Here is a 230,686-nt window from a genome sequence, read left to right on the forward strand (position 1 = left end):
TCTGAAGAAATAAAAGTTTGCATCACTTTTAGGAGTGCTGCCTGTTCTGCAAAATTGTGAAGAGAAGATTGATCTGGATGCTTCCAGGTATTTTTGGGTTTTACCTCAAAGATGTCCGAGCCCGGTTCTGATGATACCAAGGATGACCTAGCCGGTCGGATCTGGAGGAAGAGCTGGAGTAGGTAGGAAGCATGTCACTCTGGTCGGTCGTTGTTGGTGTTTTGGGGCTTGGCCCTAAACCACCTCTGACGACTTATTGATGTCCGTTTGCTAACCGCGCGGACCCGGATTTAATCTCGAGAAGCTGGTCTTAAAGATCAGGACACAAGTGAACCGCTCGGCGTGGTTCCAATAAAGTGGCCTGATCGAACACGTTGATGGCATCATGAGAAGGTTGGGTTGTAAAAGGTAGCCCTTCCGCTTGCTCCTCTGGGGTGAGCTATATTGATGAGCATTGGCAATGAGAACGATGAAGTGTTTTAAGGGCATTTGGTGGATGCCTTGGCATGCACAGGCGAAGAAGGACGTGATACGCTGCGAAAAGCCGTGGGGAGCTGCGAATAAGCTTTGATCCATGGATCTCCGAATGGGGCAACCCACCTTAAATACCTAGAAAGTTTAAGTCGTCTTTCGGGACGGTTTAGATTTCTAGGTATTGTTAATAAGGTATCTTGTCTTGAATACATAGGGACAAGAAGCGAACTCAGGGAACTGAAACATCTAAGTACCTGAAGGAAAGGACATCAACCGAGACTCCGTAAGTAGTGGCGAGCGAACGCGGACCAGGCCAGTGGCAATGTTGAATAAAGCTGAACAGGTTGGAAAGCCTGGCTAGAGTGGGTGATAGCCCCGTAAGCGTAGAACAGACATTGTCCTTGAGTAGGGCGGGACACGTGAAATCCTGTCTGAACATGGGGAGACCACTCTCCAAGCCTAAGTACTCGTGCATGACCGATAGCGAACAAGTACCGTGAGGGAAAGGTGAAAAGCACCCCGACAAGGGGAGTGAAATAGAACCTGAAACCGGATGCCTACAAGCAGTCGGAGGGCGCTCTTTTTAGTAAGGGGCCTGACGGCGTACCTTTTGTATAATGGGTCAACGACTTAGTGTATCTAGCAAGCTTAAGCCGGTAGGTGTAGGCGCAGCGAAAGCGAGTCTGAATAGGGCGATTTAGTTAGATGCATTAGACCCGAAACCGAGTGATCTAGCCATGAGCAGGCTGAAGGTTGGGTAACACCAACTGGAGGGCCGAACCCGCATCTGTTGCAATAGATTGGGATGACTTGTGGCTAGGGGTGAAAGGCCAATCAAACTCGGAGATAGCTGGTTCTCCGCGAAATCTATTTAGGTAGAGCGTCGACCGAATACCCTCGGGGGTAGAGCACTGGATGGGCTATGGGGACTCACCGTCTTACTGATCCTAACCAAACTCCGAATACCGAGGAGTACTAGTCGGCAGACACACGGCGGGTGCTAACGTCCGTCGTGAAGAGGGCAACAACCCTGACCTCCAGCTAAGGTCCCCAAGTCATGGCTAAGTGGGAAAGGATGTGAGGATCCCAAAACAACCAGGATGTTGGCTTAGAAGCAGCCATCATTTAAAGAAAGCGTAACAGCTCACTGGTCTAAATAAGGGTCTTTGCGCCGAAAATGTAACGGGGCTAAAGCCATGCACCGAAGCTGAGGATATGCACGCAAGTGTATGTGGTAGCGGAGCGTTCCGTAAGTCTGTGAAGGAGGACCCGTGAGGGCCTCTGGAGATATCGGAAGTGCGAATGTTGACATGAGTAACGATAAAGGGGGTGAGAGACCCCCTCGCCGAAAGACCAAGGGTTCCTGCTTAAAGTTAATCTGAGCAGGGTTAGCCGGCCCCTAAGGCGAGGCAGAAATGCGTAGTCGATGGGAACCACGTTAATATTCGTGGGCCTGGTGGTAGTGACGGATCGCGTAAGTTGTACCTCCTTATTGGATTGGATGTGCAGCGGGGCGGTTCCAGGAAATAGCTCCACCGTATAGACCGTACCCGAAACCGACACAGGTGGTCAGGTAGAGCATACCAAGGCGCTTGAGAGAACTATGTTGAAGGAACTCGGCAAATTGCACGCGTAACTTCGGAAGAAGCGTGACCCCTTTTTACGCAAGTGGAAAGGGGTGGCACAGACCAGGGGGTAGCGACTGTTTATCAAAAACACAGGGCTCTGCGAAGTCGAAAGACGACGTATAGGGCCTGACGCCTGCCCGGTGCTGGAAGGTTAAAGGGAGAGGTGCAAGCTTTGAACTGAAGCCCCAGTAAACGGCGGCCGTAACTATAACGGTCCTAAGGTAGCGAAATTCCTTGTCGGGTAAGTTCCGACCTGCACGAATGGCGTAACGACTTCCCCGCTGTCTCCAACATAGACTCAGTGAAATTGAATTCCCCGTGAAGATGCGGGGTTCCTGCGGTTAGACGGAAAGACCCCGTGCACCTTTACTATAGCTTTACACTGGCATTCGTGTCGGCATGTGTAGGATAGGTGGTAGGCTTTGAAGCGGGGACGCCAGTTCTCGTGGAGCCATCCTTGAAATACCACCCTTATCGTCATGGATGTCTAACCGCGGTCCGTTATCCGGATCCGGGACAGTGTATGGTGGGTAGTTTGACTGGGGCGGTCGCCTCCGAAAGAGTAACGGAGGCGCGCGATGGTGGGCTCAGACCGGTCGGAAATCGGTCGTCGAGTGCAATGGCATAAGCCCGCCTGACTGCGAGACTGACAAGTCGAGCAGAGACGAAAGTCGGTCATAGTGATCCGGTGGTCCCGCGTGGAAGGGCCATCGCTCAACGGATAAAAGGTACGCCGGGGATAACAGGCTGATGACCCCCAAGAGTCCATATCGACGGGGTTGTTTGGCACCTCGATGTCGGCTCATCGCATCCTGGGGCTGGAGCAGGTCCCAAGGGTTTGGCTGTTCGCCAATTAAAGCGGTACGTGAGCTGGGTTCAGAACGTCGTGAGACAGTTCGGTCCCTATCTGCCGTGGGTGTAGGAATATTGACAGGATCTGTCCCTAGTACGAGAGGACCGGGATGGACATATCTCTGGTGGACCTGTTGTCGTGCCAACGGCATAGCAGGGTAGCTATATATGGAAGGGATAACCGCTGAAGGCATCTAAGCGGGAAACCCACCTGAAAACGAGTATTCCCTATCAGGGCCGTGGAAGACGACCACGTTGATAGGAGGCGTGTGGACGTGCAGTAATGCATGAAGCTTAGCCTTACTAATAGCCCGATTGGCTTCATCGTTCTCATTGACTATGCTCATCAAGGTGCTGCGCACCTCGATGATGACATCTGTTTTGTCCTGACGCGTGAAAAACGCTCCGGACGGGCCGCCGAACGTTCGGCGACGGCCTCTGGCCTTGCGGAGCTACGCTCCGACAAACCAGACGGCAAACAAAGACGTGTTCAATTAAGACAAACGGGGGTTCGCCTCCGCCAGCTTCTCGATAAAGCGTTGCAATGGTCGCCCATTGCCACGCATACATTGCCCTTAATCGACCTGGTGGTCATTGCGGGGTGGCTGCACCCGTTCCCTTTCCGAACACGGCCGTGAAACACCCCTGCGCCAATGGTACTCCGTCTTAAGACGCGGGAGAGTAGGTCGCTGCCAGGTCTATTAAAGGCAATGCCATCCATAAGGATGGACCAAACAATCTTCTCACACATAACAAACCGGCCCCTGGCCAAACCAAGGGCCGCTCCCAAAGCGGCCTTTTGTCGTTGCTGGGGTTTAACGAAATAATGGGACGTTCGGTCTGTAGCCGGTGCGTCCCTGACAGGAGACAAATCCTAAAGGATTTGCTCCGGCACAGGCATCACAGCTTCGCTGTGATGCAGACGCGAAATTTGGCAACGCCAAATTCGCTTGGCGCGGGGTGGAGCAGCCCGGTAGCTCGTCAGGCTCATAACCTGAAGGCCGCAGGTTCAAATCCTGCCCCCGCAACCAAATTTATCTACAAATTCGACCATTCCGAATATTTACTCTTAAGCTCCTCACCATAACGGTCGAGGAGTTTTTTGCGTTTGTCTTCCGTGTCGATCTCGCCTCAAGCGATCCGGGTCAGCAGGTTATTCTGGGCGGCGGTGACCTTGCCCCCAAGTTTTATCCAGTTTTGAGTTCGTTCCAGCGGTTTGCGGTTTCTGCATTTTGTGCGGTAGCGGTGTGTTGCGGAGCGGAGCCATTCCGGCTGCTTGAGCCCGCACCACGTCGCGAGTTGCTGGTTTGAGCGAACTCGGCCGGTGTCAGCCAGCTGAGGCCCGAGTGCGGTCGATTATCGTTGTAGTCGTTGCACCAGGCGGCGACCGCTGTCGGCCAGGGGTGTTAGTTCTGGACTGAGCCTGGTCGCAGTCGGCGTAACAGCGGGTTGCTCATCATGGCTTTAGCTGATCGCACTCATGGATGAGCCAAGGAAATCTCTATGTGGACAGTGGACTTGAGCGGCCTTTCGCTGTGAATTCGGGTTCGGGGCAAAGATCTCCCGCAGTTCCTTTACAGACCAGTCGCGGCAAAGCTTTGAATAGCCCCGAGATTTGTAGACGCCTTCTTTCCTAATTTTGAGGCAAGAAGATCACCATGAGCAAATCGAATTTCAGCGAAGAGTTTAAGCGCGACGCGGTGCGTCAGATCACGTAACGGGGCTATCCGGTTGCGGAGGTTTCGCAGCGGCTTGGTGTAAGCCCGCACTCGCTTTATGAGTGGAAGAAGAAGTTCTCTTTGGCGTCTGGGAACCAGGGTAACGACCAGTCCGAAGAGATCAGGCAGCTTAAAAAGGAACTGGCGCGGGTCACGGAGGAGCGCGACATATTAAAAAAAGCGACCGCGTATTTCGCCAGGGATGCACCCCTCTCGACGATGTAAACATCGTCTGCCGGGCAATGAGTGAAGTACGCGTTCGTTGCCCAGCATCAACAGCGGTTCTCGGTGCGAATGATGTGTCGCCTGTTCCGCATCCATCCCAGCGGGTTTTATGCCTGGCTTCGGATGCCCTTGAGCAAGCGTGCCTGTGAGGACAAGCGGCAGATTGATCTGCTCCAGACGGCTTGGGAAGAGAGCGGCAGGGTCTACGGGTATCGCAAGCTTCATGACGACCTGCTCGATCACGGCGAGACATGCTGCCCCAACCAGGTTGCGCGTCTGAGGCGGATTGCCGGGATAAAGGCTCAGATCGGCTACAAGCGCCGTCCCGGAGTTGATGGCGGCAGGCCTTCCATTGTCATCGACGACACTCTGGACCGTCAATTCGACGTTGCTGCTCCGGACAAGGCGTGGGTCACGGACATCACCTACATCCGGACCAACGAAGGCTTCGCCTATCTCGCGGTGGTGATCGATCTCTATTCCCGCCGTGTTATCGGCTGGTCGATGCAGAGCCGTCAGACAACGGATGTCGTGCTGCAGGCGTTGCTGATGGCTGTCTGGAGGCGAAAGCCAAAGGAAAAGGTTCTGGTGCATTCGGATCAGGGATCGCAATTCACCAGTATGAACTGGGCAGCGTTCCTGAAGCACCACAATCTGGTTCATTCGATGAGCCGACGGGGCAACTGCCATGACAATGCCGTCGCTGAGAGCTTCTTCAATCTGTTGAAGCGGGAGCGGATACGCCGAAAGGTCTATCGCTCAAGAGACGAAGCCAGGCAGGACGTGTTCGACTACATTGAGATGTTCTACAACCCGAAGCGCAAACATGTCAGAAACGGGATGCTGTCGCCCGTAGAGTTCGAAAAGCGGCAGAAAACTTAACCCGAGGGTGTCTAGGAAACTCGGGGCTATTCAGTCTTCACTGGTCGCTTTCCTGAAACGAAGGCTCTCACTCATGCCGGATTGGGTCTCGACAAGTGTCGCCAGTCTTGTTGCCATTCCGAGGTCAGAACGATCATCGCCACCCGCGCCATTACTTTTGGTTCCCAGCACTAACCGCTCGGCGGCGATGCCTCCGAGGCAGACCGCGATCTGATCGAGATAAAATTGTTTGTCCCGTCGTCTTATGGATTGAATCTCGAAACGGGCTAGTCCGCCGGTCGACACCGCCGTTGCGCTGGAGACTTAATGGGCCAGATGCCTATCAAGATATTTACCCTAGCTGAGCCGCAGCCCAACGATAGGTGCGGCTGTCAAAATGCAAACCCACCGTGCTCAAAGACTAGCTAAATTATGTTTGAAAGGCATCGTGGGGCGAACCAGTTATTGCAGGTGCCCATCACATATGCTGCGCCGATAATGATCCGCGCACCAACGTTGTGCTCGATGCGATCGTCTGCACACATCTCTTGGTCGTCTATCGCAAAGCGGATCGGTCGCACGCTTTCTCGTCCGCTTGCGTGACGTCTTGTCTTTCACGCAGGACGCCGGCCGCCGTCAGGATATGGGCACGCATGATGGCGTAGGCAAGGAGGTCGTCTTTCAGCCGGAATGCGCGCAGCAGCACGCGATGGTCGCTGTTGCTGCGGCGCACTTCTTCCGCGTCGAACTGGTTGAAGGTCATCGTCAGAACAGCCAGGTCCATCAGTTGGGTGGCCGCACGTTCCGCATGCGCCAGCCCGGAGATCTGCAGGATGCGCAAATGCAGGCGGCGGTTTAGCGTGCTGCGCGACTGCGGCGCGGGTGTTTCGCTATCGTTACCGGTCTGTTCGATGAGGTCACATAAGGCAGCAAGTTCATCGATCTCGTCCTTGGTAATCCGCCTTGCTGCATGGGAGGCGGCTTGCGCTTCGATGTCGGCGCGGATGACAAAGCTTGAATTGAGTTCGTCGAAATTCCACGGGCGAACCATGGCGCCCACATGCGGTTTTAGTTCAATGAAGCCATCCGCGGCGAGATTGCGGAAAGCCTCTCGTACCGGCGTGCGGCTGACCCCAAGGTCTGTTGCGATGCTGACTTCGCTCAATCGATCCCTCGATTCGAAGCGGCCCGATAGTATGCAATCACGAACGTATGTATAAACGCGCTGCATCGCCGTCTCTCCGCCAGTTATGGGCTTAGATGGCTGTTTTGCAGTGATATCAGGCGTTCTACTGATCGTCATAGGTGAATTGATCCCAGTGAAAAATTTTCATGCAATCATCGAAGGTTGACATATTGCATACAACGCTGCTCTTTTGAAGGCCTGTTGGTGTGGAGGCACCTCAATCGGATCTTGCTTTTTGCTGTGGAGGAAAACATGCAATTCACGCGTCGTACGTTACTCAAGGTCGCTGGTGCGACACCACTTGTGGCCGGTTTCGGTGCCATGCCCGCCTATGCTGCGGAAGGCTATGCACACAACAAGCTGACGCTTCTCGTCCCCTTCGATACGGGTGGTTCGGCCGACCGTCTCGCCCGTGCCATCGCGCAGTTCCTGCCTTCCGAACTGGGGGATACGCCGGTGACCGTGGTCAACCGCTCGGGCGGTTCCGGTACGCTTGGCTTTACCTGGTTTTCGCGTCAGAAGGACGACGGCTCGATCGCCATGGTGGCACCGATCAATCCCTACCTCATCTCGGCAGTGCTGCGCGGGCAGGGTGGTTTGAAATGGGATGATTTCCACCACATCAACGGCCAGTGGCAGGATTACTATGTCGTTCTCGTCAACAAGGCCCAGCCCTACGAGACGCTTGAAGCGCTCCTCACCGATATTCGTGCCAATCCGGGCAAGGTGAGCTGTGCCATTATTCCAGGAGATGGCGGCCATCTTTCGGCAGTCATCATGCTGGAGAAGCTTGGGATCCCGAAGGATAACGTCAACTGGGTGACCTATGACGGCGGCGGGCCGATGCGTACGGCAATCGCCGGCGACCAGGCGACCATGACCTTCATCTCGGCGCTGGGCAGCAACGTGATTTCCGATCAGGTGCGTCCTCTTGCGGTCTACCGCGAGGAACGCGACGATGCCCGCTGGCCGGCGCCGACGATCAACGAAGCGCTGAAGCCCCTTAATGTCGAAGTTCCAGTGTTGGCGGCCGATCTGCGCTGCCTGTCCGTTCAGAAGACATTTGTCGAAAAGCACCCCGAAGTCTACGCGCAGTTGGTTGCAGCCTATCGCCGCATGCTCGACCGCCAGGATTTTCGTGATTTCGTCGCCAAGGGTGAGATAGGTGGAGATTGGCTCGGGCCGGAAGCGACCTCGGCATCGCTCCAGAAAAGCTATGCGATCTTCGAGCAATATTTTTCGCAGCTTTGAACCTGCGGCAGGATTGATCCCATGAACATCACAGCCAACAGGGCAGGCCATCTCGGCTTGCTCTTGATCTTCTTCGGCTTCGTCGTCTGGTTTGCCCACAACGCCTGGGTGGCCAGCCCGACGACGTTGAACATGTTGCTGATCGCGCCGATGGCAGTGCTCGCCCTCGTTCTCATCACGTCGATCACCTTCGGCCTTTTTCGCCATCCGGAACGGGATGCGGACGGGCCGCAGGAGGAGAGCGACGGGTCCCTGCGGCAGCGCTTTGGTGTTCCGATCGGCTGTCTGGCGCTTGCGCTCTATGTGCTCAGCCTAGAAACCATAGGTTTCGACATTGCCGGCGTGCTGTTTTGTGCAGCAACGATGTTCCTGATGGGCAAGCGCAATCTTCTGGTGATTGCGCTCTATTCCCTGCTGGTGGGTTTTGGCCCTGTCTGGATCCTCCAGCATCCGATGGGTGTTCCGGTCCACTCGTTTTTCATGGAGTAGCCGGATGTTTGATTTTCCTGCAATTCTCACCGCTTTCACGTCGCTGTTTTCCATGCCGATGGCATGGGTGGTCGTGCCGCTCGGCATCTTCATCGGTCTCGTTTTCGGCGCCATACCGGGCCTGTCGATCCCCATCGCCATGGCGATCTTCTTGCCGATGACGTTGTATATGGACTTTCTCGAGTCCATCCTTTTCATGACGGCGATCTTTACCGGCGGCGGTTTCGGCGGCTCGATTCCGGCCATTCTGATGAACGTGCCGGGAACGTCGGCGGCCATCGCGACCTGTTTCGATGGCTATCCAATGGCCCAGAAAGGCCAGCACAACAAGGCGCTCGGCCTTGCGCTCAGCGCTTCAACGATCGGTACGGCGTTTGGCTATATCATGCTGTTCGTCATCCTGGAGCCGCTGTCGCATATCGTGCTGAGGCTTGGTCCGGCGGAACTGTTCCTAGTGGCGGTCGTGGGTCTACTGCTTATCGGCCTCATGACGGAAGGCCGGTTCTGGCGCGCCATTACCGCCGGCGCCCTTGGCGTGCTGCTTGCTATGATCGGCATGAGCTCGGCTGGCACCGAGCGCGGTACGTTCGGTTCGCTCTACCTGCTTGATGGTATAGACACGAACGCCGCGATGATTGGGCTTTTTGCCGCGTCCGAGCTGTTTCTTCTCGTCAAGAGTGACTATCTCGTGAAGGGTCATGAGAACCGCAATGTCAGCATCCGCGAAATCATCAGCGGCTTCTTCTCCATTCGCCACAATCTCGGCACCCTGTTCCGCGGTTCGGCGCTCGGCGCTGGCCTCGGCGTCATCCCGGGCCTCGGCTCATCGATTGCCAACCTGGTTTCCTATAGCGTGACGAAGCGGTTCTCGAAAAACCCGCAATCCTTTGGGCAAGGCAATCCCGACGGCGTCGTGGCCGCCGAATCCGCCAATTCATCGTCGGAAGGCGGCTCGATGGTTGGCCTGCTGGCGCTCGGAATTCCGTCAAGTGCGGCGACCGCCATCATGCTCAGTGCTTTTTCCATGCACAATGTCACCGGCGGCCCACGCTTCATTTCCGATCAGAAGGATGTCGTCTACGCCATCATTGCCGGCAACCTGATCCAGACAGTGATGCTCGCTGTCATCGGGCTGCTGTTCATCCGCTTCATTGTCTATATCGTTCGGGTGCCGCTGGCATATCTGCTGCCGCCGATCGTCATCTGCACGGCACTCGGTTCCTACACGCTGACGTCGAGCATCAGCGGACCATTTACCCTGCTTGCGTTTTCGATCCTCGGTGTGCTGATGAAGCGCTACGGCTATTCGGTTGTCGCGATGGTGATCGGCCTGCTGCTTGGGTTGATGATGGAAGGCAATCTGGTGCGCACCTGGCAGCTCGGCGGCGGAAGCCTGTCGCCGCTCATCGAGCGGCCTATCTCCATTGGCATCCTCGCTCTGATCGCCCTCTCGATTGCCGGCGCTGCCTACGGTGCTTGGCGGCGCCACTCCAGTCCACAGCCGACATTGCAGGATTGAGGTCTCGGCGCTGACGATGTCAATCGATCCGGGGAGGAAAGAGCATGGACGAGATCAGGACGATAGCCGTTGTCGGCGCAGGCCTTGTGGGGCAGGGATGGGCAATTGTGTTTGCCCGCGCGGGTCTGGATGTCGCAATTTATGATGCGCGCGACAATGCCGAGGTGGTTATTCGGCCGCAGATCGAACGCGCCATTGCCGACCTCGGTGCCGGCGGCCTGTGCGATGATCCGACAGCGCTTTTGTCGCGCATTCGCTTTACCGAAACCCTCGCGGACGCGGTGGCCAACAGCGACTACGTGCAGGAATCTGCGTTTGAGCGCATCGACGTAAAGCGCGAGGTCAGCCGTGCCATTGACGCCGCACTGCCGGGCCATGCGTTTGTCGGCAGCTCGACTTCCGGTTTTCCGGGGTCCGATTTTTATGCTGACTGTGTCCATCGGGCGCGGATGATGGTGGTGCATCCCGTCAATCCACCACATCTCATTCCGCTAGTCGAAATCGTGCCGACGCCCTGGACGGCACCCGAGATGGCGATGCGTGCCCGGGCGCTGATGGAGGATGTCGGCCAATCGGCAGTGTCCTTGTCGCGCGAGGTTCCGGGTTTTGTCCTCAACCGGCTTCAGGGCGCGTTGCTGGACGAGGCGTTCGCTCTGTTTGCCGAAGGCTACGCGACGGCGGAGGATATTGATCGTACGGTTCGCGATGGTCTCGGCCTCCGCTGGGCCTTCATGGGGCCGTTCGAGACGATCGATCTCAATGCGCCCAATGGTCTTGCCGACTACGCCGAGCGCCTTGGGCCGATGTATGCAGGGTTTGCAGCCCAGCGGCAGGCAGATCGGGGCTGGACGGCGGATGCGGTGCAAAGAGCCGATGCCGAACGACGCAATATACTGCCGCCGTCTGGGCTGCTGGCCCGACGTTCCTGGCGAGACGAGATGCTAATGCGCATGGTGAAAGCCAAGAAGGACCTGCCGTCATGACGAGAGCTGCGGGTTCACTCGGCCGTCCAGCCTCCATCGATGATCATTGATGCGCCGGTCATCAGCGAGGACGCATCGGAGGCCAGAAAGATCGCCGCGCCAACCAGATCCGCCGGCTGACCTAGACGGCCAAGCTTGATTTTTGCCAGCGTCGTTCGCCGGAACTCTTCGTCTTCGAAATACGGCGCCGTCATTGGCGTTTCGATAAAGGTCGGGCAGATCGTGTTGACGCGAATGCCAAACGGATCAAGCTCGACGGCCAGTGCCTTCGTAAACCCTTCAAGCGCCCACTTGGAGCCGCAGTAAAGCGTGCGGTTTGCTGCTCCCACATGTTCCATCTGCGACGACATGTTGACGATCGAACCTTTGATGCCGTTGGCCTTCATTTTGCCCGTCACTGCCTGGGCCGCAAAGAAGGCCGCTTTGACATTGAGGTCAAACACTGCGTGGAAATCCTCTTCGGTCACCTGTGACAAAGGCATTGGACGATTGGTCCCGGCATTGTTGATGAAGATGTCGAAGGACGGTTCGGCGTCTAACTGCTGGCGGAAGCCGAAATGTTAGTGACATCGCCAACCATTGGCAGAGCACGGTGTCCCGAACGCTCGATCTCTGCGCAGGCTGCGTCGATTTCGGTCTTCGAGCGTGCACACAGAGGATAACTTCAGCGCCGGCTTCAGCCAGCCCCTCTGCAATCGCCCTGCCGATGCCGCGACCGGCACCGGTGACCAGCGCCCGTTTGCCGGTGAGGTCGAAAAGCCCGCTCATTCTGCCGCTTCACCATAGGCGACGTTTTGGACGCCATAGCGGCGCACCCGCAGATTGGCCTGTTCGGCATGCCCAACGAACCCTTCCAGCATCGAGAGCCGTGAGCAGTAGGCACCGACCTCGGTTGCCGCCTTGTCCGTAGTGACCCTCTGGTAGGAATGCGTCTTGAGGAACATACCCACCCAGAGGCCGCCGGTATAGCGCCCGGCCTTCTTCGTCGGCAGCGTATGGTTCGTGCCGATCACTTTGTCGCCGTTCGCGACATTGGTGCGGGGCCCAAGGAACAGCGCGCCGTAGGAATGCATGTTGTCGAGGAACCAGTCGTCACGGTCAGTCATCACCTGCACATGTTCGGACGCGATGTCGTTGGCAACGTCGAGCATTTCCTCATAGGTGTCGCAAACGATGATCTCCCCATAGTCTCGCCAGGAGACTGAGGCGGTGTCGGTGGTCGGCAGGATCGTCAGGATACGCTCGATTTCGGAGAGCGTCTCGCGGGCGAGATTTTCCGAATTGGTTACCAGTACGGCGGGCGAATTGTAGCCGTGCTCGGCCTGTCCAAGAAGATCGGTCGCGCACATTTCGGCATCGACCGTCTCGTCGGCAATGACCATGGTTTCCGTTGGCCCGGCAAACAGATCGATCCCGACGCGGCCGAAGAGTTGCCGTTTCGCCTCAGCAACGTAGGCGTTGCCGGGACCGACCAGCATGTCTACGGGTCGGATGGTCTGCGTACCGAGCGCCATCGCGCCAATCGCCTGGATACCGCAGAGCACGTAGATTTCATGGGCACCTGCAAGGTGCATGGCGGTCACGATGGCCGGATGAGGCGCACCTTTTTGGGGAGGTGCGGCGGCGGCGATGCGCGGAACGCCGGCGACGGAGGCGGTGAGCACCGACATGTGGGCGGAGGCGACTATCGGGAATTTGCCTCCCGGTACGTAGCAACCGACGGACTGGACTGGGATGTTGCGGTGACCGAGGATGACGCCGGGCATGGTCTCGATCTCAAGATCGGTCATCGACGCGCGCTGCGCCTCGGCAAACCGGTGAATCTGCGCCTGGGCAAAGCGGATATCGGTAAGCTCACGCTCCGAAACCTTGCTCATCGCCGCTTCGATTTCCGACGCAGACAGGCGGAAGGACGGCGGCGCATAGTTGTCGAACTTTTCGGCAAGAGCGCTCACCGCTGCGTCGCCGCGCGTCTCGATGTCCTTGAGCGTTGTCTCTACGAGCGTCCGAACCTTGGCGTCGTCTTCGGCGCGTTCGGTTTCTGGCTTGCCCCGTTTCAGATGTCTGATCGTCATGTTTCTCTCCCTTTTGATGATCGAGGTAATATGCTAGGGACATCGATTGCGAGATTTCATCCAAGTGTGAAAATAATTCATGGGACAGAAACCGACAGCCAAGCAGGTTGCCCACTAGGCCGGAGTGTCGATGTCCGCCGTCTCGCGTGCCTTCGCACCTGGGTCGCCCATCGATGCCGAAAAGCGTCAACTGATCCTGCAGGTCGCGGCACAACTGGGCTACTCGAGTCCGGCGCGACGGAGCGCAGAAGTCATATCTGCCGGAACCGTGACCCTGGTTGCCGGCGATCTTTCCAACCCCTTCTATCCGCAGGTTCTCGAAACGCTGGCCAATGCCCTCCAGGCCGTCGAGCGGCAATTGCTTGTCTACGCGATCGCGCCAGAAATCGACATGGACCGGTTGACGCCGCAAATCCTTGCAGCCCGCCCCAGGGCGCTTGTTGTGACGTCGGCCCGATTGACGTCCGGCATGGCCCAGGCCTGTCGCCAGCACGGCATCAAGGTCGTGCTTGTCAACCGCATCCAGCGCGACGTGCGCGTCAATTCAGTCTCCTGCGACAATCATGCCGGCGGCCGCGATGTCGCGACTTTCCTCCTCGGTCGTAAGCGCCGCCGGATAGGTTTCATTGGCGGCATCGCCGACACCTCGACACATCGCGACCGGGCTGAAGGATTTCGGGAGGCGTTGCAAGAAGCCGGGCACGGTGTGTTTGCCGAGGCCAGCGGCGGGTTTACCTATCGTGGTGGCTATGTCGCGGCTCATGCCATGCTGTCCAGCAGGGAGCGGCCGGACGCGCTGTTTTGCTGCAACGACATCATGGCGCTCGCGGCGATCGATGCGGCGCGCGAGCTTGGTATCGCGGTGCCGGATGCGCTCTCGATTATCGGCTTCGACGATATCCCGATGGCTGGCTGGACATCCTACAGGTTGACGACCATTCGCCAGCCGGTGCCTCGGATGATACACGAGGTGATGACCATCATCCATACCGGCGACGAGACGGATCGCGGCGAAACGGTGACGAGAATTCTGCCCGGCAAGCTGATGGTTCGCGGCAGGGCCTGATCACCGACGAACGGTCACGGCATGTAACCGCCGCCGTTTACCCAGAGGACTTGGCCGGTCATGAAGCCGCTGGCCGGCGACAAAAGGAACTCGATCGGACCGACGATGTCTTGCGGCATCGCGAGGCGTTGCATCGGGGTTGCGGTGCGGTAGGCATCGAGCGGCACGATGGACGCCTGCGCCTCATCTGACCGTCCCGTTCCGCCGCGCAGGAACGCCGTGTCGACAAGTCCGGGTGCCACCGCGTTGAAGCGAACGCGGGGTGCGTTTTCGAGAGCGAAAACTTTCATCATCGCAATTACGGCGGCCTTGGAAGCAGAATAGGCGCCGTATCCGGGTCGGATATTCGAGGCCAGACCGGAGGCGATCATCACCGCCGACCCTCCGTCTGCTATGAGCGGCAGGACAGCCTTGGCGGTCAAGAATGCGCCGCGCAGGTTGCCGCCGGTGATCTCGTCGAAATAGGCGCTCGACATGTCGCCGATCGGCTGCAGTGCCGTGTTGTAGCCGGCGAGATTGACGAAGCCGTCGATTGTCCCCGATTGCCTTGCGAGTTCGGCAAATGCCTGTTGCACGGAGCTTTCGTCGCAGACGTCGATGGCAATCCCCGGCACACCAAGCGCATGCCGGTCGAGCGATGTCGGAAGATCCAGGACCGTGACCTCGTCTCCGGTAGCGGCCAGATGCTGGACGAGCGCCCGACCGATGCCACCGGCACCACCGAGCACGGCAATGCGTCTTTTAGCGTGCGCCCCGGTCATCGGCTGGCCTCCCGCCCGATCGTACGGAAGAAGGCGATGACCTCATCTTCCGAGACCACGTCCGCATATTTGGCATTCATGTCGAACAGGTTTGCTTCGTGCGGTGCCGGGTGGCGATCGCCGCAGGCTTCGCGCACGACGCTGGTGGTGAAGCCATGCGACATGGAATCGACGCAGGAGGCGCGCACGCAGCCGCTCGTCGTCAGTCCCGTCAGGATGACATTGTCGATGCCCATCGCCGTCAGTGTCGAGGCAAGCGATGTGCCGAAGAAGGCGGATGGATACTGTTTCGAGACGATGATCTCGCCGTCCTGTGGCACAAGATCTTTCGCGAATTGGGCAGTCTTTTGGCCGTTGACGAAACATGACAGCGGTTTCGCCTTTTCGAAGAAGCGGCCCCCGTTGAGGCCGCCCTTCTGGTAGGTCACTTCCGTGAGGATGACGGGTATCCCTTGCTCATGGGCGACTTTGCGAATGCGCAGAGCAGATGCCAAAGCCCGGTCCACTCCAGCATAGAGCACGCAATCGGGATCGAAATAGCCCTGTGCGAAATCGATGAGGACCAGCGCCGGAGACCGGCCGAAGCCGACCTTGTTGTCGTAGGCAATTTTGTAATTCTCATCGAGATCCTGGGCCATGGTCGTTCCTTCAGATTTCAGCGTATCGGCGGTCGAATTCCCAGACGTCCTCGAAGCCGAGCAGCTTGTTGAACTCGGCAAACGAATAGAGATCGATGTCCGGCGAGGTGATGCCGTTTGTTTTCAGATCCTTGAAGGCCTTGTCGAGCACCGCGCCGACAGCCAGGAAGCCAAGAGCCGGATGGATAGCGATCGAATAGCCGAGTTCCTTCAGCCGATCGGCCGACAGAAGCGGGGTGCGGCCGCCATTGACCATGTTGGCAAAGAGCGGCGCATCAATCCGCTCGGAGACCGTGCGCATTTCGCCCTCTGATTCGGGTGATTCGACGAACACTACGTCGGCGCCAGCTTCCCGGTAGGCGTCGCCCCGCCGGATTGCCTCGTCGAGGCCGAGTGATGTGCGCGAATCCGTGCGGGCAATGATCAGGAAGTCGCGGCTGGAGCGGGCGTCGCTCGCCACCTTGATCTTGCGCACCATGTCTTCGAGCGGGATGACACGGCGGCCCGGCGTGTGGCCGCATTTTTTCGGGAATTCCTGGTCCTCGATCTGGATGGCGCTGACGCCGGCGTCCTCGTAGCCGCGGATCGTATGGCGGACGTTGAGGAGGCCACCATAACCGGTGTCGGCGTCGGCAATCACCGGTGTCTTGGTCATCTTGACGATCTGGGCGATACGCTCGACCATGTCGCGGTAGGTGGCGATGCCGGCATCCGGTAGGCCGAGATAGGATGCAACCGTGCCGTATCCGGTGACGTAAAGTGCCTTGAAGTCGCTCCGGTCGGCAATCAGCGCGGAGATCAGATCGAAAACGCCGGGAGCGAGGATGAAGTCCTTGGCCTCTAGGGCCTGCCGAAGTCGTGGATCTGCCATGGGATGTATTCCTTCCTGATGATTGTCTTTTTTGGGTGGATGTCAGTGCTCGGCCAGCAAGCGGCCGAAATCTTCAAAGCGATCGTCAATGCCGGCTGCCCGCAGCATCGACCAGAACGTCGCCTGGTTGGAGGTGACGACCGGAACACCGAACTCGGCCTCCAGGGTCGTGATCAGCGGCAATGTCGGGAAATCCGTGCAGGTGATAAGGATGGCCTCGCTGCCCGGCACGAACGTATCGCGCACATGGGCTGCCACCGTCGCCAGCGGCGTCTCAGCGATGCGCACATAGTCGGCCGCGCCTGTTGCGCCAATGCCGAGGCCGACCAGGTTTTCGACGATGAAACCGTTTTCCGTAAGGAATTCGGTTTCGTGATGATTGAGGGCGTCGTGATAGGGCGTCGCGACCGACAGGCGGGTGACGCCGAGCATGTGCAACGCCTTGACGATCGCTGCCGATGTGGTGACCGCCGTTACGCCGGCCGAGGATGTCAGGCTGTCTGGCAGCGATTGCACCGGATTGATCATTGAGCCCGCCGTGCATGCATAAGCAACGGCATCGACGCGCGCCATTTTGAGCATGGTGAAAACGCCCTGCAGGTCGTGCATCAGGCCAGCCTTGCCTTCAACGCTTGTCGTGTCGGGATGAAGCGGCATGCGATGCGTATGGAACGTCACGCCCGGCGGCATCATGACCGACCATTCGGCCTCGTTGACGGTGTTGGTGGGCGGCGTTATCAGCCCGAGCTTGGCTCTGTAGCTGTACACGGACCGGTGCCGGTCATTCATGATAGACTCCATATGTCGTAATGACTGTTACCTAGATGTGCTTTATTGTCCATACATTACGGCGCGTGTTAACACGTCCGATGCCTACCTCGTTATGCAGGGACCCCGTGTCGCCGGCCGACAAACTGTTGTAGGGAAGCCGGATGATTTGCATGCCTGAAACGCCAGACCGGATGAACCGATGACTGCACAAGAGCCTGCTGGTCCTGCCGAGAAGTTTGCCGAAGGCTTGCCGCGCTATGCGCAGATCCAGAGAATTCTCGAGGAGCGGCTGATCCAGGGGGTCTATCCGATCGGCAGCCTGCTGCCCGCGGAGTTCGAACTTTCGGCCGAGTTCAACACCAGTCGCACGACGATCCGAGAGGCGCTTCGATATCTTCGCGAGCGTGGCTACGTGGAACGCCGGCAGGGCATCGGCACACGGGTGATCTCCGATACCTCCCGCTCCACGTTCTCGCAGTCGTTCGGGTCGCTTGACGAACTCTTCCAGGTTGCCATCGAGACCTTCTATGTCGTCATGGAGGTCAAGCCCGTCGTGCTTGATCGGGAAACGGCGGATCTGATCGGCGGGTTGGCTGGCGAGGAGTGGATCCTGATCAACGGTGTGCGCTGGACCGAACCCGGCGGCAAGCCGATCTGTTACGTGCAGAGCTACGTGCCGAAGCGCTTCGAACACGTCGTTGCGGAATTTCCGGGCCACCAGGGACCGTTCTTTGAGCTGTTGGAGCGGCACGCCGATGGCACGATCGAAGAGGCGGTGCAGGAGATCCGCGCCCTGCCGATGCCGCAGGACTTCATTCGCCAGCTTGGTCTGAAGCCGGGATCCTGGTCGCTGCAACTGCTTCGCCGCTACGTGACGGAAGGCGGCGTGCTGATTGCATCGTTCAACTGGCATCCGGCAGACCAGATGACCTATGTCATGCGCATCTATCGCAGCAAGCCGAAGCAGGCCGATTGACCGCCTGCCGGTTGCTTGGCGTCTCACCGCGCTCATGGCACCCAATCAGGTGCGAAACCATCCGGTGTTCGGGCAATTTTCATCGCCGAATATTGTCGCAGATGCGCCGGTATCAGCAGGTCGTCGGTGCCGGCAACACGATCGAGCAAGGTCCGGCGCGTGGCAATGGCGATCTCCGGATCGCTGCAGAAGCGGCTGGCCCAGTCCGGCTGATAGACCTGAACGGGGCTATGTATCGCATCGGCGCAAAAGAAAGCCTTGCGCGCTCCTTCGCAGAGGCAGAGGCCGAGTTGTCCGGTCGTATGACCGGGGAGCGCCATCAGCGACAGGTTTCGGCCAAGCTCAAAACCATCGTCGACCCATTCGGCAATTCCTGCCTCGACGACCGGAAGCACGCTGTCGTTGAACGCTCCGTGGTTGTGGTGGCCCGGCGCCTTTGCCTCCTCGGCCTGCCATGTGTCGAATTCAGTGCGGCCGATGAGATAGCGCGCCTTGGGAAAGGTCGGGACCCAGCGCCCATCGACCAGCTGCGTGTTCCATCCGACGTGATCGGCGTGAAGATGTGTGCAGAGCACGATATCGACGTCCTGCGGACGAAGGCCAGCTGCCGCCAGAGGGGTGAGATAGCCTGTCGCCTGTCGCTGATGCCAGTCTGCGCGGCGCGGCCTTTGCTTGTGTTCGCCGATGCAGGTGTCGATCAGGATCATCAGGCCGTTGACCCGCAACAGATGGCTGTGCACGCCAAGCAGAATGGTCTCGGCATCAAAGTCCACATGGTGCGGCGAGAGCATCGCTGCGTGGGCGCGCAGGACTTCGAGCGATCGGCCCGGAAACAAGAGATCGACGGGCAGGACAAAGGGATCGAGGTCGGTCATTGTGTCGATCGTCGCATCGCCGAAGGTGAGCATTGAGCTGATCCCGTTACATGATGGCCGGCTTGTCGACCGACGGAGAGCGGCTGGCGGCTGCGGCATCAGGCGCCGGCAGGGCGTCATCCCAGAACCTTGCGATATAGCGTCCCCCTGTCATGCCGTTGGAGGCGTCGGACGCCAGCCACAGGATTGCCCGGCGCATGATGGTAGCCGGAAGCAGATTGCCATCGGCACCCTTCTTATCGGGGCTCGGCGGCAAGAGATCGGTGTCGGCCGCGCCCCCCGGAAGGTAGACGTTGACATCGACGCCGGTCCCTTCGAGATCCTGGGCCCAGACCCGCGAAGCGGCCTCTATCATCGCCTTGCTGGGGCCATACGGAGCGTAGCCGCGCCGGACCATGGTCTGGTCGCTGGTCGAAATGTTGATCACCTTGCCGAAACCTTTGGCGACCATTGCCGGGACGGCGGCACGCGCCATGTGGAAGACGCCGTTGACATTGGCGTCGACGATGTCCCGCCAGGCTGCCGGGTCTGTCTCCCAGAACCGTGTGGGCTTCGTGTTGAAGGTTTCGCTGACCCGGCGCATGCCAAGGCCTGCGTTGTTGACGAGGACGTCAATGCGCCCGAAAGCTTCGACCGTCTGGGCGACCGCCGCCGCGCAGGCCGCGTAGTCGCCGACATCTGCCGTCAGTCCGATTGCGTCGCCACGACCAACCCGTCGTGCTTCGGCAACCGTGTCGTCGAGAGCCTGGCCGGGGCGTGAACCGAGAACCGCGACCGAGGCGCCGGACTCTGCCAGCGCCAGGACCATTTCCCGACCTAACCCGCGCGAGCCGCCGGTCACGAGCACCCGTCGTCCGACCAGAGACGTATTGTCATGAGTCATCGCATTAGGCCTCCGCCAGACCGAGACGGGGCATACTGCGTGGCTCGCGGGCAATGATGGTAGTCTTCATTTCCGTGAACATTGCCTGCGAGCCCTTGGCTCCCTCGCGCCCGAGGCCCGATTGCTTGTAGCCGCCAAATCCTGTCCGTAGGTCCCGGACGATCGGTGTATTGACCAAAACCGTCCCGGTTCTCAGCGCCGACGCTGTTCGCATGGAGCGCTGCAGATCCTGCGTCCATACATAACCGACAAGGCCGAAATCGCTGTCATTGGCGCGTCCGATGACCTCCTCCTCGTCATCGAAGACCTGAATGGCAGCGAATGGGCCAAAGATCTCCTCCTGGCATATCGACAGGGCATTGGTGGGTGCGAGCATCGCCGTCGGCTCGAAATAGTATCCGGCGTTCACCTTGGAATACCGCTCGCCGCCAGCCAGTAGCGTTGCCCCTTCCGCCAGGCCGCTTTGCGCATAGCGCGCCATGCGCTCGCGCTGGGCGTGGTTGATCATCGGGCCGATCTCTGTTCCCTGCAGGGTCGGGTCGCCGATCCTCAGAGCTTTCACACGGCGGGTGAATGTGTCGACGAAGCGATCGGCAATTGATCGTTCGACGAAGATGCGGCTGCCCGCCAGGCACATCTGGCCATTGTTCATGAACGAACTCATCAGCGCGGCATCGATCGCGCGGTCGAAATCGGCATCTGCAAAGACGATGTTGGCGGATTTGCCGCCGAGTTCCATGGCAGAACCCTTGATGCCCTTGGCAAGCGTCCCGAGGATCGCCGCGCCGGTGACGGTGCCGCCGGTGAACGACACCATGTCGATGCCCGGATGCGAAACCAACGCCGTCCCGGTCACCTGGCCGCGACCGTTGACGAGGTTCATCACGCCGTGCGGCAGGACACCGGCAATGATTTCGAACAGGCGCGTCACGGTGAGCGGCGTCAGCTCGGACGGTTTGACGACGCAGGCATTGCCGAACGCGAGCGCGCCGGCGATCTTCATGGCGGTCAGTCCGAGCGGCATGTTCCAGGGGCCGATGAGCGCGCAGACGCCGATCGGCTCAAAGGTGACGATGCTCATCAGCCCAGGTTCCTGGGTGAAGACATCGCCGCCGCTCTGGTTGATATATTCGCCGAAGAACCGGAAATTGTAAGCGGCACGCGGAATGTGGACTGCGCGCGTCTGGCTGAGCGGTATGCCGGTATTGATGGTTTCCAGCATCGCCAGCTCGTCGGCATGGGCAAGTATCGCGTCGTGGATGGCCATCAGCGCGGCCTGGCGCTCGGCAACCGTTGCTCGTCCCCACGGACCTTTGTCGAAGGCGGCGCGGGCGCTCAAGACCGCGCGGTCGACCTCGTGGGCAGACGATTCGTATAGCGTTGCCACCCGTTGCTCGGTCGTAGGGTCGATGACCGGCATTTCTTCGACGGCTTTGGGCTCCGTGAAGGCGCCATTGACATAGCCACTGATGCGGAGCGGTTTGCGGGTCAGTTCGTCGCGGAGTTTCGACACAAGGGTGTTCCTCGTCTTTATCGTTTGGGTCCGCGACCGTGGTCGCGCGGTCTCGGTTTGGTGGAAAGAATATGACCGGACATTGCAGCGGCGGCCCACTCACTGTTGCGGGCCGTGAGGGCGGCAAGGATGTCGCGGTGCTGGGCATTGGAGCGGGCGACATTGACCTTCTGGTCCATGACGAACTGCTTGACAAGAATGAGCGGCAGGGCGGCGGCCGGTGCCGTCAGCCGCTGCAACTGGGCCGATCGGGTGGCGACGATGATGACCGTGTGAAACTGCGTATTGAGATCGAGGAAGCGTTGCAGCATGGCATTGCCGCTGTCGCTTTCGATCTCCGCCATGGCGTCGATCAGCTGCTGAAGTCTGTCGAGTTCGGCGGGCGTGATCTTCTGGGCGGCAATCGAAGCGGCATAGGCTTCGTGCTGCGCCCGGATGTCGAAGATGATCGACACTTCCTCGGCGGTGAAATGGGTAACGAACCGATGACGGTTGCTGACCGTCGCCAGACCTTCTGCCGCCAGCCGCCGAAGTGCCTCGCGAACCGGCGTTCGGCTCGTGCCGGTCATCGACGCCAGCATCTCTTCCGGAAGATGGTCGCCAGGTTTCAGCCGTCCACCGAGGATCGCGTCACGGATCCCCTGATAGGCTTTTTCCACCGGCCGCTGCTGATCCGCGTCGTCCAGTTCAACCGGGTGTTCGTCCTCCGGAATGTCTGTCATGCCGTACCTGCTCCGATGTGATCCTGGTGATTTGCAAGATACCAGTCGGCGATCTCTTGCCGCGTTGCAAACCAGACGTCGTCGAACTGTTTGGCGTAGCGGATGAAATCGCGCAAAGCGCGGATGCGGTATGGCTGGCCGATGACGTGCGGATGGAGGCCGACATTCATGAACTTGCCGGTCGCAGCGCTTTCGGCGTACAGCCAGTCGAACTGCTCCTTGAACATCTGCAGGCCACCCTCGGCGCCGAGACCCTGGCGCAGGAAGCTGAAATCGTTGACCTCGGACGTGTAAGACACAGAGACGATCGGCTTGCCGCTGCGAGTATTGACGAGATAGGGCTGATCGTCGTTCAGCAGGTCGCAGATAAAGGTCAGGCCTTCCTCCGCCAGGATGTCGATGGTGTTCAAGGTCGAGCGCAGCGAGCTGGACAGCCAGCCTTTGGCCTTGAAGCCGCAGAATTCTTCGTAGACCTTCAGCGTCGCGCGGATCACCTCGCGTTCGGCCGCCTCGTCATGCATGTTGTCGGTCAGCAATTCGCTTTGCACATAGTTATGGGCGACGATCTCCCATTTGCGGTCAAGCGCTGCCTGGACGACCTGCGGTCGTTCGAGCGCCATCTTGGCATTGACCGTGCAGCTTGACGGGACGCCCTCCGCATCGAAGACGTCGAACATCCGCCACACGCCGACCCGCTGACCGTATTCCCGCCAGGTGTAGTTGGCGTTGTCGTAAACATTGCCGGGCAGGTCTCCGCCGACGATGCTCGGGCCGCCTGGATAGAAGGGCTTCGGCGTGTCACGAACCGGATCCCAATATTCGAAATTGGTGGTGAGGATGATGGCCATGCGCTTGCCATTCGGCCAGCGGAGCGGCTTTCGTTCAGTGATCGGAATGAAATCGTAGTGCATGGCCAAGCCTCCGCCGGTTCAGTAGTGAGACATCAGCGAGCCGAAACCCTGCACCTTGTCGTCGATGCCGTTTTGCCGCAGCGCATACCAGTAGGTGGCTGTGTTGATGGCGATGACCGGCTTGTCGAGCCAGAATTCGGCGATACCGGCCACACGCGCCATCGCAAGGTTGGTACCGACCTGGATGATCGCCTCGACGCTTGAATCGTTGACCTCGTTGATGCTGTCGCGCAGTTCCTTCTCGCTGACATGGGCGATCTGCATCGGGCTGGGGCAGCGCAGGCCTTTGAGGTGCACCACTTCGTATCCGCAGTCGGTGAAGAACTTGACGACCTGCTTGTCGCCGACCGGCATGTAGGGTGTCACCACGCCGATCCGCTTGATGTCGCCGTATTTGGCAAGCGCCGCCTGGCAGGCATCGGAGCCCATGGTGACCTTGACGCCGGCCCGTTCCTCGACCCGCTTTTGCAGTTCTATCGAACCGTCGAGACCGTCCCAGAAGGTTTCAGCCGACATGCCCATCACCAGATGGTCAGGGCTGCAGGTCATTACCGAATCGATCGACTGCATGATGGCCGAGCGGATGTTGTCGATGAGTGCCAGGAAGTCCTCGTCGCTATGCACCGGATCGTCCGGGATGGTGATGCGCGAGAAGTGGTTGGTCACCCCCACCGGCCGCAGAGAGTCGAATTCCGGCTGTACGGATGTATTGGTCGAGGGAGCGATGACGCCAAATTTCTGTCGGTATCCGAGACTGTCCACCATGTTTGCTAGTCCTTTATTGAAGTGACAAATGTCGGGTGTGCCCTCAGGCGACGCTTTCGAGATCGCGCAGAGACTGGATCATCGACGAGCGCATGAGGAAATTCTTGAGCGCCGCCGGGTCTTCAACGGTGCGGCGCATCTCGTCGTGATAGGCGGCCCGCGCGGTAGGATCGTTCTCGGCCATCATCCGGCGATTGCGCAGCGATTGCTCCTGCACCGTTTCGATCGCCACCTTGCGGCGCTGGCGGTTGTAGCGTTCGGTGATCTCAAGCGGCGCTTTGCCGGTCCACACGTCGACAAGCTTGTCGCAGAGGTTGACGGCATCGTGGATGCCGCCGTTCATTCCCATGCCACCCAGCGGATTGTTAAGATGCGCTGCGTCGCCCGCGAGGAAGATGCGTCCCGCCACATAGGTCGCGGCAACGCGCTGGTGCACGCGGTAGGCGGTCGCGTGAACGATATCGTAGGTGCCGGGCTTCGGGCAGAGCGCCTGCAACCGCCGCTCCATCGTCTCTGGCGACTTGATTTCCTCTTCCGTCTGGTTCGGATCTGTCGGCAGCAAGACCCGCCACAGCGACGGCGTCCGCAAAAGCACAGCCCACTCGTTCGGATCGGTCAGGTAGGCAATGGAGGTCAGATCTTCGATCGCCTCGTCGAACTTGAACGAGGTGGACATCGACAGGAAGATTTCCGGGATGGTCAGACCATCGAAGGAGATGTCGAGCGCCTTGCGGATATTGCTGCGTGCACCGTCGCAGCCGATCAGGTAGCGCCCCGCGAGTTCGGTGCGCCCGCCATCCGCATATTCTATGGTGAGCGTTACGTTGTCGTCGTCCTGGCGAACATCGACTGCCTTTGCGCCGTAGATCATCTCGATCTGGCTGTCCGCCTCGATCAATCCCCGCAATTCCTCGGACATTTTCCACTGTTCGCATTGCAGCCGGTAGGGATGGTTCGTTTCACCTGCCAGAACACCGAGGTCGAATGTGGCGATCACGCCCTCCTGACGGTCGCGGAACTGCCATTGCGGGCAGATCAGGCCACGTTCGACGAGCTTTTCGCCGATCCCGAAGCGATCGAGCATGTCGAGCGTCGGCGGATGGAATGTCGATGCCCTGAGGTCCGAGGGTAAATCCCGGCTCGTTTCGACGACCGTTACCGGGATGCCTGCCTGGGAGAGGCAGCATGCCGCCACGAGGCCGACAGGCCCTGCGCCGACGATCAGAATGCGATCTTTGTTCGCCTTCATTATCAGTTTTCTCCGCCAATGTTTCCCTTGACAAGGGTCAAGTGCTAACTCAGTGTGTACAACATGTCACGACATTTAAAGCCCTAAATTCACAAATGTCGCAATGGGAAGAGGCTGGAGCCGGTGAGGTTTCGGCGATCAGGTCGCATTAGCCCTTTGATTGGGCAGCGACTGGATTGACTGCACAAAAACTAAACAAACGAGGCGCCATAAGGTGCCCAGCAGTGGGAACTGAGTGTATGAAGACGGATACAAAGAGGGCCGCTCGAGGTTTTCTCCAGATTTGATCGACTGTTCCGGCGGCAATGCCGGCGGTCGTTACGTGTCTTGCAGGTCGGGATTGTTTGCTGATTAGCAATTCATTTGTATACAAATTCAAGGAGAATGCCCTGTGTTGTTAATCCAGCAATTGCTGAACGGCGTCATGCTTGGCAGCGTCTACGTGACGGTGGCCGTGGCGTTCACGTTGACGATCGGCGTGCTCAATTTCCTGAACTTCACGATCCCAACGCTGTTCATGCTGGCCGGAATGACCACATGGGCACTGACCACATGGGGCGTTCCCTTCGGGTTGACGGGCCCATTGCCGTGGCCGATCGCGCTTATCGCGGCAATTGTCATGACAATTGCCGCGTCATTGTTGGTCGAGCGCTTCACCTTCCGCTACATGAAGACGAAATATGGGGATTCCACCGAGCACGCGATCCCGCTGGTCAGCTCGCTCGGCTTCCTGTTGATCATCGAAAACCTCATCCGTATCGGCTACGGCACGGAAAGCCAGCGTATCTCGGCGATCAGCTGGGAGACGACGGTCAATGTCGGTGGGCTGTTCTTTCGCGCGCCGCAGGTGATCAGCCTGGTGGTGGCGCTGGCAATCGTTGCCGTGCTCACATGGGTCATCAAGCGCAGCCGGGTCGGACGGGGGCTGCGGGCGATTGCGGAAAACCCGGATGCGGCCAATATCCTTGGCGTCGATGCGAAGCGTCTCGTTCCCATCATCTTCATGCTGACCGGCCTGTTGTGTGGTCTGGCCGGCATTCTGTTTGCCATCAACTATGGCGAGGTTTCACCGCAGATGGGTGAGGATATCGGCTCAAAGGCGATCGCCGGAATGGTGATCGGCGGACTGGGCTCGATCTGGGGCGCCGTACTTGGCGGCCTTATCATTGGCGTCACCGAAATGCTGACGATCCACTTCTTTGGTGCCGACAGCGTCCAGGTCATGGTTTGGGGATTGCTGTTGGTCACCCTGTTCGTGCGCCCGCAAGGCCTGCTGGGCCACCATTCCATCGGCAAGGGGAAGCTTTGATCATGAGCGGCTACTGGACCGGTATCCTCACCATTCTTTCGATCAACGTCATCATGGCCTACGCCATCTTCCTGCCCGTGGCGACCGGACAGCTTAACTTGGGCGGTGCGGGCTTCCAGGCACTGGGCGCCTACACGGCGGCGTTCCTGTCGGCAGCGGTCGGACTTTCGGCCTGGGCCACCATTCCGGCCGCCATGCTGGTTGGCGGGTTGGTTAGCGCGATGATCGCTTTTCCCTTGCTGCGCACCAAGGGCGTCTATCTGGTGCTGGCGACATTCGCTCTGGCGGAAGTCATCGCCGGAGCGATCCTCAACAGCGAGACGCTGGGCGGGGCCATGGGCCTGTCGGTGCCTGAGTTTCTCGACTACCAAGTGCCGGTCATCGCCGCAGTGCTTGTCACCCTATTTGTCTTCTACCTGATGTCGACACGGTTCGGGCTCACCATGCGGGCCTGCCATGACGACGACGTGGTGAGCGATCTGCTCGGCGTCAGCATCCGCGGCGTGCGTGTCGTTGCCTTCGCGACCGGTGGTGCGCTTGCAGGGCTTGCCGGTGCGCTTTACGCCCACACGTTCAATTTCGTTGAGATCCAGAGCTTCAATGCCCTGCTGTCGATCTACGTGCTCCTTTATGTGCTGCTGGGCGGGACCCAGACTGCGTTCGGTCCACTGATCGGTGCCACCTTCTTCACCCTGCTACCCGAACTGATGCGCAGCGTCTTGCCGGGTCTCAAGGCCTCCGTCGTCTCGATGTTCGGTGAAACCGCATCGCTTTCGCCGCCGGACGAGAGCTGGCGCTTCGTCGTGCTCGGCGTGCTGACGGTGCTGATGATGATGTTCCGCCCTGAAGGGCTGATCACCCGCAGCATGGTCGACAGGGTGACCTCGCTCGTTAAGCCGCGCCGCAAGGCCGACGGGAGGGTTGAGGCATGAGCGCTGCGACACATTCCATCCTCAGCCTCGACAACGTGTCGAAAAGCTTTGGCGGCCTCTCGGTCATCTCGGATGTCAGCTTCGACGTGCCAACCGGCGCGCGTCTGGCTCTGATCGGTCCCAATGGCGCCGGCAAGACCACGGTCTTCAACCTCATCTCCGGCTTCTACCAGCCTGACAAGGGCGACATTCTCATGGACGGGCAGGCGATCCAGTCCATCGCGTCGCGCAAGCGGGTCGGTCTCGGCATCGCCCGCAGCTTCCAGAACATCCGCCTGATGCCGCATCTCTCGGTCATCGAGAATGTCATGCTCGGCCAGCAGGCGCGCGCCGGGAGCGTCCTCGAAATGCTGAAGCCCCTGTCGATCTTCGGCAGATCGGCCTGGCGGCAAGAGGCAGAATCGCTGCTCGACCAGATGGGGCTCGACGCCTATCCCGGCGAGGTTGTTGCAACACTGCCCTACGGCGTGCGCAAGAAGATCGAAGTGGTGCGGGCACTGGCGGCCCGGCCGAAACTGCTGCTTCTTGACGAACCCGCGGCCGGCCTCAATGGCGCAGAGACGGATAATCTGACGGATTTCCTCAAGCGCATCTCGGCCACAGGGATCACGATCCTGATCGTCGAGCATGACATGGGCCTCGTTCGCCGTCTCTGCAACGAGGCCGTGGTGCTGAATTTCGGTCGCAAGATCTATGACGGACCCACTGCCACCGTTCAGGAAAATCCGCTGGTGCTGGAGGCCTATCTCGGTCCGCGGCATGCGAAAGCCGTGCAGGAGGGCCCCGCTCATGTTGCTTGAAGTGCGTGGACTTGATGTTCGCTACAGCCGGACGCATGCGGTCAAATCCGTCGATCTGGACCTTGAGGAAGGCGAGATCGTCACCGTGCTCGGTGCCAACGGTGCCGGTAAGACGTCACTGCTGCGCGCCCTTCAGGGTGCGGTGAAACCGAGCGGTGGCTCGGTGCGGTTTGGTGGCGAGACGCTGACGCATCTGTCGCCGGCCGAGCGGGTGCGTCGCGGCATGATGCTGGTACCGGAAGGCCGACAGATCTTCGTCAGCATGACGGTACACGAGAACCTTCTGATGGGCGCTTACCTGCGCAACGATGGTGGAGCAGGCAAGGACATCGCAAAGGTCTATGAACGCTTCCCAAATCTGGCGGAACGTCGCGACATGAAGGCAAGCGTGCTCTCCGGCGGCGAACAGCAGATGCTGGCGATTGGCCGCGCGCTTGTCGGCCAGCCGAAGCTGATCATGCTCGACGAGCCATCGCTCGGCCTGTCGCCGCTGTTCGTCAACAATCTGTTCGAGCTGATCAGGGAGCTCAATCAGGACGGCATCAGCATCCTTCTGGTCGAGCAGAACACCGCGATGGCGCTGGAGACGGCGCGCCGCGGCTATGTGCTGGAACTCGGACGCGTGGTGCTTGCTGATACGGCAGAGGCCTTGGCAAGCAATCCGGCGCTGACGGAGGCCTATCTCGGAGGCCATGCCGCGGCTTAACCAATGACCGGCCTTCCACGTGGATCCGGCCGGAGGAATGAACCCGAATAACCCCAGGAGAGTGCCATGAAGTCCAGGTTTCGCTTAGTTACCGCTGCCGCTCTAGCCGCCCTTCTATCCGGTACGGCCATGGCCGAGGACACGATCAAGATCGGCAATATCGTCGCCACGGCAGGCTTCCTCAAAGGCGTTGCCGAGCCGGCCGTTGTGGCCGCCGACATCGCGCTGGCAGAAATCAATGCGGCCGGCGGTATCAACGGCAAGAAGGTCGAGTTCGTCCGCTTTGATACCGCATCCGACCCTAAGCAGGCGTCTGTAGGTGCCCGCAAGCTGGCGCAGGACGACGGCGTCCTGGCGATCCTCGGTCCGTTCTCCTCCGGTGAATCGGCGGTTGCCTTCAATGATGCGGAACGGCTGAAGGTGTTGATGATGCCAAGCTCTGCGTCGACGCCGGGCCTCACCGACGGCAAGACCTACAGCTGGCGCCTTTCGGAAGACGAAGAGAAACAGTTCCGCCGTCTGCTGAAGTCGATCAAGGCGAAGGGCATCAAGTCTGATACGGCCGAGATCGTCTACATTTCCGAAGAAGTTGTTTCCAACGCCGCCGGCACAAAACTCTATCCTAAGCTGCTGGCAGAGATGGGCATCAAGCACGGAGATCCGATCGCGGTTCAATACAAGAGCTTTGACATGTCGGCGCAGGCCGCCCGTATCATGCAGTCCAATCCCGACCTCGTGGCGCTTGCCGCAACGCCGGATTCGGCATCCAAGGTGATCAAGGAATTGCGCCGCCAAGGGTTTAAGGGGCGCATTGTCGGATCGCAGATCTTCGCCGACCCGAACGTCGTCGCACTGTTTGGACCGGAAGGCGAGGGCACCTTGCTGGTTGCCGGCTTCTGGAAGGGGTTCAGCCCGCAGTCCCAGGCGTTCAACGACAAGTTTGTTGCAGAGGCCGAAAAGCGCGGCATCCACAAGGCCGGCGCGCATCATTCCGACGCCCAGACCTATGACACGCTCTTCCTGATTAAAGAGATCATGGAGAAGGCGAAAGTCACCGGTGACCCGGCAAAGCTTGCCGAGGAACGGGAGGCGGTGAACGCCGCGATGCAGGGTTTCACATTCTCCGGCATTCTCGGCAACAACATCTGCTTTGCCGGTCATGATGCGGAACTGCCCGGCTACGTCATCGAGATCAAGGGCGGCCAGTGGACGAAGTTCGACGAAGCGCCGGCCGATCCCTGCAAGTGAAACGCGACGCCGGCACGCATGTCGTGCCGGTCAATCCAGCGGGCGGCAGGAAAGCACGTCCGGATAAAACTCCCATGGAGGGGAATCTGAAATGCTGAAAACGATATTTGCGACACTGCTGATGGCAACAAGCCTGTCTGCTGCCGCCTCGGCCCAGACCGTCGGCCTTGCCACCACCAAGGGCGGCGCCACCGAACAAATTGCGACCGCTCTAGCCAAGACGATTTCCGAAAAATCGGGCCTTCGGGTCCGCCCTCAGGTGATGGCAAACACGTCGCAGTATCTGCCCCTGGTCGATTCCGGCCGCGTCGAATTCGGCATCGCCAATTTCCCGCAGACCTCCAACGCGATTTCGGGCACGGGCATGTCGGAGGGCCAGCCCAATCCGAACCTTCGGATGGTTGCCTCCCTTATTCCGTTCAACGCCGGGCTGATGGTAACCGAGAAATCCGGAATGAAGACCATGGCGGACCTCAAGGGAAAGCGCGTACCACGGTTTCCTGCAAATTCCCTTGGTGACTTCATCATCCGTGCGTCCCTGCAGACGGCCGGGCTGACATATGACGACGTCTCCAGCGTTCCGACGGCGAATTTCCCGGCGATGTTCGAAGCGCTCAAGGATGGCCTGACGGATGTCACCATCGCGACCGCCGGATCGCAGTCGGTTCTCGATATCGAAGCCTCGACCGGCGGCGTTCTGTTCCTCAACTACAAGGACGGCGACCAGACGGTGTTGGCGCAGAACCTTCCTGGCACCTCGCTGAAGAAGGGCAGCCAGCTTGCTGCATCTCCCGGCATGTCGCCGGATTCGACGATCTTCTTCTATGACTACACGCTGTTTGCCAATGCGGACGTGCCGAATGAAACGGTCGTGAAGCTGACGAAGGCGCTCTACGACGGCAAGCAAAGCCTGCAGGCTGCGGGCCCGATCTGGAGCGAATTTGATCCTGCAAAACTCGCCCATGTGACAACGGTCGAGTACCACCCCGGCGCGGTCGAATTCTACAAGAGCGTCGGCATCTGGTCCGGCAAGTAGGGGCATTTCAATGCAAACGGTCACATTGGAAGAAGGCGATCTTGGCGGTCCGGTGAAGATGGATCTCCTGTCTCGCATTCTGTCCCTCAGCGTGCCTTTCCTGGCGCTTGTCTGGGTGACAGCCCTGCCGCAGCGGTTCGGCCTTCTGGTCTATCCCGAGCAGGTCGTCGCCCTGATGTTCGGGGCCTCGCTGGCGGTGGTCTATTTCCGCCGCACCGGCGATGAGGCGCCGGGCACTATCATCGCCAACAGGATCGCGGGATATCTGTCGCTCGCGCTCTGCCTCTATGTCTTCGTGCGCTTTCCGGTGCTGTCGGAGGCGACCCATCGCTATCCGACCGAAGCACTGCTGCTCGGCATCGCGGTGACGGTCCTCAGCCTGGAGGCGCTCAGAAGGGTCGTCGGCTGGACGTTGATCATCATCTTTGCGCTGCTGTTTGCCTATGCGGTCTTCGGGGATTGGGTGCCCGGTGCGCTGCAGGGGCGGCCGATGGCAACGGCCGATGTGCTGCGCTTCATCGGCACGGACTCGTCTGCGGTGTGGGGCCAGACACTGCAGATTGCCGCCTTCGTCGTCGTCGTCTTCGTTCTGTTCGGCGGCCTGCTGATTGCCTGCGGCGGCGGCGACTTCTTCACCCAGCTTGCCATGCGGGTTGCCGGGCGAGGCCCGGGCAATTCCGCCAAGGTGGCCGTCACCGCCTCTGCTCTTTTCGGCACGGTGTCGGGCAGCGCCGTCTCGAATGTCATGTCGACCGGTATCATGACCATCCCGCTGATGAAGCGGGCTGGCTTCAAGCCAGCGCAGGCAGCCGGCATCGAGGCCGTCGCCTCGACCGGCGGGCAGCTGATGCCGCCGGTCATGGGCGCCGCAGCTTTCCTGATGGCCGAGATTCTTCAGGTTTCCTACAAGACCGTCGCGCTGGCCGCGCTGTTGCCGGCGGTGCTCTACTATCTGTCGCTCTATGTGCAGATCGACTTCATCGCACGGCGGGACAAGATCCCCTCGCTCGGCGGGCTGCAGCGTCACAGCCTGTTTACCGTGCTGAAGCAGGGTTGGCTTGCCATCCTCGCCTTTGCCGTCTTGCTGTTCTGCATTTTCAACTGGAACATGCGTGCGGAAGTCGCCGCTGTCTGGGCGATCCTCGCTCTCGCCATCGGCGGAATTGCGGCCGGCTATCTTCGGCGCGGCAAGGAGGGGATGACGCCGATGCAGGTGCTGAACGCGATCATCGAGACCGGACGGTCGACTTGTGACGTGCTGCTCATCACGGCCGTTTCGGGCATGATCATCGGCCTGCTCTCGACCACGGGACTCGGCTTTGCGCTGTCGATGTACCTTCTCGACTTTGGCGGCAAGAGCCTGTTTGGCCTTCTCGTCCTGACGGCGGTCATCGGCATCATCCTCGGCCTCGGGTTGCCGACGACCGGCGTCTATCTCTTGCTGGCATCGCTGGCGGCGCCGACATTGGTCCAACTCGGCATCGAACCGATCGCCGCGCACATGTTTGTCCTCTACTACGGCATCCTGTCGATGATCACCCCGCCGATCGCGCTTGCAAGCTTTGCCGCGGCAAGCCTAGCCGGCGCATCCAAGGGGAAAACCGATGTCGAGGCCTTCCGTTTCGGCTGGATCGCTTACTTCCTGCCGTTCCTGTTCATCTACAAGCCGGGACTTCTACTGGTCGGCTCCTGGTTTCACATCGGCTACGTGTTCGGCAGTTCGCTGGTCGCACTTGTGCTGGTGACCGGCGGCCTTGTCGGCCACAGCATGCGGCCGCTTTCGCTTCCCGTGCGCATCACGTGGCTTGTCATCGGCCTGCTTGTCATCGCGCCGCTCGCAGAGTTCGGCGGCGATTCGTTGGAATATGCGGTCAGCGCAATCGGCCTCGCCCTGCTGCTGTTGTCGGCGTTTGTGCCAACACGCCGGGCGATGCCAGTCCAAGACACCAGCGCCTGACACGGATACGAAAAAGCCCGGCTCCGACATGGCCACCTGCTGCAGGTGTTCATGTCGGAGCCGGGCTTTGCGTTTAGTGCAGCGCCTCTGGCATCGCGCTTTCAGTTATCCTTATTCGGCAGCCTTCTCTGGGCGCGCCCAGCGACGCTCGAATTCCCAGACTTCGTCGAAGCCGATCAGCGAATTGAATTCGCCGAAATTAAACAGTGGCACGTCCGGCGACAGCGAAGTGCCCTGTGATTTTAGCACGTTGAGAACGGCCTCGGCAGCCGCCGCAGCGGCAAGGCCCGTGGCGGCCGGGAAGATCGCCATCGCATAGCCCATCTCTTGCAATTCCGCTTTGGAGCGGATCGGCGTGCGGCCGCCGTCTGCCATATTGGCGATCATTGGCTTTGAGATGCGCCGGCACGCCTCGCGCATCTCCTCTTCGCTTTCCAGCGCTTCGAGGAAAACCACATCCGCACCTGCCTCGCCATAGGCAAGGCCGCGCTTCATCGCACCCTCGAACCCATCCGTCTGGCGGGCATCCGTGCGGGCGATGATCAGCGTTTCCGGATTGCGGCGGGCCTCTACCGCGACCTTGATCTTCTCGACCATGTCGAGCATCGGCACCACCCGCTTGAACGGCGTGTGGCCGCATTTCTTTGGGAATTCCTGATCCTCGATCTGGATCGCCACGACGCCGGCTTCCTCGTAGCCGCGCACGGTGTGGTGGACGTTTAGCAGCCCGCCATAGCCGGTGTCGGCATCGGCGATGACCCCGGCATTTGCCGTCCGGCAGAGCGTTGCGACGCGGTCGACCATCTGCGTGTAGCTGGCAATGCCGGCATCCGGCAGGCCGAGCGCCGACGCAGTCATCCAGTAACCGGAGGCGTAGACGAAGTCGAATCCGACCTTGTTGCTGACGACGGCGGTGATCATGTCGTGGATGCCGGGGGCGACAACGAATTGCCCGGATGCCAGTGCTGCCTTGAGGCTTGGTTTGCTCATGGTTTTCTCCTGATGTTCGATAGGCCGGCAACCGGCCATTCATGACGTCGGGCGATTAGCCCGGATGACTTTCGGCAAACAGACGCTCAAGCCGTCCGTCGTCGAGGAACAACCACGGCTGGCCGCTCCTGTGTCTGGCCTCGAAGGCCCTGATGTCGTCGCCGTCGTCCTCCAGAATGCTGCCGATCTCGTCGAGGCCAAGCATCAGTGCCCGGCGGCGATAGGGATCGATGTCGAAGGCGATGGCCTCACCATCGGGGAGTAAAACAGTCTGCGTCTCGAGATCGATCGTCAGCGCCTGTCCGCTTTCGGCGGCAGCCATGACCCGCTCATGGGCATCGCCTGCGACGACGACGGGGAGGGCGCCGTTCTTGAAGCAGTTGGAATAGAAGATCTCGCCGAAGCTCGGCGCGATGACGCAGGTGATGCCGAAATCCGTCAGGCCCCAGACCGCCTGCTCGCGGCTCGATCCGGAGCCGAAATTCGGGCCGGCAACCAGAATGCGAGCCTGATCGAAGGGTGGTGTGTTGAGGACGAAGTCCGTGTTCGTGCCGTCGCGTGCGTGGCGCCGTTCGTGAAAGAGGTGCTTGCCGAGGCCGGCCTTATCTAAGAGCAGCAGGAAGCGGGCCGGGAAAATCACATCCGTGTCGACATCCGCTTCGCGCAGCGGGGCGGCGACGCTGGTGAGGGTGGTGAATTTCTGCATCAGAGTTCTGCTCCCAGTTTGCGGACATCGACCAAATGACCGGCGACGGCGGCGGCAGCGGCCATCGCCGGGCTCATCAGATGGGTCCGGCCACCCTGTCCCTGCCGGCCTTCGAAATTGCGGTTGGAGGTAGATGCGCAGCGTTCGCCCGGGTTCAGCCGGTCGTCGTTCATCGCCACGCACATCGAACAGCCGGCGTCCCGCCATTCGAAACCGGCATCCTTGAAAATCCGGTCTAGTCCCTCGGCCTCTGCCTGGAGGCGAACCGCTGCGGAGCCCGGAACTGCAATCGCCGTCACCGTCGCTGCAATTTTCCGGCCTTTGAGGACCGAAGCGGCGAGGCGCATGTCCTCAAGCCGGCCGTTGGTGCATGAGCCGATAAATACCCGGTCTATGGTGATCTCTTCCAGCGGGGTGCCGGGCTTTAGATCCATATAGGCAAGGCTGCGCTCCATCTTGACGCGCCTGGCCTGATCGGTCTCAGCCGCCGGATCAGGCACGCGATCAAGAACCGGGCTCGTTTCGCCGGGATTGGTACCCCAGGAGACGTGCGGCGACAGGAGCGAGACATCGAGTTCCACCTGACGGTCGAAAACTGCGTCCGGATCGCTCGCAAGGCCTCGCCAATGGTTTGAGGCGGCCTCCCGCTGGGCATCAACAGGTGCCAATTTGCGGCCTTTGACATAGGCGATCGTCACCTCGTCGGGCGCGACCATGCCGACGCGGCTCCCGGCCTCGATGGACATGTTGCAAAGCGTCATGCGCGCTTCCATAGACAGCTTGGCGATGGCTGGACCCGCGTATTCGATTGCAAAGCCGACGCCACCATTCGTGCCGATGCGGGCGATCAGCGCCAGGATGATGTCCTTAACCGCGACGCCGGGCGGAAGTTCGCCGTTCAGTATTACCCGCATCGTCTTCTGCTTCTTCTGACGCAGGGTCTGCGTGGCGAATACGCATTCACATTCACTGGCGCCGATGCCGAAGGCGATCGCCCCGAAGGCGCCGTGGGTGGATGTGTGACTATCGCCGCAGACAAGTGTCGCACCCGGAAGAGTGAAGCCGAGTTCCGGGCCGATGACGTGGACGATGCCGTGACGATCGTCGTTCATGCCGATATAGTTGATGCCGAACCGATCGCAATTCTCGATCAGGCGGGCGACCTGCTGGGCAGCCAGTCCGTCCACAAGTGGCCGATGTCGGTTTTTGGTGGGCACCGCATGGTCGGCGACAGCGATATGCGCTGTGGGTCTTGCGAGCGGCCGGTTCATCTCGCTTAGACCGGCAAACGCTTGCGGACTGGAGACTTCCTGGACGAGGTGCCGATCGATGTAGAGAAGCGACGTGCCGTCGTCGTAGTCCTTGACGACGTGGTTCTGCCAGACTTTGTCATAGAGTGTATCTGCGGTCATCGGCATCATTCCTCCCATAGCAATGTGCTTGTCTAAACCAGAGTGAATGCGCATGCAATCATTGCTGTGAGCTGGCCCGCTGCGGCTGCCGCTTAATAGGCTGCGCGGTAGATCGCCATTACATCGGCCTCGGTGATGGGGCGTGGATTGTTGACCAGTAATCGGGTCTGGTTCATCGCGTCCTTCGCCAGGCGTGGCAGCCAGTCCTCGGTGACGTTCAAATCCCGGAGGCGCTGCGGCAGGCCGCAGTCGACCGAAAGCTGGGTGAGAGCTTCGCAGAATGCAGAAACCCGCTCCTGTCCCTGCAGAGCTGCCAGTTGCGGGAAGGCGTATGGTGCAAGATCGACATAGGCGGCGTGAGCGGTGACGGTATTGAAACGCAGCACATGCGGAAGAACGAGTGCATTGGACAATCCATGCGGTATGTGAAAATGCCCGCCCAGCGGATAGGCAAGCGCATGCACGGCTGCCACCGGCGAATTGGCGAAGGCCTGTCCTGCCAGCATTGATCCGAGCAGCATGTCGCTGCGTGCCGCGGTGTCTTTTCCGTCGCGCACGGAGCGCAACAGTGCGCTCCCCATCAGATGTAGCGCCTGCGTCGCAAGCCCACGAGAGAGGGGGTTGTTGTTGGCGCTTGCGGAGGCGTAGGCCTCAATGGCGTGCACCATGGCATCGATACCGGTGGCGGCTGTGACATGCGGCGGCAGCCCATAGGTCAGTTCGGGATCGAGAAGTGCCACATCCGGCAGCAGGACCGGCGAAACGACACCCATCTTTTCGGCAGCACCGGTCGTGACGATCGAAATCGGCGTCACTTCCGAGCCTGTGCCGGAAGTGGTCGGAACGAGGATCAGCGGCAGGCGCGGTCCCTTCGCATTTCCGACGCCATAGACCTGCGCAAGGGTTTCATTGCCGACGGCCAGAAGCGCCACGAGTTTTGCCACATCGAGGGAGGAGCCGCCGCCGAGACCGATGACGCCCTGGACGCCTGCTGAGCGGGCACGGTCGGTGGCCGCCAGAATGATCGCTTCGGGCGGGTCGCCCTCAACCTCGGCAAACAGCGTGAGTTCGATCCCGGCCGACTTTAAGACTTGTATTGCGCGCTCGACAATGCCGGTCTTCATCATGCCGGGGTCGGTAATCAGCATGGCTCGCGTGCCGAAAGTCGCAACAGCCAGCTCGCCGATCCGGGACAGAGCACCGACGCCAAATTGAATGCTGCGGGTGGTGTTGAAGGCGAAAGGCTGCATGGGGTTTCCTAGGAGTCTTTTTGTAGTCTATGGAGTGGCGGCTTTCGCGAGACTATGATCTGCCTCACCATACCCACATGGCGCATTGGAAAAAGCCATTGTCGGTGCTGGACCTGATCCAGATTGATTTAATGAATACGCATGCAATGCTGAAGCAACAGGCTGCCCTTGTCAATTGAGGGGCACAAGTTTACCGGACCATCCAGCGCCCGCGCGGCGCGCATTAGCATGGTCATCCGGCATGATGAGCCGGTCGCAGCTTGCGCCGGGCGGCAAAGCATGTGGATGGTAGCGGGCAAGGTATGCCAAGGGAGCGATGATGGCGCGGACGACAAGCAGGGCGACATCTTTCGACGTGGCGGCGCTGGCAGGCGTGTCGCAGTCTGCGGTTTCTCGCGCCTTTACGCCGGGCGCGAGCATTGCCGACGACACCCGTCACAAGGTGCTCGAGGCGGCGGCCAAGCTCAGCTATGTGCCCAATTCGATCGCCAGCAGTCTGACGACGAAGCGCAGCAATATCGTCGCGCTGATCCTCGGCGATATGAGCAATCCCTTCTATGTCCATGTGCTGCATGCGTTCAGCAACCGGTTGCAGGAAGAGGGTCGCCAAGTGCTGATCTTCACGCTCGACCGCAATGCCGATAGCGACGCTGCTATCCTGCAGGTCCTGAAGTATCAGGTCGATGGCGTCATCCTGACAGCGGCGCAGGCCTCGACCCGGATGACCGACATCTGCCACGAACGCGGCATACCGATCGTTCTATTCAACCGCTACATTCCCGGCAGCGATGCATCCTGCGTGCGGTGCGACAATGCCGGCGGGGGCCGGCAAATCGCCGAGGCGTTTCTGGCCGCCGGCGCACAGAAATTTGCGGTGATCGCCGGCGATCCGAAGGGCACGACAAGCCAGGACCGGGTGCGCGGCTTTATCGAGCGGATGCTGGAAAGTGGCGCAAGGCGAAGCGATATTGCCGTGCTAGAGGGACGTTCCAGCTATGACGGTGGCTACGCGGCAGCACTTAAGCACTTTTCGGCAAACACCCAGAGCCGTCCGGACGCACTCTTTTGCGTCAACGACATCATGGCCATGGGCGCCATGGACGCGCTGCGGTTCAAGCTCGGCGTAAAGATCCCTCAGGATCTGATGCTGGCCGGCTTCGACGATATTCCCGAGGGGCGGCGAGCGCCGTATCAGCTGACGACCGTTCGCCAGCCGGTCGACCTGATGGTCGAGGAGACACTGAGTGTGCTCAATCTTGACCAGCCGAGCCAGACGATCGAGCGCGGCATAGACCGGCCGATCAAGGGCAAGCTGATCTGGCGCAGCACCATCCCGGTCCCTGTCTCAAATTTTCGGGCTTAACCGTATGTTGACCATAGGTATGGACTTTGCCGCTCCGAAAGTTGCGGAGCGAGCCATGATCCCGAATGCCATTGCCGAGAAGCTGAAGCGCCAGTCGAAAGATGATTTCAAAGGGAGGCATTTCGAGGTGTGGCTGATCGTACAGGCAGTTGCCTGGTACTTGCGCTACCCGCTCAGCTATCGGGACTTGGAAGAAATGTTCGCGGACCCGCCTTCGAGGTTGATCATAGCACGATGAACCGCTGGGGCGACAAGCCCGTCAATACTCTATATCGCATCAATCACTCCAACCATCATGTCTGGCCATCGGAGCGGTTCCCGTGCAAGACGGCCGATAAAACGGTCAATCGATCGAAGCCGCATTTTTTCCGTTTGGTCGGGTCTCGACGTTAGTACCTGAAGGTGAGAGGCTTAGCACCCTCGCTAAAAGGACAGGTCGAGAAAAGCGTTCAGGATTCTCGTCCCCGCTTCTGGCAACAGATGCCGCACCTCCCGGTTTTGCTGTCTTTGAACGTCTGGCTGGACCAGCATTGCCTTATCCTGGGCAGGAAACACCGCACGGGAGCCTACACTGTTGGATCTCGTGAGGTGTTGAGCAATTTCGGCGAGTTAGCTCGATCCCAATAGCAAGTCGAAGGTTCGATACCTATCAAGGCCTCCGATTTACAAGTCTCCGTGCGTTCAGGCCCCCGCAACCAACAAAACGTGTAAATTCGAGCACTTCAAATATTTGCTCTGGAGCTCCTCGCCATAACGGTCGAGGAGTTTTTTGCGTTTTTTCCGCTTATCAATCTCGGCAGCCACAAGCCGCGCCATGAGAACGTTGCCAGCGGTCGCCATTAAATGTTGCTCCATAACATCGAGGACCGCCCTTCAAAGCCAATGATGTTGGCAATTGAACTATGCACCTGCAGGGATGATGGCTTATCGCCGGGTGTTCGCAAATTACCACCGTCTGGATCAGGACGCGAATGGCAACCTCGACATTGGGGATTGGACTGCTACTTCAGTCCGGCGATTTATTACAGATAATCGTCCGCCAGCACGTCGATGCAGGCGAGCCGAGACCACCTTCTAACGCGTGCTTCGAGTTCATCGTGCTGAGCGTCTAGGATGGCAAGGCGCGGCCGGCGCTCTGTGTGTTTGGCGTGAAAGGCGGTCAACCGACTGGACTGAACCCTCGTCGTTTTGGCAATGTCGGAGATACGGAAAGCGCTCCGGCCAACGCTCCCAGCATCCTGTTTCGGTCCCTGGCTGACGTTCGCAAAAGACGCCATATCTGTAGACGAGAGGTAGATTTCATTGCCACTGACTCGATTTTTTGCCAGTCTCTTCCCTGGACAATCTCGACCACGACATGATCGAAGCAACTCTTCAGGGATGACTGGAATAGTATGACAATGTTGAGAAATATCCCGAAGCATCTGAGTCCAGACGTTCTTTGGGCACTCGCAGCAATGGGGCATGGTGATTGTCTCGTAGTGGTGGATGCCAATTATCCAGCATATTCCCGTCATCAACGCGTCTTGCAGATTGTAGGGGTCCCTCTCGTTTCAATCATCACCGATATATTGAAGCTGATGCCGGTCGACGATTTCCTCGAAAAGCCCGTTGTGAAAATGGTCCCTGACGGCGACCTCGGCTACGGCACGTCGGTTCATGACGATGTCGAAAAAATAGTAAACGAAATAGAGCAGCGGGAGGTTGGCTTCCAGCCCGTTGAGAGGACGAGATTCTACGATGTGGCGGCTGGTGCATTTGCTGTTGTCGCGACTACGGACGATCGACCATTTGGATGTTTCATTTTCACAAAAGGCGTCATCCGATCTGTCTAATTTGCATCCAGCGGTTCAGTTTACCAGCCTTTTCATGTGGTCATGCCGCCCATCGAGCGCAGGATCTAACCTGCGAGCATGAGTCAGCAATGCAACGGAAAGTGGCTACTGCTCGTGATCTTGCCTAACAACATAGAGGAAAGAGCGCTTGCCACATCATCGGTCACGCCAGCGGTTCGCGTGTTGATGCCCTCTCCCCCAGCCAGGCCGCGGCTACGCCGACGGCCAACACGGCGCCTGTAAAATTGCCAAAGCCTAAGAGTTGCCACCGCCCAAACGAGCCGCGCGGAAGATTCGGCTGAAGCCAGCCGTTGAAGGGGAGGCGAAGATTGCAACGCCTACCGCAGCGTCGGCAAGACCCCTCCGACATAATCCGCAAAAGCAGTATGTCGGTCGGAACCACGGTCAACAACAACTGATTCCTGCCCACTGGAAATGCCGTGACGCACAACGCCGCCGCGCACCGGAGGGATACAATGCCGGTATACTTTTGGGAAACCCGCAGGCGCGCGCCGTCCGGAATAATCCAGTTCCACGATGTGGAGGTTGCACTCCTTCAACACCGGGTTGAGAACTCGCCGGTCCAAGCCGCTCGTTGGCCCAGTGCAATGTTCTCCGCTCCAATCTTCCCGCAGGTCTCCGCGTGCGAGGCCGTCGCCTCGCGCATGGAGTTGAAAGGCGAAATGACGAAACGCTGAATGGGGGATCACGCATCGGGTCAGCGGCTATCGGCCCTCGACAAAGGTTTCGCCTTTGCCATTGCCTTGTTCATCTTCCAACTGATGCCAATCCGCGCACGTGGCTTTGGCTGTTTTTATTCCAGTTGTTCGGCTGCAATCGTCAGATGTGCCTGTAAATCCTCTTGTCAGCTCACCAGCGCGCGGGCGGTCGGTTCGTCGGTGATCAGGCCTTTGAGGCGGCGGCTGCGCAGTACGGCGCGGATCGAGGCAAGCTTTTGCAACCCGCCCGCGATTGCTACGATGCGGGTCTGTTCAGGCGTTTCGAGATCGACCGAGAGCGTGCGGGCACTGAGCGTCGTTTCGAGGACGCGGCCATCTCCATCGAAGAAGTGGCCGAGCATTTCCCCGACAGCGCCGACGGCGGCGATTTCCGTGATTTCCCGCCGTTCGATCATACCGGAGGCAACAAGCTGTGCGCTGGCGTCTGCCGTTCCGATGCCGACGAATTTGAGGCCGGCACCGTTCGACATGTCAAAGATTTCCCGCACGCCGCGCTGGGCCAGCAGGATTTCGCGATCTTCTGCAGAGTTGGCAAAAAAGGGTACTGGCATCACATAGGATTGCGACCCGGTCTTCTCCGCCAGATTATACATCACGTCATGCGGATTTGCGGCGTAATTGCGGGTGAGCCCACCAAGCAGTGATACGAAGCACACGCCGGTCGCTTCAAAGCGCGGCATTTGGCGCACCGCAGCAGCCAGTGTGCGGCCATGGCCAAGGCCGATGACTTTGTAATCGCCACCCTCGATCGTGCGGCGCAGGAAGCTGGAGCCGGCAAGGCCGAGCGCGCGAAGCGGCAGGCCGTCCTCTCCCAGATCCGGCGCCACCTCGCAGGTAGCGAGCCCATAGCGATCGCAAAGCTGAGCTTCCAGTTCGGCGCATTCGACGATGGCGCCATCGATCGAGACCTTGACGGCACCGTCGGCCACCGCGCGTGCAATGAGTCGATGCGCCTTAACAGAGGGCACGCCGAGCCGTTTTGCCACCGCAGCCTGCGTCAGTCCGCCAGCGTAATGCAGCCAGGCCGCGCGGATCGCCAGGCTTTCTTCGGGATCGCTGTCACTGCGGCGGGCCATTGCTCTTCCTTCTGCTGCTGTCTGTCGTCAGGCTGGTCAAGACAAGGATCTCCTGCAATTCGCCCTCTGCGCCGTTTCCTGCAAGAGCCGCTATCTGATGAGATCGGATCAGATATGCAGGTCCTTGATGCCAATCTCGATATGGGGTGCCCAGAAGGCAATGCTTTCGGCGATCTGGGAAATCACCTGACGGTCGTTCGGATCGCGCTCCTTGAAGGACAGTTCTAGGCAGATCTCGTTGTTCTCCGCGCCGCCTTGCGCAAAGGCTTCGAGCAGCGGCTCGGGATGGATGCGGCCCTTGGCGTTGAATTCGGCGATGAACGGCCGGTGACCGCCCTTGTCCATCAGGCTCTGCTTGATGTGGATGATCGGCGACACTTTTGGCACGGCGCGGGCCCAGGCATAAGGGTCGAAATCGTCCGGATTGGCGGAGGTGACATCGCCGTGGTCGATATCGGCCATCATCCACATCGGGATCGCCATATTCGCTGATGTCAGCCGATCCTGAAGGTGAAGACAGCCTGCGATCGTTTCGCCGAATTCGCGCCCGACGCTCATCGGTTCCCAGAACAGGAAGGAGAGGCCGGCACCCTTGGCATGTTCCGCCACCTCGGCCCAGCAATCGATGGCGATCTTGATCAGCTCTTCGCGACGGGCCGGATCATCGAAATCCTTATAGGTGAAGATCGCAAACTGCGTGCCGACGGAGGTGCCGCCGAGATCGGCGGTGATATCGGCAAAGGTCTTGAACCAGTCGATATAATAGCGCCGCACATCGGCATCCGGATGGCCGAAATGGTTGAGGCGGCCATAGGGTCCGGTCATGCCGCTGGTCACGCGAACGCCGGTGCGGTTAAGGGCAGTGCCCATCTCCCGCGTCAGGCGGCGGATGACGGGCGCCGGCCAGCTCGGGTTGATGAACTCATGGGTCAGCTGCAGGTCGCGGACTTTCAGGTCGCGCGCCACCGTTTCGATGAGATCGGCCGGCTCGGCAAAACGGTTCACCAGCGGGTTGGTGTTGAGGGAAAGCGTCAGCGGCATGGGCGGTCTCCGGTCTCAGGCGGCACTGGCGAGATTTGCTTCGTCAAACCAGGCGGTAAAGGCAGCCTGTTCTGCCTCAGTCAAGTGCAGGTAATGTTTCGTGCGGCGGTAGAGCACGTCCTTGGCTGTGCGTGCCCATTCGCTTTTCACGAGGTAGCGCACCTCCGCCTCGTAAAGCTGGCCACCGAAATGCCGGCCTAGATCTGCAAGACTATCTGCCGTGCCGGCAATCTGGCGCGTGCGCGTGCCGTAAAGGCGGCCGTAATGCTGCAGAAGCGCACGCGGCATCCACGGATAAAGATCACGTAAGGTATTGGCAAAACTCTCGTAGTCAGCATTGGGCATGTCGCCGCCAGGAAGCGGCGCCGTTTCCGTCCAGTTGCCCCCCATTGTGGGAAAGACCTGGGTCAGCTTCTGCATCCCGCGCTCGGCAAGCTCGCGGAACGTGGTGATCTTGCCGCCGAACACATTGAGGAGCGGCGCGCCGCCCGTTTCGTCGAGATCAAAGACATAGTCGCGCGTGACGGCCGACGGATTGCCCTTCCCATCGTCAAACAGGGGCCGCACACCGGAAAACGTGTGCAGCACATCCTGGCGCCGGAGCTTTTCCTTGAAATACCGGTTCACGGCAGACAGGAGATACTCGATCTCCCGCTCGTCGGCACTCACCTCTTCGGCACGGCCTTCATAGGCAATATCGGTGGTGCCGATCAGAGCCTTGTCTCCCTCGTAAGGGTTGATGAAGATCACCCGCTTGTCGTGGTTCTGCACCAGATAGGCCTGCGGCCCTGCCCACCATTTGGGCACGATGATATGGCTGCCCTTGACGAGGCGCACATTGCGCGCCGAGTTGGAGCCGGCCACCCGGCCGATAATGTCCGATACCCACGGGCCGGCGCAATTGGCAATGCAGCGGGCGCGGAATTGGCGAGTTTCGCCGGTCAGAACATTCTTCGTGGTAATGGACCAGGCGCTGTCTTCGCGCCGTGCGGTGACGGCGGCTGTGCGGGTCAGAACCTCGCAGCCCTTTTCTGCGGCATCCACTGCGTTCAGTACGACCAGGCGCGCATCGTCCACCCAGCAGTCGGAGTATTCAAACCCCTTGGTGTAGTCGTCGAGGATCGGTGCGCCTTCGGGATCGCGGGTGAGATCCAGCGTACGGGTACCCGGCAGTTTCTTGCGGCCGCCGAGGTGATCGTAGAGAAAGAGGCCGAGCCGTACCAGCCAGGCGGGGCGATCCTGCGGGCTATGCGGCAGAACGAACCGCATCGGCCAGATGATGTGCGGGGCGGCCTTCAGCAGCACCTCGCGTTCGATCAGCGCCTCGCGCACCAGACGGAATTCGTAGTATTCGAGATAACGCAAACCGCCATGCACCAGCTTGCCGGAGCGGGAGGACGTGCCTTCGGCCAGATCGTCCTTCTCGCACAAGACCACTTTGAGGCCGCGGCCGGCAGCGTCGCGCGCCATCCCGGCGCCATTGATGCCGCCGCCAATGACGAACAGATCGATCATCTGTGTTTGCGTGCTCATGTCTTTTTCCTCTGAAGTGTCGCATCGCGGGCCGCCGCCAGCCTCGTCCAGGCGGGAACAAGCGCGTGACGCGCGGATTGGAAAGCGGGAAACAGCCGATCATAGGTGGCGGCAAGTTCTGCGTTCGGGGTCTCCGGTGCAGCAAGCAGCGGCGTCACCCATTCGCCAACGCAGGCGTTCATGTCGGGATAGGCGCCGATGGCAACGGCTGCCATCATTGCGGCACCCGCAGCGCCTGCCTCTTCACGATCGGAGACGCGGACCGGCGCGTTGATCGCAGCTGAGAGAACCGCGCGCAGACCGCGCGAGCGCGCCGCGCCGCCGCTGAGGCGTAGTTCCGAGGGAAGGCCGCCCATCGCCGCATAACAATCGCGCATCGCCATGCCGAGACCTTCAACCACGGCGCGCACCAGATCCGGGTAACGATGACTGGCCGAAAGGCCGATGAAACCGGCACGGGCCTGCGCGTTAACGAAAGGCCCACGCTCGCCAGCTTCGGAAATATAGGGATGGTAGGCGATCTGGCCGGGAGTGGATTTTTCAAGCCAGCCCTCAATACGGCCCATCAGGTCGCGTGGTGTGATCTCCTGTCCCATCTCGCGCAGCAGGTCTGTGCCAAGGCTTAAGACCCAGTCGAGATTGAGGGTGGCGGCCATATTGGTTTGGGCCTGCACGACCGTATTCGGTACGGGGAGCGCCATGACATATCCGGTGCCTTCGGCGTTGAGATGTACGCCGGCGATATTGGTTGCCCGCATGTGGACGCCGGTCGAGCCGACGATGGAGCAGGCGGTATCGCCGGTACCACCATAAACGCCGGCACCCAGCGCCGTCATCACCATGTCCACGTAACCGAGGCAGACGGGCGTGCCCTCCAGCAAACCCGTCTGTTTTGCCGCCGTCGCTGTCAGCGGATTGAGGGTCTGCGTGCCCTCGATGATTTCAGGCAGCAGATGGCGGCGGTGGCCAAGACCCAGCGCGTCAAAAACCTGGTCCTCATAACCGCGCGTGCGGAAATTCCCGAAGGTAAAATTTGCTTCCGACGGATCGGTGGCGCGCACGTCTGTGAGGTTGAGATAAAGCCAGTCCTTGCAATGGAGGGCAACGTCGGCAGAATCGAGAAGTTCTGGAAAAAACCGGTCCATATGCGCCATTTGCGCACCCTGCTGGCAGGTGTTTAGCCCTGTACCCGTCAGTTCGAAACGCGCCCGGTTCTCAGTCTTTGCGGCAAGCACATCAACGGTCGGGGCCGCGCGGGCGTCGAGCCACAGCCAGGCATCGCCAACGGGCCGGTTATCGCGGTCGACAAGCCATGTACCGTCGCCCTGAGCAGTCAACGCAACCGCTGCCGTCCGACGGGCAAGATCCGTGACCTGCTCTCCAAGACCGCGTAGCGCCCGCGTGCAATCGGCCCAGGTTCTGTCGAGCGGCTGCGTCGCGGATCCATCGGAACCGGACAGGTAGCTGTTGGGCACGCTGGAGGACGAGATCTGCCGGCCTGCCAGATCGAAGGCCACCGCCTTGATGACCGAGGTGCCGGCATCAATGCCGATGATCACATCACGCATGGCGCATACCGCGGATCGTCGCATGGACAGGGACGCACAAAGGCGCCTTGGAGATAGTCTTCATGCAGTTTCATCCTCCTCCGCGCGATACCGTTGCATCTTGTCGACGGCATTCCTCACCCCGGATCGCTCGCACGTTGATAATACATATCACAATGATAACAAGAAACATGATTTTTTTTGCAGACGCGGAAGTTTTTTTCAGATATGTTAGAAAGCTATAAGGTTTTTCGTTGCTTGCGTGCGGCCGGCGCTGTCTCGCTACATGCGACAGTCTTTTGCGCTGGTACGCTCGCCTCGGCCACCGGCAGACTTTAGCGCGAACACATCGTGGTTTGCGGATTTTTGTTTAAGTTGAAGACATTGCTGCAAGTGCGTTGTGTCGGTCCGCAAGAGTGCTTTGCCCTGCAAGAGCGTCGGGCGACTTGCACAATCGGCGGCCGGCGCGCCTGGAAGGCCTCCGGAGCTGGCGAATGTGCCGTCGATCCCGTGCAATATCTCACCTCTGCGTGAGCGATCTCTCAAAAAGAACCTGTCTTCAACATAACATACTTGACGACCTATATAACGTGAATATAGCGTAGAGGGATGAAGCGATCGTAGGGCCTGGAGGAGGCGCTGCGGCTATCAAGAATGGGAGGAGACCATGCTGCTTTACGCCGCGCGCTGCACGCGTTTCCCGCCGATCAGGAAGGCCCGGCTTCGGGCTGCCTTCCTGCTTCTTTCCATACTCTTTCAACATCGGGCGAAAGGCGAGGCCGGCTCATGAGCACCCTCCAATCTTCAGTCGCCGCATTGCGTGCGCGCAAAGCCAAGCAATCGTCGAAGCGCACGGGTGTCGTCCTTGTGGGTGCCGGCCTGCTTGTTCTGTCTGCCATCGCGCTCGACACGACGGTTGTCCATGTCGGGTCGGAAGCCGATGTTCGCCAGCAGGCGTTTTCGCCCGATACGTTCGGCACAAAGGAATTTCCGCGTGTTCAGTCGGTGGTGGTGGAAAAGGCTGCCGACGCCGTGGCGATCGCGCCGGAAGTGCTTGCCGACAAGGCTGCTGCCGGCAAGAAATACGGCACCGCGTCTACGACCGGTACGGTGATGATGGTCAAATTTTCCGGTGTCGTGGGGGAAGGCAAGTCCGGCATCTATGAGGTGGCTGTCGCCGGAATGCCGGCCGATATCAAGCTGCGCATGCAGACCGGGCCCGCCATCAACGGCACAGATCTGCGCGATGCGCCGGGCGATATCGCCTTCGGGTCGTTCAAGAACCAGATCGAATACCAGGACGCCGGTTCGGCCATCAACCGCGCCATGAAGGCCTCGGTGCTCGATCCGATCGATACGTCGGCGCTGAGGGGCAAGACAGTCGACGTCGTCGGCGCCTTTCGCCTCGTCAACCCGAAAAACTGGTTGATCACGCCGGTGAAAGTGGATGTGAAATGAGCGAGCCAGAGACGAAAGGCCCCCGCCGCGGCGATGTCGTGCTGTCGGCGCGCAACATCGCCAAGTCTTATGGCAACATCCATGCTCTTAAGGGCGTGAATTTCGATATCCGTTATGGCCAGGTCACCACGCTGTTCGGCGAAAATGGTGCCGGCAAGTCGACGCTGATGAAGATCCTGTCTGGCGTCGTTCAGCCGACATCGGGTGAAATCGTGCTGGATGGCGAGGGTGTGAACTTTACCTCGTCGACCGAGGCGCGTGACCACGGCATCTCGATCATCCACCAAGAACTCAGCCTGGCACCCAATCTTTCGGTGCGCGACAACGTGTTCATGGGCCGCGAGATCCAGGGCGCCACGGGCGTAGATTTTGCCGAGGAAGAGCGTCAGGTGCGGCTTCTGCTCGAAGAGTTGGAAGAAGACATCGACCCGCTGACGCCCGTAGAAGACCTGCGTCTCGGCCAGCAGCAGATCGTGGAAATCGCCCGCGCGCTGTCAATCGACAGCCGCATCCTGATCATGGACGAGCCAACCTCGGCGCTTTCGGCGGCCGAAGTCGAGGTGCTGTTCAAGGTTATTCGGGATCTCACAGCCAAGGGCGTATCGATCGTTTATATCTCGCACCATCTCGAAGAAGCGCTGGAAATCACCGATCACGCCGTCGTGCTGCGCGATGGTACCATGACCGCTTATGCGCCGCGCGCCGAGATCGATCTGGAATGGATCGTGCGCAACATGGTGGGCGAACATTATGATCTCGGATCCCCGCCGTCAGGTTATGCTTTTGGAGAAACGGCGCTTTCGGTGGTCGATCTGACGGTTGCCGATCCCAATGCCGGCTTCAACCTAGTGGACCGCCTGTCGCTCGATGTGAAGGCCGGCGAAATCGTCTGCATCTACGGGCTGATGGGGGCAGGGCGCACCGAGTTGCTGGAAACGCTGGCCGGCCGCCTCAAGCCGAAATCCGGCAGTATCTTTCTGGAGGGCGAGGAAATCTCGTCGCTGTCGATTGCCGATCGCATTGCCTGTGGTCTAGCGCTCGTGCCGGAAGACCGCCAGCGCGATGGCTTGGTGCAGACCATGAGCGTCGGTGAAAACATGTCGCTCGCATCGATCATGAATTTCACCCGCGGCCTCTTTACCAGCCGGCGGATCGAGCAGTCGCTGATTGCCGATACCATCCGTAAGGTCACCGTGAAAACGTCTGGCGGTGGCGCCCCCATCGGCTCTCTTTCGGGGGGCAACCAGCAGAAGGTGGTCATCGGCAAGATGCTGGCGACCGATCCGACCGTGCTCCTGCTCGACGAGCCATCGCGCGGCATCGATATCGGCGCCAAGGCAGAAGTGTTTAAGCTTCTGGCAGAGCGCGCGCGCACCGGTCTGGCGGTGGTATTTTCCACGTCGGAAGTCAGCGAGTGCCTGTCGGTCGCACATCGCATCATCGTCATGCACAAGGGTCGCATCTCGGCCGAGTTCGATTCGAGCGTCACCAAGGAAAAGATCATGGCTGCCTCCGGTGAGTCTGTGGCTGCCTGATGCCGTCAATTGGGGAATTCTAGACCATGAACCAAGCCATCGCACCGAAAGCCGAAACTGCCAAAGTCGACAAAGCTGGCGGCATGAGCATCGGCCAACTCCTTTTGGAGGGGCGCGCCTTCTTCGCCCTGATCCTCATCATTGCCGTGTTTTCCTACCTGTCGCCGAACTATTTCACCGTCGCCAATTTTCTCATCATGGCTTCGCATGTCGCCATTTACGGTATCCTTGCCATCGGCATGCTGCTAGTGATCCTAAACGGCGGCATTGACCTGTCGGTCGGCTCGATCCTTGCACTCTGCGGGGTCGTTGCCGGCGCCATGATGCAGGGCGTCGAGCTTTCGGCCTTCGGCGTCATCCTTTACCCGCCGGTCTGGGCGGTAGTGGTGCTGACCTGCCTGTTCGGCGCTTTTGTTGGCGCCATCAACGGCATCCTGGTCGCCTGGTTCCGCGTGCCGGCCTTCGTTGCAACGCTCGGCGTCATGTATGTTGCCCGCGGTATCGCGCTGTTGCAGACCAATGGCCTCACCTACAACAACCTGTCGGGCCGTCCCGAACTTGGCAATACCGGCTTCGACTGGCTTGGCTTCAACCGTCTGGCTGGCGTCCCCATCTCCGTCATCGTTCTGACCGTGATCGCCCTCTTGGCCGGCCTGATGCTTGCCCGCTCGGCTTTTGGCCGTTGGCTGTATGCATCTGGTGGCAACGAGCGGGCGGCAGATCTCTCCGGCGTGCCGGTCAAACGCGTCAAGATCACCGTCTATACGCTCTCCGGTATCCTTTCGGCCATTGCCGGGCTGGTGCTGTCATCACAGCTGACATCTGCTGGCCCGACAGCCGGCAGCACCTATGAACTGACGGCAATTGCCGCTGTGGTTGTCGGCGGTGCGGCACTGACCGGTGGTCGCGGCACGGTACGCGGCACGATGCTTGGCGCTTTCGTCATCGGTTTCCTTTCCGATGGCCTGGTCATCATCGGCGTCTCGTCCTACTGGCAGACCGTTTTCACCGGCTCGGTTATCGTGCTGGCCGTCCTCATGAACACAATTCAGTACGGCTCCGGCGCACGCAAGGGCTGACGTCCAAGAACTTGTCCGCAAAGGCCTGTTGGGAGGGTACCGCGGAAAGGATGCCTGAAGAGGCGAAGACTGCAACATTCCAATGGGAGTAGAAAATGTTGAAATCCTTTCAGAAATTCATGCTTGCCGCCGTCGCGACAGGCCTCATGACGACAGCTGCCATGGCAGACGGCCTGATCTCGATCATCGTCACGGATCCGGCCAACCCCTACTGGCGCACCGAAGGTGAAGTTGCCAAGAAGACGGCGGAAGGCCTTGGCTACAAGGCGAATGTCGCCGCCCACAAGGGCGACACCAACACCGAATCGACCCTCATCGATACGGCGATCACCAACAAGTCGGCCGCCATCATCCTCGATCCAGCCAATGCCGATGGTTCGGTCGGCGCGGTGAAGAAGGCTGTTGCCGCGGGTATCCCGGTCATTCTCGTCAATGCCGAGATCAACCAGGAAGGTCTTGCCAAGGCGCAGCTCGTTTCCAACAACGCGCAAGGGGCAGCGCTTGGTGCCGAAACCTGGATCTCGATGGTCGGCGAAAAGGGCACCTATGTGGAGCTGTTCGGCAACCCCGCAGACAACAATGCCGCGACCCGCTCTAACGGCTACGAAACCGTCATTACCCAGTATCCGGACATGAAGAAGGTCGGCAGGGAAGTGGCCAACTGGGATCGCACCCAGGGCTACCAGAAGATGCAGTCCCTGCTTCAGGCCAACCCGAGCATCAACGGCGTTATCGCCGGCAATGACGAAATGGCGCTGGGTGCGATTGCAGCGCTGAAGGAAGCCGGCAAGCTCGACAAGGTCAAGGTCGGCGGCTTCGACGGTTCGCCGGATGCGGTTGCCGCCATCAAGTCCGGCGAGATGCAGTATACGGTGCTCCAGCCGGTTGCCGTCTTCTCGGCCGAAGCCGTGAAGCAGGCCGATTCCTTCATCAAGACGGGCAAGACCGGCGCTGCCACCGAAAAGCAGCTCTTCGATTGCCTGCTGATCACCAAGGACAACGTCGACAAGTATACCGGCCCGTTCACGCTCTCGCAGTAAACGGATACGATCTATCCGGGGCCGCACTCGCTGCGGCCCCGACCTCTTGCGATTTCAGCTCTTCTTTGCGGGAAAGTCATTCCAACCGGTGGCGCCCCGCTGAAGACGTGCTAGATGTCGATTGCACCAGAGGCGCGTATGGCGTGCGGATGTTCCCTGTGAGCGAGCAGCGGTGCGACAGACCGGAGCCATGGAGATGTGCGTTCACCAGTTCGCGCGGTTCTCCGGGAGATGTGGGCAATAAGCATGCGCGACCAACAGGAACGTCCTCTCGAGCGCCTGATGGGCGAGGAGATTTCCAGCGATAGCCGCCAAGCCCGCCAGATCGCTCGAAGGCAGCTGGTGGCCGAGGCCGTGATGGCTGAGGGCACGATGCGCATCGAGGATCTGACCGAGCGGTTTGGCATCAGTCTGATGACCGCTCACCGCGATCTCGATGAGTTGGTGAGCCGCGGCCTGCTCCGCAAGACACGCGGCATTGTCTCAGCGGCACCGACAAGCCTCATCGAATCCAGTGACGTCTATCGATCCACGCGGCAGGCATCCGAAAAGCGCGCCATTGCTGCTGCTGCTGCCGAGTTTATCCAGCCGGGGCAGGCGATCTTCTTTGATGATTCCACGACCGTTTTGCAAATGGTGCCGCATCTTTCAGCGCGCGTGCCGCTCACGGCGATTACCAATTCCATCACGATGATCAATGCCCTGCGTGAGGTGAGCGACCTGACGCTGCTCTGTCTTGGCGGGCAGTTCCAGAACTGGTGCAATGCCTTCATGGGACCCGTGACCACCAACGAGATCCGCCGCCTGCGCCCCGATCAGGTGTTTCTCTCCGTATCCGCCATCAGTGAAGACATGCTGTTTCACCAGTCTCCGGATATGGTGGACATCAAGCGGGCCATGTTCGAATGCGCCTCGCGCCGCATCCTGCTGGTCGACCATACCAAATTCGAGCGGCGCGCGCTGCATGCCATGGGATCGCTGGATGAATTCGACGTGGTCATCGTCGACAGCGCCACGCCTCCGCGCACCATTGAGCGGCTGCGCGCGCGAGGCATCAATCTCGTCGTTGCCGCACCAAACGGCAATGCGGATGATACAAAGAGTGATTTGTAACAGTACATCCTGTGAAGTTAACAGTAGAGTGCTCGTTCTAACGAAGCGGGCCGTCTGCCCGTGCGGGCCGGGCGCCTGACATCTCACGCATTGCGCCGGCCAGACAAGCGGATCTTCGACCACGCGATGCATTTTTTCGGAGCTTCCGATGCCCTGTCTGCTTGGGATCGACAATGGCCTCACCGTCACCAAGGCGGTTGTCTTCGATGAGACGGGTGCCGTCCTGTCGGTGGCGCGGCGACGTATTCCCCAGATCATGACAAAAGCCCGCCATGTCGAGCGCGATATGGCAGGCCTCTGGGCGGCAACCGCCGAGGCCATTTCGGACGCGATTGCCGAAAGCGGCCGGCCGGCATCCGAGATCGCAGCGGTGGCCGCAACCGCTCATGGCGACGGGCTCTACCTTCTGGACCGCGACGGCAATCCGCTCGGCCACGGCATCCTGTCTCTCGACAGCCGCGCCGGCGACATCGTTGCCCGCTGGGATGGCGATGGCACGGCAGAGGCGGCGCTGGCCTTGAGCGGCCAGCGGCCGCATGCATCCGCGCCGGCATCACTTCTGGCCCATATCCGAGAGCATGAACCTGAGCGGTTTGGTGCCATCGGAACGGCGTTTGCCTGCAAGGACTGGCTGCGTTACTGCCTGACCGGCACGATCGGCACGGACCTGACGGAAGCCAGCACTTCCTTCACCGAAGTAGCGTCGCAGGCCTACGCGCCTGACATCCTCGAGCTCTACTGCCTCGGCGCGCTTTCCGGCGCTCTGCCGGAGGTGGCGCTGCCGGATGCGGTGATCGGTGGCGTGACACCGCAGGCAGCGGCTTTGACCGGGCTTGTCGCCGGAACGCCTGTTGTCGCCGGCCTACATGATGTCACGGCCTCGTCGCTCGGCATCGGCGGTTATGGCGTGGGTCAGGTGGCAGTGGTGGCCGGCACCTATTCCATCAACGAGACTGTCTCGACGCGTCCCGTGGTCGATGCCCGCTGGTTCTGCCGAAACGGGTTGAGGTTCGGCGAGTGGAACAATATGGCGATTTCGCCGGCGTCTGCGGCAAACTATGACTGGTTCCTCGACCGCTTGTGTAAATCCGACCAGAAGGCGGCAGAGGTCGAGGGTGCTTCCATCCATGAGCGTCTCGGCCGCGAAATCGGTGAAGCAATCGAGCGTCCCTCGACGGTGCTGTTTCACCCCTACCTGTTCGGCTCTCCGCATGGATCGACGGCCAGCGCCGGATTCCTCGGCCTGCGCGGTTGGCACGGCCGGGCCGACATGCTGCGGGCGGTGATCGAGGGTATTGCCTTCAACCATCGGGTTCATGTGGGCGACCTACGCCAGGGTTTTGAGATGAAGACGGCAAAGCTGACGGGCGGCATCTCCCGCAATCCGCTTTTCGCGCAGTTGTTTGCCGATGTGCTTGGGATGACGGTGACCGTCACGGACACCGAAGAGGCCGCAGCCTGGGGAGCCGCACTCTGTGCTGGCTCCGGTATCGGGCTTTTTTCCTCCCCGACGGATGATCCGCGCGATCTGGCCTCCATCGGCCACGACTACCATCCCGACCCTGTACGGCAAAAGGCGCTCGACGAGCGGTATGGCCTGCATAGCGATCTGGCGAAGGCGCTTGCGCCGCTCTGGCCCCGTATCGAAGCCTTCAGTTCGGAGGGCGCGGAATGACCGCTGATACCCGCCGCGAGGCCATCGCCGCTTATGTGATTGAGCGCGGCGAAGCCCGTATCGACGATCTCGTGACCGAATTCGGCGTCTCGCGCATGACGATCCATCGGCACGTGGAGGACTTGGCAAGGCAGGGCGTGTTGCGCAAGCTGCATGGTGCCGTCAGCGCCCAGCCGTCAGGCGTCTATGAGAGCCTGTTCAGCTTCCGCAAGACCCGCTCACTTGCCGCCAAGGCGGCGCTGGCCAGGGCTGCGGTTGGCGAGATCGAGCCGGGGAGCGTGATCCTCATCGATGATTCCACCACCGTCAACGCGCTCGCGCCGCATATCACGGAGGTGAGGCCGCTCACCGTCGTCACAAACAGCCTTGATCTTTCGGAACGGCTGAGCGGGGTTGATGAGCTGAAGCTGATTTGTCTCGGTGGCGAATATCACCCGACCTATCACGCCTTTATCGGCCATCTCTGCGAAAGCGCCTTGTCGCGCCTGCGCGTCAATCTCTTGATCTGCTCGGCGTCGGCGATCAGCGGCACCTCTGCAATGATCCAGGATCCGCTCGTCGTGCGCGTCAAGCAGGCGATGATGGCTTCCGCCGTGCGCAAGGTTCTGATGGTGGATTCGGAGAAATTCGACCGGGTGGCGCTGCACCTTTTTGCCGATCTCAAAGAGTTCGACGTGGTTTACGTCGATGATCGCCTTCCCGTAAAAACAGCCGATGCCCTACGGGCGGCCGGTGTTAGCCTCAAGCTGGTGACGGAAAATGACTGATATTGAAGACGTGGACGTTCTGATCCTTGGCGCTGGCATCAATGGAGCCGGGGTGTTTCGCGATCTCTGCGAGCAGGGGCTGACCTGCGTCATCTCCGACAAGGCCGATTTCGGTTCCGGCACCTCGGCGGCCCCTTCGCGCCTCATCCATGGCGGCATCAAATATCTTGAGACGGGCGAGTTTCGCCTTGTCGCGCAGTCGACGCTGGAGCGCAATCTTCTCCTCAAGAACGCGCCGCATTGCGTCAGCCGCCTGCCGACGGTGATCCCCATCTTCTCCTGGCTCAAAGGAATTCCGGCAGCACTTCGCACGCTCTTCGGCTCTACAACGGCGCCGCGAAGCCGTGGCGCGGTGCTAATGAAGATTGGTCTCGCGCTTTACGATTTCTATGGCTCGCGTCATCGCATGATGCCGCGCCATTCGCTGTGGAGCAAGGCGCGGGCACTCGCCACCATTCCGGCGCTCACGCCGCGCATTGTGGCGGCCGGCCTCTATTACGACGCCAAGATCAGTCATCCGGAACGGCTGGTGCTGGAACTCGTCGAGGATGGCCTGCGAGCAAGTGCTTCGTCGCGTGCCCTCAATTATACGCGGATCGGGGGCAGGGACGGGCAGGCCGTTGTGTTGGTCGATGAGGACGGGAACGAGCAGCATATTCGCCCACGCCTCGTCATCAATGCCGCCGGCCCCTGGATCGACCGGGTCAATGAAGATCTGGGTGTAACCTCCCGCCTGATCGGCGGCACCAAGGGGTCCCACATTCTTCTCGATCATCCGGATCTTATCGAAACGCTCGGCGGGCGGATGATCTATTTCGAGGCGGATGATGGGCGCATCTGCCTCGTGTTCGATTATCTCGGTAAGGCGCTGGTCGGCTCGACAGATATTCGCGACGACGACCCGGATCAGGTCACCTGCAGCGATGCCGAGATCGATTACCTGCTGCAGAGCCTCAGCGGCCTGTTGCCGGGTCTTTCCTTCGACCGCAGACAGATCGTCTATACCTATGCCGGCATCCGCCCGCTCCCGGCCTCCGATAGCACGGCCCCCGGCCTCATCAGCCGCGATCATTCGGCACCGGTCATCGAGCCGGAGGGGGAGAGACCGTGGCCGATTGTCTCGCTCGTCGGCGGCAAGTGGACGACATTTCGCGGCTTTGCCGAGGAAGTGACCGACATGGTTCTGGTCCGGCTTCAGCAGACGCGCCGCATCAGCACGCAAAGCTTGGCCATTGGAGGAGGACGCGGTTTTCCGCGCGAGAACGAGCGGGTCAAGTGGCTGGACATGGCCTGCTCAAGGACCGGCGTGGATCAGGCTCGCGCCGACACGCTGCTATCGCGTTATGGCACGACGGCGCTTGCCATTCTGGAAGCCGAAGGGAATACGCCCACCATGCTGGCGGATGCACCGGATTATTCATTTGATGAATTGGCCTGGATTACGGGCCATGAGCAGGTGGCGCATCTGGACGATCTTGTGCTGCGCCGCACGGCGCTTGCCATCACCGGCCGCCTCAGCGGACGCGATCTAGATGCGATGGCAGATCGCATGGCGGCGCAGAAAGACTGGAACCCGGAGCGTCTTGCGGTGGAACTTCGCGCCACCAAGGCAAGACTTGCCGCGCGTCACGGGTTTTCGTTTGCTTGAGCAGCTCGGCGACTCCGCCGGTCGCACTGGCCTCAAACCGGTATATTCAAGACCAGCCGAATACGTTTCGTGCCGAGACGGCAGCGATGGGTTGTTTTGTTTCCCCCCGCGTCAGGCGGCAATACAACGAAAACCCAGTACTCTCTCTTTTATCCAGAATAACACGTCCTGCGCGTATTTATTTAGGTATTCAGAAGCGCTTTTTCCTCGAACCGATTGCCGCGTTTTTTGTATCCATCGCGGTCATGGGATTGATGCAGATTTTGGTATGAAGTCAATCTGTTAGACTGCAAGCCTACGAAAGTTTCGAAGTTCGCTTTTAGGGACTTGCATATGGATAAGCTCCAGTCTGTTAGCCTGCGCCGAGGGAAAGCAGACTAAATTTTCGATGGAGGCTCCTGTCCGGAGCAGGGTCACCAAGCCACGCGCGATCAATCGGGCTTCCCTCCAAAGCATCTTCCTAGTGTCGAAGAGGAGATAGCGCCGAAAAGCTTGGTCCTTGCCCGATGTCCCATCACTCCAACTAGACACATGGCCTAAGAATTGCGTGTGACCGGGAGATAGTGAGCCGGGAGACGTCATTGGCAGTTTACGCGCCCATCCAATGCACCGTGATTGCGCTGAGCTGCATCGGAATGAGAGCGATCAGCGCATTTTTGCGCCATGATAGGACCAAAGCACTTGTGTTGCCGGTTATTGCCGTACGCGATCTCGAAGTAAGGCAAACCCTGATCGTCGTGAGCAACAGGAGTGCGTCTTTGCTCCGGGGTCGGGGGGCTGCGTCAAGCGTGGGTCGCTTGCATCTCGCATGCCATTGCTCTGTTGCCCCGGCATGAGCAGATCAAAAATCACCACCGACCTGACGATCCTGGTCATCGACGAGAACGCCATCCGGGGTTCGATCATCGAAGAGGGTTTGAACGAGGCGGGGCACCTGAATGTCAGGGTCATCCATGAAATGCAGGGCGTGGCGCGGCTGATCGAGACGATGGATCCGGATGTCATCATCATTGATATTGAAAATCCAAATCGTGACATGATGGAGCATATGTTCCAGCTCACCCGGATGATTTCGCGGCCAATTGCCATGTTCGTGGACAGATCCGATACGGCGGCGATCGAGGCTGCTGTTGATGCCGGGGTTTCGGCCTATGTGGTCGATGGCCTCAAGAAAGAACGGATCAAACCGATCCTCGATATGGCGGTGAGCCGCTTCAATGCCTTCAGCCGGCTGCAGCGCGAACTCGCCGAGGCACGCAGTGCGCTTGAGGAGCGCAAGGTCATCGAGCGGGCCAAGGGCATTTTGATGAGGATGCGGGGGATGAGCGAAGAACAGGCATACGCGCTGCTACGCCAGACGGCGATGAACGAGAAGAAGAAGCTGGCAGACATCGCGCAAAGCGTCGTCACGGCTGCAGGAATGCTGCTTTGAGCGCGGCATCGATCGGAGAATGCTGGTGAGTGATCGTGTTTCCACGCAATCTGGCGACAGCGCCGTCAAAGCGCCGTCACGTGTCCGCGGCAAGGAGCAGAGGCTTCTGCGCGCGGGATACATCCCTTTGATGGATGCCGCGATCCTGATCGTTGCAGCCGAGCTCGGCTTTGCGGAAAGGGAGGGACTGCGTCTCGAACTGGTACGGGATGTCACCTGGGCCAATGTGCGGGACCGGCTGGCGTTTCGTCAGTTCGACATTGCCCATATGCTGTCGCCGATGCCGGTCGCCTCCATGCTGGGGCTGGGATCCAATCCTTCGCCGACGATCACACCCTTTTCGCTTGGCCGCGGCGGCAATGCCATCACGCTGTCGGCGCGGATCTTCGAGCGGATGAAGTCGTTGACGGGGCTTGCCGATGATGCGGGCGCGCTTGCCAATGCGAAGGCTCTCGCGGCTCTACTCGCCGACATGCGCGCCCGCGGCGAAGCCATGCCGACGCTTGGCATGACCTATCCGTTTTCCTCGCACAATTACGAGTTCCGCTACTGGCTGGCAGCTGGCGGCATCAATCCGGACCGCGACGTCAAGCTGGTCGTGGTGCCGCCGCCGCTGACATCCGATGCGCTTTCGGCAGGCGCGATCGATGGATTTTGCGTCGGTGCGCCCTGGAATATGATCGCCTCTGAACGCGGGACTGGCAGAATCGTCGCGGCCAAGCAGGACATATGGCCTCTGGCGCCGGAGAAAGTGCTGGGCATGCGGCCGGACTGGGCTGAGACCAATGCCGATACGGTGTCGCGCCTCATCGTCGCGTTCGACAGGGCGGCGCGGTGGTGCGACGACGCCCAGAATCACAACGAACTCGCAGAGATCCTCAGCTCTCCTGATTATATCGCTGCGCCAACGAGCATTATTCGAAGCGTCTTGAGCGGAGAGTTCAATCTGGATGCGCAGGGTACGACGCGAGTCGTTCCCGACTATTTTCTCTACCATGGCAAGGCGGCAAACTATCCGCGGCCGGACCAGGCAAGCTGGATCTATAGCCAGATGATACGCTGGGGGCAGGCTGATTTCAGCGAAGAAGGCATGGCACGGGTCAGGAGCGCCTTCCGGCCCGACCTCTACGAGATGGCGCTGGGCGCAAACGCTGCCACCCCGGATGAGCCGGGCGAACGAAGTGCATCGGGATATGATGGCTTCATGGACGGGGAGATTTTCGACCCTCGTGATGTGCAGGCCTATGCGGAGCGTTTTGCGGTTCGCTCGACGTCATCAGGCGACGACGTGACCGAAGCGTAATCGCGCGGTGCGCAAAGCTAAGGCATCTGCATCGAAAGTCAGGCTTCATAACGTGCAGCGCCGTTTTCGCCGCGATTGGTCGCGCATTCGGCAACTGCCGGAAAATGCGAGCTAATAGTTCTCGTTGATGGCTGGATGTCGAGCTGGCACGATGTTTGCTTGTATCTAATTGTCCGCGGTCAATGGCGATCGCAGGACAGATGAGCGCCCGATCAGGCGCAAATACCCATCCGACACCGACGTCGCATGCTCCCTTGCCGTCCGGCGCTTATCGCCCGGACCCGGCAGACGGGCACGCGGCGTTTTTTTGTTTCCGGATCTCCGTCACACCAGAGGGGCACAACGCTATGACGAAGACTACAGGAATGAACATCAACCGCCGGCAGATCCTGAAGATCAGTTCTGCCGTTGCTCTGGCAAGTGCTGTGCGCGCCGCATTTCCGTCCGGCGCCTTCGCCGCCTCGGCAGGTCCGGAAGTCAGCGGCCTCAAGATCGGCTACATCGCGCTTACCGACGCCGCGCCGCTGATCATTGCGCAGGAAAAGGGCCTGTTTGCCAAGCATGGCCTGCCGGATGTGGAAGTGCTCAAACAGGCATCCTGGGGCGCGACGCGCGACAATCTCGTGCTCGGCGGTGCCGCCAACGGCATCGACGGTGCGCATATCCTCACCCCGTTGCCCTATCTCATGTCCACCGGCAAGGTGACCCAGAACAACGTACCGGTGCCAATGTCGATCGTTGCCCGCCTCAACCTCGACAGCCAAGGCATTTCGGTTGCCAAGGAATATGCCGGGACCGGGGTCCAGCTCGATGCTTCCAAGCTGCGGGAGGCGTTTGCCGCCAAGAAGGCTGCCGGCAGCGAGATCAAGGTCGCCATGACATTTCCCGGCGGCACCCATGATCTCTGGATCCGCTACTGGCTTGCCGCCGGCGGCATCGATCCGGACAAGGACGTGTCGACGATCGTGGTGCCGCCGCCGCAGATGGTGGCGAACATGAAGGTCGGCAACATGGACGCCTTCTGCGTCGGCGAGCCTTGGAACGAGCAGCTCGTCAACCAGGGTATCGGCTTCACTGCCTGCACCACCGGCGAGATGTGGAAAGGTCATCCGGAAAAAGCGCTCGGGCTTCGCTCCGACTGGATCGAGAAGAACCCGAATGCCGCGCGTGCGCTGATGATGGCCGTCATGGAAGCCCAGATGTGGGCCGACAGCATGGACAACAAGGAAGAGATGGCCGCCATTCTTGGCAAGCGCCAGTGGTTCAACGTCCCGCCGAAGGATGTCGCCGGCCGCCTCAAGGGCACCATCAACTACGGCAACGGGCGCCTTGTCGAGAATACCGGGCTGGAGATGAAGTTCTGGAAGGACCATGCCTCCTATCCGTTCAAGAGCCACGACGCCTGGTTCCTCACCGAGAACGTCCGCTGGGGCAAGTTCGCACCCGATACCGACATCAAGGCGCTGGTCGACAAGGTCAACCGCGAGGACATCTGGCGCGCGGCAGCAGCCGATCTGGGCATTGCTGCCGCCGACATTCCGGCGTCGAGCTCGCGTGGAAAAGAGACCTTCTTCGACGGCAAGGTCTTCGATCCGGAAAACCCGAAGGCCTATCTCGAGAGCCTGACGATCAAGGCAAGTGCCTGAAGCAGCGGCCCCTCACGCGGCAGCGCATGGGGGGCCTGTTTTGTCCAGAACGAACATCACTTGAAGGGATCACCATGACTGCAACAGCCCGCAAGTCAGACCAGGCGACAACGCCAGAAACGCCGGCGGCGTCGGAGAAAAGCGCGACCGTTGTCATGATGGTGCAGCCCTCAGCCCGCAAGCTCAACATCCGGCATGCCGCCACTGCCGTCTGTCGCAACGTACTGCCGCCGCTGGTGGTGCTGATCGCGCTCCTCGCCATCTGGCAGATCGCCTGCTCCGGTGCTGGCGCTACTTTGCCACCGCCATCGCAGGTCTGGATCGACAGCTATGACCTCATCGCCCATCCGTTCTTCGATTTCGGGCCGCAGGACATAGGTCTTGCCTGGCGCGTGCTGATCTCGCTTCAGCGTGTCGCGATCGGCTTCGGGCTTGCAGCGGTGGTCGGCGTCTTCCTCGGCGCCCTTGTCGGGCAGTCGGTCTGGGCCATGCGGGGTCTCGACCCGATCTTCCAGATCCTGCGGACGGTGCCACCGCTTGCCTGGCTGCCGCTCTCGCTCGCCGCCTTCCAGAATTCCAATCCATCGGCGATCTTCGTGATCTTCATCACCTCGATCTGGCCTGTCATCATCAACACCGCCGTCGGCGTGCGCAACATTCCGGATGACTATCGCAACATCGCCCGGGTGCTGCGCCTCAATCAGCTCGAGTTCTTCATCCGCATCATGGTGCCGGCGGCAGCCCCTTACATCTTCACCGGCCTTCGCATCGGCATCGGCCTGTCGTGGCTTGCCATCGTGGCCGCGGAAATGCTGACCGGCGGCGTCGGCATCGGCTTCTTCATCTGGGATGCGTGGAATTCCTCGCGCCTCACCGACATCATCGTGGCGCTCGCCTATATCGGCGTGACCGGCTTCGTCCTCGACAAGCTGGTGGGCCTGCTCGGCTCGATCGTCACCCGCGGCACCGCCAGGAATTGAGGAGACGGCCATGAGCGCCTACCTGAAAATCGATCACGTCGACAAGAACTTCGAACGCGCCGGCACAACAACAGAGGTGCTGAAGGACATCTCGCTCACCATCGACAAGGGCGAGTTCGTCTCCATCATAGGCCATTCCGGTTGTGGCAAGTCGACCCTGCTGAACCTGATCGCCGGCTTGACGCGGGTTTCCGCCGGTGCCGTCCTGCTCGAAAACGTAGAGGTCAATGCGCCGGGCCCGGAACGCGCCGTCGTTTTCCAGAACCATTCGCTGCTGCCGTGGCTGACCGTCTATGAAAACGTCAATCTTGCGGTCTCCAAGGTTTTCGCCGGCAGGAAGACGCGGGCCGAAAAGCATGACTGGGTGATGCGCAACCTGGACCTCGTCCAGATGGCGCATGCCAAGGACAAGCGCCCTTCCGAAATTTCCGGCGGTATGAAGCAGCGCGTCGGGATTGCCCGCGCGCTCGCCATGGAACCGAAGATCCTCCTGCTCGACGAACCTTTCGGTGCGCTCGATGCGCTTACCCGCGCCCATCTGCAGGATGCGGTGATGGAGATCCATTCCCGCCTCGGCAACACGATGATCATGATCACCCATGACGTCGACGAGGCCGTGCTGCTCTCCGACCGCATCGTCATGATGACCAACGGCCCGGCCGCCCGCATCGGTGAAGTGCTTGACGTGCCCATCCCGCGGGTGCGCGACCGCATCGCGCTCGCGGCCGACCGAACCTACCTCAAGTCCCGCGAAGCCGTGCTGAAGTTCCTCTACGAACGTCACCGCTTCGTCGAAGCTGCGGAGTAACCGACATGACGGAAAAGATCGTTATCATCGGCAACGGCATGGCGCCCGGTCGCATGCTGGAAGAGCTGTTCGAAAAGGCCCCCGGTCGTTTCGACGTGACCATCTTCAACGCCGAACCGCGCGTCAACTATGACCGCATCATGCTCTCGCCGGTTCTGTCCGGCGAAAAGTGCTACGACGACATCGTCATCCACAATGACCATTGGTACGCCACCCATGGCGTGACACTGCACAAGGGTGCAAGGGTCACTGAGATCGACCGCCAGGCGAAGACGGTCACCTCGGCCAACGGCATCACCGCAGCCTATGACAAGCTTGTCATCGCCACCGGTTCTCTCCCGTTCATCATCCCGGTTCCGGGTCACCAATTGCCCGGCGTTCTCGCCTACCGCGATCTCGCCGATGTCGAGAAGATGGTCGAGATTGCGGGCGCCAAGGGCCGCGCCATCGTCATCGGCGCCGGGCTGCTGGGCTTGGAGGCTGCTTACGGGCTGAAGCGGCAGGGCATGGAGGTGACCGTCATTCACCTCAACCCGACCATCATGGACCGTCAGCTCGATCCGCCTGCCGCCTATCTGCTCGAAAAGGCGCTGACCGAACGCGGCATCGACATCATCACCAAGGCCAATACCAAGCAGATCCTCGGCACCGACAAGGTGGAGGGTATCGAACTGGACGACGGCCGCGTCATCACCGGCGATATGGTGATCATGGCCGTCGGCATCCGCCCGGCCTCGAGCCTTGCCAAGGATGCGGGCATCGCCGTCAACCGCGGCATCGTCGTCGATGACGGCATGATGACCTCTGACCCGAACGTCTTTTCGCTCGGCGAATGCGCCGAACATCGCGGCATCTGCTATGGGCTCGTTGCGCCCCTTTATGAGGCCGCAAGGGTTCTTGCTGATCGCCTCATCGGCGGTACCAGCGAATATCATGGCTCTGTCGTCAACACGAAGCTCAAGGTCACCGGCATCAACCTGTTTTCGGCAGGGGATTTTGCCGAAGCGCCGGACCGCGAGGAAATCGTGCTGCGCGATGCGTCCGCCGGCATCTACAAGCGGCTGGTCCTGAAGGACAATCGCATCATCGGCGCGGTACTCTACGGCGAGACGGCGGATGGCTCTTGGTTCTTCGACCTGATGAAACGCGGGACCGATATCTCGCAAATGCGCGACACCCTGATATTCGGCCAGTCCTACCAGGGAGGGTCTCCGCTGGACCCTATGGCGGCCGTTGCAGCCTTGCCGGATGATGCGGAAATCTGCGGCTGCAACGGCGTCTGTAAGGGCAAGATCACCACGACCATCACCGGCAAGGGTCTGACCTCGCTGGATGACGTCCGCGCCCACACAAAGGCATCCGCATCCTGCGGCTCCTGCACTGGCCTCGTCGAGCAGCTGATGGCGCTGACGCTGGGCGATGCCTACAATCCGGCCGCCGTCACGCCAATGTGCACCTGCACCGAACTTGGCCATGACGACGTCCGCCGCCTAATCAAGGCCAAGGGTCTGAAGACCATTCCCGCCGTCATGCAGGAACTGGAATGGAAGACCTCCTGCGGCTGCGCCAAGTGCCGGCCTGCGCTCAACTACTATCTCGTCTGCGACTGGCCGGACGAATATGCCGACGACTACCAGTCGCGCTATATCAACGAGCGTGTGCACGCCAACATCCAGAAGGATGGCACCTATTCGGTCGTGCCGCGCATGTGGGGCGGTGTAACGAACGCCGCGGAACTGCGCGCCATCGCCGATGTCGTCGACAAGTTCGAAATACCGATGGTGAAGGTGACCGGCGGCCAGCGCATCGATTTGCTCGGCATCGAGAAGGAAGATCTGCCGGCCGTCTGGGCCGACCTCGGCAAGGCCGGATTCATCTCGGGTCAGGCCTATGCCAAAGGCTTGCGCACGGTAAAAACCTGCGTCGGTTCCGACTGGTGCCGCTTCGGCACCCAGGATTCGACCGGGTTCGGCATCCGCGTCGAGAAGTTCATGTGGGGCTCGTGGACACCAGCCAAACTGAAGCTTGCCGTCTCCGGCTGTCCGCGCAACTGCGCCGAAGCCACCTGCAAGGATATCGGAGTGATCTGCGTCGACAGCGGTTTCGAGATCCATTTCGCCGGTGCCGCCGGTCTCGACATCAAGGGCACGGATGTCCTGGGTCTGGTGAAAACCGAGGATGAGGCGCTGGAGCATATCGTGGCGCTCACCCAGATGTATCGCGAGCAGGGCCGTTACCTTGAGCGCATCTACAAATGGGCCAAACGCATCGGCCATGACGAGATCCGCCGCCAGATCATGGGCGATCCCGAAAAACGCGGTGCCTACTACGACCGCTTCGTCTTCTCCCAGACATTCGCCCAGGTCGACCCCTGGTCGGAGCGTGTCTCGGGCAAGGACAAGCACGAGTTCAAGCCCATGGCGACCATCAGCTACAACCAGGCAGCGGAGTGAGGCCATGAACAGCAACTGGATGACGATCGGTCGAATCGACGACATTCCGCTGCGCGGGGCGCGTTGCGTAAAGACGCCGCAGGGCAAGGTTGCCGTGTTTCGCACGGCCGAAAACGAGGTCTTTGCAATTGAGGACCGTTGCCCGCACAAGGGCGGTCCGCTCTCCCAGGGCATCGTGCATGGCAAGGCCGTGACCTGCCCCTTGCACAACTGGGTGATCTCGCTTGAGAGCGGCCGCGCACTCGGCGCCGACGAAGGCTCCGTGGCGACACTGCCGCTGCGCAACACGGACGGCGAATTGTCCATCCTCCTGGAGAGACGGCTGGAAGCGGCCGAGTGAACACCCCCATCCTGCATATTCCCAAGGAGGCAATGATGCTGTCAAAATCAGACGTGACCGAGATGATCTACGAGAAGAAGCGGCAGGCCGGCCTGAGCTGGGCCTCGATTGCCGAAGGGATCGGCATGAGCGAGGTATTTGTTACCTCGGCCTGCCTTGGAATGAATGCGCTGCCGCGCGTGAAGGCCGATCTTCTGGTGCGCGATCTCGGTCTCCCCCAGGAATGTGCTGTCGTCTTGGCCGAGTTCCCAACCAAGGTCTGGGGTCGCGATATCCCCACCGATCCCTGCATCTACCGGCTCTACGAGATCGTTGGAGTTTACGGTGAGACCCTGAAAGAACTCATCCAGGAGAAATGCGGGAACGGCATCATGAGCGCCATCGATTTTGACATGGTGGTGGAGAAGGTTGCCAATCCGAAGGGCGACCGCATTGAGATCCGCATGAGCGGAAAATATCTCGGTTACAATAGTTGGTGAGATGCGGGAAGCCACCATGTCCGGTGTAACCAAGACGAGCTGCCCCTATTGCGGTGTCGGCTGCGGCGTGATCGCCGCAGTCGACGACGAGGGCAAGATCAGCGTGTCGGGCGATCCTGACCATCCCGCGAATTACGGAAGGCTTTGTTCGAAAGGCTCGGCGCTGGCCGAAACGCTGGATATGGACGGTCGCGCACTTTGCCCTCAAGTTCATGGCGAAAGAGCCGGCTGGGACGAAGCGCTCGATCTCGTTGCCGCAAACTTCCAGCGGGCCATCGCCGATCACGGCCCAGATTCCGTTGCCTTCTATGTTTCCGGGCAGATGTTGACCGAAGATTATTATGTCGCCAACAAGCTGATGAAGGGGTTTATCGGCTCCGCCAACATAGACACCAACTCACGCCTGTGCATGGCCTCGTCCGTTGCCGGTCATCGCCGCGCCTTCGGCGCCGATACCGTCCCGGCCTGCTATGAGGACCTGGAGCTGGCGGATCTGGTGGTCTTGGTCGGCTCGAACATGGCCTGGTGCCATCCTGTCCTTTACCAGCGTCTGGCGGCGGCCAAGGCTGCCCGGCCTTCCATGAAGGTGGTGGTGATCGACCCGCGCAAAACCGCGACCAGCGACATCGCCGATCTGCATCTGGCCGTGGCCGCCGATGGCGACATAGCCCTGTTCAACGGCCTGCTCACCTATCTGTCCGAGACCGGAGCGGTGGACGAAAACTACGTGTCAAGGCACACATCCGGGTTCCCTGAAGCGTTGATGGCAGCGGCACCTGGCTCTGTCTCTGACCTTTCGGAGGCGACGGGCGTGTCCGGCATGCTCATCCGTCAGTTCTACCGTCTCTTCGGACAAACCGAGAAGGTCGTCACTTGCTACAGCCAGGGCGTCAACCAGTCTGCCGTCGGCACGGACAAGGTGAACGCCATCATCAACTGCCATCTCGCAACCGGTCGGATCGGCCGGCCCGGAATGGGACCCTTTTCACTGACAGGCCAGCCGAACGCCATGGGCGGGCGCGAAGTCGGCGGTCTCGCCAACATGCTCGCAGCCCATATGGCGATCGAGAACCCGGTGCACCGGGATCGGGTGCAACGCTTCTGGAATTCACCCACCATCGCCGACACACCCGGCCTGAAGGCCGTCGACATGTTCGAGGCGGTGGCGGACGGACGGATCAAGGCGATCTGGATCATGTCGACCAATCCGGTTGTCTCCATGCCCGAGGCCGATGCGGTCAAGGCGGCCCTCAAGGCATGCCCCTTCGTGGTGGTCTCGGACATCCAGCAGGATACCGATACGGCCCGTCTCGCCCATGTCCTGCTTCCGGCCACCGGCTGGGGCGAAAAATCCGGCACGGTGACGAATTCTGAGCGTCGGATCTCCCGGCAGAGACCGTTCCTATCTGAGCCGGGCGAGGCCCGCGCCGACTGGTGGCAGATGGCTGAGGTGGCTAAGCGTATGGGGTTCGGCCCGGCTTTCGATTACGGCGCTCCGGGCGAGATCTTCGCCGAGCATGCAGCCCTGTCCGCCTTCGAGAACGAGGGCGAGCGCGATTTTGATATTGGCGCCCATGCCGCGATCAGCCACAGCGCCTATGACGACCTCCATCCGTTCCAGTGGCCGTCGCGCGGTGACGGATCAACTCTTGCTCGTTTCTTCGGCGATGGTGGTTTCTTCACCGCCGATCGAAGGGCCCGCTTTGTGCCGGTCGCGACGCCTGCGCTGGAAAAGACGGACGGCCGCTTTCCCTTCACCCTCAATACGGGCCGGATCCGCGATCACTGGCATACGATGACGCGCACGGGAAAGAGTGCCCGGCTCTCCGCCCATATCGCGGAGCCCTTCTGCGAGATCCATCCGGCGGACGCGGCGAACGTCAGTATCGGCGATGCCGACCTCGTGCATGTCGAAGGCGAAAACGGCAGGTCGATCATCGTGCGCGCCCTGTTGACCGAACGGCAGATGCGGGGTTCAGTCTTCGTTCCCATGCACTGGACCGGCGAGACGGCGCCGGGTGCCCGCGTCGATACGCTGGTTCCACGCCGCGTCGATCCGGTGTCCGGCCAGCCTGCCTTAAAGTTGGCGCGCGTTTCCGTTTCCCGCAACGAGGCGCAAGCGCATGGCTTCCTGGTGACGGCGAAGCGTCCGCTCGACCTCCCGTTTGCCTATTGGGCGATCGCGAGAACCGAAGGCGGTTACCGACTGGAATTTGCAGGCGATCCGCCCGCCGATGGCTGGGAGGACTGGTTGCGGCGCAGCTTGCGGCTCGACGAGCGCCAGGACTTCTCCGGTTACCTCGACCGGCAGGCCGGGGATCACCGCCTGCTCGCCTTTGGCGGAGAGCATCTGCTCGCAGCCTTGTTCGTGTCATCTGAACCGGTCAGCGTATCGCGGCAATGGGCGGTCGAGCAGCTGAAGGAGCGGCATGTAGACAGCCGCACCCGTTCCATGCTCATAGCCGGCCGTCCGGCAGCGGGGCGACCGGACAAGGGCGCGATCGTCTGCTCTTGTTTTTCGGTCGGTAGCAATGAGATTAGTGCCGCCGCCCATCGCGGTTGCCGGTCTGTGGAAGCTGTCGGCCTAGCCTTGAATGCCGGAACCAATTGCGGCTCCTGCCGCCCCGAAATCAGGAGGATCCTGGATGCGACGCAAACCCTTGCAGCAGAGTGACGGAAACGAACGCATCGCAGCACTCGCCAAGCTGCCGGTCTTCTGGAACCTTACGGGCAAGCGGGCGGTCATGGCGGGCGGATCGGATGGCGCCGCCTGGAAGGCAGAGCTTCTGCAGGCCTGCGGCGCTGAGGTAGAGCTGTTCTGCGAAACCTCAGAGCTCGGCGACACGATGAAGGCGCTGGTGGAGCGGACCGGTCTGACGCATCATGACCATCCCTGGCATTGCGGTATCTTCACCGGGGCATCGCTGGCGCTCGCCGACTGCGAGACCGAAGCCGAGGCGCAGGCCTTCTACTGCGCGGCGCGCGGGGCCGGCGTCCCCGTCAATGTGATCGACAAGCCTGCCTATTGCCAGTTCCAGTTCGGCTCGATCGTCAACCGGTCGCCAGTGATCGTGTCGATCTCGACGGATGGAGCGGCACCGATCCTGGCCCAGGCGATCCGCCAGCGGATCGAAACACTGCTGCCGCCGGCGCTGAAGCAATGGGCAAGCCTTGCGCAGTCGCTGCGGGAGGCGGTCAACCGCCGGCTGTCGCCAGGTCCGGCAAGACGCCTTTTCTGGGAGCGTTTCGTTGCCCGAAGCCTCTCGACCAACGAGCCACCAGCGCAAGATACCGCGGACCGGTTGCTGGCCACCGCCGAGCAGATCGCTTCGGTTCCGAGTTTGGGATCGGTGACCCTGGTCGGTGCGGGGCCGGGAGATGCCGAACTGCTCACGCTCAAGGCCATGCGGGCGCTGCAGGCCGCCGATGTCATCCTGTTCGATGATCTTGTCTCGCCGGAGGTGCTGGAACTGGCGAGGCGTGAGGCAAAGCGGTTCCTCGTCGGCAAGAGAGGCGGACGGGAGAGCTGTCGCCAGGATGACATCAACGACATGATGGTGCGGTTCGCAAAGGACGGCAAACGCGTTGTCCGGCTTAAATCCGGTGACCCGATGATCTTCGGGCGGGCAGGCGAAGAAATCGCCCGTCTGCAAAGCGAGGGCATCGCCGTGGACGTGGTGCCGGGCATTACCGCAGCGTCGGCCATGGCCGCGTCGCTGAAGACATCGCTCACCAACCGCGACCACGCCCAGCAGGTCCGTTTCGTCACGGCGCATTCCCGGGATCATGAACTGCCCCAGACCGTCGACTGGGCCTCGCTCGCCAAACCCAACCAGACCTCGGTGTTCTACATGGGCGGACGCATGGCAGGCCAGATCGAGCAGCGCCTGATGGACAATGGCATGACAGCTGACACGCCCGTCGTCGTGGTATCCTCCGTCAGCCGCCCCCACGAACAGCGCTGGGCTGGTCCGCTCGCAAGCCTTGGCGATGCCATGCGCATGGTCGGCGTGGAAGAGCCTGTGTTGATCGGGGTCGGAGAGGTGTTCGGCACGGTCGCCGGAGAACACGGTCAAAGTTTCGACCAGGAAGGGCAGGAGCATCGGGTTGGAAGCGTTTGAGCGATGCTGAGCGACGTCGCTGGGAGGGAGCGGCAAACAAAGGATAGGCCCTGAATGCGCCGAGACTTGCAAAAGTTGCTACATTCTACTTCCGTGCGCCACGTGGCAGTAACTTCAATGGCCTGCCGCGACGCCGGCCGGTGTCGTTCGTCCTTGCAACCAACGCAGTGTGTGAAAACTGACGCACGATCGGATTTGGCTTGACCTAGCTCCGCGCTCTGATGCGATCTCGACGAAGACTTACGTTCGGCACGGATCTCTCTTAAATAGTGCGTCGATCTGAGGTGCGTTTTGAGAAAACAATTGCCAGAGGAGCACGGCCAGAACGAACATCACATTCCAGGCAATCACCACGTCCGAGAGGAAGTGGCCTCCGAACATCACTCGGTTGAATGAGAAGGCTGCCGCGACAATGCCGACCGCTGCGAGATAAGTTGTCCGGTGTCTGGGGGTGACGAACACGACAAGTGTGAGCAGCGCAAAGGCGCTTGCGGCCTCTCCCGAGATAAAGGAACAATTCCTGACGCATTGGTCGGTGAGCTGCCACGGAGGGGTAAAGATCGCACTGCCGCCGAATTCGTCGAGTGCTCTTGGACGCGCCCTCCCGACCAGCATCTTGATGACTTGAACGCCCAGCCCCGGACCTGCTGCAAAGAACGTCAGCACGAATAACAACTTATGCGGTGCGGCTGAGTATTTCGGGTTCCTGAGGAAAGGACTTGCAAGCAAAAGCACGATTGCAAACCCGATCACGACCCAAGGCAGAAGCCTGTTGAGGTCACGAAACGCAATGAGGAAACTGTATTCCTCGAAAGCGAAGCCCGCGATGGGATCCCAGAAATAACGACTGACGATCGGGTCGATTTCCGGCACAGTCGCAAAGATCAGCGATACAAAACCCAGAAGCATAAGCGCCTCTGGAAGCAAACGGTGTGCTTCGTCTTCAACGGTCTTCGGATTTGCTTTCTGAGCGTGGTTGAGATCAGTTACGTCCATGGGTGGTTCCTCTGTGAGGACCACGTTCTCTCGCCGGATTATCAAGATTTGACCGAGAACCGGAGAAGAGCATGTCAAAGTCAGAGAGTTTGACGATGATCTCATCGCTCGTGCTGGTCGTCGAGGACGACCAAGAGATTGCTTCCCTTATTGAAAAATATCTCGCAAGAGCCGGCTACAGGACGGTAAAGGCTTCGACAGGCCTTACGGCTCTCACCCATGTCCAGAGATTGCAGCCCGACCTGATCCTGCTCGATATCGGCCTGCCTGACATCGATGGCTTCGATCTTCTGGCGAGGGTCCGGGCAAATTCGAGCGTGCCGGTCATCTTCCTGTCGGCGATGGATGACAGTACCGACAAGTTGCTCGGCTTGAAGCTCGGCGCCGATGACTATGTCACCAAACCGTTCAACCCGCAGGAAGTAGTGGCGCGGGTGGGCGCTGTCCTCAAGCGCACCAGAGGCGTTGGCGCTCATGAGGTTGTCCGGCACGACGGGGTCGAGGTTCAGCTGGAGTCCCACATCGCGATTGCCTCGACGGACAAAGGCCGGGTCGAACTGCCGCTGACCGCAACGGAGTTTCGCCTTCTCGTTTGTTTCGTCCGGTCGCCGTTTAAGACCTTCGAAAGAGCATCCTTGCTGGACGCGTGCATGCCCGAAAGCGATGCGCTCGATCGAACCGTCGATACGCATATCGCCAACCTCAGGCGAAAGCTGGCGAGTTGCGGCCTGGACGGCTTTATCGTTGCCGTGCGCGGGATAGGCTATCGTTTCGCGAGGTCGACAGTTGTCTAGACCGGCTCTATCAACACTGACGGCGGCTCTGGTTTCCGTCATTCAACTGATGACCATCGCGCTCCTCTATATCCTGACCGACTGGTATATCGATCATGCCGAATTATCGGCACTGGACGCGCTGCCCCCCGATGCGAAACGTGCCTGGGTCAGCATCAACAATGGCGAGATCCCCGCACCGAGCGATCTCGCGGCACTCGCGCCGCTCTATCCGACACTGGAAGAGGCGACCGAGGCGTCCCCTGTCGAGGGTGTTTTAGGTTTCGGATTTCTGCTGATCGTGTTTACCAGCGGCATTGGCGTCGTCCTGGCCTACCGGCTCGTCGCGCCGCTCACCCGCCTGACGGCCGCAGCCGAAAAGATCCGGCAGGGCGATTTTCAGGTCACGGTCGAACCGGGCGCAACCAAGGAAGTCGAAACGCTTGCGATCACCATCAATCGCATGGCGAGCGAGTTGCTTGCATTGGAGACCCGCCTGAAATTCAACACGCGCGCGGTGGCCCACGAATTGCGCACACCACTGACGGTGCTGCAGGGCAATCTGCAAGGCATGACTGACGGCGTCATTCCCGTCAGCGAAGCCCAGTTGCGTGCGCTTTTGGCGCAGACACGGGGCATGTCGCGGCTGGTGGACCAGCTGAACACGCTCTCACTGGCAGGCACGATCGACTTTGTGACCGCGACCATGGCGACCGACCTGGCCTTGCATGCTTCGGAGACGGTGACCCTGTTCCAGATCTCCGCAGGCGGTGATGTCAATTTCCGAACCTACCTTGCGCCCGCACCGGCAATGATCGATCCGGACCGTTTCCGCCAGGCTATCCTCGCTCTTCTGGAAAACGCACGGCGATACGCGGGCAATTTCGGGCCGATCGATGTTCATACCGGGGTGGATGACACGGGGCGGTCGTTCATTTCTGTCCAGGACAAGGGTCCAGGACTACCAGACTATGCGCAGCACTCCTCTTTCGACATGTTCTGGAGAAGCGAGAGGCTCAGCGGTCGTGGCACAAGCGGTTCAGGGCTTGGTCTGACGATCGTCAAAGCGATTGCGGAAGGCCACAATGCCCGCTTGGAGGTCGGAAACAATCCTGACGGTGGCGCATACGCCAAGGTTACATTTGAGGTCGCGTAGACCTAAGCGATCCCGAGGACGCTCCAACTGAAATGGAGGCGAACAGCGCCGGCCTGTCGCACCGGGTAAGAATCTACCGCTCCTGACCGACAGCGGAAATGCCTCCGCCTTGCGCCTCAAATTCGGTCGTCAAGCACTGCATTGCTCAGTTCAGACTGTTGGCCTAGCTTCGTGGCGTCGTCACGTCGTCGGTGTGCGTCGTCCATCCTGTTGAACGCAGCTTCCGGGATGGGCCCGCTGTTCGCACAATCCCGTATTCGCTACTTCCCTGAAATAGGAGTGGAGCGTCGTCTGAAGCGCTCATAGCGCTCCATCAGGGACAAATTCCACGCAAGTGGCAATGACGAGGAGACGTTTCATGGCTGGAAGCGGCAAAGCAACGGGCGCTGTCCTGATCGGCCTGGCGCACGCCCATGCCGAAGCGCCACCGGTCGACGTGATCATCGTCGGAGGTGGGTCCGCCGGAGCGGTGCTTGCGACGCGCCTCAGCGCCGATCCTCATCGCACCATACTGTTGCTGGAAGCGGGGCCTGATTTCGCGCCGAGCGCCTATCCGCAGAGCCTGACCGATGCCGGCACTGTGGGGACTCCGGATTTCGATTGGCACTATCACAGCGACGACACGACAAAGCTCGGCCATGACATTCCATTGCCGCGGGGCAGGGTCGTCGGTGGCAGTTCCGCCGTCAATGGTACGGTCGCCATGCGGGCACGGCCGTCCGACTTCGCACGCTGGGCGGCGCGCGGGATCGAAGGTTGGTCCTGGAACGATGTGTCGGCCGCTTACAAGGCTTTGGAAAACACCCCGACCGGCGACGATACCCTGCATGGTCGATCCGGCCCCTTTCCGGTCCGGCAGCGAACCCTCGAGGAACTGACCGCGTCCTCTCGCGGCTTCGTTCACGCCGCGTGGGCCTTGGGTCTGGCTGACGTTTCGGATTTTAACAGCGCGGCTGCGGACGGGGCAGGGGCCTATCCGCTCAACGTCGTCGACGAGAGGAGGATGAATACCGGCATCGTCTATCTCACCGAGGAGGTTCGCGCCCGCCCGAACCTCACCATCCGCGGCGAGACAGAAGTGGATCACGTTGTCTTCAGCGGCAATCGGGCCACCGGCGTCCGGCTGGTGACGGGAGAGGTTTTGACCGGCGGCGAGATCATCCTGTCGGGCGGGGCGTTCGGAAGCCCGGCCATGCTGCTGCGCTCCGGCATCGGGCCTGCCGGCGATCTCCCCGCGCTGGAGATCCCTGTTCTGGCGGATCTGCCGGTCGGATCCCGTCTCCAGGACCATCCGTTCTTTTACAACGTCTACGCACTGAAGGCCTCCGACAGGGCCATGAGCCCCGCAGCCGGTGCGCTTGTCTGGACGGGCTCATCGTCCGCAACCGGCGGCGATCTCGACCTCCAGGTATCCGCGACCCACTTCATCGACCCGAAGGCGAGCCCGACGGGCGGCGCGATCATTCTCGCGGCTGCGGTGACGCTGCCAAAGTCGGTCGGCAGCTTCCGCCTGGCCTCGCGAGACCCGCGCGTTGCGCCGCGCATCCACTACAATTTCTTCAACGACCCGAGCGATCTCGACAGGATGTTGGAGGCGGTCAAGCTGTCCCGCGAAATCGGCAGAACCGCGCCTTTCGCGGGCATGGTCGATCACGAGATGGCCCCGGGGGACGGCGTGCACAGCGACGCGGACCTGCGCGCCAATATCATCGCCAACATCGCGGCTTACCAGCATCCGACCTCGACGGTTCCGATGGGGACAGACACCGACGAGACCGCCGTCGTCGATGCCTTCGGGCGCGTGCGCGGCACCGAGAACCTCCGCGTCGTCGACGCCTCCATCCTGCCAGACATCCCATCGGTTCCGACCAACGTCACCACCATCATGGTCGCCGAGCGGATCGCCGCGCGCATCCTCGCCTGATCGATCGGACCGAACGGTCAAGCCGACGGTCTCGCCCATCATCGCCCACATACGAAGGAGCATTCTCATGACATCTCTTAAAGGCAAGGTGGCGCTGATCACCGGTGCATCGCGCGGCATCGGCCGGGCGATCGGTGAACGGCTCGGCCGCGAGGGCGCAACGGTCGCGATCAATTATCGCAGCCGTCCGGAGGAAGCGGCGGAAGCGGTGCGGGCCGTCGAGGAGGCCGGCGGCGTGGCGCGTCCCTTCCAGGCCGATGTGGCCGATATGGCGGACATCCGGCGGCTGTTTGACGAGGTCGATACGGCCTTCGGCAGCCTCGACATCGTCGTTGCCAATGCCGGGCTGCCGTTCATTGGCGTGCCGGTCGTCGACGTCCGGGAAGAGGATTTTGACCGGATTTTTGGTCTCAATGCCAAGGGCTCGTTCTTCGTGCTCCAGGAGGCGGCCAAGCGGGTGCGGGACGGCGGAAGGATTATCGACATCTCGACCTCGACCACCGCGTTCACGGCACAGGGCATGGGCCTGCACGCGGCCTCGAAGGCCGGATCGAAGCTGATCGTCGAGGTTCTGGCGATAGAGCTGGGTCACCGCGGGATTACCGTAAACTCGGTCATGCCCGGCGCAACCAACACCGAGTTCATCAAGGATGCGCCGCAGGAAGAGCGTGACCGGATTGCGGCCGGGTCGCCACTCGGACGCCTTGGCGAACCCGACGAGATCGCCGATGTCGTCGCCTTCCTTGCTTCCGACCAGGCACGCTGGCTGACGGGGCAGCACGTTCTGGCCAACGGTGGAGCACGGGTATGAGCAAGAGCTATGTCGCCGTCTATACCGCGACCCTTGCCGCAAGCCCGGAACGGATCTGGTCCGTCGTTCGCGATTTCGCAGCGGTCGCCTCGTGGAACCCGATTGCCCGTGAAAGCCGTCAGGTCGCCGACGGAGAACGGGAGCTGGTCACGACCGACGGGACGACCGTCCGCGAGCTGCTGATAGCCAGTGATGACGGGGCGTATCATCTCACCTACCAGATGGTGACGTTTCCGATCCCGGTCAGCGAGCAGACGAACCAGATCCAGGTTCGTCCCGGCGAGAGCGCCGATGAAGCCAGCATCCGCTTCGAGGCGTCGTTCGTCCCGGTGGATGGGATCGATTCGGAGGTGGTGATGGGGATCAACCTCTCGGCGTTTGCTGCGGCATCTAGAGGGCTGGCCCATCATCTCGGGGTTGCGCTTGTCAGGGCGTCTCTCTAATGCTGGTCGTGGTCTCCTTGGAATCGGCCCATCAAAAACGGCCTTTGGCGGTCTTTGCGCCGATCTCGTAAAGGGACTGAACCCGTGCTCGACCTCAATGATTTCCGTACCTTCGTCCAGGTCGTCGACAGCGGCGGCCTGACAGCTGCAAGCCGCAGCACGGGCGTTGCGAAGTCGACACTCAGCCATCGGCTGCAGCAGCTTGAAGCCGCCCTCGGCGTCCGGCTGATCAATCGAACGTCACGGGTGCAGACGCTGACCGAAGCGGGCACTCTCTTCTATCGCCACGCGCTTGTCATGCTTCGAAACGCCGACATCGCGGAGAACGCGGTGCGCCAGAGGCTGGAGGAGCCGACGGGGGTCATCAAGTTCACGACGGCGATCGCCACCTCGATCTATGTCCTGCGGCAGATCATACCGCAGTTCGCGATCGACCACCCGAAAATCCAGCTCGTCCAGCACACGGGCGACGAGCAGACGGACATCATCGGCGGCGCTTTCGATCTCGCGATCCGGGCTCACGAGGGGCAGATGACCGATTCGGCCCTGGTGCAGCGGACGCTCTCTCCGGCGCCCTGGTTCATTTTCGCAGCACCGAGCTATCTCGAGCGTCGTGGCGAACCGAAGACACCGGACGACCTATCGGAGCATGACCTTCTAGCGATGCACCGTCCCGGGCAGGCAACGGTGTGGAAGCTCAGCCATCCCGTGATCGGCGACCGGGTGCTTTCCGTCCAGCCACGCATGGCGGGCAACGACCTGATCATGCTGAAGCAGGCTGCGGCAGACGGCATCGGGATCGCGGCGCTTCCCGGTTACATCTGCCGGGAAGACGTGGCTGAGGGCAGATTGCGAAGGGTCATGCCGGAATGGCTGGCCGGCAAGGCGGAGATTACTGCAGTCCTGCCGTTCCGGGATTACGTGCTGCCATCGGTGCGCGCGTTTCTCGACTATCTCATCATCGAGCTGCCGAAAGTGGTCAATCCGGATTCTGATCCCGTTTGATCCGCCTTTTCGTCAGCATTCTCATTTGGAGCCTTCATGTTTGAACCCAAGCCGCTGCACTTCGTGACCCTTCTCGGAAGCCTGCGTCATAAATCCTACAATGCTGCAATCGCTCGCTCCCTGCCGTCTCTCGCCCCCGAGGGCGTGACCATCACGGCACTCGGCTCGGTCGGCACGTTCCCGCTCTACGACGAGGATGTGCAGGCGGCAGGGTTCCCCGCGGAGGTGACGGCGATGGGTGAGGCGATCCGTCTCGCCGACGGCGTAATCATCGTCACGCCCGAGTACAACTACTCGGTCCCGGGTGGCATCAAGAACGCGCTGGACTGGCTTTCACGGCTGCCGAACCAGCCGTTTGCCGGCAAGCCGGTGGCCATCCAGACGGCGTCAGCCGGCATGCTCGGCGGCGCCCGGGCTCAGTACCATCTCCGACAGATCCTCGTTTATCTGGATGCCGCCGTTCTCAACAAGCCGGAGGTCATGATCGGGCATGTCGCGGCCAAGGTGCACAGCGAAACGCTGGAACTGACCGATGCCGAAACCCGTCACTTCCTGGAAAAACAGGTTTCGGCCTTCGCGCACTTTGCGCAAAGGTACCGAGTCTCAGGCTGAACGCCGCCTGCAACGCGTGCGGATAACCGACGGACCAGGCGCCTTTTGGCTCAGTAGGTCGGAACCCGCATTTTCGTCGCCTTGTCCTCCGGCGGATACGGAAAGGCCGCCTCGGCAACCGTCGCTTTGAGAAACGACCTTTTGCTCAGGCCGAGAGGCGTGGCTTCACCTCGCGGCCGAGCATTTCGATCGACCGCAGCATCGCCGGCTGGTCGCTTGCCGCGGAGCTCATCTGGAACGTCAGCCGGTCGATGCCGCCGAGGTCCTCGGACGTCTGCCGGATCTTTGCCGCCACCGTATCGGGATCACCGACGAGGAACGCGCCGCCGGGCCGAACCAGGTTGTCGAACTGCGCGCGCGTCGACGGTGCCCAGCCACGCTCGAGGCCGATCTTGGTGAACATCGCCTGCCAGCCGGGGAAGAAGCGATCCTCCGCCTCGCGGTCCGTCTCGGCCACGAAGCCGAGCGCATGAATGCCGACGCGCAGTGCTTCGGGCGCGTGCCCGGCGCGTGCTCCGGCCTCCCGGTAGAGATTGACCAGCGATCGAAACCGCCGGAATTCCCCGCCGATAATCGCCACCATCAGCGGAAGACCAAGGATCCCGGCACGGGCGAAGGATTGCGGCGTGCCGCCAACCCCAAGCCATATGGGCATCTTCGGCTGGGCAGGACGTGGGTAGACACCCTGGCCGTCAAGTGGCGCACGAAACCGGCCGGACCATGTCACATTGGTCTCGTCGCGCAGGGCGAGCAGCAGTTCCAGCTTTTCCTCCGACAGGGCATCGTAGTCGTTGAGGTCGAGACCGAACAGCGGATAGGCCTCGATCGAGGATCCCCGACCGACGACGATTTCAGCCCGTCCCCGCGAGATGAGGTCCAGCGTCGCGAACTCCTGGAAGACGCGGACGGGGTCTGCGGCGCCAAGCACCGTTACCGCGCTGGTCAGCCGGATCGACTTCGTCCGCGCGGCGGCGGCGGCAAGGATGACGGCCGGTGCGCTGTCGAGATAGTCGCTGCGGTGGTGCTCACCAATGCCGAACACGTCGAGGCCAGACGTATCGGCCATCTCGATCTCGTCGAGCAGGAAACCCATGCGATCCATGTCGCTGACACCCTTGACGGTTGCCGCAAAACTGTCAATTCCGATTTCCAAAACCATAGTTCCTTCATTTGCAGTCGATCGCCGGTGATGCGCTCGTTTTAAGTCATGGGCTCCGGCATCAGAAGGGACATCAGCAGGACGCTAAGTCCAGCGCGTTGGACAGAGGTAAACGACGCAAGCGCCATGTCAGAGGGATTTCGCGGCTGTCGCCGATAGCTCTTCCAGATCGAGGTCCCGCTCCAGGTCATGCAGCGTTTCGTCACTGATCTGGTGGGCGCGATGAAGGCGCACGAGTTCGGCCCGGCCGGCCCTTACCGCCTCGAGGACGAGGTCGTAGTGGGCCGTGATCTCGTCTACGAAAGTGTCTTCATCGTCCGCGTTCTGGAATGCCTGGTCGGCTCGCCGCTGGAAGCCCTCGAGCAATCGCGGATGGGCAAGCGTTCCGTCGTCGGTATAGGCCTGCGACCGGACGGCGACGAGCTGGGCTGCTGCGACCGCCGCTTCCGCCTGTGCAAGGCTCAATGCCGGGCGCACGCCCCGATCAGACAGGTTCGCCGCGCGGATAACCAGCCCCAGCGTCGTCCCCTGGAGGAGAACAGTGACGAGAATGGCGGCGAAGGCTGCGACCAGCATGAGGTCGCGACCTGGCATGGTTTCGGGGACGGTCAGGGCAACAGCGAGGGTGACCACGCCACGCATGCCCGCCCAACTCATCACCGTCGCGGCCCTCGGGCCGAGCGGGTCGTCGATGGGAAATCCGAGCCGGTTGAGCAGCGCCAGAACGGCGTCGCAGCCGAAGATCCAGACGAAGCGCGCCAGCGTCATCGCGACGATCACGCCCACGACCGGAACCGCCATGGTGGCAAGGACAGTCTCGAATCCCCCGACGCGCTCCAGCACGCCGCGCAGCGAAAGACCGATGAGGATGAAGATCATGGCCTCCATCAGGAACACCATGACGTGCCAGAAGGCGCCGGCGCGGATGCGAACGCTCGCGGTAAAGACGACGTGCTGGTACCAGCCGAAAACCAGGCCCGCAGTGACTGTGGAGATGACGCCCGAGACGTGGATCGCTTCGCCAGCCAGATAGGCGGCCCAGCCGAGGATCAGGGAGGCGAGGATCATCAGGGTCTCGTCGCCCAGCCGCCGGAGGAGGAAGGTCCAGGCCCCACCCACGACGGCGCCGACTACGACGCCGCCAATCGCCAGGAAGCCGAACTCGAGGCTCGCATCCACGGCATCAAAACTCCCCGTCAAGGCTGCCGCGACAGCGAAGCGGAAAAGCACCAAGCCGCTGGCGTCGTTCAGGAGGCTTTCACCCTCGAGAAGCGTTGTCAGCCGGCGGGGAAGCTTAACGCGCTGCAGAACCGCCCGTGCCGAGACGGCATCCGGTGGCGAAACAATGGCGCCAAGGGCGAAACAGGCGGCCCAGGGCAGCGCCGGGACCAGCCAGTGGACAACAAGTCCCACCACCAGGGTGGTGAAGACGACCGCGCCGATGGCCAGCGACAGAATGCCGGCGCTGTGGCGGCGGAAGGCGGCAAGCGCGGTATAATAGGCCCCGTCCATCAGGAGCGGCGGCAGGAAAAGCACGAGAACCAGCTCGGGATCCAGCTCGATCACCGGCAGTCCGGGAAGGAAGGCCAGGGCCCCGCCGCCGACGAGAAGGGCGACAGATGGCGGAAGCTTGGCGCGTTCGGCAAACCAGTGCAGGGCGAGGATCGCGAGAAGCAGGGTGAAAACCAGTTCGAACGTTTCGGCCGGATGCATCTCTCTCTCCCCAAGGTGCCAATCTCTCTGATGGCGGCATACCTCCAGAGTATAGGGCCAGTCGCCCAAAATTTACGGTGTCTAACAGATCAATGGATGTGCATTGCTGCTCCTGCACCCTTAGGTATTCGAACAGCTGCTTAAGGCAGTTACTCTGAGCATTTGCGACATAGCAAGAACGGCCGCCTGATCCCAACGCTGCTGATGAACCGACCATGTGGTTCGTCGCGGGCATGCAGACCAAAAGATAGGATGGGTCGCGATAGCGGGCCACACCTGATCAAGTTCGCTGCGCCTCAGTCGGGTTGGATGCCGGCTGACGGCCTGATCGATGCGCCATCAGCCTTTGGTTGTGCAGTCGAGGGATCAGCGGGCGATGAAGCCGCCGTTGATGAAGAGGGTCTGCGCGGTGACCCAACTGCCGCCCGGGCTGACCAGGAACTCGATCAGCGGGGTGATCTCGTCGATTTCGCCGAGCCGGTTCTGCGGGCTCATGCCGGAGAGGAAGGCCTTGGATTCCGCGCTTTCCACCGGGTAGAAGAAGGAGGTGTTGAGCGGGCCGGGTGCTACGGTGTTGACGGTGATGCCTCGGTGGCCGATCTCCTTGGCAAGCGCGCGCGTGAAGTGTTCGAGCGGCGCCTTGGAGCCCGCATAGATCGCGTATAGCCCGGTCGTTGCCGCCTGCAGCGTCGTGCCGATGTTGATGATACGGCCGTTGTCGGCGATCCTTTTTGCGGCTTCCTGCATGCAGAAGAACGCCGCCTTGCTGTTGATTGCGAAGCTCTGGTCGAAGTCGGCCTCGGTGATCTCGACAAATGGCTTCTTGACCACCTTGCCGACCGTGTTCACCACGATGTCGAGCTGGCCGAACGACTTGTCGACCGCGTCGAACAATCTCGCGACATCGGCGACCTGGGTCAGGTCGGCGCTGAACAGGAGGGGTTCGGCACCGTGATGCTTGATCTCGGCGGCAGTTTCTTCCGCTTCGCCGCGGGAGGCCTCGCCGTGATAGTGGACGGCCACGCCGCGGCAGCCGTTGCGCGCCAGCATGACGGCATAGGCCCGACCCTGGTTGCGCGTTGCACCCATCACCACTGCAACCTGGCCGTCGTTATTTTTGATCATGTCGCTGGTCGTCATTGTCTTTCTCCTTGTTGATGATCAAGGAATAGGCGACATGGAGGGGGTGCGGCTTTCAGGATACGCGCATCGTTGTTAGTAAATCCGCACGCTGGACGGGAAACAGCCATGTCAGATGCCATTCCGCCCGAAGCACCGCATGTCGCCACTGCCGACACGCCGGTGCCGAACTGGGGTCGGCTCGTCCGGTCCGATTTCGGGACGGCGGCGTGGAACCGGCGGAACGCAGGCGAGATCAGCCAGTCGATCCCCCATCATCTCGTGCTCTTGTCGTTCAAGCCCTTCAGCAACCGCGAGTCACGCCTTGGCGGGACGCGGATCCGCACCGCCTCGGCTGCGAGCGGATGCTGTGAAATCGTTCCGGCAGGCGCAGACTACTGGGCGCGCTGGCATGAGCCCAAGGAAGTGGCGGCATTCTCGCTGTCGCAGCCATGGCTTGACGGTCTCGCCCAGTCCGACCTCGACCTGCCGGCCGCAACCGTCGTCGCGGATGCCTTGCCGGTCGTCGACCGCCGCGTCGGACTGCTGGGCGGCATGCTGCGTGAAGAGCTGCGTTCAGGCACGCATGGCACGATGGCCGGCCTCGAGCTTGATTCGCTCCTCAACCTGCTTGGCATCCACCTCATCCGGCAATATGGCGTAGCCCGGCCCCAGAAGGATCTGGGTGGGCTGTCTGACCGGCAGTTCCGGCAGGTGCGCGATCACATGCAGGCGCATATGACACTCGGTGTCAGGCTCGAGGACCTGGCCTCGCTGGTCGGGCTTTCGTCGAGCCAGCTGCTTCGCTCGTTCAGGCGTCGAACGGGAACGAGCCCGCACCAGTACTTCACCCGACTTCGCCTCGACGAGGCCCGTGCACTGATCGTCAACGGACCGCTGCCCCTGGCAGAGATCGCACTTACCTGCGGCTTCTCCAGCCAAAGCCACCTGACGGCCATCATGCGCCGGGAAGACGGCCTCACCCCCGGCGCGCTGCGGGTGTGATGAGGTCCGGATTATTGAGGTTTCCGACGGTCTCATGCTTTTCAATTCAGCCGGTGAACGGCCGAAGTTCGCGGCGCAGGTTCTAACGATCTCGGGCAAGCCAGCGGGACGATCGTGTTGATCGGCTCCAGCGCGGGCGACATCGGGACCAAAGGATATGGCGTTTACGGAGCCACAACGACTGATGTGCGCTCCTTCACCCGCACCTGGGCCAACGGGTTTGCTCCGAAAGGCATCCGTGTCAACGTCGTAAGCTGTGGCCCAAACGATACGGCCTTGATGGCCGCAGCCCCGCAAGAGGTCCGGGATGAGCTTCTCCGGTATGATCCCGCTAGGGCGCATGGGCCGGCCAGACGACGCTGCCCATGCCGTCCTACCGGGAGCGTGGATCAAGCGCGTCGCGCAGACCGTCGCCGAGCAGGTTGAACGACAGTACGGTCATGAAGATTGCCATGCCCGGCCATAGCGCCATCCAGGGAGCGTTGCTCATAAACCGTTGGGCGGAATTCAGCATGGAGCCCCAGGATGGTGCCGGCGGCTGCAAGCCGAGGCCGAGGAAGGACATGCTGGCTTCGGCGATAATCGCGGATGCGATCGTCAGGGTCGCCTGTACCATCAACTGGGGAAGAATATTCGGCAGGATATGGCGAACCGCGATCCGCCAACGTGGATTGCCCACGGCACTTGCCGCTTCGATATACTCTTCGGCCCGGATCGAAAGAACCTGACCCCGGGTCAGTCGGATAAAGAGCGGCATGGCGGTGATGCCGATTGCGAGCATCGCATTCGTCAGGCTTGGACCGAGAAAAGCGGCCAGCGCGATTGCAAGGATCAGGAACGGACAGGCGAGCATGGCATCCGTAAACCGGCTGATAAAGCCATCGACCACGCCGCCGAGAAAACCTGCCGCAAGCCCGAGGGGCACGCCGATTGCCATCGCGATCCCGACCGATGTAAGGCCTGCCAGCAACGAAGCGCGGGTGCCCCAGATGATGCGGGAAAGTATGTCGCGGCCAGCTTCGTCCGTGCCGAACAGATGCGCCATTGACGGTGCCTTGCGAACCGCCGTCCAGCTCTGGGATGCCGGATCGTAGGGTGCAAGCAGGGGGGCAAGAATGGCGACGGCCACCACGAACAGCACCACGAAAAGGCCGACGAGCGCACTCTTGCGCTTCGACAGGCGTCGCCACAGGCGACCATGGAAAAAGTTCGTGACGGGGCTGATCTTGGGGGAGACAGCAGGTTTGGTCGTTGCGATCGTTGGCACGGTCAGCCTCTCAGTCTCGGGTTAACAAGGATATACCCGATGTCGGCCAGCAGGTTGAGGGTGATGTAGAACAGCGAGGTGACAAGCACCACGCCTTGGACCACAGGATAATCGCGCGTGAAGACCGCATCGACGATCAGCTTCCCGAAGCCGGGGATCGTAAAGATCTGTTCCGTCAGCACGGCGCCGGATAGCAGGGCGCCGAACTCCAGCGCACCGAGCGTGATGATAGGCGTCAGCGCGTTACGCATTGCGTGCTTAAATACGACGACCCACTCGCTTAGACCTTTGGCCCGGGCGGTGCGGACATAGTCGCTTTCCAGCGCTTGCAGCATGGCGCCGCGGGTATGGCGCATGATGACGCCGGCAATCCCGGTGCCCAGAACGAAGGCGGGCATGATCGTCGTCATCAGGTTCATCTTCAGGTCTTCCCACGGGCTGACGAAGCCGGAGGCAGGAAGCCAGCCAAGGTACACCGAGAAGAACATGATCAGCATGATGCCAAGCCAGAAATTCGGCAGCGAGATGCCGGCCAGCGAGACGACATTGGTGGCGTAATCGACCGGAGTGTTCTGGCGCAGCGCCGAAATTACACCTCCGGTAATGCCAAACACCAAAGCAAGGACAATTCCCATCACGGCGAGCTGCAGTGTCACGGGCAGCTTCAAAAGGATAAGTTCGAGAACCGGGCGATTGTGGCGCATGGATTGCCCAAGGTCGCCGGTCAGGACGCCCTTCACCCAGTAGAGATATTGCACGAGCAAGGGCTGATCGAGATGATACTGGGCGCGGATTGCGGCTAGCGTCGCTTCGTCCGGACTTTCACCCGCAAGTACAAGCGCCGGGTCACCAGGAAGCAGATGCTGGAGCGAGAAGATGATCAGCGACAGCAAGACGATGGTCGGAATGAGCTGCAGCAGACGACGTGCAAGAAGCGAGGTCAAGGAATTAGCCTCCGGTCACGGTTGAGGAGGGCGTGGGCGTCATCCGGGCTGCCGCCATCGCTTCGAAGGCCGCAAACAGCTTTTCCAGCTTCGGATCGCGAGGTTCGCGGGTGATCTCGGCCGTATCGAGTTCGGGTAGCTCTCGCCAGAACGCACAGGCATTCGCATGGCCGCTTGCCTCAACATCGAGCGCCATGCTGACCGCCGTGCATTCGGGTCGCGCGTGGGGACATCGCGTATGCAGCCTGCAACCTTGCGGAGGCGACATCGGGCTTGGCAGATCGCCATGCAGGCGCGCTTCCTTCGAACGCTGCTGGCTGGGCGGGGCGGCGACCGGAATGGCAGACAGCAACGCCCTGGTATAGGGATGGCGCGGGGTCGCGAAGATTTCGTCCGACGTCCCGATCTCGACGATCTTGCCGAGATACATGACCGCAACGCGGTCGGCGATGTGTTTCACGACGCTCAGATCGTGCGAAATGAAGATGAACGCCAGACCCAATCGGTTCTGCAGGCTCTTCAGAAGGTTCAGGACCTGCGCCTGGATCGACACGTCGAGGGCAGACACGGCCTCGTCGCAGATGATTGCCTTCGGTTCGGAGGCAAGCGCACGCGCAATCACCACGCGCTGACGCTGGCCGCCGGAGAATTCATGCGGATATCGGCTGGCCTGCTCTGGACGAAGGCCGACCATTTCGAGCAGTTCCGCAACGCGTCGAGCGCGCTCGTTTGGCGGCACGATATCGTGCAGCATCAGCGGTTCGCCGATTGTCTGGGCAATCGTCATGCGCGGATTGAGCGAAGCGTAAGGGTCCTGGAAGATCAACTGCACATGCCGGCGCTGACGGCGCATCGCCGCATGGCTGATGTTGGTGATATCCTGACCATCGATCAGGACCTGACCGTCGGTCGGCTGGATGAGGCGCATCAACAACCGGCCGAGCGTCGACTTCCCGCAACCGGATTCGCCGACGATTGCCAGCGTCTCGCCGGGCATCAGGGACAACGACACGTCGTCGACAGCGCCGACGGACGCCAAGGGCCGGCCGAAGACGCTGCGTTTGACGACGAAATTCTTGCCAAGGTGACGCGCCTCGATGATCGGCGTCTTGGCTTTCAAGAGGGCTTCACTCATGGGACGAGGTCCTGCAATGGCGCACGCCAGCAGCGGCTGAGGTGACCTGGGGATATTTCCATCAGGGTGGGCATCTCGGCGCATTTGTCGATGCTGAACGGACATCGCGCCCGAAACCGGCAGCCGGACGGTGGGTTGGCCATGTCCGGGACCGTGCCGGTGATGGCGACAAGCTGTTCTCGCTTCTCGTCCAGGCGCGGCAACGAACCGAGAAGACCAACGGTGTAAGGATGCTGCGGAAAGGTGAAGAGGTCTTCGACCGAGCATTGCTCGACAACCTGACCCGCATACATGACGATCACGTCGTCGCAGGATTCCGCGACAACGCCAAGATCATGGGTGATGAGAACGATGGCCGTTCCGGTCTTCTGCCGCAGTTCCCCCATCAGTTCGAGGACCTGAGCCTGGATCGTCACGTCCAGGGCCGTCGTCGGCTCGTCGGCGATCAACAGTTCCGGCTCGCAGGCAAGCGCCATGGCAATCATCACGCGCTGGCGCATGCCACCGGAGAGATTGTGCGGATACTGGCGGTAACGCGTTTCCGGTGATGGGATACGCACAAGCTTCAGCATGGCGATGCCGCGTTCTGTCGCCTCTTTCTTCGAAATCTGTCGGTGACGCAGGATGACTTCGTTGATTTGCTCGCCGACCGTATAGGACGGATTGAGAGAGGTCATAGGCTCTTGGAAGATCATTCCCATCCGGTTGCCGCGCAGGCTGCGCATACCGCTCGTCGTTTCCTCGAGCAACTCGCGACCGGCGAAATTGATGCTGCCAGACACGCGTGCTGTGTGTTCGGGGAGGAGGCGCATGACGGCCAGGGAGGTCACGCTCTTGCCGCTGCCGGACTCGCCGACGATCGCGAGCGTGCGCCCTTTTCGAACGTCAAAACTAACGCCGTCGACGGCAGTGACGGTACGCGTGTCGTCTTCAAAGACGACACGCAGATCATCGACCCGCAGCACCAGGGCCGCGTGGTCGTCAGCCCGATCCGATCGGGCTGACTTGTCTTGGATGAGATCAGGTGAGGTGCTCATTACAGCCTTAAGCCATCAATTCTTCCGGCTCACACCACTCAGGCGGATGATGCCATCCGGAGCGGGCGCAAGGCCGGTGATGTTGGAATTGTGCGCGAAGATCCACTGCGAATGATACATGTAGACGATCGGAAGGTCCTTCTGGAGGATCGCGATTGCCTTGCTGTATTCTGCCTTGCGGGTCTCGACGTCTCCCGATGCGCGGGCTTTTGCCAGGATCGCGTCGAGTTCCTCGTTGCAGTAATGCGCGTCATTGGTCGGAGCACCGCAAGACAGCATCGGCGTGATGTTGAGGTCTGGATCGACCCGTCCGCTCCATCCGACGAGATGCGACTGGAACTTGCCCTGGCGAGCAACGTCGAGCAGGGTCATCAGCTCTGTCGGCTTGATCGAGACGTTAATTCCGACTTCGGCAACCATCGCCTGGATGAGCTGGGCAACCTGCTGACGTTCGGCATCGGTGGGCACCAGAAGTTCAAGATCGACGGATTCGACGCCGGCTTCCTGCATCTTCTTCTTGGCAGCGTCCAGATCCCGCTCCGGAAGCGGGAAATTCTTATCGTAGTATTGGTTTGACGGCGGGAACGGCTGGTTGCCGATGCTCGCCTGACCGTCGAATACGACATCGCTGATGGCCTGGCGGTCGATTGCAAGGCTGAACGCCTCGCGGATTGCTGCCTTCTTGCCGGCATCGAGGTTAGCCCCCTCGCCACCAATGCTGAATGTCACGCCGTAATATCCAAGTCCGACGACCGGCTCCACGGCCAACGATGAATCCGCCTTCACGGCTTCGACTTCGGTCGCAGCGAGCCGTTCGATCACATCGAGCTGGCCGGAACGAAGGTTGAGCAGCCGCACGTTCGAGTCGGGCATGCCGCGATAAACGAGCCGATCGAAGTGGTATTTGTCGGCGTTGTAGTATTTTGGGAATTTCGCAAGGACAATGCGGTCCTGGATCACGCGTTCGGCGAAGGTGTAGGGGCCTGAACAGACCGGAGCATCGGTGAACTTCTCACCGAGCTTTTCAGCTGCAGTCGGGCTAACGATCATGCCCGCGCGGTCGCTGAGCGCTGCCAGCAGTGGTACCGATGGCTGTTTCAGGTTGATCTGGACGGTTGTCGGATCGACTACGTCGACGGTGCTGATGGAGCTGATTTCAGGTTTGCGGCGCGAGAACTTAGCATTGAGAGCCCGCTCGAGATTGTACTTGATTGCGGCAGCGTCGACCTTGGTTCCGTCGTGAAAGACGGCATCGTCGCGCAGTTTTAGCGTCAGCGTCTTGCTGTCGTCACCCCATTTCCAGCTGGCAGCCAGCATCGGGATGATCTCACCCTTCTCATCGATATCGACGATCTTGTCACACAGCGACTGAAGAACGTGGCGACCAACGAAGCTCCAGTTGGTTGCGGGGTCGAGCGTATCCGGATCGTCCTGAAGGCCGATATTGAGCGTCGATTGTGCGGCCGCTGGGGCAGCTGTCGCTTGAATGCCTGCGAGCGCCAGTGTGGCGGCCAGTGCGAGATAGTGTGGTTTCATCGCTATTCCCTCTCTTATTCGAAAAGTCTCATTCATCGGGCAACGGCGTAGCCCTGTACGCCCCGCGGATTGGCGCCGGCCTTTACGAGTTGAACGTCACCGTCCATTTCGCGGGCAACTGCCGACAGACGCCCTTCCGACCATGCGTCGCCCACTGTGATCTTGTGTCCGCGTGCTGCCAGATCCTCGCAGACCGTGTTGGAGAAGCGCGATTCAAGCGTCACCGCACCGAGGCTGATTTCTCGCGGCCAGAAGGAGCTCGGCAGGTGATCGGTATGGAATGACGGAGCATCGATCGCCTCCTGCAGGTTCATTCCCTTGTGCAAGTGGCGCAGCAGCATGATCAACTGCCACTGGTCCTGCTGATCTCCGCCCGGAGTTCCCAACGCCATGTAGGGCTTGCCATCGCGGAAGACGGTGGTGGGCGTTAAGGTCGTGCGGGGTCTTGTCGATGGCATCAGCGACGAGTTGAGACCCTCCTCCAACCAGAACATCTGGCCGCGGGTCGTGAGGCTGAAGCCGAGACCTGGAATGACGGGGCTTGATTGGAACCACCCGCCGGACGGCGTGGCAGAAACCATGTTGCCCCATCGGTCGATCGTGCTGACTTGCACGGTATCGCCGCGCTGAGCACCCTCGCGGGTCAGCGCCGGTTCGCCCTGCCGGTCGTTGGCCAACGGCTGCTCGCGCGCGACCGTCGGCTCGCCGCCGCCAAGCCCGGGCTGCATAATTGTACCCACAGCGCGCAGGGGCGGCAGGTTGGGGTTGCGACCGTCAGGCGAGCCTGGACGCACCTCAAGAGATGCAGAGCGACCAATCAGAGCGCGACGGATGTCGGCGTAATCTGCAGACAGGAGTGTCGCCATCGGTACGTCGACGCTATCGCCGTACCAGGCCTCGCGATCAGCCATGGCAAGCTTCGCGGTTTCAACAACGAGATGCACGAACTCTGAGCCCATCGGGTCAAGGTCCGCGATGTCGGTTCCCTTGAGGATCTGCAACATCTGCAAGAGGACCGGCCCTTGAGACCAAGGTCCGCATTTGAACACTTCACAATCGCCGTAAGTTACCGACACCGGCTTCTCGATCGATGGCGTATAGTCTGCCATATCCTGCGCTGTGATCAGGCCCTTGTGTCGTCGGCCTGAGACATCCCATACTTCCTGCGTTTCGCAGAACTGCTCGATCTGCTCGGCAATCGGTCCGCGATACCAGAAATCTAGTGCGGCATTGATCCGCGCCTCGCGGCTGCCGGCCGATTTCGTCTGATCGAGGATCAGTTGGTACATGTCGGCAATGTGCGGGTTGCGAAAGAGCTTGCCCGACTGGGGCAGGGCACCGCCTGGCAGATAGACGGCGGCCGATGTTGGCCAGTGCGTCTGAAACAGCTCCTGCATCGATGCGATCGTGTTTGCGATGCGCGGCACCAGCGGGTGACCAGTCCTTGCATAGTAGATCGCCGGGGCAAGAACTTCCTCGAGTTCAGCCTGTCCGTAGTCTCGCAAAAGCGTGAGCCATGCGCCAAAAGCGCCCGGGATACAGGCTGCGAGAAGCCCTGTCCCGGGAATGATGTCCAGACCAAGTTCCTTCAAATACTGAATGGTCGCCTTCGCAGGAGATGGGCCCTGACCCGAAATGACAACAGGAGCATCGGCGCCCGCTGGGGTGACGATAATGGGAACTTCGCCGCCGGGGCCGTTCAGGTGCGGCTCCACCACCTGCAGTACGAAACCAGCTGCCACGGCCGCATCGAACGCCGTGTGCCCTTTTTCGAGAATAGACATACCAACGGTCGAAGCCAGCCAGTGCGTCGACGAAACTGCCCCAAAGGTGCCGCGCAGTTCCGGTCGGGTGGTAAATGTCATTTGCTTCACTCACTCCTCGTGTGAAGGCGGCAGCGGAGACAGGACCATTGTCTATCTCCACGCAAATTGCCTCCAACGTCCCTTTGGGATACAATCCCGTCCTCTGTGGACACATTGTATATTATTCGGGCGCATGGCAAGTCAGTTGTGTAATTTACTTTCGTCGCGATAGGATGGTGTGTGACCTTGTGGGGAAGGAAACCTATGCTGGATGGACGGACGCCACTGAAAAAAGCTCGTAGCGATGTTATCGCCGACCAGCTGGAAGAAGCTGTGATCACAGGGGAAATTGCTGCTGGATCGCGGCTCGACGAGAACTCTCTCGCGGTCCAGTTCCAGGTGTCTCGCACGCCCGTCCGTGAGGCTCTTCGCATCCTGTGCGGCCGGGGACTGGCCGAGCGGGAAGCATTCAAGGGCGTCATTGTCACCCAGATTTCCACGGAGCGCATCGACGAAATGTTCGAGGCCATGGCGGAACTGGAAGCGACATGCGGCAGGCTGTCGTCCCAGCGCATGACGATGCGCGAACGGGCTGAGCTGGAAGCCATGCATCGTGAGATGAACGGCCTCGCACAGGATGGAGACCACGTTGGCTACAACGCCGTTAACACGGAGTTTCACAGCCTGCTGTTTCAGGGTTGCCACAACAGGGATCTGATCAGTGCAGCGCAAACGCTGCGGTTGAAGCTTGCTCCCTTCCGGAAATATCAGCTGAAGGACGTGGGGCGTCTGAAACGATCGTGTGACGAGCATCAGCAAATCGTTGACGCGGTTCTCGAGCAGGATGCGAAAGCCGCCGAAAACGCACTGAGGCGGCATCTGGTCTCGGCCGCGCAAGAGGTTTTGGTCAGGCGTCAGCAGCAGAAGGTAAAGACCATCCAGGACAATGATCCGCTGGATAATAAGGAGGCTCATGATGACGCAGGATGATGAAAAACAGGCCATCCGCGACGTCATTGGCGTTATGCAACAAGCGTGGAATACCGGCAACTTTCATGGCTACATGGCTGGCTTTGCCAACCCGGATGTCGTCTTTGTTTCCCGCGGCCGCGTCCAGAAGGATTGGCAGGCGACGCTCGACCATTACATCAGCGATTATGGCGGGTCCGAGGGCTCGCAAGGTCAGCTGACCTTTTCCAATATCCGCATCGAAATCCTGTGCGACGACGCAGCCCAGCTCATCAGCAACTACCAGCTGATCCGCCCAGCGGGAAATCAGACGGGAGTGAACACGCGGCTGATGCGCAAGCGCGAAGGAAGGTGGCTGATCGCCCTCAACCACGTTTCGCAGATCGAGATGTAATATATGGCGTATGCTTGTTCGCTCAGTCGACTTGTTGTCGCGACCGATCTGACATCAAGGGATAACAGGCAAGCTTTGCTCTTGCCGACTGGGTTGCTGATCGTCAGGCGCGCGCCCATGGTAGCCGTCGGATCTAAACCTATGCAGCGGGATGGCTGATGCGCGTTTTTCTTGTTCGCCACGGCGAATCCCTCGGTAACCTCGACGAACGGGCTTACAGCCAGTTTGGAGATCACAACGTACCGCTGACGCAGTGGGGACATCGCCAGGCCGCCGAAGCCGGGGCTGTGATCGCGGCCTATATGTCCGGCCTGACCGGGCGGGGGGTGCAAACGCTGCGCGTATGGTACTCACCGTTCCTGCGGACACGGCAAAGCAAGGACGCGCTCCTTGAAGCCTTGCCTGTCGAACGCATTGGCAAGGTGCGCGAGGACTATCTGTTGCGGGAGCAGGATTTCGGCCTCTTTACTGAAATCTATGACCACGCCGAGCGGAAGCAAAAGTTTCCCGACGAATTCGAGAAGTGGGCGAGACTGCGTAGCAACAGCGGTAAATTCTACGCCCGGCCGCCAGATGGTGAAAGCCGCGCCGATGTTGCACAGCGCATGCGGTTGTTCCTGCAGACGATCATGCACGAGGCCCGACACGGCCACGACAACGTGGTGATCGTCGGCCATGGTGTCACCAACCGAGCCTTCGAGATGAATTTTCTGCAGCATCCTGTCGACTGGTTCGAACGTTCGGACAATCCCGGGAATGCTGACATCACTCTGATCGAGGGAACGCGCGAAATGGGATACACCTCGACGCTGTTGCACCAGGCGACCGACCGTCAGCCTGGTCAGAACGATCTGCGACAGGCGTATGGCGCAGAGCTAACGATCAGGCCAGAGCCGGAGGCGTGAAATGCCTTGACCAAACTGGACCTCGTTTTTGCCGGCGATAGATATCAAGCTGAGTATGGGTATCCCGATAACACCCGCCGAATGACACTGCAGATCGATAACCGGGCTCGCTTGTCGGGTACCTCGAGCGATGGCTGGTTCCGTTCAACGTCCCGCAAATCAGCGATGGTGACGTACTGATGCCGGTGGCGGAGAATACCAGCTGACAATCGACTAATCGCTATTTTGGACACTTGCCTTTGATATCAATTGTCATCGATGAGATTCTAGGCACGGTAACCAAGCCTCAATACGTTTTCTCTATAAGGATCGGTATCGTCCTACCATTGAGCCTTGGCAGTTTTCCTGCAGCTCATTCAGCAAGATATCGAGGCCTACGTGAGGTTTTTTGGAAATTTGAAAATAAGGACGCGGGTCGTTCTCGTAGCGTCGATCCCGACCATTGCGTTGATCGCTGCTGTCGTACAGGACAATATGAAGCGCCTTGAGCAGGCTTCGGAAGCGCAATCTGTCGCCGAAATTTCTTCGATGGCGCCCGTTATTGGCTCAGCCATCCATGAAATCCAGAAGGAGCGCGGTGCTTCCGCTGGTTTCGTCGGTGCCAAGGGCCTCGGTGAGTTCGGGTCGCTCCTGGAGAAGCAGCGTCTCGCAGCGGATGCAGCACTCGCCAGTTTCAAGGCCTTGAACCTGACGACGAGCGAAGCTCCGGGTGGCCCTGAATTGCAGCAGCTTGCGCTCTCGGCCCAAGCCAAGCTCGACCAGCTCAAGACAATGCGTGACGAGGTTACGGCGTTAAAGGCAGGCGTGCCTGATATTGCGTCCTATTTCGAGGATACGATCGGTAGCCTCATCAAACTGATCGGATCCATGAGTTCGCTCACCAGCGACAGCACGATCTCAAACCGGATTGTTGCCTACTCGGCTCTTCTGCAGGGTAAGGAACGCGCTGGTCAGGAACGCATGATCGGCACTGCAGCATTCGCGGCCGGTAGTTTCTCGCCGGAAGGATATCAGCAGTTCGTGAAGTTTGGCGTCATGCAGAACGTCTACTTTGCGGATTTCAACAGCTATGCAGGCGCACCGCAGCGTGCCGCGCTTCAGACGGCCCTTGCGAGTGATGCCGGTCAGCTTGTCGAGAAGCAGCGCAGCGTCGCGCTGAAGGCTCCGTTCGGCGGACAGATGGGTGGAATTTCCGGTGAAGACTGGTATAAGGCTTCGACCAACCGCATCAACGCGCTGAAGACAGTGGAAGACCAGACCGGTCTGGAGCTAAAGGATTATGCGTCCGCTTCGGCTGCGGTTCAGCACAGGAATTTCCTGATTTCGGTCTTCACCTCGCTGGGCGTTCTGGCGGTCGTTGCTGTTCTCGCGACCATCGTCACCCGCTCCATCACCCGTCCCGTCACGCGGATCGTGCAGACGATGCGTGAGCTCGCGGCCGGCAACGCACAGGCTGAAATCGATGCCATTGCAGATCGAAGCGAAATCGGCGACATGGTCAAGTCTGTTGCCGTCTTCAAGCAGAACGCGCAGGACACCTTGCGCATGGAAGCGGAAGCGCAGGCTAACCGTTCGATGTCCGAACGTCAGCGCCTCGAGCAGCACGAGCGTCAGGCGGAAGAAGCAGCCGAAGTGCAGTTCGCAGTCGATACGCTCGCCGTTGGCCTCGGTGCCATGGCGAATGGCAAGCTGAACCATCGGATCGACCAGGCGTTTGCAGAACGCCTCGACAAGATCCGCGTCGACTTTAACGGTGCGATCGAGCGTCTCGAAGATGCGATCGTGGACGTCAGCGGCAACGCGCAGGCGATCTCGGCCGGTTCGAACCAGATCCGCTCCGCGGCTGACGACCTTGCAAGGCGCACCGAACAGCAGGCAGCATCTGTCGAGGAGACCGCAGCAGCCCTTGAGCAGATCACCACCACGGTTGCCGACACGACGCGTCGCGCAGAAGAAGCAGGTCGCCTGGTCAGTGAAACGCGCAAGAACGCCGAGCACTCGGGCCTCGTGGTGACGAACGCAATCAACGCAATGAATGCGATCGAAGCGTCATCCAACGAGATCTCCACCATCATCGGCGTCATCGACGAAATCGCGTTCCAGACCAATCTTCTGGCACTGAATGCGGGCGTGGAAGCGGCCCGGGCAGGTGACGCCGGCAAGGGCTTTGCAGTCGTCGCGCAGGAAGTTCGCGAACTTGCGCAACGGTCCGCAAGCGCCGCCAAGGACATCAAGAGCCTGATCGCCAAATCCGGTGAACATGTCAGAAGCGGCGTTTCCCTTGTCGGCGAAACGGGCGAGGCGCTTGGGCAGATCGTCGATCAGGTCAAGGCAATCAGCGTGAACGTCCTCTCGATCGTGGAAGCTTCGCGCGAACAGTCTACGGGTATCAAGGAAATCAACCATGCCGTCTCGTTGATGGATCAGGGGACGCAGCAGAATGCCGCTATGGTGGAAGAATCCACCGCAGCGAGCCATTCTCTCGCGAGAGAAGCCGAAACGCTCTTCCAGCTCGTTGGTATGTTCGAGACAGGATCAGTGGCAGGTGGCATTCACCACTCGCATCAATCCGGCGACTCTCCAGCTCCTTCGAACCGGTTGATGACCCGAGTGACCTCGTCCTTCTCCAGACGCGTGGCATAAGCTTCACGGCATCCCGGCTAACCTCCCAAAGCACACGCAGAGAGTGAACCGTAAAAGCCGCCGAAGAAATCCTTTCGGCGGCTTTTGTATGAGGCTGATCCGTGCTGGTTGGTGAAAAGAAGCTTCCAGCTGTCACGACATCTTTAGCTTGATCTGCAGCCACCAAGACACCCCCAGCCGCGTGCTCGGGTCATCGTGACCGCGATGGACGAAGTGACAGTGAGAGACGCGCTCCTCAAACATCTTCACATGCTCGTGCAAGATTTCGGCCAACGTCCCCAATTGTCAGCCAGATGCCGTCCCGTCGAAGGTTTCGCGCATCGCCTTGAGGATCACGACCGCGGAGGCAGCGCCCGGGTCGATATGGCCAAGCGAGCGTTCGCCCAGTCTTGCGGCGCGACCACGAAGCGCGATTATGGATTGCGTTGCTTTGGCGCCCAATTCTCCCGCTTCGCAGGCCGAGGACCAAATGTGTCCGGGTTCGCCGGATCTCGCCTCCGCCGCATCGGCTGCCGGCATCCAGGCATCGAGCATGGTCTTGTCTCCGCGCATCCCTTTGCCCCGCTGCTGAATGCCGGTTGTGATGGCTCTCAGCATCGCGACCTGGCCAGCGGCATCGAGAGGTCGATGTGCGTTCATACGATCGGATGCATGGAGAAAGCCGGTCGCATAGAGCGGGCCCGTGGATGCGCCTACCGCATCGAGAAACGTGGTCGCAGCAGCCGCCATGACCTCGGCGGCAGTCATGCTGTCTAGATCGCTCCGCGACAATTCACTCGCAACAGCGCTGAAGCCAAGCGACATCGTGATGCCGTGATCGGCGTCTCCGATCGCCTCATCAAGCTCGGTCAGGTAATCCTTCTCCTTGGCCATCGCATCGGAGATCTTATTGAACATTCGGCTGAGTAAGCGCGCATCATTTCCGTGCACCATTTCCCTCCAACTGTTGCACTGTGCCATTGAAAGCCCTGCCTTACCCTATTTTCAACGCCGCAGTGTCGCAGGGATGATGGAGCAGAGTAGACAGATCGTCATCGAGATGAAGGATTGAGATCGAGGCGCCGACCATATCCAATGATGTGCAGTAGTGGCCAATCCAGTTTGCTTCGATCTCGATGCCCTTGGCCTTCAGCCTCTGCTCGACACGCCTGAACAGAATATAGAGCTCCATCAATGGCGTTGCACCGAAGGAGTTGACCAGTACGGCGACACGGCTGCCTGCGATCGCCCCCATCTCGTGAAATATGCGATCGATAATCTTGTCCGCAATCGCGTCGGCATTCTCGATCTTCTCGCGACTGACACCCCGTTCGCCATGGATGCCGATCCCGAACTCCATCTCGTCTTCCCCGATCTCGAAACTCGGACGGCGCGTCTGCGGCATAGAGCCGGCTTCGAGTGCGACACCCAGCGTGAATGTGCGGGAGTTGGCCTTGCGTGTCAGTGCTTCGCACGCGTCGAGGGAGTGACCGCGGTCGCAGGCTGCACCGGCGATCTTGAAGGTAAAGAAATTGCCGGCGACACCACGTCGGCCGTCCCGGTCTTCCATGGAGGACGAGGCGACATCATCGGTGGTCAGGACCGTGCGCACCGCGATGCCCTCGGCCTCGGCCATTTCTGCCGCCATCTCAAAGTTCATGACGTCCCCGGCATAGTTGCCGTAGACGAAAAGCACACCGGCATCACCCGAAGCGGCCCGGGCGCAATGCAGGATCGGCATCGGCGGCGGGGAGGAAAAGACATTGCCGACGGCGACCGCATCCGCCAGCCCCTTTCCCACATAGCCGAGAAAGCAGGGTTCATGACCGGAGCCGCCGCCGATGACAAGACCGACCTTGCCGGGCCGCGGACCTTCCCTGGCTATCAACGCCCGGTTGGATTTTCCGGCGGGCATCAGATGTTTCTGATGCGCCCGAACGACGCCTTCCAGCATTTCCTCAACCACATGATCCGGATCATTGAGGAACTTCTTCACGCGATTGCGCGTCCGCGTCCCTGTCCCTTGGCTAGACGGGCTTTCCGAGCGAGGGCGCTGCGCAAGCATCTGGTCGATCACGGTCACGCCGTCGGCATTCAGAATACCCCGTCCGGTCGCCGCATCGGTGATCAGCACGTTGACATAGCCGCCGCGCAGGGCAGCGAGGATCGCTGGCACCTTGTCGAATCCTCCGGCCGCAGCAACGCGGAGGCCGACCGATTTGAGCATGTCGAGTGACATGCCGATCAGGCGCTCGTCCAGCGGCCCTGCCACCGGACGCCCCTGGCCGTCGATGAAGCGGCCAGAGACGGCGCCGACGGCGCCCTTCGCGAGATAATCCTGCAGCGCCACGTCTTCAAAAAAGCCGCTTGTGTGAATGGTCGAATTCGGCCTCAGTGACGAGATGCCAAAAAGTGCCTTGTTGGCACGCGACAGCATGCCGAACTGATCGGCCACCAGCGGCTCTTCCAACAGAGCGTCACGCATCGTTCGAGACGAGAGGATGGCGGGGGCGGATATGTTGACGAGCCTGCCGCCAACGGCCCCGGCGACAGCCGCTGCGCAAAGCTCCGGCGTATAGGAAAAGCTTGCCCGTGTTCCGCCCGCCGCCTGAATGACCGTGACATCCTGCAATCCGGGAACATGGGCAGCTTCGCCGATCGCAAGCATTGTGCGCCCCCAGGAAACGGCGACTGTATCGCCCGACTTGATCAGACGCTGCAATGCCTGGCCGCCGGCAGCACCGATCCGTTCGATCAGCGATTTGCCGGTTTCTTCGCTGGGGACGACAAGACAGTCGACGAGCCCGAAATGCCGCTTGAGTTCGCGCGCGATGGTCAGTGACGCAAGCCGGGCGGGTTCGATGGCGATGTTGACGATGCCGCGCTCACGCGCCTCTGCGAGATAGTTGTTCACCGTGGCGCGCGACACACCCATCGTGGCAGCAATATCGCCTTGGGTAAGACCATCCTCGTAATAGAGCCAGCAGGCCCAGACGAGGGGGTCGTCGCCATATCTCAGAGACATGCCCTCGCGGGCGTGTTCGACATCGTTGGTGCCGATCATCGCCTTGCCGGACTGCTGTGTCTTCACTGGTGTCAATCCGAAACGTGCTCCGACAGTCGATACGGGGCCGAGCTATCCGGGCCGCCGGAATTTTTTAGGACAATTTATCGATGTTGGCTTCTTATTTCTGGAATTCGACGGCGACCTGCCCGAAAAGGCAGGTCGCCCGGTCCTGGGGGAGGTTTGCTGAGTTCAGGGCGCCTGCAACTTGCCTGACACGCCCTTCGCGATTTCCTTGAGGATCAAGGCGCATGACGTGGCACCGGCATCGAGAACGCCAAGCGAGCGTTCGCCGAGACGGCTGGCGCGCCCGATCTTCGCGACGAGGTCGATGGTGGAATCACGTCCCTTGTCGGCGGCTTCGGTCATCGCCGCCAGCGCGTCAGCAAAGGACTGTCCGCCTGCGACCGTGCTGTCGAACGCTTCGATGGCCGGCACGAACGCGTCGATCAGCGTCTTGTCGCCAACCTTGGCAGAACCGATCGACTGAATGCCGGCAAGGCCCATATGAAGCATTGTCGAGAAGAGGCGAGCGTCAACGACATCCTTGCCTTCGAGCGTTTCTGCGAACTCGGTGAACATCACGCCGTAAAGCGGACCCATAGAGCCGCCAATCTCCGTCATCAACACAGTGCCGAGCGTATCGAAGGCTTCGGCCAGCGACACGTCTTGGGTCTTGAGGCGCTCGGACGTCATGCCGAAGCCCTTGGCCATGTTGACGCCGTGGTCACCATCACCGATCTTGCCGTCGATCTCACTGAGATAGGCGCGGTTTTCGATGATGCGGTCGGCGATCGCAATCACGATATCGCCCGCGTGGGCATTGAGGAAAGTCTGCATCGCCAGGTCCTTAAAGCAGCATGGTGCAGCGCGTCTCGAGATCGAGAAGCGGCTTAGTTTCGTCGTCGAGCGCCATGACCGTCAGGGTCGCTCCCACCATTTCGAGCGACGTGAAATAGTTGCCGATGAAGGTCTTGTAGACCTTCAGGCCACGCGCGGAAATCTCGGTTTCGATCGTATCGTTGAGGATGTAGAGTTCGTTGAGCGGCGTCGCGCCGAGGCCTGACACGAGCACGGCGACTTCGACGCCGGCCGGCAGGTCATGATCGTCGAGCACGATCTTCACCATGTCCCTTGCAACGTCTTCGGCTTTTTTGAGCGGTTCGACCCGCACCCCAGGCTCGCCATGGTGGCCGATGCCGACTTCCATCGTGCCGGGCTCGATCTGGAAATTGGGATGGCCGACGGCGGGAAGTGTGCAGGGGCCAAGGCCCACGCCGATCGACCGGCAGTTGTCGATCGCCTTCTGCGCGACGGCGCGAACCTCCTCGAGCGAACCGCCCTGGCTGGCCTTGGCGCTACCGATCTTCCACATGAAGATCTCGCCGGCGACCCCGCGGCGCTTCTCCCGCTCGGACAGGGGAGCCGAGCAGACGTCGTCATTGGCGACGACCGTCAAAACCTCGATTCCTTCCTTGGTGGCAAGCTTGGTTGCCATCTTCACGTTCATGTTGTCGCCGGCATAATTGCCGTAAAGGCACACCACTCCTGCGCCTCCATTTGCCTCCCGGAATGCGTCAGAGAAGCTCTTGGCCGTCGGTGAGGAGAAGAGTTCGCCAATGGCCACCGCATCCAGCATGTTCTTGCCGGTGTAGCCCATGAAGGCGGGTTCATGACCCGAACCGCCGCCGGTGACGATGCCGACCTTGCCTTTGACAGGCGCATTCTTCGCCACGACGACACGTGGGTTTTCCGCAAGCCGGACGATATCGGAATGGGCCTTGACGAAGCCCTTGACCGTATCTTCGACGACAAGATCAGGATTATTGACGAAACGCTGCATGGTTTGTCCTCAGAGAATTGTGTAACCGCCGTCGATCAGGAGATCGGCGCCGTTGATCATGTCCGCACCATTGGAGACCAGAAAGACTGCCGCTGCGGCGATTTCCTGCGGGTAGGCGAAACGGCCGGTCGGGATACGCTTCTTCGCATTTTCACCCTTTTCGCCGGCCCAAGCCTTCTTTCCGAGTTCCGTCAGCACGACTGTTGGCGAAATGGTATTCACGCAGATACCGTATTTTCCCCACTCGGCCGCGAAGGTCTTCGACATGCCGATGACGCCGAATTTGGAGGCGCAGTAGGCGACGTGCTCCTCGATTGCGACGGTGCCCGCCTGCGAGGCGAGATTGACGATCTTGCCGCCCTTGCCAGCGGCGATCATCGCCCTTCCGACTGCCTGCGTGAAGAGAAAAGTGCCCTTCAGGTTGATGTCGATCGTCTTATCCCAGTAATCGAGCGACAGATCCTCGGCCGGAGCGAGGAAGACGACCCCCGCGCTGCTGACGGCTATATCGATGTGGCCGAAGGTGTCGAGGACGCCCGCGATCGCCTTCTCGACGGAAGATGCCTGCGAGACATCGCAGACGAAGGATTTCGATGCGCCACCGAGTTCGGCCGCTTTTGCTGCGGCCAGTTCGGCATTGAGGTCAAGCACGGCGACGGTCGCGCCCTTTTCGGTCAGCGCGTCGCAGACGGCAGCGCCGATGCCGGATGCGGCGCCGGTGACGACGGCAATCTTGCCGTTCAGGGGGAAATTCAGGTCGATCTGGGGAGCGGTATCACTCATGTCTTCAAGCCTTTGCGACGGAGACGGGAGGGGCGGCGGTCACCGCCCCTCCCTTGGATCGAAAACGAAAAGTATCAGTTACGGGACTCGAGCAGCTTGTCGGCGTTTTCTTTCGTGACAGGCGTCCAAGGCACGAGGTAGTCCTTCTCGGCGCCATCCGCCCACTTCATGTCCGGATACTGGGTCCAGATCTTCGATTCGGGCTTGTAGTCCTTGTTGGCGGCCTTGATGGCGACGTCGAGAGCGCCCTGAGCCTGGGCGTTGGCGTCCTGCAGGATGGAAGCCATCTCGCCGCGCTTCACCGAGTTGATCGCATCCGTCACGCCATCGACGCCGGCAATCGCGAAGTCTTCAACCTTCAGACCTGCAGCCTTGATTGCCTCGATCGCACCGAGTGCCATTTCGTCGTTCTGGCCGATGATGCCAGTGATCTGGCCCGGATGGGATGTCAGCCAGTTTTCCATCAGGGTCTGAGCTTCGGCGCGCGACCAGTTGCCGGTCTGCTTTTCGAGAACCTTTACGTCCGGGCAGGCAGCGAGTGCCTTTTCATTGCCTTCCAGGCGCTGGATCTGGCCGGACTGGCCGATCGGGCCTTCGATGATGACGAGATTGCCCTTGCAGCCCATTTTGTCCAAGACTGCCTTGGCTTCGAGCTCGCCGGCTTCCACGTCGTTCGAGCCGACATAGGATGTGAGGAGATCGGAATTGACGCGGGCATTGGAGCCGACAACGGGGATGCCGGCATCATGGGCCATCTGCACAGCGGTCGCGCCGGCCTCGATATCCATCGGCACGAAGATGATCGCGTCGAATTTCTGTGTGATCATCGTGTTGAACTGTTCCTGCTGGACCAGCGCGTCATATCGGCCATCGAACACCGTGACATCGACCTTGCCGCTCTTGACGGCCGGATGTTCCTTCAGAGCCGCCGACCAGATCTGCATGAATTCAGCATTGAGACCATAGGTGGTCGCGCCAATCTTGAGCTTCTTGTCCTGCGCCATTGCGGGTGCCGAAAGCATCGCCGCACTGGCGACGAGAGCAAGCAAAAGTTTCTTCATTTTCTTCTCCTCCACGGAATGTCCGGTCGCCGTTTTGACGCGCGGTACATGTCGGACCGTTTCGCGATCCGAATTGTTCTGGGGTCAGGCCCCTTGATTGCGTTTTTGATCCAGCATGACCGCACCGACGATCAGCGCCCCTTTGAGGACCTGCTGGTAGTAAGATTCGATGCCGAGCAGATCGAGACCGTTGTTCATGACGCCGATAATGAGCGCGCCGATCAGGGTTCCCGTGACGCGACCGACACCACCCGAGAGGCTGGTACCGCCGATGACCACGGCCGCGATGGCGTCGAGCTCGTAGGCAACACCGGCCTGCGGCAGGCCGGAGCCCGTGCGAGCGGCAAGGATCATACCGGCAAGACCCGCAAGTGCTCCCGAGATGCAGTACACGGCGAACTTGATGCGGGTGACGTTGATGCCTGAAGTCACGGCGGCATGCGGGTTGCCGCCGACGGCGTAGATATAGCGGCCAAAGCGCGTGCGGTTGAGAACCCACCAAGAGGCAATGAAGACGACGGCGAGAACGACGACCGGCATCGGGATGCCGATAATGTTGCCGGTTCCAAGCCAGCGAAAATCCGGGATAAGCGCCGGGACAGGTCTGCCGCCGCCATAGATCAGCGTCATGCCGCGTGCCGCCGACAGCATGCCGAGGGTGGCAACGAAGGCGGGGACGGAGAAGCGCGAGACGATTACACCGACGACCATGCCGCATGCGAGACCGACGAGAATGCCCGCCGCGAACGCGACGAATGCCGGATAGGGGCCGCCCGCAACGCCGGCGGTCGCTGAAGTCGTCGCAAGGCTCGCGGCCACCATACCAGCGAGCGCTACGACCGAGCCGACGGAGAGGTCGATGCCCCGGGTCAGGATGACGAATGTCATGCCGATCGCCAGCACCCCATTGATAGATGTCTGTAGAAGCACGTTCGAGATATTGCCGGCGGTGAGGAAGTACTCGTTGGAGACCGACAGGATGAATGCCAGGAGCAGGAAGGCGAGAAAGATGCCGTATTCCTGGATGAGCAACTTGCGGTTATCCGAACCGAACCATGCGGCTGCCGGCTTGTTTTCTGTGGCGGACACTGTTCTTACCTCTTCCCATGCCGATCGAATCTTGAAAATGCGCGTCTGGCCCAGTGACCCGGGCCCGTCACGTAGAAAGGTGCACCAACGCCTGCGCGTCTGTCTCCGCGCGCGGATAGATGCCAGTCGAGCGACCGTTGCGCATGACGAGGATGCGGTCGGACATGCCCAGCACTTCGTCGATTTCCGATGAAATCATCACTACGGTTCCACCGGCCTCGGCGAATTCGCAGATGATGCGATAGATCTCGCGCTTGGCGCCGACATCGACGCCACGCGTCGGTTCATCGAGCAGAAGCACCTTGGGATTGCGCAGGAACCACTTGCCCAGGACGACCTTTTGCTGATTGCCGCCTGACAGGCCCGAGACCGGCATCGTGTCGCGGGCCGCCTTGATCGCAAATCTTTCGATCATGTTCCGGCTGGCAGCCTGCTCGCCGCGGCGACGCATGACGAAATTGGGGCTGAGTTCCGGCAGGCTGGCAAGCGCAATGTTGCCTCTGACGCTATCGGTCAGATTGAGCCCGGTCAGCTTGCGGTCCTCGGTAACGAAAGCGAGCCCGTGCTCCATCGCGTCAGCCGGCTTGCTGACCTTGACCGGCGCGCCATCGATCCTGATTTCGCCGCTATCGAGACGATCGAGACCAAAGATGCAGTTGAAAATTTCCGACCGGCCGGATCCCATAAGTCCGTAGATCCCGAAGATCTCACCCTTGCAAACCGAAAACGAAATGTCGTCGATCTTGCCGGCGGCTGTCAGCCCCGTAACCTGTAGGCCATCCGTTTCCGTCGGCGTGTTGGTCTTGATATATTCCTCGCCCAGTTCCCGACCGACGATCATCTTGATCAGGCTCGGCCTGTCGATATCAGCCAAGTCACCCGAGCCGATATAGGAGCCGTCGCGGAACACCGTGTAGGCATCCGCGATCTGGAAGATTTCTGACAGGCGGTGCGAGACGTAGACGATACCCTTGCCGGCGGCCTTCAGCCGTTCGATCGTTTTGAAGAGCTGCTGCGCTTCCTTTTCGCCGATTGCCGATGTCGGCTCGTCCATGAAGATGACTTCCGCATCGTGGCTGAGCGCCTTGGCGATCTCGACCAGTTGCATCTGCGCAACCGAAAGGTTCATCATGAACTGAGTGGGACGGATCTGGAATTCGAGCTGATCCAGCAACCGCTGGGCGTTACGGTTCATCGTCTTGAAGTCGACGCCGCCGAAGCGCCCGGAGGGTTCGCGACCAAGATAGATGTTTTCCGCCACGGTCATATGAGGGACAGGGCTCAGTTCCTGTTCGATGATCGCGATGCCGGAGGCGAGCGCTTCGGCTGGGCCTGAAAAATCGACGTCCTGACCGCGACGGCGAATGGAGCCGGCATCGCGCTTGTAAATGCCCATGAGGATTTTGAGGAAGGTCGACTTTCCGGCGCCGTTGCCGCCACACAGCGCGTGCACCGAGCCCGGCTTCAGCTGAAAGCGACCCTCACGCAATGCGGCAACGCCGCCGAAGGACTTCTTCAGTCCTTCCACCTCAAGCAGATATTCCACGCTAATTTCCTCCGATGATCCTTCCGCTCGATGAGCGTCGGACCAATCACTGTCTGGGTTAACCGCCCTCCAGCGGCCAGCACGTGACATTTGTCAGATAGTTTTCGACAAATGTCAACATGCCTTCATTGTAGGCTGAAGGTGTCCCTATGGTGAGCAAAAATTCTGTTTTTATCGTTTTAAAACAAACGGATGGACTGCTTGGTGGGGAGAGCGAGACCTTGGGGGCGAAGGGGCGATACGCGCAAGAAAGAAGCGATAGCTGCTGAAAATCTCACCAAACAGCACTTTTCTTTTTCAAACCGGTCGCTATTCCTAGGTCAACCGATGCGCCGAATTTGGCGCCCATCGAGCAAAAGGATCCGATGATGAAAGCCTTGGTACTGGAAGAAAAGGGCGTTCTCGCCCTTCGAGACATTGACCTGCCGCTGGCGGTCGGAGCTTCGGAACTGAAGATCAAGATTCACACGGTTGGCGTCTGCGGCAGCGACGTACACTACTACACGCACGGCGCAATCGGACCGTACGTGCTGCGTGAGCCAATGGTTCTGGGACATGAGGCGGCAGGCACGGTGATCGAGGTCGGCTCGGCCGTTTCCGGTTTCAAGGTTGGAGACCGGGTGTGCATGGAACCGGGAATACCGGACCTCTCGTCGCGGGCATCCAAGCTCGGCATCTATAACGTCGATCCCAGCGTCCGGTTCTGGGCAACGCCGCCGATCCATGGCGTTTTGACATCCGAAGTTGTCCATCCCGCGGCGTTCACCTACAAGCTTCCCGACAACGTGTCCTTCGCCGAAGGCGCGATGGTGGAGCCATTTGCCATTGGCATGCAGGCTGCAGCGCGTGCCCGCATCGCCCCCGGCGATGTTGCGGCGGTGATCGGAAGCGGCCCGATCGGGATCATGGTCGCTCTGGCGGCGCTCGCTGGTGGGTGCAGCCGCGTGTTCATTTCCGATTTCAGCGCACCGAAACTCGCCATCGCTGCCCAGTATTCCGGTATCACCCCTGTCAATATCGGGGAGGAAAGCTTCGCCGAGGTCATCGCACGGGAAACCGACGGCTGGGGCGCCGATGTTGTTTTCGAAGCCAGCGGCAGCCCGAAGGCCTATGACGGGATATTCGACCTCGTTCGCCCGGGTGGAGCTATCGTGATGGTCGGCCTGCCGGTGGACAAGGTTTCGTTCGACGTGGCAGGCGCGATCTCGAAGGAAATCCGGATAGAGACGGTCTTCCGCTACGCCAATATCTTCGACCGGGCGCTGCAGCTGATTGCATCCGGCAAGGTGGACCTTAATCCGCTGATCACCGAGACTTTCGATTTCGACAAGAGCATTGAGGCCTTCGAGAGGGCAGCAGCCGGCAACCCGTCAGACGTCAAGCTGCAGATCCTTCTGGGTGACGCCGCGGTTTAGGAAAATCCGATCAGTTCTGAAGGCCGGTGGCCGGGAAAGCATGGGATCGTCACGCGAGATCATGCCGTCCCGGCCGCGGCTTTTGCGATGTGACGGTAGGACCACCTGGACATCCCAACGATAGACCTGTCTCTTCGGTGCCAATTGATCGTGAGTGCGGAGGCCGGCCTTAAAGCCGACCTCCGGTTTTGTTACTTGCCCGAGGCCTGGGCAGAGTACATGTAGCTGTCATAGCTGTATTCGGCGACGCGGAACCACTCGAAGGACTCGTCCCTGAACTTCTTCCAGCCCGGATAGATCTTTGCCCATGCCGGGTGCTTGGCGCTATATTCCGCGTAGAGTTCGAACGTCGTCTTGTAGGCTGCATCCATGACATCGCGTGGCAGCGGTCGCAGTTTGACGCCCTTGCCGACGAGCGAACGGATCGCTGCGGTGTTCTTCACATCGTAGAGTGCCTGCATGTTGATGTTCGCCGCCTTGCAGGCGGCATCGAGTGCGGCCTTGTAGGCGGGAGGCAGACCCTCATACTGTGCCTTGTTGATGAAGAAGTGGATCGTCAGGCCACCTTCCCAATAGGCCGGATAGTAGTAGTTCGGCGCAATCTGATAGAAGCCGAGGCGTTCGTCGTCATAGGGGCCGATCCACTCGGCCGCGTCGATTGTTCCGCGCTCGAGAGCCGGATAGATATCGCCCCCCGGTAGCTGCTGCGGCACCACGCCGAGCCGAGACATCACTTCGCCGGCGACACCGGCGATGCGCATCTTGACGCCCTTGAGGTCGGCGACGCCCTTGATCTCCTTGCGGAACCATCCACCCATCTGGGCACCGGTGGCCCCGCCGGGGATGCCAACCACGCCATAGGCAGAGAGAAACTCGTTATAAGCCTCATTGCCGCCGCCGTGGTAAAGCCAGGCGTTCTGCTGACGACCATTGAGACCGAAGGGGATGGTCGAGCCGATCGCAAATGTCGGATCCTTGCCGGTGAAATAGTATCCGCAGGTATGAGCGATCTCGACGGTGTTCGCTTTCACCGCATCGATCGCCTGCGGTCCGGGTACGAGTTCGCCGGCCTGAAACACCTGAATTTGGAATTTCCCGTCGGTGATCTTCGACAGTGTCTCCGCCATGACGGTTGCGCCGCCGTAAATCGTGTCGAGGTTGTTCGGGAAGCCCGAAGTCAGGCGCCATTTGATGCTCGGCAGTTCTTGGGCAACCGCCGGTGCGGCGAGTGCGGTCGCGGCGACTGTTGCCGCCCCTCCGACTGCGCCTTTCGTCAGGAAATTGCGTCTGTTGATGGTTTCCGTCATTGCGTTTCCTCCTCCTCAGGTTCGGCAGTATCGAACGCACGCTGTGCGATCAAAGCGTTTGTCTAGTTTTTCGGTGCGCCGAAGCTTGGCGTCGGGGAACCGAAATCTGGTGCAGGGATATCAACGGCCGGGGCGGCGGGATCGCCGGAAGACTGCTCCGGTGCGCCGAATGGCTGGGTCGGTGTTCCAAACGGGTTAGCGCCATCGGCACCCGGCATCGGTACGTTGAGCTCAATCGTCGATGGATCGACGACGGCAGATCCTGATTTGTAGTGGGTCACGAGACCCGGAAAGACGATGACGACGACGACCATGACGAGCTGGATCGCCAGGTAGGGCAGGGAGCCCATGTAGATCTGGCCGGATGTGACCGGCTGGATTGTCGCACCGGTGATGCGATCCTTGTAGGCCCGTGTCGGAGCGACGGAGCGCAGGTAAAACAGCGAGAACCCGAACGGCGGATGCATGAACGACGTCTGCATGTTGATCGCCAGCATCACGCCGAACCAGATCAGGTCGATGCCGAGCGCATCGGCAACCGGTGCCAGCAGCGGGATGATGATGAAGGCCAGCTCGAAATAATCGAGAAAGAAGGCCAGGAAGAATACGAGCAGATTGGCAACGATCAGGAAGCCGATCTCGCCGCCCGGGATCGACGTCATCAGGTGCTCTACCCAGACGTGACCGTCGACACCGTAGAAGGTCAGCGAAAACACGCGCGCGCCGAGCAAGATGAAGATCACGAAGGAGGACAGTTTCGCCGTCGCGTAAAGGGCCGACTTGACCATCGCCAGCGTAAGCTTGCGATTGAAGGCTGCAAGAAGCAGAGCACCGACTGCGCCCATCGCGCCGCCTTCGGTCGGCGTCGCAAGGCCGATAAAGATTGTGCCGAGAACGAGGAAGATCAGCACGAGCGGCGGCACGAGCGAGGTGATGACCTTGGCCACAAGCTTCCAGCCACGAAGCGATCGCGCCTCGATGGGAAGAGCCGGCACGCTTGCCGGACGCAGAAAGGACATCAGGATGATGTAGCCGGTATAGGCAGCAACCAGCATGAGACCGGGCACGAGTGCGCCCTTGTACATGTCGCCGACCGACCGGCCGAGCTGGTCGGCCAGAATGATCAGCACGAGGCTGGGCGGAATAATCTGGGCAAGCGTTCCCGACGCTGCGATCGTGCCGGCCGCGACCCGTCGGTCGTAACCATATCGCAGCATGATCGGCAGCGAGATCAGGCCCATCGAGATGACGGAGGCCGCAACGACGCCTGTGGTGGCTGCAAGGATGGCGCCCACGAAGATGACCGCGAAGGCGAGCCCGCCGCGGATCGGGCCGAACAGCTGGCCGATCGTATCGAGCAGATCCTCGGCCATTCCGCTTCGCTCGAGAATCAGCCCCATGAAGGTGAAGAACGGAATGGCGAGCAGTGTCTCGTTCGACATCTGCCCGAAGATGCGGTCAGGGATCGCTCCGAACAGGTTGATGGGCAAAAGGCCCATTTCGATGCCGATGAAACCGAAGACAAAGCCGACAAAGGCGAGTGCGAAGGCAACCGGATAACCAAGCAGCAACACGACGATCAGTGATAGAAACATGATCGGCGCGAGATTTTCCGCAAAGAATGCAAACATATGAGCGTATCCTGCTACGAATTAGAGCGCTTGCGCTTCGGCGTCGGCGAGAGCGACGGCGTCGGGCATCGCACCGCTGAGGATCGCTAGCCGTTTGATCAGTTCCGACAGTCCCTGGAGTGCCAGCAGGCCGAAACCAATCGGGATCATGGCCCAGACTGGCCACAGCACCAGCCCACCGGTATTGTTGGAGACCTCTCCGCTCACATATTTGGCGATGACGATCGGCCAGGACAGGTAGATGGTGACGAGGCAGAACGGCATCAGGAAGAAGATTGTCCCGAACACCTCGATCCAAAGCTGCGCCCGTCTGGGGAGCTGGCCATAGACCAGATCGACCTTGACGTGCTCGCTGCTCAGCAATGTCCAGGCCGCCGCCAACAGGAAGGCTGCGGAGAAAAGGTACCATTGCGCCTCGAGCCAGGCATTTGAGCTCAGATTGAAGACTTTTCGGGTCACTGCGTTGATGGCGCTGATCAGCACTGCCGCCAACAAAAGCCATGAAACGGCTTTACCGAAAAGCGTGTTCATCGCGTCGATAGCGCGCGACACGGCGAGTAGACCAGACATTTCAAACCCTCCCAGGCAAGCTGCCCGAAGGCAGCTGTCCCATGCACTACTATCGCCGCAAATCACACGCGACAAGAGCATTATGACAAGAGGCCAATCTCGCGGTCTGGGAAAAGGCTTCGATACACGTTGCTATGGGCTGGAACAGACCATGACGTAGGGAGCGCAAACGTCCCCGCTGATTCTCGATTTCGACGCTTATTCTTTTCGCATGCAGGGTGAACGCGTGACGCGCATGACGAGCGATTTTTGTCGCCAAATCAGTGACTTTGAGAAAAGAGACCTGGTTGCATCCGCCGTCGCTTCGGGCGACAATCGACGGATAGTGCACCGACGGCAAGCAAACGGGCGCCTAGGGCGCCCGTCGCAATACAGATCCGGAGCGGCCTTATTCGGCCACAACCGTCTTCCCGCCTTCCCACTTGTAGACGGAAAAGCTCTGCGAGCTGAGATCGCCGGTTTCACCGTAGGTCAGTTCGCCAATGGCAGTCTTGATACCGGTGCCATCCTTGAGCGCGGCAGCAACTGCCTCAGCGTCGTCGGTGCTGCCAGCCTTGGCGATGCCGGCGGCGATGACCTCGACGGCTGCATAGGCGTTGAGGGTAAAGGCTTCGGCGGGGATCTTTTTTGCAATGAGCGCATCGGCCGCGGCCTTGCTGTCGGTATTCTTCAGCGCGTCGGCAGCGTTGGTGAAGATCGTGCCGTTGGCTGCGTCGCCGCCGGTGGTGATGAACTCGCTGTTGGAAAGGCCGTCACCCGCGATCAGCTGCACATTCATGCCGGCATCCTTCATCTGGCGCACCAGAAGGCCTGCTTCCGGGTGATAGCCGCCGAAATAGAGGACTTCGGTGCCTTCCGACTTCAGGCGTGTCACCAGCGCGCTAAAATCCTTGTCGCCCGCCGTCAGCGCGTCGTTGAAGACTTCCGTGATGCCGGCCGCATTCAGCGATGCCTTGAAGGCATCGGCGAGACCCTTGCCATACTGCCCCTTGTCGTTGAGGATGGCGATCTTCTTGTCCTTGAATTTCTCGACCACGAATTTTGCTGCAACGTCCGCCTGCTGGTCGTCCCGGCCGCAGGTGCGAAACACGGTGGAAAGGCCACGCGCGGTCAGTTCCGGCGAAGTGGCTGTCGGGGTAACCATCAGTGCACCGTTTTCGGCAAACGCGACCGAGGCTGGGATAGAGACGCCCGATGTGACAGGGCCAACCACGAAACGGATATCGTCGGCGATCAGCTGATTGGCGGCAGATACGCCCTGTTTGGGTTCGCCGGCATCATCGACAATTTTAAGCACGAGCTTCTCGCCGTTGACGCCGCCCTTCTTGTTGATTTCCTCGACCGCGGTTTCCGCGCCGTTCTTGATCTGCGCGCCGATCGCAGCAACCGGGCCGGTCAGCGGCGCGATGAGGCCGACCGTGATGTCAGCGTAGGCTAGCGGGGCGAATGCGAGTGTGGCAGCGAGTGCCGCAGTGATTGTCTTCAATGTCATGTCAGTCTCCTGGGATGCGGACCTCCCGACCCGCGTGCTAATGGTGCGCCGAACCCGCTCAAACCGTCGGCAATGCCATGACTGGTGGAAGAGGGAGGGCGCGTCCGGTCCGCGCGTGGCCATATTGAGCTTCTCCGCGCATCCGACAATTTTCCTAGAAATATTGGGACGGTGACGCAAGAAGATAACCGGAAGCAATGACCTCTTGATTGAATAATTCACGCCTTCTTGTGGGGACGTGATGGGCGGCTGCAGCCGTGCCCTTTCATGCCGGCAACTCACACGACGGAACCAACCCATGATCCGGGCAGCCGTCCATGGCGCCCCGACGGCGATCAGCGGATACGTGTCGTTCTCCACACTGCGCCGCGGTTCGAAGACAACGACGGTGGGCATATTGCTGATAGTGGCGACTCAGATGCTGAAAGCGGCTCCGATCAGCGCCCTAGTGTAATCGGCCTTCGGGGCGTCAAAGATCGCGTCCGTATCGCCTTCCTCAACGATCTTTCCGTTGTTCATGACGATCACATGATCCGCGATGGCCCTGACCACGGCAAGGTCGTGGCTGATGAAGACGTAGGAAAGGTTGTGGTCGGACTGCAGCTTGCGCAACAGGTCGATCACCTGTCCCTGCACGGACCGGTCGAGTGCCGAGGTCGGTTCGTCGAGGATAACCACACGCGGCTTGAGGATCATCGCGCGGGCAATCGCGATGCGCTGGCGCTGACCGCCGGAAAATTCGTGCGGGTAGCGATTGCGCGCCTGGGGATCGAGCCCGACTTCGGTCAGGGCGGCGATCGCACGCCGGTCTCGATCCGACTTGTTCAGCGAAGGCTCGTGGACGAGCAGACCTTCGGTGATGATCTCGCCGACTGTCTGACGCGGCGAGAGAGACCCAAAGGGATCCTGGAAGACGAGCTGCATCTCCTTGCGCAGGGACCGCATCTGCCGACGGTCGAAGCCGGAGATGTCGGTCTTGTCGAAGCGGTAATGACCATCGCTGTGGAGAAGCCGGAGCAGCGCGCGCCCAAGCGTCGATTTCCCCGAGCCGGACTCACCAACGATACCGATCGTCTGGCCCTGCCTGAGCTTGACGGTGACGCCGTCGACGGCCCGGAAACTCTTTGGACCCTTCGAAAAAAGTCCGCGGCCGATCGGAAAATCGACCGTGACATCGCGTCCCTCCAGAATGATCGGTGCGTTCTCCGCTGGCGGTTGCTTGCGACCCTGAGGTTCGGCATCGATCAGCATGCGGGTATAGGCGGAAGTCGGAGCCTCGAAGATCTGTGATGTGGCTCCCTGTTCCACCACTTCGCCGCGCCGCATGACGACGACACGTTCGGCAAAATGCCGGACAATGCCGAGATCGTGGGTGATCAGCACAATCGCCATGCCGAAACGCTCCTGGAGCGAGCGCAGCAGTTTCAATATCTGCGCCTGGACCGTCACATCAAGCGCCGTCGTCGGCTCGTCGGCGATCAGGACGTCGGGTTCGTTGGCAAGCGCCATGGCGATCATGACGCGCTGCCGCTGGCCGCCGGACAGTTCATGCGGGTAACTGTCAATGCGGCGGGCGGGATCGGGAATGCCGACCAGTTCCAAGAGTTCCAGCACGCGGCTGCGGGCCGCTTTCCGGCTGCCGCCGCGGTGGTAGACGATCGGTTCGGCGATCTGGCGGCCGATCGTGTAAAGCGGATCAAGCGAGGTCATCGGTTCCTGAAAGATCATCGTGATCTTGGCACCGCGGATCTTGTTGAGCTCGTTATTTCGCAGTCCGACCAGTTCCTTGCCACGATAGGCGGCGGAGCCAGTGACGGTGCCGTTTCCAGCGAGCAGGCCCATAATGCCCATCATCGTTTGGCTCTTGCCGGAGCCGCTTTCGCCGACGACGGCGAGCGTCTCGCCGGCACGGACATCGAACCCGATGCCCTTGACCGCATTGACCGTGCCATCCGGCGTCGTGAAATTCACTTTCAGGTCGCGGATCGAGAGAATGGTGTCTTTTTGATCGGTCATGTCAGCGATCCTTCGGGTCGAGCGCGTCGCGCAGGCCGTCGCCGATAAAATTCAACGAAAACAGCGTTGCCACGAAGAAGATGGAGGGAAAGATCAGGAGCCAGGGTGCCGACTGGATATTGTTGGCGCCTTCCGAAATCAGAGCCCCCCAGCTGGTCAGTGGCGCCTGAACCCCGAGCCCGAGGAAAGACAGAAAGCTTTCCAGGAGGATTACCTTCGGAACCACGACGGTGACGAAGACGATCACCGGTCCGATCGTGTTCGGGATGATATGCCGGCGGATGATTTGCCAGTCGCTCAGGCCGAGCGCTTGCGCAGCGCCCACGAATTCCCGGCGCTTCAGCGCCAGCGTCTGGCCTCGCACGATGCGCGCCATGTCGAGCCATTCCACAGCGCCGATCACCAGGAAGATCAAGATGAAGGAACGACCGAAGAAGACGACTAGGACGACGACAAGAAAGACGAAGGGGAGAGAGTAGAGGATCTCGACGAAGCGCATCATGACATTGTCGACACGGCCGCCAAGATAACCCGCGGTCGCGCCGTAGAGCACGCCGATGCCAAGCGAGACGAGGCTGGCCAGCACGCCGACGGCAATCGAGATCTGGCCGCCGAGCATGACACGGGCAAGCAGGTCGCGGCCGTTCGGATCCGTGCCGAACAGGAAGTATTCCCGGCTGACATTCCCTTCGACCTTGAGAACGCGCCCGTCTTTTTCGGTCGCTACTACCTTCGTGTCGTCGAACTCGTTGGCACGGTCGAAATAACGCGTCGTGCGTGGGTCGATCGGATCCTCGGCGCTGATGGTCGCGAAAAAGATCTGGCCCGTCACCTCGAACGCGTCGAGGTTGACGCGGGCCCGAGTCGCGACGCCTTGCATGGCGCCCTCCAGCGATGCCTCGTCTGGCCGCGGCTCGAGACTTGGCGCCACCGTCACATAGGAAGAAAAGACCTGGTCATAGCTATGCGGCACAAAGAGTGGGCCGAGATAGGAAAAGAGCGCGATCAGAACGAGCATCACGCAGCCGCCCATCGCCGCCTTGTTGCGACGGAAGCGGATGGCGGCAAGCTGGAAAAGACTGCGGCTTGTGCTCTGGGGCGGGGTGGAAGCCGGATCGGTGGCGATATCAGTCATGACGGACCCTCGGATCGAGCAGGCCGTAGAGAAGGTCGACCAGGAGATTAAAGACGATAACAAAGATGGCGATCAGAACGACGGTGCCCATGACCAGCGTATAGTCACGATTCAGCGCGCCGAGCACGAAATAACGGCCGACGCCCGGAATGGTGAAGATGGTCTCGACGACGGCCGAGCCGGTCATCAATGCGGCGGCACAGGGTGCGAGATAGGAGACGACCGGCAGCATGGCGCCGCGCATGGCATGCGTGATGACGACGATCCGCGCCGGCAGGCCATAAGCGCGCGCGGTGCGGATATGGTCGGCATGCAGCGCCTCGATCATGGAGCCGCGCGTCAGCCTGGCGAAAACGGCGAGCTGCGGCAGCGCCAGTGCGATCATCGGCAGGAGCAGGAACGAGAACGAACCATCTCCCCAGCCACCGGCCGGCAACAGCGCAAGAAGAATTGCGAAAATCAGCGTCAAAACCGGGCCGACGACGAAATTTGGGATCGTCGTACCCATCGTCGCAAGCGTCATGATGGAAAAATCGAGCACGCTGTTCTGGCGCAGGGCCGCGATCGTGCCGAGCGTCACGCCGCCAATCAGGGCCAGAAGCAGAGCGTAGAAACCGAGTTCAATGGAATAGGGAAGGCCTTTTCCGATCAGTTCCGCGACGGTGTTGTCCTTGTAGATATAGCTTGGACCGAAATCACCCTGTACGGCATTGCCGATATAGGTGAGATATTGACGCCATAACGGCTGGTCTAGCTGGTAGGTCCGCATGATGTTTTCCATCGTTGCGGGTGGCAGCGGACGTTCCAGGTTGAAGGGACCGCCCGGAGCAAAACGCATCAGGAAGAAGGAAATCGTCACGACGATGAACAGCGTCGGGACGGCGCTCGCGAGGCGGCGCAGGATAAAAGACAGCATGCAGTAGTCTCCTGCGGGATGGCGTCCGAAACGCTGTCGGACGCCATCCCGTGTCGATTATTCGGAAACGCTCAGGAAGCGGCTCAGGTGTTCATTGGCAGCATTGTCCTGCCAGCCCTTGATGCGGTCCGAAACAAGCCACAGATCGGCCTGGGTCAGGAAGGGAGCAATCGGCTGGTCGCGCATCAGGATTGTTTCCGCCTCATGCATGATCTTCGATCGCGCAGCCGGATCCGTTTCCGCATACGACTTCTTCATCAGATCGTCGAATTCCTTGCTCTCGTAATGCCCGTAATTGAAGGTCTTGTTGGTCGAGAGGTTCAAGGCGAGGAAGTTTTCCGGATCGGCATAATCGGCAACCCAACCGGCACGTGCCACGTTGAACTTGCCGCCTTCCTGGAGATAGGCGTAGTGCGAGGAGACATCGAGATTGCTCATCGTCACCTTGGCACCGAACGTGTTTTTCCACATGTCGGCAACGGCGGTGGCGACACGTTCGTGGTTCGGGTTGGTGTTGTAGCGGACCTCGATATTGAGCGGCTTGCCGCCTTCACCGTAACCGGCTTCCTTCATCAGTTCTATCGCCTTGTCTTCGCGGTCGAGCTGGGAAAGTTCTGCGAAATCGGCCTTGGCGGGTTCGCCATAGTTCGCCATGCCCGGCGGCACCAGCGAATAGGCGGGAAGCTGCGATCCGCTATAGATCTTCTTGGCCAGGAAATCGCGGTCGACGGCCATGGACAGGGCCTGGCGGACACGAACGTCGTTGAAGGGAGCCTCGCGGCCATCGAAGACGTAATAATAGGTCGCAAGCGTCGGCGACACGTGCACCTGGTCCTTGTAGGCCGAGCGCAGCCGCTCGATCTGGTCGGCGGAGAAGTTGTAGACGAGATCCATTTCCTTCGCCTCGAAGCGGCGGACGGATGCGGCCTGGTCGTCGATCGGGTAGAAGATCACCTTGTCGAGCTTGACGTTGGCGGCATCCCAGAAATTGGGGTTCTTTTGGACAACGAGGCTGTCGTTCGGCACATGGCTGACGAGCTGGAAGGCCCCGTTCGACACCATCGTGCCTGGCTTGACGAAATCGGCGCCGTTCTTCTCAAGGCTTGCCTTGGAGACAGGCAGGGCAGTCTGGTGAGCAAGAAGTTCAAGGAAGAAGGGGGTCGGGCGCTCGAGGGTGATCTCGAACGTCTTGTCATCGACGGCCTTGATGCCGAGTTCCTTCGGATCGGCCTTGCCGGTGTTGACCATTTCCGCGTTCTTGATCGGGTAGAGGATGTTCGCATATTTCGCGGCGGTCTTCGGATCTTCCACGCGCTTGAACGAGAATTCGAAATCCTGCGCCGTGACGGGCGAGCCATCGGACCACTTGGCATTCTCACGCAGCTTAAACGTGTATGTCAGTCCGTCGTCGGAGACCTTCCACGACTCCGCTGCACCCGGTACAATCTTGCCCGCCGCGTCGTAGATCGTCAGACCTTCATAAAGATCCTTCAGAATGAAGGCTTCGATATTGATCGAGGTCTGGGCCTGATCGAGCGTTTGCGGTTCGCCGGAATTGCCACGATGAAGCACCGTTTCAGCAAATGCCGGTGCCCCGGCCAGCAGAGTTGATCCGAGCAAAGCGACCGCAGCCGCACGCATGAGACGAGATGACATACCGTTATCCTCCTGGTTTTCCGTCCGATTGGGCGAGTGAATGCCAGAAATATCGGAACCGCAAGGCTTTTTTGCTCTCGACTCAAATGCGGAGTGTATATCCGCGCGCCTCGACTAACCTCATAATTGCAGGGTCCTGTAGAGGCGATAGCCGGGGTATCCTGACCTTGCATCCGCGCCAGACCGTGAATCGAGAAAGCAGCGACATTTTACGTTCAGGTAAACCGAGCAGCGAATACCATGGTGTCGCGATCAGGGTGCCTGGAGTAATTTTATTGCAGGAGCACAAATGAAAGCGGTTTCCACCGATCCATCTCGATACAATCAGGGAGGGCATGGCTGGGCACCATCGGACTGCAATATGCGCCTTTCGCGATATGACGATCCGGCACCCCATCAGCGGCTCTCAAACATCGGGGACGGTGTAGCGTCGGCTATCACGGGCAACGAGCCGATGAGGTAAAGCGTCACGAATCTGCACGCTCCGCGGCTCATCCCTTCAACAAAGCGCTTCGGCCAAGCATGCGGCAGGTCGCGCCTAGTGGCGCTTTCTTCTGTAGATCTTGTTGCCGTGTGGACCGCTGACGACCGGCGTCCTGTCCCGATTTTCGGTGACCAGGGTTCGCCACCGGTCGAGACGATCGCCTGCAAGTTCTCCGCTTGCGACTGCAGCCTGAACGGCACATCCGGGTTCGTGGACATGGCTGCAATCGCGAAACCGGCACTGCGATGCCAGTTCGGCGATATCGGAAAAGAAGACATCGATACCGTCGGCAACATCACTTACATACAGCGTCCGGATCCCGGGTGTATCGATCACCCATCCGCCACCCGGTAGCGCGTGCAGCGATCGTGCCGTCGTGGTGTGTCTGCCCTGCGAGTCGTATTCCCGGATCGTGCCGGTCTTCTGTGTGTCCGACTGAGACCCGACGAGCGAGTTGACCAGGGTTGATTTCCCAACGCCCGACGATCCCACGAGCGCGCAGGTCTGTCCCTCGCCGCACCACGGCGCCAGGAGTTCGCGTGCCTCTACCGAGCGTCCGTTCAGGAGGATAACGGGCAGGCCAGGCTGCAGTCCCTGCGCCTGGACCCGGAAGACGTCAGCGTCTTCGGTCGTGTCCGCCTTTGTCAGGACGATCACCGGGTTGCTCCCGGCTTGTTCGGCCAGGATCAGATACCGTTCCAACCTTGAAAGGTTGAATTCGGCGTTGCAGGACGTCACGATGAACAGGGTATCGACGTTGGCAGCAACCAGTTGCGGGATCGTGTCGTTCCCCGCACGTCGTTGAAAGAGAGTTTTCCGTTCGAGACGGCGAACCAGCATGCCGCTGATCGGGTCGGCGAGGATCCAATCGCCGACCGCGAAATCGGCGGTGTTGGCGTTGGCTGGGAGCTCGAGGGCGGCCGGACCACCGGCATCAATAGCCTCCACGCGCGACCGGTGAACGGAGGCAATGCGCCTCGGCGCGAGTTCGTCTTCATCGGATGTGAGCTGATCCGAAAAGAAGTCCGACCAACCAAGTCGTTTAAGCGCTGTCATGTGAAGGGGGTCGATCAAAGGAAGGTCGCAATCTTTGGAGCTGTTAGTGTTGGACGGGGCCTGTTGGCTTCGGTTTCCCTTGGCTGCGCGAGAAGTTTGGCCGAAAAGAGTCTATGAGCGTCGGTGCGTCGCGGACGGAGGCAAGTTCTTTTGGACGCTGGCATACACAACCATCCTCTTCAGACTGTATGCGCGGGGCAGTTGGCGGACAAGCCCTAAGGAAACTCGTCGTGCGGGAAGGTTCTGCAAAGCAGGTCAAAACTAAAGGTTGACTTGGCACCCCTTCGTCTCTATCTTTGGTTTATCGATCTTTTGCTTGCTGAACTTTGGTTACCGCGCGATTGGCACCGCGCTCTGAACGAACTTCCCTCTCAAAATCAATCGTTACACTCATCCGTTCGGCTTCGGTCCTACGGTCACTCAACATTGCTTTGAAAGGGTTCATCATGACCACAGGCACAGTAAAATGGTTTAATTCCACCAAGGGTTTCGGCTTCATCGAGCCTGACAACGGCGGCGCTGACGCGTTCGTCCACATCTCTGCCGTCGAGCGCGCGGGAATGCGCGAAATCGTCGAAGGCCAGAAGCTTGGCTACGAACTCGAGCGCGACGCGAAGTCGGGCAAGATGTCGGCCTGCAACCTTCAGGCTGCCTAATCGTACCTGGTTTCGTCCTTGACCACGGATGTACTGGCACCGACGACACCAAGTTATCTGAGAGGCCGGGCTTATAGCCTGGCCTTTTTTGTTGGCTCGCTCAAAGCAGGCTCAACCACAGGAAAATCCATGACACAGACCCATTCGAAATCCAGACAGCAGGCCGAGATTGCCTTCGGCAACACGCAGACGCAGTTCTTTGCCCGAAATCACGCCGTCGCGGAAATGGACTCCCTCGTTGCGGCGCGCGAGACGAAAACACAAAGGCTGCGGCAGGCACGCCTCGCGAAGGATGCCGACGACATCGCCAAGGCATCCGCAGGCCTGATCGCAATGCGCGCCCGCAAGTCCGACCTTTAAGGATGCCATCTTGATGGACCAGAACACCGAGTGGACATCCGGTCAGCTGCGACGCGCGATCAAGGCGGCAGGCGTGGCGCTGTGGACCTGGAACGTCGATACGGACGCGTTCACGATGGACCAGCGTGGATATGCACTATGGGATTTGGAGGTCGATGGCGTCCTGTCCTTTGAGGACCTGTCGGCCAAGGTCCATCCGGCCGACCGCGATCGTGTGAGGGCAGCGTTCTCGGCAACACGTGCCGTCGTTGGACCTTACGAGATCGACTTCAGGATCATGAGCGATGTTGAAGTTCGCTGGATCTCAGCACGCGGTCAGGGGAGCGATGAGGATATTCTGGCTCGGCAGATGACCGGCATCTTTCTCGATGTCACAGGCCGCAAGCAGGCTGAAGAAGGGCATGAGCTTCTCGCCGGAGAAATGAGCCACCGGGTCAAGAACCTGCTCGCCATCGCGTCAGGGCTGACGCAGATGACATCCCGGTCCTCGAGTTCGATCGCCGATATGACCTCACAGCTCACTCTAAGGCTAACCGCTCTCGGCCGTGCTCACGACCTTGTCCGGCCTTTACCTGGCGGGCAGGGCAAGGCCGCTCTTCTCGGTGACCTGATCACGATCTTGCTCTCCCCCTATGACGAGACGGCGGCGTTTGCTGGCCGTATTCGGGTAGCAGTTCCAAGGATGGGCGTGGGAGAGGCGGCAGCCACAGGCCTCTCGCTGGTGATCCACGAACTCGCCACGAATTCACTGAAATACGGCGCCCTGTCAGTCGGCACCGGAACACTGGATGTGTCCGGATCGGTCGAGGAGAACAATCTGATGGTGACCTGGATCGAGCAGGGCGGGCCCGAGGTTGTCTTCCCACAGGGCCCGGCCGGCTACGGTAGCAGAATGCTGGACCGTACCATGTCCGCTCACCTTGGAGGAACGATCTCCTATAACTGGACACCGGACGGAGCGCTGGTCACGCTTATCATCGACACGAGCCGGCTTGCCTCTTGACCGCTTGGAAAAGGCCCCGGCCGCAAGCCCGCGCCGGAAAACCGACGGGCTAACGCGCAGCTGTTTTGTCGTTGAACGTCTGCGCGGTCGCCTCGGTTGCCGGTGAATAAGTTAGCGTCCGCTTGTTTCGGAAACATGGCTAGATGAAGCGCGCTGATCAGCGCTTTTCGACATCGACTCGAAGCGCGCAACGATCAGATCAAGGTCATACGGCTTGGAGAAAAATTGTGCCGAAGATGGCAGATCGATCTCACCGGGCGTGATGCGACCGGAGGCAACCACGATCCCGGCGTGAGGGAAGCGAGCGGCGACTTCGTGGGCAAGGTCCACACCCGTCAGAAGGCCTGGCATCTGGATATCCGTGAACAGGAAGTGAATGGTCCCGTCGTCAATCTTGTCCAGGGCCTCGTCCACCGTGCCGGCTTCTATGACCTCGAACCCCGCATCCTCCAGGGCGTCTGTGACCGTCATCCGGATCAACACCTCGTCGTCCACCACGAGTACTTTGCGCATGTCCCACTCCCTGCATGTGGCCCTACAACAGACCGACGCGGTTATCGTTCCAAAAAACGCAGTGGGTATCAGACAACTGCATTGGCCTTTCCGGCTAGTGCGTTGAATTGCAGTGCCAGCTTTCGGTGAGTAGCAAGTAGATGGCAGTATCCTTTGGTCTGCTTCGGGTGTGGGGACAATCTTCTTGTAGCCGATGGGCTATCGGCGGCGCTTTCAACACCACGGCTGTGACCGAAGCGGCCGCCCAGGGGTACGGCGCAAACATGTTGGTCATTGCGCTGCCAGCCGCCGACCACAAGACGGGAATGCACCCTACCGGACATCTGAACACACGGTTGTATTCAGATGTGCGGCGTGGTTCGGCGCACGTACGTCGCGCGCCTTGCTGCAACGCGCAGGATCCATGTCACGAGACGGTACCGGCTCCACGAAGCCGGTGTCCGGATCTTCTCGGCGATGTACGGGCGTGATTTCGCGGCTGAGAACGATCTTCTCAACGCGCTTGATCTAGACGTAATGTCATTGGATGAATTAAAGACCCTTTGCCAAAACGGGTTTGCACCCTCGGCCGCGTGACCATCGTAAGCCTTCGATCATTGCTTCATCGTCCGGCAAACGGACCGAGCAGCTTAAGGTCGAGGCAGGGGAGGCAGGAGCGTCAACGCGCTTCTCCTGTCCCATATCCGAATTTCTCCAAGCCGCGACGCTGATGCGTCGGAGGCAGACAAGGTTGCATTCACAATGAGCAACGCATTCCTCGCACATCTCTCCACCGAACTTGCGGGTCTGAGGTCTTCGGGTCTCTACAAGACCGAGCGGGTGATCGTTTCCAAACAGGCCGGCGAGATCGAAGTCGCATCTGGTCGCAAGGTTTTAAATTTTTGCGCCAACAATTACCTTGGCCTTGCCGACAACGCCGAACTGGTCGAAGCCGGCAAGAACGCGCTGGATCGTTACGGCTACGGCATGGCATCTGTGCGTTTCATCTGCGGGACGCAGGAAGAGCACAAGCAGCTCGAAGACCGGATTTCGAAGTTTCTGGGATTGGAGGATACGATCCTCTATTCGTCCTGCTTTGATGCCAATGGTGGATTGTTCGAGACGCTTCTCGGCGAGGAGGACGCGATCATATCGGACGCACTCAACCACGCTTCGATCATCGACGGGGTGCGCCTCTCCAAGGCGAAACGTTTCCGCTACGCCAATAACGACATGGCGGCGCTGGAGGAGGAACTGAAAAAGGCCGAAGGCAGCCGGTTCAAGATGATCGCCACAGACGGCGTGTTTTCGATGGACGGCATCATCGCCAATCTTGCGGGCGTCTGCGACCTTGCCGAGAAATATGGCGCCATGGTCATGGTCGATGACAGCCATGCCGTCGGCTTCGTCGGCAAGCACGGTCGCGGCTCGGCGGAACATTGCGGCGTCGAGGGCAGGGTGGATATCATCACCGGCACGCTCGGCAAGGCGCTCGGCGGTGCATCCGGCGGCTATACGTCCGGCAAGAAGGAAGTGGTCGACTGGCTGCGCCAGCGCTCGCGTCCCTATCTGTTTTCCAACACCCTCGCTCCGGTGATTGCGAGCGCCTCGCTGAAGGTGTTTGACCTGATCGACAATGGTGACGCATTGCGCGCCCGGCTAGAAGCCAATTCCCGCCTCTTCCGCGATGAAATGAGCAAGCTTGGGTTCACGTTGGCGGGCGAGGGGCATCCGATCATTCCCGTCATGCTCGGCGATGCGTCGCTGGCGCAGGACATGGCGGCGAGGATGCTGGAAAAGGGTGTCTACGTCGTCGGCTTCGCCTTCCCGGTCGTACCCAAAGGCCAGGCCCGTATCCGCACCCAGATGTCTGCGGCGCATAGTGAGGACGATGTGCGCCGGGCCATTGCGGCGTTCGAAGAGGTCGGCAGGGAACTGCGCGTGATCGAGTAGACGCCCGGCCCGAACCGATCCAACTCATTGACAGGAATTTTTCGATGACCAACATGATGCGCGCCCTCGTCAAGTCGAAAGCCGAAACCGGTCTCTGGATGGAGCATATCCCTGTTCCGGACCCCGGCCCCAACGACGTGCTGATCCGGGTGAAGAAGTCCGCGATATGCGGCACCGACGTTCATATCTGGAACTGGGACAGTTGGGCCCAAAAAACCATTCCGGTGCCGATGGTCGTCGGCCACGAGTTCTGCGGTGAGATCGCGCAGGTGGGCTCTGCGGTCACCAAGGTCCAGGTCGGCGCGCGCGTTTCCGGCGAGGGGCATATCGTTTGCGGCAAGTGCCGCAACTGCCGCGCGGGGCGCGGACACCTTTGCCGCAACACGTTGGGCGTGGGTGTCCACCGGCCCGGATCTTTTGCCGAATTCGTCTGCATTCCCGAAGACAATGTCGTGCCGATCCCGGATGATGTGCCGGACGAGATTGCCGCGATCTTCGATCCGTTCGGCAACGCCGTGCACACCGCTCTCTCCTTCGATCTGGTCGGCGAGGACGTCCTGGTGACCGGAGCCGGTCCGATCGGCATCATGGGTGCGATGGTTGCCAAGCGCTCGGGCGCCCGCAAGGTCGTGATCACCGACATCAACCCGGTGCGTCTGGCACTTGCGGAAAAGCTCGGCATCGACCACGTCGTCGATGCGTCCAAGGAAAACCTGTCGGACGTGATGAAGCGCATCGGGATGACCGAGGGCTTCGATGTCGGTTTGGAAATGTCGGGCGCGGCCCCTGCTTTCCGCGACATGATCGACAAGATGAACAATGGCGGCAAGATTGCGATTCTCGGCATCGCGCCGACCGGGTTCGAGATCGACTGGAACAAAGTGATCTTCAAGATGCTCAATCTCAAAGGCATCTACGGGCGGGAAATGTTCGAGACCTGGTACAAGATGATCGCCTTCGTGCAGGGCGGCCTCGACCTTTCGCCTCTTATTACCCATCGCATTGGCATCGACTCCTTCAGAGACGGGTTCGAGGCCATGCGCTCCGGCAATTCCGGAAAGGTCGTCATGGACTGGTGAAGCCAACATGAGGTCCAACAAAAAGCCGACCGATGGGGGCAATACGATGTCGATCAAGACTAGAGGGCAGGCGAAGCTCTTCTGCTTAGGCCCTTTCGGCTTATGACCATCTTGCCGGAACAGGGAGCAAATGAAAACTGGAACCGTCGGATGGTCTTTCTGGCGCTTCCCATCATTCTCGCAAATCTGGCTCAGCCGATCCTGTCACTTGTCGATACGATGGTGGCTGGACATCTCCCGGGGTCTTTCTTTCTCGGCGGGGTCGCGCTGAGCGGCGTGCTGTTCAATTTCCTTTTCTGGAGTTTCAGTTTTCTGCGCATGGCAACGACCGGTCTGGTCTCCCAGGCGTGGGGTGCCAAAGATAGCACGCTCATGCGCATGCATCTGTTTCGGGCGCTGCTTATCGCCGCTGCCGGCGGTGCCGTGATCATCCTGCTGCAAAAGCCGATCATCGAGATCGGACTCGGATTCCTCGGCGGCAGTGAAGCGGTCTACCGGAGCGCGTCGGATTATGCATTCGCCAGAATCTGGTCAGCGCCTGCGACGCTCGGAAATTTTGTCCTTCTCGGCTACCTTCTCGGTTGCCAGCGCGTGATGATCTCACTGGCGCTACAAGTCGCCCTTAATATCGTCAACTTGCTCGCAACTCTCACGCTGGTTCTTGTTTTCGACTGGGGTGTCGCCGGCATAGGGGCGGGGACCGCCGTTGCCGAATGGGTGGCCTTGATCGCAGGCCTCTTCATCATCAAGCCATTCGGTGCGCATCCCGCAGTGCGGATGAAAGAGCTGCTGGACGGGTTGGCGCTTCGACGGCTGGTCGCGGTCAACCGGGACATCTTTCTGCGAAGCTTCTTCCTTCTGCTCTGTTTCGGCTGGTTTGCCCGCAGCGGTGCCAAGGAAGGCGACACGATCCTCGCCGCCAATGCCATCCTTCTCAACCTCCACGGCTTTACATCCTATGGGTTGGACGGGTTTGCGAACGCCACTGAAACCCTGGTCGGTTCAGTCATCGGCGCGCGGCAAAAAAAGGCGCTTGCCCAGGTGATCAAGGCCGCGTTTGTGTGGTCGGGGCTGGTGGCGTTTCTGTTTTCGGTCGTTTACGCCTTCGCTGGCTCATCGATCGTCTCGCTCCTCACCGATCAGGAAGATGTCCGTACCGCCGCCATTGCCCTGCTTCCCTTCCTGATCGCGTTGCCGCTCGTTTCCGTGACCAGCTTCATGCTTGATGGCATCATGATCGGAGCCATGCGCGCCCGCGATATGCGCAACAGCATGATCATCTCCACCTGCATCTTCATCGCCACCGCTTATGGTCTGCAGCAGATCTGGGGAAATGAAGGGTTGTGGACAGCGATGATGATCCTGATGATAGCGCGTGCGGTAACGCTCGGCTTGAAACTGAAAGAGACATTTGCGCAGGTGTAGCGGCAATTTGCACAGCGCTCATAGCGGCGAAAATGACAAGGGGCGAAGCACGGTGTGCTGTCCGTCATACCCACCGACGAACCTCAACGGATCAGCGTGACGTGGAAGCAGGGCAAGTGGACCTCTAACTGAACCGGAAAACGGCTCGAGCAGCGCGACCGCATCAGGCGGCGCATGCCCGGTCACCAATCCTGCACAGTCAGGGGCAAATAAGGGCGTGCCTGCGGGCCGTGGGCCATGCTGCCTGTGACGGTCGGCGACGGCCGTGTCGAAAACGGGTGATCCGCGCCCAAGCGTCGCCAGAGAGTTATGCTGCTGCAACACCATCGGGAAAGCCTGGGGGATGAAGCCGTTTACCCAAGCCTCTTCATTCGAGAGGGCGGCGCGGCATGCTTCGCGTTCAGCCCAGTCCGCATAGGTCCAGAGATGGTGGATCACGTTCAGAGGGCCGGTTTCCGCCTGCCAGTAGCCGAGAAGCGGCAGGTGCCGTGTCACAAGCGGAAGCCCGAGGTCTGCAAGCAGTGCGAGGTACTCGCCGGTTGCGCCCGGCTTTAGCTGATAGGTTCGCCATTCGTGGATCATCACCGTCTCCCATCGTGTCAACCTGGCACGCCGGACCGCCCGCGAACATGGATAAGGCCTGCAAGAGATTGGACAATTGAGCCGATCAGCTGTCTTGTCGTGCCGCCTGTTTGCGATAGGTCCCCGGAGAGATCCCGACACGCTGGGTAAAGAAGCGGTTGAAATAGGCGGGGTCGTCGAAACCGGTCATATGGGCCACCTGCGCGACGCTGCTCTCGGTATAGACGAGGTAGCGCTTGGCTTCCATCAACAGCCGCTCGTAGAGCAGGTCCGACGCGGTCTTGCCGGCGCGCGCCTTGCAGGCAGCATTGAGCCGCGCCTGCGTCGCCGCCAGCTCTTTCGCGTAGAAGGTCAAGGATCGCTCCGTCCGGAAGTGGCGCTCCAAAAGGGCCCTGTAGCGCAAAAGCAGATCATAACCCCGGTCTGGCGTGGATATACCGGTCTCGTCATGGGTGATGTTAAGCCTCAGCACGATCACGAGCAGCCGCATGTAGTGTGCCATCATCGATATGCGCCGGCCGGGTGCCGACCAGATGAATTCCCGATGCAGCCAGTGAAACGTATCGACGACGGCCGGAATGCTGACGCCGGTTCCTTCGATCGGGTAGACTGCCGGTCTCGATGCAGCCGTTTCGAGCCGCGGGTCCGAGCTCGACGCTGCCTTCAGGCAACCGAGTGCGGCCGTCACCACGTAGCCGTCAGTCCCCGGATCAAAATCGATCTGGTGCACGATACCGGCTGGAACAACCATGATGGCAGGCGCGGGTATGAATGAGATCTGATCCTCCATGCGGATCGTTCCACCCCCCTCTCTGACCAGCAGAACCTGCATATGGTCCGGATGGGCATGCGGACGAATTCTCCAATCGTTTGGCCCGCTGCGGTCACGCAGGGGTTCAATATGCAGGAAGTCCAGATCGACGTCGGCACCCTGATCGCCATAGAGATAGTAAAGCGGAATGCCGCCTGCGGCCAAGCTTCCCATGTGTCCTCCTCATTATCTCCCTGGCAAATAGTGCAACAATTGCGCGACGGCGTCCATTGGTCATCCCCGGTATGCGGGTTAGCAAGATCTCCATCAAACGCGACCGGGAGAAGCGGATGGAGCCGAAGAGGGAGGAGGGGCACGTCTGTGACGTGCTGGTCGTCGGATCGGGCGCGGGAGGGCTTGCCACCGCGATCACGGCGAGGAAACACGGCCTTTCCGTGATCGTGATCGAGAAGGAGCCTGTGTTCGGAGGCACGACGGCGTTTTCGGGTGGCGTGCTGTGGATACCTGGAAACCGGCACGGGAAATCGAACAACCCGAGCGATACGCGCGACGCGGCGCGCCGTTACCTCAAGGCCGAGACCGGGAACTGGTTCGACGCGCAAACGATCGACGCGTTTCTCGAGGCCGGTCCGAAAATGCTCGACTGGTTCGAACGCGAGACGGTGGTGAAATTCGTCCCCACGCTTTACCCGGACTATCACCCGACGGTGGATGGCGGCGTCGATGTCGGGCGCTCGGTGCTGGCGGCGCCTTTCGACAGCAGCGTGCTCGGCAGCGATCTTGCGCGGCTGCGGCCGCCGCTCGGCTCGATCACGTTCATGGGCATGATGTTCAACTCGTCCAATGCCGATATCCGGCATTTCTTCAACGCCACCAAATCGCTGACCTCGTTTTCCTACGTGATGAAACGCCTTGTCGCGCATGCCGGCGAGGTTGTGCGTCACGGCCGCGGCGTCCAGGTCACGAGCGGCAACGCGCTGGCAGCGCGGCTGGCCGCAGCCTGTCTCGATCTCGATATTCCGATCCTGACCGAGACGCCGGCGCTACGGATGACCAAGGACGGTGGTCGTATCACCGGTGTCGAGGTCGGTGGCGCGTCACCCGGCCGTATCGTCGCCCGGCGGGGCGTAGTCCTTGCTTGCGGAGGATATGCGCAGGATCTCGCGAGGCGAGCCGGGATCTACGCCCATCTCAAGGCAGGCGGTGAGCATTTTTCGCCGGTACCGGAGGGCAATACCGGTGACGGCATCAGTCTCGGCGAGGAGGCAGGCGGCGCATTCGATGCCGAATTCGCCCAGCCGGCCGCCTGGATGCCGATCAGCCGCGTGCCGGGCAAAGGCTATTTTCCGCATCTGCTCGATCGCTACAAGCCGGGCATGATCGCCGTTCTGTCCAATGGCCGGCGATTTACCAATGAGAGCGAGAGCTACCACGATGTCGGCGCTGCCATGGTTGCGGCGGGCGAGGGGGGCGCGTGGCTGATTTGCGACCATCGGGCGATCCGCAAGTATGGTCTTGGTCACGCAAAGCCCGCGCCGGTGCCGCTTCTGCCGTGGCTGAGAAACGGCTACCTCAAGAAGGGAAAGACACTTACCGATCTTGCCAAGGCCTGCGCGATCGACGCGACGGGTCTGGATGCGACCGTGGCCGAATTCAACCGGGGCGCCAGGCAAGGCCTAGACGAACAGTTCCATCGCGGCGAGACCACCTTCAACCGATACCTTGCCGATCCCGACCACAAGCCCAACCCTTCGGTTGCGCCTGTGGAGCAAGGGCCGTTCTACGCCGTCCGGTTGGAAATCGGCGACCTCGGAACGTTCGACGGACTGAAAACCACAGTGGAGGGCGCGGTCGTCGATCGGGATGGCCGGGTGATCGATGGCCTGTTTGCGGTCGGTAACGACCGGGCTTCGATCATGGGCGGCAATTATCCCGGTGCCGGGATCACTCTCGGCCCGGCGATGACATTCGGCTGGATCACCGGGCGTTTTCTGGCAGTCATTGCACCGGCGGCGGAGGGAGACCCTGCATGAGCTGGCTTGGACTGGAGGGTAAGACGGCCGTCATCACCGGGGCTGGAGGTGGCATCGGTCAGGGGCTGGCACGCGCCTTCGCTGCTCAAGGGGTGCGGGTCGTGCTGCTCGACCGGGATGAGGCGCAGACGGCGCCGCTCGCTGTTGAACTGGGTACGGGCAGTTTTTCGCTTCCCTGTGATGTGTCGCGGGCAGACGACGTTGCCGCAGCGGCGGCGGCGGTCGAGGCGCAGGGAGGCGCCGATATCCTGATCAACAACGCCGGAATTCTGCGGCCCGGCCCGCTCGAAAGCGTCTCCGAGGCCGACTGGTCGGCGATGCTTTCCGTCAACCTCACGGGTTATCTTGTGACTGCGCAGGCGTTCGGTCGCGGCATGATGTCCCGCGGACGGGGCGCCTTGATGCATGTGGCGAGCATCTCCGGCAGCTACCCTCAGCCCGCAAGCGGCGCCTATTCCGCATCGAAGGCGGCAATCCTGATGCTGTCGCGCCAGCTTGCCTATGAATGGGGACCGAAGGGCATCCGCTCGAATACGTTGAGCCCGGGACTGGTGCGCACGGCGCTTTCCGAAACCTTCTACGCCGATCCGCAGGTCAAAGCGCGACGCGAAGCCATGGTCCCCGTCGGCCGTATCGCAAGCCCCGAAGATCTGGCAGACGCGGCTTTGTTTCTCGCCTCGCCGCGCGCATCCTACATCACGGGACAGGACATCCTCGTCGATGGGGGGCTGTCGCAATCGCTGATGGGACTGGTACCGAGGCCTGGTTATGCGTGAAGCCCTCGTCACCGGCGGCGCCGACGGGATCGGCCTGGCAATTGCGCGAGCGCTTGCTCAAAGCGGCCACCGCATCACCATCGCCGATATCGACGGCGATAAGGCTGCTGAGCGGGCGGCCGAATTGGGCGATGTCCATCGCGGCATGGCCTGCGATGTGACCGATGAGGCGCAGGTGGAATCGGTCGCTGGTTCAGCGCCGTTCGATGTGCTGGTCAACAATGCCGGGATCGGCGACAGCCACCTGCCAACGCTGGAGCAGGGGATAGAGGCGTTCCGTCGCGTCCTCGACGTGCATTTGGCCGGCACGTTTCTGATGTCGCGGGAAGTAGCGCGTGGCATGGTCGCGCGTAGCGATGGCGCAATCGTTAACCTGTCCTCGATTGCAGGGCTGACCGGTCTTCCCAAGCGCAACGCCTATGGCGCTGCCAAGGCCGGGATTGTTGCAATGACACGGGCAATGGCCTGCGAGTGGGCAGGGCGGGGTGTGCGGGTCAATGCCGTTGCGCCGGCTTTCGTGCAGACGGCGCTCGTCAAAAAGCTGGCGGCCGCAGGCCGGATCGATCTGCCAACGCTTCGCCGCCGCACGCCGATCGGGCGACTGATCATGGCCGAGGAGGTGGCGGCCGCCGTCAATTTTCTAGCCTCTCCAGCGGCATCGGCGATCACCGGCGTGGTGCTGCCGGTCGACGGCGGCTGGACCGCGTTCGGTGATTTCGGCGACGCGTCCCCTTGAGAACGCGTCGCCGAAAAGGTTATGCGATCGCGAGGATCGATCAGGCGGCATCCTCGATGTGACCGCCGAGAAACAGCTGGCCGACACGCGGATCATTGAGCAGCTTATCCGACTTGTCGAACATACGCGTCTGGCCGAGTTCCAGCACCAGCCCGTAATCGGACATGGCGAGCGCCGCCTTGGCATTCTGTTCGACCATCAGGATCGTTACGCCCTGGTCGCGCAGGCGGGTCAGCGTCTGGAACACCTCCTGCACGAGATTGGGCGACAGGCCGATCGACGGTTCGTCGATCAGGATCAGCTTCGGATCGAGCAGCAGCGCGCGGGCGATCTCAAGCTGTTTCTGCTGGCCGCCGGAGAGCTCGATTGCCTTCTGGTCCTTGCGCTGGCGCAGCATCGGGAACTGGTCCATGACCTGTTCCATCCGCATTTTCACCCGCGCCTGATCCTTGGCGGTGATGCCGCCGAGTTCGAGATTGTGCAGCACGGACAGTTGCGGCACGACATTGCGGCCCTGTGGCACGTAGGTAACGCCACGGGTAATCATCTCGGCCGGGCGCTTACGCGTCACGTCCTCGCCTTCCAGGTGGATGGAGCCGGAATTGATGTTGAGCAACCCGAAGATCGCCTTGAACACCGTGGATTTGCCAGCGCCGTTCGGACCGATCACCGTGGTGATGGACGCTTTCGGTATGCTGAAAGACGTCCCGTTGAGGATTGTGATGCGGCCGTAACCGCCATTGAGGTTTTTCACTTCCAGCATGTCAGCCTCCGAGATACGCGTCGATGACCAATTGGTTCGCCCGAATTTCATCCGGTGTCCCCTCGGCGATGATCTCGCCCTGCGCCAGCACGATGACGCGGGTGCAGAGCGACATGACGAACTCCATATTGTGCTCGATGACCACGAAGGTTGTGCCGTGTTCGCGGTTGTAGGTGATCAGCCGGTCCTTGAGGTGCCCGAGCATGGTCAGGTTAACGCCGCCGGCCGGCTCGTCGAGAAGTACGATGCCGGGTCCCGCCATGAAGGCCATGGCGGCATCCACCAGCTTTTGCTGGCCATAGGAGAGCGAGCCCGCCGGCGTATCGCGGTAAGGCGTCAACCGGAAGAACTCGATCAGCTGTTCGGCCTTCGTCGTCAGTCCGGCATCCGATTTGCCGAACAGGCGCGACAGCATCGAACCTTCGTGCTCCTGGCCGGCCACAATGACATTGTCGAGCACCGTCATGTTGGGGAAGACCGAGAGCTGCTGGAAGGTGCGGCCGACCCCCATCAGAGACAGGTCGGCAGGCCTTACGCCATCGGTGGACTTGCCGTTGATCTGGCAGTGACCCTCGGTCGGCTTCGACTGGCCAAGAATGCAGTTGAACAGCGTCGATTTGCCCGATCCGTTCGGGCCGATCAATCCGAGGATCTCGCCTTTATGCACATCGAAGCTGACCTGGTGGACGGCGCGGATGCCGCCGAACCGTTTTGAGATGTTGTGAACCGAAAGAATGACCTCCTGGGCCGCCGCATTCATAGCTGGACTCCCTGTTTGAGGTCCCGGCGGGCTTCATGCTTGGGCCGGAACCTTTCCGCGAGTTTCTTGCCGGCCCCGATCAGGCCGGTTGGCGAAAACACCATCAGGACGATCACCAGCGTCGAGTAGATGATCAGGTAATAGCCTTCCGTGAAGCGCAGCAGTTCCGGCAGGAGAATCACCACGGCGGCACCCAGCATCGGGCCGAAGAAGAAGCCCGAACCGCCGACCACCACCATCAGCAGGATTTTCAGGGAATGGATCAGTGCAAAGCTGCTGGGCTCGATGAACTGCACCAGCGGTGCCTGCAGCGCGCCGGCAAGACCGCCGAACGCAGAGCCGATGGCAAAGGCGAGCAGTGTCTGGCGTCGAACCTTAAGGCCGAGGCTTTCGGCGCGGATTGGATTTTCCCGCAGCGCCCTGAAGGCTCGACCCCAAGGGGACCGCAGGATCCACCACATGGCGCTAGCGGACACGACGAAGCAGACCAGCGTGAAATAGTAGAATGCGATGTTGCTGTCGGTGGTGATACCGAAAAACGACGGCCGAGGCATGCCCACAAGGCCGAACGACCCGCCGGTTATCTCTTCCTCGTTGCGCAGCACGAGGAACAACAGCGTGTTGAAGGCAAGCGTGACGAAGGCGAGGAAGTGGTGCTGAACCCGCAGCGCGGGGTAGCCGAGCAGCAAGCCGACCGCGAAGCTTGCTGCGATCGACACGATCACGGCCAGTCCCCAGTGAATGCCGTTGAGTGTCATCAGCGCGGTGATGTAGGCGCCGATGCCCATGAAGGCGGCCTGCGCCAGGCTGACTTGGCCGGCATAACCGAGCGTCAGGTTGAGACCCATGGCGGTGATCGAGAAAATCAGCCACGAGGCCAGCGTGTAGACAATGTAGTTGCCCTGGCCGATCGGAGCGGCGACGAGGGCAGCAATACCCAGCAGAAGCAGAAACGGTTTCAGGCGGATCATACGGTTCTCCCTTCCGAGGTGCCGAGCAGGCCCTGCGGACGCAAGAGGATGATGGCGATCAGCAGCAGAAGCGGCATGGCCGAGCGGTACTGGGCGGAGATGTAGACAGCCGATAGATTGTCGATCACGCCAATCAGCAGACCGCCCACCAGAGCGCCACGGATCTGGTTGAACCCGCCGACGATGGCGGCGATGAAAGCGACGAGGCCGAGCGTTTCACCATTGGAAAACTTGGCGAGATAGATCGGCGAGATCAGCACCGAGGCGACAGTGGCAAGGCCGGCATTAATCAGAAATGTATAGAGCACCATGCGCTTGACGTTGACGCCAAGGATTTCGGCGACCGCCGGATTCTGGGCGCTGGCCTGCATGCATCGGCCGGTCCGTGTTCGGTTGAGAAAGAGCTGCAGGCTGCCGATCGCGAGCATCGAGACAACGAGATTGCCGATATCCTGCATCGAAACGCTGGCACCGGCGATCTCGTAGACCGTCTGCGGAAAGATCGCAGGGAAGGGCTGGGCGGTCGCGCCGTAAAATTCCTTGACGCTTTCCTTCATCAGGAGGCCCAGCGAAATGGTGGCGATGACCAGCGGCAGCGTTCCGTGCGGCAGCATCGGTTCGACGATCAGCCGCTTGAAGGCCACGCCGAGGATAAGAAGCGACAGCGCGAGCGCCAGCGCCACGGAGGGCCATAGCGGCAGGCCGAACACTGTCATACCAACCAGCACGAAAAACGCTGGCAGCATGACGAACTCGCCCTGGGCAAAGTTGATGGTTTGCGATGCCTGCCACAACAGGGTGAAGCCGACTGCCGCAAGCGCGTAGATGGAGCCGGCGGCGAGACCGGAGACAATAATCTGGATAAACTCGGCCATGGGGTCGTCCTCACGGGCTGGTAATCGGTGACGTGCAGGATTGATGACGACGTGCCGGCGGCGCGAACCGCCGGCACTTGTCTCGTCATGCGATCAGCATCAGTTCGGCGGCAGCACCGCCTGGACCACCTGTTTGCCGTTCTCGACTTTCACGACAAAGCTTTCGCGCGACATCTCGCCGGTGTCGTCCCAACTCACATCCATCAGGACGCCGGGGTGCTCCTTGGCTGTCAGCTTGAGACCGTGCAGCTTTTCCGCGATGGCCTTGCTGTCCGGCTTGCCGACCATTTCCGTGACGTATTTCAGCGTCCAGGCGGCGGTGTAGCCTTTGATGGCATTGTGGTCGGGCGTGTACTTGAACTTCGTCTTGAAGCGCTCCACCATTTCCTTGACGGCGGGGATATCGGCATCGGGCGTCAGGCCGACATGGCCCATAGCGCCGTTGGCTGCATCGCCGGCAAGTTCGATGACCTTGTGGCCGATCAGAGTAGTTTCGCCGAGAAGGGGTTTGTTCAGGCCTTGCTTGCGGGCTTCGCGCAGGAAGCGGGCGCTTTCTTCTTCGGTGTAATAGATGAAGAAGGCTTCGGCCATGGAGCCCTTCAGCTTCAGCACGTCGGCGGAAAAGTCAGCCTGCGCCTGTTCGGACGGCACATCGACGACGATCTCGATATTGGCAGCCTTCATCGCATCGACGAAAGCCTTGTGGCCGCCCTTGCCGAATTCGGTATTGGCCCAGGCGACGCCGACCTTTTTCAGGCCCATCGTCTCGGACATGTATTTGGCAAGTTTCGGCACGCCCTTTTGCGAGCCGAAGGCGGTGCGGAAGATGTAGGGGTTTTTCATGGCGACGATGGACGGAGCCTCGGAGCCGGTGAACTGCGGAATGCCGGCCTGACGCGCGACCAGCATGTTGACCACGGTTGATGACGAGAACACCGTTCCCATGATCGCGTAGATACCGTCGTCAATTCCCTTCTGGACCATGGCGCGCGAAACCTGTGGGTCGGTCTGGCTGTCATATTCCAGAACCTTGACCGGCTCCTTGAGAATGCCGCCCTGGGCATTGATTTCCTCAAAGCCCATCTTCACGCCATCGCGGAAGTTGGTGCCAGCCGCGGCACCGGGTCCGGACAACTCGACGATCGAGCCGACCTTCAGTTCCGCAAGCGCCGGCATTGCGCCGAGCGCCAGTACCATTGCAGTCGTGGTGATTAGTTTTCTGATCATGACCTTCCTCCTTGGCTGATCGATATTTCCGTCCCGGCGGCCAGGTCTCCTCCCTTGTCGCCGTATCCCTCCTGCCCGTGCGTAAAGCCGGGCCTGCGGTGTCTTCGTCTCGATCGCCTAGGCGTCGATCGTGCGTGTCCCCATCAACAGATCGGCCAGCAGCACGGCCTGGGCGTCGAACATGCCTGACCCGGACATGGTGCCGCAGCCCTTGTCGCGGGCAGCAGCAATCAGCGGCGGCACGGCCGGCCGCGTCACGACGTCCGAGACGAACTGGTCTGCGGTCAGAAGATCCGTCTGCACCGGCAGGGGATCGGTCTCACGCATGCCAAGTGGCGTGGCATTGGCGACCAGTGCAAAACCGCGTGGATCTGTTGAGCCTATTCGCGCACGACCCGGAAATGCCTTGTTCAACTGCGCGATCAACGCATCGCGCTTGTGCGTGTCGAGATCGTGGAGGGCCAGTTCCGAGGCGCCGCGCGCCAAGATTTCGTAGGCGATGGCCGCTCCGGCGCCGCCGGTACCGACCAGAAGCGCAGACTTGCCGGCGATCTGGAAGCCTTGGGCTGCGATACCGTCAAGGCAGCCGTGTCCGTCGGTTGCGTCGCCTACCCAGTCGTCGCCATCGCGGATCATGATGTTGACGGCGCCGGATGCCTTTGCGCGGGCCGATATGCGGGCGCAGAATTCGAGGCAGGGGACTTTGTGCGGTACCGTGACAATGATGCCCGCGACATTGCGCATGCTCTTTGCCTGCGACAGCCAGCCGGCCAGGTCTTCGGGGAGAATATGGACCGGTGCGACGATGCCGTTAAAGCCGCGATCGGCCATGATCTGGCTGAGCGAAGCGGGCGATTTCACCTGTCCGATCGGATGGCCGATGATCGGGAAGAGCTTGGTCTCCCCGTCGACCTTTATATGTATACTCACGCCTTCCTCCCCTCGGCATGCGATCCGACCCTTGTCCGGTCGTTCTCAAGCTCGACAAAAACATAGGCTCCGTCGTCGGCAAATGGACGATGGGGGCGAAACGTTGGACTATTCAACACCGGCGGTCTCCTTCAGTTCGGCCAAGGCCCGGGCGATGCCGTTGCTGACGGTCGTGACAGGCTGATTGCCGAGGATGTGTGGCACCGGGTCCGACGCCAAATCGGCGGGAATACGCAAGGGCGGTCCGCTGATCCGGATCTCGTTCCAGCCGGACTGGTGACTGAGTTCGGCGACAAAATCGGTCATCTCCACCGTATCGCCGGCCATCGTCAGAACGGTCGCTCCTTCCAGCGGCACTGTCATCGCGGTCGAAAGGATCCGGGCCACGTCGTCGACGTAAACGAAGCCGACGCGGCCAGAAAAACGGATTTCAGCCGGTTCGCGGCGCACGGCTGCTCCAAGCGCGATCGACGGACCAGCCGCGATGCCAGCGCTCTCGCCGGGGCCGTAGACGATGTAGGGGCGAAGGCCGAGGCTCGGGATGCCGTGGTCGAGCAGATAGGCCCGCGCCATGCCTTCGACCGCAAGCTTTGTCGCCCCATAGACCGTCATCGGCCTTGGATTGACGGCATCGTCGAGTCCGAACACGCCGGCCGAGCTCAGATAGGCAACCGGTAGGCGCTTTGCCTTTGCCGCCTCGAACACATTGATGCTGCCTAGAAGATTGACGCGCGTGCCGAGCGCCGGGCTGCGGGCACAATCGACCGTCATCAGGCCGACGAGATGGACAATTCCGTTGCATCCATCGGCAGCTTTCGCCACCGCGGCGGCATCGGTGATGTCGCCCGAGACGATCTCGACGCCATCCATGACGGATAGTCGTTCCGGCTTGGGAGCCAGGTCGAAGATCCGGACCCGGTGCCCGGCCGCCTGCAATGCCCTGACGGTTCGCAGGCCGACGAAGCCGGTTCCGCCGGTCACAAGGACGAGGCTCATGCAGCCTCTCCCTTGCGAGCAGCGACGGCGCGGCGGGCTGCATGACGGGCGGCGATGGCCCCGAACACGATCGCCGGGCCGACTGTGATGCCTGGGCCGGGATAGACCCCGCCCATGATCGACTGCAAATCGTTGCCGCAGGCATAAAGGCCCGGAATTGCCGATCCGTCGCGGCGGAGAAGCTGAGCATTTTCGTCGCCGACCAGGCCTATGGCCGAGCCGATATCGCCAGGCCAGAGTTTGACGGCATAATAGGGCGCCGTCTCGAGCGGCCCGAGCGTCGGATTGGGCCCATGCGTCGGATCACCGTTGGCCCTTTCGTAGACGGTGGTGCCGCGGGCGAAATCTGCGTCCGTGCCGCTCCTCGCATAGGCGTTCATCCTGGCCACGCTGTCGTTCAGGCCGGCAGCGTCGATGCCGAGCTTTCCTGCCAGTTCATCGAGCGTTGCAGCCTCGGTCAGGTAGCCATCGGCAAGATAGGGGGCAATGTTCGCACCGCCGGGCCGTATCATCCCCATGCCGTATTTCTTCAGCGCCGCAGCGTCGGCAATCAGATAGGTGGGCACATGGCTGCCGTCCTTGTTCGCCGCATACATGGCCGACACGAACAGGTGGTAGCTGGTGCTTTCGTTGACAAAGCGACGACCGTCGCGGCCAACCGAGATGATGCCGGGTTTGGAACGGTCGAAGACGAAATGCGGAAAAACCGCGATCGAGCCATCGGCGCGCTTGCGATGCGAGACCGGCGCCCAGAAGCACGGCTGCGCCGCCGTGTCGCCGTGATAGGCGCCCGCGTTAAAGGCGAGATCATGCAGCGTGCCCGTATGACCGGGTGCCGACGGGCTAAACTCGGGCAGTGGTTGCGGCAACTTGTCTGCACGCATGGTCGGGTGACGGGCAAAGCCGCCGGAGGCGAGGATCAAACCGCCCGTGACGTGAATCTGCCGTTCGGTATCCTTCTGACGGAGTGTCACGCCTGTTACGCCGTGAGGCCCGGTCGTGAACGCCAATGCCTCGGTTTCGGTGAGGATGGCGACCCCAAGCTTGCGCGCGGCAAGCAGCATCCTGCCGATGAGAGCATTGCCCATCACCAGCCGCGTTCCGCGGCCATGGCGGATCTTGTCCAGGTAGTAATGTCCGATCAGTCGAGCCGAGTAAGCGGTCGACTTCGCCGATTTGCCGATTTTCATCAGATGGGCGATGTCGTCACGGTCCACCATGAGGCCGCCGAGAATGGTAAATTCCGGGATGGGCGGACGGATGAGATGCAGGTCTTTCCCGAGCGCCGATGCATCGAACGGCAAAGGTTCGAGAGCCCGCCCGAAGGACGTGGCGCCCTCCAGCTCGTAAAGATAGTCGGGGTGAAAAGGGCGCGCACGGAATTTGACGTCCGTTTTGTCTTCCAGCGCATCGACCACACCTTTCCCGGCTGCAACAAACGCATCGCGCACGGATTTGGAGCTGTGGTTGCCGACAGCGCGATCGAGAAAGCCTGAAACCTTATCGCGACTGTCGTCGGCACCCATGGCCTGCGCGTGACGGGTAAGCGGGATCCACGTGGTCGCGGCGGAATAGGAGGTCGTGCCGCCGAGATATTCGGTGCGCTCGACCAAAAGGACACGTGCGCCTTCCATCGCGGCAAAGATGGCGGCAGACATGCCTCCTGCGCCAGCTCCCAGTACGACGACATCGTAATCTGGCCCGACTTTCGTCAGTGCATGTTGCATGTGACAATCCTCCCAAAAGACGAGACAGGCCAGTCTTCTGTGGTCACCATCACAAATTATGGAATGACATTCAATAATAAAAACCAGTTCCATTTTTGTTGTTCGTCTGATACCTCACATTCGATCGGGGAGGATCTGGATGGGACGTGTAATCGACATTGCGGTAATTGGAGCCGGTGCCATCGGCCGCACGCATATCGATACGCTGGCCGGAATGCCCCGTTTTCGCCTGACGGCGATCGTCGACCCGATGCCGGCGGGTTCTGTTCTCGCTGCCTCGCTTGGCATTCCCTGCCTACCGTCCTCCGAGGCCCTGATCGATTCGAGTCTCGCTCGCGCGGCGATCGTCGCCACTCCGAACGAGACGCATCTCCCCGTATCCGAAGCTTTGTTGCGGGCCGGTATTCCTGTGCTTCTGGAAAAGCCGGTCGCCGAAAGCCTGGCTTCGGCGCTGAGGCTGATCGCGATTGCCGACGAGACCGGTCTGCCGCTTCTGATCGGTCACCACCGCCGCCATAACCCGATCATCCGCGCAGCCCATGCGGCGATCCATGCCGGCCGGATTGGCGATCTGGTGATGGCGACCGTGACCTGTTCGCTTGCCAAGCCGGCCGGATACTTCGAGGCCGCGTGGCGCAGAACTCCGGGCGCCGGCGGGCCACTGCTGATCAACATGGTCCACGAAATCGATCTGCTGCGGCATTTCTTCGGCGAGATTGCGCAGGTCCAGGCGATCGCCAGCCATGCGCGCCGCGGTTTTGCCGTCGAGGATACGGCGGCGGTCAATCTCTCCTTTGTCGATGGCGGGATCGCGACCCTGTGCATTTCCGATACCGCGGTCGGCCCCTGGGCCTGGGACCTGACAGCGGCGGAAAATCCGGCACGCTTTCCAGCTCATCCGGTAACCGCCCATCATTATGCCGGCAGCAAAGCTGGCCTCTCGCTGCCCGATCTGACGCTCTGGGAACCGAAGGGCGAGCCGGACTGGACTGAGAAGTTGCGACCGACAGTACTCGATGTCATCCAGGCCGACCCCTACGAGCGCCAGCTTTCCCATTTTGCCGATCTGATGGACGGGTCAGGCACGCCGATCGTGTCAGTACGGGACGCGACGGCCAACCTGATCGTGCTCGATGCGATCCGCACGGCAGCCGATACCGGACAGTCCGTCACAGTTGACCTTTCACCGCTCGAAAGCCTTAGTGGAACCGTGTTCAACAACGGAATGGGTCCATGAGCAGCGTTCTCGGAAAATCCCTCGCCATCATCGAACTGCTGGTCAATCATCCGGCCGGCCTCACCGTGTCGGCGATCGCCAGCGAAATCGATCAGCCGGCAAGCGGCGTACACCGGACTTTGCAGGAGCTCGCGCGGCTCGGTTACGTGCGCCAGGCGCAGGCGCAGGGCGATTACGCCCTGACTATCAAGCTGCCGGCCATGGGCGTCGGGTTTCTCGGCCGTGCCGGCATTACGGATGTGGCGCAGCCGGTGCTCGACGAACTGGCAGCCCATTCCGGCGAGTTGATCCGGCTTTCGGTCATCGATGGCGACCGCTTGACTTGGGTGGCGGTGGCGCAGGGGGCAACACGTGGCCTCCGTTACGATCCGGGCCAGGAACAGGGCGTGGTCGTGCATCTGGCGAGTTCCGCCGGCGGTAAGGCGTGGCTTTCGTCGATGAGTGATGAAGAGGCGCTGTCGCTTGTCTCCGGCCAAGGGCTTTTGCGACAGGCGGAAGGCACGGGACCGAACGCCCCGCGCAGCCTTACGCTCCTGTTGGAACAACTGGCTCAGGCCCGCGCGCTCGGTTACGCGACGGCGGTGGATAGCTATATCGCCGGCATGGCGGCTATGGCCGTTCCGGTCCGGTATCACGGCCATGGTCAGGTGCTCGGATGTCTCTCGATCGCCGGCCCGGCCGTGCGGATGACGGCGGAGCGGATGGCGGTGCTCGCACCCCGGCTCCAGGCCGCGGCCATCGAACTCGGCGAGGCAGCCTCGGGATCGCAATATTTTCAGGCAGTCGTGAAGGCGGTTGAGCCGGCCAGAGGAATGGAACGGAAGACCGCGTAGCAACGCGCCGTTCCACTGTCTTGTCCGGGCATGTACGTAAGGCGGGGATGGATGGAACGGCAATCTGTGAACACCATGACCTGTGATGTTCTCGTCATCGGTTCCGGCGCTGCCGGGCTCGCGGCGGCGGTGACGGCAGCGCACTACGGCTGCAAGGTCATCGTCGCTGAAAAGGCTTCTGTTTTCGGCGGTACATCGGCTTGGTCGGGCGGCTGGCTCTGGATACCCCGCAATCCTCTGGCGCGGGCCGCCGGAATAGACGAACCACCGGAGGGGCCGCGCGGATACCTGCGCAGCGAACTCGGCAACCGTTACGGTGATCCGCGCGTCGCGGCCTTCCTGGACAAGGGTCCGGAAATGGTTTCCTTCTTTCAGGATCATACGGAGGTCCGCTGGGTGGACGGCAATCGCGTGCCGGATTTCCACGACACGCCCGGTGCTCTGAAGGGTGGCCGGTCGGTGACCGCGGCCCCGTATGACGGGCGGCGTCTCGGTCCATGGATCGACAAGCTCCGCCCGCCGCTCGACGTCGCCAGCCTCTGGGGCATGGGGCTGGCAAGCGGTGCCGACATCGGACATTTCTTCAAGGCAACCCGCAAGCCGCGTTCGGGGCTGTACGCAGCGGGCCGGCTCGTCCGGCATTTTCGCGATCTTGCATTGCACCGCCGCGGCATGCATCTCGTCAACGGCAATGCTCTAGTTGCCCGTTTGCTGCGCTCGGCGCTCGATCTCGGCGTTTCGATGATGGAACAGGCGCCGGCAAAAGAGCTGTTGCGGAATGGCGATCGGGTCGTCGGCGCGCGGCTGGGCACTGACGGTGGCGATACGATCGTTCATGCGGCGCGCGGCGTCGTGCTGGCGACCGGTGGTTTTCCGCATGACCGCGACCGCCTGACCGCGCTTGCCGGATCGGCCGGCGGCGGCGAGGGGCATTTTTCGGCCGCACCCCGCAGCAATACGGGCGACGGATTGCGGCTGGGGGAAACCGTCGGCGCCACCGTTTCGGCCGATCTCGCCTCGGCCATGGCGTTGGCGCCGGTGTCGCTGGTGACACGGCCGGATGGCAGCGTTGCCCATTTCCCGCATCTGATCGAACGCGCCAAGCCCGGCATCATCGCGGTTACAACGTCGGGCAGGCGGTTCGTCAACGAGGCGGACAGTTATCACGACTTCACCAAGGCGCTGCTCGATGCGACGCCGCAGGCAAGCCCGCCCGTTGCCTGGCTGATTGCCGACCACAAGGCACAGCGGCGCTGGGGCCTTGGATGGGCAAAGCCGTTTCCGTTTCCTCTCGGCCCCGCGATCCGTTCCGGCTACCTCAAAAGAGGCCGAACGCTGGCCGAACTTGCCGCGGTCTGCGGCATTCCCGAAGTAGCTCTCACAGACACGGTCGCGACTTTCAATCGATATGCTGAGCGTGGCGAAGACCCCGAATTCGGGCGCGGCCGGTCCGCCTACAACCGGGTCCAGGGCGATGCCGACCACGCGCCCAATCCATCGCTTGCCCCGCTTGCCCATGGGCCGTTTTACGCGGTGAAGATCGTGCCCGGATCGCTCGGAAGCTTCGCTGGCCTTCGCACCGATCCGCAGGCGCGGGTTCTGGACGCGGGCGGCGAGGCAATCCCCGGTCTGTTTGCTGTCGGCAACGACATGACGTCGATCATGGGCGGCAATTACCCGTCCGGCGGCATCACACTCGGTCCGGGCATGACGTTCGGATACATCGCCGGTCGGGTTCTGTCCGGCCAGCCCGTCACGGTATCCGAGACAATTTCACAGGAGGAAATGGAATGAGCCTTTATGAACTTGCGACGCTCGACACGGTGATCTTTGGCGCTGGCAAGGCAACGCCTGGGATCGAAGCCTGGGTTGCCGCAGGCGAGGGGCGCCTCTGCGGAGCCTGGGGCACCGATATCGGCTCGCTGAACCGTATCTTCCTGCTGCGCGCCTTCGACAGTCTCGATAGTCTCTACGGCGAGCGCGAGCGGGCGTTGCGTAGCGACAACCCCTTCGGCTGCGTCGAGCAACTGGTTTCGCTCAGCATGGAAAGCTACCGCGCGCTGGAATTCCTGGCCCCCATCAAGGCCGGCACGTTCGGTCCGATCTATGAGTTCCGCACCTATCACACCCGGATCAACGGCATCACGCCGACCGCGGAAAAATGGGCCGATGCGGTGCCCGGGCGCGAGGCCTATTCGAAGCTCACCGTTGCCATGTATGGGCTCGACGGCAGGCCGCGGCTCACCCAAGTCTGGCCCTATGCCAGCCTTGCCGCCCGCACCGACGCCCGCGGAAAATCGGTCGCCGACGGCAAGTGGCCACCGAAGGGCGGTCCCGACTGGCTGACACCTGAAATGACCAGCCAGATCGCCATGCCGCTACCCTTCTCGCCGCTGAAGTGAAGGCACTGATCGGGCAGGCCATCATCGCGACGGCCTGGTACGAGACGTCGGGACGTCATCCTGCCGCTCTCCGTGTCCGGCGAGCGTTGCTTTTCTGCGTGAAGGCGGACCGGCATCAGTCCTATAGATTGGCCGTATAGTCCATTGTTCAAACGCCTGCGGGTGCGCTTAAAGAGACCCCAAGATCTACGGAGGATTTCATGCGCACCCAAGTCGCCATCATCGGTTCTGGCCCTTCGGGTCTCTTGCTTGGCCAACTGCTGACCAATGCCGGTATCGAAAACGTCATTCTCGACAGGGTGAGCAAGGACTACATCCTTGGCCGGGTGCGGGCGGGCGTGCTGGAGGAAGGCATGGTCAGCATGATGGAGCGTGCCGGTGCGGCGGACAGGATGCACAGGGACGGCCTCCCACATGACGGGTTCTCGCTTGCCTTCGACGGCCGCGACCACCGCATAGACCTGTTCGGGCTAACAGGAAAACGCGTGCTGGTTTACGGCCAGACCGAAGTCACCCGCGACCTGATGGATCAGCGCGAAGCCTCCGGCGCAACCACGATCTATAGTGCCGAAAACGTAGCGCCGCATGACTTCGATGGAACGAACCCGTACGTGACATTCGAAAGAGAGGGCGTCAGCCACCGGATCGACTGCGATTTCATCGCCGGCTGCGACGGTTACCACGGCATCAGCCGTAAATCGGTGCCGGAGCACAGTCTCACGACGTTCGAACGGGTCTATCCGTTCGGCTGGCTCGGGATCCTGGCGGATGTGCCGCCGGTCAGCCACGAACTGATCTACGCCAATCACAGCCGCGGTTTCGCACTGTGTTCGATGCGCTCGGCCAGCCGCAGCCGCTACTATATCCAGTGCGGACTGGACGAGAAGATCGAGGATTGGTCGGATGAGCGCTTCTACGACGAACTGCGTCGGCGGTTGCCGGCGGAGCATGCGGAAAGCATGGTCGTCGGCCCCTCATTCGAAAAATCGATCGCGCCGTTGCGGTCCTTCGTTGCCGAGCCGATGCGGATCGGCCGCCTGTTCCTGGTCGGCGATGCCGCGCATATCGTGCCCCCGACCGGCGCCAAGGGGCTGAACCTTGCAACCAGTGACGTGTTCTACCTGTTCGAGGGGCTGCAGGAGTATTTCTTAGAGAAATCAGCCGCGGCGATCGACGCCTATTCGATGCGAGCCCTCAAACGGGTATGGGGCGCCGTGCGCTTCTCCTGGTCGATGACGACGATGATGCACCGCTTCCCCGAAGCCGGCGAGTTCGATCGGAAAATCCAGGAAGCGGAACTCAATTATCTCGTAAGCTCGAAGGCTGCAGCAACAGCACTCGCCGAAAACTATGTCGGCATGCCCTATTAGGCTCCGTCGGAAAGAGTTGTAGGCCGAAGCTGCGGAGCGGCCGCCATACACGCCGATCGCGATCATTGCTCATCGCAAACGTGATAAACTGTTGTATTCGTCGACATGCGTCATACACTTGGCAGGATGGTTGGGCGTTCCTGATCGTCGGCATCCGCAATATCGGTTGTGTGTCCCACTGGATATTTTATGTTGAATTGACAGCAGACGAGAACGATCGATTGGTAGATACGCACGACAGTCCTTTCACCACTCAGAAATCAGTACATCGGCGGAAAGCGTGCAGCGCTTGCGCCAACTGCGATGTGCGCACAATGGCTGTTTGTGCTGCGTTGGCTGACGAGGAACTTTCCGAACTCGACAAGATCATGACCTCTCGGCATCTTGCTCCCAACGAGATGCTTGTGAGCGAAGGCGACCCTTTGCATCGGACCTACAGCCTTACTGCAGGCATGTTGCGACTATCGATCGCGCTCCCCGATGGACGCCGCCAGATCACCGGCTTTCTGCTGCCGGGCGACTATCTTGGCCTGGCGGATGAGGACGTCCATTCCTCCACGGCGGAAGCGATTGGTTCAGTCCAGCTCTGTTCGTTCTCGACGCGCGAAATGCATGCGCTGATGGAACGCTACCCCAAGCTGAAGGACCGGCTGCATTCCTTTACCCGCTCGGCGCTTCGCCAGGCCCGTGACAATCAGATGATTCTCGGGCGCCTGGCGCCGGTCGAAAAGCTTGCGAGCTTTCTTCTGGCGCTGTCGGCAAGGGCTGCGGAGCATAAACTTTCCGCCAATCCTCTGTCCCTGCCAATGTCGCGGACCGACATAGCGGACTATCTTGGGCTGACGATCGAAACCGTCAGCCGCTCCTTCACCAAGCTGCGCAATACGGGCATGATCCGGCTGCCCGATCCGCAAACCGTCGAACTGATCGACATGTCTGCGTTGGAGGCCGTTGCAGGCATCAACGTTCACTGATCTTCGCGCAGACGTCCGTCCGTCAGATGGAGGATGCGGTCAACGATCCCGAACGGCAAGTGCGCATGGCTGATGAGGAGGACGGTTCGTCCCACCGTCGCGTTCCTGAGATCACGGAAGAACGAGAGTTCGGTTTCCCGGTCGAGACCGCTGGTCGGCTCATCGAGAACGAGGATCTCCGCCTTGGACAGAAGTGTTCGGGCGAGGCAAAGCCGCCGTGCCTGTCCGACGGAGAGTGTATGACCGGCTTCTCCGACCGGCGTTTCCAGACCGGCAGGCAGACTGCGCACAAAATCGGCGAGACGCGCCTTGCCGAGAGCGAACCAGCATTCGTCATCGCTCGCTCCGTTGCAGCCGATCCTCAGATTGTCACCGATCGTGCCGATGAAGACCGGCGCGTTCTGTTCGAGCAGGGCGATCCTGGCGTGGAGATCGGACTGCGCGATGTCGCGGATATCCGTACCCGCAACGCGCACGGCTCCCGCGATGGGATCAGCGAGGCGCAGGAGAAGGGCGCCGAGTGTGGATTTTCCGGCGCCGCTTTCCCCCATGATGGCGACGCTACTTCCGGCGTCCACCGTCAGATCGAGGTTCCGTAGGACAGGCCGCCGCGGATCGTAGCCGAAGGTCAGGCCTTCGATTGAGATACTTCCCCCGGCGGGAAGGGCTGCCGGATGGAGCGTATCGACGACAACAGGTGGTGTCTCCGCCAGTCTCCTCAGTCGCTCCGCCGCGGCGATCGCGCTACCGAACTTTGCGACCTGCCGGGTGACGGCCGCCGTTGCCTCGAAGCTCCCGAGCGAGGCGAGAAGAAGGCCGACGAGAATAGGGCCGCTGATCAGGCCACGCTCCAGAGCCGTCAGCCCGGTCAGCAATGTGCCGACGACTGCAAGTCCTCCGAGGACGGCGATTGCTGCTGACGCCGATGCCGAGGCACGGGCGAGACGCAGCCTCGTCCTTGAAAGATCTGCAGCGATTGCATCGGAGCGTGCCCGCATCCGATCGGCAGCACCGAATGCAATCAGATCGGCGTGGCCGTCGACCATGTCGAACGCCGCCACACGCAGTTCGGTCGAGAGGTCTATGATCCGGGCGCCCAGCCGGCGCGTTCCGCTTGAAAGCAGAATCGGAACGACAAACAGAGCTGTCGCCATGAAGACCGCATATAGGATTGCAGCTGCCGGCAGCATGACGGACAGGAAAACGGTCACTGCCGTTGCTGTGAGTACACCCGTCACGAGCGGACCGGCTGCGACGATGAACACACTGTCGAGCGCATCCACGTCTGCCGTTAGCCGTGAAACCGCATCGCCCTTGCGGAGCGTCTGGCTGGCTTGGTGCACGCCGGGACCGAGGCGTCTGAACAGCCATTCTCTGATGTCGGCCAGTACTCGAAGCGTCGTGTCGTGACCGACGAGCTTTTCGCCGTAGCGCGACAGGATGCGCAGCATCGACAGTCCTCGGACAGCAGCCGACGGACTGAAAAGATTGAAGCTCATGGCAGCGGTGGTCAGGAATGCCGCGGTCAGAAACCAGCCGGACAGGCCCAGCAGAGCAACGCCCGCGAGAAGGGTCGCCAGCGAAAGCCCAAGCGCAATGGCGAAGCCTGCCAGATGGCGCCGAAACAGCGGGTGAAAAGACAGAAGCGCTCTCATGCGGCAAACTCCCGACCAGAGGAAACGACAGACAGGGTCGGCTTCATTGGCAAGAGATGTCCGTTCTCGAACCGCACTGTCGCGTCCATGCGGGAAGCGACTGTCATCGAATGCGTGGCAATGATCATCGTCCGCCCTTGGGCGAACCCCTGGAGGCGATCGAGCACGGTCGCTTCCGTCTCGGGATCGAGATGCGCGGTCGGCTCGTCAAGCAGGATGATGGACGGATCCGTGAGATAGAGGCGGGCCAGGCCGACGCGATGCGCCTCGCCGCCCGACAGGCCGAGACCACCTTCTCCGATACCGGTGGCAAGGCCGTCCGGAAGGCCATCGCTGAACGCCGTGACCAGGGCCAGATCGGCCGCGCGGCGGATCTCGTCGTCGCTGGCGCCGGGATTAGCAAGGCGGATATTGTCGGCGATCGTGCCGTGAAAGAGATGCGGTTTCTGACTGACGAAGGTCAGCATCCGGCGGAGCTCGCGCTCATCGATGTCATCGAGCCGGCGATTGCTGAACTCGATTGTTCCCTCAGTGCGCGCAAGCCTTGCCAGCACATTCAGCAGCGTCGACTTGCCGATGCCACTGCGACCGACGAGGGCGATATGCTGGCCGGCCGGGATGCAGAGTCTGCTCGATGTGAGCAAAGTGGATCCACCGTCCGGCGTTTTCAGGCTGAAATTGGTGGCAAGGATCGTGACCGCAGAGGAAACGAGACGCAACGGTGCCGGAGGGATTATCGCAGCCACGGGCATGGGAAGCTCGCCGAACTGGCGCACGATCTCGGCGACCGCACCCTTGGCATGGGCGCGGTCGTGGTAATGTGCGGCGAGCGATCTAAGCGGAAGATAAACTTCCGGAGCCAGCAGCAGACAGAAAAGCCCGGATTGGAGCGACAACTGCGTACCGGGCAGGTCGACCATGCCGAGATAGCTGAGGCCGACGTAAAGTGCGACGCCGGCAACGCCAAGCGCTGCGAAGAATTCGAGCACCGCCGATGACAGGAACGCGATCCGCAACACGCGCAGCGTCCGCCGGCGAAGCTGGTCTGTCGCTTCGTGCATGGCTCCAGCCTCGATCTCCATTCGTCCGAACAGCTTCAGCGTGAGGAGACCACCGAGACGATCGGCAAAATACTCCGACAGCCGCGACAGCGCATTGGCCTGTGCATCGCTCGCGGCCTGCGCCCCGAAGCCGACCAGCGCCATGAACAGCGGGATCATCGGCGCCGTGAACAGGAACAACAACCCGACCACCCAGTCGAACGGCATGACGGCCGCGGCAAAGACGATGGGGAGCAGCGCGGCCTGAATGGTTGCGGGCAGGAACCGCGAAAAGAATCCCTCCAGAGCCTCGACCTGATCGACGACCGTGCTGGCAAGCGCGCCGGACGACCGGTCTTGTCTCCAGTCTGGACGGGGGGCGAGCAGCCGTGTGGTCAGGCTGTCGCGCACCGTTCGCTTGATCTTTTCGGCAGCGAACGATCCCGCCACTTCGGCAGCAATGGAGAGGGCGATACGGAGTGCAACGAGGGAGGCGAAACCGAAGATCTGCGGCCAGAGTTGGTCTAAGGGAACGCCATCCTCGATGGCCCGGCCAAGCACCTGCGACAACAGGAGCACCTGCCCGATCAGCAGCAGGCCGGAGATTATAGGGAGTGCGACCGCGATGCCGAGGGCGATGCCGCCGTGTCGGCGCAGGGCGGAAAGCGCTTTCCGGTCGCCGCCATCTTCACCCATTTCCTGCTCGTCTGTGCTTGTGGTCATCGGTTTCCGTACTGCCCTGATCGTCGTGGGACTATCTAATCCGGCATGCAGGAGGGCTCATTGATTGCAATCAATGCACGGGGCCCGTGCGGTGGATTATGCCGCTTTCAGACCGGGGATTTCGAACCGGAAAACCTGAAAATAGGCGGGTAGACACATGATCGACTTTACGGTTGTCGACCTTTCGCGACTGCAGTTCGCGGCGACGGCAATGTACCACTTCCTCTTTGTTCCGCTGACCTTGGGGCTGTCGTTTCTGATGGCCATCATGGAAAGCGTCTATGTGATGACCGGGCGCGAAATCTGGCGGCGCATGACGCTCTTCTGGGGCACGCTGTTCGGCATCAACTTTGCGCTGGGCGTCGCAACCGGCATCGTCATGGAGTTCCAGTTCGGCATGAACTGGAGCTATTACAGCCACTATGTCGGCGATATCTTCGGGGCGCCCCTTGCGATCGAGGGCCTGATGGCCTTCTTCCTGGAAGCCACGTTTATCGGCATCTTCTTCTTTGGCTGGGACAGGCTTTCCAAAGTCGGCCATCTGGCCGTGACCTGGCTCGTGGCGCTCGGCGCCAACTTCTCGGCCCTGTGGATCCTGATCGCCAACGGCTGGATGCAGAACCCCGTCGGCTCGACCTTCAATCCCGATACGATGCGCATGGAAATCACCGATTTCGCCGCTGTCATCTTTAATCCCGTGGCGCAGGCAAAGTTCGTCCACACGGTCAGCGCCGGCTATGTCACCGGCTCCATGTTCGTCATGGCGATCAGCGCCTGGTTCCTGCTGCGGGGACGCCATCTGGATCTAGCCAAGCGGTCGATGGCGGTCGCTGCGAGCTTCGGCCTCGCCTCGGCTCTTTCCGTCGTCGTCCTTGGTGACGAGAGCGGCTATGTCGCGACCGAGCACCAGCAGATGAAGATCGCTGCGATGGAAAGCATGTGGGAAACAGAACCGGCCCCTGCCGGCCTCAATGTCTTTGCCATCCCGGGCGTCCGCGAGAACAGCTATGAGGTGAAAATCCCTTACGTCCTTGGCCTCATCACCACGCGATCACTCTCCACCGAGGTGCCCGGCATTCTGCCCTTGGTCGAGCGTGCGGAAGTCCGCATCCGCAACGGCATGACCGCCTATGCGGCGCTGGACCAGATTCGTGCCGACCGCAACAATGCTGCTGCCCGCCAGACCTTTGCCGATACCTGGCATGACCTCGGTTATGCACTCCTGTTGAAGCGTTACGTCGATGACGTGCCGGCGGCGACCGACGAGCAGATCGAAAAGGCCGCCTGGGATACGGTGCCGGACGTGCCGACGCTGTTCTGGAGCTTCCGGTTCATGGTTGCGATCGGCATTTACCTGATCGTCTTCTTCGCGGTGGCTTTCTATCTGGCCTCCCGCCACAGGCTTGGTGAAAACCGCGTGCTTCTGTGGATCGCCCTGTTCAGTCTGCCGCTGCCATGGGTTGCCATCGAATTCGGCTGGCTCGTTGCCGAATACGGGCGTCAGCCTTGGGTGGTCGAGGGAGTGCTGCCGACCTTTTATGCCGCGTCGGGCCTAACCCTCGTGGATCTGGCGATCAGCCTCGGCTTCTTCCTCACGGTCTACACGACGCTTGCCGTCATCATGGTTCTGCTGATGCTCAAAATCATCAAGGCCGGTCCGAGCGAAAGAAACGTGCTGATCGACGGCATTCGCGGATCGGCAGTGGTTCCCGAACGCGCCGCCGCTGCGCCGCAACGCTGACCCTCTCATTCGAAAGCAAGGTCCATGTCCCATTTACCTCTCGATTATGAAACATTGCGGATCATCTGGTGGTTGCTGCTCGGCGTCCTCCTGATCGGCTTTGCCATCGCCGACGGCTACGATCTCGGCGTTGGCGCCCTCCTGCCATTTGCGGCCAAGACGGACGAGGAGCGGCGCATCCTGCTCAACCTGATTGGGCCGACCTGGGAAGGGAACCAGGTCTGGCTCGTTCTGGGCGGCGGCGCCATCTTTGCCGCCTGGCCGGCGCTCTACGCGGCTTCTTTCTCCGGCTTCTACCTTGCCATGATCGCCATCCTGCTGGCCCTCATCCTCCGGCCGGTCGGTTTCAAGTTCCGCGGCAAGGTCAAGGATCCGCGCTGGAGAAGCACCTGGGACTGGGCGCTGTTCATCGGCGGTTTCGTGCCGGCGCTGATCTTCGGTGTCGCGGTCGGCAACGTGCTGCTCGGCGTACCTTTCGGCCTCGATGGCACGATGAGGGCCCATTACGACGGGAATTTCTTCGGTCTTCTTCGGCCATTTGCCCTGGTCGCTGGCCTCACCAGCCTGTCGATGCTGGTCATGCACGGAGCCGTGGTCATTGCCATGCGCTGCTCGGGGCCGGTCGCCGAACGCGCGACGCGCTTTGGCCGGATGGCGGCCGCAGCCACCGTCGCCCTGTTCGCGCTCGCCGGCTTGTGGGTCGCCTTCGGCATGGACGGCTATGTCGTCACCAGTATTCAGGAAGCTGCCGGTCCATCCAATCCGCTGGCGAAAACCGTCGTCACGCAGGCTGGAGCATGGCTCAACAACTACCATGCATATCCCTGGATGATCATTGCGCCGGTTCTCGGCTTCGTCGGGTCGCTCGTCGCCCTGGCAGGACTCGGCAGCCGTCGGTTCAAGATCGCACTCGCTGGATCGAGCCTTGCCATCTTTGGCATCATCTCGACCGCCGGCCTGTCGCTCTTCCCCTTTCTGCTGCCGTCGTCGATCGATCCGGCCGTGAGCCTGACGGTCTGGGACGCGTCATCCAGCCACCTCACCCTGTTCATCATGCTGCTGGCGACCGTCGTCTTCCTGCCGATCGTGCTCGCCTACACAGCCTGGGTCTACCACGTGATGCGCGGTCCAGTGAACGCGGCCTCGATCGGTCGCAATCCGAACGCTTACTGAAGGAGATCATTCATGTGGTATTTTTCCTGGATCCTCGGCGTCGGCCTCGCCTGCGTCTTTGCCATCCTCAACGCCATGTGGTTCGAGATGAAGGAAGACCGGCGCCTCTCGGCGCTTCCGGACCCCTCAAACAGGCCAAAACGCAGCGCCGTCGGAGATCCGGCCGCATGAAACCGGATATGGTCGAGCGTCTCGCGGAAATGCCGGTTCCACGATACACATCCTACCCCACCGCCGCGGATTTCAGCGAGGCGGTGGGACCCAAGGAACAGGCCGCCTGGCTCGGCCAACTTGATCCGGCCGAACCGGTCTCTGTCTATCTGCACGTTCCCTATTGCCGGCAGCTTTGCCACTACTGCGGTTGCCATGCCAAGGCGGTGCGGAGGGCCGAGCCGGTCGAGGACTACCGGACCACGCTGGAGGCAGAGATCGCGCTGGTTGCCGCTCACCTGCCAGCCCGGCTGAAGATCGGCCGCATCGCCTGGGGCGGCGGCACGCCCTCCATTCTGGGCGAGGCAGGCTTGAGCTCCGTTCTCGGTATGCTCAAGAAGCATTTCGACCTGGAAGACGACTACGAGCATTCGATCGAACTCGACCCGCGGATGCTCGGGCGCGATCTTTGCCAAGCGCTCGGCCGGCTCGGGATCAACCGCGCCAGTCTCGGCGTCCAGGATCTCGACACCGTTGTGCAACAGGCAATCGGGCGGGAGCAGCCGGAAGAAAAGGTGGCCGCCGCCGTCCGCGACCTGCGCGACGCCGGCATTTCACGCATCAATTTCGATTTGATCTATGGTCTGCCGAACCAAACCCAGGAAAGCTTGCTGACGACCTGCCGTTCCGTCTTGGAGCTTAATCCGGATCGCATCGCCTTTTATGGATACGCCCATCTACCATCACGAAGGGCCAACCAGCGCCTGATCGATAGCGCATCGCTTCCTGGACCCGTCGAGCGTTTGCAGCAGGCAAGCGCGATCGCGTCTTTCTTCATCCGCGAGGGCTATCAGGCGATCGGCATCGATCATTTTGCCACGCCTTCCGATCGACTGGCGGCTGCCGCAAGAGAAGGTCGGCTCCACCGCAATTTTCAAGGCTACACGGACGACGATCGCCCGACCCTGCTGGGGTTCGGGTGCTCTTCCATCTCGCGGCTCCCCGGTGGCTACACGCAGTCCGAATCCGGTATCGAGGCTTACAAACGCCATATCGCGGAGGGGTCTCTACCCACGCGACGCGGCCACGCCTTTGTCGAGGACGATCATGAACGCGCGACAATCATCGAACGCCTGATGTGCGATTTCTCCGTCGATCTGGGACAGAATGCCGCCGGTTATGCCGACGAACTGGCCTTGCTGCGACCGTTCGCTCTGAGCGGTCTGTTGACGGTGCGGGCGAACTGCATCTCGATGACGGCAAAGGGGAGACCCTATGTTCGCACTGTTTCGGCTATCTTTGACCGGTTCAGAAGCCAGGGGCAAAATCTGTTCAGCCCGAGCGTATGAACGTCACCACTGAACGTCATCACTGACATAATGAATTTGAGGATTTCGGCTTGAGGAGCGGAAAGCGCGCCCTCACGAAAGGCAGACGGGATGAATATAAGAGAACTTGATTATCAGGAGTGCATGGCATTTCTTTCAAAAACCCGGATGGGGAGACTGTCCTGCGTCCTCGAAGGCCGCCCGTACACGGTTCCGATTTCTTTCATCATTGAGGACGACTGGTTCTACAGCTTCTCGCTCGAGGGCAAGAAGATCTCGTGGATGCGCGAGAATAACTCCGTCTGCATTCTGGCAGACGAAATCTCCAGTCCGCAACAATGGCGGACCGTTATCGCGAATGGACAGTTCAAGGAATTCGACCAGGCTGCCGAATGGGCGAAGTATGCGCGTGCATGGTCTCTTCTGCAGTCCAGCAACGCAACCTATTGGTTGCCTGGAGGACTGAAAACAGCAGCGGCCGGGGTGCAAAACAAACCCGTCTACTATGGAATTCGGATCGAAAGCGTCTCGGGGAGAGAGGCCTATCTCCCGACCGAAACCGGACGTGTGTCCGGCATGCATCCGCATTGATGCGCACGGTGTCGCCCGGTTCACGCGCCAGCCGGGCGACACCAAAGCCGTACGGCTTCGGCTGCCGCCAGACTTATACGCGCGCTACTCTGCGGGGTGCTGCCTGCGCGTGTGGAACCGCGCTTTCAGCCAGACCAACAGATCATCCAGGAATGTGAACACGACCGGGATGACCAGCAAGCTCAGGAAGGTTGAGGTGATGAGGCCGCCGATCACCACGATGCCCATCGGCTGGCGGAAGCTTGAATCGCCGGATACGAGGCTGAGGGCGGCGGGCAGCATGCCGCCCGCCATGGCGATCGTCGTCATCACGATCGGCCGCGCCCGCTTGTGGCAGGCATCCACCAGCGCGTCATAGCGTGACATACCGGCGCGCCGCGCCTCGATCGCGTATTCGACGAGCAGGATCGAGTTTTTCGACACGATGCCCATCAGAAGCAGCAGGCCGATGACCGCAGGCATCGAGAAGCTTGTTCCCGTCAGCACCAGTGGCAAGAGCGCGCCGCCGAGAGCCAGCGGCAAGGCCATCAGGATCGTGACCGGCTGCAGGAAGTCATGGAAAAGCAGGACCAGCACCGCGTAGACGCAGAAGATGCCGATCGCCATCGCCAATCCGAAACTGCTGAACAGCTCGCTCTGGCGCTTCAACTCTCCCTGCTCGACGAATTTCACGCCCTGCGGCAGGTTCTTGTAGCCGGGAAGCTGCGCTGCCTCGTTCGTCACTTCCGAAAGGCTCCGGCCGTTGAGCTCGATCGTGAGCGAGACGTTGCGCGACCGGTCGAGCCGGTCGATCTGGCTGGGGCTGGAGCCTAGCGATATGTCGGCGATGGCGCCGAGCGCGACATTGCCGTCCTTGCCCTCGACCGGGATGAGCGACAGCGCATCCAGCGATTGCCGGCTCGCCGTGTCGAGCATGACCCGGATGGGGACCTGGCGTTCCGGCAGGTTGAGCTTCGACAGGGCCGCATCATAGGCGCCGGCCGTTGCGACCCGAATGGCGTCGGCGATCGCCTTCGAGGTCACACCCAGAGATGCGGCTTCCGCGAGATTAGGGCGGATGGTGATCTCCGGCGATTGGGTCGCGGCCGACGAGGTCACGTTGCCGATGCCGGGCAGCGTGCGCAGGTCGGACTCGAGGCTGGCGGCCGCTTTTTCCAGAAGGTCGGAATCGTCGCCGGCCAGCGTCAGCGTCAGCTGCGTACCATTGCCGCCGGATCCGATCTCAAGACGGACGCCGGGCAAGGTTTCCAGCGCCTTGCGCAAATCCGCTTCGATCTGAGATTGCTTGACGTCACGGTCGTCGATCGACGTGAGGTTGACGACGAGCGTCGCACTGTTGGTGCTGGCATTCGAGGTGCTGTTCATCCCGCCCGTGGAGGCCGTGCCCGTTGCCTGGAAAACCGAGGTAACGTGGTCGACGCCGGCAATGACCGCGGACGCCTTTCGCGCCGCTTCGTCGGTCGATTCAATGGTCGAGCTTGGAGGCGTCGTGATCGTGACCTGGGTCTGGCTGCTATCGGATGCCGGAAAGAACCCGGTCGAGAGATGGCTGAGCAGCAGGATCGTGAACGCCAGAAATCCGACTGTACCGAGCACCGGTATCCAGCGCCGACGAAGCGCGCCTTTGACGGCCCAGAGGTAGGATCGCATCAGGCGACCGTCCTCTTCGTGTGCCTTGCCGCTCGGCTTCATGATGTAGGCCGCCATCATCGGCGTCACCAGACGCGCGACGAGAAGCGAGGCGAGGACGGCGACGGAGGCCGTGATGCCGAATTGCTTGAAGATGATGCCGGGAATGCCGCCCATGAAGGCTGTCGGCAGGAACACGGCGACCAGGGTGAAGGTGGTGGCGATGACGGCGAGGCCGATTTCGTCGGCGGCTTCCATCGCTGCATCCATGGGGCTTTTCCCCATGTTGAGATGTCGCTCGATATTCTCGATCTCGACGATCGCATCGTCGACCAGGATCCCGACCACCAGCGACAGCGCCAGAAGCGTGATCGTATTCAACGAATAGTCGAGCAGATACATGACGAGAAACGTCGGGATGATCGACAAGGGCAAGGCGACGGCGGCCAAAAGCGTCGCCCGCCAGTCACGCAGAAAGAGCCAGACCACGAAGATCGCGATCAACGCTCCCTCATAGACCATATGCATCGAAGATTCGTAGTTCTGCTCGATCGGTACGATCGTGTTGTAGGCCTCTTCGATCGTCACTCGCGGATTTTCTGCCGCGAATGACTTCATCTGTTCGCGGATACTGTCGGTAACGGCGACGTCCGAGTATCCCTTGGACCGCTTGATCTGCGCGGCAATGACCGGTTTGCCGTTGATATAGGCAAGCGAGCTGAGATCACTGTGGGAATCGGTAACCGTGCCGAGTTCGTCCAATCGAACCCAGTTTCCGGCCGGCAATGGTATCGGCAGTGCGCGGAGCTGTTCAACGCTGCCGACGGCCGCCAGCGTTCGGACAGACTGGCTTTCGCCGCCGATCCGCCCCTTGCCGCCCGACAGGTCAGACTGCACTGAATCGAGCTGCCCGTTGACGTCGTTTGCAGACAGACCGAGGCCATCGAGCAGATTGGCGTTGAGTTCGACGCGGACCTCCCGGTCGACACCGCCCAGGCGCCCAACTTCGCCGACGCCTTCGACAGCCATCAGGGCACGCGACATGTTGTTGTCGATGAACCAGGAGAGTTCCGCCGCATCCAGCGTGTCTGACCGCACCACATAGGTAATCAGCGGCGATGCATTCAGCGACTGTTTGGAAACCGTCGGTGCGTTCATTTCTTCCGGCAAGTCGTCCTGCGCCTGATCGACGGCGCTCTTTACCTCGTCCAGTGCTTCCTGCGTGTTCTTTCCGACTTCGAAGGCGACGGAAATGCTGACGGAGCCATCGGTAACCGTCGTGGTCACGGAATCGAGCCGCGCCAGGCCCGTCAGTTCGTCTTCGATCTTGCGCGCGACCTCGGTCTCAAGCTGTGAGGCGGCGGCCCCGTCGAGCGACGCACTGATCTCGATCGTCGGAAGATCCATGTCGGGAAAGTTCTGGATGTCGAGACGGTTAAACGCCCACAGGCCGCAGGCCGTCATCAGGACGAACAGCAGGATCGGCGGAACGGGATTGCGGATGGACCAGGAGGAGAAATTCACTTCATCGCCTCCGTCTCGGCTTCGGCGACCGTATCGACCACCCGCACCACGGAACCGTCCGCAAGAAACGCGCCGCCGGAGACGACGACTTCCTCGGTCGTGTCGATCCCCGATACGATCTCGACCCGGTCGCCTTGCCGCCGGCCGGTCTCGACACGCTTGCGGGTTACCGTCGGCTGATCTGTCGCGTTGAGGACGAACGCGTAGGAAAAGCCGTCCCTCAGGGTGACGGCCGTTGCCGGAACTGTCAGCGCATCGGTGGCGCTGAATTCGAAATTGCCGCTGACGAGAATGCCGGTCTTCGGTTGTGGCATTCCGACTGCGGGCTGCAGGGCGACATAGACAGTGACCCGACCGCTGGCGGTCGAGCTCGTGGGCGAGACAAGCCGCACCTCGCCACGGACATCGCCGAGCGGCGTCGGAATGACCGCTTTGGTGCCTTCCTTGACATCGGCCAGCCGCTTGACCGGCAGCTCCGCCTGCCACTCGATGCGATTCTGGCGGATCAGCTTGAACAGTTCGTCGCCGGCGGTCACCACCTTGCCAAGCGACGCGGACCGTTCAGAGATCACGCCATCGTCGTTCGCGTAGACCTTCGTGCGGTCAAGGGTCAGCTGCGCGGATGCCAGCGCGGCCTTCGACGACGCAAGGGCTGCTTTCGACTTGCGCTCCGTGATCAGATACTCCGTCGTCTGCTGGGCGGAGATCGCACCGGAGCCGGTCAGCCCGCGGGCGCGGTCGGCATTCGCGACCGCCTGATCGAGATCGGCCTTTGCCTGCTCGACGCTTGCCTGCTGTTGCTCGAGCTCGGCCTGCGCGGTTTCGGCGTCGAATTGCACCAGCAACTCGCCTTTTTTTACCGTCGCTCCCACATCCGCATTGATGCCGATGATCCGCAATCCGCTGACTTCGGCGGAGATCACTGCTTCATGCCAGGCCGCAAGGCGCCCGCTTGCAGGAATGAGCACCGGCCACTGGGAAACCTCCGATTTCGTCACGCTGACCGTGAGGGCGGCCGCGCCGGCGGTCGTCTGCGTCGCGTCCTGTGCCCGGCCTGCCGGGGTGAAAGCAAGACAGACGACGCAGGCAAGCGCCATCGTCGTGAGCGGGTGTGATGTTTTAAGCATTAGTTGAGTTCCCGTGCAGAAGAGGCAGCGGCGGTCGGAATGGACCAGCCTCCGCCAAGCGCTTTGTAGAGGGCGATCCAGTATTGGACGGCGTCGCGCCTGATTTCGATGAGAGTGATGGCCGCCGATTGCGCCGATCGGCGAGCTTCTTCGCGGTCGAGAATGCTGACGCCCCCGGACGCCCAGTTCTGGTCGACCGCGCGGAAATAGCGCTGATAGTTGTCGGCAGCGCTTTTTGCGTCGGCAATCCGCCGCAGCGCCGTGTCGACCCGCAACAGCGCCGTCTCGACTTCGGCAACGGCGCCAAGCACGCCAGACTTATAGTTCGCAACCGCGATATCGTAGTCGGCAACCGCACTGCGCACAGCCGCCCGTCGTGCTCCGCCATCCAGCAACGGCACCGACAGCGCCGGTCCGAAGGACCAGGGAACAGACCGGCCGGTCACGGTGGACTGGCTGATCGAGATCGATCCGCTGAGGCTGAGGCTGGGGTAAAGATCGGCCTTCGCCGCGCCGACGTCCGAAATCGTTGCGGCGACTTCAGCCTCCAGCGCATTGACGTCGGGCCTCTGTCGCAGGACGTCGGCAGGCACGGCAGTGATCCGCACCGCAGATGGCTGCGGAATACGCCGTTTGCCCTGATCGAGTAGCCGGCGGACCGCCGGTTCGTCTCCGCCCGTCAATTGTGTGAGCGATTTGATCAGGATCTCGCACTCGCCGCGCTGGGCCGTCAGGCTTGACGAGGAGGCAGCAGCGCTTGCCCGTGCCAGCGCCAGGTCAGCTGTGGACGTAAAGCCTGACTGCGCCGACCGTTCCGTGGCGCGGATGGTGGCCGTCTGCGAGGCAAGCTCGTCGCGGTAGAGGCGCTCCAGTTCGCGGCAGGCGCGGTACTGGACATAGTCGTCGCCCACTTCGGCGGCAATCGAAACGCGGGCATCGTGCCATGACCAGACTTCGCCAGCGGCCCGCGATGCAGCGGCGCGCACCTGCTTCTTGGTCTTGCCGAACAGATCGATTTCCCAGGCGGAATCAAGCCCGCCGCTCTTTGTCGTCCCGGCGGTCAGCCTGTTATTGTCGTTACCCTTATTGCCCTCACGGCTTGCCGATGTAGAGCCGTCGAGCGATGGGAAAAGCCCTGACGCGGTGCTGTCGAGCGTGGCGCGCGCCTTGTCGATATTCGCCACCGCTTGCTCGATGGTCGGGTTTTCGCGGTCCGCCATGTACAACAAGGCGTCCAGCGAGGGATCCTTGAAGCTTGCCCACCAAGCCACGAGATCGGCTGTTCGACCGCCATGCGGAAGCGTCGCATGCCAGAAGGCGGCAACAGCTGGCGTCGCCGGCTTGAGAGTGCCAAGGCTCGTGCATCCGGTAAGCAAGGCCGCGATGGCCAGGACTGGTAGAACTGAAGAAAGAGTGCTGCGCATCGATTGGACACCGCCTTAACTGAAGGCCGCAGTATAGGGATCGCCATGTTAATGTCGGTCAAGAGCAGGTTAAGTTAGGTAAAACTGCTGTCTTCGCAGCCTCAAGGTCGTAAAGCTGAAGTTATCGAAGGAGCAAGAGCAGGGCATGACCAAGCTACTATTGATCGATGACGATGCCGAGCTGACCAACCTGCTGGGCGAGTATCTGACAGAGGAAGGCTTCGCGGTCGAAACGACCGCGGATGGTCGCGTCGGCGTGGCCGAGGCCATGTCCTCCTCGACGGATCTGATCGTGCTCGACATCATGATGCCGCGGATGAACGGCATCGAAGTTCTGCGCAAGATCCGGCAGGTGAGCGACGTGCCGGTGCTGATGCTGACGGCAAGGGGAGACGATATCGACCGCATCGCCGGCCTCAATCTCGGAGCCGATGATTACGTCTCCAAGCCCTGTTCGCCGGGGGAACTGGCCGCGCGCATTCGCGCCATCCTGCGCCGCTCGGGCCGAACCGAGCGGGACGGCACCGTCAACGAGATCAGGACGGGCGAACTGGTGCTTTATCCGTCGAACCGCAGGGCGATGTGGCGGGCGGCACCCCTGGAACTGACCGGAACCGAGTTCAGCCTGCTGGAAGTGCTTGCCCGCTCCTCCGGCCAGCTTGTCTCCAAGCAGGAGATATCGTTGCGAGCGTTTGCCAAGCCGCTCACCGCGTTCGATCGCCGGATCGACGTCCACATCAGCAGCATCCGGCAGAAACTCGGCGCCCGCCCGGATGGGCAGCCCTGGATCCAGGCCGTGCGCGGCCGCGGCTACCAGTTGCTGGAAGGCTGACCATGCATCGCCTGTTCTGGAAATTCTTCACCGTCGTCTGGTTGGCCATGGCCGGCTCGATTGCGATCCTGTTTGCGATCAGCACGCTGTTCCAATCACCGTTCGAGGAGGAGGTTGCTGGCCGGGAACTTAGCCTGACGCTGGAGACCGCGGCCCAGGTGCTCCAGTCGGATGGCCTGGAGGCGACGGCCAGGCTGGTGGCGGCGGTTCGGCGGACCGGTCGCGACATCCCGGTCACCGTCACGACCGACGGGCCGGCGATCGATTGTGCCGAGCAAAACGAGGAGGCGCTCGTTCGGACCGCCGTGCGCGACGGAGAGTGTTATCGCCTGGAAATTGCCGGCGCAGCGCCGAGCATGATGGCTAAAACCTGGCCTCGGGCTGTTCCGTGGCTGGCAGCACTTCTTGCGGCAGCCGCTGCGGCCTATTGGCTCGCCCGCTATTTCATTACCCCGGTCGAGCAGCTGCGCTATGGGCTGCGCTCGCTTGCCAGGGGAGAACTGGACGTGCGGATCGCCCACAAGATCGGCGCCAAACGCGACGAGATCGCGTCGCTGGCGCACGATCTGGATATCACCGCTGCCCGGTTGCAGGAGCTCCAGATGGCTCAGCAGCAGCTGTTCCACGATATTTCACACGAACTGCGCTCGCCTTTATCGCGTCTGCAAGCTGCTATCGGCGTTTTGCAACAGAACCCCGTACGGCTGGCGGTGATGATCGAGCGGATGAGCCGCGAGGTCGAGCGGCTCGACGAACTGGTCGGCGAAATCCTGACTCTCGCCCGGCTGTCGGATCGCGATACACCGAGGTTCGAGCGGCAGACGCTCGACCTTGTCGATCTCCTGCGTGAGATTGTGGACGATGCCGGCTTCGAGGGACAGGCGCGCGGGGTAACCGTCCAGTATGAGGGCGTCGACACATTCGTGGCTTCCGTCAACGGCGAGCTGATCTACCGCGCGCTGGAAAATGTGATCCGCAACGCCATCACCCACACGGGACCAAGCACCGCTGTCCGTGTGACGTCCAAGGTCTTGGACCGGAAGCTGATCGTGACCGTCGAGGACGACGGCGAGGGTGTGCCGGAGACGGAACTGGAGGCGATCTTCAAGCCGTTTTCGCAAAGTTCAACCGTCACCACCCGTTCCGGCTTCGGCCTTGGGCTTGCCATTACCCGGCGTGCGGCGGAATGGCACGGCGGGGGCGCAAAGGCAGAAAACAGACCGGCCGGTGGTCTGTCCGTCCAAATCACAATTCCGACCTGTGCTGCCCCACGAAAGCTTGTGGCAGCAAATTAAGCGCCCATCGCGGTTCGGCCTTGGCAAATCGGTGTCGCCGACTACTTCACCCGGGAGTCGACAACGACAAGGAGACACACAGGATGACCGCCATTCGCCGCATCGTCTTGGCAAGCCGACCGACCGGTCAGCCCGAGGCTAAGAATTTCCGCATCGAGAATTTCGAACTCCCGGAAGCAGCAGAAGGAGAGGTCACCTTGCGATGCCTCTATCTTTCGCTCGACCCTTACATGCGCGGTCGCATGAGCGACGCAAAGTCTTATGCAGCGCCCGTTCCCATTGATGGCGTTATGGAAGGCGAAACGATCTGCGAAGTGGTGAAGTCTCGCCACACAGCCTTTTCGCCCGGCGATATCGTTCGTGCTCGGACCGGATGGACGACCAATGCGGTTGTCCACGGAGATACCCTGACTCGTGTCGAAACGCACGGCGCAACGCTGACGACGGCACTCGGCGTGCTGGGAATGCCCGGCTCGACCGCCTGGAGCGGAATGAAGTTCATCGGGAAGCCGAAGCAAGGCGAGACCGTCGTTGTCGCCGCTGCCTCCGGGCCTGTCGGTTCGCTGGTCGGCCAGCTTGCGAAACTTGCCGGGGCGAGGGCAGTCGGGATTGCCGGCGGACCGGACAAATGTGCGTATGTGAAAGATGGCCTCGGCTTTGACGCCGTTGTCGATCACCGCTCGAAAGATTTTGCGTCCGATCTCGCTGCTGCATGCCCTGACGGCGTCGATGTCTATTTCGAAAATGTCGGCGGGCACGTTTGGGACGCCGTCCTGCCGCTGCTGAACCAGTTTGCCCGTGTCCCCGTCTGCGGGCTTGTCGCGCACTACAATGGCGCCGGATCTGCGGAAACGGACAGGCTTCCGATCACCATGTCGGCGGTTCTGAGGCGCAGCCTTCTCATCCGCGGCTTCATCCAGACTGAATTCATCAGCCACTTTGGAGACTTCCTCGATGAGGTCGGCCCGCGCGTCGCGTCCGGCGACATAAAGTATCGGGAAGATATCGTTGACGGCCTCGAACGTGCGCCGGAGGCTTTCATCGGTATGCTCACCGGCGGCAATTTCGGAAAGCTGATCGTGAAAATCGCTGACTGACTGGCTCAAGCAGCCTAATCCGGCCATGAATTCGCCGTGTGTAACAAAGACCAGACCCCGGACCGTGGCAGCACCGTCCGGGGTCTTCAAAGCCAGGCCTACCTCTGATTTCAGCTTGAATGATGCACTCGTGTTCCGGTCGACTGGCCAGGTGGTGCAGGCGAATTTAGCGTGGGTTTCAGCCAGTTGAGTTCGGCAACATTTCGTGGCATCAACCGGCACCATTCACCTTTCGAAAGTCGCTGGTTACGATGCAGTATTCCGTATTGACGCGGCGATGGATCTCGGCTGCGATTATCGCGATCGTGTCCGCTCAGCTCGTTGCCTGTGCCAACAGGCCTTCGGCCTCTGTTCTCGATCCGGTCGCGGTTAACCCGGCATCCAGCCGTCAGCTTACCGTCCTTACTGCGACGAACCGGTCGCGGGACGGCGACGGATACTCGTCCCGCCGTAACGCAGATCCGGCCTTCGAAACGTTCACGGTCGCAATCCCGCCCTCGCACCGCCCGCCGAAGATCGAATGGCCTGTCGGTAGACCCGACGCGTCGACGGACATGGTTGTTTCCGAAAGACGCTCTCTCGACCAAAAACAGTTTCTGGCGTTGGCGGACGCGCCCAACAAGGATGGGGCGGTTGGCATCTTTGTCCACGGGTATAACTACACGTTCCAGGAGGGTCTGTACCGGCTCGCGCAGGTCGCCGCCGATTCCAAGACGGATGGAAAGCCCGTCCTTTTCTCTTGGCCGTCGCAGGGATCCCTTGCGGGATATCTCGCGGATCGTGACGCGGCCCTGGCTTCGCGTGACACCCTGGTCTGGCTCGTCAAATCGATGGCAGCCAAACGCGATGTGAAACGGGTCATCCTGTTCGGGCATAGCATCGGCGGGTTCCTGATCATGGAAACGCTTCGCCAGCTGAAGCTTGAAGGCCGCGGCGACGTCCTCGACAAGTTGGTCGTCGTGCTCGCGGCTCCAGACATTGACGACGATCTGTTCAGGTCGCAGCTGGAGGTCGTCGGTCGGATGCGTACCCCCATCACGCTGTTTGTTTCCAAGGACGACAAGGCGCTCAAGATCTCCAGTTTCATCAGCGGGGAGAAACCGCGCGCGGGATCGCTCAATGTTGATAGCCCTTCGGTGCGCGACGCAGCCTTGCGCTATGGTCTGCGGATCATCGACATCTCGTCGGTCAAGGCAGCAGATGGGGTCGGGCACGACCGGTACGCCAATCTCGCACAACTGGGTCCGCAGCTTGCGCAGGCGGGTGGCGGGGCGGTTTCGGTGCCGGAGGCGGGCGCCTTCGTCTTCGACGTCGCGGCATCGGTCATTTCAAGTCCGTTCAGATTGGCAGGCGCGGTCGTCGGCGGGCGCTGAGCTTGCGGTTTCTGGCGGTAGACCAGGGAAGGATGATTGATCCTTCTCTCTCATTCTTGTGTCCGTGCGTGGTCGCACTTGTCGATTGTCACCCTATGTTGCGTGTGTTGAACCGAGAGACACCGATTTGCGCCGAGCATTCCACTTCCTCGCCCTGACGGGCGTTTTCATCGTCATTCTACTCGTCTCGGCGTGGTCATCGCTGGCACTGTGGTACCGTCTGCCATTGCCGCTCCCGGCAAGAGCGGTGTTCGCTGCGCTGTTTGCCGCTCTCGGTGTCTGGACCATCGTCTCTGTGATCCGCCACCGATGGCGGGCTCCGACGGGCGTGTTCTCGGTGGCCTTCGCGATCGTGCTTTCGTGGTGGTTCACGCTCGCGCCCCCAGCGGTAGGAGACTGGTCGCCGGACGTTGCGCGACAGGTCACCGGAACGATTTCGGGCGACACGTTGACCCTGAACGGTGTGCGAGACTTCACCTGGAGAAGCGATACCGATTTCACCGAAAACTGGGAAACAAAGACGTATGATCTGACGACGCTGACGTCGGTTGATCTCTTCATGTCCTACTGGTCGGGACCGCTGATGGGCCACATGCTGGTCAGCTTCGGCTTCTCGAATGGCGAGCACGTCGCCTGGTCCGTCGAGGTCCGCCGCAAACGCGGAGGCGCGTTTTCGCCGATCGCGGATCTCTTCAAGAGCAATCCGCTTGTGATCGTCGCGGCAGAGGAGCGGGATATTATCGGGGTTCGTACGATCGTGCGCGGCGAGGACGTCCAGCTCTACCGGGTGAACGTGCTGCCCCAGACGGCACGCAATCTCCTGGTCGCCTATGTCGAGGATGCAAACAGGCTGTCCCGCCAGCCGCAGTGGTACAACTCGCTGATGACAAACTGCACGACTGCGGTTGTCGCCATCGTCAGAACGCTTGGAGGCACGGTCCCTCTCGACTGGCGCCTGTATGTGAACGGCTATCTGCCCGAATACGCCTATGATCAGGGCATCCTCGACACCGGCTCTCCGATGCCGGTGCTGAGGCAACAGTCCCATATCGCCGAAAAAGCCAAGGCAGCGGGCATGTCGCAAGATTTTTCACAGGCCATAAGGCGAGATCGGGTAACCGAACCGCCTGCAACGAACTAGACGCAGCGGCCGGGATCTTATCACCTCACGACGTATAGGTGTTGAGCATCTGCCAGACATCGTAGGCTGAGATCACCGTCTCCATCTGCGCCGTATGACCGGTGACGAAATCGTCGCCATAGATGGTTTCGTCGGGGTATTCGGTGATCAGCGTCAGCGGCACGGTATGGCGATCATCCACTGACGACAGGCATGGGAAGCCGTTGATGATGCGGAAACCCGTCTCGCCGGCGTGGGTTTCGTAGAGCGCGATCTGGCGATTGTTGTAGTCGAGAATACCGGGAATTGCACCCAGATGCCGGGTGACGTGGTCGAGTATCGCTTCCGCCTGCTGCGTCCAGCCGGCGTGGTGGCGCATGATCAGGAAGAAACCCTTCGGCAGCGTCCACATGCCAAAACCGCGCGGCACGTAGCCGGATAGCGGCCGCGTCCATTCGTGCGATGGATAGCCGTGCAGGTTGATATGCAGCTGTGCGCCGCTCAATTCCTGCGCTGTGAAACGGATGGCTTTCTCGTTGAGATGCCGGCCGGAATTTTCCGCCGTCCGGTATTCGAGATCGTCGCCGAGCGCGGTGTAGCGGGCGGCGTGGTGCATGTGGCGCGGGTTATCGACCCGCAGGCGCTGGTGCAGCGCGTAGCCGTCCGGGTTCTCGATCGGCGAGATGGTGAAATGGGCACCGGCACGTTGCTTCAGCGCACGGGCAGCGCGGATGGCGCCGACAATGCCGGTCGTCTCGTTCGGATGCTGGCCGCCGCTGATCATCACTGCCGCGTCGCTGCCTCTGACGTAACGCGCCGAGAGAACGCGACCGGATCGCGACCGGGCATTGAATTCCTCTCCGCCGATCTCCGACAGCAGTCTCGACATCTGCGCAACGGCCGGTGGTTCGCTGGCCGTATCGATTTCCTGTTCGGGGCCATCCCTAAAACCTGTGCTCAACGGCCGGGTCTCGACACGAACGCTGATCTCGTCGTTGCTGCGCACGATTTCCGGCACGATCTGGCCTGGCTTCAGACCACGGTCGCCGAGCGGACGGCCGGATTTCTTCTGGAAGAATTCAAGCAGCGAGAAATAGAAGTCCTCGTGCAGCGCCTCGCGGAGGCTGACGACCTCGTCGCCTACAGCCAGCGGCATGTCTTCTGCCGGATGCGACACGGCGATGTTGAGTTCTTCGAAATAGGGTTCTTCGTTGCCCCAGTCGTGGTTTGCGATCGCGTCGATTGCGAGGCTGAACAGGCGCTCGTAATCCGTCTCCAAGCGCTCGCCGGTCGCGCCATCGCGGCTGATCCAGCCGATCGGGGAGAGATTGGTTTCCCCGACCGCATCTGTATGCACGCGGTTCGGCGCCTGAACCTTCAGCGTTTCCGTCTGGCCGTTGCGGGTGAGCGTGACGTCATAGACCAGTTCGTCATCTTCCCGCGCGACGAACGCGATATCAGCGTCTCCGACAAGTGCCGAAAGCGGATATGCTTCGAGCCGGAAACGGTTGGCCGGAGCGTCGGCATGAACCGGATAACGCACCTCGATCGCTGTGACGCCTTGACGGTCGATCTCTTCCAGAAACGCAAACAGAAGCGGCTTGTAGGCACTGCGGATCCGCGCCGTGACGCCTTTGTCCTTCAACGCCTGTTCGGCGGCACGACGGCTCTTCGTGTCGTCGAATGTCCAGGCATCGATGGACTCGCCGGGCGCAGCATTTGCAACCAGCGTGTCGAGCGTACGCTCCAGTTTGGTTTCAAAGATCGAAGTCATGATGCTTAACCCTTGTGAATGCCGTGCTGCTTATCGGGACGTGCGGCCGGTCGGATCGAGGCTGTCGCGCAGCCAGTCTCCGAGAAGGTTGAGCCCGAGCACCGTTAGCAGGATCGCAAGGCCCGGGAGGACGCTGACCCACCATGCGGTCTGCAGATAGGTTCGGCCGTCGGCCAGCATGCCGCCCCAGCTTGGAATGGTGGGATCGACGCCGAGGCCGAGGAAGGTCAGGCTGCTTTCGAGCAGAATGTTGTTGGCGACATTGAGCGTCATCAGAACGATCACCGGTCCGATCAGGTTCGGCAGCAGGTGCTGGATGATGATGCGCCAGTCCTTCACCCCGATCGCGCGGGCCGACAGGACGAACTCACGCTCCCTCAGCGTCAGCACCGAGCCGCGCACCAGACGGGCATACTGCACCCATTGCGACACAATCAGAAGGATGATCGTGTTGGTCAGGCTTCCGCCGACGATGGCGATGAAGGTGATAGCGAGCAGAATGAACGGCATCGCGAGCTGCAGGTCGGCAAAACGCATCACCAGCATGTCCCAGAAACCGCGGTAATAGCCGGCGATCAGGCCTACCAGCACGCCGAAGACGACGGCGCCGATGACGGAGGTGAAGCCGACCAGGAGCGAGATCTTTCCGCCGGCAACGACACGCGCCAGCACGTCGCGGCCCAGCGGATCGGTTCCGAACGGGTGAGCGGCGGTCGCAAAGGGTTTGGCGAGCCGCGCCATCAGGTCGATCTTGTCGGCGCCGCCCGGAAACAGCAGGTCGGAAAACAGCACTGCGAGGCAGATGACGACGGTGAGGGACATGCCGAGAACGAATTCGAGGCTTGCGAAGCGCCACCGGCTAGAGGTTTTTGTTGCCATTGCCGGTTACTCCGTGCGGATGCGGGGATCGACGAGGCCATAGGCGATGTCGACCAGAAGGTTGATGCCGACGATCATCAGCGACAGAACGGTGATGACGGCCTGAAGCACGGGAAAGTCGCGGGCGCCGACGGCGTCGAAGGCAAGCGTGCCCAGTCCCGGCCAGTTGAAGACACGCTCGATGACGACGATGCCGCCGAGCAGGCCACCGAACTGCAGGCCGAAATAGGTGATCAGCGGAATGGCGCAGTTGCGCAGCGCGTGCTTGTAGAGAACCTTGCTCTCGCTCAAGCCTTTGGCGCGCGCGACCATGATGTATTGCGACTGCAGCGTTTCCAGCATCGAGGTGCGGACAAGACGCACATTCGTCGCGGTCAGGATCACGCCCATGGTGACGGCGGGCATGACATAGCTCGAAAAGCCCGACATGCCGCTTGGCGGCAGCCAGCCGAGCGTGATGGAGAACAAGAGGACCAGCATGGTGGCGAGCCAGAAATTGGGAAACGACAGGCCGATCAGCGAAAAGATGCGGATGGCCTGATCGGCGGCCTTGCCGCGCGAGGTGGCAGCCTTGATGCCGAGCGGGATCGAAAGCGCGATCGACACGAACATCGAGATAAAGGCGAGCAGCAGGGTCGCCGGCAGGGCATTGCCGATCAGCATCGAGACCGACGTTCCGCCGGAAAAGCTGCGACCGAAATCGAGCGTGACCAGCCCCTTCATGAACGTCCAGTACTGGACGAGGAACGGCTGGTCGGTTCCGAGCGCTGCGCGAATGCGCGCCAGATCGTCTTCCGTCATGCTGCCGCCGCCCTGGAACATCGTGACGGCCGGATCACCGGTCAGGCGAATGGCGAACGAGACGATGAGCGTGATGGCGATGACGACGAAAATCGCCTGTAGCAATCGCTTGATGAGGAAACCGGCCACTGTGTTGTCCTTAAGGAGAAGTTCGGCCCCGCCCGGGTTGGCCCGGGCGGGGTGGCTTTTCGGATGACTACTCGACGGTGACGTCGGTCAGCTTCAGGCGGTTGTCCGGGGGCGCGATGAAGCCCTTGACCCGCTTGTTGATGCCGAAGATGGCGTTGCTGTTGTAGAGCGGCAGTTCGAGCGCGCGTTCCGACGCATAGGCGCCGACTTCCCGCAGGATCTTTTCGCGGGCCGCACGGTCGGTCAGCGGACGCTGCGATTCCAGCAGCTTGTCCAGCTTTTCGTCCTTATCGTACGGGTTCCACTTTTCGCCCGAGTGGTACATCGAATAGGCGGTGTTGTCGTAGTCGAACGTCCAGCCGCCCCACTTCTGCTGGAACATCGCGCCGGTCTTGCCCTGCGGGATGATGTCGTTCAGCAGAACGTTGGTTTCGTAAGGCTTGATGGTGGCGGTGATACCGACCATCGACAGGTAGCTCGAAATGACCTGCGCCACTTCGTTCATCGTCGCATCATTGCCGCGGATATCGATCTGCAGCGTCGCACCCGTCTTCACGCCGGCTTCGGCAAGCAGCTTCTTGGCACCGGCCGGATCGTAAGGGATTGCCTTGAGGTCCGGATCGAAGCCGAAGGAAAGCGCGCTCTGGAAGCTGGTGATCTCGGAGGCCTGGCCGGCGAGGATCGACTTGACGATCGTGGCGCGATCGACAGCCATGATGATCGCCTTGCGCACCTTTGGGTCGGCAGTGATGCCGTCGCGGGTGTTGAAGCGCAGCGCGTCGACGGTCGGGCCGGGAACGGAAACGATTTCCAGCTTGTTGTCGCCTTCGATGACCGGCAGCATGCCGATCGGAATGGTCGGCGGGATCACCAGATCGACGCGGCCAGCCTGCAGTTCGGCAACAGCGGTTGCTGGCTCAGCGATAAAGCGGAACTGGAGTTCCGACAGTTTCGGCGCGCCGCCCCAATAGTCGGCATTGGCTTCGAGCTTGATATCGACCTTGGGCTGGTAGGATACGAACTTGAACGCGCCCGTGCCGATCGGGTTGAGGTTGAAATTGTCCTCACCCTTTTCCTGGATGTATTTCGGCGGAACGATCATCGCGCCGTAACCGGCAAGCTTGGTCAGAAGAACCGGATCGGCAGCCTTGAGCTTCAGGTCAACCGTATAGTCGTCGATGACGTCGATGCTCTCGATCGAGATGTAGTTCGAACGCTGCGGACCCTTGGCACCCTGTTCGCCGAGAAGGCGCTCGAAGGTGAACTTGACGGCGGCTGCGTTGAAGGGCTCGCCGTTGTGGAACTTCACGTTCTGGCGCAGCTTAAAACGGATGCGCTTGCCTTCGTCGAGTTCTTCCCAGGATTCAGCGAGACCCGGAACAAGCTTCAGGTCCGGACCGCGATAGGTCAGACCGTCGAAGATGTTGGTGGCAACGGCTGCCCACTGCACGAGAAACGTATCGATCGGATCCCAGCTGCCCGGATCCTGCGGGCTCGAAATGGTCAGCTTTCCGGCAGCGAACGCAGGCGCCGACGCAAAGGCAGTCGAGAGCGCAAGCGCCACTGCGGTTGCCTTCAGTCCCCGTTTGATTGTTGTCATTGATCTGTTCCTCTTCAGATGGTTGCGATTGTGTCGCTGGTTTCAGGCGCTCTTCGCGACGAAGTGGCCTGGATTGATTTCCTCGTGCACGAGGATGGCGGGCTCGTCACCGACGCGCCTCACCGGATTGGGAATTTCGCCCTCGATCATCGCCGACTGGCGGGCAACGGTCGGATCGGCGACCGGTACCGCGGACAGAAGGCGACGGGTGTAATCGTGGGCAGGCGTCTCGAAAACCTGGCGCCGTGAGCCAAGTTCCATGATCTGGCCGAGAAACAGAACCGCGACGCGGTGGCTCATCTTCTCGACGACGGCCATGTCATGGCTGATGAACAGGTAGGCAAGACCGCGTTCGGCCTGCAGATCCATGAACAGGTTGATGATCTGTGCCTGGATCGACACGTCGAGCGCCGACAGCGCCTCGTCGGCAATGATCAGCTTCGGATCGGAGGCAAGCGCGCGGGCAATGCAGACGCGCTGCCGCTGGCCGCCGGAAAACTCGTGCGGATAACGGGTTGCGACATCGGAGGTGAGGCCGACACGCTCCAGCAGTTCGTCGACGCGGCGGCGGACGGCCTTGGCATCGGAGATCAGGCTGTGGGTGTTGATCGGCTCTGCGATCGAGAAGCCGACGGTCTTGCGCGGATCGAGCGAGGCGAACGGGTCCTGGAAGATGTACTGGACATCCTGGCGCAGGCGGAAACGTTCGGCAGCCGACATCGACGAGAAGGTTCGGCCGTTGAAGGCGATGTCGCCGGACATGGCAGACTGAAGCTGCTGGATCGTCCGGCCGATCGTCGACTTGCCCGATCCGCTTTCGCCAACCAGTGCCAGCGTCTCACCGGGGTTGATGTCGAAACTCACTTTCTGCACGGCGCTCAAGCGATGGGTGGCCTTGCCGAACAGGTTTTTCTTGATGTCGAAGCGGACGTAGAGATCCTTGACCGACAGGAGCGGCGTTGCGCCATTCTTGACCGTGTCCTGGATCCGCTCCTCGCCGACGACGGTCGGCTTGCCATCCTGCAAAATGGTCAGCGGCAGACGCTTGGGGAAAGCCTCTCCCGTCATGCTGCCGAGCTTCGGCACGGCGGAAAGCAGGGCCTGGGTATAGGGGTGCTGCGGGTTGGCGAAGATCTCGCGAACCGGGCCTTCCTCGACTTTCTTACCCTTCCACATGACGACGACATGGTCTGCCATTTCGGCAACGACGCCCATGTCATGGGTGATGAACACCATGCCCATGCCGAGGGTCTTCTGCAGATCGCGCATGATGTTGAGGATCTGCGCCTGGATGGTGACATCAAGCGCAGTCGTCGGCTCGTCGGCAATCAGCAGCTTCGGGCGGCAGGCAAGCGCCATCGCGATCATCACACGCTGCCGCATGCCACCGGAAAGCTGGTGCGGATAGCGGGTCAGAAGTTCTTCAGAGTCGGGCAGTCGCACCATGTCGAGCAGCCGGCCGGCCTCAGTCAGGGCCGCGCTCTTGCTCATCTTCTCGTGCAGGACAAGCACTTCGCAGATCTGGTCGCCGATGGTGAAGACCGGGTTGAGCGAGGTCATCGGCTCCTGGAAGATCATGGCGATCTCCTTGCCGCGGACCGACCGCATCTCTTTCTGACTAGCTTGCAACAGGTCGCGGCCGTTGAACATGATACGACCAGACGCATAATTCGCACCCATCATGTCGGCGAGACGCATGGTCGACAGCGAGGTCACCGACTTGCCCGAACCGGACTCGCCGACGACCGCGACCGTCTGGCCGGCCTCGACGGTAAAGGATAGGTCGTCGACGACGCGGCTCGCGCCGAATTCGACGCTCAGGCGTTCGACCGACAGGAGCGGCTTGCTGTTTTCGGTCATGCTCATGTCCGCGTCTCCGTCTTGCTAGTGGTTCCGGGGTCGTCCGGGGCGATACGGGCAATGACTGCGCCGGCAGTCTGGGAGGATCCGGCCTTTGCCAGTAGGCTGATGATACCGTTAACAGGTGCGGTGACGGCGGTTTCCATCTTCATCACGTCCATCATGGCAACAACCTCGCCTTCACGGACGGCTGCGCCATCCTCGACATTCCATTGCACGAGCAGGCCTGGAACCGAGGCGCGAACAGCGCCGGCATCATTCTCGGCAGCGTCCGGTCCGGCGCTCGATGCCGTCGCAGGCATCTGGCCTAGCAGGCGAAGGAAATTATCGGGAATGCCGATCTCGACACGTTTGCCGTCGATCTCGACATGGCCGCGAAGAAGCCCGCTGGCGGATGCCGGGGCAGGGCGGGCAGCGTCTTCGAGCGTCTCGGCGAAATCCGTTTCGATCCAGCGCGTGTGAACGCGGAAGTCCGTGCTCGAGAAATCCGCATGATCGAGCACCGCACGGTGGAACGGCAGGACGGACGGCACGCCTTCGATCGTGAATTCGCTGAGCGCGCGGCGGGCACGGGCAATGGCCTGATCGCGCGTCGCACCCCAGACGACGAGCTTTGCAGCCAGCGAGTCGAACATCGGCGGAATGACCGAACCTGTCGTGACGCCGCTATCGAGACGTACGCCCGGCCCCGATGGCGCCGTGAAATTCGAGATCTCGCCGGCGGACGGCAGGAAGCCGCGACCGGGATCTTCCATATTGATGCGGAATTCGATCGCGTGGCCACGCGGCTCCGGCATCGTGGTCACGCTGATCGGCAGGCCTTCGGCAATGCGGAACTGTTCGATGACGAGGTCGAGACCGGTAGTCTCTTCGGTGACCGGATGTTCCACCTGCAGGCGGGTATTCACCTCGAGGAAGGAGATGACGCCATCGGCGCTGAGCAGGAATTCGACTGTGCCGGCACCGGTATAGCCGGCCTCCGCGCAGATATCGCGCGAGGCCGCGTGGATCGTTTCGCGCTGCTCGTCCGAGAGGAAGGGGGCTGGCGCTTCCTCGACGAGCTTCTGGTTACGACGCTGCAGCGAGCAATCGCGGGTACCGACGACAACCACATTGCCGTGGCTGTCGGCCAGAACCTGAGCTTCGATATGTCTTGGGCGGTCCAGGAACTGCTCGACGTAGCACTCACCACGACCGAAGGCCGCGACCGCTTCGCGCGTAGCCGATGAGAACAGTTCTTCGACCTCATCGAGATCGCGCGCGATCTTCATTCCGCGTCCGCCACCGCCATGCGCCGCCTTGATGGCGATCGGCATGCCGAATTGCCGTGCGAAAGCCAGGGCCTCGGCAGGCGAGGTGATTGCGCCATCGCTACCGGCAACCAGCGGCGCGCCGACCTTTTGGGCGATCGCGCGGGCCTGCAGCTTGTCGCCGAGCGCCTCGATCACGTGAGGGGCAGGGCCAATCCAGATCAGCCCGGCATCGATGACAGCCTTCGCAAATTCCGCGCGCTCGGAGAGAAAGCCATAGCCCGGATGCACGGCGTCAACGCCGGAGCGCTTGGCGACGGCGATCAGCTTGTCGATGTCGAGATAGGTTTCCCGGGCCGTGGCACCGTTCAGGGAATAGGCTTCGTCTGCCTGAGCCACGAACATCGCGTCTGCATCGGCATCCGCGTAAACGGCAACCGAGGTCAGGCCATAATCCTTGCAGGCCCGAATGATCCGCACCGCGATCTCGCCGCGGTTAGCTATCAGAACCTTCTTCATGGGTATTTTCCTACAATGGACCCGGGAGCGAAGGCGCTGATCGCGTTGAAACGGATCTTCGCTCCGACAGGGATCTGGCCTGCGAGATCGAGATGATGGCGGGCGACATTGGCAATGACCGGATAACCGCCGGTCAGCGGATGATCGGCAAGGAAGAGGACCGGCTGGCCGCTCGCCGGCACCTGAAGCGCGCCGCGCACGGTCGCCTCGCTCGGCAACTCGCCATGGTTCTGGCGCTCCAGCGCTTCGCCCGAAAGACGGATGCCGACTCGACTCGATTGCGGCGTTACCGACCATTCCTGGGACAGAAAATACTCGACGGCCGATTTCTTGAACCAGTCTGTGCGCGGCCCCATGACCACGTCGAGAACTACGGTCTGCGTGGTGCCCGGCATGTCGAATGCCGGTAGTTCTGGCGTAGCAACGGTCGATCCCAGCACCGGCGGACGAATTCCGACAACCGCGCCCGGGCCAAGTGCCGCGGGCCCGATCTGCGCCAGGGTATCCGTCGCCGCGCTGCCGAGAACCGGGGTCACGACAAAGCCGCCGCGAAGGGCCAGATAGGAGCGCATACCGGCCGTCGGCTGTCCGAGCGAAACAATGTCGCCGTCATCGAGCGCGATCGCCTCGCCATGGGCTACCGACAGCTTTTGGCCAAAGGTGGTGACAATCGTGATCGGCGTGAATGCACCCGTCACCGCCATCACGCCGCGGCCGCGCATGCGAAAACGGAAGCCGCCAAGCGAGATCTCCAGTGCCGGCGTGCCGATCGGGTTGCCGACAAGGCGGTTGGCGGCCTTGAAACTGCTGCGATCGACTGCGCCAGATACGCTGATACCCTGGTTTGCTTGACCAGCGCGGCCCAGATCCTGAAACAGGACCGGCAGGCCGACGGCCACAACCTCGATTGAGCAGTTTGAACAGCTTGCCGCAACAGGAGCAGTCGCAGTTCTCGCAGGGGCCGAAACTTCGTAGGCTTTGTCGGCCGCCATATCGCGAAAACGCACGCGACTTCCCGGCTGGAGAAGCGAGGCGGGTGCGCGATCGATATCGAACATGGCAAGCGGCGTCGTGCCGATCAGCTGCCAGCCGCCTGGGCTGGTCTTGGGATAGATGCCGCTGAATTCTCCGGCAAGGCCGACGGCGCCGGCTGGAACCCGTGTCCGGGGCGATTTGCGTCGGGGTACGTTAAGCCGCTGATCGCCGCCGGAGAGATAGGCGAAACCGGGCGCGAAACCGGTAAAGGCTGCGACATACTCACTTTCGCCGTGCAGGCGAATGACGTCCGCGACGCTCAGGCCGAGGATGCCAGCAACTTCGCCAAGATCCTCGCCATCGTAGCGAACCGGGATTTCGACGAGCGGGCCGGAAGCCGCCTTGCGCTCGCCCCCGGCGAGTGCAGCGACCGCATCCGTCAGGGCTTCGTTGGAGATCACGCCCGGATCGAAGGCAATCAGCAGCGTGCGGGCTGCCGGAATGATCTCGCGGATACCGTCGACTGGGTTGGTATCCAGCGCATCGAACAGCGCCAGCGCCTCACCGAGATCGGCCAATTCGACAAGAACACTGTCGTCGCGCACGGGCAGAAATCGCATGGATGTATCACGAGGCATGGACGGGAAAGCGATATGCATGCGGGTTATACAGCCGGCGCGAACGGCTGGACGGCATGGCCGGACTCTTCCAGAAGCGCGCGCAGCCGCTGCGCGATCGCGACTGCGCCTGGGCTGTCGCCATGCACGCAGATAGACTGCGCTTCGATCTTCGTCATCGTTCCGTCGATGGCCTCGATCACACCGTCGCGGACCATGCGCAGCATCCGCTGGGCCACGAGTTCGGGATCATGCAGGACCGAGCCTTTTTCGCGGCGGGAGACAAGGTTGCCTTCCGGCGTGTAGGCGCGATCGGCAAAGGCCTCGGCAACAACGGTCAGGCCGGCAGTACGGGCCTGCTCAACCAGCTGTGAACCGGCCAGCGCCATCAGCACCAGCGAAGGATCGATGGCCCGGATTGCGGCGATCACATCGGCTGCCTGCCGCGCGTCGATGGCGATCGTATTGTAGAGCGCGCCATGCGGCTTCACATAGGTAACGCGGGTCCCGGCCGCCTTGGCCAGGCCCTGCAGCGCGCCGATCTGATAGATCACGTCGCCAATCAGTTCTTCGCTCGAAGGATCCATGTTGCGACGGCCAAAGCCTGCCAGATCGCGATAGCCGACATGCGCACCAATCGCCACGCCACGTTCTGCGGCGGCCTTCACCGTCTTGAGAATCCCTGCCGGATCGCCGGCGTGGAAACCACAGGCGACGTTGGCGCTGCTCACCACGTCGAGCATGGCGGAATCGTCACCCATCTTCCAGGCGCCGAAGCTCTCGCCCAAGTCACTGTTGATGTCGATGGTCAGCATACTGTCCGCGCGCCCTCATCCTCGTTGACTAGACGCTAACAAAGGCGAACAATGCTGTCCAGAGTGTTGAACAATTTTTATATGTTGCTCTACAGTTAGGCAAATGCGCAATAATGATGCGTCACCCGCGTTTTGCACGGTTTAGTGGACCATGCGGGTTCGGGTTCGGCTCATTTCGCTTGTGACGGGGTTCGAAGCGCTTTACCGAAAATTGAGACGAGATCCGGAGCGAGGGGCAAAGGCTTGGCTGAACGCAAACTGCAAGGCGCTGATAGAGGCGTACTTTCTGTTCCAGACGGCAACGGTCCAGTGATTGCGCGTCCGGGCGAGCCGGTGCAGACGCTTGCCGAAAGCGTTGCCAGTCGTATCCGCGAACAGGTTATCTCCGGCAGGCTTACTCCCGGCAGTCACCTTTCAGAATTGACGCTCAGCGACGAGATGCAGGTATCACGCAACACGTTGCGCGAAGTATTCCGCATTCTGACCAAGGAAGGGCTGCTGCGATACGAAGCCAATCGGGGCGTTTTCGTTTCGACGCCCAGCATGGCAACAATCATCGATATCTACCGCGTCCGGCGGGTCATCGAATGCTCGGCAATTGCCAATGCGCATCCGCGCCATCCGGGCGTTGCGAAAATGCGGGCGGCCGTCGAGGCGGCGGCACTCTCGCGGGAGACGAAGGACTGGTTGAGCGTCGGTACTGCCGATATCGCATTCCATTCCGCCGTCGTGGAACTCGCCGACAGCTCACGCCTTTCGGCCTTCTACGCACAGATATCCCTGGAACTGCGCCTCGTCTTCGGCCTACTGCGCGATCCGGAGCTGCTGCATGGTCCGTTCATCGACCAGAACCTCGAGATCCTCACCGAACTGGAAGCGGGTCGCGCGCAGGAAGCATCCACCATGCTCGAGGCCTACCTTCTGCGCGCCGAACGGCTCATTCTGGGCGCCTATGCGCGCGTGACGAAGTAACGCTTCAGTCTTCGAATTCGACCATCACGCCGGGCTTCACCATGCTGGCCAGTTCCTCGGCGTCCCAGTTCGTGAGACGCACACAACCGTGCGAGCCCGCCTTATCGATCAGCGACGGCTCCGGCGTTCCGTGAATGCCATAGGTCGGCTCCGACAGATCGATCCAGACCGTTCCGACAGGATTGTTGGCACCGCTCGGGAGTGTGAGCTTGGACTTGTTTTGTCCCTGCTGGAAGTTGATTTTCGGATTGTATTCATAGGTCGGGTTACGGGCGACGCCGTTGACCTTATGCTTGCCGGAGGGCGAAGGATTATCCTCGCTCCCGATCGTGGCCGGATAAACCGCGATGATAGCATCCTGATCGTCGTAAGCGACCAGTTGTCCTTCCCTGCGACGAGCTTCTATCCGTTTGACGACGCCAGCGCGGGGCGCACCGATGTTGGCGACCAAGATGGTTTCGCCGGCCTCGAATTTCGCCGATGGGTTCAGCGCATGCACGAGGTCCACGTCCATATGGAACCGCTCGGCGAGCTTTTCAGCGACACTGGTAAAGCCGAGATGCTCCATCTTGGCCTGTTCGGCATAGTCCTTCGGAATCTCGGCGACGATGTCTGCAGCATCATCGGGATCGATCTGGTATGGACCGATGACATGCTGATCGTCCGCCAGACGCGTAACCACGTCGGGGTCGACTTTCCCGTCGACGGGAAGGCTCTGCAGAGCTTCGAAACCCGCGACAGCCTTGCGAACATTGTTTCCGTCCAGGCCGTCGATCACGCCCGGGGAAGCGCCGGCGCGATCGAGGAGAACCTGAAGGTGAATGATCGCGGGATCCGGGGCAGGCTTCTCCTGCTGCTGGACTGGCTCTGGCGGAACAGAAGCAATATCCGCGTTATTGACCACCTCAGCGGTCAATTCCTGCGCTTGCGCGGCTCCGAATGTGATTGAGGATAGAAGCGAGAAGAGCAGGATTTTGTTTTTCATGGCGTTAGAAGGCGTGAGTCCCACCGAAGTTCCGTCCATTTAGAAATTCTGGTCGGGCAAGCGGCTTAGACAGCCACAGAACGCGCCAGCCGTTATCCTGACGACGGGTTTACAGCCCGCGAATATCGAGCCGTCCCGACTGTTGCATGTCTCCGAACCAGCGCTTTTCGGCGCCCCAGGCATGACCGTCCCAGCCTTCGAACGAAAAGCCCGCCACGATCACAGGCGGCGCATCTTCCGGTCGATTGAGGAGGGTTTCGAACGCATAGACGAAACCCGAGCTCAAGGCTGCGTCCGGCGGCGCGCCCAGCGCCTCCAGCTCCTGTCGGGCCTGATCGTGAACGGATTGCTCGATATAGCGCACGCGTTTTCCGATGCCCTCCAGCAACGACGTCAGCTCCAAGGCGCCGCATTCGTCGCCGGGATCCGAACTCGGCGGAAAAACCAAGGTAATCAGTGCGGCTTTCCGCACCGCGGGGCGATTGGTGAACTCCGGGTCGGCCAGCCATTCGGTCGCCTGTCCGCCGCGGCTGACGAGAACCAGTTCGGAGATCGCCGTCCCCGAGACGTCCATGAACCCAGCGGTATTGTTGAAGCGCGTGACCCAGTCACAGCGATCCGTCATCTGCCCGGCATCGACGAAGTCAGGGCAGTTGCCGATGATCGCGATATGGCTTTCGTCTCGGATGTTTGTCTCGTCCTTCAAGATCTTGCCTTTCCAGACTTGGCTATTGCCTGCCGGTAGAGCGCCATGGTCTCGCGACCGAGATAGGGTCTATCGAAACGGCCGGCTGCCAGCACGGCGCGATGATGCAGTTGTTCACGCAACTGTGGCGACTGGATAAGGGATCGCAAGGAGGCTGCGATGTCCTGGGGAAGCGTTCGTTCCGCGAGTAGCCCGGCTCCGGTCGCTCCGACGAATTCCCGCGCGCTCGGATCTTCAGCCGACGCAACCACGGGCCGCCCGAACGCAATCGCCTCCTGGTAAACCAGTCCGAAGCTTTCGTATCGCGACGGTGCCGCAACGATATGAGCCTGCCGATAGAGGTCGTGGAGCATTTCGTCGGGTTGGCGGCCCAGGGCGGTTACCCGTTCGCGCGCATGAGCGCTCATCTGCGACGGCAGATCGACGGACGGCACGCCGAGCAGATTGACGTGAAACGGAGGAAGTGTTCCGGAAGCGACTTCGGCGGCCAGAATTTCTACCGCACCAATCAGCTCTGCAAAACCCTTGCGCTGTTCCGCACGTCCGACGAACAGGATTCTGACAGGTTCCTCTCCAGCCGGGTAGGGCGATGACTGTGCCGTCTTCAGCAATTCAGGCGGCAGCGAAAGGCCGATCGTCCGATGCGGTATTTGGCTATCGATCTTATAGAGGTCGACGATCCGTCGACCGTGTTCGTCCGTGTTGGAGATCAGCCCGGCGCTCGACCCTGCCTGCTTCTTTTCCAGCAAGTCCGCAGCAGCCGCGTCCAGCTTGTCGCGAACCGGCAGCTCAGCCATCCTGCTCCAGGCAGCGGGCGTCGAATTGCGCGTCACAAGCGCAAATCCGTGCCGACCCGTCAGCAAACTCGCTGGCGCGTACCAGTTGGTTGCTTCCACCACGTCGAAGGGCTTTGCCGCATGATCACGCAAAACGGCCTGGCGGAACCGCAGCGGTGCGGCGGCGTGACCGATCGCTGCCCATTTGCGCAGGCGGCCGATACGGGATTGATCCGAGATATCACAACCGACGACGCGAACGCCGTCTATGTCCTCGGCTCCCGAGCGATCGAGCGTAAAGACAGTCACGTCGCAGCCCTCGCCAGAGAGCGCCATAGCGATCTCCCTGGCCGCCGTCGAAAGTCCGCTTGGAGACGGCGGGTAGTCCCAGGCGAGAAGGGCTGTCCGCATCACGACTTCAGCATCCTCTTGTATATCTCGATATAGTCCCGCGCCATGCGGTCTGCGGTAAAGCGCTCCTCGAACCGGGCGCGGATGCGGCGGCGATCGAGGCTTCCCACCTTGTTGACCGCTTCGACTGCCTGCGCTTCGTTCTCGACGATAAAGCCGGTGACACCGTCTTCCACCACTTCGGAGACCGAACCCTTGTTCCACGCAATCACGGGCGTGCCGCAGGCCATGGCCTCGATCATGACCAGACCGAACGGTTCCGGCCAGTCGATCGGAAACAGCAGCGCTGTCGCACCGCGGAGCAACTCGCTCTTGGCCGCATCACCGACCGGGCCGACATACTCGACACCATCGCCAAGCTTCGGCCGGACATAGGTGTCGAAATAGAGCGGATTGCCGACGTCAACCGTACCGGCGAGCTTGATGGGGTGACCGCACTCGACCGCAACGTCGATTGCCTTGTCCGGCCGCTTCTGGTCGGTCATGCGCCCGATGAAGGCGAGATAGGACCCGGGCTCGAAGGAGGGCTCGAAGCGGTCTCCGTCGACGCCGTGAAGGACGACGCCGGCGCGGTTGGCCTCTGGGATCCCACGTTGCTGGGACGCTGAAATGGCCGCGACCGGCAGGTCGGGGAAGGCATTGAAGAACAGCTTCCGGTCAAGCTCGTCGACGCGCCAATGGATCGTTGTCAGCGATTTCGAGCGCTGATCGCCCAGCAGGGTCGCGTGAAAGAACTCGCCGTGGAAATGCAGGATATCGAACTCGGCGAGCCGCTGGCGAACCTCATTCAACGTCACGCTTTCGAGCACTGCCGGTATCGAAGGCGGCACGGTGCCGTGTTCGCTCTCCAGAAACTGCAGGCTCGGCAGGGACCCGATACGGGTGACCGGCGTGGTGCTGTCGGATGCCGCAAACAGGGTAACCTCACAACCCTGGCGTTGCATCGCTACGCAGAGATCGTGGATCACACGCTCCGTTCCGCCATGATCGCGGGGAGGAACGGGGAAGATACTTGGTGCAACCTGCGCAACCCTTATCGGCTTCGGGAGTTCCGGTGCGCATTCTAGCATTTTGTATCCTTGTTGCTCAGAAAGGTTGTGTATGTTCGTTCTTCATGTCGCACTTCAAGGGTGTCTGCGCGGAAATAATGTCGAGTATGGGCTAACGGCCGATACCGGCGGGCATATCCGCTACTTGATGGATCTTGTCGGCGCCTGTGAAGCCTCTGACACCGACTCCAAAATAGTGATCGCAACGCGTGCCTTCGAAGGCCACGGCGAGGACTACCAGCGGCCTTCCGAGGCCGTGAGCCCCCAGGTTTCGATTGTACGGTTGCGTACCAACCGCCCCGATTATGTCAGTAAAGAGGATATGCATGCGGAGGTTGCATCCTTCAGCGACGCGCTGATCGCGTACCTTCGCGAACATGGGCTTCCTGACATTGTCCATGCGCATTACGCCGACGCTGCGGTCGTCGCTGCGCGGATCAAAACGGAGTTGGGCATCCCTTTCGTTTTCACGGGGCATTCGCTCGGCAGGGTGAAAATTGCGGCCATGCCGGAAATCGCATCGGATGCATCCATGACGCATCGTCTTGCGGCGGAAGAATGCGCGCTTGCAGAGGCGTCCCTGATCATTGCGTCCTCGCGCGACGAGGCTGAGCTGCAGTACAAAGGATATGACAACTACGACGCCGGCAAAATCCGCGTGCTTCCGCCCGGCAGCGACCTCGATGCTTTTCAGGGCGCCCAGTCATCGGAAACTGTCGAGGTCCAGCTCGCTCGTTTCCTCGCTGAACCTGAAAAGCCTGTGTTGCTTGCCATCGCGCGCCCGGTCACCAAAAAGAACCTGATCGGGCTTGTACGGGCCTACGGAAAATCGCCAGCGCTCCAGGAAGCTGCGAACCTCGTGATCCTCGCCGGCAACCGCTGCGAAATCGACGAGCTCGAACCGGATCTCGCGGACAACCTGCGCGAAATCCTTCATCTCGTCGATACCTACGATCTGTACGGCAAGATCGCCTATCCGAAGATGCATCGACCGGATCTGGTGCCAGCCTATTATGCCTATGCTCGCGATCGCGGTGGCATTTTCGTCAATCCGGCACTCAACGAACCGTTCGGATTGACGCTCCTGGAAGCCTCGGCCGTTGGTCTGCCCTTGATCGCGACAGACAGCGGCGGCCCCAATGATATCGTCGAGACCTGCGGCAACGGTGTGTTGATAGACCCGCGCGACGAGGACGGTCTTGCTTCCGCCGCGCTGAAAATCCTGGGCTGCTCCGAAACGTGGCAGACTTACTCCAAGGCCGGCGAACGTGCTGTCGCCTGTTATGACTGGGCGCGACATACCGAACGGTATCACGGCCTGCTCTCGGAGCTGATCGACAAGCCCGCAGCCAAGACGGAAAAGCCCTCGCAGCTACTGATCAGCGACATCGACAACACTCTGGTGGGATCGGTTCCGCATCTTCATGCCTTTGGCAATTGGCGGCGACAGCAGAGTGGATTGTCTTTCGGGGTCGCGACCGGTCGTTCCTTCCACAGCGCCATGGCCATTCTCGAACAGGAGGATGTGCCGAGGCCGGAAGTCATGATCACCTCGGTCGGATCCGAGATCTATCACCTGAGCGAGAACGGCGTCTCCTACGAGTATGACCGGCATTGGGCCGAGCGCATCGCCGAGAACTGGGACCGAAGCGGCATCGAGAGAGTTCTGCGCAAGGCAGGCTTCCTCACCCCGCAGGCGTCACTCGAACAGCGCGATTTCAAGCTCAGCTATTTCAGTGACGGCTCGAGCGGCGTCGTGGCACGCATCAAGGAACTGCTGGAAAAGGCAGGTTTGCGCGCGTCGGTGATCCACAGCCATCGACGGTACCTCGACGTCCTGCCGCTCAAGGCATCGAAGGGTACGGCCGTTGACTACGTCCGTCGTGGTGCTGGACTGTCTGAAAACATGGTGTTCGTCGCCGGCGATTCCGGCAACGATATCGAGATGCTTCAGGCCATCCCGCAGTCGATCATCGTCGCCAACTACTCGGATGGACTGGCCACGCTTCCTGCACTCAGCCATTCCTATATCGCCTCAGAAACCCATGCGGCAGGCATAATCGAAGGTGTTCTCCACTTCCGCAGACAGGCGGAGGCTGAATGTCTCTCAGTGTCCTGACCCTGGTTCGTGGCCGCGAGCGACATCTCGCCAACCTGATGCGCAGCCTTGGGGAGCAGTCGTGCCTTCCGACGGAACTCGTGATCGCCTGGATGCAGCCGGAGCCTTTCGAGGATCTGCCGAGCCTGCCGTTTCCGGTCAAGCACGTGTTCGTCGAGGGAGAGGACTTGCCGCTTGCCAAGGCGCGGAACGCGGCGGCAAACGCGGCGTCGGGGGACACACTCATGTTTCTCGATGTTGACTGCATCGCGTCGCCAACGGTTGTTGAATCCTACTCTGCCGCCTTGAACGAGCATGACGGGATCTGTCTGAGCGAAGTTCTGTATCTGCCTGCAGAAGTGAACGATTTCCGGGGAGACTACGGTGTGCTCGACGAGCTCGGCAAACCGCATGTCTCCAAGCCCCGGTTTCCTGAATTCGGCCGTGTCGAGCAGGAACCGGATGGCGGCCAGCTTTGGGGCCTGTCCTTCGCGCTGCGAAAAAGCACGTGGCAAGCGATCGGCGGTATGGATGAGCGCTTCGTCGGTTATGGCGGAGAAGAAACCGACTTCGCCGCATCGGCAGAGCAGGCCGGAGTAAAGACCTACCGGGTGGGTGGCGCGCGCGTCTACCACCAGCATCACCCGGTCCTGATACCGCCTCTGCACAACTTCGACCCGATCCTTCGCAATGCCCGCCTCTTTCAGGAAAAGCATGGCCGCTGGTGCATGGGCTACTGGCTTGGCCAGTTCCGCGAGGCGGGGCTGATCCGATGGGAGGAGGATGGCGATGCGCTGGACGTCCTGCGCTTTCCGGACCCGACTGAAATTGAGGCCGCGCGACAGCCCGGTACCGTTCTGTATTCATAGGAATTATCGAGTATGAAAAAGCCAATCGCGTTTTTCGCCCATCATCAGGGCCGCGGACATGCCAACCGGATCATGGCCATTGCCGAGCATTTCAGCCAGGACAGGCAGGTCTCTGTTCTGACGGCCGGGCCGGACTATTTCGAGTCCGTAAGCTCAAGCGTCGAAGTCGTCGCGTTGCCGAACATGATCGGCGAAATGGTCCCGACCGCGCGGCTGTTCGATGAGCCTACACCATCTGTCATGCACTGCGTTCCCTTGGGCCTGCCGTCGATGCGGAAAACGATGCGCACCATCGTCGAGCATCTCGACGACCGCGATATTGGTCTGTTTGTCGTGGACGTGTCGTCGGAGATCGGAATGTTGGGTCGGATCTGCTCCACCCCAACGGTTCAGATGCGCCTCCACGGCGACCGCAACGACGTCGGTCATATCGGATCCTACGAAGCGATGGTCGGCATTCTGGCGCCGTTCGACGAGCGTATGGAGCAGCAGGACTATCCGCGCCATCTTCGAGACAAGACGTTCTATACGGGCGGTCTTTGCACCACCCGCGATCAGGTTCTGTCCCGTGCAGAGGCACGCCAGAAACTTGGGCTGCCCTCGGATCAGAAGATCGTGCTGGTCATGACAGGTGGCGGCGGCAGCGGCACGCCCTATGCGCCGCTGACGATTGCCGCACGGGCCGTCCCGGATGCGCTGTGGCTCGTCGCCGGTCCTGTTCTGCGGGAAGGCCATGAGACGGATTTCCCCAATTTGAAGGAACTCGGCTGGGTCGACAACGTCACGGACCATATCGCAGCGGCCGATATCGTTGTGGCCTCCGCTGGCGACAACACGGTTCATGAGATTGCGCGTGCGGCCCGGAAATTCGTGGTGATGCCCGAATGGCGGTATTTTTCCGAACAGCATCGCAAGGCATCCGAGCTCGTCCGACTTGGCGCAGCGGTTTCCGCTCCATACTGGCCGGGAGATTACGAGGGATGGCGGGGGCTTCTGCAGCGTGCCGAAGAGCTCGACACGGAAGCACTTGCAACTCTGCACGAGCCGGCCGCTGCGGCCAGGGCCGCAAACTGGCTGGAAGAGCTCTGCGACCAGCTCTGGATGGGTGATGCGCGGCGTATTGCAAGCCCGTTGCTCAAGGTCGTCTGATCATGGTCACGTTGACGACCGTCCTGCGCTCCGGGGGGCGCTACGAGCCGATCTGGGTGGAACGCCTTGCCCGCGGGGCGAGGCGACATATTTCGGGCCTTGATCGCATCGTCTGTATCACGGATTTCGATGAGGCAATGGACGGTGTCGAGACCGTCAAATTTCGCCACGACTGGCCGAAGTGGTGGTCGAAATTCGAGGCTTTCCGTCCCGAGCTCTCCGACGATGTCAACATACTCTGCGACCTGGACACGATCTTCATGTCCTCGGCGAGCAAGCTTGCATCAAAAGGCGATGCCGTTGTGATGGAGGATCATTTCTTGAAGTCTCGAGCGTCGACCGCGTTGATGCGCTGGAACAAAGACGATTTCTCGTTTCTGTACGAGCGGTTCAAACGCGATCCGGATCACTGGATTGCGCCGGGCAGTTGCGGAACCGTTCCCAACTCCGTGCACGGCGACCAGGTCGTGGTCGACCATTTCCTACGCGACCAGCTACCGTTCCCGGGCTTCATCCAAAACGAGTATCCTGATCTACTCGATTTCTACGATCCGGTTCGCAAGAACAGCGGACCGGTACTGATCTTCATTGGGGATTCCAAGCCCGACAACGCGACGGCCGACGTCAAGGACGCATGGCTGAACAGCTAGCACTGTTGGGGAGTGCTTCTGCCGATAGCAATTGGATGCTTCACGTCAGCTTGTGAGCACGGCCCCGATTTGAGCCATTGACGCATCCATCTTCAGCACAAGTCCTGTGGGATTATAAGCGACATCAACAGATCCCATCGAGCCCAGGCTCGACTTGATCAGTTTTGATCCGAAACCCTTGTGCTCTGGAACGGCGACGATTGGTCCGTCCACTTCGATCCAGCTAAACTGAAGCCTGTTCTCGCCACCCTGTGGCACGACAGACCACTCGATATCGATATGGCCAACCTCGTTGGAAAGCGCACCGTATTTGACGGCGTTGGTCATCAATTCGTGAAGTACCAGGCCGAAGGACATGGCAGCCTGGGGTCCGAGCATGACGGTCGTCCCACGAACCTTGATGCGGTCGCTGTCCTGCATCCCGATATTGCAGACAGTGTTGGCCACCACATCGCGCAATTCGGCTCCGCGCCAATCCTCTTGCGTCAGCATGTCATGCGCTTTGGAAAGAGCGGAGAGGCGCGACTGGATCTTGTCGCGCGCATCGTCCACCGTCTGGGCATTGCGCAAAGACTGGGTGGTGATTGCCTGCACCACGGCAAGCGTGTTTTTGACCCGGTGCGCGAGTTCGTGCATCAGCAGCTTTTGCGTTTCTTCGGCCTGCTTACGCTCGGTGATTTCGACCGATGCACCCGAAAAACGCACGGGCTCGCCCGAGGCGTCGCGGATGAGACGGCCCTTTGCGTGGACCCAGCGAACACCGCCACCTGGCTGGATGATGCGGTATTCGTTATCGAAGGTCGACTGTCCCTCGAACAACCGCCCCAGTTCCGCTTCGAACGCTGGCATGTCGTCGGGATGGAAATTCCGTGTGTATTCCTCAAGCGGCGCGCCAGCGGCTGCGCGACCCGGTTCTACCGTATAGATCTCGGCGAAGTTGGGGTCGGCATAGATCAGGTTCGTCTTCAGATCCCAATCCCAGATGCCGACCATTGTCGATGCGCCGAGAGCAAGCTGCAGGCGCTCTTCGCTTCGTGAAAGCTTGTCCTGCATGGATTTAAGCTCGGTGATATCGAGCGATACGCCGCACATCGCGACGGCCAGCCCCCGGTCATCATGGACGAGCTGGCCACGCGCGAGCACCCAGGCCACAACACCGTCGGGACGGATGACGCGGTACTGGACATCGTAGTCCGAGCTTCCTGCCAGGGTTTCCACCACCGCTGCTTGCATTCGGGGCAAGTCGTCGGGATGGATAGCGCTCTGCAGATCCTCATAGCTGAGGGACTGGTCCCTGTGACGACCAAAGTTTTCCCGGCACACGTCAGATGTCTGGAGTGCCATGGTCGCGAGGTCGAGCTCCCAATACCCAAGGCTTCCAGCCTCGAGAGTTTCCTTCATCCGGCGCTCGGAGCGAATGGCTGCCTGTTCCGCCTTTTTCGTTCCTGTGATGTCGCGGGAGATGGACAGGATCCGATCGGGCTTGCCGTCTCCTCCAAGGATTGGGGAAACTTTCACTTCCCACCACCGCGAGTTTCCTTTGGCCGTTTCCGCCGTCCCGACAAAGCTACAGCTACGTCCGGAGCGCGCAGCCTCAAGCGCTTCGCGCGCTGCCGCGTTCCCGTCGTCTTTCCAAAAATCAGGCCAAGGACAGTTGCGGATGGTTTCGAAATCGTCGATTTCCATGACGCGCATGCCGCCAGCGCTCATGAACGTAATGTTGCCGGCGAGGTCGATAACCTTGATACAGTCGTCGCTCGCGGACAAGATTTCCGCCATGAGAGCAACGTCCATCGTGTTTGCCAATGCGACTTCGTGCGGTCGCTGGGATACCGTGTTCATTGTGTATCCGATCGCAAGCGTATGGATATCCGTGTCGAAGTCATTGTCGGCCGTTTCTGAACTGCGAGTGCAAGGTAGCCGCGAGACGGCAGTGGGCGAATGTTGCGGGGAGTTCCCGGTAGTTCAATCAGTCTCAGTCACGATGCAGGCGGCGCGACGATAATGCTGGGTGGAACGCTCAACCCGATGTCGCCGCGCAGAAGTCGCGCGATGTATTCGAGAGCATTCTTCAAGCCGTTCATCGTATACGGCTTTTCGATTACACCGATTGCACCGACGAAATCTTCCGGAATGCGCTTCAGGTTTCCGGTGATGAATACGTACGGGATCCCCCGGTCGGCAAGGTGCCGCCCGACCTCGAGTCCGGTCGGGCCATCGGTCAGATGCACATCGACAAAGGCAAATTCCGGTATCTGGCCTTCCAGAATGGCCAGCGCCTTTTTCCGGTTCATGGCCTGACCGATTACAGAATGGCCCGCCGCCTCGACTTCTTCTTCGAGCTCAAGCGCCAGAAGGGCCTCGTCTTCAACGATCATGATTTTCAAGCTATGCTCCATATCAGCTATCTAGCGGCAAGATGATGCGGACAGTGGTTCGCCGACCCTCTACCTCACGTTCGATCTCGGCCTCGACCTGACGGCAGCACGTCTCCAGCATCAGCCGTCCGAATTCGTTATCCTCTTCGTCGACGTCGACCGGATCGGCCGTATCGCGGACTTCGATGATGAAATGCCCGTTTGGACGATTGACCACGAGGTGGATCTCTCCACCGCCCACGCTCAATCCGCGTCGGACCGCATCGCCAATGAGTTCATTGACGATCAGAGACAGTGGGGAGGCCTTGGCGGCGGGCACAAGAACCGGTGACAGATCCATGGTGATCCGGATATCGTCGCGCCCGAGCGATCCCACAAGGTCGATAACGTGATCGCGGGCGAAGTCGGCGACATCGAAGCGACCGACGTCGTTCGACATGAAGAGCTTGCGTTGCACCGTGCTAAGGGCCTCGACACGGTTGAGGACCGACAGGAGCGTATGCCGGACCGTTTCGTCCCGTGTTTTCCTGGCCTTGAGTTTCACGATCGAAGCGATGGTCAGCAGGTTGTTCTTGACGCGGTGGTCGACCTCGTGGACGAGGGTCGTCTTTGCCTCGAGGGCTTGGGTGAGTTCTGCTGTTCGGGCAGCGACCTCCGCCTCGGCTCTCCGACGCGCCGAAGCGGACTGCATCTCCAACGTCTTGTCGTCCGTGAAATCAAGCTGCGACGCGAAGTAGTAGAGCGGATCGCCCTGATCGTCGAACACAGGGCTGATGAAAAGAGCGTTCCAAAATGTCGAGCCGTCTTTCCGGTGGTTGACGATATCGATCGCGATCGACCTCTGGTCCCTGATCGCTTCCCTTATCTTCTGAACTGCCGCTGGGTCGGTCTCGGGTCCTTGCAAAAAACGGCAGTTGCGTCCCACCAGTTCGTCCGCCGGATATCCGGTCAGGTCACTAAAGGCCTTGTTGGAAAAGATGATCGGATTGTCGTACTGTCGCGGATCCGTGATGATCATCGGCATCCGGGTTGCTTTGAATGCTGCGGAGAAGGGATCCTTGGAAGAATGCTCTGCAAGAAGCTTGTCCCCGGCGTCCTGTGCCCCCCTTTTCGCCGAGATCGAGTCGTTCATGAGCATGCCTAATTTACAATTTGCTTTCCAACGCGTGCTCTTGGCTAAATGTTCCGCGCGGTAAAGCCACACGACGGTTTGGGTGCTTTGTGTCACGCGGCCGCTTCAGAGGCCGCATCTAAACAGCGCACAGATCTCGATCGTCGTGCGGGATATCACCGGGACAACACCAAAGACCGATGCAGCGGGAAACGAGCACTCGGGTGACAACCATCTCATATGATCGGTTCGCGCCGATATCCCTGAGCGCCTCTCGCTTGCTGATCAAGCGCTTTTCAGTAAGTGTAAATAACTGTAAATAAACGTAAATGTCAGATCCCTGATAGGAACCGCAAGGAGCTTTTGCTGTTGTTCGCTTGCTATCAAAGGAGCTGACATTGAAATACTCTGCATACCTCGCGACAGGATTGGTCGGCATACTCGTGCTGACCGGGATCTCCACTGCCAATGCCCAGATGATGGGGGCGAAGCCGCTTTCCAGGGGTGACGTTCAGCTTGTCCAGAAACAACAGGGCAAACAGCATATGCTCAAGGGCCACCGCGGTATGAAGGAACGCCGTCAGGGCTACCGGCGCCACAGCGACGGCTACTGGTACCCGCCCGCAGCATTCGCGTCTGAGGCTTCAAAGAAAAAACCAGGCCGATCCGACAAAGCTCCGTCACCGGTCAGAAAATTCTAGGAGAGAACGCGGCTCATGGGCACTCATCCTCAAGCCGTCAACGAGGTAGTGCCGCGTATTGTGCATAGCTGCACTGCAACATGCTGCCTTTCTACATTCGGATAAATGGAATATCCAGTCTTCCAACGAAGCAATGCACCTCCTCCCGCAGAGCTTCGTGTTCCAGGCGACCCACTCCTCCCAATGGGCGTCTGGCCGAACAGCGGCACTCCTCCTCCCAGCCGTTGTTCGATCTTTTCGAAAAGCCTGCCGCACCTCCTCCCGCGGCAGGCTTTTTCGTTTTGGGCGAGCCACAAGGCGCGCTCGACCGGCCTGCGCTTTGGCGCTGCAGCTTGCGCTTTGTGGCAAACAGGGATGTGAACGAAGGCGATGCGGTTCTTCTTTGAGGTTCACCTGTAGTTTTCGACAACCTTATGCCGTACCGAGCGTTTCGATCCTTTACCGACGTCGTCCAGGGAGAAGCGCGTGCCGCAGGAATTTCGTTTTGAGATGCTAGCTAAGTTCGGCTATGCCGCGCGAGGTGTCGTTTTTCTTCTGGTTGCGGCGTTGGCGCTGTTTTCGAGCTTCGGCGGCGGTCGCCCCGAAAGCAAGTCGGCCATATCGTCGTTGCTGGATCAGCCGTTCGGCAAGGTGTGGGTCGGGATAATCGGCATCGGGCTTTTCTGTTTTGTGGCCTGGCGGCTTGCCCAGGCTCTGGCGGACAGTGACGGACATGGCAGCGATGCCAAAGGAATGGTCATTCGGGCAAGCCTTCTCGGCAGCGCCGTTACCTATGTCGGTCTCGGGATCTACGCAATCGGGCTTTCGGTCTTTTCGGGCGGCGGAGGCGGTGGTTCTGGAGAGAAGGGCCTGGCGACATGGATCATGTCCCAACCTTTCGGCTCCTACCTCGCCATCATCGCCGGCATTGGACTGTTCGCAGGCGGTGTCGTTACCATGATAAAGGGCCTGACGCGGAAATTCGAGAAGTATATCAGCATCCCGAGCAACGCCAGCTGGCTTACTTATGTCTGTGTATACGGTCTCGTCGCCCGCGGTGTCGTCTTTGCCGTTGTCGGCATCCTGTTTGCCTATGCCGGCTTCAAGGTCGATCCTGATCAAGCTGGCGGCATGGCTGACGCGATGGACTGGTTGAGCGAGCTGCCGGGCGGTGCGACCATCTTCATCGTCATCGCAGCCGGGCTCGCAGCGTTCGGTATCTATAACCTTGTCGCCGCAAGATACCGGACAGTCCGTGGCCCCTCCATGGCAGACGTCAAGCGCACTGTCAGCCGGCCCTTCAACTAGCCGATCGGGACCGTTGACTGGGATCCTGCACTCAGCTGGTCATCGAAATCGCGACCATCATAAACGCGTGAGGGGGTGGGAACGGTCCGTTCCCACCCCCTCATTTGCTATATCCGGCATGCCACGAAAGCAGTGACACGCCGGGCTATTTATTGCGTTAGGCGAGCATGCGCACCTTGGGTTCGCGATCCCAGTACCGCTTTGCAGCGGCCTTCAGGAAGCCGTCCATCCCGACAACACCGTCATCGGTTTCGACGCCGGCTTTCTGCAGCAGTGGCTGGGCCTCGTTCGTATGGCCGATAGCCTTGAGGTGGCCGAACGCATCCATCACCCACTGGACCGCTGCTGCTTCTCGGGTCAGCATGTCGCTGCCTTCCTTCGAGAGGAGAACCGCGACCGCGTCGAAGAGCTGTGACGGCGAACCGGCGAGCTGACCATCGGCTTTCGTTACGTTGCCGTCGGACAGTTTTGCCTTTCCGATCTTAGGCGCAACGACGAATGCGGTGGCGCCAGCCTGGCTGATGGCGTTCTTCAGATCACTCAATGCCTTCGCATCGGTGCCATCAGCAATAAGGATGCCGATCTTTCGACCCTTGACCGTCTCGACCATGTTCTTCTGGATCGACAGGGCTGGCGACGGATCGAGATCGACCGGTTCCCGTGCAGCCGGATTGGCAGCCGGAAGGTCGATTCCGAGACCATCGGCGACCCGCTGCGCCAACTCCTCGTCAACGTTCAGGAGATTACCAATAACGCGCGGCGGAACGTGATCGAACTCGACCTTGGAAAGCTCGAACACGAAAGACGACGCGATATGCGCCTGCTCGGACGCTGTCTGAGACTTCCAGAACATTCGTGCCTGGCTGTAATGGTCGGCAAAGAGCTCGGCGCGGACCCGCAGCTTGTCGCCCTGTTCCTGATCACCTGTCGCCCGTTCGAACGACCGGAAGCCAGTTGCGGGACACTCGCGTGGGCCGCCTTCTTCTCCAGCCATTGAGAGGCTGTTGGGTTCGTAATTGGCACGACCCTTCGGAACGCTCATCTGCATCATGCCGTCACGCTGGAAATTCTGCATGGGGCACTTCGGCGCGTTGATCGGCAGCTGATGGAAATTGGCCGTGCCGAGACGCGATTTCTGGGTATCCAGATAGGAGAACAACCGGCCTTGCAAAAGCGGATCGTTGGAGAAGTCGATTCCCGGGACGACGTTCGACGGCAGGAAAGCCACCTGTTCCGTTTCGGCGAAGAAGTTATCGGGGTTGCGATCAAGCACAAGCCGACCGACGATCTTGACCGGCAAAATCTCTTCCGGGATGATCTTGGTGGAGTCGAGCACGTCGTAGGGGAGCTTGCTTGCGAATTCCTCGTCGAAAAGCTGAACGCCGAGCTCCCATTCCGGAAAGTCACCACTGTCGATGGCTTCCCAGAGATCGCGACGGTGGTAGTCGTTGTCGGCGGCCTGAAGCTTGAGCGCCTCATCCCAGATCGTCGACTGAACGCCGAGCTTCGGCTTCCAGTGGAACTTCACGAAGGTCGACTTGCCCTCTTCGTTGACGAAGCGGAACGTATGAATGCCAAAGCCCTGCATCATGCGCAGCGAGCGCGGAATGCCACGGTCCGACATGGCCCATAGAAGCATGTGGGTGGTCTCAGGCATCAGCGACGCGAAATCCCAGAAGGTACCGTGCGCGCTACCGGCCTGCGGATAGGCGCGGTCAGCTTCCATTTTCACCGAGTGAATGAGATCGGGAAACTTGATTGCATCCTGGATAAAGAAGACCGGAATGTTGTTACCGACCAGATCCCAGTTGCCTTCCTGCGTGTAGAATTTGACGGCGAAGCCGCGAACGTCGCGAGGGGTATCGACAGAGCCAGCGCCGCCTGCAACGGTCGAGAAGCGGACGAAAACCGGAACCTTGTCCCCTACACGCTGAAACACGTCGGCTTTTGTCACGTCCTTGAGGGATTCCGTGAGCTCGAAGTAACCGTGTGCGGCAGAGCCTCTGGCATGCACGATGCGCTCAGGGATGCGTTCGTGGTCGAAATGAAAGATTTTCTCGCGGAGAACGAAGTCCTCAAGCAGGCTCGGACCGCGATTGCCGGATTTCAGACTGTTCTGATTGTCGGAGATCCGAACGCCGTGGTTTGTCGTCAGGTGGGCCTGAGCAGGATGCGAGCCATCGGACGGAACATGCTGGTGGGTCTCGCCGCCTTCACCGCGGTCCGTATCGTATGTCGTCGGGTCAGCCATTGGATGGTCCTTTGCTCGAATTCAATCCAGCAACAGATATGCCCGCGCGACGCTGCGGCAAGCGTCCGTCGGAGAGATTATCCAAGGGATTGCTTTCAAAGCTGCAGGTCAGGCACCGGAGGTGGCTGTGGGCTGAGCTCCCGAGAGTGGTCAGTAAAGGCGTCTCGTAGTCCGCTGTGCCTGCATTCGTGGCCTGACCGGCGTTCGATGAGGCGCTGCGGTGACGCGGGTCCGGCGGGGAGAGATGCCTATCCCGCGCAGAACTTTCCCGATTGCTCTCGTAGCAAAGCAAGCCCTTGCTCTGTCACGAGGTTCATCCTCGGGTTTCCGCGGCGCCCCGCGAAAAGGTCCGGATACTGGGATGACGTGACAAGTCTCACTTCCGTTCGCGGCAGCTTCTGCAGGTGAACACTTGCACCCTTACGCGCAATATCGACGCCCAACGCACGAAGCGCGTCAGGTGCCGCGATCCAAAGAGTGCCGCTGATGTTCAGCATCCGGATGGTGTGTCCATGGCAGGTCACGGTATTCATCGCCCGTCCTCAGCCGTCGCGACGTCAGCCATGCCGTCGCTCGAAATTGCAACGACGACGGCTTTCGACGGAGGAACAGGTGTATCTCCAACCGCTCCGAAAAATCCTGACAGCATCCGTAAATCCTTCGTGAAACACCGATTATGTGCATTGCACAAAACTAGACGCCGGTTATATACGTGCCCGACTGTATGTAAACTATCCTTGTGCGGAGCACTCGATGCCTAAGGCGTTGCGATCTATCCTGACCATCACTTGCCTCCTCGCCCTCGTCGGGTGCCAGAAGGAAGAAGCCGCAGCACCTCCGGCGCCGCCTCCATCGCCCGTTGGCGTGGTGACGGTGCAGCCCGAGACCTTGCCGATTACCAGCGATCTGCCGGGCCGTATCGCTCCGACCCGTCTCGCCGAGGTGCGCCCGCGTATCTCCGGGATTATCGTCGAGCGCGTCTTCGAACAGGGCTCCATCGTCAAAGCGGGCGACGTGCTTTACCGCATCGACCCGGCACCGTTCCAGGTTCAGGTCGACAGCGCACAGGCCACGCTTCGGAGTGCGCAGGCAGCGCAGATGCAGGCTCGCCAGACCGCCGATCGTCAGACCCAGCTCAGCAAATCGAACGTCGCCACTCGCCAGGACCTCGATACCGCGATCTCTGCACTGGCGCAGGCGGACGCTCAAGTCGCCGTCGCCCAGGCCGGCCTTGCCCAGGCCGAGCTCAGCCTGCAATACGCCAATGTCACGGCACCAATCAGCGGCCGCATCGGCCGTGCGCTGATCACGGAAGGCGCCCTGGTCAGCTCGACTGGCTCTGAAAACCTCGCGACCATCCAGCAGCTCGACCCGATCTATGCGGACTTCACCCAACCGGCCGCCGATCTGATCCGCCTGCGCAAGGCGCTGCAGGACGGCAAGCTGATGACGGGACCGAACGAGGCGAACGCCTATCTCATGCTCGACGACGGCACCAAATACCCGGAAACGGGCCGTTTGCTGTTTTCGGAAGCAGCGGTCGATGAAACCACCGGGCAGGTGACCCTGCGCGGTGAATTCCCCAATACCAATGGGGATCTCCTCCCGGGCATGTATGTCCGCGTGCAGATCGAGGAAGGTCTGGAGCGCGATGCCTTCGCCGTGCCGCAGCAGGCCCTGCAGCGCGATTCCGGCGGCCAGGCGAGCGTGCTCGTGGTCGGCGCCGAAGACAAGGTCGAACAGCGCCGCGTCACCGTCGGTCGTGCGCTTGGCGAACGCTGGGTCATCTCGCAGGGCCTCAAGGCCGGCGACCGCGTGATTGCGGAGGGGTTCCAGAAGACCGCTCCCGGCGCCACCGTCAAGCCTGAGCCCTGGTCTGCGGACAAGCCCGCGACCGAGCAATCGACGCAGGGCGACGCCAAGGCTGCTCCTGCAGAGCCGGCGAAGAAGTAAGGACCAGGTTACATGGCAAGTTTCTTCATCGACCGGCCGATCTTCGCCTGGGTCGTCGCAATCTTCATTATGCTCGCAGGCGTGCTGACAATTCCGATGCTGCCGATTGCGCAGTATCCGAATGTCGCACCGCCGCAGATCACCGTCTCCACCAACTATCCCGGCGCTTCGCCAGACGATATCTACCAGGGCGTGACGCGTCCGATCGAAGAAGAACTGAACGGCGTTCCCGGGCTGATCTATTTCGAATCGACGTCTGAATCGTCGGGCCGCGTGTCCATCAACGTCACCTTCGCACCCGGTACGAATATCGGCGAAGCGCAGGTCGAGGTGCAGAACCGCATCGCCCGCGCCGAACCCCGCCTGCCGGGCGCCGTCACATCGCAGGGCGTGCGCGTCGAGCAGGCAGGCACATCGTTCCTGATGGTCGTGTCGCTGACCTCCACGGACGGCAATACCGACGTCATCGGTCTCGGCGACTATCTGAACCGCAACGTGCTTGGCGAGATCCGCCGCGTGCCCGGCGTCGGCAGTGCTCAGTTGTTCGCCACCCAGCGCTCCATGCGGATCTGGATGGATCCCGACAAGATGGTCGGCCTCAAGCTGACGGCCTCCGATGTTACGGCTGCGATCAGCGCCCAGAACGCGCAGGTCGCCGCCGGTCGTATCGGCGCGACGCCGAACCCGATCGGCCAGCAGATTTCCGCAACCATCAACGTCCAGGGCCAGCTGACCAATCCCGAAGCGTTCGGAGCGATCGTGCTGCGCGCCAATCCCGATGGTTCGTCGGTGCGGTTGCGCGATGTCGCCCGCATCGAGGTCGGCGGCGAAAGCTACAACTTCTCCAGCCGCCTCAACGGCAAGCCAAGCGCTGCCATCGGCGTCCAGCTGTCGCCGACTGCCAATGCACTCGATACGGCGAAAGGCGTGCGCGCGGTCATGACAGAGCTGCAGCAGTATTTCCCGTCCGGCATCGAATACGAGATCCCGTACGATACCAGCCCGTTCGTGGAAGTCTCGATCGAGAAGGTCATCCATACGCTGATCGAGGCGATGATCCTCGTCTTCGTGGTGATGTACGTCTTCCTTCAGAACATCCGCTACACGCTGATCCCGACACTGGTCGTCCCGGTGGCGCTGCTTGGCACCTGTGCGGTGATGTATGTCTCCGGCTTCTCCATCAATGTGCTCACCATGTTTGCGATGGTGCTCGCGATCGGCATTCTCGTCGACGACGCCATCGTCGTCGTCGAAAACGTCGAGCGCATCATGGCGCAGGAAAAGCTGTCGCCGAAGGAAGCGACCCGCAAGGCGATGGGCCAGATTTCGGGCGCCATCATCGGCATCACGCTCGTCCTGAGTGCGGTGTTCATCCCGATGGCCTTCTTCCCCGGTGCGGTCGGCATCATCTATCAGCAGTTCTCGCTGACCATGGTGGTCTCGATCCTGTTCTCGGGTTTCCTTGCCCTGTCGCTCACGCCCGCACTGTGCGGTTCGTTCCTCAAGCCGATCAAAGGCGATCACCACGAGAAAAAGGGCGTCTTCGGCATTTTCAACCGCGGTTTCGACAAGGCTTCGCATGGCTATTCCCGCACGGTCGGTGGCATCATCAAGCGATCCGGTCGCTTCATGGTCATCTACGTCGCGCTTCTCGTCGGCCTCGGCTGGGCCTATCTGCAGCTGCCGAGCTCGTTCCTGCCCAACGAAGACCAAGGCTTCCTGATCGTCGACGTTCAGGCACCGGCCGAGGCAAGCACCGACCGCACCACCGAGGTCGTCGCGCAGATCGAAAAGATCGCGCTCAGTGAAAAGGCCGTCGAGCGCATTATCGCCATCAACGGCTATTCCTTCTCCGGCAGCGGCCAGAATGCCGCGCTCGCCTTCATCACCCTGAAGGACTGGTCGGATCGCGGTCCCGAGGATAAGGCTGATGCGATCGCAAAGAGGATCAACGGCCAGATCTTCGGCATCCGCGATGCGATCGCGTTCTCGCTGTCGCCGCCGCCGATCCAGGGTCTCGGCAACTCGTCCGGCTTTACCTTCCGATTGCAGGATCGTGCCGGCAACGGCCAGACGGCACTTGGCGCGGCGCGCGACCAGTTGATGGCCGCAATCGCCAAGAGCCCGGTTCTCGCCGGCGTTCGCATCGAAGGCATGCCGGATGCAGCGCAGGTCAACCTTCTTATCGACCGCGAGAAGGCCAACACGTTCGGTGTCACATTCGGTGACATCAACTCGACGATCACCGCAAACCTCGGCTCGTCCTATGTGAACGACTTCCCGAATGCGGGACGCATGCAGCGCGTGCAGGTTCAGGCCGACGGCAAGCAGCGCATGAAGACAGAAGACCTGCTGCGGCTCAACGTCCGCAACGCCAATGGCGGCATGGTGCCGATGGCCTCATTCGCGTCGGTCGAATGGGTCCGGGGCCCGTCGCAGGTTGTTGGCTATAACGGCTACCCGTCGATCCGCATCGCCGGCCAGGCAGCACCGGGCTTCTCCTCCGGTGACGCCATCACCGAGATGGAACGGCTTGCCGGCGAACTGCCGAACGGTTTCGGTTACGAATGGACCGGCCAGTCGCTGCAGGAAATCCAGTCGGGGTCGCAGGCACCCGCCCTGATCGCGCTCAGCGTGCTCTTCGTGTTCCTGCTGCTGGCAGCCTTGTACGAAAGCTGGTCGATCCCGATCTCGGTCATGCTCGTCGTGCCGCTCGGGGTCATCGGTTCGGTTGCGGCCGTCATGCTTCGGGGAATGTCGAATGACGTCTACTTCCTCGTGGGTCTGATCGCCATTATCGGTCTGTCGGCGAAGAACGCCATTCTGATCATCGAGTTCGCCAAGGACCTCCGCGCCGAAGGCCGCTCCACGTTTGATGCGACGGTCGAGGCAGCGCATCTGCGCTTCCGCCCGATCCTGATGACGTCGCTCGCCTTCACCCTCGGCGTCGTCCCGATGGCGATTGCCACCGGTGCCAGTGCTGCCAGTCAGAATGCGATCGGCACCGGCGTGCTTGGCGGGATGATCTCGGCGACCTTGCTGGCCATCTTCTTCGTTCCCGTGTTCTTCGTCTTCGTGATGAAAGTCTTCCGCGTGAAGGAGCCGAACCACGAAGCAGAAAAGGCAGCTCCCAAACCGGCGGAGTAGGGGAGAGCGGGAAGAGGAGACAAGGATGAGACGAACGAAAGCCGAAGCGGCCGAGACGCGCTGTGCCGTCCTGACCGCAGCCGAGCAGCTTTTTTTCGAAAAAGGCGTCGCCAACAGTACTCTGGACGAAATCGCGGCTGCCGCTGGTGTCACACGAGGAGCGGTCTACTGGCACTTTGCCAGCAAGAGCGACCTGTTCCTCCAACTCTACAACGCGGCGCAGCTTCCCCGGGTCGACATGAGCGACGCTGCCGGCTCGGGTTGCGAGGATACTGATCCGATCTCGGCGGTGGAAACCATTGCTCTCGACTGGTTTGGGATGCTCGCAAGCGACGTCCAACGCCAGCGGCTCCTCACGATCCTTCTGAGAACTAACTTCGAACATGAGTTCGAACCTGTCCTGCAGGAGATGGACGCCCTCAGCGCTGAGCACACGAAAAACATGGAGCGCATCTTTGCCAAGGCTGAAGACAAGGGACAGCTGTCACCCTTGTGGACTCCCGCCGCGTGCAGCCGCGCCGTGCACTGGCAGATGAAGGGTATCTGCTGGGAGTGGCTGCTGTTTGGCCGGAAGTTCGACCTCGTCACCCTGGGCGGAGACAGCGTCCGAAAGCTGTTCGCGACCTTCAGGCGCTGATCGTGATGGATGGGGCGAAATCGGCAGGCTCTGTCAAGCAAGTGGACATTGTCGCCGGATCTGTCGATGCTATGCTTTCCCCGATGACCGATATCCTCCAGGTCTACACCGACGGCTCGTTCGACGCCGCTTCCCGATCTGGGGGCTGGGCGATCGTCGCTTTCAAAGGCGACGTGCAGATTCATGTCGCCTCGGGGACGACGATCGGCAGCTCGAACAATACGTTCGAGCTGCTGTCTGTCATGCGGGCGGCGTCTTGGCTTGAAGCCGAAGCGACGGGAATGGCTGCGGTGATCTGGACCGATTCCGCCCATCTCGTCGAAGGGTGCCGTCGATGGCGGTTCATCTGGCGCGGCAACGGCTGGAAGCGGGTAAGATCAAACCCGCACGAACGTCGTCGGCCAATCCCGGATGCAGATGTCTGGCGCGAACTGGACGCTTTCCTCGAGCGCAACCCGCTTGTCACAATTCAATTGTGCAAAGGGCATTCCGGAATCTCCGGAAATGAACAGGCCGATGCGGCAGCGAGATCAGCCTTGGGTCTGGGATAAGGCACGTTGCCGGCTCCCAAGCGCAAAAGACCTGCTGAACTTGACAGAAGTCATGTGGCGGACTTGCAACTGTGATTGTGCAGTCGCTACTGCAAGATCATCTTTATTAGCTCTTTCCGTTAGCAAACAGCGCGACTCTGATAGTGGATTGAATCACCGATCAGGCATCGGACCACTAAAGGATATGTCATGAACACTCTCTCAAAAGCCCTGGCCACCGTTCTCCTCGCCTCGGCAATCGCAGTCCCGGTGTCTGCCGCAGATCTCGCGCCCATGGAAACTCCGCTTGCCGCACCGGCGACGTCTGGTTTTTACTTTGGTTCGCTGAGCTCCGTAAACTTCCTTGACGATACAGGCTTTGATTTCGGCGCCGCGTCGGTGTCCACCGAGTATGACGTCGGCTACTACAGCGCACTGCGCGCCGGCTATAACTTCGGATCGATGGGCTTCGTTTCGCCGCGCCTCGAGCTTGAACTTGGTTATGGCAGCGCGTCTGTCGACGAACACAGCGTTTCCGGATTTGGCGGCGTTGGTGGTATCGACTCCTACGGCGACGCTCGCTCGTTCCAGGGCTATGTCAATGGCTATCTCGATATCCCGCTTGCAGCTGAAGGCGCAGTCAGCGCGATCACGCCTTACGTCGGCGGCGGTGCAGGTTTCATGAACCTGGAACTGCGCAAGCAGGGCGTCAGCGGAACCGGTACCGGCACGCTGATGGATGATTCCGACACCCAGTTCGCCTACCACCTTGATGCCGGCGTTGGCATCAATCTGCAGGCTATCGGTCTGTTCACGAACACTTCGCTGTTCGACAACACGACGTTCGATATCGGGTATCGTTTCACAGCTGCCGACGATTTCAACTTCGAGGCCCGCGACGGATCCACGTCGAGCACCGACTTCCGCAGCCATGCTGTGACATTCGGCCTGCGTCGCCAGTTTTGATCTGAGGGTCTGGCCGGTTTCGCGACCGGCCAGACCTATTCTGCTTGAGACGTTTCAGATCTCGCCCTCGGGCTTTTCGCCCTTGGCGTCTTCAAGGCCTTTTTCGGCCTTCTTCAGCAAATCCTCACGGTCCTTGTCGGCATTCTCGCTCGTGCGATCCGCATCGCTTCCGGTCTTTTTGTCGTCACTCATTTTATTCTCCTTCTGGTCAGAGATTCACGATGGCCAGATGGTCCAGAACATAATTCCGACCACCACGATGAACGACAGCGGCAGCGCCAGGAACCGCAGCATGCCAGTGCCTGTGTTGTCCCGGCCCAGCCAGGCGAACCACCAGTCCGGGCCTTGATTTCCGCTCTGTGACATCAGCGCCCTTTCACTTGGTTGTGCCGTATCCGGGCGTAGCCGTTTTCTCCGAGGCGTCTTTGCGTTCCTGCTCCGGAGTACGCGTCGTGTCGACGCTTTCCTTGAAGCGCTGGTGCCCATCATTTTCGATCAGCGTTTTGTCGGCGTCCTCGGTAACCGGTGGGTTCTTCACGGTCATTCCTTCCAGTCCTGTCACGACGAGCTCATGAGCCCGTAGATGACGATTGCGATATACAGGCTGAAGGCGCCGAGCACGTATATGCCAAGCACGACGATCACTCCGCGCCCTAACAGTCCCTTCTTCTTTCGGACTTCAGGCGGGTCTCTCATTTTGTCGATACTGGGTTCATCTTCGGGCTTCATCGCATTTCCTTTCATTCAAGGAGGCGAACAGTCCGCGAGCCGCATAGTTCCGGCCGTTTCGAGGCGCAGCGGAATGTGAGGACAATCCGTACGGCATATCCGCCAGTGCCGCCTTCTTTTGAAATTTAAACGCAAAATTTCGGCGAGACGTCGATCTCGCCGAAATCCGGTGTTTACCCTGCGTTTACTGCTGCGGTTCGTGGAACGGACAGCCGTTGAACTTGGCTCTGAAGTCGGCAGAGTGGCGGTAGGTTTCGTTACGTGCCCGGTTGATGCCGCCGAGAGGCTGGTGATCTGCAAGGCCGGTCCAGACGCTGAACCGCATTTGCTCGTCGACTTTCTGCACCTTGGCGTCGCTCCAGCTATCCTGCGGAGCGGCGCTCAAAGTTGCAACGGTCACGAACGGAGCTTCGTCTTCCTTCCATTCTACGGTCGGATCCTCGATCGGTTGCGCTTCGATATCGCGACAAAGCTGGACCTGGAATTCCCACAGGCCTCGCGTTTCCTGCATTTCCGCCTGGACCGTCTCACGGATGGCGTTCTCGCGGACGCTGGCATCGATTTCGGTTCCGGTGCGCTTGGTCAGATCCGGTGAGATCGGCTTCACGCGGAACTTCGCGACGTAGTCACCATAGCGGAACGGCGTGACACTGAAATAGGTCTCGCCGAGCGGATCGACATTCGGCGCGCCGCCGAGCGACTGAATGGTGGGGCTCGTCACGCCGACGGCTTCGAGGCCCTTGTTGACGGTCTGAAGCACGCTGGACATCACGGTCTTTGTGCCTTCCAGCTTGTCCGTGGTCTTGGCAAGGAGCTTGAGGCTGGAGAGAAATTTCTTCGGATCCGGCGTCTGGAAGACCGGGCCGTTGACCATCACGAAGTCCTGGTTATTGCCGTCCGCGCCAGGCAGGCGGGTACCCTCGACGCCGACAACCTTGATCGCCAACCCGCGTGGAAGAGCGACAGCGTCGGGCAAGATGTCGCCGGCGTTTGTGGAAAGACGCATGTAGACCGGATGTTCGCCCGGTTTGGCAAACAGACCTTGCGCGAACTCGGGCGGCAGCCCGTCCTTGACGGTCATTGTACCCTCAAGGATGCCGTGTGCTTTTGCGTGCACGGACCGAACGGCATGGCCGTAATCCTCGGCAGTCTTTTCAAGAATGATGTCGAACTGATCGATCAGACCCGAGATCGTCTCGCGCTCATCAGGTTTGACTGTTTCGAGGTCTGGGGAATAACGGACGGGCGTGGCTGCAATCATCTGGCGCTCCTTCAAAATCGAAAAACGCCAGAATAGTGCTCCTGGTTCCAGCGCAAGCTAATATGCTCGCCGGCTGAGGATGCGGCCCATCGGGGAGCCGCATCCTGGGTAGTTACTCAGGCGCTACGGGCCTGCTGTGGGTGTTTGCCCTCTTCGAATTCCTCGACGATCTTCGCACAGAAAGCCGGCAAATCCTTCGGGGTGCGGCTCGTTACGAGCCCCTTGTCGACAACAACTTCCTTGTCGACCCAGATGCCACCAGCGTTCTCAATGTCCTTGCGAACTGTCGGATACGATGTCACCGTCCGGCCATTCAGGACGTCTGCTTCGACGAGAAGCCACGGTGCGTGACAGATGACGCCCACGGGTTTTGCCTGCTGGAAGAATGCGTGCACGAAGGCGATCGTCGCCTTGTCGGCTCTCAGCTTGTCGGCGCCCACGCATCCGCCCGGAATGACGAGGCCGTCGAACTCGTCAGCCGAGACATCACTGACCGTCTTGTCAACGGTATAGCTGCTCCCGGCGTCGAGGTCGTTGTTGTTCGTCTGGGCCTCGCCGCTTTCAAGGCCGATGACAGTGACCGTGGCACCGGCTGCCTCGACAGCGTCTTTCGGCTGCTTGAACTCGGGCTCTTCAGTGCCGCGCGGAGCGATAAGAATGGCGATTTTTTTGCCTTGAAGGGTCATCGTGTTTCCTCACTTTTCTTGATGTGGAGGAGCGTTAATGACGGTTGGCATGAAAAGTTTCATCCAGCCGAACACTTCGACTTGTCACCTTGCTCTGCCGCCAGTCGAAGTTTCCGGAGGCGCTCGCTTTTTTCCTCCCGACGTCGCCGTTCGTCATCTGCAGTCTCACGCGCAACGGCATTGGTGTGCTCAAAGGCGGCCGCGCGTTCGCCCATGGTCAGCGTTCTCCTGATCCTTGAAACCATCGTATCCATCTCTGTGATTGCTTCCCCAATACATGGGACTCGTTGAGCGCCTCATCAACATATTGCGCCTGTACGGTAGCGGACCGACACGACACGAAGACATGCGGGACATCGCAGATCGCGGAGGAATCCCCATATCAGCAAGGTGAAACCCGGCTCTTTGCTGTTTCCTCAGTCTGGACAGATGGGGAACATCTTTCGATGTCGGTTGTTCTGTCAATGTGCGCCGCTTTCCGCGGGGCAGGAGATTTAGATGCGTAAACGCGTAGCCATTATTGGATCGGGTCCGACAGCCATATTCGCACTGCAGGACCTTGTGAAATGCAGCGCCTCTCTGGATATTGCAATTTTCGAGCGAACCGACGTCGCCGGCAAGGGAACACCCTACCAGCGGGGCATCAACGACCTCGCGATGCTGTCGAATATACCGAGCATCGAGGTTCCGGCTCTGCCGGTGATGCTCCACGACTGGCTGGCACTCCAGTCCGACGAGTACCTGAACGATATTGGTGTTGCTCGCTCGGAAATCACAGACCGTGCATTCTATCCGCGTGTCGTGGTTGGCGATTATTTCAGATCTCAGTTCGACGCGATCATAGACGCATCGCGGGCCTCCAGGCATACGGTCGACGTGTTTGAGAACGCATCCGTCGACGACGTTCAGCCTGTCGGTGATCAGTTCAAATTGTGCCTGAGCCCTGAACATGGCGGCGCAGAGGCGCTGTTCGATTACGTCGTCATTGCGACCGGACATAGCTTTCCGTCCGAACCTGAGACGTCGCCCGGCTTCTTTGAGGCGCCATGGCCCGCGACCGCATTGCAGAGCATCCCGAGCGGCAAGATCGGAATTTTGGGGACTTCGCTGAGTGCGATCGATGCCGTCATGACGGTCGCGACCAAGTTCGGTGAATTCACCAAAAGCAAGGGTGACGAACTTAAGTACTCCGTCAACGCGGACGGCCAGGCTCTTGATATCGTGATGATGTCGCGCAAGGGTCTTCTTCCCGAAGCCGATTTCTATTTTCCGATCCCCTACCTTGAGCCGAAGATCTGCACGCAGCAGGCGGTCGATGACCGCATCGCGCTTGGCAGCAGCGGACTGCTCGATGACATTTTCGAGCTGTTTCGCCAGGAGCTTGCTGTTGCCGATCCGGACTATTCCAAGGTTATCGGTCTAGACGGCTTGACCGTCGACACGTTCGCCGTTGCGTATTACGGGGTTCGCGACAAGGAAGACCCGTTCGAGTGGGCGGCGTCCAACCTTGCCGAAGCCAAGCGGAATTATGCCCAGAAGCACACCGTTCCGTGGCGCTACGCCATTCTCATTACCCATGAGATCATCGAGACGGCGGTCGGCTTTATGAACGCTGACGACCTTGGCCGGTTCAACCGGAACTTCAAGAGCATTTTCGCCGACGACTATGCGACCGTTCCGCACCTGTCGATCGAGCGCCTACTCGCGCTTCATCGGAGCGGTTGTCTTGGTATCGTCGCACTTGGCGATGACTCGGAGATCGTGAAAGAAGGTCTTGAACGGGGCGCTACCGTCGAAATCGGCGGTACCACCATGCGCTTCGATACGTTTATCGACGCCACCGGCCAGAAAACTCTGTCGGCGACCGACCTGCCATTCCCATCCCTCATCGAACGAGGGCTGATATCCGAGGCAAAGACGATGACAGCGGTCGGCAATCACCGCCGTACGGGCGGGATTGACGTGGACGACCAGTGCCGACCGCTGATCGCGGGCGTGCGACCGGTGAGGCGACTGTACGTCCCGGCTGTCTCATATCTTCTCCACAAACGTCCGTTCATTCAGGGCATCACAAGTGCTGCCGAACTCGGACAGATCGTTGCAGCATCCATCATTGCCGAGGTGACAAGACCGGTCCGCAGCCGCCGCGTCAGGTCATCCGCCCGCGCACAGGCGCCGGCTGAGATCGCAGCGTAGGATCTGCGTGCTAGTGAGCGTTGGGCGACTGAAGTGATAATCCCGCCTCTCGAGGCGGGATTTCTTTTTCAATGCCTGCTCACCTCGACCATACGCGGTTCTCGCTGACGGTGTGGGGTTTTTGATTATGCCAACTGAAACCACTCTAGCTAGGCGGCAGCGGAGAGGCACGCTTACAACTTGAGCAATGACGTACTGTGGCATCATAACAGCACGATCGCGCCGACCGGCGTCAGCGTGGCCGGCAATCTCTCGGCTGTGACCCGGACCTGCGGATGACGAGCAGCAGGGCTCCCCTAAGATGCGTGTCGGACGAGAAACCTTCAGGACTGACCGAAGGGGAACGCAACGAAGCCTCTGTCTCATTCCTGAGAGCAGAGGCTTGTCTCTTGAGATGGTAGTAGGCTGGTCGAAGAAAACCAGGTCCTCAAACGCTGAGCTTAATCTCTGCTTCAGCCCGCCGTGGCGTTTCGAATGGCGTCGATGACAGTTGCGAGAACGCTTTGACCTTCGTCGGTAATCTCCGCTCTTTTTCCGTCAATGCGGATGAGGCCGCCGTCCTCGAGTTCTGCCTGGCCCTTCGAGCTTGCGTGATGACCAGCACCATCGTCCAGAACGACTTCCTTTACGGGGTCACCGCTGAGGAGTTGATGATAGGCCGCAAAGACCAGGATGGAACGCGCATCGTCTGAAAGTTTCATAGGGATCTACCGTTTTGCTTGAGGATGAAGGGATGGTGCCCCTTCCAATCACACTGTAGATGTCGGGTCGTCTGCGGGGACCTTGCCATCCGGGGTCAGCTCATCGACCGCGCGAGGAAGATCCTTGCTCAGCCGCGCAAGTATCTCATCTCGCGACAGTCCTGTTTTCGCTGCCAGTTCATCGAGAACTTCGGGTCCGATCGCTTCGGCAAGCTGATCCCCATCGATATCCTCGTTGGATCCGGGCTTCACCCAAGATTCGGCCTTCTGACCATATCCGTTCTGCTGGAAGGTTTTCAGGAGGTCACCCAGACCACCACTCAAGACACCGCCGGACGCAAGTCCTCCCAGAATTCCGCCAAGGCCACCTGCTTCCTTGCCGCCCGTAAGCTTGCCGAGCAGATCCTCAAGACCACTTGTCTGCCGGGGACTGGTCTCCGGAGCGGTGTTCGCTCCAGCCGGTTGGGTCTTGTTCACGCCCCGTAGGAGCTCCGCGATTTTGTCCCTGTTCTGAAATCCTGCAACGGCGAGTACGCCGAGCAGTGCTTTCAATTGACCGCTTGCCATGGTGTTCTCCTCGATTTCGCAGCCATAGCCGGGATGGCGTTAAGGCTTCATGCAAAGCAAACGACCAGTCGGCTGCGAGGTTCCTGCACGGGAACCCGTTGGCCGAACATTTGCTGCGGGGAGAGGGTTCGGGGCGGTTCGGAATAACTCCGAAGGTGAGGTGACACGGCCGCCGATTCGCTGCCGTGGTCCAAAAAAACGAAAACCCCGCCATTGCTGGCGGGGTCAGTCATTTACGCACCGGTGAAGATGTTAGCGGCAAACCCGGCGTGGGCCCGAGTTCGGCTGGTAGGTGTTGTCCGAAGCGCGATACGAGCGGTAACGCGCTGCGCAGCTGCTGCTGCCGTTGCGGTTCTGCGAAGCGATCGCACCACCGATGAGGGCACCTGCAGCCAAGCCGCCGATGATGGCGCCAGTGTTGCTGCGACGACGGTTGTCGTAGCGACGGTCATGGCGGCGGTGGTTGCTGTAACGGTTGCGGCGATCATAGCGGTCACGACGATCGTAGCGATTGTTGTATCGACGCTCGCCACGGGGGACGTAACGGCGGTTGTCGTTGCGGTACTGAACCTGCTGGACGTCAGCCGCCGGTGCAGCCGCGGTAATCGCTGCCTTCGGCATGGCCTGCGCGGGCACGTATCCGGTAAACGCGGTCATGATCGAAATGATTATAATTGCGAGCTTTTTCATCTGTCTCTTTCATTGTTGTAAAACGGAGATAGGGCGAATCTCCCGTATGGGTAGAGCGCTGGTTGAACTTGTGAACGCGTCCACGACACAAGCTTGCGCAAACACCGGCGTCAGAGTTCGACCGCAGCTGGTGGCCCGCGGAAAGCGTCGAGGCGGTCCGGGGACTGGAGCCTCACGGGCGCTCCCGATCGCGCTGACTCGTAGATTGCTTCCATCACAACATGATCCTGCACACCTTCCTCGCCGGGCGTTCGTGGCTTGCGGTCCTCGATGATGCAGGTCGCCATGTGGTCGATCTCGGCCGCGAACTGGTTGTTGAGCGCGATCTCGACCTTCTTCTGCACGGACTTTTCGCCGTCCAGTTCGGTGACAGTCAGGCTCTGGCCGTCGTATTTGTAGGCGTTCGCCATATCCACGCTGGCCTTTTCGAAATTGAGGCGCTGATGCTTGTCGTCTCGCGCGCCATAGCTGGTGAAGCAGTTGGCGATGAAATTGGATGGGAAGCGCAAGGTGAACGAGACCGTTTCCTCGACCTCGGCATAGCGCGGGTCACCTTCGGGGCTGTATTGCGTCGCCATGACTTCGACCGGTTCCTCACCTGTGAGGAAGCGTGCGGTGTTCAGGCAGTAAAGCCCAATGTCAGGCAGTGATCCGCCACCGGCAAGAGCCTTCTTGTGCCGCCATTGCTCGGCACCGTTTTCGGCAACCGTCTGAACGTTGATCGCGGACATGCCGACAAGACGGCCATAGGCTTTGCTGCGGACTTTTTCGGCGAGGTAGAGATTGGCGGCTTCGTACTGGATGCGGTAGGCCACCATCAGCTTGACGTTCTGCTCTTCGCAAACCTTGACCATTTCCTGCCCGTCCGCCGAGCTGATCGACATGGGCTTCTCGCAAAGGACATGCTTTCCTGCCCGCGCTGCCCGTTCGACATATTCGCGATGCATGCTGTTGGGCAGAACGATGTAGACGGCCTTGATGTCCGGATTGGCCTTGATGGCATCGAAACTCTCGTAATCGTAACAGGCATCCTCAGCGATGCCGTATTGCCGGGCGACGGCCGATAGCTTCTCCGGCGTTCCGGACACGAGTGCCACGAGTTTCGATTTTTTCGTTTCGCCAAAGGCGGGAAGTATTTCTTCGAGGCTGAGACGACCGAGAGCTACGACCGCAAAGCCGACCCTATCTTCCGGAGGAAGCGGCGCTGACGGGTTTCCGCTCGGGGTCTCATCGGGCCCGCGCCATTCCGGGAACTTGACCTTGCCGTCCTCGACCATGCCGGTGTCCACCTGCGTCGGTGCGGGGTAGCTCTGAGCGCCGGCAACCGTCGTGGACAACACCACCCCCGTTGCGCCTGCGGCTCCAAGTTTCAGAAGATTGCGTCTGTTGAAAGCGCTTGCCTGATCCATGCCGGTCTCCAAATTGCTCGCCGCCTCACAAACAACGCCGTTTCGCCGATGTTCCTTTGCATTTTGCGTTTGTCGGATGCGGAAGGTGGCTTGGGTATGCGGGTCCGGTGTGAGTATTCGTCGGCGCGTGGATGCCAAGTCGTCGCGGCGCCGACCCTTCTCGCAACTCGCCTCTATTTCCCTTTCGAGAATTGCTGGTTGCACCGAGAAGCCTATATCCCCGTGAGGACCTCATGGAAGGAGCTATGCGTGATCCCGAAAAAAGCACCGCCCGTTACTCTCGTCATCTTCGGCGCCACCGGCGACCTGACGCGTCGCCTGCTCATTCCGGCGATCATCAACCTGACACGCAGCGGCCTGGTCGGAGACGATCTCGCTATCCTCGGCGTCGGGATCGATGAAGGCGACGACGAATTTCTGCGCGGTCGGCTCGATGAGTTCCTCACCCATCTCAGCCCAGACGGCGAAGAGCCGACCCGCAAAGACGACGCCTGGTTCAGTCTGCGATCCCGCATTTCCTATATGAGCGGCGATTTCACCAGGGATGATATCTATCAGGCGATTGAAACGCGGCTTGGATCGTCGGCAAATGCTGCTTTCTACCTCGCCGTCCCGCCCGTTCTGTTCGGACCGATCGTCGAGAAGCTGGCAGTGCATGGCCTGATGCAGGAAACCGAGACATGCTTCCGGCGCGTCGCGATCGAGAAACCCTTCGGGACCGATCTCTCCTCGGCGAAGGCTCTCAATGCCCGTATATTGTCGAATGTCGAGGAAACCCAGGTCTACCGGCTGGATCATTTTCTCGGCAAGGAGACTGTGCAGAACCTGATGACGGCCCGTTTTGCCAACATGATCATCGAGGGCCTGTGGAGCAACACCTATATCGACCATGTTCAGATCACGGCGGCGGAGGTTGTCGATGTCGGTAGTCGCGGCAGGTTCTACGATGCGACAGGTGCGCTTCGCGACATGGTTCCGAACCACCTGTTCCAGTTGCTGGCCATGATCGCGATGGAACCGCCGAACAGTTTCGATGCCGAGGCTATTAGAAACGAGAAGGGCAAGGTGCTGAAAGCGCTGCGTGTCTATTCGGCTGAAGAGGCCGCCGCAAACAGCGTGCGCGGCGCCTATGGTTCGGGCGGTCTCGGCGGCAAGTCGTTGTCAGCCTACCGGGACACCAAGGATGTCGCGCCCGACAGTCGGACCGAAACCTATGTGGCCCTCAAGCTTTATGCCGACACCTGGCGCTGGGCCGGTGTACCGTTCTACTTGAGGACGGGTAAGGCTTTGACCGCCCGCGACACTGAAATCGTCATCACGTTCAACAAGGTCCCATTTGCCCAGTTTCGCGAAACGGACGTGACGCGTCGTCTGCCGCCCAACCGGCTCGTCATCCAGGTTCAGCCGGATGAGGGGATGAGCATGGAAATCTCGATCAAACGCCCCGGCCAATCCGTCGAGACAGTGCCGGTGACACTGGATTTCCGCTATTCCGACAGGTTCGACATCGGCAACACGACGGGCTACGAATCCCTGATCTACGACCTGTTCATCGGCGATCAGGCGCTGTTTCAACGCGCCGACAGCATCGAATCCGGATGGGCTGCCGTCCAGCCTTTCCTGGACGCCTGGGCAGAAGACGGCTCGGTTCCAGAACCCTACGCCCCCGGCAGCATGGGCCCAGCCTCGGCCGATGACCTCATCCGCAAAGACGGTCGTGAGTGGCATGAACTCGGGGTGGTGCTGCATCAGAGGAAGTGAAGCGGTGATTTTGTGTGAAGACCGTCGGTGTCTAGAAGCCCGACTGGTTTTTGTTTTCCACAGGTCTTCGAAATTTTTCGAAGTTATCAAATGCCGTGCGCGATGAACCCATCCTGTTGATACGATGAGTGGCGGGTAGCGGCCGAGGCAGCCACAACGGGACCAATTCCGTTAGTGCTCGCAGTTGAAGGGCAGCTTCTCACGAGACTTACGAGGTAAAACTATTCCGCTTTGGAATGGCCCATCACCAATTTTCATTGGACGTGTCTGTCTCTCCGCGACATCATGATTAAATCTTATACATGCATAAATTTTATGCATATTGGACGTTGTCGTGGTGCTTATCGAAATGCCTCAAAGCCAACAGCCCCTTACCTATCTCGTGCAAGCTGACGAAATGCATGTCCTGCATGTCGAGGAATTCGGGAGCAAAGACGGTGTTCCGGTCGTCATCCTGCATGGAGGGCCAGGTGCCGGCATCTCGCCACAGCAGATCAAGACATTCGATGCCTCTGCGTTCCGCATCATCACTTTCGATCAGCGGGGCGCAGGGAAATCTACCCCTCATGCCGAGCTTACCGGAAACACGACCGATGCGCTGATCGAAGATATTGAGGGTGTCCGCACGGCGCTCGGTATCGAACGGTGGGTGGTCGCCGGCGGTTCCTGGGGCAGCTGCCTGGCACTTGCCTATGGACAGGCGTATCCGCAACGGTGCCTCGGCTTTCGCCTGCACGGAATTTTCCTGGCCGGCCCGGACGATATCGACTGGTGGTTTAACGGTGTCCGCTCGATCTTTCCCGAGGAATGGGAGGAGTTCGCGGACTTCATTCCGGAAAACGAACGGGGTGACCTGCTATCGGCATACCACCGCCGCCTGACGAGCGGAAACCCGCAGGTGGAAGCCGCCGCCGCACTGAGCCTCCGCGGCTTTTCAGCGAAGACGCAGACGTTCCTGCCGGATCCTGCCCATGTCGCCGCCCTAATGGATCCCAAGGCGGCCCTCGCCGTCGCCCGCATCTTCACCCACTACTGCGTCAACGGTGCGTTTCTGAAGCCGGGGCAGCTGCTCGTCGATATCGACCGCATCCGGCATCTTCCCTGCCAGATCGTGCATGGCCGCTACGACACGGTGACGCCGATGCTTTCAGCGTGGCGGCTCCATCGAGCCTGGCCCGAAGCCGGCTTCACCATCGTTACGGAAGCCAACCACCAGTCGACCAAAGGCCCGCTCTTCGACGAGCTCAAGGCCGCATCCGAGAGGCTGTCGCACCAGCTGGCCGACAACCGAGACCTCAATCTGGAGCATAACCATCGATGACGAGAACGATCGACGCATCCGCGATCCTGCCATTCATCGGGATCGGCTCCGTCAAATCGCCGGCGGTATCACCTGATGGGCAGTGGCTTGCATACCTATCGGACGCCACCGGGTTTCACCAGATCTGGATCCGTCCATTTGCGGGAGGGCAGGCACGTCAGCTGACTGAAATGCCGGAACCCATCGGGGCTTTTGCCTTCAACCCGAAGGGACCGCAAATCCTCTTCACAATGGATTGTGGCGGCGATGAGCGTCATCAGCTCTGGCTGCTCACGGACCTGACGGCAGAGCCTGTTGCGCTGACATCCGCCACGACCGTGGTGCATCTTTGGGGAGCCTGGTCGCCTGAGGGAACGCGTATTGCGTATACTTCCAACGCTCGTTCACCCTATGACATGGGCGTCCACGTCACCGACATCGCGAGCCGCGAAACGAAGGTTGTCCATGTCGGCAGTGGCATGCGAGAAGTTCTTGCGTTTATGCCTGACGGACAGTCGCTCCTGCTGCGCGAATCCCTGCGCTCCGGCAACGACCAGGACATTTATCGTCTCGATATCGCCACCGGCTTTCTTGCGCCGCTGATGCCGCATGACGGCAAGGCTCGCTATCTTGCCGCCCGGCTTTTCAAGGATGGCACCGGTGGACTGACAATCAGCGATCAGAACCGCGACTTCATGGCCATCTCTCGTTTTTCGGCCGATGGCGGCGAGATCACGCCGGTGCTGGAGTTCGCGGGGCGCGATATAGAGGCGATGGCATTGTCTCCCGGCCAGGACCGCATCGCTTTAGTGGTCAACGAGGATGGCTGGAGCCGGATCGGTATTGCAGATCGCGATGGTGGCAATCTGATCCGTTTCGACCACCAACCCACCGGCGTCATTACCTCTGTCGCCTTTACGCCTGATGGTCGGTCGCTCGTCTTCCCCCTGGAAAGTGCGTCGAAGCCCTCATCTCTCTGGAAGGTCGACCTCGCGACTGGCCAGTTCGACCAACTGGTGGCGCCGCAGACGAACGGCTTCGATGGCGGCGCCTTTATCGAACCGGTTGTCGAGCGGTTCGAGAGCTTCGATGGCCGCTTGATCCCGGCGTGTGTCTACGTTCCGGCGTCGCCGCCTCCGTTGCTGGGATACCCCGTGCTGTTCATCGTGCATGGCGGCCCGGAGATGCAGTGGCGTCCAGATTTTCGCGCTGACGTCCAGTTCTTGCTGAGCCAGGGCGTCATGGTCGTTGCCCCAAACATTCGCGGCAGCACCGGTTATGGCCGCATCTTCCATCAACTCGACGATCGCGAAAACCGGATGGATACCGTGTCCGACCTGCGGGCGATCAGGCTGGCGATCGGCGCCCGCGAGGACGTCGATGACGATCGCATCGGCGTGTTCGGCCGCTCCTATGGCGGGTTCATGGTGCTTTCGGCGTTGACGGAAGATCCGGACCTCTGGTCGCTCGGCGTGGATTTTTACGGCGTCGGCAACTTCCTCACCCATCTGCGCGCAACCGGCCCCTGGGGACGGCAGCAGCGGGTTGCCGAGTATGGCGATCCGACTGTGATGCGCGAAACACTGGAGCGGTTCTCACCGATCAACCGCATCGACCGCATGAAGGCACCCTTGCTGATCGTCCATGCCAACCGCGATCCGCGCGTGCCGATGGGCCAGAGCGAGGACGTCTATTCCTGCCTCAGCGGCATCGGACATGACTGCGACTATCTGCGGATTGACCATGAGGGTCATGGTTTCGCCCGGCTGGACAACCGCCGCACCGTGTTTTCCGCGTTTGCCCGTTTCCTACAAAAACACCTTTAACAGCAGCCTTCTTGGAGAGTTTTGATATGCAGAACAGCGAGCCGATCTGGGATCTCGTCGACGAACACAAGGCGGAATTCGAAGCGCTCAGCGACCGCGTCTGGGGCATGCCGGAGATCGCCTATACCGAATATGCATCTGTTGCCGAGCATGCCGACATGCTGCGCCAGCAGGGATTTCGAGTAACCGAGAATGTCGCTGGCATTCCGACGGCCGTGATGGGAGAAGCGGGGGAGGGTGGGCCGATCATCGCCATCCTCGGCGAATACGACGCACTGCCGGGCCTCAGCCAGGAAGCAGGCATTGCCGAGCCGAAACCCCTGCCGGGTAACGGCCACGGCCATGGCTGCGGTCACAATCTCCTCGGTTCTGCCGCCATGCTGGCCGCGACTGCTATCAAGGACTGGCTGGAGAAATCCGGCACGCCGGGCCGTGTGCGTTATTACGGCTGCCCGGCTGAAGAAGGTGGTGCCGCAAAGTCCTTCATGGCACGCGAAGGCGCTTTCGATGGCGTCGACGCGGCGATCACCTGGCACCCGAGTGCCTTCACCGAAGTCGCCCGCGCGCAGTCGCTTGCCAATACGCGCATGGATTTCCGCTTTACCGGCCGCGCCTCACACGCCGCCGCAGCACCTCACCTCGGCCGCTCGGCACTCGATGCCGTCGAACTGATGAATGTCGGCGTCAACTATCTGCGCGAACACGTGCCGGAATCCAGCCGTATCCACTATGCCATGCTCGATTCCGGCGGCATCGCGCCGAACGTTGTGCAGGCCAAGTCAGCCGTGCGTTATGCCATCCGCTCGCGTGATCTGAAGGGCATGCTCGACCTCAACGAACGCGTCAAGCGCGTGGCACATGGTGCGGCGATGATGACCGACACGACAGTCGAAATTTCCATCATGAGCGCGGTCTCCAATCTGCTTGGCAACCGGCCGCTGGAAGAGGCGATGCAGCGCATTCTCGAACGGCTTGGCCCTGTGCCGTTCGACGCCGCCGACAAGGCGTTTGCCGCTCAAATCCAGGCGACGTTGAGCGATGAGGATATCGACAACGCCTATCTGCGCACCGGCCTGCCGCGCCGCGAGGAAACGCCGCTATGTGATTTCATCGTGCCGCTCGATGTCCATGGCGAGCCGATGATCGGTTCTACCGACGTTGGTGATGTCAGCTGGATCATGCCGACAGTCCAGGCCCATACGGCGACGATTGCCATCGGCACGCCGGGTCATTCCTGGCAGGTGACGGCGCAGGGCAAGACGCCGGCCGCGCACAAGGGCATGACTCATGCTGCCAAGATGATGGCCGGGACGGCGATCGAACTTCTGGAGGACGCGGAATTGCTGGCCGCCGCCAAGGCCGATCATCAAGCTCGCCTCGGCAAGACGGCGTATGTCTGCCCGATCCCGGAAGACGTCAATCCGCCTCTTCAGCCACGCCCGAAAGAGGCTGCCTGAGATCCAACTGCCGGGGGCGGAAAAGCCCTCGGCCTGAAATCAGCGTTCAAGATTCGAAAAACAAGGGGAACTGAAAGCATGATGACGAAACACTTTGCCAAGCATAAGCGGGCGATTGCCGCCGCCACTGCCGCCGCATTGCTCACCTCGATTGCTCTGCCTGCCCACGCTGCGACGCCGGCTTCGGCACTTGTTATGGCTTGGAATGTCGATGCGATCAGCACGTTCGATCCGGCTCAGGTCGGCGAGGTCGTCACCAACGAGCTCCTGCAGAACACGTGCGACTCGCTTGTCGACTTCGATCCCAAGGATGAATCCAAGGTCGTGCCGCTGCTTGCGAAAAGCTGGGACGTGTCTGAGGATCGCAAGCAGATCACCTTCCACCTCAATGAAGGCATGAAGTTCCCGAGCGGCGAAGCCGCTACCGCCAAGGAGCTCGCCTGGTCGATGCAACGCGTGGTGATGCTGGGTTACGGCAACGCCGCGACGCTGACCGAATACGGTTTCACCAAGGACACGGTGAAAGACCGGATCGTTGCCAAGGATGACAACACGCTGGTCCTGACGCTCGATAACCCCTATCCGACAAACCTCATCCTCCAGGCAATCGGCGCAAACCGCGTTTCGGCGCTGCTGGATCAGGCGACGCTCACCAAGAACGAAGTCAACGGCGATTTCGGCAACAAGTATCTTGCCACCAACACCGCCTGCGTCGGGCCTTACAAACTCGTGCAATGGAATGCCGGTGAATCCATCGTACTCCAGGCCAACGACGATTATTACGGCAAGGCGGCCAAGCTCAAGCGCGTGCTCATTCGCCACGTCGCCGAGCCGGGCACCCAGCGCCTGCTTCTCCAGAAGGGTGACGTCGATATCGCCCGCGACCTGTCGCCGGACGATCTGGCCGATCTCGACGGCAAGTCCGGCCTGAAGGTCGAACGTGTCCTGAAGCCGCAGCTGTTCTTCTGGACCTTCAACGCGCTCGATCCGCTTTTCAAAGACGAGAAGGTGCGCCTCGCGATGCGGTACCTGATCGATTATGACGGCCTTGGCAAGTCGGTGATGAAATATCTCGGTGTGCCGCGCGCAAGCTTTGCCCAGCTCGGTGCCACCGGTGCACTCGATGCCGAACAAGGCCAGCCCTTCAAGCTCGATATCGAAAAGGCCAAGGCGCTTCTGACTGAAGCCGGCTATCCCAATGGCTTCGAGGCGAACGTGCTGATCGGCACACTGCCGCACTCGGCGCCGATCGCGCAGAGCATCCAACAGAACGCCTCCAAGGTCGGGGTTAAACTGAACCTTGAGCGCATGGCCAATTCCCAGTTGTTTGCCCGTATTCGTGGCCGCGAATTCCAGACCGGAATGCTCGCCTGGCAGACCAGTGTACCGGATGCGCACGGCAACGCCTCGCGCCTGATCTACAATCCGGACAACCGCCCGGAAGCCAAGCTGACGCAGATTCCGGCCTGGCGCTCGGCCTACCAGAACGAAGACTTCAACAAGCGGATCAAGGAGGCGCTTCTCGAAGGCGATCCGGAAAAGCGCAACCAGATCTACTACCAGCTGCAGAAGGACACGATGCAGCAGGGGCCTTCGGCGATCATGTTCCAGATGTATAACATCCTCGGCATGAGCGATAAGGTTCAGAACTGGACCTGGAACGGTTTCCGCGTCTACTACGATATGGCCTCCAAGTAAGGCGGGCCACCATGGCGGACATCCCCCACTCGGTTCCCCGCAGCGATGCGGGGAACGGTACGAAGCCAAATCCGGTCCTCGTCGTGTTGAGTATTCTCGGCAAGACGCTGCTGCCGGTCTTCGTTACCCTTTTCGGCCTCGCGGCTCTGACATTTTTCATCGGCAGAATGCTGCCGATCGATCCGGTTGCCTCCATCCTCGGGGATAATGCCACGCAGGAGGCCTATGAAAAGATGTCGGCGGCGCTCGGCATGGACAAACCGCTCTGGTACCAGTTCGGTGTCTATCTCAAGGGCATCGTCGTCCTCGACTTCGGCGATGCGCTGACGACGGGCAAACCCGTGATCAACGACATCGCCCGCGTCTTCCCGGCAACGATCGAGCTTGCCACGCTGTCGATCATCCTCGGGACAGGCCTCGGGATTCCGGCTGGTGTCCTGTCTGCCATGTACCGTAATTCCTGGCTCGACAACGTCATCCGCTTCACGGGACTGATCGGTTATTCGGCACCGAATTTCTGGCTCGGCCTTATGGGATTGGTGCTGTTTTACGCGACGCTCGGCTGGATCGGCGGGCCCGGTCGTATCGATTTCATCTACGAATTCGATATCGAGCCGATCACGGGCTTCTACCTGATCGACACGGCGCTCGTCGGCAATTGGGAAGTGTTTCGCAACGTCTTCGGCCACATCATCCTGCCGGCTTCGATCCTCGGCTTCGGCGCGCTCGCCTATATCAGCCGCATGACGCGCAGTTTCATGATCGAGCAGCTCAGCCAGGAATATATCGTCACCGCGCGTGTCAAAGGCCTGTCCTGGGCGAGAACCGTCTGGATCCACGCCTTCCGCAATGTCGCGGTTCAGGTGATGACTGTTGTTGCGCTCTCCTACGCCTTTCTGCTCGAGGGTGCGGTGCTGACGGAAACGGTGTTCGCCTGGCCGGGCTTCGGCCGTTACCTCACCAACGCACTTCTCGTCGGTGATATGAATGCCGTGGTTGGCTGCTCGCTTCTCGTCGGTGTCATCTTCGTGACGCTCAACCTGATCTGCGATCTTCTTTATCGCGTCTTCGACCCCAGAACCCGCTGAGGCCGCCATGACTGACAAAGCCATCACTTCTCCAGCCGCACGTACCGCCGATGCCCGAACTGGATTGGGCGCCTGGCTGCGCGCGCCGGTTCCGACTTCGCCTTCGCATGCCCGCATGCAGCAACTGTGGCTGCAATGGCGGCGGTTGCGCGCCAACGGTTCTGCCCTGTTCGGATTGTGCGTTATCGTCTTCCTGCTGATCGCAGCGACGTTTGCACCGCTTCTCGCAACGCACGACATTTACGATCAGAACCTCGCGGGACGCTTGCTCGCTCCATCCGCGCAGCATTGGCTGGGAACGGACGAACTCGGCCGCGACGTCTACAGCCGGCTTTTGTTCGGCGCCCGCATCACCCTCTATATCGCGCTTTTGACCACTGTCATCGTCGCACCAATCGGGCTTATCGTCGGCACCACCGCGGGCTATCTCGGCGGATGGGTGGATACGGTCCTGATGCGCATCGTCGATGTGTTTCTCGCTTTCCCCAACCTCATCCTCGCACTTGCCTTCGTCGCGGCGCTTGGTCCAGGCATCGAGAATGCGATCATCGCCATCTCGCTTGCCTCATGGCCGCCGATCGCTCGCCTTGCCCGCGCCGAAACGCTAACCGTTCGACACTCGGATTATATCGCCGCCGTACGCCTTCAGGGCGCGTCCAGTCTCCGCATCATCTTCAGCCATATCATGCCGATGTGCATTCCTTCGGTTGTGGTGCGCGTCACCCTCAACATGGCCGCGATCATCCTGACGGCCGCGGGCCTCGGCTTTCTCGGTCTCGGCGCCCAGCCACCGAGCCCGGAATGGGGCACGATGCTGTCATCCGGCCGCGAATTCGTGATGACCAGCTGGTGGATCGCCGCCATTCCCGGCACCGCCATCCTCATCACCAGCCTTGCCTTCAACCTGTTGGGCGATGGCCTGCGCGACGTATTGGATCCCCGCAATGGATAAGCCGCTGATCGACGTCAAGGATCTGACGATCCGCTTCGAGACCCCGCAACGCAGCTTCGATGCGGTGCGCGGGCTGTCCTTCACCATCGGCCGTGAAAAGGTCGGCATCGTCGGCGAGTCCGGATCCGGCAAGTCGCAGACCGGTCGCGCCCTTCTGAAGCTGACGCCGAAGGTTGCAAAGATCACCGCCAGTCATATGCGCTTCAAGGATACCGATCTGCTTGCAGCCAGCGAAAGGGACATGCGAAAGATCCGTGGCAACCGCATTTCGATGATCCTGCAGGACCCGAAATATTCGCTGAACCCGTTGATGCGCATCGGCCAGCAGATCGTCGAAGCCTATCGCCTTCATCACAATTCGCCCAAGGCGGAAGCGAAGGCCAAGGCGCTTGCCATGCTCGAATCCGTGCAGATCCGGGATCCGGAACGCGTCTTCAAGCTCTATCCGCATGAAGTCTCCGGGGGCATGGGCCAGCGCGTCATGATTGCCATGATGCTGATCCCCGAGCCGGACCTGATCATCGCCGACGAGCCGACCTCCGCCCTCGACGTGACGGTCCGCCGTCAGGTGCTCACCATTCTCGATGAACTGGTGACGCGCCGCGGCACCGGCCTGATGTTCATCAGCCACGACCTCAACCTCGTGGCAGATTTCTGCGATCGGGTCCTGGTCATGTATGCCGGTCGCATCATGGAAGATCTGCCGGCGAAGGACCTGCACAAGGCGCAGCACCCCTACACGCAGGCGCTGCTCAAGAGCCTTCCGCGGCTCGATGTAAAAGCCGACGAACTGACGGTGCCGGTGCGCGATCCCGACTGGCTCGACGGTCCTGTTTATCGCAACGGAGTTCTGGCATGATCGCAGCAAGACCCCTTATCGAGGCGATCGGTCTCTCCATCAGCTTCGGCCCGCACCATGCGCGCAACCGCGTTGTCGACGACGTTTCGTTCCGGATCGCAAAAGGCGAAGCCTATGGCCTGATCGGTGAATCCGGCTGCGGCAAGTCGACCATTCTGAGGGCATTGTCGGGCCTCAACAGCGATTACCACGGCGCTTTGACGCTTGCCGATCGCGAGCTGCCGAAGAAGCGCAGCAAGGATTTCTTCCGCCGCGCGCAAATGGTTTTTCAGGATCCCTATGGCTCGCTGCATCCGCGCAAGATCGTCGAGAAGGTTTTGTCGGAGCCGTTGCGCATCCATGGCTTCGATCGCCAGTCCGAACGGATCGCTGAGACACTCGATGCCGTCGGCCTCGGTGCTTCCTTCCGGTATCGCTATCCGCACGAACTTTCGGGTGGACAGCGCCAGCGTGTAGCGATCGCGCGGGCGCTGATCGTTGAACCGGAAATCCTGCTGCTCGACGAACCGACCTCCGCACTCGACGTCTCGGTGCAGGCGGAAATCCTCAATCTCCTGAAGCGTCTGCGGAGCGAGCGAAACCTTACCTATCTGATGGTCAGCCACGACCTCGCCGTTATCGCTCATATCTGCGAGCGCGCCGGCATGATGTACAAGGGGCGTATCCTCGAGGAGCTGACATCGCAGCAGATCCGGCAGTCCGAAGCGAAGGAAGACTATACGCGGGAGTTCCTTCAGGCGAGTGTCGAGGCCGTTGCCCGCTCTCCGGAGGTGGCGGCATGAGCGCTGCCTCGTCCGTCGCCAATCCAGGCAACGAGTGGGAATGGCACGGGAGCGAGACCGAGGCGGGATTTGATGGCAAAGGTCTCGAAGCGCTGCGTGCCTTCGCGGCGACCCAGGCGACCGATATGCTTCTGGTTGTCAGGCAAGGAAAGTTGGTGCTGTCGCTAGGCGAACCGGATCGAAAATTTCTCTGCCATTCGATGCGCAAGAGCTTTCTTGCAGCCCTGATCGGCTTCGAGGTCGAGGAGGGGCGGATCGATCTTTCTGCGACGCTCGAACATCTCGGCATCAACGACCGCGAAGGGCTGAGCGATATAGAAAGGCAGGCAACGGTCTATGACCTGCTGACTGCACGCTCCGGCATCTACCACGCCGCGGGATACGAGACGCCATGGATGCGGCGGATCAAGGAGCCACGCCATTCGCACGCGCCGGGAACCTTCTGGTGCTACAACAACTGGGATTTCAACGCACTCGGCACGATCTTCGAGACGCTGACGGGGGATACCGTGCACGAGGCCTTCGCGCGCCGTATCGCTGGACCGATCGGCATGCAGGATTTCACGCTTGCAGGCGATGAGCCGGATGGCTGGCACGAGAGCTTCGATATCAGTGAGCACAGGGCCTATCCGTTTCGCATGTCGAGCAGAGATCTTGCACGCTTCGGGCAACTGTTTCTGCAGCGTGGCCTCTGGAACGGCACCTCGGTTCTGACGTCCGGTTGGGCTCAGGAATGCGTCATGCCCTACTCGGATGCCGGGGCCCATGGCGGCTACGGCTATATGTGGTGGCTGGAGCGGGAAGGTGTCTTTCTGCCGGGCGTTGTGACGCCGAAAGGGAGTTACGCGGCGATGGGCGCCGGCGGGCATTATTGCATCGTCATCCCGGCACTCGACATGGTGGTTGTCCATCGCGTCGACACCGAAATACAAGGGCGCGAGGTCACGCGTTTCGGCATGGGAAAAGTGTTGCGGCTGCTGCTTGCGGCCATGAGCGATACGTCCTGATCGCGTCTCGACACCGCCCCACGATACCTCGTCCTGAAACGCGCTCCTCAGCGCGGCAAGGACTGCTTTTCCATTTCCAGCAACGGGCCTTCGAACATGACCGTCATCGAAACCATAGCGAACTGGTGCTGGGCGCCGCCGACCAGCAGCGACACGGCCCGCCGTCTGGCGCGCGAAGCGATCGCCGATACCGTCGCCTGCCTTTACGCTGGCCGCAACGACATGAGCACGCGTGCCGTTGCCGATGCGTTCCGCCGGCAAGCAGACGGAGAGGCAGCGCTCGTCACCGGTGGGCGGCATTCGCCATCCGTCGCGGCTCTGATCAATGGTACGGCGGCACACGCACTCGACTACGACGACAATTTCCGTCCGGGCATGAGCCACGCTTCGGCGGTGATCCTGCCAGCGCTGCTTGCCGTTGCCAATCGCGCGAGCGCGAGCGGCCGCATGCTGGTGGATGCCTATCTCGTCGCCCTGCAGGCGCAGGCATTCGTGGGGAGCGGTGTCGCCGGTTCCCACTACACGGCGGGATGGCACGGGACCTCGACAGTCGGCAGTATCGGCACGGCCGCCGGCGTTGCCACGCTGCTGGGGCTCGATGCCGCCGGTATCGCGCGCTCTCTTTCGCTCGGCGCCAGCATGGCATCTGGCACAAAGGGCCAGTTCGGCACGCCGGTCAAACCCTTCCACGCCGGCATGGCGGCACGGAATGCCGTGGAGGCCGCTTTGCTCGCGGCGCAAGGACTACGCGGCCGCCTCGATATTCTTGAAGGAGAGCAGGGCTTCCTCGAAATGTTCGGTGGCATCCAGCCTGTCGGATACGACATCGATCATATCGCCCAGACCCGGGGACATACGATCGAAACATCAGGCGTGATGCCGAAAATGCATCCCTGCTGCGGTTCGACCCACATGATCGTCGATGCTGCCCTCGACCTCATGCAAACCGAGCAATTCGACATCGACGAAATCGTCTCGGCAGAATGCCATGTCGGAATCGCAAACTATCGAAACCTTGCCTATACGGAGCCGAGGGACGAGATGCAGGCGCGGTTTTCCATGCAATACTGCCTGGCCCTCGCGCTTCGCAGGAAGAAGCTGCTTCTGTCGGATTTTACGCCCTCTGCGATCGGGCGTTTTGCGAGCGATCCGCTGCTGACGAAGATCTCCATGACGCATTACAGCGCAGAGGAAGAGGCTGCCGCCAAATCCAGTCTGCCGCACAGGCTGACGATAACGCTCGCAGATGGAAAAGTGCTGGAAACACAACGCGCAGCCGCGCGCGGCGGTCTCGCCGATCCCTTCTCCGGTGATGCGCGTCGAGCAAAGATCGGCAATTGCCTGGATGATCTCGAGGATATCGACCTCATCCAGGCAAAACTCGATCGGCTTGACGATCAGCCTGACCTGAAATTTCTGGAGTTGCTTTTTGATCGCCGTGCCGCGGCTGCCTGAGGCCGTTTATGGCAGGGCAACCCGGTCGGCGAGCATGCCGACCTCCTCCGCCCGGCTCCAGAACCGCCCGACGCTTTTGCATCGCAGCCGGAAGGAGCGGTAGAGCCTGATCTCAACGATCATGTCATAGGCAGGATCGGCAGCCCTCACGAGTTGCCTGTTCTTGAGCTCGTTGACGGCAAGGCTCTCCGGGATCCACGCCACACCATGGCCCGCAACGGCCATGGCCTTCAGGGCAGCAGACATGGCGTTTTCATAGACGGTATTGAGCTGGAAAGGCGCTCTTTCGAAGATCGCTTGTGGCAGCGCCTGCGCGAAGAAGGAACTATCCCGGTAGCTGAGATAATTCACCGGCGCCCCGCCGATCGTGAGTGGGTGGATCGGCTGCCCTGCCTCGTCCGGGGCGGAAATGGCAATCACGCGTTCCGAGCCCAGCGTCAGATAGGGGTGCTCCGCGAGATCGCGGATCGCCGGCACGCTTTCATGCGCATAGGTCAGAAGGAAATCGCATTCGTTGCGGAGCAGCTTGGAGACATTTCCGGAAAATGAGGAATAGGCTTCCGAAAACCGCGTCCGGAACGGCTCCCCCAGTGCCTCGACCTTCTCCATCCAGAGCGGGAAGAATGTTAGGACCAGAGTACTCATCGTTGCGAAGGAAATTACTTCTTCAGGAGCGCTGTGAGTTTGCAGCGTCTCCTCGCGCAGCGAGGAAATTGTATCGACTGCCTTGCGAGCCCGCGGCAGAAAGCTTTCGCCGGCCGGTGTAAGCCGCACCGGATAGGTCGAGCGGTCGACCAGCGTCAGTCCCGCCCATTGCTCAAGCTGCATGATGCGGCGGCTGAGGGCTGACTGTGTGATATTCCTGTCCTTGGCTGCGGCCGTAAAGTTCAAGAAATGGCCGAGAGACAGGAAGTCCTCTAACCATCTGACTTCCATAGAAAACCTCTGTATTGCTTTCGAAACAAACCATTACACGGCGCCTCGCGACCGGCAAGCGGTTACATTCGGCGATCAAGGCCACCTCCGCTATCTGCTGTGTCGATCAAGTGCTGAAAGGTTGACAGTTGATTGAAGGTAGACGCCGTCATTCGATGTTCGATGTTCGATGCGATAGCGGAACTTTAAGGGCCTCTGCCCAGCTTTTTGCAAGGCGGTTGATGGTCGATCCTGCGACCAGAAACAATCACCACCCTACTGGCCAGTCGAGCCGCCGCTACGCGTGTCTACCTCACCGTACCCACTGCATCCCGTCGATCTGGATGTCTTGTCCCGTGAGGAAGTTCGGCTCCGATGTCGCGAGGAAGGTGACCACGCTTGCCACATCCTGTGGCGTGCCGACGCGCTTCATAGCAATGCCGGCGGCGAGTTGGGCTTCTCGGGCGTCGATCATGGCGTTCGAGCGTTCCGTCTTGATCACACCCGGGCAGATGGCGTTGACGACGATTTCGGGGGCGAGTTCCTTGGCGAGCCCCCGGGTCATGCCGAGAATACCGGCCTTGGCTGATGTATAGGCGAATTTGCTGACAGCGCTGGTGACGCCGCCGGTATGGGCGTTCATCGACGACATATTGATGATCCGGCCGCCGCCGTTGCGGCGCATAAGGGGTACGGTCGGCTGGATATAATTGAAGGCACCCTTGAGATTGATATCGATCGTCGTGTCGAACTCGTCCTCGGTGATCTCCTCGATGCCCTTCGGCATCGGCTTTCCGGCATTGTTGAACAGCACGTCGATACGGCCCCAGTTCGCATCGACCTCGGCGACGATCTCGGCGGCGCGTCGGTAGTCGCGCACGTCGGCGACGAAGGTCAGTGCCTGGCGGCCGAGAGCGGCAATTTCGCCGGCGGTTCGAGCCAGATCGTCCTCGATCAGATCGACCAGAACGATATCGAAACCGTGTTTTGCCAGATCCAGCGCGCAGGCGCGACCGATGCCGCGGCCACCACCGGTGACGAGAGCCACTTTGCGGGTCGTGTCAGCCATCGGCATTCTCCTTGGCAAAGCGGGCAATGTCGGCATGGGTGCCGAACCATACGTCGTCGTGCTGCTTGATGTGCCGGATCAGCTCTTCGAGGATGAAGATGCGCGAGCGGTAACCGGAGACATGCGGATGCATGGTCAGGAGAAACAGGCCGCCTTCCTGGTAGGCACGGTCGAATTCACGCTTGAAGATGTCGAGAACGGCCGGCGGCGGCGTGTAGGGGCGGTGGGCGCTAAACCGGTTCATGTTGAAATAGACGGCATCATCGCGGATCCACTCGACTGGCAGCTCGACCATGCCGGTCGGTACGCCATTCTCGACCAGCTCATAGGGATCGTCGTCGGCCATCAAGGATGAATCGTAGAGTAGACCCAGTTCGCGTTCGATCTCCAGCGTCACGGCGGAAAAATCCCAGGACGGCGTGCGCATGCCGACGGCACGTATGCCGGTGATCTTTTCCAGCGTATCGGCGGCGCGCAGATGCAGTTCGCGCTCCTTGTCCGGCGGGACCTTGGTGTTCACCTCGTGGATCCAGCCATGCAGGCCGATCTCGTGTCCTTCTGCGATGACGCGTTTCTGCTCGTCCGGATGAAGGAGGGCTGCAACCGCCGGCACGAAGAATGTGGCGGGCACGTCGGCCGCCTTCAGCGTTTCGAGAATGCGCGGCACGCCGCGGCGATTGCCGTACTGGCCCCATGACAGGCGACCGATGGATTCTCCGCCGTCGCGCAGTTCGTTGGTCTCATGGTCGCTGTCGAAGGAGAGTGCGACGGCGCAGCGGGCGCCATTCTTCCAGGTCTTCGGCTTCAGCGAACGGCCGGCCCGCACCTTGTCGACCTTGCCGCGCCAGGTCGCTTCGTCCCATTCCCAGGGTTCCATATCCCGTCCTCCGTTTAAGTCATTCGGCTGCCTGCGGCAGCACCGGTACGGCCGCCAGCAGTCGCTGCGTGTAGGCATGCTGCGGATCGGCATAGATGGCGGCGGCTTCGCCCTCCTCGACGATCCGGCCCTGGTACATGATGGCGACGCGGTCGCAGAGGTGGCGCACCACCGACAGATCGTGACTGATGAAGACCAGCGACAGGTCGAGTTCGGCGCGAAGTCGGATCAGAAGGTTGATGATCTGCGCCTGGATCGACACGTCGAGCGAGGCGACCGGCTCGTCGCAGACGATCACGTCCGGCTGCATGGCGAGCGCTCGGGCAATGGCGATGCGTTGTCGCTGGCCGCCAGAAAACTGGTGCGGAAAGCGGTTGGAAAAGCTCGGATCGAGACCGACGGCCGCCAGCCATTGTCCGACATAAACCGCCGCCTCGGCACGGCTCACCAGACGGTGGGCGAGCGGCCCCTCGGCGATGATGTCGCCGATGCGCATGCGGCCGTTGAGCGAGGCAAACGGATCCTGAAAGATCGTCTGGATGCGTGTGGTGATCTTCTTCGGCGCTCTCCCTGGGCTCATGACGGGCTGGCCGTTGAGGCGGATCGTGCCCGATGTCGGCACGGTGATACCGGCGGCCATCCGGCCCAGCGTCGATTTGCCGGAACCGGATTCACCGACAAGCCCCAGAACTTCGCCACGGTTGACCGTCAGCGAGACGCCGGCGACGGCGTGGACCACGTTTGTTGGCTGCGACAGGCCGGACTTGATCGCAAGGTTCCTGAACAACCCGGCCGGCTTTTCGAAGCGTTTCACGACATTGTCGATGACCAGATAGGGACTGCCGAGAGGCGGCAGATTGGCGGTTGTCGATTTGCGCGGCGGTGGCGCCGCGTCTGCTATACCGCTGCCGCGCAGCAGAAGTTCGCCGGGTTTGGCGCGCGAGGGCAGGGCGTCGAGCAGCGCGCGCGTATAGTCGTGCTGCGGTTTCGTGAGCACACCGAGCGCCGGACCGATCTCGACGATGTTGCCGGACTTCATGACCGCAACCCGGTCGGCGATCGAGGAAACGATGGCCAGGTCGTGGCTGATCCAGATCAGCGCCGTGCCGAGTTCGGAGACCAGTTCCTTCATCTCGGCGAGGATTTCAGCCTGGATCGACACGTCGAGTGCCGTCGTCGGTTCATCGCAGATGATCAGTTTCGGTCGGTGCAGAAGCGCTATCGCAATCGCCACGCGCTGGCGCATGCCGCCGGAAAACTGGTGCGGAAAGAAATCCACCTTGCGTTCCGGGTCGCTGATGCGAACCTGGGCCAGCGCCTTGATCGCCCGCTCATGGGCCTCGGCACTGCCGATATTTTCGTGAGCTTCCAGCGCGAGCTTGATCTGCATGCCGATGCTCAGGACCGGGTTGAGTGTCATCATCGGGTCCTGGAAGACCATCGAAATGGTCTTGCCGCGAATGGCACGAAGCTCGTGGGCGGGCAAGCCGACCAGTTCGCGACCTTCGAGCTTGATCGATCCCTCGACAATGCGGCCGGGTTCGTCGATCAGGCCGATTATGGAGAAGCCGGTGATCGATTTGCCGGAACCGGACTCGCCGACGAGGCCCAGCACCTCTCCCGGCGCGATCGAGAAGGAGACGCCGTCGACGGCTTTGACTTCGCTGCGCCCGCTTGGGAACCAGGTCTTGAGATTGGTGACTTCGAGAAGCGGTATCGCCGGTGTTGTCACGGTATCGGTCATCGGCGGAGCCTCGGGTTGAGCTGGTCGCGGATCTGGTCGCCGACGAGATTGAGTGAGACGATGAAGATGATCAGCGCCAGGCCGGGATAGATCGAGATCCAGTAACGACCAGAGAGCAGATACTGGAAACCGTTGGCAATCAGCATGCCGAGCGACGGCTCGGTCGGCGGAAGGCCTACGCCGAGGAAGGACAGCGTTGCTTCAAGCGAAATCGCGCTGGCGATCTGCACGGTGGCGACCACGATCAGTGGTGGCAGCGAGTTGGGCAGGATATGCCGCAGCACCACACGCCAGGGTGACAGCGGGATGGACAGCGCCGCCTCGACATAATCCTTCTGCCGTTCGGCCGCCGCCGCACCATGGGCGGTCCGGGCAAAATAGGCGTATTGGGCAAAGATCAGCGCGAGGATCAGCTGGTAGCGACCCTGGCCGAGAATGGCGGCGATGACGAAGGCGAGCAGAATGGCCGGGAACGACAGCTGCAGGTCGACGATGCGCATGACAAGGCTTTCGAAGCGACCGCCGATATAAGCGGCGGCACAGCCGACCACGGCACCGATGACGAACGCGGTGCCGCTGGCGATGATGCCCATCTGCAGCGAGATCCGCAGTCCGTAGATGATGGCGGACAGAAGGTCGCGGCCTTGCGAGTCCGTTCCAAGCCAGTGGGTGTAGCCGCCGGTCCCGACATAGCCCGGCGGGCGCCGTGCGTCTCGCAGCACCAGATGCGCGAGGTCGTAAGGATCCTGAGGCGTCACCAGCGGCGCAATCAGGGCGATGAACACGATGACGAACACGAAGACCGCAGCGCCCGTGGCAACCTTGTTGCGGCGGAATTCATTTAGAAAACGGGAGAGTGGAGTGTCGCGCATCAGGCACGCCCCTTTCTCAGACGCGGATCGAGCAGCGCATAGGTAAGATCGACCACGAAATTGATGACGATGAACAGGAGGGCGACAAACATCAGGTAGGCAACCATGACCGGTCGATCGAGCGAGGTGATGCTGTCGATGATCAGCTTGCCGAGGCCCGGCCAGGAAAAGATCGTTTCGGTGACGACGGCAAAGGCGAGCGTCGAGCCGAGTTCGAGGCCGAACACGGTGACCAGCGGAATGGAGATCAGCCGCAGCACATGGCGGCTCAGCACCGTGAACTCCGAAAGCCCGGCAGCGCGGGCGAATTTCACCGTGTCGCTCAGCATCAGTTCGCGAGTGCCGGCGCGGGCAAGACGGATCATCAGCGAGAACTTGAACAGTGAGAGGTTCAACGCCGGCAGGATCATGTGGGAAAGGCCATCACCGGTCAGGAAACTGAAGTCGACGCCGAACAGGCTGGCGGTCTCGCCGCGTCCGCCGGCCGGCATGCAGCCGCATTGCACGGCAAACACCATGATCAGCATCAGGCCGAACCAGAAGGTGGGGACGGAAAAGCCGAGGATGGAAAGTGCCATGATGGCACGCGAGATCGGGTTGTGCGGCTTGTAGCCGGCATACATTCCGATCGGAATGCCGACGAGGCTGGCAAACATCACGGCGGCGAGCGTCAGTTCGAGCGTTGCAGGCAGCCGGGTCAAGATCAGTTCGCTGACCGGCATGTTGTAGACAAAGGAGCGGCCGAAATCGCCGTGCAGGATACGCACGACAAAGGTGAAATACTGCTGCCACAGCGGCTGGTCGAGACCGTATTGAGCGATGACGGCGGCGCGGATGTCTTGCGTCGCGTCCGGCGAGATCAGCACGTCGATCGGGTTGCCGACAGCATAGACGCCGCAGAATACCAGTGCCGACATGGCAAGGACCACGATCAGCGCCTGCCACAGCCTTTGCAGGATGAAACCAAACATTCGTTCCCTGTTCTCCCGTCTCGTGCGGGGTTCGAAAATGCGTCGTGCGTCAGGCGGCGGTCAGTGCCAGTCGCCTTCCAGCAGCGCGCGGGTTTCGGAAACGGCGACCTCCCAGATCGCAGCCATGTCTTCATCGGGGCGTTGGTAGAGACCGTGATAATTGCCGTCGCCGAGCAGTTCACGCTTCTGCGCAGCGCCGAC

At 60.6% G+C, this 230,686-nt stretch carries 198 protein-coding genes, 1 tRNA gene, 2 rRNA genes and 3 pseudogenes (1 of these 204 only partly in view); 102 read left to right on the top strand and 102 right to left on the bottom strand.

The window, feature by feature from the left end; genetic code table 11:
- The first annotated feature begins 468 nt into the window (after positions 1-468).
- The 3 genes from ACQY1J_RS00020 (at position 469) to ACQY1J_RS00030 (ending at position 3,985) form a co-directional block, all read left to right on the top strand.
- Positions 469-3,282: ribosomal RNA gene (locus ACQY1J_RS00020) — 23S ribosomal RNA — on the top strand.
- 255 nt (positions 3,283-3,537) lie between these two features.
- Positions 3,538-3,652 (top strand): 5S ribosomal RNA (gene rrf, locus ACQY1J_RS00025).
- Positions 3,653-3,908: 256 nt separating this feature from the next.
- Positions 3,909-3,985, top strand: a tRNA-Met gene (locus ACQY1J_RS00030).
- 156 nt (positions 3,986-4,141) lie between these two features.
- Here the strand turns inward: ACQY1J_RS00030 and ACQY1J_RS00035 are convergent.
- Positions 4,142-4,339 (bottom strand): annotated as a pseudogene (locus ACQY1J_RS00035) (integrase core domain-containing protein); the annotation flags it as partial.
- Positions 4,340-4,612: 273 nt separating this feature from the next.
- Between ACQY1J_RS00035 and ACQY1J_RS00040 the strand changes: the two are divergent.
- A pseudogene (locus ACQY1J_RS00040) lies at positions 4,613-5,779 on the top strand (IS3 family transposase).
- A 30-nt stretch (positions 5,780-5,809) separates the two neighbouring features.
- Here ACQY1J_RS00040 and ACQY1J_RS00045 read toward each other — a convergent pair.
- Together ACQY1J_RS00045 and ACQY1J_RS00050 are read right to left on the bottom strand one after the other, a co-directional pair.
- Entirely contained in the window at positions 5,810-6,064 is a 255-nt protein-coding gene (locus ACQY1J_RS00045) for a hypothetical protein (RefSeq protein ID WP_430249597.1), read from the bottom strand.
- Between the two features lie 250 nt (positions 6,065-6,314).
- The gene (locus tag ACQY1J_RS00050) at positions 6,315-7,061 is read right to left on the bottom strand and encodes a GntR family transcriptional regulator (protein WP_430249599.1); all 747 of its coding nucleotides are present in this window, start codon (positions 7,059-7,061) and stop codon (positions 6,315-6,317) included.
- A 135-nt stretch (positions 7,062-7,196) separates the two neighbouring features.
- Here ACQY1J_RS00050 and ACQY1J_RS00055 point away from each other — a divergent pair, with 135 nt between their 5' ends.
- From ACQY1J_RS00055 to ACQY1J_RS00070, 4 genes are read left to right on the top strand one after another with little or no spacing between them, the layout of a single operon-like run.
- Positions 7,197-8,195: a Bug family tripartite tricarboxylate transporter substrate binding protein gene (locus tag ACQY1J_RS00055; protein ID WP_430249601.1), complete on the top strand. Its 999-nt coding sequence runs from the start codon at positions 7,197-7,199 to the stop codon at positions 8,193-8,195.
- 21 nt (positions 8,196-8,216) lie between these two features.
- The gene (locus ACQY1J_RS00060) at positions 8,217-8,684 is read left to right on the top strand and encodes a tripartite tricarboxylate transporter TctB family protein (RefSeq protein WP_430249603.1); all 468 of its coding nucleotides are present in this window, start codon (positions 8,217-8,219) and stop codon (positions 8,682-8,684) included.
- 4 nt (positions 8,685-8,688) lie between these two features.
- Complete coding sequence (locus ACQY1J_RS00065; protein ID WP_430249604.1) at positions 8,689-10,203, top strand: tripartite tricarboxylate transporter permease; 1,515 nt, start codon at positions 8,689-8,691, stop codon at positions 10,201-10,203.
- Positions 10,204-10,247: 44 nt separating this feature from the next.
- Complete coding sequence (locus ACQY1J_RS00070; RefSeq protein ID WP_430249605.1) at positions 10,248-11,186, top strand: 3-hydroxyacyl-CoA dehydrogenase; 939 nt, start codon at positions 10,248-10,250, stop codon at positions 11,184-11,186.
- Positions 11,187-11,200: 14 nt separating this feature from the next.
- On the opposite strand, the gene ACQY1J_RS00075 is transcribed toward ACQY1J_RS00070, so the two are convergent.
- Genes ACQY1J_RS00075 through hisD form a run of 3 tightly spaced genes read right to left on the bottom strand, consistent with a single transcriptional unit; the run spans position 11,201 to position 13,261 of the window.
- Positions 11,201-11,668, bottom strand: a complete 468-nt coding sequence (locus ACQY1J_RS00075) for an SDR family NAD(P)-dependent oxidoreductase (protein ID WP_430249606.1) — start codon at positions 11,666-11,668, stop codon at positions 11,201-11,203.
- Positions 11,622-11,954, bottom strand: a complete 333-nt coding sequence (locus ACQY1J_RS00080; protein WP_430249607.1) for an SDR family NAD(P)-dependent oxidoreductase — start codon at positions 11,952-11,954, stop codon at positions 11,622-11,624. Before ACQY1J_RS00080 ends, ACQY1J_RS00075 begins: the two co-directional genes overlap by 47 nt.
- Positions 11,951-13,261 carry a histidinol dehydrogenase gene (gene hisD, locus ACQY1J_RS00085; RefSeq protein ID WP_430249609.1) on the bottom strand — a complete coding sequence of 437 codons (1,311 nt, stop codon included), beginning with the start codon at positions 13,259-13,261 and terminating at the stop codon, positions 11,951-11,953. The genes ACQY1J_RS00080 and hisD overlap by 4 nt, the downstream gene beginning before the upstream one ends.
- A 130-nt stretch (positions 13,262-13,391) precedes the next feature.
- Between hisD and ACQY1J_RS00090 the strand changes: the two genes are divergently transcribed.
- On the top strand, positions 13,392-14,327 hold the full coding sequence (locus ACQY1J_RS00090) for a LacI family DNA-binding transcriptional regulator (protein ID WP_430249611.1): 936 nt from the start codon (positions 13,392-13,394) through the stop codon (positions 14,325-14,327).
- Between the two features lie 14 nt (positions 14,328-14,341).
- Here ACQY1J_RS00090 and ACQY1J_RS00095 read toward each other — a convergent pair whose 3' ends face one another.
- The 4 genes from ACQY1J_RS00095 to ACQY1J_RS00110 are packed head-to-tail and all read right to left on the bottom strand — an operon-like array spanning position 14,342 to position 17,386.
- Positions 14,342-15,088: an SDR family NAD(P)-dependent oxidoreductase gene (locus tag ACQY1J_RS00095; RefSeq protein ID WP_430249613.1), complete on the bottom strand. Its 747-nt coding sequence runs from the start codon at positions 15,086-15,088 to the stop codon at positions 14,342-14,344.
- Positions 15,085-15,726: an isochorismatase family protein gene (locus tag ACQY1J_RS00100; protein ID WP_430249615.1), complete on the bottom strand. Its 642-nt coding sequence runs from the start codon at positions 15,724-15,726 to the stop codon at positions 15,085-15,087. Before ACQY1J_RS00100 ends, ACQY1J_RS00095 begins: the two co-directional genes overlap by 4 nt.
- Before the next feature lie 10 nt (positions 15,727-15,736).
- Positions 15,737-16,597 (bottom strand): isocitrate lyase/PEP mutase family protein, encoded by an 861-nt coding sequence (locus tag ACQY1J_RS00105; protein ID WP_430249617.1) that lies wholly within the window; start codon positions 16,595-16,597, stop codon positions 15,737-15,739.
- A 42-nt stretch (positions 16,598-16,639) separates the two neighbouring features.
- A complete protein-coding gene (locus tag ACQY1J_RS00110) occupies positions 16,640-17,386 on the bottom strand; it encodes a maleate cis-trans isomerase family protein (protein ID WP_430249619.1) in 747 nt (248 codons plus the stop codon).
- Positions 17,387-17,567: 181 nt separating this feature from the next.
- Here ACQY1J_RS00110 and ACQY1J_RS00115 point away from each other — a divergent pair, with 181 nt between their 5' ends.
- Positions 17,568-18,344 carry a GntR family transcriptional regulator gene (locus ACQY1J_RS00115; protein WP_430249621.1) on the top strand — a complete coding sequence of 259 codons (777 nt, stop codon included), beginning with the start codon at positions 17,568-17,570 and terminating at the stop codon, positions 18,342-18,344.
- A 32-nt stretch (positions 18,345-18,376) separates the two neighbouring features.
- Here ACQY1J_RS00115 and ACQY1J_RS00120 read toward each other — a convergent pair whose 3' ends face one another.
- The 7 genes from ACQY1J_RS00120 to ACQY1J_RS00150 are packed head-to-tail and all read right to left on the bottom strand — an operon-like array spanning position 18,377 to position 25,262.
- Positions 18,377-19,252, bottom strand: a complete 876-nt coding sequence (locus ACQY1J_RS00120; protein WP_430249623.1) for an MBL fold metallo-hydrolase — start codon at positions 19,250-19,252, stop codon at positions 18,377-18,379.
- Between the two features lie 13 nt (positions 19,253-19,265).
- A complete protein-coding gene (locus ACQY1J_RS00125; RefSeq protein WP_430249625.1) occupies positions 19,266-20,102 on the bottom strand; it encodes an SDR family NAD(P)-dependent oxidoreductase in 837 nt (278 codons plus the stop codon).
- 4 nt (positions 20,103-20,106) lie between these two features.
- Positions 20,107-21,615, bottom strand: a complete 1,509-nt coding sequence (locus ACQY1J_RS00130) for an aldehyde dehydrogenase (protein ID WP_430249627.1) — start codon at positions 21,613-21,615, stop codon at positions 20,107-20,109.
- Between the two features lie 17 nt (positions 21,616-21,632).
- Entirely contained in the window at positions 21,633-22,337 is a 705-nt protein-coding gene (locus ACQY1J_RS00135) for a GntR family transcriptional regulator (RefSeq protein WP_430249629.1), read from the bottom strand.
- A complete protein-coding gene (locus ACQY1J_RS00140; RefSeq protein ID WP_430249631.1) occupies positions 22,334-23,248 on the bottom strand; it encodes a hypothetical protein in 915 nt (304 codons plus the stop codon). The genes ACQY1J_RS00135 and ACQY1J_RS00140 overlap by 4 nt, the downstream gene beginning before the upstream one ends.
- A gap of 18 nt (positions 23,249-23,266) precedes the next feature.
- Positions 23,267-24,013, bottom strand: coding sequence for a maleate cis-trans isomerase family protein (locus tag ACQY1J_RS00145; protein ID WP_430249633.1), 747 nt, complete (start codon positions 24,011-24,013; stop codon positions 23,267-23,269).
- A 43-nt stretch (positions 24,014-24,056) separates the two neighbouring features.
- Positions 24,057-25,262: an FAD-dependent oxidoreductase gene (locus tag ACQY1J_RS00150; protein WP_430249635.1), complete on the bottom strand. Its 1,206-nt coding sequence runs from the start codon at positions 25,260-25,262 to the stop codon at positions 24,057-24,059.
- Between the two features lie 391 nt (positions 25,263-25,653).
- Here ACQY1J_RS00150 and ACQY1J_RS00155 point away from each other — a divergent pair, with 391 nt between their 5' ends.
- The 7 genes from ACQY1J_RS00155 (at position 25,654) to ACQY1J_RS00185 (ending at position 33,250) form a co-directional block, all read left to right on the top strand.
- Positions 25,654-26,571, top strand: coding sequence for a branched-chain amino acid ABC transporter permease (locus ACQY1J_RS00155; RefSeq protein WP_430249637.1), 918 nt, complete (start codon positions 25,654-25,656; stop codon positions 26,569-26,571).
- A 2-nt stretch (positions 26,572-26,573) separates the two neighbouring features.
- Complete coding sequence (locus ACQY1J_RS00160; RefSeq protein ID WP_430249639.1) at positions 26,574-27,503, top strand: branched-chain amino acid ABC transporter permease; 930 nt, start codon at positions 26,574-26,576, stop codon at positions 27,501-27,503.
- Positions 27,500-28,303 (top strand): ABC transporter ATP-binding protein, encoded by an 804-nt coding sequence (locus tag ACQY1J_RS00165; RefSeq protein ID WP_430249641.1) that lies wholly within the window; start codon positions 27,500-27,502, stop codon positions 28,301-28,303. The genes ACQY1J_RS00160 and ACQY1J_RS00165 overlap by 4 nt, the downstream gene beginning before the upstream one ends.
- Positions 28,296-29,009, top strand: coding sequence for an ABC transporter ATP-binding protein (locus tag ACQY1J_RS00170; RefSeq protein WP_430249975.1), 714 nt, complete (start codon positions 28,296-28,298; stop codon positions 29,007-29,009). The genes ACQY1J_RS00165 and ACQY1J_RS00170 overlap by 8 nt, the downstream gene beginning before the upstream one ends.
- Before the next feature lie 66 nt (positions 29,010-29,075).
- On the top strand, positions 29,076-30,257 hold the full coding sequence (locus tag ACQY1J_RS00175; protein ID WP_430249642.1) for an ABC transporter substrate-binding protein: 1,182 nt from the start codon (positions 29,076-29,078) through the stop codon (positions 30,255-30,257).
- Positions 30,258-30,348: 91 nt separating this feature from the next.
- The gene (locus ACQY1J_RS00180) at positions 30,349-31,293 is read left to right on the top strand and encodes a TAXI family TRAP transporter solute-binding subunit (protein ID WP_430249643.1); all 945 of its coding nucleotides are present in this window, start codon (positions 30,349-30,351) and stop codon (positions 31,291-31,293) included.
- Between the two features lie 10 nt (positions 31,294-31,303).
- Positions 31,304-33,250, top strand: a complete 1,947-nt coding sequence (locus ACQY1J_RS00185; protein ID WP_430249645.1) for a TRAP transporter permease — start codon at positions 31,304-31,306, stop codon at positions 33,248-33,250.
- Between the two features lie 111 nt (positions 33,251-33,361).
- Here ACQY1J_RS00185 and ACQY1J_RS00190 read toward each other — a convergent pair whose 3' ends face one another.
- From ACQY1J_RS00190 to ACQY1J_RS00205, 4 genes are all read right to left on the bottom strand, one after another.
- Complete coding sequence (locus ACQY1J_RS00190) at positions 33,362-34,240, bottom strand: isocitrate lyase/PEP mutase family protein (RefSeq protein ID WP_430249646.1); 879 nt, start codon at positions 34,238-34,240, stop codon at positions 33,362-33,364.
- A 55-nt stretch (positions 34,241-34,295) separates the two neighbouring features.
- Positions 34,296-34,946: a 3-isopropylmalate dehydratase small subunit gene (gene leuD / locus ACQY1J_RS00195; protein ID WP_430249647.1), complete on the bottom strand. Its 651-nt coding sequence runs from the start codon at positions 34,944-34,946 to the stop codon at positions 34,296-34,298.
- A complete protein-coding gene (gene leuC / locus ACQY1J_RS00200; protein ID WP_430249648.1) occupies positions 34,946-36,358 on the bottom strand; it encodes a 3-isopropylmalate dehydratase large subunit in 1,413 nt (470 codons plus the stop codon). The genes leuD and leuC overlap by 1 nt, the downstream gene beginning before the upstream one ends.
- A 92-nt stretch (positions 36,359-36,450) precedes the next feature.
- Entirely contained in the window at positions 36,451-37,608 is a 1,158-nt protein-coding gene (locus ACQY1J_RS00205) for an iron-containing alcohol dehydrogenase (protein WP_430249649.1), read from the bottom strand.
- A 319-nt stretch (positions 37,609-37,927) separates the two neighbouring features.
- On the opposite strand from ACQY1J_RS00205, the gene ACQY1J_RS00210 reads away from it, so the two are divergent.
- Complete coding sequence (locus tag ACQY1J_RS00210) at positions 37,928-38,971, top strand: LacI family DNA-binding transcriptional regulator (protein WP_430249650.1); 1,044 nt, start codon at positions 37,928-37,930, stop codon at positions 38,969-38,971.
- 55 nt (positions 38,972-39,026) lie between these two features.
- Positions 39,027-39,217 (top strand): annotated as a pseudogene (locus ACQY1J_RS00215) (IS6 family transposase); the annotation flags it as partial.
- Positions 39,218-39,652: 435 nt separating this feature from the next.
- Here ACQY1J_RS00215 and ACQY1J_RS00220 read toward each other — a convergent pair.
- Positions 39,653-39,811, bottom strand: a complete 159-nt coding sequence (locus ACQY1J_RS00220; RefSeq protein ID WP_175487277.1) for a hypothetical protein — start codon at positions 39,809-39,811, stop codon at positions 39,653-39,655.
- 560 nt (positions 39,812-40,371) lie between these two features.
- Here ACQY1J_RS00220 and ACQY1J_RS00225 point away from each other — a divergent pair.
- Positions 40,372-40,806 (top strand): RbsD/FucU family protein, encoded by a 435-nt coding sequence (locus tag ACQY1J_RS00225; protein WP_430249651.1) that lies wholly within the window; start codon positions 40,372-40,374, stop codon positions 40,804-40,806.
- Between the two features lie 865 nt (positions 40,807-41,671).
- On the opposite strand, the gene ACQY1J_RS00230 is transcribed toward ACQY1J_RS00225, so the two are convergent.
- From ACQY1J_RS00230 to ACQY1J_RS00245, 4 genes are all read right to left on the bottom strand, one after another.
- Positions 41,672-42,622 (bottom strand): sugar-binding transcriptional regulator, encoded by a 951-nt coding sequence (locus tag ACQY1J_RS00230; RefSeq protein WP_192079046.1) that lies wholly within the window; start codon positions 42,620-42,622, stop codon positions 41,672-41,674.
- 108 nt (positions 42,623-42,730) lie between these two features.
- Positions 42,731-43,663, bottom strand: coding sequence for a sugar phosphate isomerase/epimerase family protein (locus ACQY1J_RS00235; protein WP_430249652.1), 933 nt, complete (start codon positions 43,661-43,663; stop codon positions 42,731-42,733).
- Between the two features lie 15 nt (positions 43,664-43,678).
- Positions 43,679-45,196 carry a glycerol-3-phosphate dehydrogenase gene (locus ACQY1J_RS00240; RefSeq protein ID WP_092663369.1) on the bottom strand — a complete coding sequence of 506 codons (1,518 nt, stop codon included), beginning with the start codon at positions 45,194-45,196 and terminating at the stop codon, positions 43,679-43,681.
- Positions 45,193-46,764 (bottom strand): FGGY-family carbohydrate kinase, encoded by a 1,572-nt coding sequence (locus tag ACQY1J_RS00245; protein ID WP_430249653.1) that lies wholly within the window; start codon positions 46,762-46,764, stop codon positions 45,193-45,195. Before ACQY1J_RS00245 ends, ACQY1J_RS00240 begins: the two co-directional genes overlap by 4 nt.
- A gap of 765 nt (positions 46,765-47,529) precedes the next feature.
- On the opposite strand from ACQY1J_RS00245, the gene ACQY1J_RS00250 reads away from it, so the two are divergent.
- The 19 genes from ACQY1J_RS00250 (at position 47,530) to cysG (ending at position 70,620) form a co-directional block, all read left to right on the top strand.
- Complete coding sequence (locus ACQY1J_RS00250; protein ID WP_430249654.1) at positions 47,530-48,201, top strand: DUF2291 family protein; 672 nt, start codon at positions 47,530-47,532, stop codon at positions 48,199-48,201.
- Entirely contained in the window at positions 48,198-49,736 is a 1,539-nt protein-coding gene (locus tag ACQY1J_RS00255) for a sugar ABC transporter ATP-binding protein (protein WP_209898989.1), read from the top strand. Before ACQY1J_RS00250 ends, ACQY1J_RS00255 begins: the two co-directional genes overlap by 4 nt.
- A 26-nt stretch (positions 49,737-49,762) precedes the next feature.
- A complete protein-coding gene (locus ACQY1J_RS00260; RefSeq protein WP_062578340.1) occupies positions 49,763-50,815 on the top strand; it encodes an ABC transporter permease in 1,053 nt (350 codons plus the stop codon).
- A 119-nt stretch (positions 50,816-50,934) separates the two neighbouring features.
- Positions 50,935-51,855 (top strand): D-ribose ABC transporter substrate-binding protein, encoded by a 921-nt coding sequence (locus ACQY1J_RS00265; RefSeq protein WP_430249976.1) that lies wholly within the window; start codon positions 50,935-50,937, stop codon positions 51,853-51,855.
- A 246-nt stretch (positions 51,856-52,101) separates the two neighbouring features.
- Complete coding sequence (locus ACQY1J_RS00270) at positions 52,102-52,968, top strand: DeoR/GlpR family DNA-binding transcription regulator (protein ID WP_062578335.1); 867 nt, start codon at positions 52,102-52,104, stop codon at positions 52,966-52,968.
- Positions 52,969-53,116: 148 nt separating this feature from the next.
- Positions 53,117-54,643 carry an FGGY-family carbohydrate kinase gene (locus tag ACQY1J_RS00275; protein WP_430249655.1) on the top strand — a complete coding sequence of 509 codons (1,527 nt, stop codon included), beginning with the start codon at positions 53,117-53,119 and terminating at the stop codon, positions 54,641-54,643.
- Positions 54,640-55,410, top strand: a complete 771-nt coding sequence (locus tag ACQY1J_RS00280; protein WP_430249656.1) for a DeoR/GlpR family DNA-binding transcription regulator — start codon at positions 54,640-54,642, stop codon at positions 55,408-55,410. The genes ACQY1J_RS00275 and ACQY1J_RS00280 overlap by 4 nt, the downstream gene beginning before the upstream one ends.
- Entirely contained in the window at positions 55,403-57,058 is a 1,656-nt protein-coding gene (locus ACQY1J_RS00285; RefSeq protein WP_430249657.1) for a glycerol-3-phosphate dehydrogenase/oxidase, read from the top strand. The genes ACQY1J_RS00280 and ACQY1J_RS00285 overlap by 8 nt, the downstream gene beginning before the upstream one ends.
- Entirely contained in the window at positions 57,055-57,330 is a 276-nt protein-coding gene (locus ACQY1J_RS00290) for a hypothetical protein (RefSeq protein ID WP_430249658.1), read from the top strand. Before ACQY1J_RS00285 ends, ACQY1J_RS00290 begins: the two co-directional genes overlap by 4 nt.
- A 560-nt stretch (positions 57,331-57,890) precedes the next feature.
- Positions 57,891-58,490, top strand: a complete 600-nt coding sequence (locus ACQY1J_RS00295) for an ANTAR domain-containing response regulator (RefSeq protein WP_062463239.1) — start codon at positions 57,891-57,893, stop codon at positions 58,488-58,490.
- A gap of 19 nt (positions 58,491-58,509) precedes the next feature.
- The gene (locus tag ACQY1J_RS00300) at positions 58,510-59,793 is read left to right on the top strand and encodes a CmpA/NrtA family ABC transporter substrate-binding protein (RefSeq protein WP_430249659.1); all 1,284 of its coding nucleotides are present in this window, start codon (positions 58,510-58,512) and stop codon (positions 59,791-59,793) included.
- 347 nt (positions 59,794-60,140) lie between these two features.
- Positions 60,141-61,439, top strand: coding sequence for a CmpA/NrtA family ABC transporter substrate-binding protein (locus tag ACQY1J_RS00305; protein ID WP_062578323.1), 1,299 nt, complete (start codon positions 60,141-60,143; stop codon positions 61,437-61,439).
- Positions 61,440-61,513: 74 nt separating this feature from the next.
- The gene (gene ntrB / locus ACQY1J_RS00310; protein WP_430249660.1) at positions 61,514-62,419 is read left to right on the top strand and encodes a nitrate ABC transporter permease; all 906 of its coding nucleotides are present in this window, start codon (positions 61,514-61,516) and stop codon (positions 62,417-62,419) included.
- A 10-nt stretch (positions 62,420-62,429) separates the two neighbouring features.
- On the top strand, positions 62,430-63,227 hold the full coding sequence (locus ACQY1J_RS00315; protein ID WP_430249661.1) for an ABC transporter ATP-binding protein: 798 nt from the start codon (positions 62,430-62,432) through the stop codon (positions 63,225-63,227).
- Positions 63,228-63,232: 5 nt separating this feature from the next.
- Positions 63,233-65,680, top strand: a complete 2,448-nt coding sequence (gene nirB, locus ACQY1J_RS00320) for a nitrite reductase large subunit NirB (protein WP_430249662.1) — start codon at positions 63,233-63,235, stop codon at positions 65,678-65,680.
- A 4-nt stretch (positions 65,681-65,684) separates the two neighbouring features.
- Positions 65,685-66,020, top strand: coding sequence for a nitrite reductase small subunit NirD (gene nirD / locus ACQY1J_RS00325; protein WP_062463257.1), 336 nt, complete (start codon positions 65,685-65,687; stop codon positions 66,018-66,020).
- Entirely contained in the window at positions 66,017-66,499 is a 483-nt protein-coding gene (gene cynS / locus ACQY1J_RS00330) for a cyanase (RefSeq protein ID WP_244473977.1), read from the top strand. The genes nirD and cynS overlap by 4 nt, the downstream gene beginning before the upstream one ends.
- A gap of 16 nt (positions 66,500-66,515) precedes the next feature.
- Entirely contained in the window at positions 66,516-69,173 is a 2,658-nt protein-coding gene (locus tag ACQY1J_RS00335) for a molybdopterin-dependent oxidoreductase (RefSeq protein WP_430249664.1), read from the top strand.
- Positions 69,145-70,620, top strand: coding sequence for a siroheme synthase CysG (gene cysG / locus ACQY1J_RS00340; RefSeq protein WP_430249665.1), 1,476 nt, complete (start codon positions 69,145-69,147; stop codon positions 70,618-70,620). The genes ACQY1J_RS00335 and cysG overlap by 29 nt, the downstream gene beginning before the upstream one ends.
- Positions 70,621-70,860: 240 nt before the next feature.
- On the opposite strand, the gene ACQY1J_RS00345 is transcribed toward cysG, so the two are convergent.
- The gene (locus ACQY1J_RS00345; protein ID WP_430249666.1) at positions 70,861-71,616 is read right to left on the bottom strand and encodes a phosphatase PAP2 family protein; all 756 of its coding nucleotides are present in this window, start codon (positions 71,614-71,616) and stop codon (positions 70,861-70,863) included.
- Between the two features lie 95 nt (positions 71,617-71,711).
- On the opposite strand from ACQY1J_RS00345, the gene ACQY1J_RS00350 reads away from it, so the two are divergent.
- The 7 genes from ACQY1J_RS00350 (at position 71,712) to ACQY1J_RS00380 (ending at position 78,340) form a co-directional block, all read left to right on the top strand.
- Complete coding sequence (locus ACQY1J_RS00350; RefSeq protein ID WP_430249978.1) at positions 71,712-72,410, top strand: response regulator transcription factor; 699 nt, start codon at positions 71,712-71,714, stop codon at positions 72,408-72,410.
- Entirely contained in the window at positions 72,403-73,545 is a 1,143-nt protein-coding gene (locus ACQY1J_RS00355; protein ID WP_430249667.1) for an ATP-binding protein, read from the top strand. The genes ACQY1J_RS00350 and ACQY1J_RS00355 overlap by 8 nt, the downstream gene beginning before the upstream one ends.
- A 358-nt stretch (positions 73,546-73,903) precedes the next feature.
- The gene (locus ACQY1J_RS00360) at positions 73,904-75,469 is read left to right on the top strand and encodes a GMC family oxidoreductase (protein WP_430249668.1); all 1,566 of its coding nucleotides are present in this window, start codon (positions 73,904-73,906) and stop codon (positions 75,467-75,469) included.
- 67 nt (positions 75,470-75,536) lie between these two features.
- Complete coding sequence (locus tag ACQY1J_RS00365) at positions 75,537-76,280, top strand: SDR family oxidoreductase (RefSeq protein WP_430249669.1); 744 nt, start codon at positions 75,537-75,539, stop codon at positions 76,278-76,280.
- A complete protein-coding gene (locus ACQY1J_RS00370; protein WP_430249670.1) occupies positions 76,277-76,723 on the top strand; it encodes an SRPBCC family protein in 447 nt (148 codons plus the stop codon). Before ACQY1J_RS00365 ends, ACQY1J_RS00370 begins: the two co-directional genes overlap by 4 nt.
- An 84-nt stretch (positions 76,724-76,807) precedes the next feature.
- Positions 76,808-77,728 carry a LysR substrate-binding domain-containing protein gene (locus ACQY1J_RS00375; RefSeq protein ID WP_430249671.1) on the top strand — a complete coding sequence of 307 codons (921 nt, stop codon included), beginning with the start codon at positions 76,808-76,810 and terminating at the stop codon, positions 77,726-77,728.
- Positions 77,729-77,764: 36 nt separating this feature from the next.
- Positions 77,765-78,340 carry an NADPH-dependent FMN reductase gene (locus ACQY1J_RS00380; protein ID WP_062460060.1) on the top strand — a complete coding sequence of 192 codons (576 nt, stop codon included), beginning with the start codon at positions 77,765-77,767 and terminating at the stop codon, positions 78,338-78,340.
- Positions 78,341-78,485: 145 nt separating this feature from the next.
- On the opposite strand, the gene ACQY1J_RS00385 is transcribed toward ACQY1J_RS00380, so the two are convergent.
- From ACQY1J_RS00385 to ACQY1J_RS00395, 3 genes are all read right to left on the bottom strand, one after another.
- The gene (locus ACQY1J_RS00385) at positions 78,486-79,493 is read right to left on the bottom strand and encodes an Atu2307/SP_0267 family LLM class monooxygenase (RefSeq protein WP_430249672.1); all 1,008 of its coding nucleotides are present in this window, start codon (positions 79,491-79,493) and stop codon (positions 78,486-78,488) included.
- A gap of 135 nt (positions 79,494-79,628) precedes the next feature.
- Positions 79,629-81,212 carry a Na+/H+ antiporter gene (locus tag ACQY1J_RS00390; protein ID WP_113111349.1) on the bottom strand — a complete coding sequence of 528 codons (1,584 nt, stop codon included), beginning with the start codon at positions 81,210-81,212 and terminating at the stop codon, positions 79,629-79,631.
- Between the two features lie 366 nt (positions 81,213-81,578).
- Positions 81,579-82,352, bottom strand: a complete 774-nt coding sequence (locus ACQY1J_RS00395) for an SDR family oxidoreductase (RefSeq protein WP_210184922.1) — start codon at positions 82,350-82,352, stop codon at positions 81,579-81,581.
- A gap of 108 nt (positions 82,353-82,460) precedes the next feature.
- Here ACQY1J_RS00395 and ACQY1J_RS00400 point away from each other — a divergent pair, with 108 nt between their 5' ends.
- Positions 82,461-83,336 (top strand): helix-turn-helix domain-containing protein, encoded by an 876-nt coding sequence (locus ACQY1J_RS00400; protein ID WP_430245410.1) that lies wholly within the window; start codon positions 82,461-82,463, stop codon positions 83,334-83,336.
- A gap of 114 nt (positions 83,337-83,450) precedes the next feature.
- Positions 83,451-83,762 carry an SDR family oxidoreductase gene (locus tag ACQY1J_RS00405; protein ID WP_244508853.1) on the top strand — a complete coding sequence of 104 codons (312 nt, stop codon included), beginning with the start codon at positions 83,451-83,453 and terminating at the stop codon, positions 83,760-83,762.
- Here ACQY1J_RS00405 and ACQY1J_RS00410 read toward each other — a convergent pair.
- The 6 genes from ACQY1J_RS00410 to ACQY1J_RS00435 are packed head-to-tail and all read right to left on the bottom strand — an operon-like array spanning position 83,710 to position 91,120.
- On the bottom strand, positions 83,710-84,561 hold the full coding sequence (locus ACQY1J_RS00410; protein WP_325265080.1) for an ABC transporter permease: 852 nt from the start codon (positions 84,559-84,561) through the stop codon (positions 83,710-83,712). The genes ACQY1J_RS00405 and ACQY1J_RS00410 overlap by 53 nt on opposite strands.
- 44 nt (positions 84,562-84,605) lie before the next feature.
- Positions 84,606-85,547 carry an ABC transporter permease gene (locus ACQY1J_RS00415; protein ID WP_062459249.1) on the bottom strand — a complete coding sequence of 314 codons (942 nt, stop codon included), beginning with the start codon at positions 85,545-85,547 and terminating at the stop codon, positions 84,606-84,608.
- A 4-nt stretch (positions 85,548-85,551) separates the two neighbouring features.
- Positions 85,552-86,682 (bottom strand): ABC transporter ATP-binding protein, encoded by a 1,131-nt coding sequence (locus ACQY1J_RS00420; RefSeq protein WP_062459251.1) that lies wholly within the window; start codon positions 86,680-86,682, stop codon positions 85,552-85,554.
- The gene (locus tag ACQY1J_RS00425; RefSeq protein WP_113166351.1) at positions 86,679-87,719 is read right to left on the bottom strand and encodes an ABC transporter ATP-binding protein; all 1,041 of its coding nucleotides are present in this window, start codon (positions 87,717-87,719) and stop codon (positions 86,679-86,681) included. The genes ACQY1J_RS00420 and ACQY1J_RS00425 overlap by 4 nt, the downstream gene beginning before the upstream one ends.
- A 15-nt stretch (positions 87,720-87,734) precedes the next feature.
- Entirely contained in the window at positions 87,735-89,255 is a 1,521-nt protein-coding gene (locus tag ACQY1J_RS00430; protein WP_430249674.1) for an ABC transporter substrate-binding protein, read from the bottom strand.
- Positions 89,256-89,287: 32 nt separating this feature from the next.
- Entirely contained in the window at positions 89,288-91,120 is a 1,833-nt protein-coding gene (locus tag ACQY1J_RS00435) for a gamma-glutamyltransferase family protein (protein ID WP_430249676.1), read from the bottom strand.
- Between the two features lie 180 nt (positions 91,121-91,300).
- Between ACQY1J_RS00435 and ACQY1J_RS00440 the strand changes: the two genes are divergently transcribed.
- From ACQY1J_RS00440 to ACQY1J_RS00455, 4 genes are all read left to right on the top strand, one after another.
- A complete protein-coding gene (locus ACQY1J_RS00440; RefSeq protein WP_244473975.1) occupies positions 91,301-92,050 on the top strand; it encodes a GntR family transcriptional regulator in 750 nt (249 codons plus the stop codon).
- Positions 92,037-92,423 (top strand): SgcJ/EcaC family oxidoreductase, encoded by a 387-nt coding sequence (locus tag ACQY1J_RS00445; RefSeq protein WP_430249677.1) that lies wholly within the window; start codon positions 92,037-92,039, stop codon positions 92,421-92,423. Before ACQY1J_RS00440 ends, ACQY1J_RS00445 begins: the two co-directional genes overlap by 14 nt.
- A gap of 158 nt (positions 92,424-92,581) precedes the next feature.
- On the top strand, positions 92,582-93,328 hold the full coding sequence (locus ACQY1J_RS00450) for a histidine phosphatase family protein (protein ID WP_092663313.1): 747 nt from the start codon (positions 92,582-92,584) through the stop codon (positions 93,326-93,328).
- Between the two features lie 474 nt (positions 93,329-93,802).
- Positions 93,803-95,971 carry a methyl-accepting chemotaxis protein gene (locus ACQY1J_RS00455; protein ID WP_246454166.1) on the top strand — a complete coding sequence of 723 codons (2,169 nt, stop codon included), beginning with the start codon at positions 93,803-93,805 and terminating at the stop codon, positions 95,969-95,971.
- Positions 95,972-96,256: 285 nt separating this feature from the next.
- Here ACQY1J_RS00455 and dhaL (ACQY1J_RS00460) read toward each other — a convergent pair whose 3' ends face one another.
- The 8 genes from dhaL (ACQY1J_RS00460) to ACQY1J_RS00495 all read right to left on the bottom strand — a co-directional run bounded on the left by dhaL (ACQY1J_RS00460) (position 96,257) and on the right by ACQY1J_RS00495 (position 105,336).
- Positions 96,257-96,901 carry a dihydroxyacetone kinase subunit DhaL gene (gene dhaL / locus ACQY1J_RS00460; RefSeq protein WP_430249979.1) on the bottom strand — a complete coding sequence of 215 codons (645 nt, stop codon included), beginning with the start codon at positions 96,899-96,901 and terminating at the stop codon, positions 96,257-96,259.
- 43 nt (positions 96,902-96,944) lie between these two features.
- Positions 96,945-99,014 (bottom strand): bifunctional sugar-binding transcriptional regulator/dihydroxyacetone kinase subunit DhaK, encoded by a 2,070-nt coding sequence (locus tag ACQY1J_RS00465; RefSeq protein ID WP_244473985.1) that lies wholly within the window; start codon positions 99,012-99,014, stop codon positions 96,945-96,947.
- A 192-nt stretch (positions 99,015-99,206) separates the two neighbouring features.
- Complete coding sequence (dhaL, locus tag ACQY1J_RS00470; RefSeq protein ID WP_062578284.1) at positions 99,207-99,854, bottom strand: dihydroxyacetone kinase subunit DhaL; 648 nt, start codon at positions 99,852-99,854, stop codon at positions 99,207-99,209.
- A gap of 10 nt (positions 99,855-99,864) precedes the next feature.
- Positions 99,865-100,857, bottom strand: a complete 993-nt coding sequence (locus tag ACQY1J_RS00475) for a dihydroxyacetone kinase subunit DhaK (RefSeq protein ID WP_430249680.1) — start codon at positions 100,855-100,857, stop codon at positions 99,865-99,867.
- A 9-nt stretch (positions 100,858-100,866) separates the two neighbouring features.
- Positions 100,867-101,640: an SDR family oxidoreductase gene (locus ACQY1J_RS00480; protein ID WP_192078551.1), complete on the bottom strand. Its 774-nt coding sequence runs from the start codon at positions 101,638-101,640 to the stop codon at positions 100,867-100,869.
- Between the two features lie 74 nt (positions 101,641-101,714).
- Positions 101,715-102,701, bottom strand: coding sequence for a substrate-binding domain-containing protein (locus tag ACQY1J_RS00485; RefSeq protein WP_430249681.1), 987 nt, complete (start codon positions 102,699-102,701; stop codon positions 101,715-101,717).
- Between the two features lie 84 nt (positions 102,702-102,785).
- The gene (locus tag ACQY1J_RS00490) at positions 102,786-103,790 is read right to left on the bottom strand and encodes an ABC transporter permease (protein ID WP_062578276.1); all 1,005 of its coding nucleotides are present in this window, start codon (positions 103,788-103,790) and stop codon (positions 102,786-102,788) included.
- A gap of 67 nt (positions 103,791-103,857) precedes the next feature.
- Positions 103,858-105,336 carry a sugar ABC transporter ATP-binding protein gene (locus ACQY1J_RS00495; RefSeq protein WP_062578274.1) on the bottom strand — a complete coding sequence of 493 codons (1,479 nt, stop codon included), beginning with the start codon at positions 105,334-105,336 and terminating at the stop codon, positions 103,858-103,860.
- Between the two features lie 368 nt (positions 105,337-105,704).
- Here ACQY1J_RS00495 and ACQY1J_RS00500 point away from each other — a divergent pair, with 368 nt between their 5' ends.
- Entirely contained in the window at positions 105,705-106,751 is a 1,047-nt protein-coding gene (locus ACQY1J_RS00500; protein WP_200943516.1) for an NAD(P)-dependent alcohol dehydrogenase, read from the top strand.
- Between the two features lie 191 nt (positions 106,752-106,942).
- Here the strand turns inward: ACQY1J_RS00500 and ACQY1J_RS00505 are convergent, their stop codons facing one another.
- From ACQY1J_RS00505 to rsgA, 9 genes are all read right to left on the bottom strand, one after another.
- A complete protein-coding gene (locus tag ACQY1J_RS00505; RefSeq protein WP_062578270.1) occupies positions 106,943-108,058 on the bottom strand; it encodes a TRAP transporter substrate-binding protein in 1,116 nt (371 codons plus the stop codon).
- A gap of 62 nt (positions 108,059-108,120) precedes the next feature.
- The gene (locus ACQY1J_RS00510; protein WP_062459274.1) at positions 108,121-109,689 is read right to left on the bottom strand and encodes a TRAP transporter large permease; all 1,569 of its coding nucleotides are present in this window, start codon (positions 109,687-109,689) and stop codon (positions 108,121-108,123) included.
- Positions 109,690-109,710: 21 nt separating this feature from the next.
- The gene (locus ACQY1J_RS00515) at positions 109,711-110,259 is read right to left on the bottom strand and encodes a TRAP transporter small permease subunit (RefSeq protein WP_062459277.1); all 549 of its coding nucleotides are present in this window, start codon (positions 110,257-110,259) and stop codon (positions 109,711-109,713) included.
- Between the two features lie 388 nt (positions 110,260-110,647).
- Entirely contained in the window at positions 110,648-111,751 is a 1,104-nt protein-coding gene (locus ACQY1J_RS00520) for a branched-chain amino acid ABC transporter substrate-binding protein (RefSeq protein ID WP_062578266.1), read from the bottom strand.
- A 414-nt stretch (positions 111,752-112,165) separates the two neighbouring features.
- Positions 112,166-113,767 (bottom strand): ABC transporter ATP-binding protein, encoded by a 1,602-nt coding sequence (locus ACQY1J_RS00525; protein ID WP_113111572.1) that lies wholly within the window; start codon positions 113,765-113,767, stop codon positions 112,166-112,168.
- A 1-nt stretch (position 113,768) separates the two neighbouring features.
- A complete protein-coding gene (locus ACQY1J_RS00530; RefSeq protein ID WP_430249682.1) occupies positions 113,769-114,902 on the bottom strand; it encodes an ABC transporter permease in 1,134 nt (377 codons plus the stop codon).
- On the bottom strand, positions 114,895-115,818 hold the full coding sequence (gene oppB / locus ACQY1J_RS00535; RefSeq protein WP_062459288.1) for an oligopeptide ABC transporter permease OppB: 924 nt from the start codon (positions 115,816-115,818) through the stop codon (positions 114,895-114,897). The genes ACQY1J_RS00530 and oppB overlap by 8 nt, the downstream gene beginning before the upstream one ends.
- Positions 115,819-115,875: 57 nt before the next feature.
- Positions 115,876-117,459 (bottom strand): peptide ABC transporter substrate-binding protein, encoded by a 1,584-nt coding sequence (locus tag ACQY1J_RS00540; RefSeq protein WP_244508866.1) that lies wholly within the window; start codon positions 117,457-117,459, stop codon positions 115,876-115,878.
- A gap of 553 nt (positions 117,460-118,012) precedes the next feature.
- Positions 118,013-119,014, bottom strand: a complete 1,002-nt coding sequence (gene rsgA, locus ACQY1J_RS00545) for a ribosome small subunit-dependent GTPase A (RefSeq protein ID WP_174197590.1) — start codon at positions 119,012-119,014, stop codon at positions 118,013-118,015.
- 446 nt (positions 119,015-119,460) lie between these two features.
- Here rsgA and ACQY1J_RS00550 point away from each other — a divergent pair, with 446 nt between their 5' ends.
- The 3 genes from ACQY1J_RS00550 (at position 119,461) to ACQY1J_RS00560 (ending at position 121,033) form a co-directional block, all read left to right on the top strand.
- The gene (locus ACQY1J_RS00550; RefSeq protein WP_062459297.1) at positions 119,461-119,670 is read left to right on the top strand and encodes a cold-shock protein; all 210 of its coding nucleotides are present in this window, start codon (positions 119,461-119,463) and stop codon (positions 119,668-119,670) included.
- Positions 119,671-119,799: 129 nt separating this feature from the next.
- Positions 119,800-120,030, top strand: coding sequence for a hypothetical protein (locus ACQY1J_RS00555; RefSeq protein WP_062459299.1), 231 nt, complete (start codon positions 119,800-119,802; stop codon positions 120,028-120,030).
- Between the two features lie 13 nt (positions 120,031-120,043).
- Positions 120,044-121,033 (top strand): sensor histidine kinase, encoded by a 990-nt coding sequence (locus tag ACQY1J_RS00560; RefSeq protein WP_113166133.1) that lies wholly within the window; start codon positions 120,044-120,046, stop codon positions 121,031-121,033.
- Positions 121,034-121,144: 111 nt separating this feature from the next.
- On the opposite strand, the gene ACQY1J_RS00565 is transcribed toward ACQY1J_RS00560, so the two are convergent.
- Positions 121,145-121,546, bottom strand: coding sequence for a response regulator (locus ACQY1J_RS00565; RefSeq protein WP_062459305.1), 402 nt, complete (start codon positions 121,544-121,546; stop codon positions 121,145-121,147).
- A 741-nt stretch (positions 121,547-122,287) separates the two neighbouring features.
- Between ACQY1J_RS00565 and ACQY1J_RS00570 the strand changes: the two genes are divergently transcribed.
- The 3 genes from ACQY1J_RS00570 (at position 122,288) to ACQY1J_RS00580 (ending at position 125,982) form a co-directional block, all read left to right on the top strand.
- Positions 122,288-123,478 carry a glycine C-acetyltransferase gene (locus tag ACQY1J_RS00570; protein WP_062459309.1) on the top strand — a complete coding sequence of 397 codons (1,191 nt, stop codon included), beginning with the start codon at positions 122,288-122,290 and terminating at the stop codon, positions 123,476-123,478.
- Between the two features lie 44 nt (positions 123,479-123,522).
- The gene (gene tdh, locus ACQY1J_RS00575; RefSeq protein ID WP_113111568.1) at positions 123,523-124,557 is read left to right on the top strand and encodes an L-threonine 3-dehydrogenase; all 1,035 of its coding nucleotides are present in this window, start codon (positions 123,523-123,525) and stop codon (positions 124,555-124,557) included.
- A 150-nt stretch (positions 124,558-124,707) separates the two neighbouring features.
- A complete protein-coding gene (locus tag ACQY1J_RS00580; RefSeq protein ID WP_202048838.1) occupies positions 124,708-125,982 on the top strand; it encodes an MATE family efflux transporter in 1,275 nt (424 codons plus the stop codon).
- Positions 125,983-126,000: 18 nt separating this feature from the next.
- Here ACQY1J_RS00580 and ACQY1J_RS00585 read toward each other — a convergent pair whose 3' ends face one another.
- Both ACQY1J_RS00585 and ACQY1J_RS00590 read right to left on the bottom strand, forming a co-directional pair.
- Positions 126,001-126,564 (bottom strand): NIPSNAP family protein, encoded by a 564-nt coding sequence (locus ACQY1J_RS00585; protein ID WP_430249684.1) that lies wholly within the window; start codon positions 126,562-126,564, stop codon positions 126,001-126,003.
- A gap of 85 nt (positions 126,565-126,649) precedes the next feature.
- The gene (locus ACQY1J_RS00590) at positions 126,650-127,549 is read right to left on the bottom strand and encodes a helix-turn-helix domain-containing protein (protein WP_430249685.1); all 900 of its coding nucleotides are present in this window, start codon (positions 127,547-127,549) and stop codon (positions 126,650-126,652) included.
- 116 nt (positions 127,550-127,665) lie between these two features.
- Here ACQY1J_RS00590 and ACQY1J_RS00595 point away from each other — a divergent pair, with 116 nt between their 5' ends.
- The 3 genes from ACQY1J_RS00595 to ACQY1J_RS00605 are packed head-to-tail and all read left to right on the top strand — an operon-like array spanning position 127,666 to position 130,881.
- The gene (locus tag ACQY1J_RS00595; protein ID WP_430249687.1) at positions 127,666-129,369 is read left to right on the top strand and encodes an FAD-dependent oxidoreductase; all 1,704 of its coding nucleotides are present in this window, start codon (positions 127,666-127,668) and stop codon (positions 129,367-129,369) included.
- Positions 129,366-130,145 carry an SDR family NAD(P)-dependent oxidoreductase gene (locus ACQY1J_RS00600; protein ID WP_430249688.1) on the top strand — a complete coding sequence of 260 codons (780 nt, stop codon included), beginning with the start codon at positions 129,366-129,368 and terminating at the stop codon, positions 130,143-130,145. Before ACQY1J_RS00595 ends, ACQY1J_RS00600 begins: the two co-directional genes overlap by 4 nt.
- Entirely contained in the window at positions 130,138-130,881 is a 744-nt protein-coding gene (locus ACQY1J_RS00605) for an SDR family NAD(P)-dependent oxidoreductase (RefSeq protein ID WP_430249689.1), read from the top strand. The genes ACQY1J_RS00600 and ACQY1J_RS00605 overlap by 8 nt, the downstream gene beginning before the upstream one ends.
- A gap of 40 nt (positions 130,882-130,921) precedes the next feature.
- Here ACQY1J_RS00605 and ACQY1J_RS00610 read toward each other — a convergent pair whose 3' ends face one another.
- The 8 genes from ACQY1J_RS00610 to ACQY1J_RS00645 form a co-directional block, all read right to left on the bottom strand.
- Positions 130,922-131,644, bottom strand: a complete 723-nt coding sequence (locus ACQY1J_RS00610) for an ABC transporter ATP-binding protein (protein ID WP_430249690.1) — start codon at positions 131,642-131,644, stop codon at positions 130,922-130,924.
- Position 131,645: 1 nt separating this feature from the next.
- Positions 131,646-132,404 carry an ABC transporter ATP-binding protein gene (locus ACQY1J_RS00615; RefSeq protein ID WP_062459341.1) on the bottom strand — a complete coding sequence of 253 codons (759 nt, stop codon included), beginning with the start codon at positions 132,402-132,404 and terminating at the stop codon, positions 131,646-131,648.
- A complete protein-coding gene (locus ACQY1J_RS00620) occupies positions 132,401-133,375 on the bottom strand; it encodes a branched-chain amino acid ABC transporter permease (protein ID WP_062459343.1) in 975 nt (324 codons plus the stop codon). The genes ACQY1J_RS00615 and ACQY1J_RS00620 overlap by 4 nt, the downstream gene beginning before the upstream one ends.
- A complete protein-coding gene (locus ACQY1J_RS00625) occupies positions 133,372-134,250 on the bottom strand; it encodes a branched-chain amino acid ABC transporter permease (RefSeq protein WP_062459345.1) in 879 nt (292 codons plus the stop codon). Before ACQY1J_RS00625 ends, ACQY1J_RS00620 begins: the two co-directional genes overlap by 4 nt.
- 99 nt (positions 134,251-134,349) lie before the next feature.
- The gene (locus ACQY1J_RS00630; RefSeq protein WP_113166124.1) at positions 134,350-135,477 is read right to left on the bottom strand and encodes an ABC transporter substrate-binding protein; all 1,128 of its coding nucleotides are present in this window, start codon (positions 135,475-135,477) and stop codon (positions 134,350-134,352) included.
- A 117-nt stretch (positions 135,478-135,594) separates the two neighbouring features.
- Positions 135,595-136,407: a shikimate dehydrogenase family protein gene (locus ACQY1J_RS00635; protein ID WP_430249693.1), complete on the bottom strand. Its 813-nt coding sequence runs from the start codon at positions 136,405-136,407 to the stop codon at positions 135,595-135,597.
- Between the two features lie 108 nt (positions 136,408-136,515).
- Positions 136,516-137,403, bottom strand: a complete 888-nt coding sequence (locus ACQY1J_RS00640; RefSeq protein WP_430249694.1) for an NAD-dependent epimerase/dehydratase family protein — start codon at positions 137,401-137,403, stop codon at positions 136,516-136,518.
- Positions 137,400-139,130, bottom strand: a complete 1,731-nt coding sequence (locus tag ACQY1J_RS00645; RefSeq protein ID WP_430249695.1) for an FAD-dependent oxidoreductase — start codon at positions 139,128-139,130, stop codon at positions 137,400-137,402. Before ACQY1J_RS00645 ends, ACQY1J_RS00640 begins: the two co-directional genes overlap by 4 nt.
- 139 nt (positions 139,131-139,269) lie before the next feature.
- Between ACQY1J_RS00645 and ACQY1J_RS00650 the strand changes: the two genes are divergently transcribed.
- The 6 genes from ACQY1J_RS00650 (at position 139,270) to ACQY1J_RS00675 (ending at position 145,946) form a co-directional block, all read left to right on the top strand.
- On the top strand, positions 139,270-140,367 hold the full coding sequence (locus ACQY1J_RS00650) for a Gfo/Idh/MocA family protein (protein ID WP_430249696.1): 1,098 nt from the start codon (positions 139,270-139,272) through the stop codon (positions 140,365-140,367).
- Positions 140,364-141,200 (top strand): IclR family transcriptional regulator, encoded by an 837-nt coding sequence (locus tag ACQY1J_RS00655; protein ID WP_430249697.1) that lies wholly within the window; start codon positions 140,364-140,366, stop codon positions 141,198-141,200. Before ACQY1J_RS00650 ends, ACQY1J_RS00655 begins: the two co-directional genes overlap by 4 nt.
- A gap of 75 nt (positions 141,201-141,275) precedes the next feature.
- Complete coding sequence (locus ACQY1J_RS00660) at positions 141,276-142,994, top strand: FAD-dependent oxidoreductase (RefSeq protein ID WP_430249981.1); 1,719 nt, start codon at positions 141,276-141,278, stop codon at positions 142,992-142,994.
- A complete protein-coding gene (locus ACQY1J_RS00665) occupies positions 142,991-143,602 on the top strand; it encodes an NIPSNAP family protein (protein WP_430249699.1) in 612 nt (203 codons plus the stop codon). Before ACQY1J_RS00660 ends, ACQY1J_RS00665 begins: the two co-directional genes overlap by 4 nt.
- A 200-nt stretch (positions 143,603-143,802) precedes the next feature.
- Positions 143,803-144,972: a 4-hydroxybenzoate 3-monooxygenase gene (gene pobA, locus ACQY1J_RS00670; RefSeq protein ID WP_430249701.1), complete on the top strand. Its 1,170-nt coding sequence runs from the start codon at positions 143,803-143,805 to the stop codon at positions 144,970-144,972.
- A 314-nt stretch (positions 144,973-145,286) separates the two neighbouring features.
- A complete protein-coding gene (locus ACQY1J_RS00675; RefSeq protein ID WP_082471789.1) occupies positions 145,287-145,946 on the top strand; it encodes a helix-turn-helix domain-containing protein in 660 nt (219 codons plus the stop codon).
- Here ACQY1J_RS00675 and cydC read toward each other — a convergent pair.
- Both cydC and cydD read right to left on the bottom strand, forming a co-directional pair.
- Positions 145,940-147,601, bottom strand: coding sequence for a thiol reductant ABC exporter subunit CydC (cydC, locus tag ACQY1J_RS00680; protein ID WP_430249702.1), 1,662 nt, complete (start codon positions 147,599-147,601; stop codon positions 145,940-145,942). The genes ACQY1J_RS00675 and cydC overlap by 7 nt on opposite strands.
- Positions 147,598-149,364 (bottom strand): thiol reductant ABC exporter subunit CydD, encoded by a 1,767-nt coding sequence (gene cydD, locus ACQY1J_RS00685; RefSeq protein WP_430249703.1) that lies wholly within the window; start codon positions 149,362-149,364, stop codon positions 147,598-147,600. The genes cydC and cydD overlap by 4 nt, the downstream gene beginning before the upstream one ends.
- 160 nt (positions 149,365-149,524) lie before the next feature.
- On the opposite strand from cydD, the gene ACQY1J_RS00690 reads away from it, so the two are divergent.
- The 5 genes from ACQY1J_RS00690 to ACQY1J_RS00710 all read left to right on the top strand — a co-directional run bounded on the left by ACQY1J_RS00690 (position 149,525) and on the right by ACQY1J_RS00710 (position 154,347).
- Positions 149,525-151,105, top strand: coding sequence for a cytochrome ubiquinol oxidase subunit I (locus ACQY1J_RS00690; protein WP_430249983.1), 1,581 nt, complete (start codon positions 149,525-149,527; stop codon positions 151,103-151,105).
- A 24-nt stretch (positions 151,106-151,129) separates the two neighbouring features.
- The gene (gene cydB / locus ACQY1J_RS00695; protein WP_092663253.1) at positions 151,130-152,278 is read left to right on the top strand and encodes a cytochrome d ubiquinol oxidase subunit II; all 1,149 of its coding nucleotides are present in this window, start codon (positions 151,130-151,132) and stop codon (positions 152,276-152,278) included.
- A gap of 12 nt (positions 152,279-152,290) precedes the next feature.
- Positions 152,291-152,449 carry a cytochrome bd-I oxidase subunit CydX gene (gene cydX, locus ACQY1J_RS00700; protein WP_062578213.1) on the top strand — a complete coding sequence of 53 codons (159 nt, stop codon included), beginning with the start codon at positions 152,291-152,293 and terminating at the stop codon, positions 152,447-152,449.
- Positions 152,446-153,777 carry an oxygen-independent coproporphyrinogen III oxidase gene (gene hemN, locus ACQY1J_RS00705; protein ID WP_430249704.1) on the top strand — a complete coding sequence of 444 codons (1,332 nt, stop codon included), beginning with the start codon at positions 152,446-152,448 and terminating at the stop codon, positions 153,775-153,777. Before cydX ends, hemN begins: the two co-directional genes overlap by 4 nt.
- A gap of 123 nt (positions 153,778-153,900) precedes the next feature.
- Complete coding sequence (locus ACQY1J_RS00710) at positions 153,901-154,347, top strand: pyridoxamine 5'-phosphate oxidase family protein (RefSeq protein WP_192078527.1); 447 nt, start codon at positions 153,901-153,903, stop codon at positions 154,345-154,347.
- 84 nt (positions 154,348-154,431) lie between these two features.
- Here ACQY1J_RS00710 and ACQY1J_RS00715 read toward each other — a convergent pair whose 3' ends face one another.
- Genes ACQY1J_RS00715 through ACQY1J_RS00725 form a run of 3 tightly spaced genes read right to left on the bottom strand, consistent with a single transcriptional unit; the run spans position 154,432 to position 160,051 of the window.
- Complete coding sequence (locus tag ACQY1J_RS00715; protein ID WP_430249706.1) at positions 154,432-157,500, bottom strand: efflux RND transporter permease subunit; 3,069 nt, start codon at positions 157,498-157,500, stop codon at positions 154,432-154,434.
- Positions 157,497-158,627, bottom strand: coding sequence for an efflux RND transporter periplasmic adaptor subunit (locus ACQY1J_RS00720; protein WP_430249708.1), 1,131 nt, complete (start codon positions 158,625-158,627; stop codon positions 157,497-157,499). Before ACQY1J_RS00720 ends, ACQY1J_RS00715 begins: the two co-directional genes overlap by 4 nt.
- Positions 158,627-160,051 (bottom strand): efflux transporter outer membrane subunit, encoded by a 1,425-nt coding sequence (locus tag ACQY1J_RS00725; protein ID WP_430249709.1) that lies wholly within the window; start codon positions 160,049-160,051, stop codon positions 158,627-158,629. The genes ACQY1J_RS00720 and ACQY1J_RS00725 overlap by 1 nt, the downstream gene beginning before the upstream one ends.
- Positions 160,052-160,196: 145 nt before the next feature.
- Between ACQY1J_RS00725 and ACQY1J_RS00730 the strand changes: the two genes are divergently transcribed.
- The 5 genes from ACQY1J_RS00730 (at position 160,197) to ACQY1J_RS00750 (ending at position 165,789) form a co-directional block, all read left to right on the top strand.
- Positions 160,197-160,883 carry a response regulator transcription factor gene (locus tag ACQY1J_RS00730; RefSeq protein ID WP_062459393.1) on the top strand — a complete coding sequence of 229 codons (687 nt, stop codon included), beginning with the start codon at positions 160,197-160,199 and terminating at the stop codon, positions 160,881-160,883.
- Between the two features lie 2 nt (positions 160,884-160,885).
- Positions 160,886-162,178: a HAMP domain-containing sensor histidine kinase gene (locus ACQY1J_RS00735; protein ID WP_062578202.1), complete on the top strand. Its 1,293-nt coding sequence runs from the start codon at positions 160,886-160,888 to the stop codon at positions 162,176-162,178.
- 83 nt (positions 162,179-162,261) lie between these two features.
- Entirely contained in the window at positions 162,262-163,275 is a 1,014-nt protein-coding gene (locus ACQY1J_RS00740; RefSeq protein ID WP_430249711.1) for an NADP-dependent oxidoreductase, read from the top strand.
- Positions 163,276-163,526: 251 nt separating this feature from the next.
- Positions 163,527-164,648: an alpha/beta hydrolase gene (locus ACQY1J_RS00745; RefSeq protein WP_062578198.1), complete on the top strand. Its 1,122-nt coding sequence runs from the start codon at positions 163,527-163,529 to the stop codon at positions 164,646-164,648.
- 127 nt (positions 164,649-164,775) lie between these two features.
- Positions 164,776-165,789: a DUF4105 domain-containing protein gene (locus ACQY1J_RS00750; RefSeq protein ID WP_430249712.1), complete on the top strand. Its 1,014-nt coding sequence runs from the start codon at positions 164,776-164,778 to the stop codon at positions 165,787-165,789.
- Positions 165,790-165,814: 25 nt separating this feature from the next.
- Here ACQY1J_RS00750 and ACQY1J_RS00755 read toward each other — a convergent pair whose 3' ends face one another.
- The 8 genes from ACQY1J_RS00755 to ACQY1J_RS00790 all read right to left on the bottom strand — a co-directional run bounded on the left by ACQY1J_RS00755 (position 165,815) and on the right by ACQY1J_RS00790 (position 176,987).
- On the bottom strand, positions 165,815-167,542 hold the full coding sequence (locus tag ACQY1J_RS00755; protein WP_430249713.1) for a M14 family metallopeptidase: 1,728 nt from the start codon (positions 167,540-167,542) through the stop codon (positions 165,815-165,817).
- Between the two features lie 30 nt (positions 167,543-167,572).
- On the bottom strand, positions 167,573-168,421 hold the full coding sequence (locus ACQY1J_RS00760) for an ABC transporter permease (protein WP_430249714.1): 849 nt from the start codon (positions 168,419-168,421) through the stop codon (positions 167,573-167,575).
- A 6-nt stretch (positions 168,422-168,427) separates the two neighbouring features.
- Complete coding sequence (locus ACQY1J_RS00765) at positions 168,428-169,351, bottom strand: ABC transporter permease (protein ID WP_092663235.1); 924 nt, start codon at positions 169,349-169,351, stop codon at positions 168,428-168,430.
- 67 nt (positions 169,352-169,418) lie between these two features.
- Positions 169,419-170,951 carry an ABC transporter substrate-binding protein gene (locus ACQY1J_RS00770; protein WP_430249715.1) on the bottom strand — a complete coding sequence of 511 codons (1,533 nt, stop codon included), beginning with the start codon at positions 170,949-170,951 and terminating at the stop codon, positions 169,419-169,421.
- 42 nt (positions 170,952-170,993) lie between these two features.
- Complete coding sequence (locus ACQY1J_RS00775; RefSeq protein WP_430249985.1) at positions 170,994-172,811, bottom strand: dipeptide ABC transporter ATP-binding protein; 1,818 nt, start codon at positions 172,809-172,811, stop codon at positions 170,994-170,996.
- Between the two features lie 2 nt (positions 172,812-172,813).
- A complete protein-coding gene (locus ACQY1J_RS00780) occupies positions 172,814-174,580 on the bottom strand; it encodes an acetyl/propionyl/methylcrotonyl-CoA carboxylase subunit alpha (protein WP_430249717.1) in 1,767 nt (588 codons plus the stop codon).
- Positions 174,577-176,175 carry a 5-oxoprolinase/urea amidolyase family protein gene (locus ACQY1J_RS00785; protein ID WP_430249718.1) on the bottom strand — a complete coding sequence of 533 codons (1,599 nt, stop codon included), beginning with the start codon at positions 176,173-176,175 and terminating at the stop codon, positions 174,577-174,579. Before ACQY1J_RS00785 ends, ACQY1J_RS00780 begins: the two co-directional genes overlap by 4 nt.
- Positions 176,176-176,219: 44 nt before the next feature.
- Entirely contained in the window at positions 176,220-176,987 is a 768-nt protein-coding gene (locus ACQY1J_RS00790) for a LamB/YcsF family protein (RefSeq protein ID WP_430245502.1), read from the bottom strand.
- A gap of 309 nt (positions 176,988-177,296) precedes the next feature.
- Here ACQY1J_RS00790 and ACQY1J_RS00795 point away from each other — a divergent pair, with 309 nt between their 5' ends.
- Entirely contained in the window at positions 177,297-177,959 is a 663-nt protein-coding gene (locus ACQY1J_RS00795; protein WP_430249986.1) for a GntR family transcriptional regulator, read from the top strand.
- A 4-nt stretch (positions 177,960-177,963) separates the two neighbouring features.
- Here ACQY1J_RS00795 and ACQY1J_RS00800 read toward each other — a convergent pair whose 3' ends face one another.
- The 4 genes from ACQY1J_RS00800 to ACQY1J_RS00815 form a co-directional block, all read right to left on the bottom strand.
- Complete coding sequence (locus ACQY1J_RS00800; protein ID WP_430249720.1) at positions 177,964-178,944, bottom strand: L,D-transpeptidase family protein; 981 nt, start codon at positions 178,942-178,944, stop codon at positions 177,964-177,966.
- Between the two features lie 109 nt (positions 178,945-179,053).
- Entirely contained in the window at positions 179,054-179,650 is a 597-nt protein-coding gene (locus ACQY1J_RS00805; protein WP_430249721.1) for a hypothetical protein, read from the bottom strand.
- A complete protein-coding gene (locus ACQY1J_RS00810) occupies positions 179,647-180,837 on the bottom strand; it encodes a glycosyltransferase family 4 protein (RefSeq protein WP_430249987.1) in 1,191 nt (396 codons plus the stop codon). The genes ACQY1J_RS00805 and ACQY1J_RS00810 overlap by 4 nt, the downstream gene beginning before the upstream one ends.
- Complete coding sequence (locus ACQY1J_RS00815; protein ID WP_430249722.1) at positions 180,837-181,907, bottom strand: glycosyltransferase family 4 protein; 1,071 nt, start codon at positions 181,905-181,907, stop codon at positions 180,837-180,839. The genes ACQY1J_RS00810 and ACQY1J_RS00815 overlap by 1 nt, the downstream gene beginning before the upstream one ends.
- A gap of 31 nt (positions 181,908-181,938) precedes the next feature.
- Here ACQY1J_RS00815 and ACQY1J_RS00820 point away from each other — a divergent pair, with 31 nt between their 5' ends.
- From ACQY1J_RS00820 to ACQY1J_RS00835, 4 genes are read left to right on the top strand one after another with little or no spacing between them, the layout of a single operon-like run.
- Complete coding sequence (locus tag ACQY1J_RS00820; RefSeq protein ID WP_430249723.1) at positions 181,939-184,005, top strand: HAD-IIB family hydrolase; 2,067 nt, start codon at positions 181,939-181,941, stop codon at positions 184,003-184,005.
- On the top strand, positions 183,987-184,853 hold the full coding sequence (locus ACQY1J_RS00825) for a galactosyltransferase-related protein (protein ID WP_430249724.1): 867 nt from the start codon (positions 183,987-183,989) through the stop codon (positions 184,851-184,853). The genes ACQY1J_RS00820 and ACQY1J_RS00825 overlap by 19 nt, the downstream gene beginning before the upstream one ends.
- Positions 184,854-184,865: 12 nt before the next feature.
- Positions 184,866-186,002 carry a glycosyltransferase gene (locus ACQY1J_RS00830; RefSeq protein WP_430249725.1) on the top strand — a complete coding sequence of 379 codons (1,137 nt, stop codon included), beginning with the start codon at positions 184,866-184,868 and terminating at the stop codon, positions 186,000-186,002.
- 2 nt (positions 186,003-186,004) lie between these two features.
- Positions 186,005-186,652, top strand: coding sequence for a hypothetical protein (locus tag ACQY1J_RS00835; RefSeq protein WP_430249726.1), 648 nt, complete (start codon positions 186,005-186,007; stop codon positions 186,650-186,652).
- A 45-nt stretch (positions 186,653-186,697) separates the two neighbouring features.
- On the opposite strand, the gene ACQY1J_RS00840 is transcribed toward ACQY1J_RS00835, so the two are convergent.
- The 3 genes from ACQY1J_RS00840 to ACQY1J_RS00850 all read right to left on the bottom strand — a co-directional run bounded on the left by ACQY1J_RS00840 (position 186,698) and on the right by ACQY1J_RS00850 (position 190,162).
- A complete protein-coding gene (locus tag ACQY1J_RS00840) occupies positions 186,698-188,494 on the bottom strand; it encodes a PAS domain-containing protein (RefSeq protein ID WP_430249727.1) in 1,797 nt (598 codons plus the stop codon).
- A 137-nt stretch (positions 188,495-188,631) separates the two neighbouring features.
- A complete protein-coding gene (locus ACQY1J_RS00845; RefSeq protein ID WP_430249728.1) occupies positions 188,632-189,039 on the bottom strand; it encodes a response regulator in 408 nt (135 codons plus the stop codon).
- A gap of 13 nt (positions 189,040-189,052) precedes the next feature.
- Positions 189,053-190,162, bottom strand: a complete 1,110-nt coding sequence (locus ACQY1J_RS00850) for a PAS domain-containing protein (RefSeq protein WP_430249729.1) — start codon at positions 190,160-190,162, stop codon at positions 189,053-189,055.
- Positions 190,163-190,539: 377 nt separating this feature from the next.
- Between ACQY1J_RS00850 and ACQY1J_RS00855 the strand changes: the two genes are divergently transcribed.
- Positions 190,540-190,842, top strand: a complete 303-nt coding sequence (locus ACQY1J_RS00855) for a hypothetical protein (RefSeq protein WP_430249731.1) — start codon at positions 190,540-190,542, stop codon at positions 190,840-190,842.
- A 465-nt stretch (positions 190,843-191,307) separates the two neighbouring features.
- Positions 191,308-192,129 (top strand): DUF1206 domain-containing protein, encoded by an 822-nt coding sequence (locus tag ACQY1J_RS00860; RefSeq protein WP_062459479.1) that lies wholly within the window; start codon positions 191,308-191,310, stop codon positions 192,127-192,129.
- 157 nt (positions 192,130-192,286) lie between these two features.
- Here the strand turns inward: ACQY1J_RS00860 and ACQY1J_RS00865 are convergent, their stop codons facing one another.
- Positions 192,287-194,380 (bottom strand): catalase, encoded by a 2,094-nt coding sequence (locus ACQY1J_RS00865; protein WP_430249732.1) that lies wholly within the window; start codon positions 194,378-194,380, stop codon positions 192,287-192,289.
- Between the two features lie 753 nt (positions 194,381-195,133).
- Between ACQY1J_RS00865 and ACQY1J_RS00870 the strand changes: the two genes are divergently transcribed.
- From ACQY1J_RS00870 to ACQY1J_RS00890, 5 genes are all read left to right on the top strand, one after another.
- Positions 195,134-196,333: an efflux RND transporter periplasmic adaptor subunit gene (locus ACQY1J_RS00870; RefSeq protein ID WP_092663201.1), complete on the top strand. Its 1,200-nt coding sequence runs from the start codon at positions 195,134-195,136 to the stop codon at positions 196,331-196,333.
- A gap of 12 nt (positions 196,334-196,345) precedes the next feature.
- Positions 196,346-199,480: a multidrug efflux RND transporter permease subunit gene (locus tag ACQY1J_RS00875; RefSeq protein ID WP_430249733.1), complete on the top strand. Its 3,135-nt coding sequence runs from the start codon at positions 196,346-196,348 to the stop codon at positions 199,478-199,480.
- 25 nt (positions 199,481-199,505) lie between these two features.
- Positions 199,506-200,117: a TetR family transcriptional regulator gene (locus tag ACQY1J_RS00880; RefSeq protein WP_062578152.1), complete on the top strand. Its 612-nt coding sequence runs from the start codon at positions 199,506-199,508 to the stop codon at positions 200,115-200,117.
- 83 nt (positions 200,118-200,200) lie between these two features.
- Entirely contained in the window at positions 200,201-200,668 is a 468-nt protein-coding gene (locus tag ACQY1J_RS00885) for an RNase H family protein (protein WP_430249988.1), read from the top strand.
- Between the two features lie 189 nt (positions 200,669-200,857).
- Positions 200,858-201,613 (top strand): outer membrane protein, encoded by a 756-nt coding sequence (locus ACQY1J_RS00890; protein ID WP_062578150.1) that lies wholly within the window; start codon positions 200,858-200,860, stop codon positions 201,611-201,613.
- Between the two features lie 54 nt (positions 201,614-201,667).
- Here the strand turns inward: ACQY1J_RS00890 and ACQY1J_RS00895 are convergent, their stop codons facing one another.
- From ACQY1J_RS00895 to ACQY1J_RS00920, 6 genes are all read right to left on the bottom strand, one after another.
- On the bottom strand, positions 201,668-201,805 hold the full coding sequence (locus ACQY1J_RS00895; RefSeq protein WP_156461778.1) for a hypothetical protein: 138 nt from the start codon (positions 201,803-201,805) through the stop codon (positions 201,668-201,670).
- Positions 201,806-201,829: 24 nt separating this feature from the next.
- Entirely contained in the window at positions 201,830-201,979 is a 150-nt protein-coding gene (locus ACQY1J_RS00900; protein WP_156461777.1) for a hypothetical protein, read from the bottom strand.
- Positions 201,980-201,989: 10 nt separating this feature from the next.
- Positions 201,990-202,157 carry a hypothetical protein gene (locus tag ACQY1J_RS00905; protein WP_156461776.1) on the bottom strand — a complete coding sequence of 56 codons (168 nt, stop codon included), beginning with the start codon at positions 202,155-202,157 and terminating at the stop codon, positions 201,990-201,992.
- A 14-nt stretch (positions 202,158-202,171) separates the two neighbouring features.
- Entirely contained in the window at positions 202,172-202,342 is a 171-nt protein-coding gene (locus tag ACQY1J_RS00910; RefSeq protein ID WP_156461775.1) for a hypothetical protein, read from the bottom strand.
- Positions 202,343-202,526: 184 nt separating this feature from the next.
- Positions 202,527-203,603: a catalase family protein gene (locus ACQY1J_RS00915; RefSeq protein ID WP_430249734.1), complete on the bottom strand. Its 1,077-nt coding sequence runs from the start codon at positions 203,601-203,603 to the stop codon at positions 202,527-202,529.
- 116 nt (positions 203,604-203,719) lie between these two features.
- Positions 203,720-204,289 (bottom strand): type 1 glutamine amidotransferase domain-containing protein, encoded by a 570-nt coding sequence (locus ACQY1J_RS00920; protein WP_062459496.1) that lies wholly within the window; start codon positions 204,287-204,289, stop codon positions 203,720-203,722.
- A 498-nt stretch (positions 204,290-204,787) separates the two neighbouring features.
- Between ACQY1J_RS00920 and ACQY1J_RS00925 the strand changes: the two genes are divergently transcribed.
- Entirely contained in the window at positions 204,788-206,485 is a 1,698-nt protein-coding gene (locus ACQY1J_RS00925; RefSeq protein ID WP_430249735.1) for an FAD/NAD(P)-binding protein, read from the top strand.
- A gap of 452 nt (positions 206,486-206,937) precedes the next feature.
- Here the strand turns inward: ACQY1J_RS00925 and ACQY1J_RS00930 are convergent, their stop codons facing one another.
- The 4 genes from ACQY1J_RS00930 to ACQY1J_RS00945 all read right to left on the bottom strand — a co-directional run bounded on the left by ACQY1J_RS00930 (position 206,938) and on the right by ACQY1J_RS00945 (position 209,852).
- Positions 206,938-207,186, bottom strand: coding sequence for a hypothetical protein (locus ACQY1J_RS00930; protein WP_062459499.1), 249 nt, complete (start codon positions 207,184-207,186; stop codon positions 206,938-206,940).
- 48 nt (positions 207,187-207,234) lie between these two features.
- Positions 207,235-207,753 carry a YidB family protein gene (locus tag ACQY1J_RS00935; RefSeq protein WP_113166086.1) on the bottom strand — a complete coding sequence of 173 codons (519 nt, stop codon included), beginning with the start codon at positions 207,751-207,753 and terminating at the stop codon, positions 207,235-207,237.
- Positions 207,754-208,005: 252 nt separating this feature from the next.
- Positions 208,006-208,443 (bottom strand): BA14K family protein, encoded by a 438-nt coding sequence (locus ACQY1J_RS00940; protein ID WP_062578142.1) that lies wholly within the window; start codon positions 208,441-208,443, stop codon positions 208,006-208,008.
- A 110-nt stretch (positions 208,444-208,553) separates the two neighbouring features.
- Complete coding sequence (locus tag ACQY1J_RS00945) at positions 208,554-209,852, bottom strand: Gfo/Idh/MocA family protein (RefSeq protein ID WP_430249737.1); 1,299 nt, start codon at positions 209,850-209,852, stop codon at positions 208,554-208,556.
- 249 nt (positions 209,853-210,101) lie between these two features.
- Here ACQY1J_RS00945 and zwf point away from each other — a divergent pair, with 249 nt between their 5' ends.
- The 11 genes from zwf (at position 210,102) to ACQY1J_RS01000 (ending at position 224,037) form a co-directional block, all read left to right on the top strand.
- Positions 210,102-211,613, top strand: a complete 1,512-nt coding sequence (zwf, locus tag ACQY1J_RS00950; protein WP_430249738.1) for a glucose-6-phosphate dehydrogenase — start codon at positions 210,102-210,104, stop codon at positions 211,611-211,613.
- A gap of 349 nt (positions 211,614-211,962) precedes the next feature.
- A complete protein-coding gene (gene pip, locus ACQY1J_RS00955) occupies positions 211,963-212,934 on the top strand; it encodes a prolyl aminopeptidase (RefSeq protein ID WP_062578434.1) in 972 nt (323 codons plus the stop codon).
- Positions 212,931-214,739, top strand: coding sequence for a S9 family peptidase (locus ACQY1J_RS00960; RefSeq protein WP_430249739.1), 1,809 nt, complete (start codon positions 212,931-212,933; stop codon positions 214,737-214,739). The genes pip and ACQY1J_RS00960 overlap by 4 nt, the downstream gene beginning before the upstream one ends.
- A gap of 26 nt (positions 214,740-214,765) precedes the next feature.
- Positions 214,766-216,196 (top strand): M20 family metallopeptidase, encoded by a 1,431-nt coding sequence (locus ACQY1J_RS00965; protein ID WP_430249740.1) that lies wholly within the window; start codon positions 214,766-214,768, stop codon positions 216,194-216,196.
- 81 nt (positions 216,197-216,277) lie between these two features.
- Positions 216,278-217,894 carry an ABC transporter substrate-binding protein gene (locus ACQY1J_RS00970; protein ID WP_430249990.1) on the top strand — a complete coding sequence of 539 codons (1,617 nt, stop codon included), beginning with the start codon at positions 216,278-216,280 and terminating at the stop codon, positions 217,892-217,894.
- An 11-nt stretch (positions 217,895-217,905) separates the two neighbouring features.
- Positions 217,906-218,982 (top strand): ABC transporter permease, encoded by a 1,077-nt coding sequence (locus ACQY1J_RS00975; RefSeq protein ID WP_430249741.1) that lies wholly within the window; start codon positions 217,906-217,908, stop codon positions 218,980-218,982.
- 7 nt (positions 218,983-218,989) lie between these two features.
- Positions 218,990-219,934 carry a nickel transporter permease gene (gene nikC, locus ACQY1J_RS00980; RefSeq protein ID WP_430249743.1) on the top strand — a complete coding sequence of 315 codons (945 nt, stop codon included), beginning with the start codon at positions 218,990-218,992 and terminating at the stop codon, positions 219,932-219,934.
- Positions 219,927-220,793 carry an ABC transporter ATP-binding protein gene (locus ACQY1J_RS00985; RefSeq protein WP_430249744.1) on the top strand — a complete coding sequence of 289 codons (867 nt, stop codon included), beginning with the start codon at positions 219,927-219,929 and terminating at the stop codon, positions 220,791-220,793. The genes nikC and ACQY1J_RS00985 overlap by 8 nt, the downstream gene beginning before the upstream one ends.
- The gene (locus ACQY1J_RS00990; RefSeq protein ID WP_430249746.1) at positions 220,790-221,575 is read left to right on the top strand and encodes an ABC transporter ATP-binding protein; all 786 of its coding nucleotides are present in this window, start codon (positions 220,790-220,792) and stop codon (positions 221,573-221,575) included. The genes ACQY1J_RS00985 and ACQY1J_RS00990 overlap by 4 nt, the downstream gene beginning before the upstream one ends.
- Positions 221,572-222,582, top strand: a complete 1,011-nt coding sequence (locus tag ACQY1J_RS00995) for a serine hydrolase domain-containing protein (RefSeq protein WP_430249747.1) — start codon at positions 221,572-221,574, stop codon at positions 222,580-222,582. The genes ACQY1J_RS00990 and ACQY1J_RS00995 overlap by 4 nt, the downstream gene beginning before the upstream one ends.
- A gap of 96 nt (positions 222,583-222,678) precedes the next feature.
- Positions 222,679-224,037, top strand: a complete 1,359-nt coding sequence (locus ACQY1J_RS01000) for an MmgE/PrpD family protein (RefSeq protein WP_430249749.1) — start codon at positions 222,679-222,681, stop codon at positions 224,035-224,037.
- Positions 224,038-224,043: 6 nt separating this feature from the next.
- Here the strand turns inward: ACQY1J_RS01000 and ACQY1J_RS01005 are convergent, their stop codons facing one another.
- The 7 genes from ACQY1J_RS01005 to ACQY1J_RS01035 form a co-directional block, all read right to left on the bottom strand.
- Positions 224,044-224,973 carry a LysR family transcriptional regulator gene (locus ACQY1J_RS01005; RefSeq protein WP_430249750.1) on the bottom strand — a complete coding sequence of 310 codons (930 nt, stop codon included), beginning with the start codon at positions 224,971-224,973 and terminating at the stop codon, positions 224,044-224,046.
- A gap of 292 nt (positions 224,974-225,265) precedes the next feature.
- Positions 225,266-226,021: an SDR family NAD(P)-dependent oxidoreductase gene (locus ACQY1J_RS01010; protein WP_430249751.1), complete on the bottom strand. Its 756-nt coding sequence runs from the start codon at positions 226,019-226,021 to the stop codon at positions 225,266-225,268.
- Entirely contained in the window at positions 226,014-226,898 is an 885-nt protein-coding gene (locus tag ACQY1J_RS01015) for a polysaccharide deacetylase family protein (protein WP_430249752.1), read from the bottom strand. Before ACQY1J_RS01015 ends, ACQY1J_RS01010 begins: the two co-directional genes overlap by 8 nt.
- A 19-nt stretch (positions 226,899-226,917) precedes the next feature.
- Complete coding sequence (locus tag ACQY1J_RS01020) at positions 226,918-228,642, bottom strand: dipeptide ABC transporter ATP-binding protein (protein WP_430249753.1); 1,725 nt, start codon at positions 228,640-228,642, stop codon at positions 226,918-226,920.
- On the bottom strand, positions 228,639-229,514 hold the full coding sequence (locus tag ACQY1J_RS01025; RefSeq protein ID WP_062459221.1) for an ABC transporter permease: 876 nt from the start codon (positions 229,512-229,514) through the stop codon (positions 228,639-228,641). Before ACQY1J_RS01025 ends, ACQY1J_RS01020 begins: the two co-directional genes overlap by 4 nt.
- On the bottom strand, positions 229,514-230,485 hold the full coding sequence (locus tag ACQY1J_RS01030) for an ABC transporter permease (protein ID WP_430249754.1): 972 nt from the start codon (positions 230,483-230,485) through the stop codon (positions 229,514-229,516). Before ACQY1J_RS01030 ends, ACQY1J_RS01025 begins: the two co-directional genes overlap by 1 nt.
- Before the next feature lie 60 nt (positions 230,486-230,545).
- On the bottom strand, positions 230,546-230,686 hold the 3' end of the coding sequence (locus tag ACQY1J_RS01035; RefSeq protein ID WP_430249755.1) for a creatininase family protein. It continues 729 nt past the right edge of the window; the window shows 141 of its 870 coding nt (coding positions 730-870); its start codon lies beyond the right edge, outside the window; its stop codon occupies positions 230,546-230,548.

It is taken from the genome of Neorhizobium sp. DAR64860/K0K1 (assembly GCF_050500205.1).
GTDB classification, from domain to species: domain Bacteria; phylum Pseudomonadota; class Alphaproteobacteria; order Rhizobiales; family Rhizobiaceae; genus Neorhizobium; species Neorhizobium soli.

Excerpts from the sequence above, each read along its gene's own strand:
- ACQY1J_RS00390 (WP_113111349.1), bottom strand. The coding sequence starts at position 81,212 with ATGCATCCGGCCGAAACGTTCGAACTGGTTTTCACCCTGCTTCTCGCG.
- ACQY1J_RS01000 (WP_430249749.1), top strand. The coding sequence starts at position 222,679 with ATGACCGTCATCGAAACCATAGCGAACTGGTGCTGGGCGCCGCCGACC.
- ACQY1J_RS00505 (WP_062578270.1), bottom strand. The coding sequence starts at position 108,058 with ATGACGGAAACCATCAACAGACGCAATTTCCTGACGAAAGGCGCAGTC.
- oppB (WP_062459288.1), bottom strand. The coding sequence starts at position 115,818 with ATGCTGTCTTTTATCCTGCGCCGCCTCGCGAGCGCCGTCCCGACGCTG.
- ACQY1J_RS00660 (WP_430249981.1), top strand. The coding sequence starts at position 141,276 with ATGACCTGTGATGTTCTCGTCATCGGTTCCGGCGCTGCCGGGCTCGCG.
- ACQY1J_RS00835 (WP_430249726.1), top strand. The coding sequence starts at position 186,005 with ATGGTCACGTTGACGACCGTCCTGCGCTCCGGGGGGCGCTACGAGCCG.
- ACQY1J_RS00970 (WP_430249990.1), top strand. The coding sequence starts at position 216,278 with ATGACGAAACACTTTGCCAAGCATAAGCGGGCGATTGCCGCCGCCACT.
- ACQY1J_RS01015 (WP_430249752.1), bottom strand. The coding sequence starts at position 226,898 with ATGGAACCCTGGGAATGGGACGAAGCGACCTGGCGCGGCAAGGTCGAC.
- ACQY1J_RS00220 (WP_175487277.1), bottom strand. The coding sequence starts at position 39,811 with ATGGCGACCGCTGGCAACGTTCTCATGGCGCGGCTTGTGGCTGCCGAG.
- ACQY1J_RS00640 (WP_430249694.1), bottom strand. The coding sequence starts at position 137,403 with ATGAGCCTCGTCCTTGTGACCGGCGGAACCGGCTTCGTCGGCCTGCGA.
- ACQY1J_RS00430 (WP_430249674.1), bottom strand. The coding sequence starts at position 89,255 with ATGAAACCACACTATCTCGCACTGGCCGCCACACTGGCGCTCGCAGGC.
- rsgA (WP_174197590.1), bottom strand. The coding sequence starts at position 119,014 with ATGACAGCGCTTAAACGACTTGGTTGGTCGGACTTCTTTTCGGATCAG.
- ACQY1J_RS00645 (WP_430249695.1), bottom strand. The coding sequence starts at position 139,130 with ATGCAACATGCACTGACGAAAGTCGGGCCAGATTACGATGTCGTCGTA.
- nikC (WP_430249743.1), top strand. The coding sequence starts at position 218,990 with ATGACTGACAAAGCCATCACTTCTCCAGCCGCACGTACCGCCGATGCC.
- ACQY1J_RS00160 (WP_430249639.1), top strand. The coding sequence starts at position 26,574 with ATGAGCGGCTACTGGACCGGTATCCTCACCATTCTTTCGATCAACGTC.
- ACQY1J_RS00350 (WP_430249978.1), top strand. The coding sequence starts at position 71,712 with ATGATCTCATCGCTCGTGCTGGTCGTCGAGGACGACCAAGAGATTGCT.
- ACQY1J_RS00880 (WP_062578152.1), top strand. The coding sequence starts at position 199,506 with ATGAGACGAACGAAAGCCGAAGCGGCCGAGACGCGCTGTGCCGTCCTG.
- ACQY1J_RS00235 (WP_430249652.1), bottom strand. The coding sequence starts at position 43,663 with ATGCCGCTGACGCTTTCCCTCAACACCAACCCGCTGGTGAACCGTTTT.
- ACQY1J_RS00530 (WP_430249682.1), bottom strand. The coding sequence starts at position 114,902 with ATGACTGATATCGCCACCGATCCGGCTTCCACCCCGCCCCAGAGCACA.
- cydB (WP_092663253.1), top strand. The coding sequence starts at position 151,130 with ATGTCCCATTTACCTCTCGATTATGAAACATTGCGGATCATCTGGTGG.
- ACQY1J_RS00585 (WP_430249684.1), bottom strand. The coding sequence starts at position 126,564 with ATGATCCACGAATGGCGAACCTATCAGCTAAAGCCGGGCGCAACCGGC.
- dhaL (WP_062578284.1), bottom strand. The coding sequence starts at position 99,854 with ATGCAGACTTTCCTCAATGCCCACGCGGGCGATATCGTGATTGCGATC.
- leuD (WP_430249647.1), bottom strand. The coding sequence starts at position 34,946 with ATGCAGAAATTCACCACCCTCACCAGCGTCGCCGCCCCGCTGCGCGAA.
- ACQY1J_RS00935 (WP_113166086.1), bottom strand. The coding sequence starts at position 207,753 with ATGGCAAGCGGTCAATTGAAAGCACTGCTCGGCGTACTCGCCGTTGCA.
- ACQY1J_RS00740 (WP_430249711.1), top strand. The coding sequence starts at position 162,262 with ATGACCGCCATTCGCCGCATCGTCTTGGCAAGCCGACCGACCGGTCAG.
- ACQY1J_RS00745 (WP_062578198.1), top strand. The coding sequence starts at position 163,527 with ATGCAGTATTCCGTATTGACGCGGCGATGGATCTCGGCTGCGATTATC.
- ACQY1J_RS00610 (WP_430249690.1), bottom strand. The coding sequence starts at position 131,644 with ATGCTGGAAGTGAAAAACCTCAATGGCGGTTACGGCCGCATCACAATC.
- ACQY1J_RS00500 (WP_200943516.1), top strand. The coding sequence starts at position 105,705 with ATGAAAGCCTTGGTACTGGAAGAAAAGGGCGTTCTCGCCCTTCGAGAC.
- ACQY1J_RS00825 (WP_430249724.1), top strand. The coding sequence starts at position 183,987 with ATGTCTCTCAGTGTCCTGACCCTGGTTCGTGGCCGCGAGCGACATCTC.
- ACQY1J_RS00135 (WP_430249629.1), bottom strand. The coding sequence starts at position 22,337 with ATGACAGACATTCCGGAGGACGAACACCCGGTTGAACTGGACGACGCG.
- ACQY1J_RS00230 (WP_192079046.1), bottom strand. The coding sequence starts at position 42,622 with ATGGCCCGCCGCAGTGACAGCGATCCCGAAGAAAGCCTGGCGATCCGC.
- ACQY1J_RS00730 (WP_062459393.1), top strand. The coding sequence starts at position 160,197 with ATGACCAAGCTACTATTGATCGATGACGATGCCGAGCTGACCAACCTG.
- ACQY1J_RS00095 (WP_430249613.1), bottom strand. The coding sequence starts at position 15,088 with ATGACCGGGGCGCACGCTAAAAGACGCATTGCCGTGCTCGGTGGTGCC.
- ACQY1J_RS00080 (WP_430249607.1), bottom strand. The coding sequence starts at position 11,954 with ATGAGCGGGCTTTTCGACCTCACCGGCAAACGGGCGCTGGTCACCGGT.
- ACQY1J_RS00075 (WP_430249606.1), bottom strand. The coding sequence starts at position 11,668 with ATGCCTTTGTCACAGGTGACCGAAGAGGATTTCCACGCAGTGTTTGAC.
- ACQY1J_RS00225 (WP_430249651.1), top strand. The coding sequence starts at position 40,372 with ATGTTGAGAAATATCCCGAAGCATCTGAGTCCAGACGTTCTTTGGGCA.
- ACQY1J_RS00925 (WP_430249735.1), top strand. The coding sequence starts at position 204,788 with ATGCGTAAACGCGTAGCCATTATTGGATCGGGTCCGACAGCCATATTC.
- ACQY1J_RS00985 (WP_430249744.1), top strand. The coding sequence starts at position 219,927 with ATGGATAAGCCGCTGATCGACGTCAAGGATCTGACGATCCGCTTCGAG.
- pip (WP_062578434.1), top strand. The coding sequence starts at position 211,963 with ATGCCTCAAAGCCAACAGCCCCTTACCTATCTCGTGCAAGCTGACGAA.
- ACQY1J_RS00125 (WP_430249625.1), bottom strand. The coding sequence starts at position 20,102 with ATGACTCATGACAATACGTCTCTGGTCGGACGACGGGTGCTCGTGACC.
- ACQY1J_RS00555 (WP_062459299.1), top strand. The coding sequence starts at position 119,800 with ATGACACAGACCCATTCGAAATCCAGACAGCAGGCCGAGATTGCCTTC.
- ACQY1J_RS00735 (WP_062578202.1), top strand. The coding sequence starts at position 160,886 with ATGCATCGCCTGTTCTGGAAATTCTTCACCGTCGTCTGGTTGGCCATG.
- ACQY1J_RS00465 (WP_244473985.1), bottom strand. The coding sequence starts at position 99,014 with ATGATCGGCACCAACGATGTCGAACACGCCCGCGAGGGCATGTCTCTG.
- ACQY1J_RS00915 (WP_430249734.1), bottom strand. The coding sequence starts at position 203,603 with ATGATTGCAGCCACGCCCGTCCGTTATTCCCCAGACCTCGAAACAGTC.
- ACQY1J_RS00255 (WP_209898989.1), top strand. The coding sequence starts at position 48,198 with ATGAGCGAGCCAGAGACGAAAGGCCCCCGCCGCGGCGATGTCGTGCTG.
- ACQY1J_RS00525 (WP_113111572.1), bottom strand. The coding sequence starts at position 113,767 with ATGACCGATCAAAAAGACACCATTCTCTCGATCCGCGACCTGAAAGTG.
- ACQY1J_RS00480 (WP_192078551.1), bottom strand. The coding sequence starts at position 101,640 with ATGAGTGATACCGCTCCCCAGATCGACCTGAATTTCCCCCTGAACGGC.
- ACQY1J_RS00900 (WP_156461777.1), bottom strand. The coding sequence starts at position 201,979 with ATGTCACAGAGCGGAAATCAAGGCCCGGACTGGTGGTTCGCCTGGCTG.
- ACQY1J_RS00435 (WP_430249676.1), bottom strand. The coding sequence starts at position 91,120 with ATGACATTTACCACCCGACCGGAACTGCGCGGCACCTTTGGGGCAGTT.
- ACQY1J_RS00755 (WP_430249713.1), bottom strand. The coding sequence starts at position 167,542 with ATGACTTCGATCTTTGAAACCAAACTGGAGCGTACGCTCGACACGCTG.
- hemN (WP_430249704.1), top strand. The coding sequence starts at position 152,446 with ATGAAACCGGATATGGTCGAGCGTCTCGCGGAAATGCCGGTTCCACGA.
- ACQY1J_RS00960 (WP_430249739.1), top strand. The coding sequence starts at position 212,931 with ATGACGAGAACGATCGACGCATCCGCGATCCTGCCATTCATCGGGATC.
- ACQY1J_RS00370 (WP_430249670.1), top strand. The coding sequence starts at position 76,277 with ATGAGCAAGAGCTATGTCGCCGTCTATACCGCGACCCTTGCCGCAAGC.
- ACQY1J_RS00710 (WP_192078527.1), top strand. The coding sequence starts at position 153,901 with ATGGCATTTCTTTCAAAAACCCGGATGGGGAGACTGTCCTGCGTCCTC.
- ACQY1J_RS00570 (WP_062459309.1), top strand. The coding sequence starts at position 122,288 with ATGAGCAACGCATTCCTCGCACATCTCTCCACCGAACTTGCGGGTCTG.
- ACQY1J_RS00150 (WP_430249635.1), bottom strand. The coding sequence starts at position 25,262 with ATGAAGGCGAACAAAGATCGCATTCTGATCGTCGGCGCAGGGCCTGTC.
- ACQY1J_RS00910 (WP_156461775.1), bottom strand. The coding sequence starts at position 202,342 with ATGAAGCCCGAAGATGAACCCAGTATCGACAAAATGAGAGACCCGCCT.
- ACQY1J_RS00885 (WP_430249988.1), top strand. The coding sequence starts at position 200,201 with ATGACCGATATCCTCCAGGTCTACACCGACGGCTCGTTCGACGCCGCT.
- tdh (WP_113111568.1), top strand. The coding sequence starts at position 123,523 with ATGACCAACATGATGCGCGCCCTCGTCAAGTCGAAAGCCGAAACCGGT.
- ACQY1J_RS00110 (WP_430249619.1), bottom strand. The coding sequence starts at position 17,386 with ATGAATGACCGGCACCGGTCCGTGTACAGCTACAGAGCCAAGCTCGGG.
- ACQY1J_RS00665 (WP_430249699.1), top strand. The coding sequence starts at position 142,991 with ATGAGCCTTTATGAACTTGCGACGCTCGACACGGTGATCTTTGGCGCT.
- ACQY1J_RS01010 (WP_430249751.1), bottom strand. The coding sequence starts at position 226,021 with ATGGCTGACACGACCCGCAAAGTGGCTCTCGTCACCGGTGGTGGCCGC.
- ACQY1J_RS00245 (WP_430249653.1), bottom strand. The coding sequence starts at position 46,764 with ATGCGTGATGTGATCATCGGCATTGATGCCGGCACCTCGGTCATCAAG.
- ACQY1J_RS00990 (WP_430249746.1), top strand. The coding sequence starts at position 220,790 with ATGATCGCAGCAAGACCCCTTATCGAGGCGATCGGTCTCTCCATCAGC.
- ACQY1J_RS00565 (WP_062459305.1), bottom strand. The coding sequence starts at position 121,546 with ATGCGCAAAGTACTCGTGGTGGACGACGAGGTGTTGATCCGGATGACG.
- ACQY1J_RS00260 (WP_062578340.1), top strand. The coding sequence starts at position 49,763 with ATGAACCAAGCCATCGCACCGAAAGCCGAAACTGCCAAAGTCGACAAA.
- ACQY1J_RS00205 (WP_430249649.1), bottom strand. The coding sequence starts at position 37,608 with ATGCAGCCTTTCGCCTTCAACACCACCCGCAGCATTCAATTTGGCGTC.
- ACQY1J_RS00725 (WP_430249709.1), bottom strand. The coding sequence starts at position 160,051 with ATGCGCAGCACTCTTTCTTCAGTTCTACCAGTCCTGGCCATCGCGGCC.
- ACQY1J_RS00360 (WP_430249668.1), top strand. The coding sequence starts at position 73,904 with ATGGCTGGAAGCGGCAAAGCAACGGGCGCTGTCCTGATCGGCCTGGCG.
- ACQY1J_RS00580 (WP_202048838.1), top strand. The coding sequence starts at position 124,708 with ATGGTCTTTCTGGCGCTTCCCATCATTCTCGCAAATCTGGCTCAGCCG.
- cydC (WP_430249702.1), bottom strand. The coding sequence starts at position 147,601 with ATGAGAGCGCTTCTGTCTTTTCACCCGCTGTTTCGGCGCCATCTGGCA.
- ACQY1J_RS00840 (WP_430249727.1), bottom strand. The coding sequence starts at position 188,494 with ATGAACACGGTATCCCAGCGACCGCACGAAGTCGCATTGGCAAACACG.
- ACQY1J_RS00115 (WP_430249621.1), top strand. The coding sequence starts at position 17,568 with ATGACTGCACAAGAGCCTGCTGGTCCTGCCGAGAAGTTTGCCGAAGGC.
- ACQY1J_RS00675 (WP_082471789.1), top strand. The coding sequence starts at position 145,287 with ATGGCTGTTTGTGCTGCGTTGGCTGACGAGGAACTTTCCGAACTCGAC.
- ACQY1J_RS00820 (WP_430249723.1), top strand. The coding sequence starts at position 181,939 with ATGTTCGTTCTTCATGTCGCACTTCAAGGGTGTCTGCGCGGAAATAAT.
- ntrB (WP_430249660.1), top strand. The coding sequence starts at position 61,514 with ATGACTGCAACAGCCCGCAAGTCAGACCAGGCGACAACGCCAGAAACG.
- ACQY1J_RS00810 (WP_430249987.1), bottom strand. The coding sequence starts at position 180,837 with ATGCGGACAGCCCTTCTCGCCTGGGACTACCCGCCGTCTCCAAGCGGA.
- ACQY1J_RS00600 (WP_430249688.1), top strand. The coding sequence starts at position 129,366 with ATGAGCTGGCTTGGACTGGAGGGTAAGACGGCCGTCATCACCGGGGCT.
- ACQY1J_RS00295 (WP_062463239.1), top strand. The coding sequence starts at position 57,891 with ATGAGCAGATCAAAAATCACCACCGACCTGACGATCCTGGTCATCGAC.
- ACQY1J_RS00335 (WP_430249664.1), top strand. The coding sequence starts at position 66,516 with ATGTCCGGTGTAACCAAGACGAGCTGCCCCTATTGCGGTGTCGGCTGC.
- ACQY1J_RS00945 (WP_430249737.1), bottom strand. The coding sequence starts at position 209,852 with ATGGATCAGGCAAGCGCTTTCAACAGACGCAATCTTCTGAAACTTGGA.
- ACQY1J_RS00345 (WP_430249666.1), bottom strand. The coding sequence starts at position 71,616 with ATGGACGTAACTGATCTCAACCACGCTCAGAAAGCAAATCCGAAGACC.
- ACQY1J_RS00605 (WP_430249689.1), top strand. The coding sequence starts at position 130,138 with ATGCGTGAAGCCCTCGTCACCGGCGGCGCCGACGGGATCGGCCTGGCA.
- ACQY1J_RS00590 (WP_430249685.1), bottom strand. The coding sequence starts at position 127,549 with ATGGGAAGCTTGGCCGCAGGCGGCATTCCGCTTTACTATCTCTATGGC.
- ACQY1J_RS01005 (WP_430249750.1), bottom strand. The coding sequence starts at position 224,973 with ATGGAAGTCAGATGGTTAGAGGACTTCCTGTCTCTCGGCCATTTCTTG.
- ACQY1J_RS00780 (WP_430249717.1), bottom strand. The coding sequence starts at position 174,580 with ATGAAGAAGGTTCTGATAGCTAACCGCGGCGAGATCGCGGTGCGGATC.
- ACQY1J_RS00190 (WP_430249646.1), bottom strand. The coding sequence starts at position 34,240 with ATGAGCAAACCAAGCCTCAAGGCAGCACTGGCATCCGGGCAATTCGTT.
- ACQY1J_RS00445 (WP_430249677.1), top strand. The coding sequence starts at position 92,037 with ATGACGCAGGATGATGAAAAACAGGCCATCCGCGACGTCATTGGCGTT.
- ACQY1J_RS00090 (WP_430249611.1), top strand. The coding sequence starts at position 13,392 with ATGTCCGCCGTCTCGCGTGCCTTCGCACCTGGGTCGCCCATCGATGCC.
- ACQY1J_RS00120 (WP_430249623.1), bottom strand. The coding sequence starts at position 19,252 with ATGCTCACCTTCGGCGATGCGACGATCGACACAATGACCGACCTCGAT.
- cydX (WP_062578213.1), top strand. The coding sequence starts at position 152,291 with ATGTGGTATTTTTCCTGGATCCTCGGCGTCGGCCTCGCCTGCGTCTTT.
- ACQY1J_RS00510 (WP_062459274.1), bottom strand. The coding sequence starts at position 109,689 with ATGTTTGCATTCTTTGCGGAAAATCTCGCGCCGATCATGTTTCTATCA.
- ACQY1J_RS00455 (WP_246454166.1), top strand. The coding sequence starts at position 93,803 with ATGAAGCGCCTTGAGCAGGCTTCGGAAGCGCAATCTGTCGCCGAAATT.
- cysG (WP_430249665.1), top strand. The coding sequence starts at position 69,145 with ATGCGACGCAAACCCTTGCAGCAGAGTGACGGAAACGAACGCATCGCA.
- pobA (WP_430249701.1), top strand. The coding sequence starts at position 143,803 with ATGCGCACCCAAGTCGCCATCATCGGTTCTGGCCCTTCGGGTCTCTTG.
- ACQY1J_RS00865 (WP_430249732.1), bottom strand. The coding sequence starts at position 194,380 with ATGGCTGACCCGACGACATACGATACGGACCGCGGTGAAGGCGGCGAG.
- cydD (WP_430249703.1), bottom strand. The coding sequence starts at position 149,364 with ATGACCACAAGCACAGACGAGCAGGAAATGGGTGAAGATGGCGGCGAC.
- ACQY1J_RS00650 (WP_430249696.1), top strand. The coding sequence starts at position 139,270 with ATGGGACGTGTAATCGACATTGCGGTAATTGGAGCCGGTGCCATCGGC.
- ACQY1J_RS00785 (WP_430249718.1), bottom strand. The coding sequence starts at position 176,175 with ATGCGATTTCTGCCCGTGCGCGACGACAGTGTTCTTGTCGAATTGGCC.
- ACQY1J_RS00165 (WP_430249641.1), top strand. The coding sequence starts at position 27,500 with ATGAGCGCTGCGACACATTCCATCCTCAGCCTCGACAACGTGTCGAAA.
- ACQY1J_RS00850 (WP_430249729.1), bottom strand. The coding sequence starts at position 190,162 with ATGAACGACTCGATCTCGGCGAAAAGGGGGGCACAGGACGCCGGGGAC.
- ACQY1J_RS00060 (WP_430249603.1), top strand. The coding sequence starts at position 8,217 with ATGAACATCACAGCCAACAGGGCAGGCCATCTCGGCTTGCTCTTGATC.
- ACQY1J_RS00930 (WP_062459499.1), bottom strand. The coding sequence starts at position 207,186 with ATGAAACTTTCAGACGATGCGCGTTCCATCCTGGTCTTTGCGGCCTAT.
- hisD (WP_430249609.1), bottom strand. The coding sequence starts at position 13,261 with ATGACGATCAGACATCTGAAACGGGGCAAGCCAGAAACCGAACGCGCC.
- ACQY1J_RS00055 (WP_430249601.1), top strand. The coding sequence starts at position 7,197 with ATGCAATTCACGCGTCGTACGTTACTCAAGGTCGCTGGTGCGACACCA.
- ACQY1J_RS00995 (WP_430249747.1), top strand. The coding sequence starts at position 221,572 with ATGAGCGCTGCCTCGTCCGTCGCCAATCCAGGCAACGAGTGGGAATGG.
- ACQY1J_RS00275 (WP_430249655.1), top strand. The coding sequence starts at position 53,117 with ATGCCCTGTCTGCTTGGGATCGACAATGGCCTCACCGTCACCAAGGCG.
- ACQY1J_RS00105 (WP_430249617.1), bottom strand. The coding sequence starts at position 16,597 with ATGGCAGATCCACGACTTCGGCAGGCCCTAGAGGCCAAGGACTTCATC.
- ACQY1J_RS00285 (WP_430249657.1), top strand. The coding sequence starts at position 55,403 with ATGACTGATATTGAAGACGTGGACGTTCTGATCCTTGGCGCTGGCATC.
- ACQY1J_RS00365 (WP_430249669.1), top strand. The coding sequence starts at position 75,537 with ATGACATCTCTTAAAGGCAAGGTGGCGCTGATCACCGGTGCATCGCGC.
- ACQY1J_RS00400 (WP_430245410.1), top strand. The coding sequence starts at position 82,461 with ATGTCAGATGCCATTCCGCCCGAAGCACCGCATGTCGCCACTGCCGAC.
- ACQY1J_RS00560 (WP_113166133.1), top strand. The coding sequence starts at position 120,044 with ATGGACCAGAACACCGAGTGGACATCCGGTCAGCTGCGACGCGCGATC.
- ACQY1J_RS00905 (WP_156461776.1), bottom strand. The coding sequence starts at position 202,157 with ATGACCGTGAAGAACCCACCGGTTACCGAGGACGCCGACAAAACGCTG.
- ACQY1J_RS00210 (WP_430249650.1), top strand. The coding sequence starts at position 37,928 with ATGGCGCGGACGACAAGCAGGGCGACATCTTTCGACGTGGCGGCGCTG.
- ACQY1J_RS00890 (WP_062578150.1), top strand. The coding sequence starts at position 200,858 with ATGAACACTCTCTCAAAAGCCCTGGCCACCGTTCTCCTCGCCTCGGCA.
- ACQY1J_RS00940 (WP_062578142.1), bottom strand. The coding sequence starts at position 208,443 with ATGAAAAAGCTCGCAATTATAATCATTTCGATCATGACCGCGTTTACC.
- ACQY1J_RS01025 (WP_062459221.1), bottom strand. The coding sequence starts at position 229,514 with ATGCGCGACACTCCACTCTCCCGTTTTCTAAATGAATTCCGCCGCAAC.
- ACQY1J_RS00050 (WP_430249599.1), bottom strand. The coding sequence starts at position 7,061 with ATGACGATCAGTAGAACGCCTGATATCACTGCAAAACAGCCATCTAAG.
- ACQY1J_RS00895 (WP_156461778.1), bottom strand. The coding sequence starts at position 201,805 with ATGAGTGACGACAAAAAGACCGGAAGCGATGCGGATCGCACGAGCGAG.
- ACQY1J_RS00185 (WP_430249645.1), top strand. The coding sequence starts at position 31,304 with ATGCAAACGGTCACATTGGAAGAAGGCGATCTTGGCGGTCCGGTGAAG.
- ACQY1J_RS01020 (WP_430249753.1), bottom strand. The coding sequence starts at position 228,642 with ATGACCGATACCGTGACAACACCGGCGATACCGCTTCTCGAAGTCACC.
- ACQY1J_RS00770 (WP_430249715.1), bottom strand. The coding sequence starts at position 170,951 with ATGACAACAATCAAACGGGGACTGAAGGCAACCGCAGTGGCGCTTGCG.
- ACQY1J_RS00450 (WP_092663313.1), top strand. The coding sequence starts at position 92,582 with ATGCGCGTTTTTCTTGTTCGCCACGGCGAATCCCTCGGTAACCTCGAC.
- ACQY1J_RS00920 (WP_062459496.1), bottom strand. The coding sequence starts at position 204,289 with ATGACCCTTCAAGGCAAAAAAATCGCCATTCTTATCGCTCCGCGCGGC.
- ACQY1J_RS00965 (WP_430249740.1), top strand. The coding sequence starts at position 214,766 with ATGCAGAACAGCGAGCCGATCTGGGATCTCGTCGACGAACACAAGGCG.
- ACQY1J_RS00815 (WP_430249722.1), bottom strand. The coding sequence starts at position 181,907 with ATGCTAGAATGCGCACCGGAACTCCCGAAGCCGATAAGGGTTGCGCAG.
- ACQY1J_RS00540 (WP_244508866.1), bottom strand. The coding sequence starts at position 117,459 with ATGCGTGCGGCTGCGGTCGCTTTGCTCGGATCAACTCTGCTGGCCGGG.
- ACQY1J_RS00975 (WP_430249741.1), top strand. The coding sequence starts at position 217,906 with ATGGCGGACATCCCCCACTCGGTTCCCCGCAGCGATGCGGGGAACGGT.
- ACQY1J_RS00300 (WP_430249659.1), top strand. The coding sequence starts at position 58,510 with ATGCTGGTGAGTGATCGTGTTTCCACGCAATCTGGCGACAGCGCCGTC.
- ACQY1J_RS00595 (WP_430249687.1), top strand. The coding sequence starts at position 127,666 with ATGGAGCCGAAGAGGGAGGAGGGGCACGTCTGTGACGTGCTGGTCGTC.
- nirB (WP_430249662.1), top strand. The coding sequence starts at position 63,233 with ATGACGGAAAAGATCGTTATCATCGGCAACGGCATGGCGCCCGGTCGC.
- ACQY1J_RS00315 (WP_430249661.1), top strand. The coding sequence starts at position 62,430 with ATGAGCGCCTACCTGAAAATCGATCACGTCGACAAGAACTTCGAACGC.
- ACQY1J_RS00425 (WP_113166351.1), bottom strand. The coding sequence starts at position 87,719 with ATGAGCACCTCACCTGATCTCATCCAAGACAAGTCAGCCCGATCGGAT.
- ACQY1J_RS00830 (WP_430249725.1), top strand. The coding sequence starts at position 184,866 with ATGAAAAAGCCAATCGCGTTTTTCGCCCATCATCAGGGCCGCGGACAT.
- ACQY1J_RS00145 (WP_430249633.1), bottom strand. The coding sequence starts at position 24,013 with ATGGTGGACAGTCTCGGATACCGACAGAAATTTGGCGTCATCGCTCCC.
- ACQY1J_RS01030 (WP_430249754.1), bottom strand. The coding sequence starts at position 230,485 with ATGTTTGGTTTCATCCTGCAAAGGCTGTGGCAGGCGCTGATCGTGGTC.
- ACQY1J_RS00775 (WP_430249985.1), bottom strand. The coding sequence starts at position 172,811 with ATGACCGAAAACAGCAAGCCGCTCCTGTCGGTCGAACGCCTGAGCGTC.
- nirD (WP_062463257.1), top strand. The coding sequence starts at position 65,685 with ATGAACAGCAACTGGATGACGATCGGTCGAATCGACGACATTCCGCTG.
- ACQY1J_RS00380 (WP_062460060.1), top strand. The coding sequence starts at position 77,765 with ATGTTTGAACCCAAGCCGCTGCACTTCGTGACCCTTCTCGGAAGCCTG.
- leuC (WP_430249648.1), bottom strand. The coding sequence starts at position 36,358 with ATGACCGCAGATACACTCTATGACAAAGTCTGGCAGAACCACGTCGTC.
- ACQY1J_RS00875 (WP_430249733.1), top strand. The coding sequence starts at position 196,346 with ATGGCAAGTTTCTTCATCGACCGGCCGATCTTCGCCTGGGTCGTCGCA.
- ACQY1J_RS00720 (WP_430249708.1), bottom strand. The coding sequence starts at position 158,627 with ATGCTTAAAACATCACACCCGCTCACGACGATGGCGCTTGCCTGCGTC.
- ACQY1J_RS00625 (WP_062459345.1), bottom strand. The coding sequence starts at position 134,250 with ATGGCCGAGTTTATCCAGATTATTGTCTCCGGTCTCGCCGCCGGCTCC.
- ACQY1J_RS00870 (WP_092663201.1), top strand. The coding sequence starts at position 195,134 with ATGCCTAAGGCGTTGCGATCTATCCTGACCATCACTTGCCTCCTCGCC.
- ACQY1J_RS00240 (WP_092663369.1), bottom strand. The coding sequence starts at position 45,196 with ATGAGCACGCAAACACAGATGATCGATCTGTTCGTCATTGGCGGCGGC.
- ACQY1J_RS00550 (WP_062459297.1), top strand. The coding sequence starts at position 119,461 with ATGACCACAGGCACAGTAAAATGGTTTAATTCCACCAAGGGTTTCGGC.
- ACQY1J_RS00140 (WP_430249631.1), bottom strand. The coding sequence starts at position 23,248 with ATGCACTACGATTTCATTCCGATCACTGAACGAAAGCCGCTCCGCTGG.
- ACQY1J_RS00265 (WP_430249976.1), top strand. The coding sequence starts at position 50,935 with ATGCTTGCCGCCGTCGCGACAGGCCTCATGACGACAGCTGCCATGGCA.
- ACQY1J_RS00760 (WP_430249714.1), bottom strand. The coding sequence starts at position 168,421 with ATGGCAACAAAAACCTCTAGCCGGTGGCGCTTCGCAAGCCTCGAATTC.
- ACQY1J_RS00180 (WP_430249643.1), top strand. The coding sequence starts at position 30,349 with ATGCTGAAAACGATATTTGCGACACTGCTGATGGCAACAAGCCTGTCT.
- ACQY1J_RS00305 (WP_062578323.1), top strand. The coding sequence starts at position 60,141 with ATGACGAAGACTACAGGAATGAACATCAACCGCCGGCAGATCCTGAAG.
- ACQY1J_RS00070 (WP_430249605.1), top strand. The coding sequence starts at position 10,248 with ATGGACGAGATCAGGACGATAGCCGTTGTCGGCGCAGGCCTTGTGGGG.
- ACQY1J_RS00655 (WP_430249697.1), top strand. The coding sequence starts at position 140,364 with ATGAGCAGCGTTCTCGGAAAATCCCTCGCCATCATCGAACTGCTGGTC.
- ACQY1J_RS00420 (WP_062459251.1), bottom strand. The coding sequence starts at position 86,682 with ATGAGTGAAGCCCTCTTGAAAGCCAAGACGCCGATCATCGAGGCGCGT.
- ACQY1J_RS00280 (WP_430249656.1), top strand. The coding sequence starts at position 54,640 with ATGACCGCTGATACCCGCCGCGAGGCCATCGCCGCTTATGTGATTGAG.
- ACQY1J_RS00800 (WP_430249720.1), bottom strand. The coding sequence starts at position 178,944 with ATGAAAAACAAAATCCTGCTCTTCTCGCTTCTATCCTCAATCACATTC.
- ACQY1J_RS00630 (WP_113166124.1), bottom strand. The coding sequence starts at position 135,477 with ATGATCAGAAAACTAATCACCACGACTGCAATGGTACTGGCGCTCGGC.
- ACQY1J_RS00615 (WP_062459341.1), bottom strand. The coding sequence starts at position 132,404 with ATGAATGCGGCGGCCCAGGAGGTCATTCTTTCGGTTCACAACATCTCA.
- ACQY1J_RS00270 (WP_062578335.1), top strand. The coding sequence starts at position 52,102 with ATGCGCGACCAACAGGAACGTCCTCTCGAGCGCCTGATGGGCGAGGAG.
- ACQY1J_RS00790 (WP_430245502.1), bottom strand. The coding sequence starts at position 176,987 with ATGCTGACCATCGACATCAACAGTGACTTGGGCGAGAGCTTCGGCGCC.
- ACQY1J_RS00485 (WP_430249681.1), bottom strand. The coding sequence starts at position 102,701 with ATGAAGAAACTTTTGCTTGCTCTCGTCGCCAGTGCGGCGATGCTTTCG.
- ACQY1J_RS00100 (WP_430249615.1), bottom strand. The coding sequence starts at position 15,726 with ATGGCCCAGGATCTCGATGAGAATTACAAAATTGCCTACGACAACAAG.
- ACQY1J_RS00515 (WP_062459277.1), bottom strand. The coding sequence starts at position 110,259 with ATGTCTGGTCTACTCGCCGTGTCGCGCGCTATCGACGCGATGAACACG.
- ACQY1J_RS00520 (WP_062578266.1), bottom strand. The coding sequence starts at position 111,751 with ATGACATTGAAGACAATCACTGCGGCACTCGCTGCCACACTCGCATTC.
- ACQY1J_RS00475 (WP_430249680.1), bottom strand. The coding sequence starts at position 100,857 with ATGCAGCGTTTCGTCAATAATCCTGATCTTGTCGTCGAAGATACGGTC.
- ACQY1J_RS00175 (WP_430249642.1), top strand. The coding sequence starts at position 29,076 with ATGAAGTCCAGGTTTCGCTTAGTTACCGCTGCCGCTCTAGCCGCCCTT.
- ACQY1J_RS00395 (WP_210184922.1), bottom strand. The coding sequence starts at position 82,352 with ATGACGACCAGCGACATGATCAAAAATAACGACGGCCAGGTTGCAGTG.
- ACQY1J_RS00620 (WP_062459343.1), bottom strand. The coding sequence starts at position 133,375 with ATGATCCGCCTGAAACCGTTTCTGCTTCTGCTGGGTATTGCTGCCCTC.
- ACQY1J_RS00065 (WP_430249604.1), top strand. The coding sequence starts at position 8,689 with ATGTTTGATTTTCCTGCAATTCTCACCGCTTTCACGTCGCTGTTTTCC.
- ACQY1J_RS00250 (WP_430249654.1), top strand. The coding sequence starts at position 47,530 with ATGAGCACCCTCCAATCTTCAGTCGCCGCATTGCGTGCGCGCAAAGCC.